Below are 230,686 nucleotides of genomic sequence, written 5' to 3'. Positions count from 1 at the left end.
CTTCTGATCGCCACGACCGGGCGGACCGCCGGTAACCCCTGTTCAGGACTCCGCACTCCGCCAAACAAGTTTTCCGCACAACTTTTTTCGGGCTCGCACCAATCCGCGAGCCCACCCGCTCCGAATGTCTTGGCCGCGATTCCGAACGAGTCTTGAGTGATTCGACGGTCTGGTGCGTACCCGTGGGCAACAGCAACACCACTCCCACCCCCGCACCATCGCCACGAGGATTCGGTATTCGGTATGAGGTCCCTGGAACGGCATCGCGACGTCGGCGCCTACGCGCTCGGCGTGCTGGACGAGGCGGAGGCGTTCCGCTTCGAGGATCACCTCATGGAGTGCCCCCAGTGCGCGGCGCACGTGAGTGAGTTCAGGCCCGCCACGCGGCAGCTGATGCTGTACCGGCATGCCACCCCGCGCTCCGTGCACCCCTTCGCCGCCCCCGGGCCGCGCCTGATGGACAAACTCCTCAGTGAGGTGGCGACCCGGCACCGGGCCGGGCGCAGGCGCTGGTTGTACGCGGTGGCCGCCGCCGTGGTGCTCGCGGTGGGCGGTCCGTCGATCGCGATGGTCACGTCACACGGTTCCGGGTCACAGACGGCCGCGGTCGCGTCGACGGACGCGCAGACCGGCGTGTGGGCCAAGGTCACCACCGCGGACCGCATCTGGGGCAGCCAGGTCGAGGTCGAGGTCAAGGACACCGGGGGCCCGCGCCCCTGTCAGCTCGTCGCCATCGGCAAGGACGGTTCGCAGCAGACGGTGACGAGTTGGATGGTGCCCGCGCACAACGGCGAGGCGACCACCCTGCAGGGCGGCGCCGCGCTCAAGTCCGACGAGATCAGCCGGTTCGAGGTGCGTACGACGGACGGCAAGCACCTGGTGACCGTCACGCCCCACTGATCCCGGGCCGTTCCCCGCCGCTCCCGGGCTATTTGAGCAGCCGGGACAACCGGCGGTCCGCGAGTGGCTTGCCTCCCGTCTGGCAGGTCGGGCAGTACTGCAGCGAGGAGTCGCTGAAGGAGACCTCGCGGATGATGTCGCCGCACACCGGACAGGGCTCGCCCGCTCTGCCGTGCACCCGCAGCCCGCTCTTCTTCTCCGCCTTGAGGCGCCCCGCGGCCAGACCGTGGGAGCGCTCCACGGCCTCGGTGAGCGTGGAGCGCAGCGCCTCGTAGAGACGGGTCGTCTCCTCGGGGGTCAGTGAGGCGGCCAGCTTGAAGGGGGACATCCTGGCGGCGTGCAGGATCTCGTCGCTGTACGCGTTCCCCACACCGGCGATCAGGCTCTGGTCCCGGAGTGCGCCCTTGAGTTGGCGGCGCTCACCCGTGAGCAGCCGGGCGAACCGTGCCTCGTCGAAGTCGGCGGCGAGCGGGTCGGGGCCGAGGCGTGCCACGCCGGGGATCTCCGCCGGGTCCCGGACGACGTACACCGCGAGTCTCTTCTGTGTGCCGGCCTCGGTGAGGTCGAAGCCCTCGCCGGTCTCCAGGGCGACACGCAGCGCGAGCGGGCCCTTGCCGGGCCGGGGCGGGCCGTCGGGCAGCGTGTCCCTCCAGTGCAGCCAGCCCGCGCGGGCCAGGTGGGTCACGAAGTGCAGTCCGTCGGCCTCGATGTCGAGGAACTTGCCGTGCCGGCGCACGGCGGTCACCTCACGGCCCTCGAAGGCCGTGACGGGCGGGTCGTAGGTCTTCAGGACGCTGATGGCGACGGGCAGCACGCGCACGACCTCGCGGCCGACGAGATGGTCGGCCAGGAAGTCCTTGAGCGCTTCGACCTCTGGCAGTTCCGGCATGGCTCCAGAGTGCCACCCCCCACCGACAACACCAGCCGAACCGCCCACCTCCTGAGGCAACGGCGGCCGGTCCCCCGCGACACCCGGTCAGCCCCGTTCCGGCACCAGGAACTCGCACCACACGCACTTGCCGCCGCCGCGCGCCTCCACGCCCCAGACGTCGGCGAGGCGGTCGACCAGGAGGAGTCCGCGGCCGGAGACGCCGGACTCGCCCGCCTCACGGCGGCGCGGCAGGGCGCTGGAGGAGTCCTCGACCTCGGCGCGCAGCCGCCGGCCCGGGCCGCTCAGGACCCGCAGGGTGACGATCGCGGCGCCTTCGGTGTGCATGAGGGCGTTGGTGATCAGCTCGTCGGCGACCAGTTCGACCTCGTCGGCGCGCTCTCCCCCGCCCCAGGCGCGGACCGCGGCCCGGATCATGTGCCGGGCCTCGGTGAGCGCCTCGGGGTCGCCGGGCGCGACATGGTGCTGGAGCCGCCCGCCGGACTGCTGGGGCCCGGGGCCCCTGCGGCGCAGCGCCAGCAGGGCCACGTCGTCGTCGCCGCCGCGTTCCTCGGCCACGTCGATGAGCCGGTCGGCGAGGTCGCGTACGTCGTCCGGGCCCGACCGGATCAGCTCCATGAGGGTGTGCATGCCCTCGTCGAGGTCGACGCCGGGCTGCTCGACCAGGCCGTCGGTGCACAGCACCAGGGTCTGTCCGGGGTCCAGTTCGACCGTGTCGACGGGGTATTCGAGGCGCCCGAACAAGGCGGACAGGCCGAGCGGCAGGCCCCCCGCGACGGACTGCCGGCGGCAGGTGCCGTCGTTCTGCCGGATCACCGGGTCGATGTGGCCGGCCCGCACCAGCTGGACGACTCCGGTGGACAGGTCGGCCTCCGCGTACAGGCAGGTCGCGAAGCGGTCGGTGTCCAGTTCGTGCAGGAAGACCGAGGCGCGGGCCATCACGGTGGCGGGCGTGTGCCCCTCCGCGGCGTAGGCCCGCAGCACGATCCGCAACTGGCCCATGACGGCGGCGGCGTGGGTGTCGTGGCCCTGGACGTCCCCGATGACGGCGCCGACGCGACCGCCGGGCAGCGGGATCACGTCGTACCAGTCGCCGCCTATGTCCCTGCCGAGGGAGGCGGAACGGTAGCGGACGGCGATGTCGGCGCCGGGCACGCTGGGTATGGAGCGCGGCAGCATGGCCTGCTGGAGGCCCTGCGCGAGATCCTTCTCCTGCTCGTAGAACATGGCCCGCTGGAGGCTCTGGGCGATGCTGCTGCCGAGCGCGACGAGGACGTTGCGCTCCTCCGACGAGAAGCCGCGCCGGTCGTTGTAGAGCAGTCCCATCGCGCCGATGGGGCGGGCCTGCGCGATGAGCGGCAGGTAGGCGGCCGAGGTGATCTCGAGGTCGGTGATGTGCGGCCACAGCAGCGGATACGAGTCGGCGAAGTCCTCGGGCGACTCGATGAAGCGCGGGGCGAGGGTGCGTACGGCCTCGCTCATCGGGTACTGCTCGTCGATGCGGGTGACCATGGTGCCGGGGACGAAGCTGCCCTCGGGGCCCTCGGCCACCAGCCGTATGCGTCCGGCCTCGACCAGGCCCATGACCAGGCTCGTCGCGCCGAGGTGGGTGAGGCCGTGGGAGTCCTTGAGGACGTCGATGACGTCCTGGACGGTACGGGCGTGGGCGAGGGCGGCCGTGGTGATCTGCACGACGTTCGTCTGCTGGCGCCGCGCCTCGTCCTGGGCCGCCTGTTCGCGGCGCGCCGCGCTCTCGCCGAGCTCCTGCGTGGCGTCGCGGACGATGCCGATGATCCGGCGCGGCCGGCCCGTCCCGTCGCGGCGGATGTAGCCCTGGGTGTGGGTCCAGCGCAGTGAGCCGTCGCGGCAGCGGATGCGGAAGTAGGCGCCGTAGTTCTCGCTGCCGTCCTTGAGGGCGTGCGAGACCAGCGTGTCGAGACGGATCCCCTCGGTCGCGGGCACCCGCAGGGACAGGGTCTCGGGGCGGCCGTCGTACTCCTCGGGACGCACGTCGAAGACTTCGTGGGCCTGGGCGTCCATCTGCATCAGACCGGAGTCCAGGTCCCATTCGAAACTGCCCATGCGGTTGAGCGCCAGGATCGGATCCGGGTGGGCGGGCCAGTCGTCCGGGAGTGACAGGGCGCTCGCTCCCCGATCAACCATGCGCCCACCTTGCCAGCATTCGGCCAATTATTCGACTTCTGGGACGTCCGGAATTCGACTTCGGGAGAGTCCGGATCCGGGCTCTCCCGACCACTTGGCGCTCAGCCGTCGAAGACGTCCGTCGGGGCGTCGAAGACGGTGTCCGCGTCGGGCGACTCGTCGGGGATCAGACCACCGCCGTCGGGCAGGTCGGGGATCTCCGGAACGGTGTCGGGGCCGATCTCCTCCTCCGAGGGGTCCAGCGGGGCGAGGGGGTCCTGCGGGGCGTTCCGGTCGCTCTCCGTGGAGTTGGGTGCGGGGGTCCGCGGCGCCAGGGGCGGCAGGGAGATGCCGGGCCGTGGGGTCGGCGGGACCGTCGGAGAGGCGGTCGGCGGGGCGGTCGTGGTGGGCGGGAGACAGTCCGACACCGCGGCCACCGGAGCCTCCGTCGGCGCGCCGCGGTCCGGCATGCCCGGGGTTCCCGACGGGGTGACGGTCAGAGTGGGCGTCACACAGTCGGACGGCGGCTCGTCCGCGAAGGGGCCCGTCCGCGGGCTCTGCTCCGGGACCGCGCTCGGGCTGGTACCGGGACTCGTACGGGGACTTGTGCCGGGGCTCGTGTCGGTGCGACGGCCTGGGCTCGCGGCCGAGACGGGCGGCCGCAGGACGACGTCCCGGTGGCCGTCGTCCCCGATCCGCCGCGCGATCCACCTGTTGTCGACGATGTCGATGATCGTGATGTTCCTGATCGCGGTGGACGCCGGGGTCACGACGACAACGTTGCCAGGACGGAAACCGGACCAGGGCTGCCCCTGGATCCCCGGGGCCGTCCTGGACACGACGGGCGGGTTCAGCGGGTTGCCGCCGGCGCAGCGCACACGCGGCACGCCCCGGTTGTCGACGAGGACCGCGGTGCCCCGCTGGAGCACCGACTGGAAGCTGGTCGCCCGGCCGTCCCGGAAGCCGTGGTCGGTGACCTGTGTGTCGGCGCGCAGCACGACCGAGGTCAGACCGCGCAGAAAGTCCGGGACGGCCGCTTGCGGGACGCCCGCGGCCTGCGCGAAGGAGCGCGCCTTGCCGGGGTCCGAGGAGAGAAAGCCGATCTGCTTCCCGACGTCACAGCTGCCGACGGCCCTGGTGCCGCCGTAGAGGCCGGGTGTGGAGCCGGGGAAGGAGCGCACGCCCTGCGGGGCGGAGCCACGGTTCGCGGGTGTCGCCGGGTACGGCATTCGGGTGATGAACGGCGAGTCGGCGGCGGTGGACGCGGTGAACGGGTCGCGGCCGCCGCCGGCGACCGGCTGCAGGAAGACCTCACCGCCGTCGGCCCCGGACGCCGCCCTCTCGCCGCCTCGGCCGCCGCACCCGGCGACGAGGAGCACCGCCGAGAGCGCGCAGGCCATGACGAAGGCTCGGGTGGGTATGTGCACCACGCTGTTCTCCTGTCGCACCACGTTCTCCCGTTGCACTGCTTCCTCCCGCTGCACCGCGACCTCCCGGTCACTCAGGGCGTTTCGTCCACTATTGTCTGCGTCGCCCAGTTGGCATACGCAAGCGGAGACGGTCACCCAGCGTCACAATGGAAGACAAGGGAAGAGGAGTGGCTCGCGTGCAGTGGTTCGTCGCCCCCGACTACTGGCTGAGCCGGCTGGTCTTCCAGCGGGCCCTGGCCGTGGTGTACCTCGTCGCCTTCCTGGGCGCGGCACTCCAGTTCCGTGCGCTGATCGGGGAGCGGGGGATGCTTCCCGTGCCACGGTTCCTCGCGCGGGTCGCGTTCCGCGACGCGCCGAGCGTGTTCCACCTGCGCTACTCGGACCGCCTCTTCGCGGCCTGGGCCTGGGCGGGCTGCGCGGTGTCGGTGGCGCTGATCGCCGGCCTGGACCAGCGGCTCCCGCTCTGGGGGGCCATGGTGCTGTGGCTGATGCCCTGGGCGATGTACCTGTCGATCGTCAATGTGGGCCAGACCTGGTACGCGTTCGGCTGGGAGTCCCTGCTCCTGGAGGTCGGTTTCCTCGCCGTGTTCCTCGGCAACGACGAGGTGGCCCCGCCGGTCGTCGTCCTCTTCCTGCTGCGCTGGGTGCTGTTCCGCGTGGAGTTCGGCGCCGGGCTGATCAAGATGCGCGGGGACTCCTGCTGGCGGAAGCTGACCTGCCTCGACTACCACCACGAGACCCAGCCGATGCCGGGACCGCTGAGCTGGTTCTTCCACCACCTCCCCAAGCCCTTCCACCGGGTCGAGGTGGCGGCGAACCACTTCACCCAGCTCGTCGTGCCCGTCCTCCTCTTCACCCCGCAGCCGATCGCGACGGCGGCAGCGTCGCTGATGGCCTTCACCCAGCTCTGGCTGGTCCTGTCCGGCAACTTCTCCTGGCTGAACTGGACCACGATCGTGCTGGCCCTCTCCGCGATCGAGTTCCCCACCACTCCCCCGCACGTGACAGGGCCGCCCCTCTGGTACGAGATCGTGGTCCTCGCGGTCGCGGCGGGCCTGGTGGCCCTCAGCTACCGCCCCGCCCGCAACCTGATCTCCCGGCGCCAGGTCATGAACCGCTCCTTCGACCCGCTGCACCTGGTCAACACCTACGGCGCGTTCGGCAGCGTCAGCCGGGTGCGCCACGAGGTGGTCGTCGAGGGCACGGCGGACCCCGTGCCGCGGGAGGACTCGGAGTGGAAGGAGTACGAGTTCAAGGGCAAACCGGGCGATCCCCGCCACTGGCCGCGCCAGTACGCGCCGTACCATCTGCGGCTCGACTGGCTGATGTGGTTCGCGGCGCTCTCCCCCGCGTACGCCGCCTCCTGGTTCACGGGCCTGGTCGAACGGCTCCTGGAGAACGACCGGGACACGCTACGGCTGTTGCGCCGCTGCCCGTTCCCGGCGGACGCCCCACCCCGGTACGTCCGCGCCCGCCTCTACCGCTACCGCTACACGACGTGGCATGAGCTGCGGGAGACGGGCGCGTGCTGGCACCGGACGTATGTGCGGGAGTTCCTGCCGCCGATGCGGCTGGAGTGGGTGGATCAGAGCCGGTAGATCGGACTCGGCAGATCGGACTCGGCGGAGCGGACCGGTTGATCAGAGCCGGTAGACACGGGTGGCGGTGCCGCCGAAGACCTCGGCGCGTTCCTCCGCGCCAAGTCCCCCGGTCAACTCCTCGGCCACGTCGACCACTTGGCCGTACGACGCCGCCAGCGTGCACACCGGCCAGTCGGAGCCGAACATCAGCCGGCCGGGTCCGAAGGCGTCCAGGACCGTGTCCGCGTAGGGGCGCAGCCCGTCGACCGTCCACTTCGCGTGGTCCGCCTCGGTGACCATGCCGGAGAGTTTGCACACGGTGTTGGGGAGCGCGGCCAGCGCCCGGACGGCCGTCGCCCACGGTCGCAGCGCGCCGGTGGCGATCGGCGGCTTGCCCAAGTGGTCGAGGACGAAGGTGAGTCCGGGGTGGCCGGCGGCGGCCCGGACGCAGGCCGGCAGCTGGTGCGGCAGCACGACCAGGTCGTAGACGAGGCCCGCCTCGGCGACGGCGGCGAGTCCGTCCCGTACGTCCGGACGCAGCAGCCACTCCGGATCGGGCTCGCCCTGTACCTGGTGGCGGATGCCCTTGAGGTGGCGGCCGCCCGGCAGCCCCCGCAGCCGGGCCAGCTCGTCGGCGACGTCCGGCCGGGTCAGGTCGGTCCAGCCGACCACACCCGCGATCAGCTCGCCCTGCTCCGCGAGGGCGAGGAACTCAGGGGTCTCCTCGGGCACGGTGACCGTCTGTACGAGGACCGTGCGGTCGACGCCGGCGGCCCGTGCCTGCGGTGCGAGGTCCGCCACGCCGAAATCACGTCGCAGTGGCCAGAGTTCGGGCCCGGTGATCCAGTCCTGGTCGCGGACCGAGAGGTCCCACACGTGGTGGTGCGCGTCCACCCTCACGGCAGCTCCCACACGACGGGCAGCCCCGCCTCCGCGCCCTCGCTCGAGTAGTCGTGGACGACGTCGAGGAGTTCGGCCATGCGTGCCTGCCAGGCGATGTTGACCGGCAGCTTCTCCAGTTCGGCGAGCAGGTGCCCGTAGTCCTCGCACTCCAGGACGTGGAAGAGGTCGGTGCCGCTGCGCCAGATCGTCCAGGAGGTGGCTCCGGCGGCGCGGATGGCCGCGGTGAGCTCTTCGGGGACCTCCCGGTGGGCGGCCTCGTACGCGGCGACGCGGTCCGCGCGGACCTTGGTGTGCAGAGCGACTCTCATGACGGGTCCTGTGGGGGTACGGGTACGGGGGCGTCCTCGGGCAGCAGCTTCGCCTCGCGCAGTTCCCGCCAGAAGTCCTCCGGCACCGGGGTCGTGAACTGCTCGACACAGTCGCGGACTTCGTGCGCCGAGCGGGCACCGGCCAGGACGCTCGCGACGGCCGGGTGGGCGGCGGGAAACGCCAGCGCGGCGGCGCGCAGGGTGATGCCGTGCCGCTCCGCGATCTCCTTCAGTCGCAGGGCGCGGTCCAGCAACTCCGCCGGTGCGGTCGTGTAGTTGTAGGTCGCTCCGGGCCTCGGGTCGGCCAGCAGGCCCGAGTTGAAGGCGCCGCCGATGACCACCGAGGTGCCGCGCTCCTGGGCGGCCGGCAGCAGCTTGGTCAGCGCCTCGTGGTCGAGCAGGGTGTAGCGGCCCGCGCACAGCACCACGTCCACGTCAGTGTCACGGACGAAGCGGGTGAGCATCTCGGCCTGGTTCATGCCCGCGCCGATCGCGCCGACCACGCCTTCCGCGCGCAGCCGCTCCAGGGCCGGATAGCCCTCGTGGAAGGCCTGCTCGGCGTGGTCGTCCGGGTCGTGGAGGTAGACGATGTCCACGCGGTCCAGGCCCAGGCGTTCGAGGCTGGCCTCGATGCCGCGTCGTACGCCCTCGGCGCTGAAGTCCCAGACGCGGCGGTGCGTGGCGGGCACCGCGAAGCCGTCGGCCAGGTCGTCGCCGCCCGCGTCCGCGCCCGTGGGTTCCAGGAGGCGGCCCACCTTGGTGGAGAGGGTGTACTCGGCGCGGGGGCGATCGCGCAGGGCCGTGCCGAGACGTCGTTCGGAGAGGCCGATGCCGTAGTGCGGGGCGGTGTCGAAGTAGCGGATGCCCCCGGACCAGGCGGCGTCCACGGTCTCGTACGCCTGTTCGTCGCTGACGGCGGTGAACAGGTTGCCGATGCCCGCGCCGCCGAAGGACAGGGCACTGACCTCGACACCGCTGTTCCCGAGCGTGCCTCTTCCGAGCGTGCTCACTGGCCCACCGGCCGCAGTCGCAGTCCCTGCATGCCGCCGTCCACGGCGAGCGCGGTGCCGGTGGTCGCGCCGGACAGCGGGCTCGCCAGGTAGGCGATGGCGCCCGCGACCTCGTCCGCCGAGACGAGCCGCCCGGAAGGCTGGCGGGCCTCCAGGGCGACCCGTTCGGCGGCCGGGTCGGTGGCGGCGTCGAGGAGGCGGCCGACCCAGGGGGTGTCGGCGGTGCCGGGGTTCACACAGTTGACGCGGACGCCCTCGCGGAGGTGGTCGGCGGCCATCGCCAGGGTGAGGGAGAGGACGGCGCCCTTGGTGGCGGAGTACAGGGCGCGCTGCGGGAGCCCGGCGGTCGCGGCGATGGAGCAGGTGTTCACGATCGCCGCGTGTGCGGATTCCCGCAGGTGGGGCAGGGCGGCGCGGGCGGTACGGACCATGCCGACGACATTGACGTCCAGGACCCGGTGCCACTCGTCGTCGGCGTTGTCCTCGACGGTGCCCTGGGCGCCGATCCCGGCGTTGTTGATCAGCACGTCGAGTCCGCCGAGGTCCGTGACGGCCGCGGCCACGGCCTCGCGTACGGAGGCGTCGTCGGTGACGTCGGCGCGGAAACCGAGCAGGGGCTTCTCGACCGTCGAGAGGTCCAGGTCGAGGACGGCGACCCGCGCCCCACGGGCGGCGAGCAGCTCGGCGGTGGCGCGGCCGATGCCGGAGGCGCCACCGGTCACCAGCGCCTTGAGCCCTTCGAAGTCGGCACTCACGCGGCTTCCCCCTTCTGCTTGTCGCTCGGCTGGCTGTCGGACTTCTGGTGGGCGAGGTCGGCGGCCCAGAAGGTGCCGCCGGGGTAGGTGAACTCCGCGATGGACTGCGGCCGCATGGCCGCGGAGAAGCCCGGCGCGGTGGGTGCCGTGTAGTGACCCTGCCTGATCACCACCGGGTCGAGGAAGTGGTCGTGCAGATGGTCGACGTATTCGATGACCCGGTCGTCGGTGGTGCCGGAGAGCGCCACGAAGTCGAACATCGACAGGTGCTGGACGAGTTCGCACAGGCCGACCCCGCCCGCGTGCGGGCAGACCGGCACGCCGAACTTGGCCGCGAGGAGCAGGATGGCGAGGTTCTCGTTGACGCCGGCGACGCGGGCGGCGTCGATCTGCAGGACGTCGATGGCGCCGGCCTGGAGGAGCTGTTTGAAGACGACACGGTTCTGGACGTGTTCGCCGGTGGCGACCTTGACGGGGGCGACGGCCTCGCGGACGGCGGCGTGGCCGAGGACGTCGTCGGGGCTGGTGGGCTCCTCGATCCAGTAGGGCTCGAACTCGGCGAGGGCCTTGGTCCAGGTGATCGCCTCGTCCACGTTCCAGCGCTGGTTGGCGTCGATGGCGATCCGGATGTCGGGGCCGACCACCGAGCGGGCGACCCGGCAGCGGCGTACGTCGTCCGCGAGATCGGCACCCACCTTCAGCTTGATCTGCCGGAACCCGTCGGCGACGGCCTCGGCGGCGAGGCGGGTGAGCTTCTCGTCGCTGTAGCCGAGCCAGCCGGGCGAGGTGGTGTAGGCGGGGAAGCCCTTCTCCCGGAGGGTCGCGGCGCGCTCGGCGGCGCCCTCCCGGCCACGACGCAGCAGTTCGAGCGCCTCCTCGGGGGTGAGGGCGTCCGTGAGGTAGCGGAAGTCGACCTGGCGGACCAGCCACTCCGGTTCGGCGTCGGCGAGCAGCTGCCACAGGGGCTTCCCGGCACGCTTGGCGGCCAGGTCCCACACGGCGTTGACGACGGCGCCGATCGCCATGTGCATCACGCCCTTCTCGGGCCCGAGCCAGCGCAGCTGACTGTCCCCGATCAGGTCCCGGGCGAGGGAGCCCGGGTCCGCGCACAGCTCGTCGACCGAGCGTCCGACCACATGCCCGCGCAGCGCCTCAATCGCGGCGACCTGGACGTCGTTGCCCCGCCCGATGGTGAAGGTGAAGCCGTGCCCCTCGGGACAGTCGGCCGCGTCGCCGCGCAGCACGACGTACGCCGCCGAGTAGTCGGGGTCCGGGTTCATCGCGTCGGAGCCGTCGAGCTCGCGCGAGGTGGGGAAACGGATGTCGTAGGTGTCGACCGCGGTGATACGGGCGGCAGTTGGGGACACGGGAGGCCTTTCGGTCCGGGACAGGGGCGTACGGAGGGGTTCCGTGGATCCGTGGGTCCTTGGATCCGTACGAAGACGAAGGGAGGTCAGTCCTGGGCGCGGCCGGTGGTCACGCGGGCGATCATCAGGGCGACCAGGATGATTCCGCCGTAGATGGCCTGGATCCAGAAGGACGGCACCTGGGCGAGCGTGAGCAGGTTCTGCACCACGCCGAGGAGGAGTACGCCGGTCAGGGCGCCGAACATGGTGCCCTTGCCGCCGTCCAGGCTGATGCCGCCGATGACCGCCGCCGCCATCACCGTGAAGATCATGTTGTTGCCCTGGTTGGCGCTGATCGCGCCGACGTACCCGGTCTGCATGATCCCGCCGACCGAGGCGAGGACGCCGGCGACGACGGAGACGCCGAGCAGCATCCGGTCGACGCGGATACCGGCGGCGCGGGCCGCCTCCGTGTTGCCTCCGATGGCGTACAGGGCGCGCCCGACGCGGTGGTATTTGAGGATCAGTCCGGCGACCCCGAAGGCGACCGCGGCCAGCCACACCGACAGCGGGACCCGCAGGAAGGTGGAGGTGGCCAGCTGGAAGAACGCGTCGGGCATGCCGAACAGTGTCTTGCCCTTGGTGGCGCCGACCAACAGGCCACGCAGGACGATCAGCATCGCGAGGGTGACGATGAAGGCGTTGAGCTTGAACTTCACCACGAGGATGCCGTTGAAGGCGCCGATGACTCCGCCCACGACGAGGATCGCGACGAGGGCGAGCGCGGCCGACCACTCCGTGCCCCAGCCGGACTGCGCGGACGGCAGCACCAGCAGGGCGCCGACGGCGGGCGCGATGCCGACCACCGACTCCAGCGACAGATCGATCTTGCCGGTGATCAGCACCAGGGACTCGGCGAGGACCACCATCGCGAGGGCCGCCGAGGCGCCCAGGATGGAGATCAGGTTCCGTTCGGTGAGGAACGAGTCGTTGACGATCGCGCCGAGCACCAGGAGCACCAACAAGGCGGGCACGAGGGCGAGTTCGCGGGCCCTGCGGAGCAGTACGGTCTTGGCGGCCCGTGCGTCGGGGACGCGCGCGGAGGTGGGCGACGAGGCCGACGGGGCCTTCGTGTCAGCCATGGTCCACTCCTTCGATGGAGGCGATCAGCTCGTGGTCGTGCCAGCCCGCCGGGTGCTCGGCGACGACACGGCCGTGGAAGAGGACGAGGACGCGGTCGCAGCGGCGCAGGTCGTCGAGTTCGTCGGAGACGACGAGCACGGCGGTGCCGTCTTCGCTGGCGCTGTCCATCCGGGACAGCAGTGACTCCTTGGACTTCACGTCGACGCCCGCGGTGGGGTTGATGAGGACGAGGAGGCGGGGGTCGGAGGCGAGGGCGCGGGCCATGACGACCTTCTGGGCGTTGCCGCCGGAGAGGTCGGAGACGGGCTGTTCGGGGCCCTCGGTGTGGATGTCGAGGCGTTCGATCAGCTCGGTGGCGAAGCCCCGCTTGCGGGGGGCGGAGATGAAGCCGTAGCGGCCGAGCCGGTTCAGGACGCTCATGGTGGTGTTGTCGCCGATGGTCATGCCGGAGACGAGACCCTGCTCGTGCCGGTCGCGCGGGACACAGGCGACGCCCGCCTTGAGCGCGGCCTGCACGTCACCGAACGGCAGCCGTTCTCCGTCGAGTTGAGCCGTGCCGCCGGTCGGGGTGTGCAGTCCGGCGAACGACTCGGCAAGCTCGATCTTGCCGCTGCCGCTGGAGCCGGCGAGGCCGAGGACCTCGCCGCGGCGGACGGTGAGGTCGATGTCCTCGTACGCGTCCGAGGTGAGCCCCCGGGCGTCGAGCAGCACCGGGGTGTCCGCGGCGACGGACTGGTGCGTGACGGTCCGCTCGGCGATCGACTCCCCCGCCATGGCCTCCACCAGGGCCGTGCGGGGGAGTTCGGCGACGGGCGCGGTGGTGATCCAGCGGGCGTCGCGCAGCACGGTGACCGTCTGGCACACCTCGTACACCTCCTGGAGGTGGTGCGAGATGAAAAGGAAGGTGACACCGGACTCCTGGAGCGCGCGCATCCGGGTGAAGAGCCGTTCGATCTCCCGGTTGTCGAGCTGCGCGGTCGGCTCGTCGAGGACGATGAACCGGGCGCCGAAGCTGAGCGCCCGGGCGATCTCGACCATCTGGCGGTCCTCGACCTTGAGGTCGGCGGTGCGGGCCTCCGGGTCGACGTGCACGTCCCAGGTGTCCAGGACCTGCGCCGCCTCGGCCCGCAGCCTGCGCCAGCTGATGAAGCCGCCGCGCCCGACCGGCTGCCGGTTGATGAAGAGGTTCTCGGCGACCGTCAGTTCCGGTACGACGGTGGGCTTCTGGTAGACGCAGGCCACCTTGCGGCGCCAGGCGTCGCGGTCGGTGAGCGCGGGCGCGGGCTCACCGTCGAAGCGGACCTCGCCCTCGTCGGGGGCCTGGAGGCCGGTGAGGATGGTGACGAGGGTGGACTTGCCCGCGCCGTTGCGCCCGACGAGGGCGTGGGACTCACCGGGGAGAACGGTGAGCCGGCCGTCTTGGAGGGCGACGGTGGGGCCGTACCGCTTGGCCACCCCCCGCGCCTCCACCAGTGGGGTGCTCATTTGACCGTGTTGCCCCAGAGCTTGGGGTCGTCGACGTTGTCCTTGGTCACCAGCGGCGCGGGCAGCTGGTCCTCCAGGATGCCGCTGGGCAGCTTGACGATCTCGGAGTCGTGGTCGGTCGGGCCGGTCTTGAACGTCTTCCCCTGCATCGCGGCCTTGATGTAGTACATGCCGTACTTGGCGTACGCGTCGGCCGGCTGGGAGACGGTGGCGTCGATCTCGCCCTTGCGGATGGCGTCGAACTCCTGCGGGATGCCGTCGTTCGAGACGATCGTGATGTGGCCCGCCTGGCCGGCCTTCTTCAGCATGCCCTTGGACTTGAGGGTCTGGAGGGTCGGCGCGAGGTAGACGCCGCCCGCCTGCATGTAGATGCCCTTGATGTCGGGGTTGGCGTTCAGCAGGGTGTCGAGCTTGGAGGCCGCGGTGTCGGACTCCCACTTGGCGGGGATCTCCAGGACCTTCAGCTTCGGGTAGTTCTTCTGCACGCAGGTGCGGAAGGCCTCGGAGCGGTCCCGGCCGTTGACCGAGGCCAGGTCGCCCATGATCTGCACGACCTTGCCGGAGGGGATCTGCTTGCCGAGGTACTCGCAGGCCTTCTCGCCGTACGCGACGTTGTTGGCGCGTACGACCATGGCGACCTTGCCCTTCTCGGGCGCCACGTCGACGGCGACCACGGGAACGCCCTTGCGCTCGGCCTGGTCGAGCCCGGCGGCGATCGCGGCGCTGTCCAGGGGGGCCACGACGAGGCCCTTCACGCCCTGGTTGAGCTGGTTGTTGATGTCGGTGATCTGCTGGGACGGGTCGCTGTTGGAGTTGACGGTCTTGAGGGCGTCGACCCCTTCGGACTTCGCCATCTTCGGCACGTAGTCGTTGTAGGACTGCCAGAACGGCGAGGTCAGCAGGGGCAGGATGACGCCGACCTTGCCGGTGCCTCCGCCGCCCGACGACACGGAGTCCTTGGTGCTGCCGCATGCCGCGAGCACGAGGGTCGCGCAGGCGGCCGCAGCCGCCGCACGCACTGCCCGCGACGCAATTCGCGTGTTCCGCACGTTTCTGCCGGCCATCTGACGGCTCCTCGTTGAGCGAGATCGATCGGGGGTGACGGTGCGTGGCCGAGCGTCCCGCTCAACCGGGACGAATATTTATCAGACCACTTCGCCCCCGCAACACCCCCGTGCGCCAAAATTTCCGCGTTATCAGCCGTAGTGGTCCGACCACTCCGGTGGTTAGACTGCGGCGCACCCGGCAACAGGAGGAGACGGCGTGGACGAGTCGGCCCCGCAGAAGGGCACCGTGACGCAGCGCGCCATCGAGCGGATCAAGGCGATGATCGGCGAGGGCCGGCTGGAGCCCGGGCAGCGGCTGCCGACCGAGCGTGATCTCGCCGCCCAGCTGGGCATGTCCCGCAGCTCGATGCGCGAGGCGATCCGCGCGCTCACGGTCCTCGGCGTGCTGGAGGCCCGGCACGGCTCGGGCATCTACGTCACCCAGCTGGAGGCCGGGGACCTGCTGGAGACCTTCGGCGTGGTGGCCGACCTCTCGCGCGGGCCGCGGCTGGTCGAGCTGCTGGAGGTGCGGCGGATCCTGGAGTCGACGGCGACCGCGCTGGCCGCCGCGCGGATCACGGCGGACCAGCTCGCCGAGGTCGAGAAACACCTGCTGGCGATGAACGCGACGGACGACCCGGAGGAGATCCTCGCCCACGATCTGGCCTTCCACCGCGAGATCGCGGCCGCCGCGGGCAACGAGACCATGGCCGCCATCCTGGAGGGCCTGTCCTCGCGCACGTTCCGTGCCCGGGTCTGGCGGGGCTACGAGGAGGAGGGCGCCTTCGAGCGCACACGCCGCGAGCACGCGGCGATCCACCGCGCGCTGGTGGCCCACGACCCGGAGGCGGCCAGGGCTGCCGCCGCCGCGCACGTGGGCGAAGTGGAGCAGTGGCTGCGGACCCAGCTCACGCAGTAGCCGGATCCGCAGCCCGGGAAGGGGTCGGGGACGCGACCGCTCAGGCGCGTGTCAGCCGCAGGGTGACCAGCTCGAAGGGGCGCAGCGACAGGGTGACCCGGTCACCGTCGCGCCGCGGCGCCGCGGTGTCCGCGAGGGGACGCTCCAGCAGGTCGGTGACGGTGACGTCCCCGATCTCGAACCCGGCCGTCAGCGTGGCCCCGGTGCGCCCGCCCCGGGACTCGTGGAAGCGTACGACCACATCCCCGCTGCCGTCGTCGGCGAGCTTGACCGCGGTCACCACGACCGCGTCCTGCGCCACCTCCACCAGGGGCGCGACCTCACGCTCGCCGCTCAGCCGCCGCTCCGGCAGATTGATCCGCCACCCCTCGCGCACCGCGTCCCCGATGCCGGCCCCCGGCACCAGCGCGTGCCGGAAGCGGTGGACGCCCTGGTCGGTCTCGGGGTCGGGGAAGCGCGGGGCGCGCAGCAACGAGACGCGCACGGTCGTGGTCGTACCGGAGTCGCTGTCGCGGACCGTACGGGTCACGTCATGGCCGTACGTCGAGTCGTTGACGAGCGCGACACCCCAGCCCGGCTCCTCCATGTGCACGAACCGGTGGTTGCACGCCTCGAACTTGGCCGCCTCCCAGGACGTGTTGGTGTGCGTCGGCCGGTAGAAGTGCCCGAACTGCGTCTCGGAGGCGTACCGCTCCGCGTGCACGTCGAGCGGGAAGGCGAGCTTCAGGAACTTCTCCGTCTCGTGCCAGTCGACCTCGGTGTCGATGCCGAGGCGCCGCTCCCCCGGCGCGAGCGACAGCACCTGGGTGACCCGCGACGCGCCGAAGGACCGTACGATCCGCACCGACACACCGTCCTCACCCGGCACGACCTCGTCCGCGTCGACCAGGTCGGTGACCGTGTTGCGGTAGAACTCGTCGACGTCCCAGGCGTCCCACATGTTCGGGAAGTCGGGGTGGATCTGGAGCAGGTTCGCGGCGCGTCCCGGGGCGATCGTCTCGCGGTCGGCGTCGATGTCGTACGCGGAGACGACCAGGCCCCGGGCGTCGATCTCGACCCTCAGCAGGCCGTTGTCGAGGACGTGGCCGCCGCCTACGCGCGGCGCGAGCGCCACCTCGCTCGCGACGGCGGCGGGCAGGGCCCCGCCTGCCGGGACCCCGTCCCTGCGGTGCGGGGCGGAGTTGAACACGAGCTCCGTGCCGCCTTCACCCGCCAGCGCGCGCTGCGCCGCGTCGATGATGCCGGTCAGCTCCTCGGCGACCCGCTCGTACGTCCTGCGCGCCTCCCGGTGCACCCAGGCGATGGACGAGCCGGGCAGGATGTCGTGGAACTGGTGGAGCAGGACCGTCTTCCAGATGCGGTCCAACTCCTCGTACGGGTAAGGGAATCCGGTCCGCACGGCGGCGGTCGCGGCCCAGAGTTCGGCCTCGCGCAGGAGGTGTTCGCTGCGCCGGTTGCCCTGCTTGGTCCTCGCCTGGCTGGTGAGCGTGGCGCGGTGCAGTTCGAGGTACAACTCGCCGACCCAGACAGGGGCGTTCGGGTACTCGACCTCGGCCTTCTTGAAGAACTCCGTCGGGGTCTCCCACACCACGGTGGCGGAGCCTTCGAGGTCACGGACCCTGGCCGCCTTGGCCACCATCTCGCGGGTGGTACCGCCGCCTCCGTCACCCCAGCCGGTGGGGGCGAGGGAGTGCCGGGCGACGCCCTTGTCCTTGAAGTTCTTTGCCGCGTGGGCGAGTTCGCTGCCCCGCATGGAGCAGTTGTAGGTGTCGACGGGCGGGAAGTGGGTGAAGATGCGGGTGCCGTCGATGCCCTCCCACTGGAAGGTGTGGTGCGGGAACTTGTTGGTCTGCGACCACGAGATCTTCTGGGTGAGCAGCCACTTGGAGCCCGCCGCCTTGATGATCTGCGGAAGTCCCGCGGCGAAGCCGAAGGTGTCCGGAAGCCAGGCCTCGTCGTTCTCGATGCCGAACTCGTCGAGGAAGAACCGCTTGCCGTGCACGAACTGACGGGCCATCGCCTCCGAGCCCGGCATGTTGGTGTCCGACTCGACCCACATACCGCCCGCGGGCACGAACCGACCCTCCGCGACCGCCTTCTTCACCCGCGCCCACACCTCGGGCCGGTGCTCCTTCACCCAGGCCCACTGCTGGGCCTGGGACATCGCGAAGACGAACTCGGGCTCGTCCTCGATGAGCGCGGTCATGTTGGAGGTGGTCCGCGCCACCTTGCGGACGGTCTCGCGCAGCGGCCACAGCCACGCCGAGTCGATGTGCGCGTGCCCGACGGCGCTGATGCGGTGCGCGGACGGGACGGCGGGCTCGGCGAGCACCCCGGCCAGCCGTTCGCGGGCCGCGGCGGCGGTCGCGCCCACGTCCTGCAGGTCGACCGCGTCGAGCGCCTTCTCCACCGCGCGCAGGATGTCCCAGCGCCGCGCCGACTCCACCGGCAGCTCGGCCATCAGCTCGCCGAGGACCTCCAGGTCGAGCACCAGCTCCCACACGGTCTCGTCGAGGACGGCGAGGTCCATCCGGGTGAGGGTGTACTGCGGCTCGCTGCCCGCGGTCTCCTTGTCGCCCAACTGGGTGGGCAGGAAGGGGTGGTAGTCGAGGATCACCGGGTTGGACGCGGCCTCGACGTGCAGCCGGACCTCCTCGCCGCCCTCGACCGGGGCGCCGATGCGCACCCACTGGTTGCGCGGGTTGAGTCCCTTCACCGGAGAGCCGTCGGGCCGGTAGACGAGCCCCTCGCACTGGAAGCCGGGCATGTTCTCGTCGAAGCCGAGATCCAGCAGGGCCTCGACGGTCTTCCCCGCCCACGCCTCCGGGACGGTCCCGGTGACCCGGAACCAGCTGGTGCCCCACGGAGCGCCCCAGCGCGCACCCACCTCGATCGGCTCGGGTGTGGCCGCGAGCCCCTCGGCGACGGGCACCGGCTCACCGGGAGCGTGCCACACCGCGACGTCCAGCGGCACGGACTCGGGGTACACGGCGGGTCGGATGCGCTCGTCGAGGACGCGCTTGAGACGGGCTTCGACCAGGGTGCGGTCGTCATGCATGGGGTGCTCCGTGGGGTGAAGATGGTGCGGGAAGGTGGTCCTGCTACCAGGTGTGGGTGGTCGTGGCGGCGGTCGAGACGGTGAACAGCTCCCCCACCGCGCGCACTTCGAACCCCCCGGACGACTCGCCCTGCTCGGCGGTGAGACCGCCGACGTAGAACGCGCTCTGGCAGGTGCCGCCGAGGAAGCGGCGCGTGCCGTCGGGGAGCGTCCGGTACAGCTCGTAATGGCGTACTTCGCCGGGGGCGCCCTGCCAGGCGAACCGCAGGTTGCCGCCGTCGGCGCCGGTGACGCGCAGGTCGGTGGGTGCGGCGGGGGTGAGCACGGCATCGCGGACCGCGAGCCCGCCCAGGCGCCAGCGCACCGGACCACTGCTCGCGGTCAGCCGCACGCCCAGCGCGTGCGCGGTCCCGCTCAGTCCGGTCAGCGGCACGGTGGCGGTCTCCCAGCCGTCGCCCGAGGACGTGAGCGGGAAGTACGTGTACGGGGGCGCCCCGCCCGCCGCGCCCGGCTCGGCGGTGGCGACGGCCAGCTCCACGGCCGCGGCGCCCGCGTCCGTGCGGTAGGTGAGCTCGACCACCGTGTCCGCGGTGAGCGGCAGCCTCGTCGCGTACAGGTCCAGCGTGGTGGGCGCGTCGAGGGCGCCGGCGACGAGCAGGCTGCTTCCGCCCCGCCAGGCGTCCGCGAAGTCGAAGGTGACGGCGGGGCGCTGTCCGTCCGTCCGCACGACCCAGCGGCGGGAGGGCAGCCGGTCCTGGAGGCCGAGGTGGTTCCAGGCCGGGTCCGAGGTGACCTCGCCGTCCTCGTACCACTTCAGCCCGTGGCCGGTGTTGAAGACGGTCGCGAACGGGAGCGAGGCGACCGTCGAGCGGTCGGCGACGGAGACGGCCGGGGCGCGCCAGCTCGCGCTCGTGTTGGGCTTGGAGGGGTCGAGGGAGGAGCCGGTCCAGAACAGGTCGTCGGCGGCGTGGAAGTCGCCGGGGGTCCGGCTCGCGGGCAGGTGGTTGCGGGTCCACTCGGGCCGGTAGAAGCCGAGCGAGGTGACATGGGCCTTGGCGCTCGGCACGATGGCGTCCCAATTGACGGACGCGCCGGTCCCGTTGGCCTCGACGTCGACGCCCGCCCACAACTCGTAAGGACTGCGCCCGAGTTGCTGGGCCGTCGTCGCGGAGGAGGCCAGGCTGCTCTGCGACCAGCGGAAGTCGACGAACATGGAGTCGGCGGCCTGGAAGAACGTCTTGTTCTGGTTGTTCAGGGCGCCCTGCCAGCTCACCGAGCCGCTCACGGTCATCGCGTCGTACCAGGTGACACGCTGCCCCTGAGCCGTCCCGAGCGACTTCAGTTCGTTCATGAAGCCGAGCATGGCGGTGGCGAGCGCGGTGTTCCCGCCGCTGGTCTCCGCGTTGATGAACCAGCCGTCGAAGCCGTACGCCGCCGCCACCGCGACGAGCTGCGCGGCGAGCGGGTAGTGCCCGGTGGAGTCCTTCTGCACCAGGTCGCGGGTCCACTGGAGCTGTCCGCCGTAGGCGACGGGCGGCAGGAAGACATTGCCGAGGACGGGCACACCGTGCCGGTGGGCCGCGTCGACGATCGGGGCGTTCGGCGCGAGGATCAGGCCCTCGCCCGCCGAGCCGCCCCAGAAGACGAGTTCGTCCAGGTACGCCCAGTGGGTGAGGGCGTAGTAGTCGGCGGTGGCGGCGCCCTGCGCGGGGTTGCTCGACGTCGGGCCGAAGGAGACGAGGGACTGGATACGGGCCTGGCCGCTACGGGCGGTCGTGTTGGCCGGCGTCGGTGTGAAGCGGGCGGCGAGCGGCACGGTCGACGCGTTGAACGCCAGGTCGGCGTCGGTGGCGGCGCTCCATGCCTTGAGACTGCGCCAGGTGATCCCGGTGCCGGGGGTGCCCGAGGGCAGCGAGTCGGGGTACCAGTAGGAGGCGTACGGCGGCGCCGCGGTCGCGGCGGCCTCGGTCGCCGCGACCGCGGGCAGACCGGGCAGGGCGGGCAGCAGCGCGGCGGCGGCGCCGGCGAGCAGGACGGTGCGTCTGGTGGGGTTCACGAGCGGGTTTCTCCTTGTGGGATGGGGAGTACCTGATCGGGACTGACGACTTCGGTGATGCCGCGCGCGGCGAGGTGTTCCTTGTCGTCCGCGCGCGCGTCGAGGACGGTGGTGGGGCGGGCGCCGTCGGCCGTGAGCCGGAAGAACGCCTCGAAGACGGGGCCGCCCGGGGCGCACAGCGAGCGGACGGCGGGGTCGGCGGGGACGATCAGCGCCGTGGACCGGGGGGCGGGCGTGTGGTGGTGCTCGCGGGCGGCGCGGGCCAGCGTCCGCGCGCTGTCCTTGGGACGCCGGTCGTTGGTCAACAGGCCGAGCCCGTATTCGAGTTCGGGGAAGTCGGCGAGGTCGCGGGAGACGTCGTGGGAGCACCACCAGGTGATGCCCCACAGGTCGGGGCAGTCCAGCGCCGCCGCGACGGTGGCCTCGGTGAAGGCCGCGGCGTGCTCGGGCGGGATCAGGGGGGCGGGTGCGCCGACCTCCTGGAGCCAGACGGGCCGGTGCGGGTCGTCGGCCCAGGCCTTGCTCAGCTCGATCAGATACGCGGCGTGGTGTTCGGTCGGCACGGAGGTACGGCCGTGTCGCTGGGCGGTGCCGTTGAAGACCCAGGAGTGTACGGCCGTGACGGCGCCGCGGCGGGCGGCCTGGCCCGGGGTGAACGGCATGTCGTCCTGGTACCAGGTGGCGTCGTACTCGGCGTGCAGATGCAGCCTGCCGGGGGCGCCCTCCTCGCAGGCGGCGAGCATCCGCTCCAGCCAGTCGTCGATCTGGGCGCTGCTCGCCCGGTCGGGGTCCGGATGGGGCGGGCCCGCCGAGAACTGGTTGACCTCGTTGCCGAGCGTCATGCCGATGAAGTGCGGGCGGTCGGCGAGGGCCGCGGCGAGCGTACGCAGATAGACCGCCTGGCCGTCGAGGACCTCCGGGTCGGTGAACAGGTTGCGCCGGTGCCAGGTCCGCGTCCACGCGGGCAGGAAGTCGAAGCTCGACAGATGCCCCTGCAGACCGTCCACGTTGACGTCGAGCCCCCGCTCTCCGGCCGCGTCGACGAGCTGGAGCAGCTGCTCGACGGCGCGCGGGCGGATCAGCGCGCGGTTGGGCTGGAAGTAGGGCCACAGCGGGAAGACCCGGATGTGGTCGAGGCCCAGCGCGGCGATGGAGTCGAGGTCGGCGCGTACGGAGTCGAGGTCGAAGTCGAGCCAGTGGTGGAACCACCCTTCGCTGGGCGTGTAGTTGACGCCGAAGCGCACGGCAGAAGGCATGCGGGATCCTTGCGAAGCGAATCGGGACAGCGGGAGGTCAGCCCTTGACGGCGCCCTCCCCCACCCCGCGGAAGAAGTACCGCTGCAGGCAGGCGAAGAGGGCGATGAGCGGCGCCACGGCGATGACCGTGCCCGCGGCGACGAGCCGTTCGTCGTTGGCGAAGGTGCCGTGCAGATAGTTGAGGCCGATGGTGAGGGTGAACTTCGAGGGGTCGCTGAGCACGATGAGCGGCCACAGGAAGTCGTCCCAGGCGCCCATGAAGGCGAAGATCGCGACGACGGCGAGCGTGCCCTTCACCGAGGGCAGCGCGATCCGCAGGAACCGCTGCCAGGTGTTCGCGCCGTCCACGAAGGCCGCCTCCTCGATCTCGTACGGCAGGTTCAGGAAGGCGTTGCGCATCAGCAGGACGTTCATCGCGCCGATGCAGCCGGGCAGGACGACCCCGATGAGCGTGTTGTTCAGGCCGAGCTCACGCATGGTGGTGAACTGGGCGATGATGATGCCCTCGACGGGGACCAGCATCGCGAGGATGAACACGAGGGTCGCCACGCGCCTGCCCCGGTAGCGCAGACGGGCCAGGGCATAGCCCGCGAGGGCCGAGCCGACGCAGTTGGTGACGACGTTGGCGCCCGCGACCTTCAGGGAATTGAAGGCGTAGTCCCAGACGGGGATGGTGTCGGCCACCCGCTTGTAGTTGTGCAGCGTGGGATCGCCCGGCAGGAACTTCGGCGGTGAGCTGAAGATGTCCTCGGTCGGTCCCTTGAGCGAGGTGGACAGCTGCCACAGGAACGGGCCGACGGTCAGGGCGAGGACGGCGAGCAGCAGCAGGTAGCGCAGGGCGAGTTCCCAGCCGCGGACACGGCGGCCGTGCTCGTCGGTGATACGGCGGCGACGGGGCCCGCGCTCGGCCGGCGGACGCCGCTCGACGTCGCGCTCCTTCTCCAGCACGCTCACGCGTCCTCCTTCCCGCACGCTCACGCGTCCTCCGTCCGGCGCGCTCACGCGTCCTCCTTGCGGTCGGCGCGCAGCACGAGGAGCATCAGCGCGACGGTGACGACGAAGACGACGACCGAGATGGCGGAGGCGTAGCCGACCCGGCCGGTCAGTCCGGTGCCGGTGCGCTGGACGAGCATGACGAGGGTGGTGTCCTCGCCCGCCGGGCCGCCGTCGGGGCCCGCCATCAGGTACACCTCGGAGAACACCTTGAAGGCGGCGACCGAGGAGAGCGCGGCGACCAGCACCATGGTGGAGCGGACGGCGGGCACGGTGACCGTGAGGAAGCGCCGGACCGCGCCCGCGCCGTCGACCGAAGCGGCCTCGTGCAGCTCGCGTGGCACATTGGCGAGCGCGGCCAGATAGATGATCATGTAGTAGCCGAGGCCCTTCCAGACCGTGACGGCCATGGCGCTCAGCAGGAGCAGCCACTGGTCGCTGAGGAAGCCGACCCTGCCGACGCCGATCGACTCCAACAGCGAGTTCACCAGGCCGCGTTCGTCCAGGAGCCACACCCAGATCAGGCCGACCACGACGATGGACGCGACCACCGGGGTGTAGAAGGCCGACCGGAAGAAGGTGATGCCGGGGATGTTCTTCTGGACCAGCAGGGCGAGCAGCAACGGCAGCAGGACGAGCGCGGGGACGACCCCGAGGACGTACAGCGTGCTGTTGCGCAGCCCGATCCAGAACATGTCGTCGTGCAGCAGCTCGCGGAAGTTGGCGAGGCCAACGAACGTGCCCGGGATCAGGGTGCGGCGGTCGGTGAAGGCGTTGACCACGGTCGAGACGAACGGATAGAGGATGAACACGCCCACGACCAGGAGGCCGGGAGCGGCGAACAGCCAGGGGCTGGTCGGCAGTTGGCGCCGTACCCGGGCGGTGCTGGACGAACTCGCCATGGCCCCGCTCAGCCCTGCTGCTTGAGCAGCGTGTCGCAGGCCTTGACAGCGTTGTCAAGAGCCGTCTTGGGGCTCTCCTTGCCCTGCAGGGCCTTCGCGACCTCGTTGCGCAGCGCGGTCTTCATCTGCTCGCTGAAGAGGACCGGCGTGTAGTTGACCGCGTTCTTCAGGGACTTGGCGGCGGCGATCCGCACGCGGGTCTCGTCGGTGCCATCCTCCTTGGTGAAGTACGGGTCGTCGAGCGAGCCCGCGGTGCTCGGGAAGATCGCGACCTTCTTGGCGAAGGACATCTGGTTCTGCGCGTCGGTGACGAAGTGCGCGAAGGCGACCGAGGCGGGAGTGTGCTTGGTGCGCGAGTTGACCATCACGCCCATCACGTACATGTTCACCTTGCCGGTGCTGGTGATCTGGTCCGTGATGCCGATGTTCTTGTAGAGGTTCGGGGCCTGCTTCTTGAAGTTGCCGAGGTCCAGGGCGCTGCCGGGGTTCATGGCGACGGCCTCGGTGAGGAACTTCTTGCCCGAGGACTCCGGGGTCGCGGTCAGCGCCTGCGGGTCGAGCGCCTTCGCGTCGTACAACTCCTTGTACTTGGTGAGGAGTTCGACTCCCTTGGCGTCGTTGAAGGCGAAGGCGGTGCCTTCCTTGTTCATCAGCTCGACGCCGTAGCGGCCGAAGTCCTCGATGGTGGGCACGTTGGCGAGTGTGGCGACCTTGCCGTCGCTCTTCTTCGCCAGTTGCAGGGCGTCGGCGAAGAGTTCGTCGTACGTCGTCGGCGGCTTGGAGGCGTCGAGGCCGGCCTCCTTGAACAGGGACTTGTTGTAGAAGAGCGGGCCGGTGTTGAGGTACCAGGGGAAGGCGTACGTTCCGGTCATGCCCGGTATCTGGTGGCTGGCCCAGGCGCCGTCCAGGTACTCCTTCTTGTACTGCGCGGCGGACTTGTCGAGGTCGAGCGCGAGGCCCGCTTTGACGAGCGGGGCGACGAGGTCCGGCGAGACGTTGACGACGTCGGGCAGGGTGCCGCCGGCCGCGTCCGCGCTGATCTTGTCGGCGTAGCCCTCGGCGGGCTGGTCGACCCACTTCACATGGGTGCCGGGGTACTTCTTCTCGAAGTCGGCGATCACGCCCTCGAAGTACGGCTTGAAGTTGGCCCTCAGGTTCCAGGTCTGGAAGGTGATGTCGCCCTCGACCTTGCCGGAGGCGTCCGTCGAGCCACTGCCGTCACTCCCGGAGCCGCAGGCACTCAGCGGCAGGAGAACGGCGACGGTGGCAGCGGCGGCGAGAGCTCTGCGGGAGATGCGCACGGATGGGGCTCCTCTTGCAGCAGGGGTAACGGTGCCGGGGCAGACCTTGCAGCCAACTCGCCGGGCAAGTCAATGGATTTGGCTCAGCTAAATTCATTAGTGCCACAACATGGCTGGTCACAGACGTTCACCCAGCCTCTTGCAATCGATCACTAATGCGCTTTAGATTGCCTCAGCTCAAGCGCATTAGTACACCAGCTCAGCAGAACGGGGAACAGGGTTGCCAGCCAAGCGGTCACCCGCGCGCCGACCGACGATGAAGGACATCGCACAGCGCGCCGGAGTCTCCGAGAGCGCGGTCTCCTTCGCGCTCAACGACCGGCCCGGAGTCTCCGAGATCACCCGCGACCGGGTCCGTCGCGTGGCCGAACAGCTGGGTTGGCGGCCGAGTACGGCGGCGCGCCAGCTGTCCGGCGAGGGCGCGGCGACGGTGGGTCTCGTGGTGGCCCGTCCCGCCGACACCCTGGGCGTGGACTCGTTCTTCCTGCAGCTGATCTCCGGCATCCAGGAGGTGCTGGCCGAGCGTCATCTCGGCCTGCTCTTCCAGGTGGTGGAGGACGTGGCCGACGAGTGCGCGGTCTATCGGCGCTGGTGGGCCGAGCACCGCGTGGACGGCGTCATGGTCGTCGACCCGCGGACCGACGATCCGCGTCCGGACCTCCTGGAGGAGCTGGGTCTGCCCGCCGTGGTGATCGGCGGCGTACCGGACGCGGGGCACCCGGGGATCTCCACCGTCTGGGCGGACGACGCGGGCGCGATGGCCGCGGTGGTGGACGAGCTGTACGCGCTCGGCCACCGCCGGATCGTGCACATCGCGGGGCTGCCGGGGCTCGCCCACACCGAGCGCCGGATCCGCACCCTGCGCGCGGAGGCCGAGCGGCGGGGTCTGACGGAGGTGCGCTCGGTCCCGACGGACTACTCGGACGCGGAGGGCGCCGCCGTCACCCGCCGCGTCCTGGAGAGCGGCACCCCGCCGACCGCGCTGGTCTACGACAACGACGTGATGGCCGTCGCCGGCGTCGCCGCCGCCACGGAACTGGGCTTCCTGGTGCCGGGCGACGTCTCGGTCGTCGCCTGGGAGGACTCGCCCCTGTGCCGCATGGTCAAACCCTGGCTGTCCGCCCTCTCCCGCGACACCGTCCAGTTCGGCCGCACGGCCGCCCAGGAACTCACCGCACTACTGGACGGCGGTCCGGCCCGGACGGTGCAGGTACCGGTGCCGCGGCTGATCGAACGGGAGAGTACGGGGCCCCGCGGGGCTTGAGAGGGTGAGGGGCGGACGCGCAGCCGAAGACGCCGAGGAGAGGACCCGGAGCCGGAGACGCTGAGGGGTGGACGCCGTGCGGGGCGTCCACCCCCCGTACGCGTCAGATCCGTGAGCGATGCAGGGCGAACTCCGCGATCCGCGCGGTCCGCCGCGACCGCGTCACCCGAAGGCGCCAGCGCCGGGCCCGTACCGGCGCGGAGAGCAGCAGGATCCGGCTCGCTCCGATCGTGCCCGCCCCGGCCACCCGGCTCCAGGCGCCGGCTCCGTACGCCTCGACCACGAAGCTCTCCACCTGCTGGCCGTGCCGGATGTCCTCGGCGAGCCGGATCCGGTCCACCTCGTGTTCCGTACCGAGGTCGACGGTGAAGACCCCTGGGGAGGAGCGGACCACGGCGCCACGCCCCAGGTCCTCCGGCAGCTCCCGGTCCACGCGTTCGCGGAACTCGCGCAGCCGCACCACGTCGGCGGCCGGCAGCAAGCCCTGCGTGTCGGGTGGGATGTTGAGCAGCAGCACCGAGTTGCGGCCGACCGAGCGGAAGTAGATGTCGGTCAACTCGTCCACGCTCTTGGGCTGCTGGTCGGCGTGGTAGAACCAGCCGTCGCGGATGGACACATCGCACTCGGCCGGCCACCACTGCAGGTAGTCGGCCACCGGCCGGGCCGCCACGAGCGCCGCTCGGCTGCCCTCGTCGGGTGCGTCGTAGGCGAGCGCGTAGTCCGTGCGGCCGTTGTCCTTCCGCGTGACCGGTACGACGCTCCACTCGTCCTCGCGGGCGAGCCCGCCCTCGTTGCCGACCCAGCGCACATCGGGCCCGGACACGGCGATCGAGGCGTCGGGGGCGAGGGCCCGGACCAGCGCGTACCAGCTGTCCCAGTCGTACTTCTCCACCTTGTCGGGCGGAATGCGGCCCTGTGCTCCGTCGAACCACACCTCGTCGACGGGTCCGTACTCGGTGAGCACTTCGTAGAGCTGGTTGAGCATATGGGCGCCGTAGTCGGTGGCGTCCAGCGTGAACGTCCTCGGGTTCGTACGGTCGTCGCCGTCGACGAGCGTCGGGATGGTGCGCTCCGTGCGCGCGCTGCCGTTGGCGTAGACGCCGTGCAGGTACTGGTTCTCGTCGGCCGGTGAGATGTAGACGCCGACCTTGATCCCGTGGCGGCGCATCGAGTCGGCGAAGGAGCGCAGCACGTCGCCCCGCCCGCCGCGCCAACTGCTCGACGCCACCGAGTGGTCGGTGTAGCGCGACGGGTGGAGGACGAACCCGTCGTGGTGCTTGACAGTGAGGATGGCGAGCTCGAAGCCGCCGTCGCGCAGGGCGCGGGCCCACTGGTCGGTGTCGAGCCCGACGGGCTGGAAGACGTCCGGGTCCTCGTCACCGGTCCCCCACTCCAGGCCGGTGAAGGTGTTCACGCCGAAGTGCAGGAAGGCGGTGCGTCCGAGGTTCTGCCAGGCGATCTGCCGTGCGGTGGGCCGGACCTGGGAGGCCTTGCGGACCAGGTCGTCCTCGGTGTCGGAGGGGCTGACGGGGATGCGGGAGGGAGCTTCGCCGGGGGCCGCGAGGGCGACGGATGTGCCGGTGGACGCGACGAGGGCGGTGGATGCCAGGACGAAGAGGCGTCTGGAGATGGCCATGGGGTGGGGTCTCCTCACATCAGTGGGTGGTCAACTGCCAGACGGTCGGCGGTTCTTGGTCCGGTGGGTACTGGAGGAGCCGCCCTTCGTCCGTCACGAGCACCGCCATCCGTGTGATCGCGTTGACGAGCCGGTGTCCGCCGCCGCGCACCGGCTCCAGCTCCCAGCGCTGCAAGGTGTCCGCGGCGACGCACGGTGCTTCGGTCACCTCGACACCGGGGTCCAGGGGCACGTTCAGCGTGAGCTTTCCGCCGCTCACCTCCAGACAGCCGCCGCTCGTCGTGGACCGCAGGGTCACATAGCCGTCCGCGGTCCGCCGGACCTGGAGATCGGCGGTCGCGGCCCCGCCGCGGAAGGTGTACGTCCCCTCGGGCACCGGCACGCGGGTCAGGTCCCGCCACCCGGGCGCGTGCCCCACGGCCGCACCGCGCGCGGTGAACTCGGCGTACGTCGGGTCGGGGTGCGCCGAGCCCCAGGTGACCTGGGCGATGTGCCGCAGGGCCGGGTCCATGGCGGTGGCGACCTCGTTCTCGGTCTCCCCGCGCCCGTTGTCCGGCCAGAGGCTGATCTTCGCCCCGGTGACGCCCGCGCGTGAGGCGAGCTTCTCGCCCTCGAAACTGCGCGGGTCCCAGCTCTGGTCGTACAGCGCCTTCGTGTCGGTGTGGAAGCCGCCGCGGACGAGGTAGAGGGAGTAGGCGGCGTTCATCAACGGATAGCCCTGCGCGATGAGTTGACTGGGCTTGGTTGTCACGTTCAGCCAGTGCTCGACCGTCGTACCGGCCGTGACGGGCACCGTGTTGGCGCCGGTGAGACCGTCGTTCCAGATGCGCAGCTTCTTGCCCTTGGCCGCCGCGTAGGCCTGGACACGGTTGACGAAGTCGATGAACGCGTCCTGCGGGGTGGCGTTCGCGCCGTACCTGGCCCGTGCGTAGGCGAGGATCTGCGGGTACTTGGCGAAGTCGGAGCCGAGCATGTACTCGTCGGCGCCCATGTGCCAGGACCCGGACGTGAACACCTGCGCGTACTCGTCGATCAGGCTCGTGTAGTACGTGAAGGCCGCGTCCTGTGTGATGTCGAGCCGGGCGGGCTGCTTCACACCGTCGGCGTCGGTGAGCTGGAGGTCCGGGCGGTTCTGGATCCAGGGGTCCATGTGCCCGGGCGAGTTGATCTCCGGGACGATCTCGACGTGGTACTTCTCGCCGAGGGCCACGAGCCGGCGTATCTCGTCCTTGGTGTAGTAGCCCCAGGCGTTGGCCTCGGGGTGGGCGTCGCTCTTCACCTTCAGTTCGAGCAGCAGCTGGTTGAGCTTGTGATACGCCATGTCGCGTACCAGGTTCTCCAGCCAGGCCGTGGAGATGTGGACGTAGCAGGCGCAGACGCCGACACCGCGTTCCTTGTACTGGGGCACGTCGACCGTGCTCCCGGCGGGCACGCGGTCGCTCTGGGCGAGGAGTTGGAGGAGGGTGCGGGTGCCGTAGAAGGCACCGGTCTCGGCGGCCGCGGTCACCAACAGGCTCTTGCCCGCGCGCAGTTCGTAGCCCTCCGCGCCGAGCCGCGACGCGGAGGGGTCGACGCCGATCACGATGTCACCCGTGTGCGCGCCCTGCCGTACTACGGGAACGGTGCCGTGGCCCGCCGCGCGCAGATCGTCGGCGAGAGTGTCCGCGACCCGGCGCGCCGCGGGGTCTGGCGCGACGATGCGCGATCCGGGGCCGATGGAGTAACTGCCACGTTCCGGTGTCCAGTTGGAGAGGGCGGGGACCGTGACGGGAGGCACCGCGGCCGTCCCCGCCCGCACCGTTCGCGCCAGCGCCGGGGCCGGCGTCGCGAGCGTCAGCAGCAGCGCCACCACGCATCCGACGACCCTCCGCGTCCACCGGCTCCGTACGGACCGTGCGGCGCGTTGGTCAGCCATGCCATTCCACCTTGAACACCCACACGTACTGCCCCGCCTTGCGGGCCGCTTCCGGCACGTCGACGACCAGCGACCCGCCGCTCACCGTCCAGGTCAGCGGCCGGTCATGACCGAGCATCGTCACCTTGTCCCCACCGCGGATCGGCACCGGTGCCTCGACGGTCAGTGTGGCGCCGGGCTCGGTCAGCGAGTGGATGTAGAACGCCTCGTTCTGCCGGACCGTGAACCGCAGGTCCTCGCCGAGCTGCGCCATCCGCGACCAGTACGTGGTGTCGTAGATCGCCTCGCCGTTGGTCCTGAGCCAGCGGCCGGTCTCGCGCAGCCGGGTCTGCATGATGTCCGGGATGGTGCCGTCCGCGCGGGGGCCGATGTCCAGCAGGAAGTTGCCGTTCTTCGACACGATGTCGACCAGGCTGTGGACGACCTCCTCGGCGGTCATGTAGGCGGCGTCGGGCGTCGCCTTGTTGTAGCCGTAGCTGAAGGGGTCGAGTCCCCGGCTCGACTCCCACTTCGCGACGACCGTGTTCTCGTACGTCGTGTACTCGGGCGTGGTGAAGTCGTGGAAGCCGATGCCCGAGCGGTTGTTGACGGTCACCTCGTACGGCTTGGGTCTGTTCTTGCCGTGGTTGAAGTACTCGGCGAGGACGTGGAGGCTGTCGTTCGCGCCGCCGATGTCGCACCAGATGAGCGACGGGTCGTAGCCGTGGATCAGTTCCAGCATCTGCGGGGCCTGATAGTCCTTCACGAAGTCCTTGCCCGCGGTGTATCCGGTGTACGGGAGTGGCTCCAGGGTGTACGGGTTGCGCGGGGCGTGGCCCATCCACGGGTTGTCGGGGTTGAACCACTCGGGCATGGAGAAGTACAGGCCGCGGTGCAACTCGGGCGTGAACTTCTTCGAGGCGTCGAAGAGTTCACGGATCAGATCGCGCTTCGGGCCCATCTTCACGGCGTTGCGGTCGGAGACCTTGGTGTCCCACAGGGCGAAGCCCTCGTGGTGCTTGGAGGTGAGCACGTGGTACTGGGCTCCCGCGTCACGGAAGAGCTCCACCCAGGCCCGGGGGTCGAACCTCTCCGCCGTGAACATCGGGATGAAGTCGTCATAGGCGAAGTTCTCGCCGTAGGTGTCCCGGTGGTAGGCGTACACCGCGTTGTCCGGGCTCTGCAGGTGGTTCCAGTACCACTCGGCGTACTGCTTGCCGACCGGAGACCAGGCGGGCACCGAGTAGACGCCCCAGTGGATGAAGATGCCGAACTTGGCGCGGTGGAACCAGTACGGGGCCTGGTGCCCGGCGAGAGAGCTCTCGGTGGGCTGGTAGTCGGGCACGCCGAGGGTCAGCTCGCGCCCGGCGGAGGTCACCTGCTGCCCGCGTCCGGTGACGGTCACCTTTCCGGGCCGCGCGGTGCCCGGTGCCGTGCCCACGCGGTTGCGGATGCCGACCCGGACGCGCGCCTGCTCGCCGGGGTCGAGGCGGACGACGTGCGCGGGCTCGACGGTGCGGGCGCCCGGCACGTCGACGCCGACCGACACCCGGTCGCCGGCGAGGACGGCGACCGTGCCCGCGTTGACGACCGTGGCCTCCACGCTCTGCGCGCCGCTCGACTCCAGCAGGGAGAAGGTGGAGTGCGCGTCCCGCAGGGCCAACGCCCGGCCCTGCGCGGCCGGTTGGAGGGAGAGGGCGAAGAGGTGGAGGGAGGCCTTGCCGGCCTCGGCGGGGTTGGTGGTCGGCAGGGTGAGGGCGACCGCCTCGCGCTGGGGGTCGATCCAGACCTCGGCCGTGCCGATCCCCACGCCGTGCTCGTCCTTTGTGCCGTCCGGCCGGTAGCGGTACGGGGCCGACAGCGACCCGCCGGTCGCGTACCAGTCCGCGCCGCCGAGCCCGGCGGTGGTCGTCGAGCCGTCGGCGTAGTGCACGGTGGCCCGGCCCGAGGCGTCACCGTAGCTGCCCGCGGTGAGGAAGTGGGCCGAGAGATAGCGTCCGCTCGGCAGGTCGATGCGCTGGCCGAGGGCCACCACGTTGTTCCGGGCGCCCGCGGCGGCGGAGGGGAAGACGAACGCGATGCCGTCCACCTCGACGGGGCCCGCCGGGAGCTCCTCGCCGGGGAACGTGTACCCCGAGCCGTCGAAGCTGCCGCCGGGGGCGGTCGCCGTGTCGATGCCGTCGTTGTCGGTGTACGCGTCGAGCGGCACGGGGATCTGGTCGGGGACGGGAACCCACTGGCCGTGCTGCTCGACCGCCGGTCGCGCTTCGGCCGTGGCCGCGAGGGGAAGAGTGGCCGCGACGGCCACTCCGGCCGCGGCGCCCAGAACCTGACGTCTTGGATACGTGCTCATAGCGGCTCCAATTCATCGGATGTTTGATGATTGAGGCGCCACCAGATCCTGTCAATGGGGCGGGTAGGTGCGAAAGTTGAGCAAGTGATCGGATGATCTGCGACTCTGCGGAGATACCGGACAAGCGTGAGCGCGAAAGTCCAAGAAGACCGATCCGAATGTCCAAGGGCGACGGCTCTCGACGCGGCACCCCGCCGCCGGGCACAGTGCTCCTCGTACTCGCCAGTAATCCCCTGTCCCCGAGGAGCACCCGTGACCAGCTGGGTCGGCCGGACCGCCACCGAGATCGCCGCAGCCGTACGCGAGAAGCGGGCCACGCCCCACGAGGTGGTGGCCGACCACCTCGCGCGGATCGACCGGCTCGACGCGCGCGTGGGTGCCTTCCGTGTCGTACGGTCCGAGGCGGCCCTCGCGGAGGCCGACGAGCTGGCCGGCCGCGCGGACCTGGCCGAACTCCCCCTCGCGGGGGTGCCCGTGGCCGTCAAGGACAACCTCGCGGTGCGCGGCGAGGCGAACCGCAACGGCTCCGCCGCGACCGCGGACACCCCCGCCGATCACGACCATCCGACGGTGGCGCGGCTGCGCGCGGCGGGCGCCGTGGTCGTGGGCCTCACCAACGTGCCCGAGCTCTGTGTCTTCGGCACCTCCGAGGGTGTGCACGGCACGGCCCGCAACCCCTGGGACACCTCACGCACGGCGGGCGGCTCCTCGGGCGGCAGCGCGGCCGCGGTCGCCGCCGGGATGGTGCCGATCGCGCTGGGCAACGACGGGATGGGTTCACTGCGCATCCCGGCCGCCAACTGCGGCATCCTCGGCCTCAAGCCGGGGCATGACACGATCCCGGCGGGCATCGGTCACGGCGACTGGTTCGGCATGTCGGAGAACGGGCCGCTCGCCACCACGGTCGAGGACGCCCGTTTGATGTTCGCGGTCCTGTCGGACACCGAGGCGATACGCCCCTCGGGGAACCTCGTCCGCAAGGTGGCCGTCTCCGTGCGCAGTCCACTGATCGGCGTGGGTGTCGGACGCCCTTACGCGAACGCGGCCCGGGAGGCCGGGGAGTTGCTGGCCGGGGCGGGCCACGAGGTGCGGCCCGCCGACCCGCCGTACCCCTACTGGCTGGGCACCGCCGCGCTGATGCACTGGACGGCGGGCACCGCGGTCGACGCCGAGGACCTCGACCCGCGCCGGCTGGCCCGGCGGACTCGGGTGCACGCCACCGTGGGGCGCCGCTTCGTGGCCGGGGTACGCACGGGTGAGCGCCGCGAGCAGCTGCGCGGGCGCCTGGAGCCGTTCTTCGCGGAGCACGACGTGCTGCTCACCCCGGCACTGGCCCGGCGGGGGCCGGCCGCCGCACCGTGGCACAAGCGGGGCTGGCTGCGCAATGTGCTGGTCAACACCAACTACTCGCCCCTGACACCGCCGTGGAACCTCACCGGGTGGCCCGCGATGGCGGTGCCGTTCGGGACCCTGCCGAGCGGGGCCCCGGCGGCCGTACAGCTGGTCGGACGCCCCGGATCCGAGCTCGAACTCCTGGAGCTGGCAAGCCAGTTGGAGGAACTGCGGCCGTGGCGGCGAACGGCGCCACTGGACTGAGCGGCGCAGTCCTTAGGAGCGCGGGGGCTTCACAGCGCCTTGTACATGATGTGCAGTCCCACCCACCCGTGCCGGGGGTGCTCGTAGGCGTCCGGCACGGTGCCGAGGACCGTGAAGCCGAGCGCGGTCCACAGCTTGACGGCCGGATTGGTCTCCACGACGGCGTTGAAGACCATGCCCCGATAGCCGTCGGCCTTCGCCGCGGCGAGGATGTGCTCGGCGAGCGCGCGCCCGATGCCGAGCCCGGCGCGGTCGGGGTCGACCATGAATCCGGCGCCCGCGACGCGGGCGGCGGGGCCGCCGTAGTTGGGGGTGACGTAGGCCGAGCCGACGACCGCTCCGGTGGCGTCCTCGGCGACGTACACACGCTTGCCCGGTGCCATCCACAGGGCCCGGGCCGCCTCCTCCGAGGTGCCCGGGTCCCAGGTGTAGGTCTCACCCGCGGCGACGATCCGGTGCCAGAAAGGCCAGATCCGCGGCCAGTCGTCGGCCGCGGCTTCTCTGATCAGCATGGACGTGAGTCTGGCACGCCCATGCCGTCAGCGTTCGCGATGACTCCCGCCGCGAGCGGTCAGTCCACGCTGGGCAGGATGTGGGGCTCGGCGAGGTCGTCCTCGTACCCCGCCAGGCGGATCGGGGCGGACCTGGCCCACACGTCGAGGCTGCCGAGCTTCTTCTCGGGCCGGCCTCCACGCTCCGTGCGTTCCTTGGGGCGCTGATCGCGATTCGTCTTCTCCGGTGTCACCGCGCACTCCTTATGTGTCGGGTCACCCTCGGGACGTACAGGGCCAGTCTGCTTCCGGTCGCCTGACATCCCCTCGGGTCTGAGTCGAAGGCAGTTAAGGACGCGGTGGCGCCGGTAACTCGTGTGAGAGCAGTCCGTGGTGACCGGCTGTCCCGGGACGGACCGTGGGTGTGGGTGGAACCCCTGCAGGCTGTCCGTCCGGTACAGGGTAACCAAATGAGCGGGCGCCCGCTCGATGGGGCTGAAAACACGAGGTAACCGTCTTGGGTCGATCAGCGTCCATCGGCCCTCGATCTGGGCCTATTTGATGATGTATCCCCCTCGCATCTCACCCGTTCGGCGTAGCGCCACACCTCCCGTGACCAGGGCGGGAAGGCTCAACCCGGGGCCCGGACAGGGGTGATGGGCCGACCCGCGGAGCCTTGACCCCCCTTTGAGACGGCCCTCCGAAGTCTTTGCGGAACCTTGAACCGGCGTGACCCGCCCGGCCACCACACGGCATCTGATACCCCTAGGGGGTATAGTCCCGTATGAATCGGGGAAGCCGGACGGGAAAGAGCGAGGCCGATGCACGCGATCCTGCACGCACTGTCCATCACCGGGTCGATGACCTGGGAGATCACCTGGGCGCTCATCCTGGGATTCGGCCTCTCCGCCGTCGTCCAGGCCGTGGTGCGTCGCGCGACGATCGTGCGGATACTCGGTGACGACCGGCCGCGGACCCTCACGCTGGCGGCGGGGCTCGGCGCGGCTTCCTCGTCCTGTTCGTACGCGGCCGTCGCGCTGGCGCGCTCGCTGTTCCGCAAGGGCGCGAACTTCACCGCGGCGATGGCGTTCGAGATCGCCTCCACCAATCTGGTCGTCGAACTCGGCGTGATCCTCGCCCTGTTGATGGGCTGGCAGTTCACGGTCGCCGAGTTCGTCGGCGGCCCGATCATGATCGTGGCACTGGCCGTGCTCTTCCGGATCTTTCTGCGCGAACGACTGTTGCGCGAGGCCCGGGAGCAGGCGGAGCGCGGGCTCGCCGGGTCGATGGAAGGGCATGCCGCGATGGACATGTCGATCCGGACGGAGGGCTCGTTCGCGCGGCGGCTGCTCTCGCGTGAGGGCTACACCTCTGTCGCACACGTATTCGTCATGGAGTGGGCGGCGATCCTGCGCGACCTGGTGATCGGTCTGCTGATCGCGGGCGCGATCGCGGCCTGGGTGCCCGACGCGTTCTGGCAGTCCCTCTTCCTGGACGGCCATCCGCTCGCCGCGAAGCTGATCGGCCCTCTGGTCGGCCCGCTCGTGGCGATCGCCTCGTTCGTCTGCTCCATCGGCAACGTGCCGCTGGCCGTCGTGCTGTGGAAGGGCGGGATCAGCTTCGGCGGTGTGGTCGCGTTCATCTTCGCCGACCTGCTGATCCTGCCGATCCTGAACATCTACCGGAAGTACTACGGACTCCGGATGACCGGCTTCCTCCTGGTCACCTTCTACGCCGCCATGGTGCTCGCCGGATACGTCGTGGAGTTCCTCTTCGGCGGCCTCGGGCTCATCCCCGACCAGGCCGACGCGACGATCCCCATGGAGGGCGTCTCCTGGAACTACACGACCTGGCTCAACATCGCCTTCCTGCTGCTGGCGGCGGCCCTGGTGTGGCGGTTCCTGCGCACGGGCGGCCCGGCGATGCTGCGGATGATGGGCGGGGCACCGGAGCCGGACGGCCACGGGCACGGGACTGCCGGGGCGGAAGGACACCACCACGGCGCACCTGCGCCGGAAGGCCACGGGCACGGGACTCCGGGGGCCGAAGGCCACGGGCACCACTGAACACGGCGCGCAGTTCAGGTCCCGTTGGCCGATTCGCAAGGCAGCCATGATCTGCTGGCGTCCGGAAACGGCTTTTTCCCGCGGGAGGACTCGGGAGGACTGACGCATGGAGCTGCGCAGCGTCGAGGAGCTGATGGATCTGCTGCACGCCTGCCGGGGCGCCCGGGACACCCCGGGCCGCTGTGGCGGCCGAGTGGATCTGCACGACCACGCCCTACAGACCGCCGCGCTCCTGCGCCGAAGTCGTCCCGCGGACAAGGAACTACAGGTGGCGGGCCTGGTCCACGCCGTGGGGCAACTGCTGCGGCCCGGCGACACGGCCGGACACGCCGACCTCGCGGCGGACCTGGTCCGGCCGCTGCTCGGCCAGCGGGTCTCCCGGCTCGTCGGTCTGCACGCCGGCGGATGGGCCGACGACGCGGACGCCGACGACGTGCTGAGCCTGCGCCACGCGGACGAGTCGGGCAGGGTCCCCGGTCTCGACGCCGGGGTCCTGGAGGACTGGCGCACGGTGCTGGAGCTGGTGGCGGCGCAGCACTCGCGGCTCGGGGCTGTTGACTGACGGTCCGTCATGAGACGGTACGCGGATGACGACGCCGTACGGGCTTGAGGGCAGGAGCGCCATCGTCACCGGGGCCTCGCGCGGGATCGGTCTCGCCGTCGCCGAGGAGCTCTCCCGGGCGGGGGCGCGGGTGTGTGTGACGGCCCGGGACCCGGACGCGGTGGGCCGGGCCGCCGAACGGCTCGGCGGCGTCGGACTCGCGGGCTCGGTGGCCGATCCGGCGCATCTGCGGGAGCTGACCGAGCTGGCGCTGCGGGAGTTCGGGCGCATCGACGTCGTGGTGAACAACGCCGCGACCAACCAGCCGTACGGCCCGCTCATGGACGCCGATCCGGACCGCTGGCGGGAGGCCTTCACGGTCAACGTGGAGGCCCCGCTGCGGTTGGTGCAGTGTGCCTGGCGGGCCTGGATGGGCGAGCACGGCGGCGCGGTCGTGAACGTGTGCACGGAGGGCGCCGGGCATGTGGGGCCGAACGTGGGGGCGTACGGCACCAGCAAGGCGGCCCTCCTCCACCTCACCCAGCAGCTCGCAGGCGAACTCGCCCCGAAGGTGCGGGTGAACTCCGTCTCCCCGGGACTCGTCCGCACCGAGATGGCCCGGTTCGTCTGGGAGAACGCCGAGGACGAGCTCGGCGCGGGGCTCCCGCTGGGCCGGATCGGCCGGCCCGAGGACATCGCGCGGGCGGTGGTCTGGCTGGCCTCGGACGCGGCCGGGTGGATCACGGGCGCCGATCTGCTGGTCGACGGAGGGACCCGGGTCCGGTCCGCGCACTCCCCCGCCGACACCGTCCACGAACGCCTGCGGACGCGCGCGCCCGACGCATAGCGGCCGTGTCGGCTCCCACCGGCTCCCACCGGCTCCGACCAGCTCGGGCCCGGCTCCCGCCCGACCTCCGCGGGTCTCCGCGGGTCTCCGCAGGTCTCCGCAGGTCTCCGCAGGTCTCCGCGGGTCTCCGCAGGACAAAGCCTGACAGCGCGCGTTCAATGGTGACCATGGGTGTGCGGCGACGGGCGGGACACCACCGATGCGCGGCGCTGATCGCAGCCGCCGCGACCTCCCTGCTCGGCGCGGGCCACACCCCTTCCGCCGTCGCGGCGGCCCCGCCTCCCCAGCCGCCCCCGCAGCTCACCCAGGCCAAGGTGGACGATGCCGTCGGCAAGCTCGACGACATCGTGCGGGACGCCATGAAGAGGACCGGCGTCCCCGGCGTCGCCGTGGCCGTCGTCCACAAGGGCCGCGTGGTCCATCTCAAGGGCTTCGGCGAGCGTCGGGTCGGACGGTCCGGGGCCGTCGACCCGGACACCGTCTTCCAGCTCGCGTCCTTGTCCAAGCCGCTGGCCTCGACCGTCGTCGCGGGGGTCGTCGGCGGCAGGACGCTCGCCTGGGACGACCCCGTCGCGGCGCATCTGCCCGGCTTCGCCCTCAAGGACCCCTGGGTCACGACGCACGTCACATACGCCGACCTCTTCTCCCACCGCAGCGGACTGCCCGACCACTCCGGTGACCTCCTCGAAGACCTCGGCTACGACCGGACCTACATCCTGGACCACCTGAAGTACGAGCCGCTCGGCCCGTTCCGCGCCAGTTACGCCTACACCAACTACGGGGTCACCGCCGCGGCCCAGGCGGTCGCGAACGCGAAGGACACGTCCTGGGACAAGCTCTCCCAGGACACGCTGTACGGCCCCGCAGGCATGAAGAACACCAGTTCCCGCTTCTCCGACTACGACCGGGCCAAGGACAAGGCCGTCACCCATGTGAAGAACGCGGACGGCACCTGGCAGCCGAAGTACGTCCGGGACGCCGACGCCCAGTCGCCCGCGGGCGGCGCGAGCTCCACGGCCCGTGACATGGCCACCTGGATGCGACTGCAACTCGCGAACGGGAAGCTGGACGGCAGGCAGATCATCCCCGCCGCCCCGCTGGAGCGCACCCACCTGCCCGAGATCGTCGCCCAGCCCCCGCAGGCCCCGGCCGGCCGCGCGGGCTTCTACGGCCTCGGCTGGAACGTCGGCTACGACGACCAGGGCCGGCTGCGCCTCAGCCACTCCGGCGCCTTCGAACTCGGCGCCAACACCAATGTGACGATGCTGCCCGGCGAACAGCTCGGCATCACCGTCCTGACCAACGGGGCGCCGGTGGGCCTGGCCGACTCGGTCGCGCTGAACTTCTTCGACATCGCCCAGCACGGGAAGCCCACGACGGACTGGCTGCCCCTGGTCGACCGGGTCTACCGGCAGCAGGAGCAGCAGGGCCGCTCCCCCACCGACTACGCCAGACCGCCGCGGAACGGGGCCGTGGCCCGCGCCGCCGACAGGTACACGGGCACCTACGACAACGCCTACTACGGTCCGCTGACCGTCACGGCCGCGAACGGCGAGCTCAGCATGAGCCTGGGCCCGAAGCACACCACCTTCCGGCTCACCCACTACGACGGCGACACCTTCGCCTTCCGGACCGTCGGCGAGAACGCGACCGGGCTCTCGGGGGTGACCTTCGAGGTCGGTCCGGGTTCACCGGGGTCCGGCGGCTCGAAGGCGTCGCGGGTGACCGTCGAGGCCCGGGACCACGACGGCCTGGGCACCTTCACCCGTCGCTGAGGACGCGGTCACCACTTGCCGGGCGCGTAGTCCTTCATGAAGACGCCGTACAGGTCCTCGCCCTGCTCACCGCGCACGATCGGGTCGTACACCCGGGCCGCGCCGTCGATCAGGTCGAGCGGGGCGTGGAAGCCCGCGTCGGCGAGACGCATCTTGTCGGGGTGCGGGCGCTCGTCGGTGATCCAGCCGGTGTCGACGGCGGTCATCAGGATGCGGTCCTTCTCGAACATCTCCTGGGCGCTGGTGCGCGTGAGCATGTTCAGGGCGGCCTTGGCCATGTTGGTGTGCGGGTGGCCCGCGCCCTTGTAGCCGCGGTTGAAGACGCCCTCCATGGCGGAGACGTTCACGATGTACGTGCGGTCGGCCCCGGAGGCCGCCATCGCCGCGCGCAAGCGGCTGATCAGGATGAAGGGGGCCGTCGAGTTGCAGAGCTGCACCTCGAGGAGCTCGACCGGCGTGACCTCCTCGACCGACTGGATCCAGCTGTTGGTGTCGTGCAGGTCGGGCACGAGGCCGCCCGCGTCGATGGCCGTACCGGCCGCGATCCGCTCCAGGGAGGCCGAGCCGGACACCAGGGCCAGGTCGGTGACGTCCTGCGCGGTCAGCGCGCCGCCCCCGGCGACCGGGAGCGCGGCGACCGCGCCGGAGCCGAAGGTGCCGATGACCTCGGCGGGCGGCAGCTCACCGGCGGGCAGCGGGCCGGACTCGGCGGCGAGGAGCTCGCTGTAGGCGCCCGGGGAACGGCGAACGGTCTGGGCCGCGTTGTTGATCAGGATGTCCAGCGGGCCCTCGGCGGCGACCGAGTCGGCCAGGGCCACGACCTGCGCCGGGTCGCGCAGGTCGATGCCGACGATCTTCAGGCGGCCGATCCACTCGTCGCTGTCGGGCATCGCCTTGAAGCGCCGGATCGCGTCGTTCGGGAAGCGCGTGGTGATGGTGGTGTGCGCGCCGTCGCGCAGCAGCCGCAGCGCGATGTACATGCCGATCTTGGCGCGGCCGCCGGTGAGCAGCGCGCGCTTGCCGGTGAGGTCGGCGCGGGCGTCGCGGCGGGCGCGGTTCTCGGCGGCGCAGTCCTGGCAGAGCTGGTGGTAGAAGTAGTCGACCTCGACGTACCGCTTCTTGCAGATGTAGCAGGAGCGCGGGCGCTGGAGTATCCCCGCGATCTCGCCGGCGTCGGTGACGGACGAGGGCAGGATGCCCTCGGTCTCGTCGTCGATGCGCTGGGCGGAACCGGTCGCGGTGGACTCGGTGACGGCCTTGTCGTGGGCGGTCTTGGCTGCCCTGCGCTCCTGGCGGCGGCGCTGCTTGACCGTCCGGTAGACGCCCGCGGTGGCGCGGCGCACGGCGATGGCGTCCGGGTGGTCGACCTCGATCTTGTCGAGCTCGTCGAGCACGCTGAGGCAGACGGCCAGCCGCTCCGGATCGATGCCCGGCCCGTAGGAGACCGCCTCCCCGTCCACGGCGGAAGCCGCCCGGTCGTCCTCAGCCGTGTCCACGGCGAGAGCCGCCTGGCCGTCCTCTGTCACCGTCATCGCGTGTGCCGTTCCTCGGGTCTCGCGCCGCGCTCGAACCGCGCTCGCTTTCGAAGGCGGAATTTTACGGAGCAAGGGGGCAAGGCGCCAAACCCGAGACGATCAACGGTCCCCGCGGGCCCGCTTCAGGGGCCGCAGGCGATGATCAGTGTCTCCACCTCCTCGGTCAGCGCGCGAGCCAGCCGGTTCAGGTCCGGCACGGCCTGTGCGTCGGCGACGAGCCCGTAGTGGACCCGTCCGCGGTACGTCGACACGGCCACCGCCAGCGCCTGGCCGCGGGCCAGCGGGGCGAGCGGATAGACCTCGGTGAGCGGGCAGCCGCCGAGCTTCAGACCGAGGCTGGGCAGCGGCACGCTGGTGACCAGGATGTCGAAGAGCAGGCGGGCCGCCTGGCCGACGACGGGACCACCGAGGCGGTGACCGAGCGGTGGCACATGGTCGGCGAGCAGCGCGACGGCGCCCGCTCCCCGGTTGGGACCCGCGTCCTTGTTGGCGTCCATCGCCGTACGCACCGAACGGAGTCGGCCGAGCGGGTCCGGGTCGTCGACGGGAAGCCGTATCAGGTAACCGGAGAGCCGGTTGCCCTGCGGGTGCGCGGTGCGCGGGCGGCGCCTGGAGACGGGGATCAGGGCGCGGGGCGCGACTCCCGCGCTGCTGTCGCCGCGTTCGTCGAGCCAGTTGCGCAGGGCGCCGGCGACGACGGCGATCAGGACGTCGTTGACGGTGCCGCCGACGCTCTTGCGGACACGGTGCACATCGTCCAGGTCGAGGGCGACGCCCGCGATCCGGCGGGTGCCGGTGGGCTGCGAGGTGAGGGCGGGCGAGGAGCGGGCACCGAGGGTGGCGCGGGCGACGGAGCTGCCGATGTCGAGGGCGCGGCCCAGGTCGGAGAGGGTTCCGCGGACGAGGTCGGGCAGTTTGCGGACGTCCGGGAGCAGTCCGCGGGGCGGCTCCGCGGGGCGCGGGCGGGGCTCGGGCAGGTCCAGCGGGTCCATGAGGGCGGCGGCGAGCATCAGTGCCCGCAGGCCGTCGGCCAGCGCGTGGTGGAACTTGAAGAACACGGCGAACGAGGTGCCGTCCTCGCCGGGCAGGACGTGCGCCTCCCACGGGGGCCGGCCGCGCTGGAGCGGGCGTTCCATGAGCCGGCCCGCGGTGGCGGGGAAGTCCGCGGTCGGCGCGTGCAGCCGGACGTGGTCGAGGGGTTCGAAGTCGGGCGCGGGTTCCCGGGCCGCGCTCCCGAAGTGGGGCGGGAAGGCGAGGGGCTGCCAGACGTCGCGGATCCGCATGCGCAGCCCGGGCACCCCGGCCGCGCGGACCGCGAGCAGTTCGGCGGCGTGCGCGCCCGCGGTCGGCGAGTGCGCGGAGAAGACACCGAGGGCGCCGAGGTGCATCGGGTGCTGGGCGGACTCGATGTTCCAGAACGCCAGGTCGAGTGGTGCGAGGAGATCAGGAGTCAAAGGCTTGCTCTCGCTTCGACGACAGGGTGAGCAAGCAGTCAAACCCCGACAGGCGATTACGGTCAAGTACGATCAAGCTACGCTCAGTTAACAGCAGATTAAGTCCCGCCCCCCGCGAAAGGGGCGGGACACAAGGGGCACGTGAGGTCGGATCAGGATAGGCGTCCCGAACGCGGCACGCGCGCCGACGCGCGGCCACACGAAGGACCGGAAGCGCCGGGTCGCCCGAGGGACCGCGAAGGCCCTCGAAGGACCGGAGGCGTCAGGTTGCCGGGCAGCCCGTGGGGGTCGCCCGGGACGCGTCGGCGATCAGCGCCTCGTGCGCCGCTCTCAACCTCCCCACGTCCGGCTTCACGACCTTGCGGTCGTAGGTGAGGAGCCCGTTCAGCTCGCCCTCCACGTCCGAGATCTGGGTGTAGACGGCGCCGTTGCTCCCCCGGCACGCGAGTGCCCGTACCTCGGCGAGGCGGGCGAGGTAGTCGTCGGTGTACGTCGACGGGTCCACGTCCACGTACGACTGCTGGACCGACCAGGCGTGCCCGGGCACGGCGAGTCCCAGGCCCCCGTACTCGCCGCTGACGAGCGCGCGTCTGCCGTCGGGAGCCGGTGGCAGCGCGGGGCTCGGATAGCCGTGTTCGTCCATGATGTCGCCGGTGCCGCCGTCGGCCCCCAGGTTCAGCCCCGACATGCCGTTGACGAGCCGGGTCGGATCCCAGGCCTTGGCCTGGTCGGCGATGCGACCCTCGTCGTACTGGCCCCAGCCCTCGTTGAAGGTCACCCACATCACGACCGACGGACTGCTGATGTGCTGGTCGATCATCAGTTTCATCTCGCGCTCGTACTCGACGCGGGCCGCCGCGCTCGGGTTCACCCCGGCGGTCATGGCGGGCATGTCCTGCCACACCAGCAGGCCGAGCCGGTCCGCCCAGTAGAACCAGCGGTCGGGCTCCACCTTGATGTGCTTGCGCACCGCGTTGAAGCCCATCTCCTTGTGCATGCGCAGGTCGTACGCGAGGGCCTCGTCCGTCGGTGCCGTGTACAGGCCGTCGGGCCAGAACCCCTGGTCGAGCGTGGCCATCATGAAGACGGGCTTGCCGTTGAGGACGGTGCGCGGGGTGCCGTCGACCTTCTCGACGGAGATCGAGCGCATCCCGAAGTAACTGCCGACGCGGTCGCGCCCGACGCTCACCCTCAGGTCGTAGAGGAAGGGGTCGTCCGGCGACCAGAGGCGCGGATGGGCGATCTTCAGGGTCAGCGGCTGTCCGGTGCGGCCGGTGACGGTGGCGACCTTCCGCCCTCCCTCGTACGCCGTCGCCGTGACCGGCAGCCCGTCGCGCACGCCCTTCGGTTCCACGGTGAGCCGGCCGCCGGCGACGTCCGGAGTGAGCTCGAGCGAGTCGACGTGGTCCGGGGCGACCGGCTCCATCCACACCGTCTGCCAGATGCCGGAGGTCGGGGTGTACCAGATCCCGCTGGGGTCGAGGCGCTGCTTGCCGAGCGGCGGGTTCTCGCCGGACGCGGCGTCGGTCGGGTCGTACACACCGACGATCAGTTCCTGGCTGCGGCCGGGCTTCAGCGCGTCGGTCACGTCGACGCCGAACTTGTCGTAGCCGCCCCGGTGTTCGGCGACCCTGACCCCGTTGACGTACACCTCGGACTGCCAGTCGACGGCACCGAAGTTGAGCAGGAGCCGCCTGCCCGAGCCGATGTGCCAGTCGGCCGGGACGGTGAAGGTGCGGCGGTACCACATGCGGTCCTCGTGGCGTTCGACGCCGGACAGCTGGGACTCCACGGGGTACGGGACGAGGATGTGTTCTCCGAGCGTCTTCCCGACCGGGGGCTGCTCCCCCGCGGTGGCGGCGGCGAACTGCCAGCGCCCGTTGAGGTTGCGCCAGGCGTCACGTGTGAGCTGGGGGCGGGGGTATTCCGGCAGGGCGTTGTCCGGCCCGACCTCGTCGGCCCACTTCGTGCGCAGTTCGTACGTGGAGTGGTTGGGGCCGCTGCTCCAGAAGGCGCCGATCGCCTTGCCGTCCCCGGCGGCGGCGAGGCCGCCCGTGCCGTCGTAGCGCAGGTCGGCGTTGCCGCGTGCGGTGCCGGTCTTGTCGCCGACGACAGGTTCCTTGAGCGTGACGAGGAGGGATCTGGGGTCGGCGGGGTCCAACTCGGCGGCTCCCAGCGGCCACTTGGCGCCGCCGATCACGGCCTGGAGGTGGTCGACGACGGCGGCCGGGGGCGCGGACAGTTCCCGTGCGAAGTCGAGCCTGAGGGTGCGGCCGTCCGGCTGGACGGTGGTCGCGAGGGCGCCGTCGTAGTCGTAGCCGTCGGGCAGCAGGAACGCCGACTGCGGGATCGTCACCTTGGCGCCGCCGGGTTCGGTCCAGCGCAGATGGAGGTTGGAGCCGCCGTAGTGCTCGAAGTACTCGAGCTTGAAGTCATAGGCGTGGCCCGCCGTCAGATCGATGGGCTCGGAGGTCTGTTCGCGATCCCAGTCGTCCACCCAGTGGTCGATGACGGGTCTGCCGTCGATCCAGAGGCGAAAACCGTTGTCGCCGATGATCGAGAAGGTGGTGGCTCCGCTCTTCTCCGGTACGAGTTTGCCGGTCCAGCGGACACTGACATCGTTGTCCTGGCCCGTCGCGAAGCGCAGCAGGGGTTCCAGGTCGTCGAAGTCGAGTCGCGGGTCGAAGCCGGTGGCCTTGAGTTCGTGGAAGTCGAAGGCGCCGGGGGCGGACTGGGTGTAGTAGTCACCCTTCAGCCCGTGGACCGCGACGGGATCGTCGGCCGCGGCGGGCACGGAGGCGAGTCCCGCGGCGCCGAGGGCCGCGGCGAGCAGTAACGCGAGTCGGTCTCTGAGTCGTCCGAAACGCACGGATCCTCCTCTTTGAGGACGGGTGGGGGGACGGTGGTGAGGACGGTTGCCGGACGGGCCCGGGATGGGCGTGGGGCGGGTGGCGCGGCTCTTGCTCGGACGGAACAACGTTGTCACCAAAAGCAGTTGGCATGACAACACGGGGTTCCACTTTCTGTCCAGGGACATGACAACGGCCCCGGTGAGCACGGACGCACCGGGGCCGTCGTCGGTCACGGGCGGCGGCTACGGCACGATCCGGCCCTTGCCCAGCGCGATCACCCCGCCCTTGGAGACCGTGTAGAGATCCGCGTCCCGCTCGGGGTTGACGCCGATCGTCGCGCCCGGCGGCACCTCGACGTTCTTGTCGAGAACCGCGCCGCGCACCACCGCGCCCCGGCCTATGTGGACGTTGTCGTGCAGGATCGAGCCCTGGACGACGGCTCCCGGGTCGACCACGACACCCGGCGAGAGCACGGACCGCGTGACCTGGCCCCGGATCAGAGAGCCCGCGCTGACGATCGACTCGCTCGCGATGCCCCCGGCGTTGAATCTCGCCGGGGAGAGCTGTCCGGAACTGGTGTAGATGGGCCAGCTGCGGTTGTAGAGGTTGAAGGCGGGGCGTTCGGCGATCAGGTCCATGTGGGCGTCGTAGTAGGCGTCGAGGGTGCCCACGTCACGCCAGTAGCCCTGGTCGCGGGTGGTCTCGCCGGGCACGTGGTTGTCGCTGAAGTCGTAGAGCTGCGCCTCGCCGCGGTCGGTGAGCATGGGCAGTATCGATCCGCCCATGTCGTGCACCGAGTGCACGTCCTCGGCGTCCCGCTGGAGCGCCTCCACCAGAGCCTTGGTGGTGAAGATGTAGTTGCCCATCGAGGCGAAGACGCACTCGGGGTCGTCGGGCAGGCCCGGCGGGTCGGCGGGCTTCTCCAGGAAGCCCTCCACGGTCTGCCCGTCGGAGCCGGGGCTGATGACCCCGAAGGAGGACGACTCGGCGCGCGGCACCCGTATCCCGGCGACGGTCACACCCGCGCCGCCCTCGATGTGCTGGGCGAGCATCTGCCGGGGGTCCATGCGGTAGACGTGGTCGGCGCCGAACACCGCGATGTAGTCGGGTCGTTCGTCGTGCACGAGGTTGAGGGACTGCAGGATCGCGTCCGCGCTGCCCAGGTACCAGCGCGGGCCGAGCCGCTGCTGGGCCGGGACCGGTGTGACGTAGTTGCCGAGCAGGCTCGACATCCGCCAGGTCGTCGTCACATGGCGGTCCAGGGAGTGCGACTTGTACTGCGTCAGGACGCAGATGCGCAGGATGTCGGCGTTGACGAGATTGGAGAGTACGAAGTCCACCAGGCGGTACGTCCCGCCGAAGGTGACCGCGGGTTTCGCGCGGTCCGCGGTGAGGGGCATGAGTCGTTTGCCCTCTCCACCCGCAAGTACGATTCCCAGTACCGAAGGTCCACCGCGCCGCATGCCGCCGCCCCTCTGAGCCCGGTCGAGCCGCGCCCGCTGTGCCGGGCCGGCCCCGTTGCTTGAACTGCACCTGTCCGATGGTTACCCCGGTTTGAGGACTTCCTCGTAAAGCTGGACGGTCCGCCGGGCCACCGCGTCCCATCCGAACTCCCGCACCGCGCGCTCCCGTCCGGCCTCACCCATCCGCCGGGCGGCCCGGGGGTCGGCGAGCACGGAGTCGAGGGCGAGCGCCAGACCCGCCTCGAAGTTCTCCTCGACCGGCACCAGGACACCTGTCACGCCGTCCTCGACCACCTCGGGTATCCCTCCGACCCGCGACGCCACCACGGCCGTTCCGCAGGCCATCGCCTCGAGGTTGACGATGCCGAGCGGCTCGTACACCGAGGGGCAGACGAAGACGGCCGCGTGCGTGAGGAGTTGGACGACGTCCGGGCGGGGCAGCATCTGCGGGATCCAGTGCAGGCCCTGGCGTACGGCACTCAGTTCCTGGAAGAGGTCACGGAACTCCTGGTCGATCTCGGGGGTGTCGGGGGCGCCCGCGCACAGCACCACCTGCACGGCCGGGTCGATGTCCCGTACCGCGCGCAGCAGGTGGGGCACGCCCTTCTGGCGGGTGATGCGGCCGACGAACAGGACGTAGGGGCGGGCGGTGTCGATGCCGATGCGCTCCAGGACGTCCGTGCCGTGGTCCGGCCGGTAGAGGGCGGTGTCGATGCCGTTGTGCACGACACGCACCTTGGCCGGGTCCAGGGCGGGGTAGCAGGTGAGGATGTCCTCGCGCATGGCGCCGGAGACGGCGATGACGGCGTCGGCGGCCTCGACGGCGGTGCGCTCGGCCCAGCTGGACAGGGCGTAGCCGCCGCCGAGCTGCTCGGCCTTCCAGGGGCGCAGCGGCTCCAGGGAGTGGGCGGTCATGACGTGCGGGATGCCGTACAGGAGCTTGCCGAAGTGGCCGGCGAGGTTGGCGTACCAGGTGTGCGAGTGGACGAGTTCGCGGCCTTCGAGGGCGGCGGCCATGGCGAGGTCCACGGAGAAGGTGCGCAGCGCGTCGTTGGCGCCGTCGAGCGAGGACCACGACCGGTGGCGCACGACGCCGCCCGCGGCGCCCTCGCCCCAGCAGTGCACGTCCAGGTCCGTGAGGGTCCGCAACTCCCGGGCGAGGAACTCGACATGGACGCCCGCGCCGCCGTACACGTCCGGCGGGTACTCCCGGGTCAGCAGTCCCACTCGCACGCAGAGCCCCCCGTCGTACCGGATACCGGCTGGTGCCTTTCATGGTCACCCAGAAGGGACGCTTGGGGAAGACCGCGATGCTCAGCGGCGGCCCGGAGTCCCGCCCCGCGTCCGGCCCGGCGGGCGGTCGAAGCAGCAGTCTCCGCAGAGGCCGCCGCCGGGGAGCCGGTAGTAGAGGCAGCAGCTGCGGCGGCGCAGGGTACGGGGGTCGACGGTCGCGGACAGGTCGGGATGCGTGAACAGGTCGACGGCGAGGGCGCGGGCCCGATCGGCCACGTCCGTACGGCCGTTGGCCTCGGCCCAGCGGTGCAGCTGACGCCAGGCACCCGCGAGCGCCGAGCCCGCGTTCCCCCACAACAAGCCCTCCGACATGCGGTGTCGGGTGTGCAGAGCCGCCGCCAGCGGGGCGAGGTGGCCGTCCCGTACGACCTCTCCGATCGCCGCCACCGGCAGGGCGCGTACCTCGGACAGCCACAGGTCGTCCGGAGCGCTGCCGTCCGGATCCCACCGCAGCAGCCCCGGGTCGAGGTCCGGCAGCCGCCCGTACAGCGCGGCGGCGCCGAGCGAGACCGACCACAGACGGGCCGCGAGGCCCTGCTGCGCCACCGAGACCGCGATCCGGGGCTCGGGCGCCCGCAGACTCGCCGCGACTTTCCGCACCCGAAAATTCAGAGGATCCGACCAGACATCTCTGGGATCATCGTCTCGGGGAGACGCGTACGCCTGTGCGAGCGTCGGCAGCGGGGCACGCGGCGGTACGCCGGTGTGTAGTACGAAGAAGCCGCCGAGCGAGCCGAGCGCCACGAGTTCCGGGTCGAGTTCCACGAACAGCAGTAGTACCAAGCCCCCTAGGGGTTCTCACCGGAGGGTCTCCCTCTCATGTCGCCCACCCAGGGGAGGACATGGGGCGAGTAGTACTCCATCGGCAGTACTACTCATTGCCTGCTCAGGTACGACGACGTGAACGGATGCGCGAGGCATCGTAGTGGGTATGAAGGCCGATCGTTCGCCGCGCCGGGCACAGCGTCCCCGCCGCACGCAGAGGAGGGACTCATGAGCGCGCTCGCGCTGTCCGTCCTGCTCTCGTTCGTCTCCGCCGTTGCGTACGCGGGCGGCGCGATCGTCCAGGAGCAGGTCGCCCTGACCTCTCCCGACCAGACGTACGCGCCGTTGCGCCGCCCCGGCTGGTGGGCGGCGGTCGCCCTGAGCGGCGTCGGTGGGGTGCTGCACGTGGTGGCGCTCGCCTACGGCCCGCTGAGCCTGGTGCAGCCGCTGGGCGCGCTGACCATCGTGTTCGCGCTCCCCATGGCGGCCGTCTTCGTCGGCCGCAAGGCCGGGGCGACCGCCTGGCGTGGCGCGATCATGGCCACGGTGGGCCTCGCGGTCCTGCTCGCCCTGGTCGGCTCGGCCGACTCGCAGTCCCTGAGTGACACCCAGATCACGGTGCTGGCCGTGGTGTCGGGCGGCGCGGTGGCGGCCTTCATGGTGGCGGGCCGCGCCGCGCACCGGCACCCGGCCGTGCGCAGCGTGATGCTCGCGGTGGGGTCCGGCATAGCCTTCAGCATGTCCTCGGTGTTCACCAAGACCGTCGCGGTGGACTGGTCGCACCAGGTCTCGCTCGCCGACCTGCCGAGCCTCGTCCTCATAGGCGTCTTCGCGACGGCCGGGATGCTGCTGTCGCAGGCCTCGTACCGGGGCGGCGGTCTCGCGGCGCCGCTGGCCACGCTGACAGTCGTCAACCCCGTCGTGGCGGCCGCCGTCGGCATCACGATGTTCGGCGAGACCTTCCGCTACGGCGAGACGGGCACCGTGCTCGCGCTGGCCTGCGGAGTCGTGGCGGCGGGCGGGCTGATCCTGCTCACGACCGAGCAGATCGGCAGTGCGCGGAACACCGCGGAGGTCGCCGCATCCGCCGTCGTGGAGACCGAGCCCGCGCCGGAAGCGGCCACGTCGGACTCCGCGTTGGAGGCGCTGCTGCTCGCGGCGCTGCCCGAGCAGTCCACGGGACCGGACCCCGAGCACGAGCCGGCCACGGGCCACGGAGAGGCGTTCGGCACGGGGTTCGGGGAGGGACTCGACGCGGGGCTCGGGGAGTCGTTCGACGCCAAGCTCGGAGACGAATTCGACGCGGGGCTCGGGAACGCACTCGACGCCGGGCTCGGGAACGGATTCGACGTCGGGCTCGGAAGCGGACTCGACGCCGGGCTCGGAAGCGGACTCGGAGCCGGGCTCGGGGAGGCGTTCGACGCCGGGCTCGCAAACGGATTCGGAGCCGGACTCGGGAACGCACTCGGCGGGGATCGCGGCGAGGATGTCTTCGTACCGGCTCCGGCGATGGTGGGGGCCGCGGAGAGCGCGCCCGGCCCGGCCGACTCGCCCGAGTCGGCCGAGGAGGACGCGCCGCCCGTGCCGGCCTATTTCGGCCCCCTGTGCGGGCCCTACGTAGTGGCGACGCCTCTGCTGGACCACCACCGCACGCGCGTCAGATCCTGACGCCGCCCGCCCTCAGGTAGGCGACCGGGTCGACGTCCGTGCCGAAACCGGGCCCCGTCCGCACCTCGAAGTGCAGATGCGGGCCCGTGCTGTTGCCCGTGGAACCGGAGCGGCCGATGCGCTGGCCGCCCACCACGCTCTGCCCGTCCTTCACCGAGATCGCCGAGAGATGGGCGTACTGGGTGTAGCGGCCGTCGGCGTGCCGGATCACCACCTGGTAGCCGAACGAGCCGCCCCAGCCCGCGCTGACGACCTGCCCCTCGGCGACCGCCTTCACGGAGGTGCCGGTGGGCACCGGGAAGTCGACGCCCGTGTGGTAGCCCTTCGACCAGGAGGCGCCGGCGGCGCGGTACGGCGTGCCGGTCGCGGCGTGCACGGGGGCGACGAGCGTGTCGGTCTTCTTGGCGGTGTCCGAGGACGTCTTGTGCGAGGAGGGCTGGTGCGGGGACGTCTTGTGCGTGGACGGCTTGTCGGGGGTCTTCTGCTTCTTCGACGCGGACGAGGGGCTCTCGGTGTGCGCCGGGGTCTGGCCCTTGCCCCGCAGGTTCAGCCGCTGGCCCGGGAGGATCAGGTCCGGGTCAGAGCCGACGGTGCTGCGGTTCGCTTCGTACAACCGCTGCCAACCGCCCTGGACGTGGCGGGATCCCGCGATGCCGGAGAGCGTGTCGCCGTGGACGACGGTGTACATCTCGGCGGTGCCGGCCCGCGACTGGGGTGTGGTCTGCGGCTGGACGTCGCGCACGGAGCGCTTGGTGGTCTGGGGCGAGGTACCGGACCTGGTGCCGGTCCGCTCGGCGGCCGGGGTGATGTCGGGGGTGTCCCCGCCCCGGGTGAGACCGGCGCGCACCGAGCAGACCGGCCAGGCACCGGGCCCCTGGCCCTTGAGCACCTTCTCGGCGATGGCGATCTGCTGGTCCTTGGTGGCCTGATCCGCGCGCGGGGCGTAGACCTGCCCCCCGTACGCCTCCCAGGTGGACTGGGTGAACTGCAGCCCGCCGTAGTAGCCGTTGCCGGTGTTGATGCTCCAGTTGTCGGTGGACTCGCAGGCGGCGACCTTGTTCCAGGTGTCCACGTCGGCCGCGTGTGCGACGCCGGTGCCGATCAGCGGGAGTGCCATTCCGGCGCCGCCCGCCGTGACGGTGAGTGAGGCGCGGTTGATCCTGTTCGGCTGATACCGGCGGTGCCGGCCGCGTACGGCCATGTGGGAGCCCCCTCGACATGCGTCAGGAGCGGCAAAAGTAAGCGCTGCGAACAGGCCATGACAAGAGCGCAATCGGCCGTGCTGTGCGCCCCGGGCGCCGCTCCCTCGCTCGGGAAGGCGGCGGGTCGTTCTTCTGCGTACACGTCTCCGACACGTCAGGATGGCCGGAGGAGTACTGATGAACGGGAACGACAGGATCACCGGCAGCGGCGATACCGACTCATACCGACCAATACCAGGACCTCTAACCGGATCTCTTAGGAGCCAACCGTATGAGCAACTCAGCCCAGATCGGCGTCACGGGTCTCGCGGTCATGGGGCGCAATCTCGCCCGTAACTTCGCCCGCAACGGCTACACGGTCGCCCTGCACAACAGGACCGCGGCCCGGACGCACGCGCTGGTGGAGGACTTCGGCCACGAGGGCGACTTCGTGGCGACGGAGACCGCGAAGGAGTTCGTCGAGGCGCTGGAGCGGCCGCGACGCCTGATGATCATGGTGAAGGCCGGTGAGCCGACCGACGCGGTGATCCAGGAGTTCGCCCCGCTCCTTGAGCCCGGCGACATGATCATCGACGGTGGCAACGCGCACTTCGAGGACACTCGGCGCCGGGAGCGCGACCTGCGGGGCCAGGGCATCCACTTCGTCGGCACGGGCGTGTCCGGCGGTGAGGAGGGCGCGCTGAACGGGCCGAGCATCATGCCGGGCGGCTCGAAGGAGTCGTACGCGTCGCTCGGTCCGATGCTGGAGAAGATCTCCGCGAAGGCGCCGGACGGCTCTCCCTGCGTGACCCACTGCGGTCCCGACGGCGCCGGGCACTTCGTGAAGATGGTGCACAACGGCATCGAGTACGCCGACATGCAGCTGATCGGCGAGGCCTACCAGCTGCTGCGCGATGTCGCCGGGTACTCCCCCGCGCAGATCGCCGACATCTTCCGCACCTGGAACACCGGTCGGCTCGACTCCTACCTGATCGAGATCACGGCGGAGGTCCTGTCGCACGTGGACGCGGCGACGGGCAAGCCGTTCGTTGACGTGGTCCAGGACCGCGCGGAGCAGAAGGGCACGGGACGCTGGACCGTGCAGATCGCGCTGGACCTGGGCGTTCCGGTGTCCGGCATCGCGGAGGCGGTCTTCGCCCGCTCGCTGTCCGGGCACGCCGATCTGCGCGCCGCCTCCCGGGAGCTCGTGGGCCCCCAGGCGAAGCCGCTCGGTGAGTCCGAGGCGGCGGCCTTCGCGGACCGCGTGGAGCAGGCGCTGTACGCCTCGAAGATCGTGTCCTACACGCAGGGCTTCCACGAGATCAGCGCGGGCAGCGACCAGTACGACTGGGGCATCGACCTCGGCGCCGTCTCCGCGATCTGGCGCGGCGGCTGCATCATCCGGGCGGCGTTCCTGGACCGGATCCGCGCCGCGTACGACGCCCGGCCCGATCTGCCGAGCCTGCTGTCCGACGAGACGTTCGCGCAGGAGATCGCGGCGGCGCAGGACGACTGGCGTGAGGTCCTGGTGGCCGCCACCCGCCAGGGTGTGCCCGCACCCGGTTTCTCCGCGGCCCTCGCCTACTACGACGCGCTGCGCGCCGACCGACTGCCCGCCGCCCTGACGCAGGGGCAGCGGGACTTCTTCGGGGCGCACACCTACCGGCGCGTCGACCGGGAGGGCTCGTTCCACACGCTGTGGGGCGGCGACCGGTCGGAGGTCGAGGCGTAGGCAGACGTAGGGGTACCAGACGTACGGGTACACGGCGTACAGGTACACGGCGTACGGGTACACCGCGTACGGGTATTCCGCGCCACCGAGGCCGTCACATCCCTGGAACCCGGGGCGTGACGGCCTCTGCCGTTCACCCGTTCACCCGTTCACCCGTCCGCCCGGCTGTTCACGTGAGCGGGGGTCCCGGTTCGGGGTTCGGTACCGGCTCGGGGCCCGGCGGCACCGGGCTCGGGCCGGGCGGCACCGGGCCGGGGCTCGGCGGGGTCGGCTCGGGCCCCGGCGGCGGCTGCGGCACCGGGGTCGGCGGAGGGGTGGGCTTCGGTGGGGGGTGGGGGCCCGGATCCGGGGTCGGGTCCGGGAAGGGGTGGGGGTCCGGGAAGGGCTGCGGGCGGTCGGGGCCCGGCCCGGGCGTGGGACCCGGTTGCACCGGATCGGGGTTCGGATGCGTCATGGCGTCCTCCAGCCAGTCGATACGTCGGCCCTGGACTTGTCCCACGCGTACCCGGCCACCGCTCCCCCAGTCACCCCGTCGCGCAGGGCGTGCGGACCAGTTGGACCAGACGGACCCGGCCGGTCCACCGGTGGCGCGCCCACCCATGGCGCAGCTACCCGTGGAGCGTCTACCCGAGGCGCACCGCGTCCGCGCCGGCCGCGAGCCCCGGGCGGGGGCTGGACAGTACCGGGACCGCGGTCGTGGTCAGCCGCTCGGCCGGGGTCATGGACGCCTGGGCGAGGACGATCGCGTCGGCGTCGGTGACCGAGTCGGCGGCCGTCGCCACGCTGCGGACGTACCCGTCGGTGTCGCCCGCCTCGAAACGCGCCCAGGCCCCGTCGACCAGCAGCGTACGGACCTGTACGGAGCGCCCGGCGGCGCGGGCCTCCTCCTCGACGAGGGCGACCGTCGGCTCCAAGGTGCTCTCCGAGGTCGCGACGACCACCACACGGGGGCCCGTGGCGACCGCGGCGGCGGCCATCGGACGGTCCACCCGGAGCACGGGTACCCCGGCGCCCGCCTCCTCGGCGACGGCACCGATGGTCGAGCAGGTGCACAGCACGGCACGCGCCCCGTCGGTGACGGCCCGGTCGAGGGCCGCCCGCACCTCGCCGGCCACCGCGGCCGGGCCCTCGCGCCGGGCCCGGGCCAACAGTTCCTCGTCCACCATGTGCCGCAGTTCCAGCCCCTGGTGGTCCTCGTCGCGCAGCGCGTCGAAGACGGGGATGTGCAGGGGTGAGGTGTGCAGCAGGGCGAGCGGACCCGATCGGTTCATCAGAAGCGCCCGGGGTGTTTCCCGAGCCACTCCATAGCCGCCCCGAGCAGCTCCGGGTCGGCCGCCGGAGCCTCCTCGGGGTGGCGCGCCGCCCACTTCACGACGTACGGGCACAGGGGCGCGACCACGATGCCCTCGCGCGCGGCGATTCCGTACAGCTCACGGGCGAGGGAGCCCGCGATGCCCTTCCCCTCGTGCTCGGGTTCCACGATGGTGTGCACGGGGACGAGGGCGCGCGCGGGGGCCTCGAGGACGAAGTACTCGATGTGGCCGACCACTTCGCCCCCGGCGATCGCCTCGAGGCGGCCACCCGCACGGTCGTCGCGGATCTCTATGTCGCTCATGGGCAACTCCTCGCGTCCTCGGGTCATCTGCTTGCTCAGCCGCTGCCCCGGGCCCGGGGTTCAGACGCTGACCGCCTGCGGGCTGCGCTCCTGGTCCGAGCCCGGCACCGGTTCGGACGGATCGGCGCCGAGGGCCACGATCCGGTTGTCGTGGTCCACGTGCACGACCCTCGGCCGCAGTGCCCGCGCCTCGGCGTCGGAGACCTGAGCGTAACTGATGATGATCACCAGATCTCCGGGATGCACGAGATGGGCCGCCGCTCCGTTGATCCCGACGACCCCGGAACCGCGCTCGCCCTCGATGACGTACGTCTCCAGGCGGGCGCCGTTGGTGATGTCGACGATGTGCACGAGCTCGCCCGGCAGCAGATCCGCGGCGTCGAGCAGGTCGGCGTCGATCGTGACGGATCCGACGTAGTGCAGGTCGGCCTGGGTGACGGTGGCACGGTGGATCTTGGACTTGAACATGGTGCGCAGCATTTGGGTGCTCCTGCTGTTCGGCTCCCTGCCTGCTTGTGCAGGTCAAGGGCGTTTTTCACTCTACAACGGCCGGCTTCCCACTGATTTCCCGCCCGCTGTTCAGGTATCGACACCGACCGATTACTGCTCCGCTCCGCCCTCGGGGTCGACAGGCGGAACCAGGGTACGGAACGGCACTCCGGAGCGCACTGAGAGCCCCGTCACTGAGCATGAACTGACGAAGGTTCAGAGGGCGGCGCCTTCGAGGGCCCGGTACGGGACGGGCAGGGTCATCGGCGGCGGCGCGGGGCGGACAGCACAGCGGTGAAGTCGCCCAGGGCCGCGAGGTTGTGGGCGCTGACGACGGCGTCGCAGTAGGGCAGTGCCGCGGCCATGCCGGCCACGAGCGGACGGTAGCGCGGGCTCGCCGTGCGCGGGTTGACCCATACGACGCGGTGGGCGACTCGGGACAGCCGTGCCATCTGGGTGGCGAGCTCGGCGGCCGTTCCGGTGTCCCAGCCGTCGGAGATGATGGCGACCACGGCGCCGTGCGCCATGCCGCGCCGGCCGAACCGCTCGTTGAACTCCGCCAGGCACTCCGCTATCCGGGTGCCCCCGGACCAGTCCGGGGCCGCCCGGCCCGCCCGTGCCAGGGCGTCGTCCGGCCCGGCCCGCCGAAGGACGGGCGTGAGGCGTGTGAGGCGGGTGGCGAAGGTGAAGACCTCGGCGTGAGTGGCGCGGGCGGCACAGTAGAGCAGTTGGAGCATCGCGCGGGCGTAGGGCTCCATCGATCCGGAGATGTCGCAGAGCACGATGAGGTCGCGGGGGCGGGCGCGAGGCACGAAGCGGCGTAGCCGCAGCGGGTATCCGCCGGTGCGCCGGCTGACGGAGAGGGTGCGGCGCACGTCGATGCGCGCACCGTGGTGCGCGGTGCGGCGCCGACGGGACGGCCGGGTCGGGGTCCGAAGCACCATGGTGCGCATCACTTCGGAGAGCCGCGCCAGTTCCTCGGCGGACAGCTCCGCGAAGTCGCGGCCGGCGAGACGGTCGAGCGGACTGGCCGCGAGGGGTACGGGAGCCTCCCGCGGCTGTGCGTCGGCCTCCCGGCCACGTCCGTCCCCGGTGGCCTTCCGAGTGCCGGGGACGCGGCCGGGAACGGTGTCCCTGAACGATCGGGCCGGGTCGCCGGGCTGCCCGCGTTGTGCTTCGCGGTCGACCGGGCCGCCGAACACCTCGCGGAAGACCGCGTCGAACGGTTCGATCTGCTCGGGGTCGGACACCAGGGTGGCGAGCGCGCAGTGCCGCAGCTCGCGCGTCGTCGACGGTGCCAGCAGGGTGAGCGCCCGAGCGAAGCTCCGGGTACGGTCGGGGCCCACCGCGATCCCCGCGCCGTGCAGGGCTGCGGTGAACGAGGCGGCCAGTTCCGGCAGGTCAGGCATCGGACCCGGCCTCGGCGTCGACCAGCTCCGCCAATCCGGCCCGGCGCACGGCCTCCAGGTCCTCGGCGTACTTGAGGACCGCCCCCAGGGTGCGGTCGGCGGCGTCGGCGTCGAGAACGGAGAGCCCCAGCGCGTGCAGCGCGCCGGCCCAGTCGATCGCCTCGGCGATGCCGGGCGGCTTGGTGAGCTCCTGCCGGGCACGCAGGCGCGCCACCCCGCGCGCCACCTGCGTGGCCAGCCACTGGGCCGACTCCGGCAGCCGTCTGCGGATGATCGCGGCGACTCGTGCGGTGTCCGGGTAGTCGATCCAGTGGTAGAGGCAGCGGCGTTTGAGGGCGTCGTGCAGGTCCCGAGTGCGGTTGGAGGTCAGTACGGCCACCGGCGGCACCACGGCCGTCCGGGTCCCGAGCTCGGGGATGGTGACCGCGGCATCGGCGAGCAGTTCCAGCAGGAACGCCTCGAACTCGTCGTCGGCGCGATCCACCTCGTCGATGAGCAACACCGCCGGACGCGGCCCCGGATGGCATATCGCGGCGAGCAGCGGCCGTGGCAGCAGATAGTCCTCGGTGAACAGGTCGGCGTCGCGCAGGGGCTCCCCGCGTGACTCGGCCAGCCGGATGGCCAGTAGTTGCCGTGGATAGTTCCACTCGTAGAGGGCCTCGGCCGAGGACAGTCCCTCATAGCACTGCAGCCGGATCAGCGGGGTGTCGAGCACGGCGGCGAGCGCGCGGGCCGCCTCGGTCTTGCCGACGCCGGGCTCGCCCTCCAGCAGGATCGGCTGCCGCATGCGCACGGCCAGCAGCAGCGCCGTGGCCAGGGCGTCGTCGGCCAGGTAGCCGACGGCGCCCAGACGCGAGCGCAGGGCGGCGACATCGGGTACGAGGGCGTCGAGGTCAGGCATGCGCGTACCGGGAGGGGTCGTCGGCGAAGGCGTGCTGGCACCCCGGCCCGCAGAAGTACACCCTGCCGGCGGCCAGGTCGAGTGAGAGGGCGGCGGGCGTGATCGCCACGGTCATGCCGCACACGGGATCCACGTTCTCGGCCACGGCCTGCGGCGCGGCGGATCCGGCCGCGGGGCGTGCGGCTCGGGCCACCTGCGGCCGCAGTGCGATGATCTCGGCGTACACCGACAGCGCGATCTCCGCCGGGGTCCGCGCGCCGATGTCCAGGCCGGCCGGGGTGTGGATGCGCGCGCGTCGTTCCTCGGTGATGTCCAGCCCGGCGAGCACCGCCGCGCCACGCTTGGGACTGGCCACCAGCCCGATGTACGGGACCCCGGATCGTGCGGCCTCGATCAGTACCTTCTCCTCGTCGCGGCCGTGGGTGGCGACGACGACGACGTCCAGATCGGGCGGCAGCGGCTCCCCGGGCGAGGCCGGCCGGGCGTCGAGGCCGAGCACACGACCGACGTCGAGCAGGGCGCGGGCGACGGGGGCGTGACCGTAGACGTAGGCCAACGCCGGGGGGAGGTTGGCCTCCAGGAAGATGTCGAGCGTGCCCCCCGACAGGCAGGGGTTGGCCACCGTGACCAGACCTTCGACGGGATCCCGCGCGCCTTCGCCGCCGGTGTCCGCGGCGGGCGTGATCCTCAGCAGCAGCGACTCTCCGGTCTCCAGCACCCGCAGGCCCTGCAGTTGCACCGTGGTCTCGGCGCAGGTGCCGCCCACGAATCCCTCGACGGTGCCGTCGGGCAGCACCAGCGCGCTGTCCCCGGGCCTGGCGCTCGTGGGCCGTTCCACGTGGACGACGGTGGCCAGGACGAACGGGGTACGGCCGTGCCGGAGCACGTCCGCGCGGTTCAGCAGTTCGGTGTTCGTCATCGCCGGCGCCTCAGGTGATCGCCAGGTCGGTGCGCAGCGGCCGGCCCTGGGCGGCCCGCCATACCGCGGCGGGCGTCAGCGGCATGTCGACATGGCGTACGCCGAGCGGCTTCAGCGCGTCGACCACGGCGTTGACCACCGCGGCAGGTGAGCCCACCGTGGCGGACTCGCCGACGCCCTTGGCTCCGATGGGGTGATGGGGGGAAGGGGTGACGGTCTCGCCGAGCTCCCAGGACGGGCATTCGACCGAGGTGGGCAGGAGGTAGTCCATGAACGACCCGCCGAGACAGTTGCCGTCCTCGTCGAAGGCGATCACCTGCATGAGCGCCATGCCGAGGCCGTCGGCGAGTCCGCCATGCACCTGACCCTCGACGATCATGGGGTTGATCCGGTTGCCGCAGTCGTCCACAGCGATGAACCTGCGGACCTTCACCTGGCCGGTGTCCGCGTCCACGTCGACGACGCAAATGTAGGCGCCGAAGGGGAAGGTGAGGTTCGGCGGGTTGTAGACGCACGTCGCGTCCAGGTGGCCCTCGACGCCCTCGGGCAGCTCCAGGTTGGAGTGTGCGGCGAGCGCGATCTCGGTCATGGTGCGTCCCTGGTCGGGGTCGCCCGTGACATACCAGCGGCCCTTCTCCCACTCCAGGTCGTCCGGGCTCACTTCGAGCATCGCGGAGGCGACGATCTTCGCGCGTTCGCGCACCTTGCGGGCGACCATCGCGGCCGCGGCTCCGGACACCGGCGTCGAGCGGGATCCGTAGGTGCCGAGCCCGAACGGGGTCTGATCGGTGTCCCCGTGCACCACGTCGACGTCCTCGGGCGGGATGCCCAGTTCCTCGGCGACGATCTGCGCGAACGTCGTCTCGTGGCCCTGCCCCTGGGTCTGCACGGAGATCCGCAGGACGGCCTTGCCGGTCGGATGCACGCGCAGCTCGGCGCCGTCGGCCATGCCGAGACCGAGGATGTCCATGTGCCTCCGCGGGCCGGCGCCGACGGCCTCGGTGAAGAAGCTGACCCCGATGCCCATCAGCTCGCCGCGCTCGCGCTTTTCGGCCTGCTCCCGGCGCAGGTCTTCGTAGTGCGCGATGTCCATGGCCAGCCGCAGGGCGCGCGGGTAGTCGCCGGAGTCGTACTCCCACCCCGTCTGCGTCTTGTACGGGAACTGCCCCGGCCGCAGCAGGTTGCGCATCCGCAGCGCCGCCGGGTCCGTGCCGAGCCTGTCCGCGAGCACGTCGACCATCCGCTCGACCAGGTAGACGGCCTCGGTGACGCGGAACGAGCAGGCGTAGGCGACGCCACCGGGGGCCTTGTCGGTGTAGACGCCGGTCACGGTGCAGTGGGCGGCAGCCAGGTCGTACGAGCCGGTGAAGACGCCGAAGAAGCCGGCCGGGAACTGGGTCGGCTGTGCCGTGGCGTTGAACGCGCCGTGATCGGCGATGACATGGACGCGCAGGCCCAGGATCTTCCCGTCGTTCGTCGCCGCGATCTCGCCGTGCATGTGGTAGTCGCGGGCGAAGGAGGTGCTCATCAGGTTCTCCGAGCGGTCCTCCACCCACTTCACCGGCTTGCCGGTGACGATCGAGCCGACGACCGCGCACACGTAACCGGGGTAGATGCCGACCTTGTTGCCGAAGCCGCCCCCGATGTCCGGGGAGATGATCCGGATCTTGTGCTCCGGGATGCCGGCCACCATCGCGTAGATCGTGCGGTGGGCGTGCGGGGCCTGGGTGGTGGACCACACCGTCAGCTTCCCGGTGATGGCGTCCATGTCGGCCACGGTGCCGCAGGTCTCCAGCGGCGCCGGGTGCACCCGCGGGTAGAGCATGTCCTGCTCCACCACGACGTCGGCGGCCGCGAAGACCTCGTCGGTTCGCTCCTTGTCGCCCGCCGACCAGTCGAAGATGTGGTTGTCGCTCTGATGCTCCTTGTCGTCGCGGATCACCGGCGCGTCCGGGTCGAGCGCCCGTCGGGCGTCGACGACCGGCGGCAGCGGTTCGTATTCCACGTCGATCAGCTCGAGGGCGTCCCGGGCGGCGTACCGGTCCTCGGCGACGACGAAGGCGACCTCCTGGCCCTGGAAGCGCACCTTGTCGGTGGCGAGCACCGCCTGCGTGTCGTACGAGAGCGTGGGCATCCAGGCCAGCCCGAGACCGGCCAGGGTCTGCCCGGTGATCACGGCCTTGACCTTCGGGTGCGCCTCGGCGGCGCCGGTGTCGACGGACACGATCCGGGCGTGCGCCAGGGGGCTGCGCAGGATCGCGCCGTACAGCATCCCGGGCAGCCGTACGTCGTCGACGTAGGTCCCGTGGCCGCGGACGAACCGCGCGTCCTCCTTGCGGGGCATCCGTCCGAAGCCGACCGGCCGTTCCTCGGTGGTCGTCATGCCCGCACCTCCTCGCGGCCAGGCGCCGGCTCGGTGTCCGCGGCTGCGTCCGCGGTCTGCGCCCCACCGCCGTGCTCGGCGGCCCAGCGGATGGAGCGCACGATGTTCTCGTAACCGGTGCAGCGGCACATCTGTCCGGAGATGGCCTCGCGGATGTCCTCCTCCGACGGATCCGCGTCGTGGTCGAGCAGCCAGCGTGCCGTCATCATCATCCCCGGCGTGCAGAAGCCGCACTGCAGCCCGTGGCAGGCGATGAATCCCTGTTGCACCGGGTCGAGTTCGGCCCCGTGCGCCAGGCCCTCGACGGTCCGCACCTCGTGGCCGTCGGCCATCACCGCGAGTACGGTGCAGGACTTGACCGGCGTCCCGTCCAGCCAGACGGCGCACACCCCGCAGTTGGAGGTGTCGCAGCCCCAGTGGGTGCCGGTGAGTCCGAGTTCGTCGCGCAGGAAGTGCACGAGCAGCAGCCTGGGTTCCACGTCCCTCGTGCACTGCTCGCCGTTCACGGTCACCGTGATCCGCATGTCACGCCTCCTGCCCCTGGGCACGCGCGGCGGCGGCGCGCAGCGCCCGCGTGGTGAGCTCCCCGGCCAGATGCCGCTTGTAGTCGACCGGGCCGCGCTGGTCGGCCGTCGGCCTGCACTCCTGCGCGGCGATCCGGCCCGCCTCGGCGAAGCCCTCGTCGTCCGGCCGGCCGCCGCGCAGGAAGTCCTCCGCCTGCTCGGCCACGAACCGTCGAGCACCCACCGCGGTCAGTCCGATCCCGGCCTCGGTGATGACCCCGTCGGAGATCTCCAGCACCGCTCCCGCGGCGACGACCGCCCAGTCGCCCACCCTGCGCTCGACCTTGCGGTAGGCGCTGGCGTGCGAACGAATCGGCACTCGGATCTCCACCAGGAGCTCCGCTTCGTTCAGCGCGGTCTCGTACGGCCCGAGGAAGAACTCCCTGATCCCGATGGTGCGCCTGCCTCCCGGGCCCTGGGCGACCAGGGTCGCCCGCAGTGCCGAGAACGCCGCGGACAGGTCCTCCGACGGATCGGCCTGGCACAGCGAGCCGCCCACGGTGCCCCGGTTGCGGACGAGCGGATCGGCGATGACCCGTTCCGCGTCCCTCAGGATGGGGAAGTGTTCGCCGACAACCGGCGAGGCGAGCAGCTCCGCGTGGCGGACCATCGCTCCGACGGCCAGGTCGTGCCCGTCCACCCGGATCAACGCCAGCTCGCCGAGGCCGTTGATGTCGATCAGGGCTTCGGGCTGGGCCAGCCGCAGCTTCATCATCGGCAGCAGGCTGTGTCCGCCCGCCACTACCCGGGCCTCGGGGCCGTACCGGGTGAGCAGCTCGATCGCCTGCTCGAGGCTGGTGGCCCTCTCGTACTGGAATGCAGCCGGTACCTGCATCGGGCCCTCCTCAGACGCCGTGCCCGTTGCTGCATTGATGCTGCGCTCTTCCACACTGGTCACGCAATGGGTGTATAAGCATTCACTTATCGCCCCAAATGAGAGAAAATCGGATAGTGACCGTTACGCAGCTCAGCACCTTCGTGCTGGTTGCCCGGCTCGGTTCGGTGGGCGCCGCGGCGCGGACTCTGAACGTGAGCGAGTCCGCGGTGTCACAGGCGCTCGCCGCGCTGCGCACCCACTTCGGCGATCCGCTCATCCGGCGCACCGGCGGTGGTGGGATGCGTCTGACGCCCGCCGGGGCGAGGCTGCTCCCGGTCGCGTCGCGGATGGTCGCGCTGAGCGCGGATGCCGAGGCGGCGGTGCGGGCGGCCCGGGGTGCGCCCGACGAACTGCGGGTCGTCGCCACGAGCACGCTGGCCGAGTTCGTGCTCCCGTCGCTCGTGGAGGCGTTCGCATGTCGCTCGGGGCGCAGGACCGAGACCTCGTTCGGGGTGGCCGCAGGCAACGAGATACGCGTGCTGGTGGAGAACCGGCTGGCCGACGTCGCGCTCGGGCCGTGTCTTGGCGCCGCCCGCAGGGGCGAACTGGTCAGCGAGCCGCTGTTCCGCACCTGGTTGGTCGTGGTGATCGGCGCCGGGTCACCGCGGCCGCCCGGTCCGCCGCCGCAGTGGTCGTGGCTGGTCGATTCCTCCGGGACCGATCCGGACGCGGACTCCGGGCGGCTGCTGCGTCGGCTCGGAGTGACCGAGGGACACGTGCGGGTGTTCCCCAACCAGGCCGCGACCTGGGCGGCCGCCGCCGAGGGCGCGGGGGTGGCACCAGCGTTGGCTCATCTGGTGTCGCCCCGCATCCGGCGTGACGAGCTGCGCATACTGGAGACCCCTGCCACGCCGTCGGACGCCACGTGGCACGCCACCGTCCTGCAGCCCGAGCATCGTTCCCCGGCCACCGACGCGTTCCTGCGCTTCCTGCACACGCCCGCAGCGACCCGTATCATGCGCGCACCCGGCGCCGGCGTCCCGCCCTCCCGGTTCCGGCCCCCGGTGTACGTCACGCTCTGGGGCACGTGAGAGAGCAGGCTGGCGCAGCCGCAGTCCTTGAAGAAGGACGCCATGCCGCGGGCGGGCTGTCGGGCTGTCTGTCGAAAGCAAGCGGGGACACCGCTACGACGCATGCTGACCCCTTGCTGGCCCGAACGGGCACCGCCATGCCCTTGACCTGCGCAAACATCCAAATACCAGATCTTGGACTTGAACATGGTGCGCAGCATGGAGATACTCCCGGACCTAGGCTCCCTGCCCGCGTTTTTGCAGGTCAAAGGCTGTTATCTGGGTGCGTCACATTCCGCTCACGGTGGTCGTCGGTCTCACGCCTCGGTGACCGGCCGGCCGGCGACGAAGGGATGGTCGCGCGCGATCAGGCCGAGCGGGCCGGCGCCGCCCGGGGAGCCCAGGTCGTCGAAGAACTCGGCGTTGGCCTTGTAGTAGTCCCTCCATTCCCCCGGCACGTCGTCCTCGTAGAAGATCGCCTCGACCGGGCAGACCGGCTCGCAGGCACCGCAGTCGACGCATTCGTCGGGATGGATGTACAAGGACCTCCGGCCCTCGTAGATGCAGTCGACCGGGCACTCGTCGATGCACGCCTTGTCCTTGACGTCGACGCAGGGCTGGGCGATGACATAGGTCATGGATCACTCCGTCTAGAGGGTCGCCTTCTCACTGAACTGTGGCTCCAGCATGTATCCGCGTCCCCATACGGTCCGGATGCTGAGGTTCACCATGGAAATGCGGCGCCGCAGGCGCATGATGTGCAGGTCGAGCGAGTTGCGGGTGGGCGCGGGGACTCGTTTGGCGAGTTGCTGCTCCAACTCGGCGCGGTAGACGACCTCCTCGTAGTGCTCTATGAACTTCTCCATCAGTTCGACCTGGGCGTTGGAGACGGTGACCGTCTTGTTCCGGAAATACAGGACGCCGGTGGAGTCGAGCACTGGAACCTTGCGCCCGTAGGTGCGTTGCTGCAGCGCCCGGACCCGGGCCTGCACGTCCTGGTGGGAGATCGGCGCCCGTATCCAGTCCTCCGACACGTCGGTGCAGATCGGCGGCTGTGCGCCGCCTTCGACGACGAGGAGGCAGGGAATTCCTTCTTTTCGGAGATCGTTGCGGATGCTCGCCTCGGCGGGCCATCGTACGAACTTGACGTGCCGGCCGGAGTTCTCCATGTCAACCCCCAAGCGGATCAGCTCAGTACCTTCAACGCGCGCGTGGCGATCTCCCGTCCGATGGGCAGCGACGCGGTGGCCGCGGGTGACGGGGCGTTCAGGACATGGACGAAAGGACCGGAGCCGGTGAACAGGAAGTCTTCCACGAGGGTTCCGTCCGCCAGGACCGCCTGCGCCCGGACACCCGCCGGCGCCCGCTGAAGATCGTGCCGAGTGACGTCGGGGAGCATGCGGCGCACCGCTGCGGTGAACGCCGCCTTGGACGCCGAGCGCCACAACTCACCGATCTCCTGGCGCCAGTGGCGGCGGGCCATGTGCCACAGCCCCGGCCAGCCGGCGATCTCGACGGCGTCCCGGGCCCGGAAGTCCCGCCACCGGTAGCCCTCCCTGGCCGACGCGGGGACCGCGTTGGGCCCGACGTGGACCCCGCCGTGCACGTCCCGGGTGAGATGGACGCCGAGGAAGGGGAAGGCGGGGTCCGGCACCGGATACACCAGCCCTTGGACCAGGTCGCGGCTCCGCTCCTTCAGCTCGTAGTACTCGCCGCGGAAGGGGATGATGCGGACGCCCGGGTCGTCCCCGGCCATGCGGGCTATCCGGTCGCTGTGCAGGCCGGCGCAGTTGACCAGCATCCGGGCGCGGACGTCTCCAGCGGTGGTGTGCACGATGACGCCGCCCGGCCCGCGGGCGAGGGAGAGCACCTCGCAGCCGGTGTGGACCTCGGCTCCGTCGAGTCGGGCCAGTTCGACGAGCCTGCGCGCGACCGCCGGGTAGTCCGCCACGCCGGTGGTGCCGATGTGCAGGGCGGCCAGGCCCCGTACGTGCGGCTCGTGCTCGGCGATCTCCCCGGGGCCGAGCGTACGTACCGGGACGCCGTGCTGCTCGCCGCGCCGGGCCAGGTCGGCCAGCCGCGGCAGCTCCGATGCATCGGTCGCCACGATCAACTTGCCGGTGACCTCGTGCGCGATGCCGTGCTCGGCGCAGAACTTCACCATCTCCTGGGCGCCTTGCAGGGCGAAGCGCGCCTTGAGCGACCCAGGGCGGTAGTAGATACCGCTGTGGATCACACCGCTGTTGCGACCGCTCTGGTGGCGCGCGACGGCGGGCTCCTTCTCCAGTACGGCCACGGAAGTGCCGGGCGCGGCCCGGGAGATGGCGTACGCGGTGGACAGACCGACGATGCCGCCACCGATCACGATCACGTCGTAGTGGCTCTGCACAGATGTCTCCTCGTTGGTGGGGGACGGGCTCTCGCCCGCCGGACACGGGCAGCCTGCGCCGCCTGTCCTCCAGGGGTCCCGCTACGAGACCGGCCGGGACAGGGCGGTGAGCCGGTCACAGGCCGCGGCGACGTCCGCCCCGGCGGACGGTCCGAGCGTCTGCCGGATCCGCTCGGCCAGGTGTGCGTGCAGCAGCGGCAGGTGCCGCCCGAGCAGCCGCTCGGCCTCGCCGGTGTCGAGCGGTAACCCGTCCTGCCGCCAGGTGGCGGCCGCCGTCACCAGGTGGTGGGCGGGCAAGCCCTGGGCGGCGTACCACGACGCGGCCATGTCGCTGCGCACGACGTCGCCCGTGGCCAGGGTGCGGCAGACGCGGGCGGGCACCAGCACCGCCCGTGTCGCTTCCCGGGCGCCGGCCGCGAGCAGCCGCCGCGGCGACCTCAGCAGCGCCAGGTACGGCTCGGCACCGAACTTGCGCGCGGCGAAGTGGGCGCTCTCGACGACGAGTTCACCATCGTCGGGGCGCGGGCACAGGTGCCGCAGGTCGTGCCCGGTGAGCAGAACACCGTGCTCAAGGAAGTCTGCCCGGTCGACCGCCGGGAGACGTCCCGCGCCCTCTCCCCGGCACAGGTGAGGCCAGTCACTCCAGAAGACCGACAGCCGGTCGGCCAGCGGACGCGCCTCGGCCGGGACCAGGGCGCGGACGTGCTCCGCGAGGGCGGTGACGCGTTCGGCCGCGTCGGCCGGTATCTCGTCGAAGACCAGGGCGATGTCGACGTCGCTCACCTCGGGGGCGAAGCCGCCGTGGGCCATGCTGCCGAGGGCGAAGACGCCGGAGATCCGGCCCAGGAACCACGCGCCTGCCTCGGCGGCGGCGATCCTCAGCAGCTCCCGAGCGGGGCGGTGGGCGTAGGTGAGGCGCGTGCGGGTCATGCGATGCCGACCGGGAAGTCCCCCTCGAAGGCCGGGACCAGCTCCGAGAACCAGGACGCGGCGGGGTCGAACTTCGCGAAGAACGGGCGACCCACCGCGTCGGCGTCGCGGCACTGGATGTAGTGCAGGGCGAACACCTTCTCCCCGGCGACCTCCACGACGCCGTCCACACAGACCTTGCCGGAGGTCGTGGACATGGACGGCCCGCGCACCGTGCGGCACAGGCCGCTCACGTCCCGGTAGGCCCGCCGGAAGATCTCGTAGGCGTCGGCGAGAGGAACCTTGAAGTACTCCTGCGGGCCGGTGTCCCGCTCGATGAACATGTAGTACGGCACCATGCCCATGCTGACCTGCTTGCTCCACATCGTGGACCAGACGGCGGGGTCGTCGTTGATGTACCGCATCAGTGGCGCCTGGGTCCGGATGCTCGCCCCCGCGCTGCGCAGCCGCCGCACCGCCTGCTCGACAGCCGGGGTCTCGAGCTCGCGCGGGTGGGAGAAGTGGGCCATGACCGAGAGGTCCTTGCCGGAGCGTGACACCTCCTCGAAGAGCCGCAGCATGTCGTCGGCGTCCGGATCGGTGGTGAACTTGTAGGGCCAGTAGCTGAGCGCCTTGGTGCCTATGCGGATGGAGTCCAGCTGGTCGAGCTCCAGCAGCGGTTCGACATAGCGGCGCAGTACCCCGGCCCGCATGATCATCGGGTCGCCGCCGGTGAACAGCACGTTGCTCACCTCGGGGTGGTCGGCGAGGTAGCGCTTGAGCTGCTCGATGTCACCGCTGGCCATCTTCAGGTCGGCGTCGCCGATGAACTGGGCCCAGCGGAAGCAGTAGGTGCAGTACGAGTGGCAGGTCTGGCCCTGTTTGGGAAAGAACAGGACCGTCTCGCGGTACTTGTGCTGCACGCCCGGCATCTGCGCGCCCGCGTGGCTGGGGATGTTCAGCTCCAGCTGGCCGGCCGGGTGCGGGTTCAGCCTCCGGCGCACCTCGTTCGCGGCGGCCGTCACCTCCCGGGGTGCGGCTCCTTTGTTCAGCAGGTCGGCGATGCGGGCCACGTCCGCGGGCGGCAGCATGTCCTCCTGCGGGAAGACCAGGCGGTAGATCGGGTCGTCCGGCACCGCGCTCCAGTCGATCAGCTCGTCGACGACGTAGCTGTTCGTCCTGAACGGCAGCACCTCGGCCACGGCTCGTACCGCGGTGACCTGATCGCCCGTGAATCCGGCCCGGCCGACGAGTTCGGCGAGGCGGTTGGAGGTGATGGCGGAGAACACGGGGGCTGCCAGGTCACTCAAGCCCTGCACGACGGTCATGGACGATCCTTTCTTGGGTGGTGGCGGGGCCACCACTGTTTGCGGTGCGGGTGCGCTGGGCGGCGAGGACGACGACGCCCACGGCGAGACCCACGAGTACGGTGGAGGGCCGCAGCGGTTCGTCGAGCAGAACGGCCGCGAAGAGCATGGTGAGTACCGGCTGCAGGAGCTGAATCTGGCCCACCTTGGCCACACCGCCGGTGGACAGGCCCCGGTACCAGGCGATGAACGACAGCAGCGAGCTGCCCAGGGCCAGGTAGACGAAGGCCGCCGCACCGCGCGCGTCCAGGGTCGGCCCCTGCGACGGCCAGGCCAGGACCACCACCAGGGCGGCCACGGGGGTTCCGGCGACCAGGGACCAGGAGGTGACCACCCAGCCCGGCACGTCCCGGGCCAGCACGCCTCCCTCCGCGTAGCCGAGGGAGCAGACGACGACGGCCGCCAGCAGCTCGGCGTCGCCGGTGTGCAGGCCCCCGCCGAAGCCCAGCGACAGGTAGCCGAGGACGATCGCGGTGCCCAGCCCGCAGCACACCCAGAACCTGCCGGAGGGCCGTTCCCGGCCCCGGAGCACGGCCATGACCGCGGTGGTGGCCGGCAACAGGGCGACCACCAGGGCGGCATGACTGGCCGACACCGTGCGCAGGGCGTGCGCGGTCAGCAGCGGGAAGCCGATGACGGTGCCCAGGGCGGTGACGAGCACGGCACGCAGCTGGTGTCTCGGCGGCAGCAGTGGCCGGTGGCACAGGAGCAGTAGGAGTACCGCGGGGATCACGGCGAGCAGGGCGCGCCCGGGGCCCACGAGTTCGGGCGGGAGGGAACCCACCCCCATACGGGTCACAGGCAGGGTGAGGCTGAACCCGAGGACGCCCAGGAAGCCGTAGGAGAAGCCCTGGAGGTCTGCGGAAGGGGTGCGTTTCATCAGGATGAGTGGGTCCGTCCGAGGTGGGGGGTCCGGTCAGGCCAGCTGGGCGCGCAGTTCGTCGGCGCGCACCGGCTGCTCCCAGGGGAAGCCGTCGGCGCGTCCGAAGTGGCCGAAGGTGGCGGTGGGGCGGAAGGGGATGTGGCGCAGGCGGAGCCGGTCGATGGTGGCGTCGACCCGCAGGTCGGTCAGTGAGCGCAGCGCGACCGTGAGCTTCGCCGGGTCGACGCGCTCGGTGCCGAAGCAGTCCACCTCGAACCACACCGGCTCGGGGCGTCCGATCGCGTAGGCCATGCCCACCTGGCACCGCGCGGCGAGGCCGGCCTCGATCGCGGTCAGGGCGAGCTGACGTGCCACGTAGGCACCCGAACGGTCCACCTTGGTGGCGTCCTTGCCGGAGAAGCAGCCGCCGCCGTGGCGGGCGAGGCCCCCGTAGGTGTCGACCATGAGTTTGCGGCCCGTGAGCCCCGCATCGGCCGCGGTGCCTCCGACCACGAACGACCCGGCGGGGTTGACCTGGACCCACTCGACGGGAAGGTCGCGCGTCGCCAGGACGGGCTTGACCACCTGCTCGGCGCAGAACTCCCGTACCGCTTCGAGCGGTTCCGTGGCGGCGTGCTGGACGGAGAGCACGACCCGGCCGTGCGAGGGTCGGTCGCCGGCGACGACCTCCACCTGCACCTTGCCGTCGGGTCCGAGCCCGACCTGCGGTGCCTGGTCGCGCTGTTCGGCGAGTGTCCTGCTCAGCGTATGAGCCAGCACGCAGCTGAGCGGCAGCCGTTCGGGCGTCTCGTCGCAGGCGTACCCGTACACGATGCCGGAGTCTCCGGAGCCGCCCTCGTCGACGCCCGCGCCGATCTCACGCGACTGGTGGTCGAGGACGACCGTGACCGGGCTGCGCGTCGCGTCGATGCCGTGGACAGCCACGTCACGGTAGCCGACGTCGGACAGTACGCCGCGTACCACCGCCTCGACGTCCACCGCCCCGGCGGCGGTCACCTGGCCAGTCACCAGAACGTGGTCCCGGGTCACCATGACCTCGCAGTTGACGCGTGCGTGCGGGTCGGTGGCGAGATACGCGTCGAGTACGGCGTCGGAGACCTGGTCGGCGACCTTGTCGGGATGGCCGGGCGTGACGGACTCGGCTATCTGGGACCAGAGGAGGCTGTTGGAGGGCCTGGAGGAGGGCAACGAGGACAGCGACGACATGGCAGGGCTCACATTCCGCACCCGCGGGTGCATGATCGAGGTGGGGGAACGTTCAGAGAAGGTCGCGCAACAGGCCGAGCACCTCGGCGCGTTGGGTCGGCGGCCCGACCGTGAGGCGTACCAGGTCCGGCCGCCCGGGGATCCGCACCGGCCGGATGTACGTCCCCCGCTGTCGCATGGCGTTCGTCACCTCGCCGGTGCGGCGGGGGTCGCCCGGGATCCGGAAGGTCACGAAGTTCGTCTCGGACGGCAGGGGCCGGCAGCCCAGCGCCGCCAGTTCCGCCTGGTAGTGCGTGCGGCCGGCCGCGGTCAGGGCGACCGTCCGGTCCAGGTGCCGCGCGTCGTCGAGGGCCGCGCGTGCGGCCGTCTCGGCGAGCCGGCCGACCGCGTAGTGCTCCAGGCCGCGGTCGAGGCCGGCCGTCGTGGCGCGGTCGTACAGGCAGTAGCCCACCCGCAGCCCCGCCAGACCATGGGCCTTGGAGAAGGTGCGCAACCACAGCAGGGGGCGCCCCATGACGTCCCGCGCGTCCAGCGGGCGGGTCGCGGCGTACTCGGCGTAGGCCCCGTCGACGACCAGGACGGTGGACTCCGGGAGCCGGTCGGCGAGTCGCAGCACCTCGTCGGCTCCCAGGGCACTGCCCAGCGGGTTGTCGGGTTCGGCGAGGTAGACCAGTGCGGCCCGATGCCGGCGCGCGGCGGTGGCCAGTGCCTCGGCGTCGGCGCGGTCCTGGTGGTAGTCGACGGTGTGGACCACGGCCCCGGCCGCCTCGGCGAAGTGGGCGAAGGTCGGATAGGTGCCCGCGGTGGTGACCACCGGCGAGTCGGGGTGCAGCAGCGAGCGGCACACCTGGGCCAGCAGGCCGTCGATGCCCGTCGCCACCAGGATCGCCTCCTCGCTCACTCCGTGCAGGCGGGCCAGGCTCCGGCGCAGCGAGTGGTGCGCGCAGTCCGGGTAGCGGTGCGCGTCCTGTGCGGCGGCGACCATGGCCTCGACGGCCGAGGGCGCGGGGCCGAACTCGTTCTCGTTGGTGGACAGGCGCCATCGCGCGGGCAGACCGGTGGAACGTTCTTGCATCTCGATCGACGGAAAGGGATTGGATGCGGCGCGGCTCATCTCAGGTCCACCCGGTGACGGCCTGGACCGGCTCGACGTTCAGCAGGCCGGCGAGGAACTCGTTGTAGCGGCGCATGGCGAGCATCCGCAGCGCCGCGCCCTGCGCGAGTTCCATGCCGGCGGCCGGGTCGTGGCGGACGATCGGGGTGACGACATGGCTCAGCCACTCGGGCCCGTGCTCGGCGTCGCCGGAGACGTGGTTCACGAAGAACTGGAATCCGTCGTGGGGGTCGAGCCCCAGCCGCTGAAGACCTCGTACGACGATGTCGTCGCGGTCCACGTCGAACAGCTCGGGCATGGCCAGGCTGCCCAGCGCCTTGAGATGGTGGCGGCGGTTGGTACCGAGCATGAAGTACAGGTTGAAGCCGGCGTAGGGGCGCCAGTCCTCCCAGGGCGGCAGGAGCGGCAGCGAGGTGCCAAGCCGGCGCAAGGCCTGGGTGAACTGGACGGTGTGGGCCGCCGAGTCGTCGCCGGCGCCGCACTCGTCCCACAGGTGGTGGCCGATCTCCTGTTTGACGCCCTCCATGAAGTGGGTCTGCGCCAGCACCAGGGCGTCGAAGAACCGGTAGTTGAGATAGCCGTCGGCCTGGATGAACCGGGTCATCTCCTTCAGGGTCGCCTTGTGTTCGAGGTGGTCCTCCACCGCTCGGTCCAGCGGGCTGCGCTGCTGGGAGGCGGTGAGGAACCACTGCCTCAGGTAGTGCGGTCGGCCGGCCTCGACGGCTGATGGCAGGCTGCCCTCCAGCGACGCGAGGTCGGCCTCCAGGAGGGCGTCCTCGCACATCGCCCGGAACACGTTGAACCACGCGCTGCGCTCGTGCCGCGCGGCCGGGGCGAGGGGGTGCCCGAGCAGGGTCTCGTAGACCGCGTACAGCGAGCGGTGGACGTCCAGCAGGGCGTCGGGGTCCTGGCTCGCGATCCCGGCTTCGAGCCGGTCCTGCGTGGTGCGCAGGAGTGCCCTGCTGTCGTCGCCGCGGCCCTGGAGGTCCGGCGGACCGTCCAGGCAGCGGGCGAGCCGGTGTTCAACCGTGTGCCGCGCCGTCTGCGAGGGGTCTCGCAAAGGCGGCCGCATCGACGGGATCCGTTGTCTGTCGACGACGCTACGGACGGTGTCGCACATGCCTCGTCTCCTGCCGTGGGGGCGGTGTGGTGGTGGGATGCGGCCCGGGGCCGGTCATTCAGGGTCGGGATACGTGACGTGCTCGCCGCGCCAGTTCACGAAGCCGAGCAACCGGACGCCGTCGGGGTCCATTTCGTGCCTGGGGTGTTCGTCCGCGTCGTGCAGCGGCACCGTGTACTTCCCGGTCGGATGCGGCAGGACGTACTCGGGGACGGCGGGGTTCGACACGTGGCGTTTCATGGACCGGACGATCCTGCGGCCCTCGTCCACGGGGACCCAGAACAGCTCGGACTTCGGGCTGCGGGGCATGAAGTGGTACAGGTAGCCGGCGTGCACGCCCAGCCGGTACAGGGACATGGACAGCTCCCGCATCGTCTCGGGGCACGCGTTGACCCCGCGCAGCAGGGGCACGTTGGAGAACACGAGGGGAACCGCGCTCTGCAGCCGGCGCAGGGCCTCGACGAAGGCCGGGGTGATCTCGTTGGGGTGCGTGATGTGCAGGCCCAGCGCCTGCACTTCGTGCGCCCGCAGCGTCTGTGCCAGCGTTTCGGTGATCCGGAACGGGTTGAAGGTGAGGCTGCGGGTGTGGATGCGGACGACCAGATCGGGACGGACCTCCCGGAGGTCCGCCAGCACCCCGGCGAGCTGTTCGTCGCTGTGCATGAACGGCTCGCCGCCGCTGAGGATCACCTCCTCCACCTCGGCGTGGTCCGCGAGGTAGTCCAGCGTCTGGAGCCAGTGGCGCCGCTCGAAGGACGGCTTCGACGAGTTCCGTTCGAGGGTGCGCAGTGCCTCGTAGCAGAACTGGCAGTACGCGTGGCAGATGTTGGAGTACCGGATGATGACCCGGTTGCCGTACTTGTGCTGGGCGACCGGTGTCACCATCTCCTCGTCCAGTTCCCAGTTCTCGCTCTCCCCGTCGTAGCCGTAGGGGTCGGCACGCTCCGGGGCCGAGGGACAGACCTGGCGCCACAGCGGGTCGTCTTCGAGGGGGCGCAGCCGGTCACCATCCGTGCGGATCAGGCTGAGGTAGTAGGGCGTCACCTGGAACCGACGGGTCGAGGCGTGGGCGTCGATCTCCCGGAGCACCTCGGGCGGGCACCCGGGGAAGTACTCCTTGATCGCGCCGGCGGTGCGGACGGCGTGGCGCTGCTGCCACTTCCAGTCCTTCCAGCCGGCCGGGCGGGCCACCGCTTCCTTGGGGGCGAGGGACATAGGGACTCTTCTCTGGGCACGTCGGGACGGGACGTCGGACAGCGACGGCGATCGCGCGCCCGGTCTCACACGATGCGGACGGCCGCGGTCACCGGCTCGTCGCGGAGCGCCTGGGCGGCCGCGCGGGCGGCCCTGCGCCGCAGTTCGGTCATCGACTCGACGGAGTAGAAGGCGGAGTGGGGGGTGAGGAGGGCCCGGGGATGTCCGCGGAGCCAGCCGGCGACACCCGGTTCGTGCTCGGCGACGTCCAGTCCGACGGCCCCCAGCCGGCCGCGGTCCAGGACCTGGCGCAGGGCGTCCTCGTCCACGACCGCGCCGCGTGAGGTGTTGATCAGGACGGCCCCCGGCGCGAGTGCCTCCAGAGCGGCTCGGTCCATCATGTGCTCCGTCTCCGGGCCGAGAGGCACGTGCAGGCTCACGACCTCGCACGAAGCGAGCAGTTCGTGCAGGCTCCAGAAGCGCGTCCAGCCGTGGGCCTTCTCGGTGCCGGGGTGGACGTAGGGATCGTAGAAGCCGATGCGCATGCCGAAGGACGCGGCCCGGCGGGCCACCGCCTGCCCGATGCGTCCGCAGCCCACCAGACCCCAGGCGGCGCCGCGCAGTCGGCGCACTCCCTCGGCCCGCCGCCACTCCCATCCGCCGTCGCGCACATGCGCGTCGAGTTCCCGGACACGGCGTACGGCGTTCAGGGCGAGGGCCAGCGTGTGGTCCGCGACCTCGTCGACGCCGTAGTCGGGTACGTGGTAGACGGCCACTCCGCTCGCCCGGGCGGCCTCGGTGTCCACGTGGTCGTGGCCCACGCTCGCGCAGACGACCACGCGGCAGGAGGAGTTGAGCGCGAAGAACTCGGCCGTGAGGGAGATGCGATGCCACAGGATGATGCACTCCGGGGCCCGGCGCGCCAGTTCGGGCACCTCGCTCTGGGACAGCACCCGCAGCCGGACCTCGATCCCGCTGCCGGCCTCCCGCTGTTCGAGGTCGGCGCTGTCTACATAACCGCCCTCCGGGGCGTCGACGACCGCCACGACCCGGGGTGCGTTCGGCGCGGGTGCCGGTCCCCGCTGTAGATCACGGCTGTCGGTGTGCGATCGGCTCACGTCGTGCCTCCGCTCGTTCGGTCTGCCCTCTTGTGCCTGCCGCCCGCCGTGCGGGAGCGCTTCCGTGGGCGGCGCTCCCGCACTCGGCGCCGGTCAGACCGGGGTGCACCAGTCCGCGTGGCCGGGCAGCCGGCCCGACGTGGCGTCCTCGTACGCCTCGACGACGGTCTTGGTGACCGGCCCGCAGCCCTTGGACGTGGTCGGCCGGTCATCGACGGAGGCCACCGGGACGACGCCGATGGCCGTGCCGGTCAGGAAGATCTCGTCTGCGGTGTACGCCTCCGCCCGCGCGATCCGGCGTTCGACCACCTCCAGGCCCCCTTCGGCGGCCAGCGTCATGACCGTGGAGCGGGTGATGCCGGGCAGGATCCCCTCGCTGACCGGGGGCGTGTGCAGGACACCGTCCTTGACGAGGAAAAAGTTGGCCGCTGAGCACTCGGCGACATGGCCGGTGTCGGTCAACAGCAGCGCGTCGTCGTAGCCGGCCCGCTGGGCGCCGATCTTGGCCATGCAGGAGTTGATGTAGGCGCCGGTCGCCTTCGCCTGCGGCGGGATGGCGTCCTGGTGGTTGCGCCGCCAGCCGCTGGTCATCACCCGGCAGCCCCGCGCCAGCGCCTGCCGGTCCACGTAGTCGGACCAGGGCCAGGTGGCGATGGCCACGCGGGCCGCCGACAGATCCAGCGAGACGCCCATGCTGCCATAGCCGAGGTAGATGTTCGGCCGTATGTAACAGGGCTGCGAGCCGTTCTCCTTGACGAGGGAGACGATCGCCTCGGCGATCTCCTCGTCGGAGTAAGGGACCTCCATCATGTACACCCGTGCCGAGTTGCGCAGCCGGGCTATGTGGTCGTCGATCCGGAAGACCGCCGTGCCGTCGGCCGTGCGATGGGCGCGCATGCCCTCGTAGACAGCCCAGCCGTAGTGCAGGGACGGCGTCAGGAAGTGTATCCGGGCGTCGTCCCAGGGGACGAACTCGCCGTCCATCCAGATGGACTTGGATCGGGAGAGGGTTACCACGCGAATTCTCCTTGCCCGGCGTCAGGCGATGCCGGTGGTGGGCAGCAGGTTGTCCATGCCGTAGTCGGCCGCCAGGTCGTACAGCCTCTGGCCCGTGCGGGGGTCCAGGGGGATGCCGTGGGCGGCGTTGCGGGCCGCCGTGATGCGCTCCGGGTCGCCCGGCACGCGCACCGGTTCGGCGCCCGTGGAGGGGCTGCGCCGCGTGTCGTCCACGAACGTCCGCATACGTTCGTCGAACGCCTCGTCCCCGCCGAAGACGGCCGGGTCCAGGCACATCAGGAAGTGCGCCACCTGGCGGCCCCTGCCGTGGGGGGCGCTCTCGATGTGCTCCAGCTCCCAGTCGAGCGGGGAGCCGGCGAGCACCGCCGTCATCAGGGAGACCACCATGCCCAGTCCCTGGCCCTTGTGCCCGGCGCCGAGGGGCATGAGCGTGGAGACCTGCGCGGCGTCGACCGTGGGGCGTCCCGCGGCGTCCTTGGCCCAGCCCTCCTCCAGCGGTTCGCCCTGACGTCCGCGTTCACGGATCTCCCCCAGGCACACCTGGCTGGTGGCCATGTCCAGGACGAACTCGTGGTCCCCGGCGCCCGCGGCCACGCTGATCGGGTTGGTGCCCAGGTGCGCCTTGCTGCCGTTGAAGGGCGCCACCCGCGGCGAGCAGGAGGTCATGACCCAGCCGATCATCCCGGCCTTCGCCATCTCCCGGCTGTACACGGACGCCGCGCCGAAGTGGTTGGAGTTGCGCACCACCACCACGGAGACGCCGAAACGGCTCGCCCTGCGCACCGCTTCCTCGGTTCCCCGGAGGCCGGCCACGATGCCGAGGGCCGAGTCCGCGTCCAGGACGGCGGTGGGTCCCGTCTCCCTGACCACGGTGCAGACAGGCCGCGGGTTGGCGATGCCGTGCTCGATGTCGCTCAGATACTGCGGAAGCAGGCGCAGGCCGTGGGTGCTGATGCCCCGCAGCGAGGTCTGCACCAGCGCGTCCGCCACGGCGGCACTGTCGGCCGCTGCCACCCCGGCGTCCGTGAGGGCCCGGGCGGCGATGGTCTCGGCGACGTTCGGCGCGATGCCGTACTGGTCGGCCACGGGCATGACCTTGTCCATGTGTTCCCTTTCGGGCGAGTTCCCTTGGCGGCGATTTCCCTGTTCGGCTCCGAACCGACGGCTCACTGGTAGGGGATCTCGCCGGACACCTTGACGCTCGACCAGTCGAACTCGATCTGCTCCAGCACATCGAGGTCCTCGAAGACCCGGTACAGGCCGCTGTAGTCGCGCAGCAGCGCCTTGCGGCCGGCGTCCTGGACGTCCAGCAGCATCTCCTCGCCGCCCTTGACGCCGACCAGCTTCATGACGGTCTGCCACGTGCCGTAGTCGTTCGCCGCGTACGCCTCCAGCGCATCGCACAGGGCCTGCACCAGGAAGCGCTGCTGTTCCTTGTTCAGCTGGGGGTAGAGGACCTTGACCAGTTCACCGTTGATGGATCCGTGGCAGACCTCGTCGTGGCGGTGCAGCCGGGCGAGGGCCAGATTCATGGGCTGGATGCCGGGAGCCTTGGCGATCAGTTCGAGGTAGCCGCCGATGCACAGTTCCGTGATAGTGGCGAAGGAGAGCGTGAGGAGACTGCGCTGCCAGCGCTCCGGGGCGTCCGCACTGAGCTGCATGTGCACCCGGGAGTAGTACGGCAGCGGCAGATCGGAGTCCTTGAACGGCTTGCCGCGCCGCTTGCGCGTGATGCCGCTCGCCATGTGGTGCATGAGGGTGTGGTACTGCTCGTCCACCATCGACTGCATCAGCGAGATCTCCAGCGCCTCACCCCACAGTCCGGGGAACTCTCCCTGGAGAATGAGGCTGAACGCCGGGTTGACCACGCGCTGTTCGGAGAACATCGTGTTCCGGTTCAGCGCGATCATCGCCCAGCTCAGGATCTCCCCCTGCTGCTCGGAAGACAGCTCCTGGTAGGTGTGGTGGTCCTTGAACGGCACGATCGTGTCGGGGTAGTCCGGGAGTTCCGGATCGAAGAGATCGAGCAGGTCGGGGTCGTCCCGCTTGACCGTGGCGCGCTTCTCCCAGTTCAGGGCGAGCCGCTGGATGACCGGGTTGTCCACCGCGTCGAAGAGCACGGTGCCGAAGTTTCCGGTGCTGCCTTCCTGAGGATCGGTGATCACAGGGGTGCTTCCTCTCTGTTGCTGATCCGGGCCGGTGCGGCCCCTGTCCGCCTAGGCGCCCACGAAGAAGCGGGTCAGGTGCCGGCGCTGGTCGGTGTAGGAGCTGCGGCCGTGGAACATCCGGCGGTTGTCCCAGATCAGCAGCGCGTGGTCCGGGACGAGCACCGGCAGGTGGTTGTCGTTGAAGAACCTGGTGCCGTGCTCGGCGAGGGCGATGCCCTCCTCGCCCAGGGGCAGACGGTCGACGAAGACGTCCCGGCCGAGGTCGGGTGTGTAATCTCCGAACGTGAGGTGGGTGTAGCTGAACCGGATCACCTCGGTGCCGTCCACGTCACGCGAAACCATCGGCTTGTGGACCGTCCACTCGGCCTCGCCGTCCTTCCCCTGCGTTCCATAGGCGCCGGGGAAGTCGGTTTCCACGTCGTACATCAATTCCCGCTCGCGGTCGCTGAGATCGGCGAGGAACTTGCGCCCGTCGCAGATCGTCGTGTGGCCGCCGCCGCACCGGGCCTGCGCGTGGCAGTAGAGGGCCAGGTACTGCGGGACGGGGTCCCAGCCCGGCGCCTCGGTGTGGACGTATATCTCCCTCGAGGTCTTGGAGTGCAGCAGATCCTCGAATCCCGGGGTGACCACGATTTCGTGCGACTTGCGGCCGTCGTACTGCGGCAGGATGCTGCCCAGCCCGCTCAGCAACTTCTCGGCGTTCTCGGTGGAACCCACGTTCTCGATGACGATGTATCCGTCCCGGTCGAGCACCGAGCGGAGTTCGTTGATGTCCCGCACGTCGGAAGTGGTCAATCGAATCACTCCTGGTTCACTGTGAATGGCCTTCGAAAAGCCGCACGATGGCGCGCACGGTCGTCGACGACCGCGTTCTGCCCGGTGATCAGGGCGGTGGCAGGCGTACGACGCCGACGTGGGCACACCGACGGGCAGTCGAATCCGGCCGGGGCGGCTGAATTCGGCCTGGATGGCCGGTCATTGAAGAGGCGATCAGGCCAGACCGGGAGGGGCGTCCGGGTGGTTTCCAGAACCGGTCACCACCAACTGCCCGCCACTTTTTGCCAATAGGTCACCCAACGTCCTTGCGATTGCGACGACGGGACCCGTCCAGCCAATTCTGGCCTGCCCCACTGATTGAATTCTGCTCAAAGCCGGGGCGGCTGACCACAGGTGTTCGAGGACTATGTCAGGTCAGTGAAAATCGGCGCCGGTGAGGTCGAGGAGGGGCCGTGCCTTGACGGCCGTCTCCTTGAACTCGGCCATCGGATCCGACAGCGCTATGACGGCTCCGCCGACTCCGTAACGAATACGGCCGGGGGTGACCACGGCCGTGCGTATCACGACGCTCAGATCGGCTGCACCGGTCAGCGAGAAGTAGCCGATGGCGCCGGAGTAGATGCCACGAGGGCCGGCTTCGAGCTTGTCGATGAGCTGCATGGTGCGGATCTTCGGGGCACCGGTCATGGAACCGGGCGGGAAGGCGGCGCGCACCCAGTCCACCGAACTGAGGCCCGCCGAGAGCCTCGCCCGGATCCGGCTCGTCAGCTGGTGCACCGTCGCGTAGGTCTCGACCTGGAAGAGGTCGGCCTCGACCGAACCGATCTCGGCGCACCGGCCGAGGTCGTTGCGCACCAGGTCGACGATCATCAGGTTCTCCGCGCGGTCCTTCTCCTGAGTCCGCAGATCCTCGGCCAGGTCGGCGTCCTGCGCCGGGGTCGCGCCGCGCGGACGCGTCCCTTTGATGGGCCTCGAGTCGGCCGTGCCGTCCGCCGAGATGTGCAGGAAGCGCTCGGGCGAGGTGCTGAGCACAGACAACGGCCCGAAGCTGAGCAGCGCCCCGTAGGGCGCGGGGCTGTTGCGGCGCAGGAAGCGGTAGCCCTGCCAGGGGTCCAGGTCGAGGTTCACCTCGGCCATGTTGGTCAGGCACACCTCGTACGTCTCGCCCGCGGCTATCTCGCGCCGGCAGTCGGCGATGAGCCGGAGGTAGGTGTCGCGGTCGTGCCGCAGCCGCAGTTCGGCGGGCCCGGCCGGAGCCGGTACGTCCTCGGCGGCAGGGCGGGCTGCCAAGGCCGCAAGCTCGTTCTGGGCGAAGCGCAGCCAGGCGCGTGCCGCCGTCTCGTCGCCGTCCGGCGCCAGGGCCAGCAGCTGGACGGTGCCCGCCAGGTGGTCGAAGACCAGCGCGCGGTCGGCGAAGACCATGACGGCGTCGGGCTCCTTCGACCGGTGCGCCGCGTCCCCGCCGCACTCGGCCTTCAGCTCGTAGCCGAGGTAGCCGACCCAGCCGAGGGCGAATCCGCAGTCGAGCGGCGGGACCTCTACGCGGATCGAGCGGAGGTCGCGATCGAGCCATTCCAGGAGCCCGCCCTGGACCACGCGCGTGCCCTCGGCGGACCGGACCGTCACGGTACCCGCGTTCACATCGGCCTGTGCCACTCGGGCGAGCGGGCCGGACGCGTCCCCCATGACGGAGAACCGCCCCGTGTCCATATCGGATCTGCTGCTGTCCAGCCAGAAGGCGTACTCCCCGCCCCGGAAGAGACGGTCGTAGGCGACCTCGGCGTCGCAGGGCGAGGGGAGTTGCTCGGCCAGGACCCGCAGTGAGCGGGGCCGTCGCCGGTCCTGCTCCGGCTCCGCGTCCTGGGCCGCACCGGCACCGGCACCGGCACCGGTGACTGCGTCGGCGGCGGGTCCGGCACCCGCGTCGTGGGCCGCGTCGGCGGCCGGCGGCGCTGGGGCCCGTCCCGAGATCTCCACCCGCTCCGCCGCGCGGCTCGCGCGCCATGTCCGGCTCAGGTGCGTGAAGTTGGCGAGCAGGTCGTGCCCGTGCCGGGTCAGGATCGACTCGGGGTGGAACTGCAGGCCCCACATCGGCCGGTCGCGGTGCTCGATGCCCATCAGGACCCCGTCCGGTGTCCGGGCGACGGCCCTGAGCTCCTCGGGGAGGTCGGTCACGGCCAGCGAGTGGTAGCGCACCACCTCGAACGGCGACGGGAGTCCGGCGAACAGCCCGGTGCCGTCGTGCAGCACGGGCGAGAGACGGCCGTGCCTCGGCTCCGGCGCCCGGGACACGGTGGCGCCGTGCGCCAGGGCAAGTCCCTGGTGGCCGAGACACACACCCAGCAGGGGCAGCCGCGCATGCTCGACGATCTCCCGGCAGATCCCGAAGTCGGCGGCGACCGCCGGATCTCCGGGCCCCGGCGAGAGGACGACGCTGTCGAACGAGTCGAGCATGCCGCGGTGCCAGGAGGGGTCGTCGTTGCGGATCACCACCGGCTCCTGTCCGCTCACCTCCGCCAGGTAGTGGTGAAGGTTGTAGGTGAAGGAGTCATAGTTGTCTACAAGGAGTGTGCGCATGATTCTTTCCGTGACGTCAGTCGGCGACAACTATCTCCAGGAGCAGGTGCTCAATCCTCTCCTCGCCCTCCAGGAAGCTGCGGCCGTCCAGTACACGCAGCGTCCGGCCGCACTCGGCGGCCATGTCGTGGAGCAGGGAGAGGTCGCCGCGGTCGCTGAACTGGAGCAGGGCCGAGCCGCCCTCGGTCAACAGGCCCGGGGCCTCGACCAGGTAGCGCCGGTGCGTCCGGTAGCCCGGATCCACGTACGCCCGCTCGTGCTCGGTCTCGTACCGGTAGTCGTCGGGCGCGAGAACGAAGTTGGAGTGCCAGTAGACGGTGTCGAAGCGCTCCGCGGGGTCCAGTGCCGAGAACAGGTCGCTGTGGACCACTCTCACCCGGTCCGCCATGTCGTGCCGCGCGGCGTTGATCTCCGTGTTGCGCACGGCGTCCGGGTTGATGTCGGTGGCGACCACTCGCTCACAGCCCGCGAGGGCGGCCGACACCGCGATGATCCCGGTTCCGGACCCGATCTCCAGGAACGATCCGTCGCGCCGCCAGAAGTCCGGCTCCTCGTCGCCGACGAGCCCGAGAACCTCCATCGCCACCCTGGTCGTCGCCGAGAACGCGGGCGAGAACACGCCACCCAGTACGTCCCACTCCCTGTTCGCCAGTGCAAACATCTCCGGCCTGTCCGTCCGCGTCAACGCCTGCCGGCTGCGCTCGAGCGACCGCACATAGCTCTTCAGCTCTGCCATCCGTATCCCTTGCGACCATGAGCGCCGTGCGCGCCGTCCGTCCCCGTGATCGACATATTGACCAGCCCTGACACCTGCCGGAAGGTGCTCTTGCCACAACGCTCGGCTGCTGAAGAGGTGGCCCGGGCACCTGTCCCCGCGCCACGCAGGGCCTGCGCGGCTACCGGAGAGTAGGCATCCGAGTTGCTGAATCGCCTACGCGTATGATGGGGAGGTTCGTCGGAAGCCTGTGGTGGGGGGCGCTTGGTGGATTCGGATGACACCTCGGGTGACGCAGGCGCGGAGTCTCCCGCGCTGACCGTTCTCCGGCTCCTCGCCCAGGAAGCCCCGCCCTGGCACTTCGAGGACCTGCTCCGGGAGACCCGCCAGAGCAAGCTGACGGAGCGGCAGCTGGACGGACTGCGGCAGGCCACCCGGCTGGCGCTGGACGTCCGCGCCTCGATGGACAGACAGCGGAAACGGGAAGCCGCCCTCGCGGCGCTGGTCGACGCGGCCCAGGAGATGGCCGACAGCGGCGCCGACATCCTGAAGGCGGTCACCCGCCGCGCACGACTGCTACTGGACTTCGACATGACGTATGCCAGCCTCCAGCAGCCGGACGGCAGTTCGTACGTGCAGCACACCGACGGCGAGACGACGGCGCTCAGCGTCGGCCTCTCCATGGACAAGGGCATGGGCATGGGCCAGCTGGCCCAGCACAGGCATGCCCCCTTCTGGTCCTCCGACTACCTGGCCGACGACCGGTTCCCGCATGCGCCGGACATCGACGAGGTCGTGCGCTCGGAAGGCCTCCGCGGGATCCTCGCCGTCCCGATGACCCACGGCAAGAACACCCTCGGGGCGTTGTACGGCGCCACGCGGGCCGTACGCCATTTCACGCCCGACGAGGTCAGCCTGATGCGGGCCCTGGCCAACCTGTCGGCCTCGGCCATCGCGGCGGCCCGGCATCAGGACCTGGCGGAAGCCCGTGCGACCGAGGCGGAGCGGGAGGCGTCCCGTGCCGAGTCCCTGCGGACGCGGCTGAGTTCCGTCTGCGAGGCACAGACCCGGCTCATGGACATGGTGCTCGACGGCTGCGATCTCGGTGACGTCCTGCATACGGCCGCCGAGGCACTGGACGGCACCCTGTGCGTACGCGACGCCCAAGGTCGCGTCCCGGCCGCCACCGGGCGGTTGCCCGACCTGAGCGAGGAGACGACGGTCAGGGCGCTCGTGGAGGCGCACGCCGGGGACGAGCCCGTGGCCGTCACCGGGAGCGTCTGGGCCACCCGTCTGGGCACCGGAATGGCGGAACCCGCTGTCCTGCTTCTTGAGACGCCCCGCGAACTCGGGTCCACAGAACGGCAGTTGCTGCGCGCGGTCGGCCAGGCCGTCGCCCTGGTCCTGCAACGGCAGAGCATGGCGGCCGCCGCGGGACCCGTACGCGACGAGTACCTGGACGACCTGCTCTCGGCTGCCCCGCAGACCTCGCGCCGCCTGTCCGAACGCGCCCGGCGGCTGAGGATCGACCCCGCCGGCGAGCACATCGTCCTGGTCCTGCGGCCGGAGGGCGGAAAGCCGGGCGAGGCGAGCATCTGGGCCGCCTCGTACGCCCATCGGCACGGGGGGATACGGACCGTTCGCGGTGAGTGCCTGGTGCTGTTCCTGCCCGGCGCGAACGCCTCCGCCGCCGCCCGCTCGGCCGCGGCGGAGCTGTCCGCCGTACTCGGGCACCCCGTGACCGGCGGCGCGGCCGGGCCGACCCGGGATCTGTGCTCGGTCAACGAGGTCTTCGAAGAGGCGCGGCGATGTCTGGACACCCTGACCGCCCTCGGCTGTGCGGGCCGCACCGCGGCGGCGAAGGACCTGGGCTTCCTCGGGCTGCTGCTCTCCGACAAGAACGACGTCGACGGCTTCGTCTCCTCGGCCGTCGGCCCCGTGCTCGACTACGACGCCCGGCGCTCCACCGACCTCGTCGGAACGCTGGAGGCGTACTTCACCTCGGGCGGCAGCCCGACCCGGGCCGCCCAGCTGCTGCACGTCCACACCAACACCGTCATGCGCCGCCTGGACCGGATCGGCGAGCTCCTGGGCCCCTCCTGGCAGGATCCCGCCAACGCGCTCGAGATCCAGCTGGCGTTGCGGCTCCAGCGCGTGAAGGGGTCGGTGCACCGGTAGCCCGGCACACGGCGGGCGCGACCCGCTCACGCCTGCGGCCGTCGGGTCACACCCAGGGCACCGCGAGCTCCGCCAGCTCCGTTGCGGCGTGAGCGGCGGAGGCCAGGGTGATGTGCCGGTGCCAGCCGCGGAAGGAGCGCCCCTCGAAGTCCTTCAGGCCGACATCCTCCCCGGTCCCCGCCTGTGCCTGCCCCGCCCGCTCGGCGAGTTTCGCGATCCGCAGCAGGGAGCCCGCCGCAAGCGAGTCCATGTTGGTGATCCAGCACCCCACAGGCGGGCGCTGCGGGTCCTCCCACTCACCGAGCAGGAGCAGGCTCCCGCCACTGCGGCCGGAGCCCGGCAGGCGCAGCCCCGCGAACCTGCCCGCGGTGTCGACCCGTACGGCGACCGCCCACGAGGCACGGCGGCCGGCGGGGGAACCGGCCGGGCCGGGCCCCTCGACGCGGCGGCGCAGCCCCTTGGCCGAGGCCAGGATCTGCTGGGCGCCGTACACCTTGCCGACGTGGCGGGAGAGCGCGGGGTCGCGCACCGTCAGTCGCCCACCGCCGCCGACGCGGGCGATCACCGGGACGCCCGCCGCGGTGAAGCGACCGACCGTGTCCGCGATCCGGTCGACGCGCGCGTTCAGCACGACCGGCCGGGGAGCCAACCGCCAGTCGGCCATGGGCTCCAGGACCGTGGCGGCGGCGCACTGCTCCCAGGTCTCCTGCGCGACCGCGTCGGGTATCTCGGCCTGACGCCGCCTCGTACGGTCCCGCAGCCACTGATCGGGCAGGAACAGCCGCCAGTTGACCGGCACGCCCAGGGTGTCGGACACGTGCCACAGACCGAAGGCGCGCTGACCGTGGAACGTCTGGTCCGTGCCCGGGTCCACGCCCTCGTGGACGCCCACGGACCGGTCGCCGGCCTTCGGTATCGGCATCGGCCGCACCACCCACACGTGCGGGGCGCCGACCTGCTGAAGGTGCCCGGCCAAGGCCCGCCGCACCGGCATCCAGTCCCAGGTGGAGCTGCTGATGAAGTGGTGCAGGCTCTGCTCCATGGCCGCCCCGCCGACGTGGGCACCGATGTTGCGGATCGTCTTGCGTCCCTCGGCCAACAGCAGACCGCGCAGGTACAGCTCCCCCTTGCGGCGCTGGTCGCGCCGCGGGAAGGAGGCGAACAGCGCGTCGGCCAGCTCCCGCGTCGCCTGCTCCCGCGCCTGGGCGGGACAACCGCCCGGGCCGGACCACCGGCCCGGATCGGACGGCGCGTACTCTGCCGGGGTCGCCTCAATCTGAACACTCACAGTGGTTCCTTCCGTTAGCCATGCCGCTGGCCAGACTGACCTCGCTGAACTGCGCGGACGAGGTCGGCGGGGCACCGGATACGCACCCGGCGAGGGTCGCTCGGCCACCTCCCGGGTCGGGTGGACGAAAGGCACGGGGGCCGTGGGCACGGGCGGGCGCCCGGGGGGAGGTGACGGGACCACACAGCCCGCGCACCCGCACCGGCCCGGTTCCGGGTGTTTGGTACCTTCGTCGCCGTGACAGTGGCGTTGATCGACTCAGGGCTGGGACTCGTGCCCACCACCGGCTGGCTGCGGCACCTCGCCCCGCGGCTCGATCTGCTGCTGCTCATGGACCCCGACGGCGCGCCCTGGGGATCGCGGACGGCGTCGTACGTCACGGACCGCCTCCTCGCCGCGGCCCGGACGGCCGTCGCGCGAGGTGCGCGGGCTCTCGTCGTGCCCTGCAACACGGCGACCGTCACCGCGATCGACCTGCTGCGCCGGGAGTTCGAGCCCGACCTGCCGGTGGTGGGCACCGTCCCTGCGGTGAAGCCGGCCGCGGCGGCCGGCCGGAGTGTCGCGGTGTGGGCGACCGTCCGTACGACGGCGAGTGCCTATCAAGAGCGGCTCATCGCCGACTTCGCGAACGGCACACCGGTAGCGCGAGTCGCCTGCCCGGGTCTCGCCGAGGCGATCGACCACGGCGACAAGGACGCGGCGACCGCTGCGATCGCAGCCGCCGCCGAGCGCACGCCCGCCGACTGTGACTCCGTGGTCCTGGGCTGCACCCACTACCCTCTCGTCGCCCCGCAGATCCTGGAGCGGCTGCCGGCGGGGGTCACCCTGTACGACAGCGCAGAGGCGGTCGCCCGGCAGACTCTGCGGCGCCTGAACGGGGCCGTGGGGGCGGAACCGGCCGAGGGGGCCGGGCAGGCCGTAGGTGCCGTCGATGTGCAGCTCAGTGGCCGGCCCGGAGTGCTCCCGGCGGCGGCCCTCGCCTACCCGGTGGGCCGGGCGCTGGCCTCCGGGACGTGGGTGCCGCGTGCGGCGCTCATGTCCGCCGCGACCCGGCTGCCGGTGACCGCTCAGGCGAACTGAGCCGGCCGGCAGGGGGATCGACCGCGCGCGCGGACAGCAGCGGCCCGGCCATCGCCGTGGTGACGAGAGCCGTGATCACCAGCACGGTGAAGACCGTTCCGTCGAGGACACCCATGCTCACGCCGGCGTTCAACACGACGAGTTCCGTCAGCCCGCGGGTGTTCATCAGGACGCCGAGGTCCCTCGCCTCCGTCCAGGACAGTCCCGACAGCCGTGCCGGGATCATCGTCCCGATCAGCTTGCCCGCGCAGGCGGCCCCCACGGCCGACACCAGCATCAGGTATCCACCCGTCCCCAGGGCACCGAGGTCCACGCCGAGCCCCGTCACGATGAAGAAGACCGGCAGGAAGATCCGGCTGATCTGCTCGACCGGCGTGCGCAGCTTCCGGGCGAGGTCCGGTTCACGCGGCATGACGAAGCCGAAGAGGAAGGCGCCGAAGATGGCGTGGAGACCGATCCACGACGTCACCCACGCGGACAGGAGGACACCCGCGCACACCGCGGTGAGCAGCGCCGGCCGGTCTGCGAGTGCCGCCGGGAGCCGCACCAGCCGGGCCAGCAGCGGGCGGACGGCGAAGAGCATCAGCGCCACGTAGCAGAGGCTGAGGGCCCCGACGCGCAGCAGCGCCAGGTGGTCGCCGTCGGCTTTCACCAGGGCCGACACGAAGGCGAGCAGGCACCAGGCGAGGACATCGTCCACCGCGGCACAGGCCAGGGCGAGGGATCCCACACGGGTGGACATCAGCTTCCGGTCCGTGAGGATCCGCGCCAGGACGGGGAACGCGGTGACCGACAGTGCCGTACCCATGAAGAGGGCGAAAGCGCCGAACGGTATCTCGCGGCCGGCGACCGTCGCATGGGCCGGGTGGATCAGGGCAGCGAGGCCGATCCCCATGCCGAAGGCCACCGCCACCGACAGCAGGGACACCTTGACGGCAAGTCCGGCATGCGGCCTGACGAGTTGTTTCTCGAACTCCCAGCCGACGACGAACATGAACAGGACCAGCCCGATCTGGGAGACCGCCGACAGCAGTGGCCGGACGTCGGCGGGAAAGAGGACCTGGGTCGGGTCCCCGGGCAGTCGGCCCAGCAGGCTGGGCCCGAGCACGATCCCCGCGACGATCTCCCCGATGACGACGGGCTGGCGCAGCCACCGCGCCAGCCGGCCGAGCACCAGGCCCGCCACCAGCACGACGGCGATGTCGGCGAGCAGTACCGCCGAACGCGCGTCCTGGGATGCCGTCGTGGTGAGCACTGACTGATACCCCCTTCTGTCGCGGAACGGGTGGGCTGGTACGGGGAGAGACAGGCGGGCCGCTCGGGCGGCCCACGGTCACCCGGCCCGCAGGACCACGGGAAGGCTGCTGTGGCCGTGCAGCAGGCTGGAGTGGATCCTGTTCGGCACGCCGGCCTGCTCCACCGCGCCGACGGACACCATGAGCGCTTCGAGAAGAGCCCGCAGTTCGATGCGGCCGAGGTGCGCGCCCAGACAGAAGTGGCGGCCGTGCCCGAAGGCCACGTGCTTGTTGGGGAAGCGGGCCAGGTCGAAGGACCTCGGCTCGTGGAAGACCCGCTCGTCGTTGTTGGCCGAGATGTTCCACAGGGTGACGATGTCTCCCCCGCGGATGTGCCGGCCGCCCAGGACCAGGTCGTGGTGGGCGGTGCGGGCGAAGTACATCGCGGGCGTGGCCCAGCGCAGGGCTTCCTCCACCGCCGAGTCCAGGGAGACCTGGCCCGTCTTCAACGCCCGCCACTGATGCGGGTGTTCGGCCAGTGCCCGCACCGTGCTGATGGCGGAGACGCGGGACGACTCGTCGCCGCCCAGCATGATGCTGTAGCAGTTCAGGGCGACTTCCTCCAGCGTGAAGGGCTCGTCGTCGACCTTCGCGCAGGCGAGCACACTCACCACGTCGTCGCCCGGGTCGGCCCGTCGTTCCCGCGCCAGGTCCATGAAGTACAGGACGATCTCGTTGCGGGCCTGGAGGGCGTCCAGCGGGTCGGCGCCGGCCGCCTCCGCCGACAGGGTCTTCTTGTTCCACCCCAGCAATCGGCCGCGATCGACCTCGGGAACGGCGAGCAGGTCACAGATGGTGTTCATGGGGATGTGCTCCGCCACCTCGGCGGCGAAGTCGAACGCCCCGGCTCCGGTCACCTCACGCACCAGGCGCTGGGCGCGCGACCGCACCTGCCGGGCGACCGCCTCCAGTGCCCGGGGCGTGAAGGAGCGCCACATCACGGATCGCATGGCGCGATGGCGGGGGCCGTCGGTGACGGCGAGCATCTTCCCGCCCGCCGAGTCGTCTCCCGCGAGCAGGACGTCCAGCACGGTACCGCGAGCGGACCTCAACGCGTCCGCATCGCTGTAGGCCGCGACCACGTCCTCGTATCCGGCGACGACCCAGAACCCGGAGCGCGGTCCGGGCGCCTCGTGCCAGTACACGGGCCGGCCGCGGCGAACCTCGCGGAAGTACGCGTGCGGGTCGTGGTCCACGAAGGTCTCGGCGTCGGTGAGGTCGAGCGAGAGTGCGGCGGCACTGGATGCGCGCGGGGCCATGACCGGACTCCTTCCGGCAGCAGCACGGGACTTGGGGAAATGGGCAGTCGGTGTTCGCTGCCGACGGAAGAGTGGCAGACGCTCAACTGCGCGACGGCGAGACATTGCCGATGTCTTTCACCAAGGACGGGTCATGACGGAGAGACGACAGATCGGTTGGTGACCTCGCGCACCCGTGGGAGGCTCCGCGATGTCACTGCGAGAAGGGTGGGAACACCGTGCAGAAGCCACGAGACACCTGGCTCCGTTTCCTGGGCGGCGACCGACTTCCGGAGCTGCGGCTGATCTGCTTTCCGCATTCGGGGGGATCAGCGACGAGTTTCGCCCCCTGGGCCCGCCAAATGCGCCGCGGCACACAACTGCTGGCCGTCCAGTACCCGGGCCGTGCGGACCGATTCGGTGCGGCACCGGCCGCGTCCATACAGGAAATGGGCGGCGAGGTCGCCCGGGAACTGCTGTCGGAGGACATACCGACCGTGCTGTTCGGGCAGAGCCTCGGTGCACTGGTCGCCTACGAAACCGCCGTCAGAATGCGGGAGACGGGAAGGGAGCCGGAGCTCGTGGCGGTGTCGAGTTCCCTTCCTCCTGCCTGCGCGGGAGGCGGAGACGCTCATCTCGCCTCGGACGACGCACTCTGGGCGGCCGTACGGAGCCTCGGCGGAGTCGAGGCGGAGCTCGCCGCGGACGGTGAGCTGGCGGCCCTCGTCCTGGAGGTTCTCCGCGATGACATCGCGCTGAACGAGAACTACGTACCAACGCGGGACGGGGCGGCCCTCTCCTGCCCGGTCCGCTGCTATCACGGCATCGGCGATCCCTTGGTGGACGCATCCCGTCTGGCCCGATGGGCGGACGTGAGCACGGGGTCGTTCTCGACGCACCGGCGCGAAGGCGGGCACTTCCATGCGTTCGCCGAGTCGCACGCCCTTGTCGACGACCTTCTCAACGCCCCGTAGATGGAGCCGCTCATGACCGCCCTGACATATGACAGCTATCTTCACACGGACACGCTGCTCTCGCTCCAGCGCACCCGGACACCGGACACCGTCGACCGGTCGGTGGCGCTGTCCGAGCAATTCTTCATCGTCGCGCACCAGTCCAGCGAGCTGTGGCTCAAGCAGCTGCTGAGCGACCTCACGGCCGCGGTGGACCGGCTGTCCCCCGTCGGCGGACACCAGGACCTGGAGGAGGGTACCGAACTGCTGCAGCGGGCCGGTGTGTTGTTGCGCGTCCTGCACGACCAGGTCGTCGTACTCGAACGGCTGCCCGTGCGGCACTTCGCACAGTTCCGGCCCCATCTCGGCAGCGCGAGCGGCGCGCAGTCGCGGCAGTTCTCGCTGCTGGCTCGGCTGGTGGAGAACGAATCGGACGACGGCACGCTGTACCGCGCCTTCACGGCGGCGGCCCTGAGCCGGGGCACGTCGGTCCTCGGGATCTGCCGCCAGGGGGTCACCGCCGGGGCGCTGCATCGGATCGCCGAGGAACTCCTCGACATCGGAAACGGGTACTGGCGCTGGAAGGTGGCCCATCTGGGTCTGGTTGCCAAGATGATGGCGGGTCAGAACGGTTCGGGCGGGACGAGCGGTGCGGACCATCTCCTGAGTCGCATCATCATGCCGTTCGCCGAACTGCGCCGGGTGCGCGGTCAGTTGCACGAGACCCTCGCGCCTGCCGTCCCGTGATCGCCCGGTCGTGCGGATCAGTCGGGGGCAGGCGGATCAGTCAGGGGTAGTCGGGTTCGGCCGGCCGCGGATCCGTCCAGGACTCCCCGATGTAGTCCAGACAGGCCTGGCGGTCGCCGGGCGCCGTCACACTTCGCCAGCCGCGCGGAATGTCGCGCACATCGGGCCAGATGGCGTGCCATCCCTGGTCGTTCACCACGACCCGGAATTGGTGCCGTTCGTCGTCGAAGGGGTTTGTGCCCATTGATTGACTCCCACGGGACGGTCTCGATGATGCCCCACCCTGCGCCATCTCGCCTTCCCTCCGCAATCGGCCGGAAAGACCCGTGCAAGATTCCCGCCCGAACACCGCTCCGGGTCCGCGGGGTGCGCCGATCTTTCGCAGATCTTTTTGGATCCGGCCGGCATCCGCAGGGCTTTGCCAATGTGTCGGCAGGCCTTGTGGGTTGATCTGGTGACGTGGGCGACGGAAATGAGGAGATGAGATGGCGAACAATGTCGTGATCGTCGGAGGCGGCACAGCGGGCTGGATGACCGCCACCTATCTGAGGGCGGCCTTCGGGGACGATGTCGGTATCACTCTGGTTGAATCGAAGAACGTTCCCACGATCGGGGTCGGAGAAGCCACGTTCAGCACGGTCCGGCACTTCTTCTCCTATCTCGGCCTGGCCGAACACGAATGGATGCCGGAGTGCCACGCCTCCTACAAACTCGCCATCCGGTTCGAGAACTGGCGGGCCGAAGGGCATCACTTCTACCACCCCTTCGAACGCCCCAGGAACGTCCAGGGGTTCTCGCTGGCCGACTGGTGGCTGCACACGCGCCCAGGCGAGCAGTTCGACCGTGACACCTCCCTGCTCGCCGCGTTGTGCGAGGCGAAGAGTTCCCCCCGGCACCTGGACGGTGCGATGTTCACGTCCGGCTTCGGCGCGGCGGACGAGTCCGCCAAGGCGGCCGAGGACGGCCGGGAGACGCAGTTCCCGTACGCCTACCACTTCGACGCTGCCCTCCTCGCCCGGTTCCTCACCCGCTTCGGCACCGAGCGCGGGGTTCGTCACGTGCTCGACGACGTCCTCGACGTGGTCCTCGACGACCACGGTGACATCTCCCACGTCGTCACCCGCGAACACGGGTCGCTGACGGGCGACTTGTTCATCGACTGCACCGGCTTCCGGGGCATGCTCATCAACAAGGCCCTCGGCGTGCCCTTCGAGTCGTTCCGGGAGAGCCTGCCCAACGACAGCGCCGTCGCCCTGCGCGTACCGGTGAACGGCGAGAAGGCGGGCATGCGGCCCTGCACGACGGCCACCGCCCAGGACGCGGGCTGGATCTGGACGATCCCCCTCTTCGGCCGCATCGGGACGGGTTACGTCTACGCCGGCGACTACTGCACACCGGAGGAAGCCGAACGCACGCTGCGGGAGTTCGTCGGGCCCGCCGCCGACGGTCTGGCCGCCAACCACATCAAGATGCGCATCGGCCGCTGCGCGCAGTCGTGGGTGCGCAACTGCGTGGCCATCGGCCTCTCCAGCGGTTTCGTCGAACCTCTGGAGTCGACGGGAATCTTCTTCATCCACAACGCCGTCGAGCAGCTGGTCAAGCACTTCCCCGGCGGGCGCGACGACGAGCACCGGCGCCGTATCTACAACCGGCAGGTCGCGGCAGTCATGGACGGCGTGCGCGAGTTCCTGGTGCTGCACTACTACGCGGCCGCGCGCGACGACAACGCGTACTGGCGTGACGCCAAGAAGCGGCCACTGCCCGACGGCCTGGCCGAGCGCATCGAGGCCTGGAGCCACCGGCTCCCCGACGCCGAGTCCGTCTTTCCCCGCTTCCACGGCTTCGAGCCCTACTCGTACACGGCCATGCTCCTCGGCCTCGGCGGCCTGCCCGTCCGGCCGCCCGTCGCGCTGTCCCGCATGGACGACACCGCGGCACGCCGGGAGTTCGCGTTGATACGGGACCAGGCCCAGGCTCTCGCACAGCGGCTACCCAGCCAGTACGCCTATCTCGCGCACCAGCAGAACGCCTCGACGGGACGGCCGGCATCAGCCGCCTGACACCGGCGCACCGACGGTCACCGCCCCAGAAAGGTGTGACGCATGACCACGCTCCCTCCCCTCACCCCACGGACGGCCGGTCCCATGGCGCACCGACCGTCCGTGCCGGCCCCCAGCTTCCGGTCGCTGATGGCGCACTTCCCGGCCGGTGTCGCCGTGGTGACCGCCATGGCTGCCGACGGCCGGCCGCGGGGCATGACCTGCACCGCGCTGTCGAGCGTCTCCGACCGGCCGCCGACTCTTCTGGTGTGCGTCCAGCAGTCCAGCCGGACCCTCGCGGCCATCGACGAGAGCAGCACGTTCGCGGTCAACCTGCTGCACCGGCACGCCCGTTGTGCCGCCGAAAGGTTCGCCTCGGACCGTCCCGACCGGTTCGACCAGGTGCCCTGGGAGTACCGGGCGCCGTCCCACGGCGGCCCCCATCTCCTGGGCGACGCCCACACGGTCGCTGACTGCCGGGTGACCGGCATGGTGACGGTGGCCGATCACACGGTGGTCTTCGCCGAGGTCTTCTCCGTCACCGAGCGGACCGACGACCCCACTCCCCTGCTGTACGCGCTGCGCGACTACTGGTCGCTCGACGAGGGCGGCAGCGGCGCTCCCGCCGGGAGCGCGATACGCCAGACCCGACGAACCGACTGAGGAAGACATGACCGAGTACGGAATCTCGCTGCTCCCCGACACCGGCGTCGATGTCCGCAGCCCCCGCGACTACTACGACAACCTGTTGGCTGCGTCCCGGCTGACGGAAGAGCTGGGGTTCGAGTACATCAAGATGACCGAGCACTACATGGACCCGTACGGCGGCTACTGCGCGGACCCGCTGGCGTTCCTGTCCGCCGTGGCGGCGCAGACCAGCCGGGTGCGGCTGATGACCGGCGGCATCCAGGCTTCCTTCCACCACCCGATCCAACTGGCGGCCCGCACCGCGCAGTTGGACGCCCTCAGCCACGGCCGCCTGGAGGTGGGCTTCGCCCGGGCCTTCCTGCCCTACGAGTTCGACGCCTTCGGTGTCGACATGGACACCAGCACCGAGCGCTTCCGCGGCACCGTCGACGCCGTCGTACGGCTCTGGACCGGCCGCCAGGTCTCGGAGGACACCCCCTTCTTCCGCTACAAGGGCGTCACCTCACAGCCGCCGGTCACCCAGCAGCCCCATCCTCCGGTGTGGGCCGCGGCTCTGTTCACGAAGTCCAGCTTCGAGTGGATCGGCGACCGCGGTCACAACCTGCTCATCGCCTCCTCGCCCAGCCGCGAGAAGGCCGGTCAGCTCAAGGAGCTGATCGAGCTCTACCGTGAGCGGTTCCTCGCCGCGCACGGCCACACCGGCCGACGCCCGCGGGTCGCGATCAGCATCGCCCTCCTCCTCGCCGAAAGCGACGAGGAGGCACGCGCCGAGGGCGGGAGGCACCTGCGCCGGCACTGGGACACCTTCGCCGCCGCGGCACGCTCCTGGCAGGGGCGCGGCTCCACCTCGTACGAGGGCTACCGCGAAGCGCTCGTCGACAAGCACTCGGCGGGCAACAGCGAGGACGCCGGCATGGCCGTGTTCGGCGCGCCCGCATCGGCCGCGGAGCAGATCCGGGAGATACGCGACCTGCTGCGCCCGGACGTCATGCTGTGGCAGCTGGACTTCGGCCAGCAGCCGCGGTCCACCATGGAGCGCACGCTGCGGCTGTTCGCCGAGCGTGTCCGTCCCCGCCTCGACGAGACGGAGCGGTCATGAACGCGGCCTCGGCCTCGCGGACCGTGCCGGAGCTGTTCGCGTCCGTCGCCGCCGCGTACCCCGACGCGCCCGCGGTCGTCCACCGGGACACGGCCCTCGAGTACCGGCTCCTCGACCAGCAGTCCAACCGGCTGGCCCGGCAGCTGACCGCCCTGGGCGTCGGGCCGGACACGCTGGTGGCCCTCGCGGTACCCCGCTCGACCGAACTCGTCGTGGCCGTACTGGCCGTCCTCAAGGCGGGCGGGGCGTATCTGCCGCTCGATCCCGACTACCCGCGGGACCGGCTGGCCCACATGGTGTCGGACGCCCGGCCGATGCTGCTTCTGCGCACCTCCTCGGTGGGGCTGCCGGACACGGGGCTGCCGGAGGTCGTCCTCGACAGCCCCGACACGGCGCGGGAGCTGTCCCGCCGCTCCCCCGCCGGTCTCGGCGAGGACGACCTGAGGAGCCCGCTGCGGCCGCACCACCTGATGTACGTGATCTACACCTCCGGGTCCTCCGGCCTGCCGAAAGGCGTGGCCGTGACCCACGAGGGGGTCGCGGACCTCGCCGTCACCCAGGCCACCCGCTTCGGCGTCGCCCCGGGCGAACGCGTCCTGCAGTGGGCATCGGTCAGTTTCGACGCGGCCTTCTGGGACATCGCCCTGGCCCTGCTGTCCGGGGCCACCCTGGTCATGGCCGACGCCGACGACGTCCTGCCGGGTCGGCCGCTGCGGGAGACCCTGCTCAAGCACGACATCACGCACGCGGTGCTGCCGCCCGTCGCGCTCAGTCTCACCGACAGCGAGGGCGTCCTGCTCGGCGGGACCATCATGTCCACCGGAGACGCCTGCACGCCCGCGCTGGTGCGCAAGTGGAGTCCGGGCCGGCGCATGTTCAACGGCTACGGCCCCACCGAGGTGACCGTGGGCGCGACCATCGCCGGGCCCATCGACGACGCGGATCGGTTCGGCATCGGGCAGCCCTGGACCGGCGGCGCGGTCTATGTGCTGGACGAGCGGCTGCGCCCCGTCCCCGACGGCAAGGAGGGCGAGTTGTACCTCGCCGGCAGCGGTCTGGCCCGCGGCTATCTGAACCGGCCGGGCCTGACCGCCGCGACGTTCGTGCCCAACCCCTTCGGGCCGCCGGGAAGCCGCATGTACCGTTCCGGCGACCGCGGCAGACGGGAGAAGGACGGCAGCTTCTCCTTCGCCGGCCGCGCCGACGACCAGGTGAAGGTGCGGGGTTTCCGGATCGAACTGGGCGAGGTGGAGGCGTGCCTCGGCCGGCACCCCGCGGTGGATCTGGCCGTCGCGATGGTGGAGGGCCAACTCGCGGACGCCCGGGTGGTGGCGTACGCGACCGTCCGGCCGGGCGCCACCGTGACCCCGCGCGACCTCCGCTCGGCCGCGGCCGACGCGCTTCCCGAGTGGATGGTGCCGGCTCGCGTGACCGTCCTGGACAGCCTGCCGACCCTTCCCAACGGGAAGATCGACCGGCAGGCGCTGGGGCGGCCGGGCGGCACCCCGACCGCGCCCCGCCGCTCCCTCGACGCGGACGCGTCCGCCGAGGAGGTGCTGTGCGCCGAGGTCGGCGCCCTGCTCGGGCTGCCGTCGGTGGACCCCTCGGACAACCTGTTCGAGATCGGCGCGAACTCTCTGGTGGTCGCCCGGCTCGTCAGCGCGGTCGACAAGGAACTCGGCGTCCGGCTGCCCCTGCGCGCGGTGTTCGAGTCGGCCTCCCTCGCCGAGCTGGCCGGTGTTCTGCGCGAGCTGATGCCATGACACCGCGCGTCGCAGCCTCGCAGAGCCGGGGGATCGTCGTGGTCGGGGCGGGCCTCGTCGGACCGGTCGCGGCCATGTACCTGGCGCGGCGGCACGGCCCGGTCACCGTCCTCGAACAGCGTCCCGACCCGCGCGGCACCTCCACCCGGGCGGACCGCTCCCTCACCGTCATCCTGTCCGCCCGCGGCTGGCGGGTCATGGAGGACCTCGGACTGGCTGAGCGGGTGCGCGGCCTGTGCCTTCCCCTCAAGGGACGCATGGGTCACCTCCCCGACGGCACCACGGACTTCACCCCCTACAGCAGGGACGGCTCGCCCATCTGGGCGGTGGAACGCCGACGGCTTCAGCATCTGCTGCTGGACGCCGCGGCGGCCACGCCCGGGGTGGAGCTGCGCTTCGGGCAACGTGTCCACGCCATCGACCTGGACGGCCCCAGGGTGACGGTCGGCGACGACTCGGGCACCCACCGGCTCTCCTGCACACGGCTGCTGGGATGCGACGGCGCCCGTTCGGCCGTGCGCGCGGCGATGGTGCGCCGCGGGGCACGTGAGCGGGTCGGCACCCTGGAACTGGCCTACCAGGAGATCAACCTGCCGCTGCCCGGCTGCGACCCGGAGATCATGCACTACTGGCCGGCCGGTGACGCCCTGTTCGGTGCCTTCCCGATGCTGTCCGCGGACCTCTTCGCCGGGTCCGTGTTCCTGCGCCGCGAAGGGCCCGCACCCTCCTTCGCCGCGGCGTCCTCCCCTGAGGACCGCGCCCGGCAGTTCCACGACCTCTTCCCGCAGCTCACCGCCCACATCACGGACCTGCGCGACCAACTGGCCGTCAAACCGGTCTCGACCGTCTCGCTCGTACGGTGCGACACCTGGGTCCACGGTGAGAGGGCCGCCCTGCTCGGCGACGCCTGCCACGCCATGGCCCCGTTCATGGGGCAGGGCATGAACTGCGGCTTCGAGGACGCCCGCACCCTCGTACGGCTGCTGGACGAGACAGGCGACTGGGGTGCAGCCCTGGCCCGCTACCAGGACGTCCGCCGGGCCGACGGGGACTCCATCGCCGACATCTCCCACGAGCACTACCGGACGATGTCCCGCCTGCCCGGACAGTCGGAGACCGAGCTGGAGTCGGCGGTGATTCGGCGCCTGCAGGACCTCTTCCCGGGCCGCTTCGTGCCGCTGTACGAGCGCTGCGCCTTCTCCGAGCAGAGCTACGCCTCCGCCTGGGCCGACGAGCAGGCGCTGCGCCGTGTCGCCCACGCCCTGACGCGCAGCCACGGCACGGCCGTGCGCGACCTCACCGACGACCAGCTGCGCCGCCACCGACTGCTCGTCTGACCACTCCCCATCCCTCTCAGAACCCGGCTCCCGCCTTGGAGGCCCAAGTGATTCTCGTCGTGTTCAGGTCCCGCTTCTCAGACGACGTGGACGGCTCGTACGACACCACGGAACGGCATCTCGCCCAGAAGGTCCGCGAACTCGCGGGCGACGACTTGGTCCATCTGAAGAACTACCGGTCCGAGGACGGCGAACGTCTCGCTCTCGTCTGGTGGCGCTCGGCGGAGTCCCTGGAGAAGTGGCGCAACGACACCGAGCACCAGGACGCGCAACGGCGCGGCAAGGAGCGCTGGTACTCGTTCTACGAGCTGAGCGTCGCGGAAGTGACGCGCACGAGCTCCAGCGAGGACGAGGCCGCCTACCCCTCGGAGTGACGGGCGGCCTCTGTGCCCCTGTGCTGTGTCCTCACAGCTCGGCACGGACCGCCGCGGCCGCCTCCCGGGTGGACAGGTCCCCGCCCAGGTCCGGGGTGACGCGTCCCTTGGCGATCGCGGCCGTGACGGCCCGGCGCAGGGCGTCGGCCTCAGCGGTCAGCTCCAGCCGCTCGTAGAGCAGCGCCGCGGTCAGGACGGTCGCCAGCGGGTTGGCGATGCCCTTCCCCGCGATGTCCGGGGCCGTTCCGTGGACCGGCTCGTACAGGCCGAAGCCGGTCTCCGGGTTGAGACTCGCCGAGGCGGCCAGACCGAGACCGCCCGCCAGGGCGGCCGTGAGGTCGCTGAGGATGTCACCGTAGGAGTTGTTCGTCACGACGACCTCGAACTCGGTGGGGTCCGTGACGAGTTTCATCGCGGCGGTGTCCACGTACAGGTGCGAGGCGCGCTTGTCCGGGTGGCGTTCGGCGGCCTCCCGCCAGCAGCGCTGCCACAGGCTGCCGCCCGAGCGGACCGCGTTGGCCTTGTCGACCATGCAGACCTTCTCCGCGGCCACCGAGAAGGCGAAGTCGATGATGCGGGAGACACCGTGGTACGTGCTGATGTCGGCGTCCACCGCCGTCTCCCACGGGGTCGCCGCGCGAAGGACCCCGCCGACGCCGCTGTACAGCCCCTCGGTGTTCTCGCGGACGATCACACAGTCGACGGCCCGCTTCGAGGGGTCGCGCAGGGGACTGAGCCGATCCTGCCACAGTCTGGCGGGGCGGTAGTTGGCGTACAGGTCGAACTCCAGGCGGAGTCTGAGCAGGACACTGCGCACATAGTCGGTGTCCTCCAGCGCCGGATCGCCGAAGGCACCGAGCAGCACCGCGGAGCCCGAGGTGATCCGTGCGAGGTCCCCGTCCGTCAGCGCGTGCCCGCTCCGTCGGTACGCGGACGCGTTCACATGATCCAGCACGTCGAAGGAGAGCGGGGCGTCCAGCGCCTCCAGCGTGCTCAAGGTGGCTTCGACGACCTCGGGACCGATGCCGTCGCCCGGCAGGACCGTCACAACCCTCAAGGGTGACCTCCGCAAAAGATGGCGCCGGCCCGGTTGACCGGCAGGGGGACGCCGCCCGGCTCCGTGAGGGCCCGCCAGGCCGTCCCCGCACGCTAGCCAGCGCGGGACCCCGGTGTGCCGGACCTTGCGCCGATCTTTCAGCTCCGCCCCAGGCCCGTCACGTGCCGGATTCTGTCCTCGTGCCCCTGCTTCAACCCGCGGAGTCTCTGGTCCACAGCCTGCAGACACGGCACGGGCTTCCAACGCTCGGCTCCCCGTGCACCACCGGCCCACTGCCGGTCGATGCGGCGCCCGGGTCATCGCCGCGGCCAAGTCCCGCAGAGGCCTGGGGCGTTCGTGGGTCGCTGTGGTAGCTGCGTTGATCGGAGTGGTCATGCCGGGCCACAGCGAGGACCGTCAGCGGAGCATGTACGGGCGGGCCGGTCATCCTCGACGGCGTCATCGAGATCGGCTTCAGGGACTACGTGTACCGACACGCTCCGGCAGCGCCGCGTCGAAGGGCGTCGGCGTCGCCCCCTACGAGGTGCCCGCCTCCGCATCCGTCAGCGTCGCGAAGGCCGCGTGGGCGAAGTCGAGGACGCCGATCTCGTCGCGCTTCGCCTCCGGCAGGCGGGCATAGGTGAGTCGCAGGGCACGCAGTACGCCCACTCCCGCGCGGGCCAGAACGGACGCCCGCAGCACGCTTTCCGGCGCGGCCGGGTCGGCACCGTCCACCGTCATACGGTCCAGGAACGCCGATGCGACGGCTTCCTCCAGGTCGAACAGGAGGAAGCGTTCGCCGCGCCCTGACGGAGCGGTCGACAGGGGCTGCGGTCCGGCGAGGAGGATCCCGGCGGCCCAGTCGTCGCGACCGGCGAGCTCCAGGACGGCGTTGCGCAGGGCCGCAAGGGGAGTTTCACCCTGTGGGCGGGCCCGGATCGCCTCCTCCAGCAGCGGGATGAAGTCCCGGACGTGCTGCAGGATCAGGCTCTCCTTGGAGGGGAAGTAGCGGAAGAAGGTCCGCTCCCCGACGCCCGCGGCGGCGGCGATGTCCCGCACGGTCGTCGCCTCGTAGCCGTTTTCCTGGAACAGCCGCGCCGCCGCGTGGATCAGCGCCTCATGCGTGCGCCGCTTGTTCTGTTCCCTGCGTCCCGGTTCTGTCGCGCTCTCCACACCCCGAGTATCCCAGCCCCGCGAAAACTTGGCAGTCCTGCCATTTTGTTATTGTGGCAGGACTGCCAGTTTTTGGGACCGCTTTCTCACCATGGAGCGCCATGCCCGCCTTCCTTCACCGCCTCGGGCGCCTCGCCTTCCGCCGCCGACGACGCATGCTGGCCCTGTGGTTGGCGCTGGTCGTGGCCGCCGTGGTCTGCATGACGGCCTTCGGCGGCACCGGCAAGCTCGACAACACCTTCTCGATCCCCGGCTCCGAGTCCCAGCGGGCCCTGGACCGGATGAAGACCGACTTCCCCACCTTCTCCGGCACGAGCGCGCAGATCGTGTTCACCGCGACGGACGGCCAGAAGGTGTCCGACCCGGCCGACAGCGCCCGTATCCGGGCCGCCCTGGGCGCGGCCGCGTCCGCGCCCCAAGTCGCCAAGGTGGTGAGCCCGTTCGACGCTCACACCATCTCCGCCGACGGCACCACCGCCGTCGCACAGGTGCGCTACGAGGTCCCGCAGAGCGCGTTGGAGCCGAACGCGCTGGACGAACTCAAGTCCGCCGTGGCCGGAGCGAACCAGCAGGGCATGCGGGTCGACGTCGGCGGCTCCGCGTTCGGCAACGCCCCGTCGGAGTCCCACCGAAGCGACATCATCGGCGTCGGCGTCGCCCTGGTCATCCTCACTCTGACCTTCGGTTCCCTGCTGACCGCCGGAATCCCCGTCGTCACGGCGCTCTTCGGTGTCGCCACGGCCATCTTCGGTGCACTGTCGCTCACCGGGACCGTCTCGATCTCCTCGACCGCGCAGAGCCTGGCGCTGATGATCGGGCTCGCGGTCGGCATCGACTACGCCCTGTTCATCGTCAGCCGTCACCGGTTCCACCTCGCCCACGGCATGGAGCCGGAGGACTCGGCCGCGCTGGCGGTGGGCACGGCGGGCAGCGCCGTGGTGTTCGCCGGACTGACCGTGGTCATCGCGATGACCGGCCTCACCGTGGTCGGCATCCCCTATCTGACGGCCATGGGACTGGCCGCCGCCGGCGCGGTGCTGATCGCCGTACTGGTCGCGACCACGCTGCTGCCCGCGATCCTCGGCTTCGCCGGTACCCGCCTGACGCCCGGGCCCGGCTCCCGCGCGATGCGCCGTGAGCAGGCCGTCGGCGGTGCGGGCGAGGACGCCGTCGGCGCCACCGGCGACAGCCTCGCGAGCGCCACCGGGGAGAACGTCCTGAGCGGTACAGGCGACAACGTCGCCGGCGGCACCGGGGAGAGCGTCGCGAGCCGTACCGGGGAGATCGTCGCCGGCGGTACCGGCGAGCACGTCGTGAGCCGTACCGGCGAGCACGTCGCGGGCGCGGGCGCCAACGCCGCCGAGCGCTGGTTCCGGCTCGTCACCCGCCGCCCCCTGCTGACCCTGGTCGCGGTGGTGGCCTCCCTCGGCGCGCTGGCCTGGCCCGCCCACGACATGCGCCTCGCCCTGCCCGACAACGGCACCGCGCCCAAATCCTCCTCTCAGCGCATCGCCTTCGACAGGGTCGGCGAGAAACTCGGGCCCGGGTTCAACGGCCCGCTCCTCGTGCTGGCCGACACCAGCCACAGCTCCGACCCCACCACGGCCGCCCAGCGGGTCGCCGCCACCATCGGCGCGCTCCCCGACGTGGCCACCGTCGGCAAACCCGTGGCCAACCCGGCCACCCACACCGCGCTCATCCAGGTGATACCGGACAGCGCGCCCAGCGACCCGGCCACCAAGACGCTGGTCAACTCCATCCGCGACGACCGGGCCGCGATCCTGCGGGACACCGGCGCCACCGTCCAGGTCACCGGCAGCACCGCCGTGAGCGTCGACGTCGCCGCGAAGCTCAACTCGGCGCTGCTCCCCTTCGCCGCCGTCGTGATCGGGCTTTCGCTGCTCCTGCTGCTCCTGGTCTTCCGCTCGCTGGTGGTGCCTCTCAAGGCCGCAGCGGGCTTTCTCCTCTCGATCGCGGCGACCCTCGGCGCGGTGGTCGGCGTCTTCCAACTGGGCCACCTCGGCAGCCTGATCGGTGTGGACACCACCGGACCGGTCAGCAGCTTCCTGCCGATCATCCTGCTGGCCGTGCTGTTCGGCCTCGCGATGGACTACGAGGTCTTCCTCGTCTCGAGGATGCGGGAGTCCTACCTCCGCACCGGGAATCCGCTGGGCGCCGTGCACAGCGGCGCGCGGCACAGCGGGCGGGTCGTGACGGCCGCGGCCCTCATCATGACCTCGGTCTTCGCCGCCTTCCTCACCTCCGACAGCACGATGCTCAAACAGATCGCCTTCGCACTCGCCGCCGGTGTCCTGCTCGACGCGTTCGTCATCCGGATGACCTTCGTCCCGGCCGTCCTGGCACTGACCCGGCACGCCGCCTGGTGGCTGCCGAAGTGGCTGGAGCGGCGCCTGCCCGACCTCGACATCGAGGGCGACCGGCTCGGCCCCGCCCCCGCCGTACCAGAATCCGTAGCCCTCACCCCGTCGACGGCCGACTGACGGCGCCCTCGCTGCCGCCCCGCCCCCCGGATCGGATGATCCGGGGGGGGGGCGGGGCGTCGGCCGACGGCCGACGGCTCTACGGGATCGCCTCCGCCGCGACGGCGACCTCCGCCACGCCGTCCCGGTCCGTGCCGACTTCTCGATCCTTGCCGACTTCCCGGTCCTTCTTGAACTGGGTCCGGTACAGCTCCGCGTACCGGCCCTCCGCCGTGAGCAACTCCTCGTGCGTGCCACGCTCCACGATCCGCCCGGCCTCCACGACGAGGATCACGTCGGCGGTCCGCACGGTGGACAGCCGGTGCGCGATCACCACGGCCGTGCGTCCTTCCAGCGCCTCGGTGAGCGCCTCCTGGACGGCCGCCTCCGAGGTGTTGTCCAGATGGGCGGTGGCCTCGTCGAGGATGACGACACGCTGGCGGGCGAGCAGCAACCGGGCGATGGTCATGCGCTGGCGCTCGCCGCCGGAGAGACGGTAACCGCGCTCGCCGACCACGGTGTCGAGGCCGTCGGGCAGCGAGCGTACGAGGTCTTCGAGGCGGGACCTGCGCAGCACGTCCCACAGATCGTCCTCCGTCGCGGAGGGGCGGGCCAGGAGCAGGTTGTCGCGTACCGAGTCGTGGAAGAGGTGACCGTCCTGGGTGACCATGCCGAGGGTCTCGCGCATCGACTCGGCGCTCAGGTCGCGGACGTCGACGCCGCCGATGCGGACGGTGCCCTCGTCGGTGTCGTACAGGCGCGGCAGCAGTTGGGCGATGGTGGACTTGCCGGCGCCGGAGGAGCCGACGAGGGCGACGGTCTGGCCGGGCTCGGCGCGGAAGGACACGCCGTGCAGGACCTCGGCGCCGCCCCGGGTGTCGAGGGCGGCGACCTCCTCGAGGGAGGCGAGGGAGACCTTGTCGGCGGAGGGGTAGGCGAAGCGGACGTCCTGGAACTCCACGGCCGCCGGGCCTTCCGGGACCGTACGGGCGTCCGACTTCTCCTCGATGAGCGGCTTGAGGTCGAGCACCTCGAAGACGCGCTCGAAGCTCACCAGGGCGCTCATGACCTCGACGCGTGCCCCGGCGAGCGAGGTGAGCGGCGCGTACAGGCGGGTCAGCAACAGCGCCAGTGAGACGACGGCGCCCGGCTCCAGGCTGCCGCGCAGCGCGAACCAGCCGCCGAGCCCGTACACGAGCGCCAGCGCCAGGGCGGAGACCAGCGTGAGGGCCGTGATGAACGCCGACTGCGCCATCGCCGTACGCACCCCGATGTCCCGCACCCGCCGGGCCCGCGCCGCGAACTCCGCGGACTCGTCCTCGGGCCGCCCGAAGAGCTTGATGAGCGTGGCGCCGGGCGCGGAGAACCGCTCGGTCATCCGGGTGCCCATCGACGCGTTCAGGTTCGCCGCCTCCCGTTGCAGGCGTGCCATCCGGCTGCCCGTTCGCCGCGCGGGCACCACGAACACCGGCAGCAGCACCAGCGCGAGCAGGGTGATCTGCCAGGACAGGGTGAGCATGACGGCGAGGGTGAGCAGCAGCGTGACGAGATTGCTGACGACTCCGGACAGCGTGTTGCTGAAGGCGCGCTGGGCGCCGATCACGTCGTTGTTGAGTCGACTGACCAGCGCGCCCGTACGGGTACGTGTGAAGAACGCGACCGGCATGCGCTGCACATGATCGAACACAGCCGTCCGCAGATCGAGGATGAGCCCCTCACCGAGCGTCGCCGACAGCCAGCGGCCGAGGAGTCCGAGCGCCGCCTCGGCGAGCGCGATGAGTGCGATGAGCACGGCAAGGCGGATGACGGTGCTTTCCTGGCCGCCGGACACGATGGCGTCCACGACGCGCCCCGCGAGCACCGGCGTCGCGACGGCCAGCAGCGCGGTCAGCACGCTGAGGACCACGAACTGCCCGATGCGGCGGCGATGTGGACGGGCGAAGGCGGCGATGCGACGCAGGGTCGCGCGGGCGAAGGGACGGCGCTCCTGCTGCGCGTTCATGACGCTGTACAGCTGGGTCCAGGCTGTGCTCTCCATGCTCATGGGAGTGACCGTAGGACCTCAAGCATCGTTGAGGTCAATGATTCCCGGACGAAGTCCAGTGAAGAACACAGGAAGTCCTGTGAAGAACACAGTAAGGAATCCATGACGGTATCCACGACGGCGACGCCCCCTCCCGCACCTTGCCCGGCACGTCAGCCGCCGGACGCGCGCCCGCAACCCCCCGTTGGCGCGGCGTGGAGAACCTCTCCCGATGTGACAGCGGTTCGACTTTCCCAGAAGCTTCCCCAGGGGTTCTCCCAAGGATCCCGACGCTTCCCGCTCAGGTCGGTCCTGTGCGTGATCCCGCTCGCCCTCGTCCTGGTGGTCGCGGTGCGGCATCGGTCCGTCCTCATGGAGGGCTTCGGCCATCTGCGCTCGGCCGAGTGGCCGTGGCTGCTGGCGGCCGCCGTCGCGACCTGCCTGACGTGGGTCGCCGCGGCCTCCGCCCGGCAGGGCGCGGTCATGCAGCGGCTGCCCGCGCGTCGGCTGCTCGCCACCCAGTTCGCCGCGGGCGCGGCCAACCACCTGCTGCCGACCGGTCTCGGCGCCGGCGCGGTCAATCTGCGCTTCATGACCGTGTGCGGCGTCCCGCTCGCGCGCTCCTCCGCCGCGCTCGCGCTCTACATGCTCGCGGAGTCGATCGCCCGGCTGACTCTCCTGGTGGGCCTGCTCATCGCGTTCCCGGGAGCCCTGCACATCGGGTCCCTCCTCCCCTCCGGCGCGATCGGTCCCTTGCTGCTCGCCGCGGGAGTGGTCCTCCTGGCCGCGGTGGCCACGCTTCTTCTCGTACGACGGCTGCGCGGGGCCGTGTTGTCGTTCCTGCGCACCGCGCTCGGCGAGGCCCGCTCCGTGCACACCCGTCCGGCACGCGCGCTCGCCCTGTGGGGCGGATCGCTCGCCTTCCCGCTGCTGCAGGCCGCCGGGCTGACCGCGGTCGGTCAGGCGATGAACCTGGCGGTGCCGCCCCTGCACATGGCTCTGGCGTATCTGGCGGCGACGGCGGCCGTCGCGATGGTGCCCACGCCGGGCGGCATCGGTTCGGTGGAGGCGGCGCTGATCGTCGCGCTCGTGGCGGCGGGCGGCCCGGTGGCCGTGGCGACGGCGGTCGTGCTGGCGTACCGGATCATCACGGTGTGGGTGCCGCTGCTGCCCGGGGCGCTGACCCTGGGGGCGCTGGTCCGTCTGAAGGTGATCTGAGCGGCACGGCTCCGCGTCGCCACCGGAAGCTCCGGAGTAACCTCCCCTTACGCCGCTCAGGAGAAGGCGTACGTGGCCGGGAGAAGGGGACAGCACGATGTCGGTCCGGATCGAACGCCAGGGGTACGTCACCACGGTCGTCCTCTCCCGCCCCGCCGCCCGCAACGCCGTGGACGGGCCGACCGCCGCCGAACTCGCCGACGCTTTCCGGCAGTTCGAGGCGGACGAGACGGCCCGGGTGGCGGTGCTCTGGGGCGAGGGCGGCACGTTCTGCGCCGGCGCGGACCTCAAGGCGATCGGCACCGAGTACGGCAACAGGGTCGCGGAGGACGGTGACGGGCCGATGGGTCCCACCCGGCTGCGGCTGTCCAAGCCGGTCATCGCGGCGGTCGCGGGGCACGCCGTGGCGGGCGGCCTGGAACTGGCGCTCTGGTGCGATCTGCGGGTCGCCGAGCAGGACGCCGTCTTCGGCGTCTTCTGCCGCCGTTGGGGCGTCCCGCTCATCGACGGCGGTACCGTACGGCTCCCCCGCCTCATCGGCGCGAGCCGTGCGATGGACATGATCCTCACCGGCCGCGCGGTCCCGGCCGCCGAGGCGTACGAGATGGGCCTCGCCAACCGGCTCGTCCCGACCGGCCGCGCCCGGGCCGAGGCCGAGGAACTCGCCGCGGCCATCGCCGACTTCCCCCAGTCCTGCCTGCGCAGCGACCGCGCGTCGGTCCTCGACCAGGAGGGCCTGGTCGAGGAGGCGGCCATGCGCGTCGAACTCCGTTACGGCATGGATGTGTTGGCCGAGGGCATGGAGGGCGCCGCCCGCTTCGCGTCGGGAGCCGGGCGGCACGGCTCGTTCACGGCGCGGTAGCGGGCCGGGGCCTGTGCCGTGTCGCGGCTCTCGGCCCGGTCGGGTCGGTCTCGACCGGACCGGCCCCGGCCGAGGCCCTGGTGACGGACCGACAGGAGTGGTCGGCAGGGACGTCGGCAGACGTGGTCGGCAGGTGTGCCGGAAGCGTGCGGGCCCGGTAACGGACGTACCCGTGAGTACGGCAGGATGAGAGGTCGCCCCGGACGACGAACACGCGTCCGGGCGTGATCGTGCATTCCCGGATTCGAGCAGGTGGCAAGTGACGACACAGCACATCCGGCCCACGGGCCTTCCCCTCCGTCACACGGGAGGCGGCCGGTGAAACACTCCCTCACACTGGACGACCTGATGATGGCCGGGATACCCGTGGTGGCGGGACTGCTGGCCGCGTTCCTGCTGCGCATACTGCTGCGCTGGCTCGGCAAGCACGCCTCGCGCACCCGGTGGAGCGGTGACGACTTCATCGTCGACGCGCTGCGTACGCTCGTCCCCTGGGGAGCGATCGCCGCGGGTGTCTCGGCGGCGGGCGCGGTGCTTCCGCTGACGGCTCCGGTCGGACGCAACGTCAACAAGGTCCTGACCGTCGTCCTCATCTTCGTCGCGACCCTGACCGCGGCCCGGGTCATCACCGGTCTCGTGCGGTCGCTGGCCCAGTCCCGCTCGGGTGTCGCGGGTTCGGCCACCATCTTCGTCAACATCACCCGGGTCGTGGTGCTGGCGATGGGCTTCCTCGTCATGCTGCAGACGCTGGGCATCTCCATAGCCCCGCTGCTCACGGCCCTGGGTGTGGGCGGTCTCGCGGTGGCACTCGCCCTCCAGGACACCCTCGCCAACCTCTTCGCGGGCGTCCACATCCTCGCCTCGAAGACCGTCCAGCCCGGCGACTACATACGGCTCAGCAGCGGCGAGGAGGGCTACGTCGTCGACATCAACTGGCGCAACACGACGGTCCGTCAGCTCTCCAACAACCTGGTCATCATCCCCAACGCCCAGCTCGCGGGCACCAACATGACCAACTTCAACCGCCCCGAGCAGCAGATGACCCTCATCGTCCAGGTCGGCGTCGGCTACGACAGCGACCTGGAGCACGTCGAGCGCGTGACCACCGAGGTCGTCACCGAGACGATGACCGAGATCACCGGCGCCGTCCCGGACCACGAGCCCGCCGTCCGCTTCCACACCTTCGGCGACTCCCGCATCAGCTTCAGCGTCATCCTCGGCGTCGGGGAGTTCAGCGACCAGTACCGGATCAAGCACGAATTCATCAAGCGCCTGCACAAGCGGTACCGGGAGGAGGGCATCCGGATTCCGGCGCCCACGCGGACGGTGGCGCTGCAGCCGGGCGGGGCGGAACTGCTCGAGGCGGGCATACCGCACCAGCGCGAGGCCACGTCGGGGAGGTAGAGCCCGGGAAGCCGGGCCGGTCCCGCCCCCGAGACCTCGGAGGCGACGGCGACGCGGTCCTCGGTGCTCGGTGCTCGCGAAGGAGCCCCGGTGACACTCGGCGGAGCACGCGACACGGACGGTCACCCCGGCGTGCTCCGGCAGCGGGCGCGCCGGGGTGACCCGCGACTTTCCGCCCATGTGCGGGTCACGGTGGCGTCGACCGGCGCGGCCGTGGGGGCCTTCACGGCGATGGCGGGCGGACCCCTGTCGAGTCGGGGTCGCTCACGAGATATCTTGATGTCGAGCAATGTTGCAGACGTGGAGCGGAGCACCCGGTGACTGACTCGACCATCATTTACACGCACACTGACGAGGCCCCGGCCCTGGCGACGTATTCGTTCCTGCCGGTGGTCCAGGCGTACGCCTCGCAGGCGGGTGTCACTGTGGAGACCCGTGACATCTCGCTGGCCGGGCGCATCCTCGCGCTCTTCCCCGAGTTCCTCGAGGAGGGGCAGCGCGTTCCCGACGCCCTCGCCGAGCTCGGTGACCTGGCCAAGACGCCCGAGGCCAACATCATCAAGCTGCCGAACGTCTCGGCCTCGATCCCGCAGCTGAAGGCCGCGGTCGCCGAGCTCCAGGAGCAGGGCTACGCGCTCCCGGCCTACCCGGACGACCCGAAGTCGGACGAGGAGCGCGACATCCGCGCCCGTTACGACAAGGTCAAGGGCTCCGCCGTGAACCCGGTCCTGCGCGAGGGCAACTCCGACCGCCGCGCCCCCGCGTCGGTCAAGAACTACGCCAAGACCCACCCGCACCGCATGGGCGCCTGGACCCCCGAGTCCAAGACCAACGTCGCCACCATGGGCGCCGACGACTTCCGCTCCACCGAGAAGTCCACGGTGATCTCCGAGGCGGGCTCGCTCCGCATCGAGCTGGCGGGCGACGACGGCTCCACCACCGTGCTGCGCGAGTCGGTACCCGTCCTCGCGGGCGAGGTCGTCGACGCGTCCGTCATGCACGTCGCGCCGCTGCGCGAGTTCCTCACGGCGCAGATCGCCCGCGCCAAGGCCGAGGACGTGCTGTTCTCCGTGCACCTCAAGGCCACGATGATGAAGGTCTCCGACCCGATCGTCTTCGGCCACGTCGTACGCGCCTTCTTCCCCAAGACGTTCGCGAAGTACGGCGAGACCTTCGCCGCCGCCGGTCTGACCCCGAACGACGGTCTGGGCGGCATCTTCAAGGGCCTGGAGGCGCTGCCCGAGGGCGCCGAGATCAAGGCGTCCTTCGACGCCGAGCTCGCCGAGGGCCCGGCCCTCGCGATGGTCGACTCGGACAAGGGCATCACCAACCTGCACGTCCCCTCCGACGTGATCGTCGACGCCTCCATGCCGGCGATGATCCGCACCTCCGGCCACATGTGGGGCCCGGACGGCCAGGAGGCCGACACCCTCGCCGTCCTCCCGGACAGCAGCTACTCCGGCGTCTACCAGGTCGTCATCGACGACTGCCGCGCCCACGGCGCCTTCGACCCGTCCACCATGGGCTCGGTGCCGAACGTCGGTCTGATGGCCCAGAAGGCCGAGGAGTACGGCAGCCACGACAAGACCTTCGAGATCCCCACCACCGGCACGGTCCGCCTCGTCGACCAGGCCGGCAACGTGGTCCTGGAGCAGGCCGTCGGCGCGGGCGACATCTTCCGCGCCTGCCAGACCAAGGACGACCCGATCAAGGACTGGGTGAAGCTGGCCGTCACCCGCGCCCGCGCCACCGGCGACCCGGCGGTGTTCTGGCTGGACGAGACCCGCGCCCACGACACGCAGCTGATCGAGAAGGTCAACGCGTACCTGCCGGAGCACGACACCGAGGGCCTGGAGATCAAGATCCTGTCCCCGGTCGAGGCGACGAAGTTCTCCCTGGAGCGCATCCGCAAGGGCCTGAACACCATCTCGGTCACCGGCAACGTCCTGCGTGACTACCTGACCGACCTGTTCCCGATCCTGGAGCTGGGCACCAGCGCCAAGATGCTCTCCGTCGTTCCGCTGATGGCGGGTGGCGGCCTCTTCGAGACGGGTGCCGGCGGCTCCGCCCCGAAGCACGTCCAGCAGCTGGTCAAGGAGAACTACCTGCGCTGGGACAGCCTGGGCGAGTTCTTCGCCCTCGCGGCCAGCTTCGAGCACCTCGCGCAGAGCACGGGCAACGCGCGCGCTCAGGTGCTCGCCGACACCCTTGACCGCGCGACGGCGACCTTCCTCAACGAGGACAAGTCGCCGACCCGTCGCGTCGGCGGCATCGACAACCGCGGCAGCCACTTCTACCTGGGCCTGTACTGGGCGCAGGAGTTGGCCAAGCAGACCGACGACGCGGACCTCGCCAAGGCGTTCGCCCCGCTCGCCGAGACGCTGACCGCGCAGGAGCGGACGATCGTCGACGAGCTGCTCGCGGTCCAGGGCAAGCCCGCCGACATCGGCGGCTACTACCAGCCCGACCCGGCCAAGGCCGCGACCGTCATGCGCCCCTCGGCCACCTGGAACGCGACGCTCGCGACCCTCGCCTGACACACCGTCGGCGCCCACGCGTCACCACCGCACCGCCCCGGCCGGGTTCTCCGGCCGGGGCGGTCGCGTGTCCGCCGACGCCGCTGCCTCCGACGGCTCACCCTTACGCGCGCAGGCAGGTGACATCGGCGGTCCACCTGGGTGATCAGCGGTGGCGGGCCGGAACACCCGCTCTTAGCTTCGGCCTATGACGAAACGACAGATGGCCTACCTCGCCTGCACCGCAGCCGTCACGGCGTCGGTGCTGGGTGCCGCCCCGTCGACCGAGCACCCGACGGTGCACTGGGTCAAACCCGGCGGGTCGATCCAGCAGGCCGTGAATTCCGCACACCCGGGGGACACCGTCGTCCTCTCCCCCGGCACCTACCACGAGAGTGTCCGCGTCACGGTGTCGAACCTGACGCTGCGCGGCTACGGTGCGCGCTCCACCGTCATCGTGCCGGGCAAGGCCTCCGGCAGCTGCGCCAGGGCCGGCGACGGGATCTGCGTCACCGGAACGGACAAAAAGCGCGTCAAGGACGTCACCATCAGCTCACTGACTCTCAGAGGCTTCGCCAAGCACGGCCTGTGGGCGTCGGGCACCGACCGGCTGACGGTCCAGGGAGTGGTCGCCGAGAAGAACGGCCAGTGGGGCATCGCCCAGGAGCGCTCCGTGCGCGGGGTGTTCCGCTACAACCTCGCCCGGAACAACGGCGACGCCGGACTGTTCCTGTCCAACACGGTCAGCACCGAGGAGGGCGCCCGGGACACCATGGGGACGGTCGTCAGTCACAACCTTCTGACCGGCAACCGGATCGGCGTCACGGTCCGGCGGCTGCGGAACCTGACCGTCGATCACAACGAGGCGACCGGCAACTGCGCCGCGGTGTTCGTCGTGGGCGACGAGAACAAGCCGCACGTCGGGGCGCTGAGCGTGGTCCGCAACTACGTCCACGCCAACAACAAGTACTGCCCCAAGACCCCCCGTCTGCCCTTCCTGCAGGGCTCCGGGATCGTCCTCACCGGCGCCGAGAGGACACTGGTGGCGGAGAACAGGGTCGAGGACAACGTGGGCACCTCCCCGCTGTCCGGCGGCATCGTTCTGTTCAAGAGCTTCGTGGGCGCCATCAACGAGCACAACGAGATCCGCAACAACCTGGCGCAGCGCAACGGCAAGGCAGACCTCGCCAACCGCGACCGCGCCAAGGGCAAGCGCAACAACTTCCACGACAACACCTGCGCGCACTCCGAGCCCGCCGGACTGTGCTGACCCCTCCCCCCCCACCAGCACGACCCCAGAAGCGAGGCACCACGATGACCACTGTTGATCCGGCTCCCCCGAGCACGGTCGACCCGGCTCCGCCACCGCCGTCCATGCGGCTGCGGGAGCTCGCCTTCGGAGCGGCCTGCGCCGCCGCCGTACGGGCGGCCGCCCGCCTCGGCGTGGCGGACGCCCTGGGCGACACGCCCATGCGCGTGGAGGACCTGGCGGCGACGGTGAAGGCCCAGCCGAAGACCCTGCGGCGGCTGCTGCGCGCGCTGTCCTGCCAGGGGGTCTTCACCGAACTCCCGGACGGCACCTTCGCGCACACGGAGATGTCCCGGCTGCTGCGCGAGGACGACCCGCACAGCCTCCGCTACATCGCCCTGTGGTGCACCGAGCCGTGGACGTGGAACGTCTGGCCGAAGCTCGACGAGGCGGTGCGCTCCGGCCGGAACGTCTTCGAGGACGTGTACGAGCGGGAGTTCTTCGACTACCTCAACGAAGAGGCCCCGGAGTCGGCGTACGTGTTCAACCGGGCCATGACGACGTCCAGCGAGCAGTCGGCGCGGGACGTGGCGAACCTTCTCGATCTGCGCGGCGTGTCCTCGGTCGCGGACATCGGCGGCGGTCAGGGCCAGGTCCTGGTCAGCCTGCTGGAGAAGCACCCCGGGATGCACGGCACGCTGCTCGACCTGCCGGGAGTGGTGGAGAACGCCGATCCCCGGCTGCGCGGCGGCGGTTCGCTGGCCGAGCGGGTGCGCGTCGTGGCCGGGGACTGCCGTGAGGACATCCCGGTCCAGGCGGACCTGTACATCATCAAGAACATCCTGGAGTGGGACGACGACAGCACCCGCAGGGCGCTGGCCAACATCCGCAAGGCGGCGCGGCCCGGTGCCCGCGTCGTCGTCATCGAGAACCTCGTGGACGACACCCCGTCGATGCGGTTCACCACGGCCATGGACCTGCTGCTGCTCCTCAATGTCGGCGGTGCGAAGCACACCCGGCAGAGCATGGTCGACCGGCTGACGGACGCGGGGCTCGTCATCGACGAGTTCCGTCCGGTCAACGCGTATCTGCACGCCTTCGAGTGCACGATCCCCAGCTGATCCGGCCTTCCCGGCGCACCGGGAAAAACCCGAGGCCGCCGGCTCCGCGTCCATCGCGGGGTCGGCGGCCTCGGGTTGTGTCCGGGCGTTCGCCTCAGGAGACGGCGTCCCGCTCCCAGCGGTAGAAGCACTGGGCCATGGCGTCCTTGGGGCTGCGCCACGTCTGCGGGTCGTACGCGCTGACGTACGCCGACAGCTGCTCGCTGACGCTCCGGAACTCGGGGTGCCCGACCACCTTCGCGATGGCGGGCGCCGGGTCCTTGTCGGCTTCGATGAGGTGCATGTACACATCACCGAACTGGAAGAGGCTGCGCCGCTTGACGCCGATCAGGTGCGGGAGTTCACCGCGGTCGGAGGCGGCGAACACATCGGCGATCGCCGGGGCCGAGTCGGGCGCCATGCGCGCGACGATGAGGGCGTGGTGCATCGGTTGTCCTTCCTGAGTTCCGGCTGTCAGCCGGGCATCGGCGCGTTCTGACGGTCGCGGGCGACCTTCTCGATCCGGTCCCGGATGAGCTCCATCTGGACGCGGGAGTTGCGGTTGATGTTGTCCGTCATCCAGGCGTCGTCGACCGGGGCCTCGGGCTTCATCGCGAAGTCCTGCACCCAGTGCATGTGGGTGCCCTCGGGGGTCTCCTCGTACTCCCACCGGATGTTCATGTGGTCGAAGGGGCCCGTCTCGACGCGGCGGGCGCGGACCGTCCGCCTGGCGCGGTCCACGGTCCGCTCCGAGACCCAGCTCCAGACCTTGCCGTTCTCGTCCGGGTGCATGGTCAGGCGGAACTTCGTCGTGTCGCCGTCGCGGGAGAGCACTTCCAGGGACGCGTACTCGCTGAAGAGCTGCGGCCAGTTCTCGATGTCGTTGGTGATGTCCCAGACGAGGTCGAGAGGGGCGTCGATGGTGATGCTGTTCTCGGTGTGTCCTGCCACTTTCAGGCTCCAGCCTTGAGGGTGTTGTTGACGAGGTCGAGGAACTCACGGGGGGTCTTGCAGCGCTCGGCGTCGGGGGGCAGCGGCTGGCTGTACCGGTTCTCCAGCTCACCGACGATGCCGAGCAGGCCGAGCGAGTCGAGGCCGAGGGTGCCGAACGGGGAGTCGGACGACTTCTCGAGGTCCTCGGGGTCGACGGAGACACCGGCCGCCTTCTTCATCAGCGAGGCCAGTTCGATGAGGGTCACTTCGGTGGTGATCATGAGTCTGTTCTCCTTCCCGCCCGGTCCTATCGGGCGGAGTCGCCGCCACGGCGCACTACCAGCGCCGCGTTGGAGCCCATCAGTCCCCTGCTGAGGACCAGGGCCGTGTGCAGCTCGGTGGGACGAGCGCTCGACATCACCAGGTCGAGGTCGTGGCAGATGTCGAACACGTTGGGGGTGGGGGGTACCTGGCCGTTCTCCATGGCGAGCACCGCGGCCGCGGTGTCCAGCACGGGTGCCCCGCAGTAGGCCCGCCCGATGCCCGTCTTGGGCGCCGTGACGGGGACCCGGGTGCCGTGCTTACCGAGGGCGTCGGCAATGGCCAGGGCTTCGGCGCGGTCCGCCTCCGGAACGCCCAGGGCGTCGGCGAACACGACGTCGATCTCCTCCGGAGCGCAGCCGGCCTCGTCGAGGGCGCCACGGATCGCGTGGGCGAGACCCTCTCTGGACCGCTCCCAACGGGAGGCTCCGGTGAACGTGGCTCCATGGCCGGCCACGATGGCCCGGACGGCCGCCCCGCGCTCACGGGCGCGGGTCTCGTCCTCCACGACGAGCATGGCTCCCCCCTCCGCGGGAGCGAAGCCGCGCGCTCCCGCGGTGAAGGGCCGATAGGCCTGACCGGGATCCTCGGCGGTGCTGATCTCGGGGTATCCGAGCTGGCACACCATCGAGTACGGGGCGAGGGGGGCCTCCGCGGATCCGACGACCACCGCGCCGGTGCCGCGCCGTACACCCCGGGCGGCGAGCGCGATGGAGTCCAGGCCACCCGCCTCGTCGCTCGCGACCACTCCACACGGTCCCTTGAAGCCGCCCCGGATGGAGATCTGGCCGGTGCTGGCGGCGTAGAACCAGGCGATGGACTGGTACGGGCCCACGTACCGGGATCCCTGGCCCCACAGCTTCTGGAGCTCGCGCTGTCCGAACTCGCCGCCACCCGATCCGGCGGCGGTGATCACGCCGATGTCGTACGGGTCCGCGGGGTCACCGTGGCCGAGGCCGGCGTCGTCGAGGGCGAGCACGGTCGCCGCCATCGCGAAGTGGCTGAAGCGGTCCGTCTGGACGAGGAACCGCTCCTCGATGAGGGCCGCGGCGTCGAAGGCCCGGACCTCGCCCGCGATACGGAGCGGCAGGTGCTCACATCCCTCGCGGGTGATCCGGTCCAGGACGACGAGGCCTTCTCTGACGGACTTCCAGTACGCGTCGGCGCGCAGTCCGTTGGGCGCGATCACACCGATGCCGGTGATGGCCGCGCGCCGGGGGCGCTGAGTGCGCTGAGTGGTCATCGGTTCCTCCCACCCGGCCCGCTCAGGAGCACCGCGGACTGGAATCCGCCGAATCCGCTGCCCACGGAGAGCACGTTGCTCAGCTTCCGCGGGCGTGCGGTGCGCGGCACGTAGTCCAGGTCGCACTCGGGGTCGGGAGTCTCGTAGTTCGCCGTGGGCGGCACCACTTGGTGCTTCAGGGCGAGGACGCAGGCGACGACCTCTATCGCGCCGATCGCGCCCAGCGAGTGCCCCACCATGGACTTGATGGAGCTCATGGGCGTCTTGTAGGCGTGCTCGCCCAGGGACCGCTTGACCGCGGCGGTCTCGTGCCGGTCGTTCTGTCGGGTGCCCGAGCCGTGCGCGTTGACGTAGTCGATCAGGGTGGGGTCGAGGCGGGCCTGGTCGAGCGTGGTGTCGATCGCCCGGGCCATCTCCAGCCCCTCGCTGGTCAGACCGGTCATGTGGTAGGCGTTGCCGTAGGTGGCGTAGCCGCTTATCTCGCAGTAGATGTGCGCGCCGCGGGCTCGGGCGTGCTCGTACTCCTCCAGGACCAGTACCGCGCCGCCCTCGCCCATGACGAAGCCGTTGCGGTGGGCGTCGAAGGGCCGGGAGGCGTGCTCGGGGTCGTCGTTGTCGGGTGAGGTGGCCTTGATGGCGTCGAAGCAGGCCATGGTGATCGGGGATATCGGAGAGTCCGACGCCCCGGCTATGCAGACGTCCGCCCGGCCCTCCTCGATGGTGTGGAAGGCGTAGCCGACCGCGTCGAGTCCGGAGGTGCAGCCGGTGGAGACGGTCTGCACCGGTCCCTGGGCACCGAACTCCTCGGCGACGACCGAGGCCAGCGTGCTGGGCGAGAACGCCAGGTGCAGCTGCGGGTCGGCCGCGCGGTGGTCCACGTCCCACCGCCGGCCCCGTTCGCTGACCTGGACGTAGTCGTGTTCCAGGCGGGTGGTGCCGCCGACGGCGCTGCCCAGGGAGACCGCGACCCGCCAGGGGTCCTCCTTGCCGGTGTCGAGTCCGGAGTCCCGGACGGCTTCCCCGGCCGCGACCACGGCGAACTGGATGTACCGGTCGACGTGTTCGCTCAGCTCCGGGTCGAGGCCGTGCGCGAGCGGGTCGAAGTCGCATTCGGCGGCTATGCGGGAACGCAGGCCCGCCGGGTCGAACAGCGAGATGCCACGGGTCGCGGTGCGGCCGTTGGACAGGAGGTCCCAGAACGCCGTCGCCCCGGTGCCGCCCGGAGCGACCACACCGACACCGGTGACGGCCACCCGCCGGGTCACTTTATGGCCCCACTTCGCTCGGACGGCTGTCCGTGGTCCGGCGCGGACAGGTCCGCCCCGGCGGTGGCGAACTCGGGGCCGGGCGCGGTGTCGTCGGTCACCTCCGTGTCGACGTGGCCGAGGCTCGGACGCGGAGCGAGCGGGCCCAGGTGGAAGACCATGCGGGCTTCCGTGTCGCCGACGTTGCGGAAGCGGTGCCGCATGTTGATCGGGATCAGCAGACCCTGATCGGGCCGCAGGGCGAAGCTGTCGCCGTCCAGGTCCACTTCGAGGGCGCCGTTGACGACGTACACGAACTCCTCGGAGTACGGGTGGTAGTGCTCACCGATGCGCTCGCCGGGCTGGATGAGGGCCAGGCCCATGAAGCCGCTGGTGGACCCGGCCGTGGCGGGCGTGAGCATGGCCCGGATGTCGCCTCCGCGCCTGCGGTTGGGTTCCGTCTCGCTCAGGTCCACGATGCGTGGATGCTTCTTGAACATGCTTGATACCTCCGGGTGGGGCAGTGACGTCCGGGGAGGGAGGGCCGCGGACGGAGCCGCGGCCCTCTGTCAGGAATCCGCCGAGCGGTCGGTGACGGGCATCATGTCGACGTGCGACAGGAGGCGGTTGATGTTGCGTTCCGTCTCCAGGGAGCCCTCGACGCCGATCGCGGCACCGTCGAGGAGACGCTCCAGCTCCGCGGCCTTCTTCGCGCCCTTGACACCGAGCGCGGCGACGGGGTCCGCGTCCAGCTCGCCCGTCACGTCGATGAGACGCACCACGATGTCGTCGCGCTGGAAGACCGTGCTCCGGTACACCGGGCTCTTCGGGTCCTCCGCCGCGGCTTCGTCCTGATGGGCGAGCAACCTGGCCAGCTCCATCCCGCAGCCTGGCTTGGCCGGGTAGTAGAGCGCGTGACGGCGCACGTCCTCGGGTGCCTTGCGGCCGGACGTCACGTGATGCACGGACGGCAGCGCGGCCCGGGTGAAGAAGACCCGCGCCGAGTCGGGGTCCCTCAGGTCCCGGTCCTGCTCCAGGTACGGGTTGATGGCCTCCTCGACCGCCCGTACCTCGGGCTGACGGGCGACGTGACGCAGTGCCGCCATGAGGTCGCCCTCCACCTCCACCGCACGCACGACACGGTTGCCGTGCATGAAGAGGGAGGTGCGCCGCAGCCGCGTGGTGTCGTCGACCTGGGCCTGGGGGGACTCGTACCCGGCGAGGATCTCCGCGACCTTCGACTCGGTACCCGGCTTGACGGTGAAGGTGAGGGCATGGCGTGCCACACCTTCGCCCACCCGGGCCTCGACCTGCATGCCCGCCTTGGCCGACTTCTGGCCGTGCGGCTGGGCGGGACTGGTCTCCCGAAGGATGCTGTAGCGCATCGAGCGGGTGTCCCGGACGCAGTTGTGCATCGGCCGGACCGTCTCGACGTGCTCCTCGCTGTTCACCCAGGCGAGGAAGGGCGGGGCGCTCTCCCATTCGCTGGTGATGAGCCACTGCGAGGGGTTCTCGATCGACTGGCAGAGCTGGTCGCTGAGGTGTCCGGGAACGGACGCGACCTGATTGCGCATGTGCTCGTACGCGTCGAGGAACTGCTCCTGGGCTCCTTCGTACAGGTCGAGCAGCAGGATCACCCGAAGTCTGGAGCCGTCGAACGCCGATTGCGATATACGTCCCGAAGTAGTCATCCGGCACACCTCTTCTCTTCTTCACGGAAGGTCAGGAACGACCGCCGTGTCCCAAAGACCGGGGTCGCCATGTGCCGATCGTTGACGCGACCCCCGAGGCGCGCGAGCCCGCCGGTGCGGACGAGTGAACTGTGTGCCATCCGGGTGCCCGGAGCGCGCGATCCTCTCCGCACAGGGCATGGAAACTGATGGCCGTTCAAAGCGGCCGGCATCCCATCCCTGACTCACCTCGCGGGTGACGCTGGAGGCAATCAATGAACCGATTGGAAGAGGCCGGCGAGGTCGGTCAGCACACGCCGGTCCTCATCGTCGGCGGCTCCCTGGTGGGCCTGTCCACCTCGCTGTTCCTGGGCCGGCTCGGTGTGCCCCACCTGCTGGTCGAACGCCATTCGGGCACCTCGATCCATCCGCGTGGACGCGGCAACAACGTGCGCACGATGGAGCTGTTCCGGGTGGCCGGGGTGCAGCGGCGCATCGAGGAGGCCGCCTCGGTCCTGGCGGAGAACCACGGCATCATGCAGACGCCGACACTGGTGGGCGACGCCGGTGAGTGGCTGTTCAAGGAGATCGACCCTGGCGGCGGGCTCGCCCGCTTCAGCCCCGGCGCGTGGTGCCTGTGCAGCCAGAACGACCTGGAGCCGGTGCTGCTGAAGAGCGCCCGGGAACTGGGCGGGGACCTGCGCTTCTCCACCGAGATGCTGTCGTTCGAGCAGGACGCGCACGGGATCACCGCGCAGCTCAAGAGCCGGGAGACGGGCGAGCACAGCACCGTCCGCGCGGGCTACCTGGTCGCGGCGGACGGCCCACGCAGCCCGATCCGCGAGCGGCTCGCCATCGGACAGAGCGGACCGGGTGACCTCTTCCACAATGTGAGCGTCACATTCACCTCCCGGGGCCTCGCGGATGTCGTCGGCGACCGGCGCTTCATCGTCTGCTACCTGACCAACCCGGAGGCCGACGGAGCGCTCCTGCCGGTCGACAACGAGGAGCACTGGGTCTTCCACGCGCCCTGGCACCCCGAACACGGCGAGACCCTGGAGGAGTTCACCGACGAGCGGTGCGCGGACCACATCCGACGCGCCGTGGGCGTGCCCGATCTCGATGTGCGGATCACCGGCAGGGCCGCCTGGCACGCCGCCGAGCGGGTCGCCGAGCGCTACTCAGACGGCAGGGTGTTCCTGGCCGGCGACTCGGCCCACGAGATGTCCCCCACTGGTGCGTTCGGCTCCAACACCGGAATCCAGGACGGGCACAACCTCGCCTGGAAACTGGCCGCGGTGCTGGGCGGCTGGGCGGGCCCCGGACTGCTGAAGTCCTACGACGCCGAGCGCCGCCCGGTCGCGGAGGCGACCAGCGCCCGCGCCTCGTCGCGTTCGGTCGAGCACAGCCACCCCGGGTACATCCCCGCCCCGGGAGCCGCCGGCCCCGGCGGCAAGAAGGGCGGCATCCTCAACGTGGCGCTGGCCTACCGCTATCCGCGCGGCGCGGTCCTGGGCGCCGACCAGAACGCGCCGATCGTCCCCGACGGCCTGCGCCTGACCGGCGAACCCGGCAGCCGGGCACCGCACATGTGGCTGGACCGCGCCGGCACCCGGGTCTCCACCCTCGACCTGTACGAGCGGTCCATGGTGCTCCTGACCTCGTCGGACAAGTGGCACAGCGCGGCGAAGGACGTCGCCCAGCGGCTGTCCGTCCCGCTCGACGCGTACCGGATCGGCAGCGGCACCGACGCGGAGCTCTCCCCCGCGAGCGACACGGACTGGGCGGAGGTGCACGGCGTCACCGAGGACGGAGCGGTGCTGGTCCGCCCCGACGGATTCGTCGCCTGGCGCTCCGAGGGCCCGTCGGCGAGCCCCGAGACGGCACTGCGGGAGGCCCTCACGGCGATCCTGGACCGGGGCTGACGGCTCCGTTCACACCGTGATTTCGACGTCCGCGTCGGCGCAGCGCGCCGGTACCCGTTCCGGGTGAGCCGAGGGTCTCACCCGGAACGGCCCGACCGCCGCTCCTCCTCGCGTACGCGGCGAGCCTCCTGACCGCCGTCCAGCCATGCCTTCAGACCACGGTGTCCCCGGTACGTCAGGAGATAGTGGTTGGCGCGGACCAGCGGGCGCGTCGTCCCTGCGCACCGCGCCACAACAAGGGTGTGCTGCCGCCCGCAAGAGTGGCATGTGCACCGCGGCGGCGCGGCCGCCGACACCCATCTCCCGGGCTTCACCTGGCACGACGGGTATCCACAACCGAACGGATGAGACTCAGGCCACACAGAGGCGCTGTCACACGCCTTCGGTCACCTCGGTCATTAGTTGTGTATCCACAACACTGCAAGGAGATCACCGTGGAATCGCGTCTCAACTTCTTCGGCAACCCGCTCGCGGGGAAGGTGCTGAAGCACATCAACTCTGCCAACAAGGTGATTGCGGACTCGACGCTCCCGGCCGCGACCCAGGAGCTGGTGAAGATCCGCTCCAGCCAGATCAACGGCTGCGGTTTCTGCACCGACATGCACACCAAGGACGCCACGCACGCCGGGGAGACCCAGCAGCGCCTCAACCTGGTCGCGGCCTGGCGGGAGGCCACGGTCTTCACCGACGCCGAGCGCGCCGCCCTGGAGCTGACCGAGCAGGGCACCCGCATCGCCGACGCGGCCGGCGGGGTCACGGACGAGGCCTGGGCGAACGCCGCCAAGCACTACGACGAGGACCAGCTCGCCGCGCTGGTCTCCCTCATCGCCGTCATCAACGCCTACAACCGCGTGAACGTCATCGTTCAGCAGCCGGCCGGCGACTACCAGCCCGGCCAGTTCGGCTGACCGCCCCCCCCGTCCGGCCCGCACAGTCCGCCGCACGCCCGACCCATGGCGCGGAGACGGACCGCCCCCACCCACGACGGCGGGCGGGCCGTGCGGAGGACTTCGCCACCCCGCAGCCCGGGACGCCACCGGCGGACCCGAACTTCACGAGCCGAGAGGGATCATGCCCCGCACTACCGCCCCACGCTTCGTGGACCGTGTCGCAATCGTCTCAGGGGCGGGATCGGGCATCGGCCGAGCCACCTCGATCGCCCTGGCCGAGTCGGGGGCACGCGTCCTCGGCGTGGGACGCCGCAAGGAAGCCCTGGAACAGACGGCTCACGGCCACTCCACCATCGCGGTCCTGCCGCTGGACATCTGCGAGGAGGGCGCCGCGGACACGGTCGTGGCCACCGCCGTGGAGTGGTGGGGCCGCATCGACGTCCTCGTGAACAACGCCGGTGTCACTGCCGTGATGCCTCTGGCGGACACCGACCGGTCGGTGATCTCCCGCCTGTTCGACCTCAACGTGACGGCCCCGAGCATGCTCGCCCATGCGGCGCTGCCGCACCTCCGCGACTCATCGGGTTCCATCGTCAACGTCTCGAGCACCTACGGTCACCGTCCGCTGGCCGGAGGAGCCCACTACGCCGCCACCAAGAGCGCCATGGAGCAGCTGACGCGGAGCTGGGCACTCGAACTGGCGCCGGAGGGAGTGCGGGTGAACGCGATCGCCCCCGGCCCCACCAGGACGGATGTCCTGGCGGCGGCCGGCCTGCCGCAGGACGCCATCGCCGAGCTGCTCAGCCACGAGCGTGACCGCATCCCCACAGGCCGAATCGGCGACCCGAAAGACGTCGCGGACTGGATCCTGCGTGTCGCCGATCCCTCGGGCCCCTTCATCACCGGTCAAGTGCTGACGCTCGACGGAGGTCTGGAGCTCGTCTGATCTCCACGCAGTCCGGCACCTCCCCGCGCCCCACTTCACTGTGGGCACCTCTCATGCGCGGCGGAAATGACGGGAACAATCCCTGAAAGCAGGCGCTGTGACCGATTCGCCTCTCGCGCGACTGCGGCCGATGCCGACCGACTGGCAACGTGCACTGGCCGTGGTGGCCCATCCTGATGATCTCGAGTACGGGTGCTCGGCCGCTGTCGCGGCCTGGATCCAGGACGGCCGTGAGATCGCCTACGTCCTCGCCACCCGCGGCGAAGCGGGCATCGACACGCTGGCACCGGCCGAGGCCGGACCGCTGAGGGAAAGGGAGCAGCGTGCCAGTGCCGCCGCCGTCGGGGTCTCCGCGGTGGAGTTCCTCGACCACCCGGACGGCACGATCGAGTACGGCCTCTCCCTGCGCCGCGACATCGCCGCTGCCATCCGCCGTCACCGGCCCGAGTTGCTGATCACTCTGAACCATCATGAGACCTGGGGTTCGGGTGTCTGGAACACCCCGGATCACGTGGCCGTCGGGCGCGCCGCCCTCGACGCGGCGGCGGACGCCGGCAACCGCTGGATCTTCCCTGAACTGGCCGAGCAGGAGCTGCGCCCCTGGAACGGCGTGCGATGGGTCGCCGTCGCCAACTCCCCGAACCCCACCCACGCGGTACGTGCGGACCGGGGCCTCGAACAGGCGGTGCAGTCACTGCTTCAGCATCGTACGTACATCGAGGCGTTGAGCGACGAGGACCCCGAGACGTACACGCGCCGCTTCCTGAGGGACAGCACCGGCGAGCACAGTGCGCGGTTCGGCGGGAAGCCGGCGGTCGTCTTCGAATTGTTCAGCCGCTGAGCGCGGCGCGACGGCCGTGGCCCGGGTTCAGTGACTGACCGAGGCGAGATCGGTGATCGCGGCCAGGTGTCAGTCCCTGCGGGAGAAGGGGCCGGGGGTCACTCGGCCGTCAGTGGTGCATGAGCAGCATGATGACCGTGCCCAGGGCCATCGATCCGTGCCAGAAGTGGGTGTACGGCGCTCTGATACCGGTGGAGCTGTCCGCGATGCCCGGAGCTCTGCGCAGCACGGGCATGTCCCGGGTCAACGACCGCAGAGCGCACGCGAGGAGGTACAGCGCCAGCACCCCGGTGACCACGCCGCCGGCCTTCGACCCCGTGGAGTGACCGAGGTGCGTCATCCAGGCCATTGCGGCCATGCCCGCCGCGTACGGCAACCTCCGTGCGACGTCGGTCAGTTCGAACTGCCGTTGACGGCTGACGGCGGTCAGCGGGAACCACAGCGCGGCGGCCGCGAAGAAGATTGTCCGCGCCTCCGGCAGCATGCCGCCCCCGTTCCACGGCATCACCGCCATGGCCAGGGCCATGACGGTGTGCAGAAGGTGGTCGCCTCGGCTGCGCCATCCGGAACTCCGCGAAAGGAGGCCGCACCACAGCGCGTGGACGGCCCCGGCCGCGAACAGCGCTGTCAGCATGCAGCGCACGACATCACTGGCGCTCATGCCGGATCGCGCCCTCCCACAGAGCGCACGGGCTCGGTTCCGAACCGGCCTGTGCGAGCAGCCAGCAGGTCAGTCGGTGGGTCGCGGGGCCCGCAGGTGGGCCCGCTGCTCCGGTTCCTCCTCCTCGACCACTTCGAGCATGGGCTTGCCCGGCGCGCACATCATGGCCACGACGAACCGGGTCCCCGCATCGGCCGGCGCGTTGCCGTCCTGGTAGTGGATCGGGTCACCACCCGGTTCCCAGAACGTCCCGCCGGCCCCGAGTGACGGTGCGGCGGAGTTCCCGGATCTGTGACATGAAAAACCGTATCCGAGCCTCGGGAGGACCGCTCGGCGGACGGAGGTTGTCGAGCGGTGTCACACCGTCGGGACGGCGAGGGTGTCGATGCCACGACCGGGGAGGGCCTCGCCGAGTCGTTGCGCGACGCCGAGCATCACGTACCGCCCACCCGGGGCACGGAACCTTCGCCGAGTGGCCCGCCCGGCGATGAGTCCCTCCGCGGCGGAGTACGGCTTCGCCACACTGCCCGAGCAGCCCGATCCCGCCACGCCGACAGCGCGGCTCGGGCGCCGATACGCGCGACAGCGGTGACCATCGCCCGAGGTCGGCGGCCTCTCCCCCCTCGCTCAAGATCCTCCAGAGGAGGCGCGCACCGCTGCGGCAGCTTGTAGCATGGTGCTGCACTTCTGGAGGACATTTATGCGCGCCCGGGATGACGCAGACTCTCTCGACCAGGCAACGAGGGAATTCATGGCGGCGCGTCCCCACCTCTTCGGCATCGCCTACCGCGTGCTGGGCAGTGTCGTGGAGGCCGAGGACATCGTCCAGGATGCGTGGCTGCGCTGGCAGAACACCAACCGTGCCGACATCGTGGAGCCGACCGCGTTCCTGGCCACGGTCACCTCCCGTCTGGCGATCAACCTGGCCCAGTCGGCACCGAAGCGACGTGAGTCGTACATCGGGCCGTGGCTGCCGGAGCCGGTCGACACACGCATGGATCCGCAGCTCGGTGCGGAACGAGCGGAGGCGCTCGACATGGCGGTTCTTCACCTAATGGAGAAATTGAACCCAGTGGAACGGGCCGCCTACGTTCTGCGGGAGGCCTTCGACTACCCGTACAAGCGGATCGCGGACATGTTGGAGACGAGCGAAGCCAATACACGCCAGTTGGTGAGCCGTGCCCGGAAACGACTTTCGGCGGAACGCAGGGACCCCGTGAGTCCTGCCGCCCACCGGCGGCTGCTGGAGGTGTTCCTCTCCGCGGCGCAGACCGGCAACCTGTCGGTCCTCGAGGACGTTCTCACCGCGGACGTGGTCAGCTACAGCGACGGCGGAGGGATCCGCGGAGCGTCCAAGATTCCGGTCGTCGGACGTTCTCATGTCTCCAAGTACCTCGCCGCCTTCGCCCCACGTTTCTGGCCCCCGACGGAGGTTCGCTGGGTGGAGGCCAACGGCAGGCCGGCCGTCCTTGTCTCGGCCGATGGAAACAGCGTGGCTCTGTTGTCCGTCGATGTGTCGGAGCGAGGCATCGAAAGCATCATGTGGGTCATGAATCCGGCGAAACTGGCACCCTACGTGGCCTCGCTGGACAGCTGAGGCAACTCGGCGAGCGGTGCTGCGCCGGAGCCACCCGCCGGCGTCACAAGAGGAGTGACTTGTCGGTCAACTCGTTGTCCGGGATCTCGGATTCTCTGAGACGCGAAGGTAGATCACAGACATGACGCTTTTCGCAGTTGCTTCTACCCGTTCGTCCGTGTCCTGGACCACTGACGGAGTCGCGCGGTGAACGACCAGTTCCGGTCGCCCGGTCTGTCCACCGACAAGGACTTCGACGGCGATTCCTTTGCGCCCATCTACATCACGACGGTGACGGTGAGCGGTGGGACAGCGGCTCATGGCCGAGCCTCCGGGAGGGCCCGCTCGGACGACGGAGTCCTGGATCTCGACCTGCGCATGCCTGCCGAGCTGGGCGGAGACGGCCGCGGATCGAATCCCGAGCAGTTGTTCGCCGCCGGTTTCGCGGCCTGCTTCCATGGCGCCGTCACTCTCGTGGCACGACAGGCCGCACTCGACCCCACCCCGATCTCCGTCGAGGCGACCGTGGCGTTCGGACGGGATCCGGAAGACGGCGGTTACGTGCTGCATGTCGACCTGGTGGTCACATGGCCGGACATCGATCCCGAGGTCGCCGCTCCAGTTCTCGCGAAGGCGGATTCGCTGTGCCCCTACGTGAGGATGGCACGGCAGGGAACGCCGACCACCATCACGCTGGCTTCCTGATGCGGTCCCGGAGATATGACCAAGAGACCGCCGATGTTGTGACAGCCGCCGCGCGGTCCCATGGGCGACCCTTTCGATGCGACTCGGACGTACCTCTGGACGACGTCCCGCCGTGACACCCCGATGGCGCCGAGCGTGTCACAGATACCTCGGCGGCCCGGTCGTAGTGAGTGACAACCTTGGCGATCGGAGTAAACCGTGGCTATCACCGAACAACGTCTTGCCACCATGGTGCTGGTGATCGGCACCGGAGGGGCCGGGCTGCGAGCGGCGATCGAGCTGGCCGAGGCCGGCGTCGACGTCCTGGCGGTCGGCAAGCGTCCCAGGGAGGACGCCCATACCGCGCTCGCCGCCGGGGGAATCAACGCGGCCCTGGCCACCATGGATCCCGAGGACAGCTGGCAGCAGCACGCCGCCGACACTCTCAAGGAGAGTTATCTGCTGGCCGACCCTCGCACCGTCGAGATCGTCACCCAGGGCGCCGCCCGGGGCATCGACGACCTGGACCGCTACGGCATGGCCTTCGCCCGGGAAGAGGACGGCCGGATCTCCCAGCGCTTCTTCGGCGCGCACAAGTACCGGCGGACCGCCTTCGCCGGTGACTACACCGGTCTGGAGATCCAGCGCACGCTGATCAGGCGGGCGGACCAGCTCGACATTCCGGTGCTCGACGGCGTCTACATCACCCGGCTCCTGGTACACGACGGCGCTGTCTTCGGCGCCTACGGGTTCGACCTCACGAACGGGAAGCGCTACCTGATCCACGCGGACGCGGTCATTCTTGCCGCGGGCGGCCATACGCGTATCTGGCGGCGTACCTCCTCGCGGCGCGACGAGAACACGGGCGATTCCTTCCGCCTGGCGGTGGAGGCCGGGGCACGTCTGCGCGACGCCGAGCTGGTGCAGTTCCATCCTTCCGGGATCATCGAGCCGGAGAACGCGGCCGGAACCCTGGTCAGTGAGGCCGCCCGGGGTGAGGGCGGGATCCTGCGCAACGCGCTCGGGGAACGGTTCATGAGCCGTTATGACCCCGTCCGGATGGAGCTGTCCACCCGCGACCGTGTGGCGCTGGCCTCCTACACGGAGATCAAGGAGGGGCGCGGCACGCCCAACGGAGGCGTGTGGCTCGACGTCTCGCACCTGCCACGGCACACGATCATGACGCGGCTGCCCCGGGTCTACCAGACACTCCTGGACCTGCAGATGCTGGACATCACCCGCGAACCGATCGAGATCGCGCCCACCGCGCACTACTCGATGGGCGGGGTGTGGGTGCGTCCCGAGGACCACAGCACCGATGTGCGTGGCCTGTACGCCATCGGTGAGGCGTCGAGCGGGCTGCACGGCGCCAATCGCCTCGGCGGGAACAGTCTCATCGAGCTGCTGGTCTTCGGCCGCATCACGGGCCGGGCGGCGGCCGCCTACTCGCAGTCGCTGACCGCGCAGCCGCGGTCGGCGTCGGCCGTCGCGGAGGCCCGCGCGGAGATCGACGACCTTCTCGTCGCCGACGGGCCGGAGAACGTCCGGGCCCTGCAGCGCGCCATCCGCAACACCATGACCGAGCATGCGGGGGTCGTACGCGACGAGGAGGGCCTGCGCGCCGGGCTGGCGGAGCTCTCGGTGATCGAGAAGAGGATGGCGGACATCGGCGTCCACCCGGACATCGCCGGCTATCAGGACCTCGCGCACACCTTTGATCTCAAATCCGCCGCCCTGGCGGCCCGGGCCACTCTCGAGTCGGCTCTGGAACGTCGTGAGACGCGTGGCTGTCACAACCGCAGCGACTACCCCGAACCGGATCCCGCCCTGCGGGTCAATCTCGTGTGGTCCCCGACGACGGGCATCACTCGCGAAAGCATTCCGGCCGTCCCGGACGAGATTTCCGCGCTGATGGAGGAGGTCTCGACCGACGGAAAACTCGCCGAATGACCTGCCACGTCCGACCGGGCCGCCGAGGGCAGACGGGAGGAATCCTCTCGATTCCTCCGAGCCGGCTGTCACAAAAAAAGCCATTTCCCTGTCTCTTCTGATGCAGACGAAATTTGTCCAGGAAAACTTCCGAGAGGATCCGTCATGAAGGTCGTAGTGATCGGTGGAACCGGGCTCATCGGCTCGCATCTGGTCGGCAAGCTCGACGCGGACGGGCACGACGCGGTCGCTGCCGCGCCCAGCACCGGCGTCAACACCCTGACGGGCGAGGGTCTGGCCGAGGTCCTGGAGGGCGCCTCGGTCGTCGTCGACGTGTCCAACTCCCCCTCTTTCGAGGACGAGGCCGTCATGGACTTCTTCCGCGCCTCCACGGCCAACCTCCTGAAGGCGGAGGCCGACGCCGGCGTGCAGCACCACGTGGCGCTGTCCGTGGTCGGCACCGAGCGTCTCCAGGGGAGCGGTTACTTCCGTGCCAAGCAGGCCCAGGAAGAACTGATCAAGGCGTCCGGCATGCCGTACTCCATCGTCCACGCCACGCAGTTCTTCGAGTTCGCAAAGGGGCTCGCCGACGGGGTCACCGACGGCGACACCGTGCGTCTGCCCGCCGGGAAGATCCGGCCCATCGTCTCCGACGACGTGGCCGCGGCCGTCGGCCGCACCGCGGTCGGCTCCCCGGTCAACGGCGTGGTGGAGGTCGCGGGCCCGGAGACGTTCGAGCTCGAGGAGTTCATCCGCATGGGACTCGCCGCCAAGAACGACACCCGCAAGATCGTCACTGACCCGAAGGCCACGTACTGGGGTGCCGAGCTGCAGGATGCCACGCTCCTGCCGGGTCCGGACGCGCACATCGCCGAGACCAGGTTCTCCGACTGGCTCGCACAGCAGTAAGTCCCGCGGTGGCCCCTGTCAGCAGACGGGGGCCACCTCTTTTCTTCGGCCACGGGTCACGATCCCGGCTTGCGCGTTCACGACGGGCAACATTTCGCTCGACCGGAATTCTCGGATTCCATCGCAGGGCCACAGCGTGCCGGAATTCAACAGTCGCCGCGGAGGGCGGTACGCGGGGTGTGAACGGCCGCCTCGACCGCGGCAGTTGTGGCCTGCGCGGGCCGGTCGCCCCGACGGCCGGCTCGCGCACAGGACGGTCGTGAGTGCCGGCATTGCCGATGACCCAACCGCCGCCGTGCACGTGGAGGACGACCCGTCACCGCGCCCCTTGGGTTGCCAGACCGTTGCCTGCTGTCATCTCTACGACAAGACACCTTTTGCAGGTGTGACACACACGGTGGCAATCAGTTCCGGCGCCTGCCGGTGAGCTCCTGGTACTCACGCGCGGTCGGCTTGGTGATCTGTGTGCCCTCGCCGTAGAAGCTCCGGCTGAGCACGGCACGTAGGCGGCGCGCAAAGCGGAATCCGCCGTCCGGGCCTTCTCCGTTGGCCGCGGGATCGGGACCGATCGCCTGGTATTGCTCGTGCTGTGTGAGAACGTGGAGTCGGTCTTGGCCGAGCGGCTCGTGCACCTCGATGAACGCGCCGTTCGGCAAGCGCTTGATGATGCCGGTCTCACGGCCGTGCAGCACCTTGTCCCGGTCTTGCCGCTGCAGGCCGAGTGCCCACCGCTTCGTTATGGCATAGGCCGTGGGAGGCACGACGAAAAGGCCGACGCGCACGGCCCACGTCACCGATTCGACCGAGACATGGAAGCGGATGGCGATGATGTCGTTCGCGGCGCCGATCAGAGCCACCAGATAGAAACTGATCCACGAGACACCAAGTGCCGTTCGCACCGGGCGGTTGCGCGGTCTGTCGAGAAGGTGCCGCGCGCGGCCGTCACCCGTCACCCAGGCCTCGACGAACGGGTACACGCCCATGGCGAGGAAGAGACCAACACCCACCGACAGCGGGATCAGGTTGTCCAGAGCCAGGGTGTGGCCCCAGAAGGTGATTTCCCAGCCGGGCATGACCCGCAGTAGTCCGTCCGCGACGCCCACGTACCAGTCGGGCTGCGATCCGGCCGAAACCTGGTCGGCCCGGTAGGGGCCGTAGCGCCAGACGGGGTTGATCTGCGCGACCGCCGCGATGGCGAAGATGACGCCGGCGACCAGGAAGAAGAAGCCCGCCGACTTCACCGCACGCACCTTGAGCGGCAGACCCACGACGTTCTTGTTGCTCCGCCCCGCACCTGGATACTGCGTGTGCCTGTGGTGGAGGGCCGGCATCAGATGAGCGGCAAGCAGTCCCACCATGAGGGCGGGGATGAGCAGAACGTGGATCGTGTTGAAGCGCGCCACCAGGTCCTCCCCCGGGAACTCGCCTCCGAAGAGGAACAGGGAAAGGTAGGTTCCGACGATCGGGATGGAAAGGATCGTTCCGTTCACGACCGCGAGTCCGGTCCCGGACAACAGGTCGTCCGGAAGGTCGTAACCCGTCAGACCACCGAACATCCCGAGGATCAGCAGCAGGAATCCGAAGATCCAGTTGAGTTCGCGAGGCTTGCGGAAGGCACCTGTAAAGAACACGCGCATCAGGTGGGCGAGCACGGCGGCGACAAAGACCAGCGCGGCCCAGTGGTGGGCCTGCCGAATCAGGAGGCCGCCCCGGACATCGAAGGAGATGCGCATCGTCGAATCGAACGCCTCCGACACCATTTGACCGCGCAGCGGTGAGTAGCTGCCGTTGTACTCCACCGCGTTCATGGACGGGTGGAAGAACAGCGTCAGATATATACCCGTGACGATGATGACGACGAAGCTGTAGAGGCTGATCTCTCCCAGCATGAACGACCAGTGGTCCGGAAACGCTCTTCGCGCCTTTGCCCTCACCAGGCTGTAGAGACCCAGGCGCCCATCAGCCCATTCCGCTGTCCGCTCACCTTTATGCCGTGGTCGTACGTCGTCTTCCTGACTCGCGCCACCCACACCCCCACCACCATTCCTTGAACTGTCCGCACGGATGGCCTTGGCCTCGTCGATGAGGTACCGGACGCCGTCACATAAGACCGGACAACCGGCGCGTGTGTGACACGCCGCCGAGTTCGGCGCGTCACGGCAGGGCGTGATCCACAGGGGCGCCATGTCACAAGACCCGTGTGTGCCTGGTCAATCGGAATGAGTCGAGACGACGAAAGGCTCACTCGGCTCGGGTTGCGTGGGAGGAGGGATGACGTATGGACGAGGCTGACGTGGTGTCGATCGCCGAGTTGCTGGACGAGCGTCGATATCTCCTGGATGTGGCTTGCTGGATGTTGGGCAGTGCCGACGAGGCGGAGTGTGTGGTCGATGAGGTCTACCGCCGGTGGTACGGGTTGTCCGGTGCGGTGCGCCGCGAGATCGCGCGGCCCCGGTCCTGGCTCGCGAGGAGTGCGGGCAGGAGTTGCCTGAGCCGGCTTGCTCCGGTCGAGCGGTCTGATGACACCGCTCTTGAGGCGGGGCCCGAGGAGGTTGAGGCGGGGGTGGAGGTGGAGGTGAGTCGGGTTCTGCTGGACGCGCCGGGTTGCCTGTCGCCGGACGAGCGGGCCCGCGCCAGTCTTCGGGTGCGGCGTTCGGATCCCGTAGCGCCGTGGGAGCACGATGCCCTGGTTCGCGCGGTGGGTCGGGCCTGCCTGGACGGGGACGCCGAGCATTTGGTGTCGCTGTTGTGTCCGGACGTCACGGCGTTCTTCGACGGCGGGGGCAAAGTGCGGGCGTTGAGCAGGCCCGTGCACGGGGGCCGACAGGTGGCGCACAGTCTGCTGACGTTGCTCGCCCGCCGGTCGCGCACCGCTCTGACGGCTCAGTCCGTCAACGGTCGTACCGGCCTCGTCGCCCGTTACGGCCGTCAGGTCGCCGCGATCATCAGCCTCGACGTCGCCGACCACCGTGTCATACAGGTGTGGGTCATCCTCAACCCCGACAAACTACGCTCCTGGAACCAACCTTGAGCCATGCGGTCGCCGCACTCACGCGCCACTCGGCGCGGGCCTGAGTGCGGTCGTGGAGCGGGACCGTGAATTGAGGAACGCGGCGATCTTTTTCGGGTTGAACACCCACATCACCCGGTAGATGCCCTCGCTCTCGGCCGCTATCGTCATGAACGTGGAGGGCTCGCCATCTCGGTGGATCATCGCGCCCATACGGCCGTTGGCAGCGACGAACTCGACGCCCACGCTCCCCCAGAACCGCGGATACGCGGTCGCCAGATTGGCCACGCGGGCACGGCCCAGCACCGGAACACGAGCGGCGCCCCGGATACCGTTGCCGTCCGACAGGCTGACGGCATCGGGGGTGAGCAGGGCTTCCAGTGACGCCACGTCCCCCGTTCGAGCCGCTGAGACGAAGGCGTTCAGAAGGCGTCGGTGCTCGTCCGTGTCCACGCTCTCCCGCTGCTCGTCCAACAGATGCTTGCGAGCACGGCTCACGATCTTCCGCGCATTGACGAGACTGAGCCGAAGCATGTGAGCGATCTCCGGATAGCTGTAGTCGAAGGCCTCACGCAGTACGTATGCGGCACGCTCGGTGGGGCTCAGCTTCTCCAACACCAGCAACAGAGCCAGTTCCAGGGCCTCGGCGCGCTGCGCGCCCACCTCCGGGTCCGAACTCGTGTCGATGGGCTCCGGCAGCCACGGTCCGATGTAGGTCTCCCGCCGCACGCGCGCCGACTGCGCGACGTTGATGGCCAGTCGGGTCGCGGTGCTCGACAGGAAGGCCGCCGGGCTGACCACCACGGAGCGCTCGGTCCTCTGCCAACGCAGCCACACTTCCTGGACCACGTCCTCGGCCTCGGCCGCGCTGCCGAGTATGCGGTAGGCGATACCGAAGAGACGGGCCCTGTGCTGCACGAAGACCGAAACAGCCTCGTCAAGGTCACTTGCCGTGGGGGACGGCTCGTCATGCATGATCCTCGGTCTCCGTTCCTCCGTCGGGTCGGGCGCCGCGGGTCATGTGGTCACTGAAGGTCACGACTGCTCCAATCACATCCCCTTCATAGACCGGGGTGGACCCGTCCCTGTGACAGGACCGGGCGGAGAAATACCCGCCGACCGATGTCGGAGGAGACGGCCTCGGGTGGACACACGGTGTTTTCGCGGCCCAGGACACAACCGTGTGATCAAGCCCACGAACTGGAACTCCACCGGAAGAGTGCGGCCGCAGGACGGCGGAACGCAGGGAATTGGCCGCGGTCGTGGCGCATCTCGGCTCGGTGCGGCGGCCCCTCAGTGCCTTTGAGTGGCTGTTGCGTGCCGCAACCCCCTCCGCGGCACCACAGCTCGGAGGACCAGGAGCGGCAAGACCACGGAACGTGCCGCGCGTCCAGCGAACCGGCCGAGGCCTCTATCGCGCTCCGCGTTCCTGAGCGGTGTCCCACGAGTCAGAGCGCAGGGGGGCGGTGGCTGGTCGGGGGTGAGTCGCATGCCGAGCAAGTTGAGGACACGGTGGGTCAGCCCGACGTCCCCAAGATCACGGCGACGCACACCGTGATCATCGCCGCGGTGATCAGGATCATCGCTATCAGCGTTCCCCGCAGCCATCGGCCGAAGCGGAGGTGATGTTGCCCTTCCACCAGGCTGATGCGAGCGGCGATGTGATCAGTCACCATGCCGGCAACGTAGTTCTGCTCTTCGAGATACCACCGCTCGATGTCCCTCTTCTGCCCATCGGTCAGCCCCGCCGTCCGCGCGGTGAAATCCGCCACGCGCCGATGTGCCGCTTCGAGATGCGACTCCCGGTACAGGAAGTCTTCGATGTCGTTCAGGCCGCGTGCGGCCTCCTTGCTCGCATCCATGGTGTACCTCCAGAGAGCGTTGCGAGGACCAGTCACCGCCATACCGAGTCGGGCAGGTGACCCGGATGATCTGGTCCTCTGTGGCGGCGGCCCCTCCTATGGACGGGACAACTCGTCCGTCTGTGACATCCGCCGCCGGGAGCCGACGGCGTTTCGGTGAAGCCGCCGGCCTGTTGTCGCTCATGCAGCCGCGTTGTCACTCGCCCGGCTCTCGCCGGAACGCTCCGGATCCGCGCTCGTGACGAACGCGTCCCGGGGGTGCTGCACGGAGGCGAGGGAGACAAGATCACGGCCGAACACGGCAGCCGTGAGCCAGACCGTGAGAACCCGGACCTTGCGCTCCCAGGAAGGCACGGCCAGGACGTGATAGCCCCGGTGCATCAGCCAGGCGGGAAGTCCCTTGACGACAAGGCTCTTGTACTGGAAGACGCCCTGCCCCAGCCCCAGTGTCGCCACCACTCCGAGGCTGCTGTGGCGGTAGTTCCGGATTCTTCCCCCGCGCAGGTCGGCCGCGATGTTCTTGGCGAGGAGCCTGCCCTGCCGCACGGCATGCTGGGCGTTCGGTACCGTGCGAGCCTGCGGCACAGGCGAAGCCAGGTCGGGAACGGCCGCGTCGTCACCGGCCGCCCACACATCCGGCACAGGCTCGCTGTCGGTGCCGACTCGCAGGTCGGGCCGGACCACGAGCAGGCCCCGCTCGTCGACCGGGAGATCGGTGTGGTTGTGCACGGTGGGGTTCGAGGCGTTGCCGGCAGCCCAGACGATCAGCGCCGAGTCGAACTCCTCTCCGTTGGACAGCACGACGTGCCCGTCCGTGGCGGAGAGGAGTTGTGTGTTCAGGTGGACATGCGCGCCACGGCGTTCCAGGGAGCGCACCACCCAAGCACCGGGCTTGTCGCCCACCTCGGGGAGGATGCGGCCGCGCGCCTCGACCAAGTGGAAGGACAGGTCGTCGATGCTCAGCTCCGGATAGGACCTGAGCATCGCGGTCGCCAGGGACAGCAGTTCACCGAAGCCTTCGACGCCGGAGAACCCGCCGCCCACGAACGTGACGGTGAGCAGCCTCCGTCGCTCGGCGCCGGGCGGCAGTGACGCTGCTTGATCGAATGCCGTCATGAGGCGATCGCGGATGGCCACCGCCTCTTCCACGTGCTTCAGGCCGATCGCCTGCTGTGCAAGCCCGGGGATGGGGAAGGTGCGGGTCACGGCGCCGGCGGTGACCACGAGGATGTCGTAACTCAGTTCGTAGTCGGCTCCGTTCACCGGGCGGACGACGACCCTCCGGTCTGCGTCACGGATCTCGACCGCGCTCCCCGCTACCAGCCGGGTGCGGCGCAGATGCCGCCGCAAGGACACCGCGGCATGACGCGCTTCGACCGATCCGGCCGTCACCTCCGGCAGAAAGGGCTGATAGGTCATGTAGGGACGGGGATCGACAACCGTCACCCGCGCCTCACCCGCGCGCAGCCTCTTCTCCAGGCCCCATGCCGCGTAGAAGCCCGCGTAGCCGCCACCGATGATCACAATCTCACGCATGATTCCCTCTGCCTGTTGGTCGACACCACATAGACAGGACGGGACGGGCTCGTGTGACGGACGACGGCGGCGAAAAGCGGTCCTCGGAGCGGCATGCTCAACCCCGGAGCCGGAACATTCCACGCGAAAAGGGCCCCCGCAGGCTCTCGCCTGCGAAGACCCCTCGCACCGTCGGGACGACAGGATTTGAACCTGCGACCCCTTGACCCCCAGTCAAGTGCGCTACCAAGCTGCGCCACGTCCCGGTGCGTTCACCGCGGTGTTCCGCGTGATCCTGCAGGTAAACCCTACCGCACGTGAGGGGGCGGCCCCGCACACGCGGAGGTACGGCGGGTGCGGGGGCGCTGGTCACGGCACGGCGCGAGCCGCGTCAGCCGGACCTACATCTTGCCGTCGGCGAGCTTCCACTCCCGGTGCAGCGTGCCCAGGGGGATGGCGTGCTGGATGACGGGGGTGCCGAAGATGGCCAGCTGGATCTGGAGGGTGCCGCTCAGATCGAGGCCGCCATAGAGGGCCCAGGAACCACTCGCCGCGACGTCCGACTTGGTTCCGGAGCCGACCGGGGTGGTCGCGGTGACCGTGCCCGCGGCCTCACCGCGCAGGTAGGGGGCCAGGTCGGCGGTGACGCCCACAGCGCCGTACAGGCCGACGGTGGCCTGTGCGCCGAGGGCCGCCTTCACGCTTCCGGCGGTCGTGACGGACGTACGGACCGGAGAGCTGTCCATGTGGGACTCGTTGACCGGTGTCCAGCCGGCCGCCGTGCCGAAGGTGCCGCCCGCCTTGAAGTCGCCCTTGAGGTCCTGTTCGACGTCGACGGTGACGCGGCCGTCGCCGCTGATCTCGAAGTAGCAGGTCAGGTCGAGGTTCACGACGACGGGGATGGGGCCGACCTGGAGAACCGGGTCGGCGTGCAGCTTCGCGAACGGCAGCCGGACCGGCTTGGCGGTGGCGCCGGCGCGCCCCTTGAGCGCCCACTGCGAGGTCCAGTCGCCGGAGATGCCGAGGTAGGCCGCCCCGGGTCCCGAAGCGGTGGAACCGGTGGAGGCGGTCGCGGCGGTGGAGGCGCCGCCTCCGTAGGAGAAGTCCACCTCGGGCTTGACCTGGACGAAGCCGGACACGGATGCGTCCGCCGAGGCCGGTGCCCCCTCGGCCGTGGCGACCTTCGTCGCGACATCGACCCGCAGGCTGCCGAGCGGGACCTTCGTCCCCTCGGGACCGGAGTGGATGTCTCCCGTCTTCGCCCAGGAGACCTTCACGTCGGGCAGCAGCCGCTCGACGTCGAAGGAGGCCGGGTCGACCGGGACGGTGCCCTTCGCGTCGTCTTCGCCCAGCAGCGTGTCCAGGGTCGTCGGCGCGGTCTGGACCTCGGTGCCGTCGGCCGTCTCCCCGATCACCTTGGTGACCTTGGCGAGGAGTCCGTCCGGGGCGCCGGGCGCGGGGGCGCTGGCGATGACGTCGCCGACGGCGGTGCGGCCCGGCGCCGTGGTGCCTGCGGGGGTCGGGGTCCCGGTCGGGGACGGCGATGAAGTCCCCTTGGCGACAGTGGATATGACGGCTCGTCGGGTGTGGCTGTCGTACGACTTCACCTTGAGCGAGGTCTTGCGAGCCTTCCCGCCGGCCGCACCGGGGCGCGCGACGGCGGTCGAGGTGGCCGCCGCCGCGGGGGCGGCGGCGACGGCGAGCGGTTGGTCACTGTTCGCGGTCGAGGTCGCGGACGCGCCGGCGTCCGGGGTCCGTGCGGCGGCGGAGCTCTGGCCGGGGTCCGCGGAGCAGCCGGCGGCAAGGAAGAGGGCGGAGGCGGCGAGCGCGGGCACGAGGGCGCGCGAGGGCCGCTTGCGGATGCGCAAGATCAGTCCTGAGGGGGGTGGGGGTGGCATGTGATTACCAGCGAGTAACTAGATGTGAGCATGCCATGAAGACGTGAAGCCCTGCTTCACGTTTCCACCCCCTCCAGGGTGATGTACGCCACGATCACGCGTCGAGAGCCGCCAATATCGCCACCAACTCACCCGCGTGTCGTGTCATTTGACGGAGCATCACGCATTGGGGTCGAACGGGATGCCGGCCGGCTTCGCCTTCTCCAGGTGGTAGTTGAAGTTGCCGTCCTTGAGGCCGAAGACGGCACTGCCGAAGTTGTAGGCGCTCAACTTGTCGCGCAGACCGGCGGGGTAGCCGTTCCAGCCGACCAGGTCGGGGAACTGCCAGGCGTGGTAGTGGTTCTCCGGCGGTTCGTCGTTCGAGTTCGCGGGACGGAAGCAGTGGGTGCTCAGACCGTCCTTGTGATAGACGACCTTGGGGTGCGTCCCGTCCCAACGGATCTGGTCACGACCGTAGATGTTGAAGTTGCCGTGGGCGGAGGTGGAGACGTACTGGGCCTCGTTGTTCTGCACCCACACCACGACGTGTTCCCAGTCGTTGCGGTGCCCGCCGAGGCCGCTGCCGAGCACGGCCTGGTCCTTCTCGAAGTAGAGGCCGTACATGATGGCGCACCAGCCGTTGTTGCACTTCTCGCGCGAGTAGCCGTTGGTGTTGTCGAGGTCCGAGGCGTCGTGGCACTGGCCGTTGAGGGCGCCGGACGGGTTCAGGCCCGGGTTGATCGTCCCGTCGGGGCCGATGGCGGGGGTGGGGTAGCAGCCGTCCGTGTCGTAGTCGAAGGCCGGCTGGAACGTCTGCTCCAGTCCGTCCGCGTTGGCGGGCAGGGCCTGGGGCGGGGCGGCGAGGGCGCTGCCGGGGAAGGCGACGACCAGGGCGACCGCACTGCCGAGGATGAGCGAGACCTTGCGGATGCGCGAGCTTCTCTTCACTGCGTCCTCCTGATCGACCGCGATGTGGGGGTGGGCCGGGCACACCCGGTCGAGTTGGCATGCCCAGATCACCATTCCCCCTCCCGTCGACAACGCAAGCGTCAGGGGGTGTCTGAGTGATGAATGAAGAAGGGCCAACCAACGGACACGGAGGCGGAGTTGGGCGACGGCTCCCCACCCGGCAGCCGGGACGTGGGACGCGCGAGGATACGGCTACGCCCCGGACGTCACTTCGGCGGAGCCGACGAGGGCAGGCGTTTGAGCCACCGGGTGGCGAGTGAGTGGGCGAGCGTCGCGACCAGGATTCCCGCCAGGGTGGTGACACGGTGCGCGCACTCGGGAAGCAACCGGCTGACGGGTTCGAAGACCAGGACCTGCACGACCACGAAGGCGGCGGTGGCCGCGAAAAGGCCCCCGGCCGACTCCCTGGTCCACCGCTGCCGCTCCGACGTGACGGTGGTGGACCCCGTCTCCGGGGGTGGCGCGAACGGATCGGTCACGCCGCCGTTGTACCGGTCACCGATCGGCACTACGAAGCACACGATCAACGGCACCCCCGAGCGCCGTCGGACGGACGCACGACGGTGGTACGAGCGGCCGTCCGCGCGGCGCGGCCACAGGGGACGGCCGCGGGGGCACCCTCATCCGCGGGTCTCGGGCCCCCAGTACTCCGGGCCCACACCGCGCCAGTCGATGAGGGGGGACACCGCCGCGTTCACGGGGTCCACGTCGAGACCCGCGCGTCGCAGGAATTCGGACAGGTCCTCCAGGTTGTAGGCCAACCCGAGGTTCTCGCCGTGCACTCGGACTCGGCGGCCACCGGTGTCACTCGGCGGAGCCACGATGACAGGCAACGGTTCGGACATGGATCCAGCCTCGCCTCTCCGGTCCCGGCCTGCATCCCGGCCCTGGAAGTGTGGGTACGTCATACCCGAATTCAAGCACGTGTTCGATTTCCAGCGCACGGCCACTCGTCACTCGCGCCGCCGACGGTCACATCCCGGCGTCGGGAGCCTTGATGATCTTGCCGTTCTCGTCGATGGTGTGGGTGCTCCAGTAGGTGTCCCACTTGTCGCCGACGTGCCGCGGGACCTTCCCTTCGGGATAGCGGACGTATCCCTTCGGCGGCTCGTCGCCGTTGGACACGCAGGCGCTGCCGGTGCCGCCCACCGTCATGACCGGGTACTCGCCACCGCCGCAGCTCGCGTCCTCGGTGGAGCAGCCGGTCAGCATCGCGAGGGTCACGCAGGCCAGCGCGAGGCCCAGGGCGGACCGCGCCGGGCCCCCGCTGATCACGGACGACGGTCGGTGAACTCGGCTTGTCATACGCACGATGGCTCCCCCTGGACGGCTTGTGGGACCAGCCTGCGCGAGACAAGGAAATCGACCATGAGTACGCGTACTCGGATGCGGTGGGCCGTCGTACCCGATTCCACGTAGGCACGGGGGAAGCGGCCGACCCCACCCAGCCGAGCCACCCTCAGCCCGCATCGGCGATTCGGTTGAGCCATTCCTCCATGAGGCCGCGTTCCGGCGCCGTCAGGGCGTCGGTCTGCGGGAGTACGGCCCGGAGGGTGACGGCGGCCACCACGGGCCCGGGTGCGGGCGCGACAGGGGCCTCCGTGGCGATCGCCGCGACGACCGCCTCGCGGGCGGTGCGGGACAGCTCCGGGTCCCGGCGGTCCTCGGGGGTGGCGATGAGCGTGAGCGTCGTACCGCAGCCGGCCGCGTGGACGAGGTCCGCGGCGCGGTCCTCGGGGACGCGCAGCCGACCCGCCTCGGCGATGCGCCGGATGTGCTCGGCGAGGACCTCGAAGGCGGCGAGCGCCGCGGGCGAGGGCGCACCGGGGCGGTACCGGCCGTACATCAGGGTGTACAGCGCCGGGTTGGCCAGGCCGAGGCCTACGTGCAGATCCCAGCCGGCTCGAAGGTCCTCGACCGGGTCATCGGTGGGCTTCCGGGCGGTCTTGCTGGTCAGGTACGCGGTGAAGCCGTCGGCGACGACCGCGTCGAGCAGGCCCTCTTTGTCGCCGAAGAGCCGGTAGATGGTCGGCGGCTGCACGCCCGCCGCGGCGCTCACCGCCCGGGTCGAGACCGCGTCCGGCCCGCCTTCGGCCAGCAGCCGGGCGGCGGCCGCGACGATGCGTTCACGGTGCCCGTCCGCCGCGGTGACGTCCTCGCTCTCCATGATTCCGACGATAACAGAATTCTGTTACCGCCGAGAATTTCCAGTGATACCGTCATTGCGTTATCGATGGAAACAGGAAGAGGTTGTCATGATCATCATCACCGGAGCCAACGGCGGACTCGGCCGGCTGATCACCGAGCGGCTGCTGGAGCGCGTCCCCTCCCAGCGGATCGGCGTCAGTGTGCGCGACCCGGAGAAGGCACGAGAGCTCGAAGACCGGGGCGTGCGCGTCCGCCGGGGCGACTTCGGTGACCCCGCGAGCCTCGCGGACGCCTTCGAGGGCGCCCGGCAGGTCCTCGTCGTGTCGACGGACAGCACCGGCGCGGACGCCGTGCACCATCACCGCACCGCCGTCGAGGCCGCGGCGGCAGCCGGAGCCGAGCGCATCCTCTACACCAGCCACATGGGCTCGAACCCGTCCTCTCCCTTCGCTCCGATGCGCGACCACGCCGCGACCGAGGCGGCGCTCCGGGAGTCCGGGGTCCCCTTCACCTCACTGCGCAACGGCTTCTACGCCTCCTCAGCCGCGATGCTGCTGGGCCACGCGCTCGAGACGGGCGAACTGGCCGCGCCGGAGGACGGACCGGTCGCCTGGACGGCCCACGCCGACCTCGCCGAGGCGGCGGCGCTCGCGCTCACCGGCGAGGGCCTCGACGGGACGACACCGGCGCTCACCGGCCCCGAGGCGCTCGACCTGGCCGACATCGCGGCGATCGCCACGCGGCTCACGGGCCGCGAAGTCCGCCGGGTGGTCGTCTCCGACGCCGACTACCGCGCGAGCCTGCTCGCCCGCGGTCTGCCCGCGGCCGGCGCCGACCTGCTCCTCGGCCTGTTCGCCGCGAGCCGGCAGGGACAGTTCACGCCGGTCGACCCCACGCTGGGCCGCCTGCTCGGCCGACCCACCACGGCTCTGGCGGAATTCCTGAGGACAACGATTACGCCGACCGGCTGACGTCGGACCTTCAGGCGCGCGTCCGCCAGCCGTGGTCGACCGGTCCGAGGCCCGCGCCCAGGGCGAATCCCGCGGCGATCGCGCCGGTGACGTACTCCTTCGCCAGCCGCACCGCCTCCGGCACCGCCCGCCCCTGCGCCAGCCCCACCGCGATGGCCGAGGCCAGGGTGCAACCGGTGCCGTGCGTATGGCGGTTGTCGTGGCGCGGGGCCCGGAACCAGTGTTGTTCGGTGCCGTCGGTCAGCAGGTCGACGGCCTCGCCGGGCAGGTGGCCGCCCTTCACCAGGACCCAGCGGGGCCCGTACGACAGCAACTGTTCCGCGGCCCGGCACATGTCACGCTCGCCGGTGGCCTTGATCCCGGTCAGCTCGGCGGTCTCGTCGAGATTCGGGGTGGCGACCGTCGCGAGCGGCAGCAGGGCGGTCCGTACGGCGTCCAGCGCGTCGTCCGCCAGCAGCCGGTCGCCGTGCTTGGAGACGCTCACCGGGTCCACCACCACGGGCGCGCCGACGTCCGAGAGCAGTTCGGCGACGGTCTCGACGAGCAGGGGCGAGGCGAGCATGCCGGTCTTCACGGCCTGCACACCGATGTCGTCCACGACACTGCGGTACTGCGCGCGCACCGCCTCGGCGGGAAGCTCCCAGGCTCCCTGCACGCCGAGGGAGTTCTGCGCGGTGACGGCGGTGAGCACGCTCATCCCGTGCGCGCCCAGCGCGAGCATGGTCTTCAGGTCGGCCTGGATGCCGGCGCCGCCCCCGGAGTCCGATCCGGCGATGGTCAGGACACGGGGCGGGGTGGTCGGCGTGTTCGCGGACATGGTGGGTGTCACTCCGTACGAAGGGGGTGAGAGGGGGGCGGGGTCAGCGGCGCAGGCGCAGCGGGGCGTAGACCAGCAGGGCCGCGAGGAACGCCACGCCGTAGGCGGTGTCGGCGCCGTGCAGGGCGTGCGCGACCGGGCCGACGTACAGGCTGGTGCTCATGAACGGCACCGCGGCGGCGAACGCGGCGGCGAACGCCACGAGCGCGGGCCACCACGGACGCGGGCGGGCGCTCTCGGCGGCCAGGTCGACGGGTGCGCCGCCGCGGGCCCTGGCCCGGGCGAGCCAGTCGACGGCGACGATCGCGACGAACCCGGGAATCCAGTAGCCGACGAACAGCAGGACGTTCTGGAAGCGGGCCGTGGTGTCGGCGGCGTGCATCCACAGCACGAGCGGGAAGCCGAGGAGGGCGGCCAGCGCGGCGGCGGCCGGGCGCGGCAGCCGTACGCCCATGGTCTGCAGGGCGAGCGAGCCGCTGTAGTCGTTCATGGCGTTGCTGCTCAGCGCGGCGAGCGCCACGGCGAGCAGGCCGAACGCGCCGAGGGCGCCGCCGCCGAGCAGGGTGTCGACGCCGCGGGCGGTCTGGTCGGTGAAGACGGCCGCGCCCCACAGTCCGAGGGCCTGGACGGCCACGAAGGACACGCCGATGCCGGCCAGGGTGTACCAGAACATGCGCGGGCGGGACGCCGTACGCGGCAGATAGCGGCTGAAGTCGCTCGCGTACGGCGCCCATGACAGCGCGAGGCTGAGCGCGATCGTGCAGGTCAGGACGAAGGCCCCGGCCCGGTCGGCGCCGTGCGCGGTGGCGGCGGGGGTGGTGTGGGCGCCGCTCAGGAGCTTCACGGTCAGGGCCACGAACGCGGCGGCGAGAGCGAAGGTCATCACGGTCTGGAGCCGGTGGATCACCTCGTAGCCGAGGACGCCGAGCGCCCCCTGCGCCGCCATCATGACGAGCACGCCCAGCCAGAACGGCCAGCCGCACAGCTGGGCCAGCGCGTCTCCGCCGAAGAGGCCGATCAGCGCGTCCCAGGCGATGGACGACAGCCACTGCAGGGCACCGGGGACGACCACCGCCCGGCCGAACGCGAGGCGGGCGAGCGGCAGTTGTCCGGCGCCGGTCTGGCTCCCCCAGGTGCCGAGGTACGCGGTCGGTACCGCCCCCAGGAGGGTGCCCAGCACGACGGCGACGAGCGCGGTGGAGAAGTCCAGGCCGAGCGCGATGCCGACGGTGCCGGTGAACACGCCGGTCATGGTCAGGTTGGGGGCGAACCACACGGTGAACAGGCGGCCGGGGCCGCCGTAGCGGTGGTCCTCCGGGACCGGGGCGATTCCGCGCGCCTCGACGTGCAGGTCCCCCGGGGCGGTGGGCATCCGCCCGTCGAATACGCCCTGCGGGCCTCCGACGGCCACCTCACCGCGAGCGTTACGGGCATACGGCAACGACATGAGACATCCCTCCGCCAGTCCTAACTGGTTCAGGTTCGACGGGTGTGATCTCAGCCCTCGTGCGGGGCACCCCGTGTCCGGTTCGGCGCTCAGGATAGCCCGGCGGGCGTGGTCTGCCCCAGGGGGAGGGGGTCCGCGCGGGCCGTACGGCCCGTGGCTACGCGTCGACGCTCGGTTCCCGGCCCTGGTACGCCGCAGTCAGCAGGGCCAGTACACCGTCCACGGTGACCTCGCGCGGGTTCGGATACGGCTGCCCGGCGGCCTGCTCGGCGGCCACCGCCAGGTCGGTCTCCTTGAGGCCGAGTTCGGCGAGGCCCCGGGGGGCGCCGAGGCTTCCGGCCAGGGCCCACAGGGCATGGGGGACGTCGTCGGCGCCGCCCAGGGCGCGCGAGAGCGCCGTGACGGCCCGGGGCGCGGCGGGGGCGTTGTAGGCGAGGGCGTACGGGAGGACCACCGTGTGCGTCTCGGCGTGCGGCAGGCCGAAGGTCCCGCCGAGGACGTGGCACAGCTTGTGGTGCAGGCCCATGGTGGTGGCGCCGAGACAGGCGCCGCAGAGCCAGGCGCCGTAGAGGGCCCGGCCGCGCGCGTCGAGGTCGTCGGGGGCGGCGGCCACCAGCGGCAGGGCCTGCGTCATCGCCCGTACGCCCTCCTCGGCCATGAGCGAGACGAGGGGCGAGGCGTCGGGCGCGTAGAGGGCCTCGACGGCGTGGGCGAGCGCGTTGACGCCGCTGGTGACGGTGAGGGGGACGGGGAGCGAGAGGGTGAGTTCGGGGTCGTAGACGACGCTGCGGGGCTGGACGGCGGGGTCGCGTCCGGTGCGCTTGGCGCCGTGCTCGGTGAGTCCCCAGACCGGGGTCATCTCGGATCCGGAGTAGGTGGAGGGCACGGCGATCAGGGGCAGGCCGGTGCGCAGCGCGATCGCCTTGCCCAGGCCGATCGCCGAGCCGCCGCCGACCGCGACACACCCGTCGGCGCCGGCCGCGCGCGCCGCCTCGACGGCCCGGTCGGCGACCTCGACGGGTACGTGCATCCGGGCCCCGGCGTACAGCCCCGCGCAGGCCCCGCCCAGGGCGTCCGCGACCGCGCGTGCCGTGCCCTCCCCCCTGCTGCCGCAGACCACCAGCACCCTGCGCAGCCCGAGCCTGGCGGCCTCGTCGGGGGTCGCGGAGACGGCGGCGCCGGGCCGGAAGACGATCCGCGCGGGCTGGGTCTCGTACGAGAAGTCGAGCGGGGTGTTCCTGTCGGTCATGGTGCTCATTCCGGTTCGAGTACGAGGTCGAAGCGGGCGTGGCGGAACGGGTTCGGGACGCCGAACTCCCGTGCCAGGGACGGGTCGTCGGTCTCCGTGAAGTCCTGTACCAGGGTCTTCTTGACCGCGAACACCGCGTCGGAGTCCAGGTAGTCGCTGCCCGCGACGAAGATGTGTGTGGTGACCGGGGCGTGGCCCTCGGCCGAGGCGATGAAGTGGATGTGGGCGGGGCGGTAGGGGTGCCGGGCCGTGGCGCGCAGCAGTTCGCCGACCGGGCCGTCGGTGGGGATCGGGTACGGGCTCGGTACGCAGGTGCGGAACCAGAAGCGGCCCTCGGCGTCGGCCGTGAACAGTCCCCGCCCGTTGCCGGCCGGCTGGACGTCCGGCTGCTGTACGTCGTAGTAGCCCTCGGAGTCGGCCTGCCACACGTCGAGGACCGCGCCCGGCAGCGGGGTGCCGCCCTTGCCCAGTACCCGGCCGCTGACCACGCACGGCTCGCCCCTGCTCACCAGGTCGATGTTCGCGCCGAGTGCGCGGATGGGCGATCTGGTCAGGTGGAACGGGCCGAGGACCGTCGACTCGGTGGCACCCGGGTCGCGGTGGCCGCCCAGCGTCTCCACGAGCATGGAGACGCCGAGCACGTCCGACAGCAGGATGAACTCCTGACGGGTGTCGGTGCACTGTTGCCCGGTCGCGGTCAGGAATCCGATCGCGCGTTCCCATTCCGCCATCGTCGGCTCCGTCTCGCGCACGAAGTCGTGCAGATGACGGGTGAGCGCGGTGAGCAGTTCTCGCAGCCGCGGATCGGCCGTGCCCCGCAGGCTGTCGACGACGGCGTCGGTGATGCCGTGCGCGAAGTCGGTCGTGGCATCGGTCGTGGCATCGGTCGCCGTCGAACGGTTCGGTTCGTCTGTCATGCCGCTCCTCGTGGTGCTATCGGGACTGGTCGCCGTCGGTGCCCGGGTCCACGAAGTGGAAGCCGGGCTCGGGAAACCTGGCGAACGCCCGGTGGGGCACGGACGAGGTGTAGGCACCCGCGAGGGAGAACACCACACGGTCGCCGGCCCGCAGCCCGGGCGCCCGCACGTCCCGGACCAGGATGTCCCTGGAGGTGCTCAACTGGCCGGTGAGCGTGACCCGTTCGCGGCGCACCACGGGCCGCGGCCAGGAGTAGGGCCACACGTCCACCTCGAGTACGGACCAGGGCTGGTCGGGCCACGGCTGGTCGGGCCTCCTGGACTCCGAGGTGCGCAGGTTCACCCCGCCACCGCGGACGACGGCGAAGTCCTCGCTCGCGCCGTGCTCGACGTCCAGCACCTCGCTCGCGTACCAGCCGCAGTAAGCGGTCAGCGCGCGACCGGGCTCGATGCTCAGGGTCAGTTCCGGGTGCGCGGCGACGAGTCGGGCGAGTCCCTCGCCGTACGACTGCCAGTCGAAACGGCGTTCGGGGTGCTCGTAGTCCACCGCCATGCCGCCCCCGACGTTCACCTCGGTGAGGCGCAGGCCGTGGCGCGCGGCGAGTTCCGCCGTCCAGGCGACGACGCTCTCGGCCACCGCGAGGTGTTCGGTGGCGTGCAGGCCGTTGGCCAAGTGGGCGTAGACGCCGCACAGTTCGAGGTTCGGGTAGCTGCCGTCGGTGAGCAGGCCGACGATCGTGTCCGCCTGCGCCGGGTCGAGGCCGGAGGTCCTGCGGCCACGGCCGCCGTCGGTGAGCAGGCGGTCGGCCACCGGGAGGTCGAAGCGCGGCAGGACCGCCACCCGGCCGTCCGGAGCGTGCCGCTGGGCCAGCCCTGCCAGCATGTACAGCTCGTACTCGCTCTCCACGAGGAAGCGTGTCACGCCCCGCTCCAGCGCGTCCAGGAGCTCCGTCGGGGTCTTGTCCCGGCCGCCGAAGGCCAGAGGGTGGTCCGGCGCCGCCCGGGTGACGTGGTCCAGTTCGCTGTCGGTGGAGACCTTGTAGCCGTCGACGTACGGGGCGAGCGCGGTCAGGATCTTCGGCTCCTGATTGGCCTGGGTCGCGTAGTACAGCTCGACACGCTCGGGCAGCGCGGCCCGCACCGACGCGGCGTGTGCGCGCAGTGCCGCCAAGTCGTACACATAAGCGGGAAGTTCCGTGGGCGGCAGGGTCAGGATGCGATCGCGCACCGCGAGTGAGGGTGTGTTCATGGGGCACTCCGGGTCGTGTGGCGCAGGATACAGTCGGCACGCGACGAAGGTGGCGCACGGGGACCGGAGTGACGGCCCTGCGGACGCAGGTGGTCGGGGACATGACACGTGCCACGGCAGCCGCCGAAATCGACGGGGACGAGCGTCCGGTTCGGCACTGCGGCCGGGAACCGGGAGACCGGCGGCGCCGTGCTCCCGCACGCCGACGCCTCCGCTCGCAGGGCCCGCGCCCTGTGGCATCCCACCATCATGCTGATCCGCGACTCCATACCCGAGGCCCCACACGATCTCTACCCGGTGGGAGATCCTTCGGCACCTCGAGCGGTCGGCGGTGTACCTGAACGCGACGCGGTGCCCGACCCCGGGTCGGGGTCGGGCACCGCGTCCGGGTCGGTCAGCAGGTGGCGGAGGCCGGAAGGCCGCCGTACTGGTCGCCCTTGAGGTAGACGGCGCTCACATAGCCTTCGGCCAGTCGCACCCAGACGTCGTTGACGTAGCCGTTGTCGCGGATGGTCTCGCCGTGGGTCCAGCAGGAGGCGCCGCGCGGCTGCCCGGCGGCGACGTGCCCGGTGATGTCGGTGGTGGTCGAGGGCCCGGAGCGGACGTTGACGTTCACATACGGCGTGACGGCGTACGGCAGTCCCGCCGCCGCGGCCTGCGCCCCGGCCGCGCCGGTCAGCAGCAGTCCGGTGGCCAGCGCGCCGACCCCCGCCGTGGCGAACGCCTTGGTCCTCATCCTCATGGTCATACGGTCCTTCCCCGTGGTGGAGTCCGGGCGAGTTCCCGGGCCGGGCCGTGCGGCCCACCCGGTCACGCCCGAGCCCACCCTGCCGGGTCGACGCCCGGGGGCGGAACTGCTTTCGACGACGCTCGAAACGTCCGGCCGCGAGGGACTGGTACGCGCCCGGTGGCCCGGAGTTCGAAGCCGTGCCCTGTGTTCATCAGACGCCGAAGACCTGGAACTCCGAGACCTGCCCGGCCGGCCAGCCGTTGTTGGCGGTGAAGGTGAGTCGCACGTGGCGGGTGGTGACGGTGGAGGGGAGCGTGAGGGTCGCGGTGTTGCCGGTCACCGGGTCGAAGGTGTAGCCCGCGGAGGCGAGCAGCTGGGTGAAGGTGCTGCCGTCGGTGCTGCCCTGGACGGAGATGGTCTGGGTACGGGTGGCCCAGGCGGTCGCCGGGGGGAGGTTGAGGACGATCCGTTTGATGCCTGTGGCGGCGCCCAGATCGACCTGGACCCACTGGGGGAAGGCGTTGTTGGCGGACTCCCAGTAGGTGTTGGTGTCGCCGTCGGTCGCGTTGCCCGAGGCGTAGATCTGGGTGTGGCTGCTCTCCGAAGTGGGGCGGTGGAGGGCGAGGTTGGTGGTGCCGGAAGGGGGGTCGGTGGTGACGGTGACCTGGTTGGAGGGCTGCGACACGTTTCCCGCCGCGTCGAGGGCGACGACGTCGAAGGTGTACGCGGTGGACGCGCCGAGCCCGGTGACGGTGAAGGAGGCGGCGCTGGTGGTGCCCACCTGTGTGCTGGTCGAGCCGGACACCCGCAGGACGCGGTAACCGGTCACGCCGACGTTGTCGGTCGACGGGTTCCAGGCCAGCGAGACGGAGTCGCCGGTGTGCCCGGTGACGGTCAGGGCACCCGGCGCGGCGGGCGGTGTGGTGTCACCGCCGGCGGTGACGGTCGGCTGGGTGGGGCGCGTTGCGGTCAGCGCGATCTGGCCCTTGAGCATGCGGCCGCCGTCGCCGGTCAGGCGCAGGTAGTAGTCGGCGGAGCAGGCGGTGCCGTCCTCGTCGAGGGCGAGGAATCCGGAGTTGGTGGGCACCCAGTCCTGGGTCTCGGCGGTCTTGGCGATCTGGTTGCCCTCGTTGTACTCGTCGAACATCGAGATGTAGATGCCCTGCACCCCGGCCCGCACCATGTTGTAGAACTGCCGCCACATGAAGTCGCCGTGCGCGCGCTGGCGTCCTGAGACGTCGCCGGGCAGGACGCAGGGCTGGTAGTCGATGCCGTTGGCGTTGCAGTCGGCCTGGTCGCCGACGGTGTACGTGGTGTAGGCGTTGTCGGCCTCGGTCACATTCCCGATGGCACCGACCATCCACGGCGAGATCATGTTGAAGGCGTGGTAGACGCCCAGAAAGCCGGGCCGTGAGCCCCCGGTGCCCGTCCGCCATTCACGCGGGACGCCGCCGATGACGTAACAGCCCTGACCCTTGAACCAGTTGACGACGTCGAGGCAGGCGTCGGCGGTGAAGGGGTGGTTGGGGTCGTTGAAGCCGAAGCCCCAGATGCAGACGACCGGCCTGCCGTTCTGCTTCGCGTACGCCGAGGACGCGGTGTGCGCGGACATCTTGGTCGTCCAGTCCGTCTTGATCTCGGACTGCATGTTCGTCCAGTTGGAGACGTCGTACATGATGTAGAACTTCCGGCCGTACGACTCGGCGGCGCTGCGCACCTTGGTCGCCATGGCGTCGCGGGTGGGCCCCTCGCCGCCGGTGGGGTTGAAGCGTTGCAGGGCTGCCGTGTCGATGCTGTTCTGCTGCATCCACAGGAAGTGGGTGTTCACCGTCTGCTGGTCGTACGAGGAGAACAACGTGGCGGGCCGGCCGTTGCCGAGGGCGGCGTACGACGTCTGGTACGTGTTGGTGTACTCACGCACATCGGGCCAGCATGTGATGTTGGTGTTGTTCGGGGACGGCGACCGTCCCCAGTCCTGGCTCCAGTGCCACCAGCCGTTGATGGGCGCGCCGTCGCCGACGCAGGCGAACCAGCCCTGGTAGCCGACGCTGATCCTGCCGACCACGTCACCCGGCGAGCTCGCCGCTGAAGCGGTCGGGGCGAGTACGGTCCCGGTCGCTCCCACGGTTCCCACCGCGGTGGCCGCGATCGCGGCCCTCAAGAAGACTCTGCGTGTGACACCCATCTCGACTCCTTTCGGTGGTCGGTGCCGCCGAGCGCGCCCGCGCTCGGCGGCACCATCGGGTCAGGTCAGGTGTTCCAGACCTGGAACTCGGAGATCTGACCGGCCGGCCAGCCGTTGTTCGCCGTGATGTTCACCCGGACGTACCGCTGGGTGGTCGCGGTGAACGCGATGGTCACCGTGTTGTTGGTGGTGGGGTCGAAGGTGTACGTGGCCGACGGCTTGATCGTGGTGAAGGAGGAGCCGTCGGTGCTGCCCGACAGGGACAGCGTCTGGTTGCGGGCGCCCCAGCCCGCGGGGAGCTGGAGGACGACGCTGCTCGCACTCTGCGCGGAGCCGAGGTCCACCTGGACCCACTGGGGGAAGGCGTTGTTGGCGCTCTCCCAGTAGGTGCCCTGGTTGCCGTCGGTCACGTTGGACGACGGGTACACGTCGGTGTGGCTGGACTCGGTGGTGGCCGCGCCCGCTGCCAGGTTCCTGCTCACCGTGCCGGCTCCGGTGCCGGTCAGCGCGACCGTGGTCGTGCCGTTCGACGCGTTGCTGGCGATGCTGAGATCGCCGGTGCGGGTGCCGGACGCGGTGGGCCTGAACGTGACGTTCACCGTGCAGGAGGCGTTCGCCGCGATCGACGTCCCGCAGTTGTTGGTCTGCGAGAAGTCGCCCGTGACGGTGATGCCGGAGACGGTCGCGGCCGCGGTACCGGTGTTGGTGATCGTGACCGGCTGCGCACCGCTGGTGGTGTTGAGCGCCTGGGTGGGATACGACAGCGACGTCGGGCTGGTCGACAAGGTGGCGTTCGAGGAGCCGCCGTCGCTGGGGAACACCTCGAAGTCCGACAACTGGGCCGCGTTCCAGCCGGTGTTGGCGGAGATGTTCACCCGTACGTATCTCGCCGTGGCGGCGCTGAACGTGATGGTCACCGTGTTGTTGTTGGCGTTCGGGTCGAAGGTGTACCCGGCCGATGCCTTGATCGTCGAGAAGCTCGAACCGTCCGTGGAGCCCTGCACCGACAGGGTCTGCGTACGAGCCGACCACGCCGTCGCCGGCGGGAGCTTGAGCACGACCTTGCCGACGCCGTAGTTCTGGCCGAGGTCGACCTGGGCCCACTGCGGGAACGAACCGTTCGTGCCCTCCCAGTACGTCGACGCGTCCGGGTCGGTGAGGTTCGACGCGACGTACGGGCTGCTGCTCGAACTCGCCGACGCCGGCCGCCCGGCGGCGACATTGGTGGTGCTGTCGATGCCGCTGCCGGTCAGGGCGACCACGGTCGGGCTGTTGTTGGCGTTGCTGGTGACGGTCAGGTTCCCGCTACGGGATCCGCCCGTGGTGGGCTTGAAGCCGACGGTCACCGTGCAGGAGGCGCCGACCGCGAGGGTGGAGCAGTTGTTGGTCTGGCTGAAGTCACCGGTCGCCGCGACGCCCGAGACGGACGCCGAGGCGGTGCCCGAGTTCGTCACCGTCACCGTCTGCGCGGTGGCCGACGAGCCGACCACCGTGGCGGGGAAGGACAGGCTCGCCGGGTCGGTGTTCAGCACCGGGCCGGGCGCGGTGCCGGTACCGGAGAGGCTGACCGTGCTGGTGGTCCCGCCCGCGTTGACGGTCAGGGATCCGTTACGGCCGCCGGTCGCGGTCGGCGCGAACTTCACGCTGACGGTGCACGAGCCGTTCGCCGCGATGGACGAGCCGCACGTGTTGGTCTGGGAGTAGTCGCCGCTGGTGGAGATCGACGAGACGGACGCGGCGGTGTTGGTCGGGTTGGAGACCGTCACGGTCTGCGCGGCGCTCGTCGAGCCGGTCGCGACCGAACCGAAGTTGAGCGCGCCGGGGGTGGCCGTCACCCCTTCGGACGGGTAGGGCGGGTAGACCGGAGCGGGCCAACCGCCGCAGTACGGCGTGCCGCTGATGCCGGAGTTGCCGCCGCCGTCGGTGACGACGAAGTTGCCGCCCGAGCAGTTGTACACCGGGGACGAGTAACCGACGCCGGTCGCCGTGACGTTGGTGAACTTGGCGGCCCCGCCGGTCTGTTCCTGCAGGGCGAAGGTTCCGGTGCCGGCGATGGTCACGTTGTTGAGATTGACCCCGCTGATGGTTCCCTCGACCCACTGGACGGCCTCGTACGGACTCTGCTGGATCAGCGCGTTGGTCACGTTGATGGGGCCGGTGATCGCGCCCTGGCTGCCGTCGAACCACAACGCGCCCACGCCGAACTGCCAGTTGGGGTCGAGGCTGCCGGCCCGGATCATGGTGTTGTCGGAGATCGTGGTGGTGCCGACCGGCGTGGACGTGAAGCGCTGCCCCACGTGGATGCCGCCGCCCTGGGCGAGGCCGGTGTCCACCACGCGGTTGCCGCTGACGGTGTTGTCGTGGCCGCCGTAGATCGCGATGGCGTTGGCGAGGATCTGCAGCGACACGGTGTTGTTGGAGATCGTGTCGTTGGCGTCGGCGCCGATACCGGAGTCCGCCCAGGTGGCGATGCCGTCGTCGCCGGTGTTGCGGATGTCGCTGTTGGTCACCTTGGAGTTGGTGACGCCGCCGTGGAAGTTGATGCCGTCCGCGGTGGTGTCACGGATGCGCATGCCGGTGAACGTCAGCCCGTCCATCGGCCCGTCCATCCAGGCGCCGACCTTCATGTGGTCGATCCACAGGTTGGAGACGGTCGAGTCGCTCATCGCGCCGCCGATGCCGTTGACCTGGGCGCTGTCGTCGCGTTCCTGCACATTGCCGAAGATCGCGAAGTTCTGGAGACGCACGTTGGTGCTGGCCGAGGGCGCGGAGTTGCCGTAGAAGCCGGGTGCCGTGCCGGTGACGGTGGAGTACCACATGCCGGCGCCGGCGATCGTGACGTTGTTGACGCCGATGTGGCCGGGGATGTTGTAGGTGCCCGGCGGGATCCACACGGTGCCGCCGGGGCCGGCCGCGCTGATCGCGGCGTTGAACGCGCTGGTCGCGTCGGCCACACCGGTCGAGTCTGCGCCCTTGCTGGTCACCGACACCGACCCCGAGGGTGCGGTCAGGGCGGCGCCGACCTGCTCGAAGTCGGCGAAGTCGATCGTGTACGAGGAGGCGGTGTCCTCCGCGTCGACCTGCAACTTGAAGGTCGTACCCGCCGGATAGGTAGTGGAGAACAGGCGGTGGGCCTCGTCGTAGAAGTGGTGCGGGTTGGTGCCCGGCGAGTTGGTGAAGGGGTAGCTGCCGTAGTACCAGCTGTAGGCGTTGGTCAGGGTGAAGTTCGGCTGCTTGACGCCGTTGACGTACAGAGACAGCGGGGCGGTGTAGACCGAGCCGCTCGAGGTGTCGGGGATGCTGTACCGGAAGTTGATCGAGTTGGTCGCCACCGGTGTGGTGAACGTGACGTACTTGCCGGTGCCCTGCAGCGTCGTCGCCTTGCGGTACGACGCCTCGTCGGCCAACTGGCCCTGGGTGTAACTCGGTCCGATGGACGTGCCGTTGGTGGCGGAGTTCTCCGCCTGCACCTCGACGTACGGCAGGCTCGCGCCGCTGCCGCCGGTGGCGGTGGACGCCGCCCAGGCGGGTTGGACGGCCAGCGCGACGACGCCGACCGCAGCCAGCATCGCGGTGCTGACCGCCCAGACGAGGGCGCGTCTCAGATCTCGGATGGAATGGAACACTTGACACTCCTTTCATCACGAAATGCCGGAACTGTGCCGCTGACGCCGCCGGGGAGGGAGGGACGGGACTCAAAGGGAGAGGGGGGAGGCAGGGGGCGGTAACGACGCGTGGGGGACCGTAATATCGTCGACATGGACACGCAAGAACTAGACAGAACATTGCAACAATAAAAATTCAGCCCGCAAGATCTAATGTGCCGTCCTGAGGCTGCGCCCAGCACCGGGCCGCGCGCACGGCGGTGCCGCCGGACGGGGTGTCCGGCGGCACCATGGGGAGGGTGGGGTCAGGAGGTCCAGATCTGGAACTCGGACACCTGGCCCGCGGGCCAGCCGCTGTTGGCGGTGATGGTGACGCGGAAGTAGCGCTGGGTGGCGGCGGGGAAGGTGAGCGTGACGGTGTTCCTGGTGCTCGGGTCGAAGGTGTGGACGGCCGAGGACTTCAGGGTGGTGAAGGTGGTGCCGTCGGTGCTGCCGCCGAGGGTCAGGGTCTGGGTGCGGGCGCCCCAGCCGGCGGGCAGTTGCAGGAGGCCTGGTCGATGCAGTTCTGGATGGCGGCCCGGCTGTCCACCAACCGGCTGTCGGCCGCGCCGTTGGTCGGGGTGTCGTCCGCCACCGCACCGCAACTCGTGATCGAGATCGAGTTCGCCGGCTGGGTGAGCGGCGCCGGTGGGTTCTCCACGTCGACGGAGTCCACGTCGTAGAAGGACGCGCTGTTGTCGGAGTCCTTCCGCAGCGAGAACGTGGCGCCCGCCGGGATCGGGGACCCGGTGACGAAGGTGTGCGACTCGTCCCAGAAGACCCTCGGGTCGCCGTCGGCCGGGTTCTGGTTGTCGCTCGTGTTGTAGTTGCCGTTGCCCTCGTACACCCAGCTCTGCCGCGAGTTGAGGTTCAGCGCCTGCCGGAACACCCCGTCGACGTACAGGTTCAGCGTTCCGGTGGCACCACCGCCGGACGCCGAATCCGGGATGCTCGCACGGACGTTGAGAAAGGAGATCGGCTGCCCGGTGGTGTTCGTCCACCGCACCGACTGGCCCGTGCCGTCCAGGTGGACATAGGAATGGCCCGAAGCCTCCAGGGCGGCGCTCGAGTACTGCGTCGTCGGGGCCGAGGTCAGCGACCTGACGGCCGCGCCCCCGCCCGGTGTTCCCGCCTCGGCCTCGTAGACCGAGAACGGCGTCGTCGCACCCACCGCCGCGCTCGCTGCCGCCTGCGCCTGCCGGGGAGCGGGGGCCGTCGGACCGGCCCGGAGCGCCTTGGACGGCGGCGCCCCCTGTGTGGCGGCGGCCGGTAAGACGGACACGCACATCGCGCCGACCGCGGCCACCGCCAGTCGGCGCCCGGCGCGACGGATGCCGTTCCCGGGTCTGGGGGTCGTCAGCATGTGATCCTCCTTCAAGGAGTGCGGGAAACCGGCGCCCCGACCGTGCAGAGCCCTCATCCACTCCGCTAGATTCTGACGAAGCAAAGAATGAATCATGCAAGTCACTGCAAGTTTCTCGCCAAAGTCCGCAAATCCCGGATGGAGCGTGGCACGGTCCCTCGACACCTTGCCGGTCCAGAAACTCCCGTCCAAGGTCCGCACCCGCAGAAGGTCGCGAACGGCCGGTGATCGCGGGGTGGGCGTGTCGGGCTGGTGGACCGTGCTGTTGCGATCGCCCTGCCTCACCGCGTCGAGCGCGTTCGGTTCCGGCCTGCGCCAGTGGGCTGGTCCCCAACTGGTCCCCAAGAACGATCAAAAGGCCGTTTCAGATCTCTCTGAAACGGCCTCTGACCTGCGACTTCGAAAAGTCGGGACGACAGGATTTGAACCTGCGACCCCTTGACCCCCAGTCAAGTGCGCTACCAAGCTGCGCCACGTCCCGGTGCGTTCACCCGCGGTGTTCCGCGTGATCGCGCGAACAGAACTTTACCCCACGTCGGGGGCTGCTCCGAAGGGGGCGCGGGGCGCGCGACAATCGGGGCATGAACGCAACATCCGGAGGTCGGCGGGGCAACGGGCGGGATCGGGACACGACGGGGCGGGCGCGGAACGCCCGGCCCCGGGACGGACTGGGACGGCCGCTGCCGTACGACGCCGACGGCGTGGAGCGGCAACCGGAGGGCGTCGTCCGCAGCCCCGAGGAGACGGTCACCGAGGCGCAGGCGCTGTTGGACGGGGGGAAGCCGTTCCACGCGCACGAGGTCTTCGAGGACGCCTGGAAGTCGGGCCCCGAGGGAGAGCGCACGCTCTGGCGGGGGCTGGCACAGCTCGCGGTGGGGCTCACCCACGCGGCCCGCGGGAACACGACGGGCGGCGCCCGGCTGCTGCGGCGCGGGGCCGGGGCGGTCGAGGAGTGGGCGGCGGGGGCGGCCGGCCGGGCCCGTCCGCATGAACTGGACCTCGCCGAACTCGCCTCCTGGGCACGCGAGCTGGCGACGGTCGTGGAGCGTGAGGGCGCCGCGATCAGCGCGGTGACCTGGGCACCCCGGCTGCGGGGGCGCCGGGGCTGACGGGTGCCGAGCCGCCGGGACCGGTGAGTGCGGGAGCGCCGGATTTACGGGGGCGGCGGCGCCGATCGGCGCGCGGTGCGTGCGGCGTCACCCGGGTGCGGTGCGTCCGCTGTCAGTGGCGTGCGGCAGACTCGGGGGGTGCGAAAGATTCATGTCATCGGCATCGGCGCGGGCGACCCCGACCAGCTCACCTTGCAGGCGGTCAAGGCGCTGAGGAGCACGGACGTGTTCTTCATCCTGGACAAGGGCGAGGTGAAGTCGGACCTCGTCCAGCTCCGCCGTGACATCCTCGACGCGCACATACCGCAGGGGGCCTACCGCCTGGTCGAGGCGCGCGACCCGGACCGCGACCGGGCCGCCGGTGGCACCGCCTACTCCCCCGCCGTCGGCGACTGGCGCAGTGCCCGCGCCGACATCTACCAGCGGCTGATCGCGCAGGAGCTGGGCGAGGACGAGAGCGGCGCGTTCCTGGTCTGGGGGGATCCCGCGCTGTACGACAGCACGCTCGGGATCCTGGAGGAGATCCTGGAGCGGGGCGCGGTGGCGTTCACGTACGAGGTCGTGCCCGGCATCAGCAGCGTCTCCGCGCTGGTCGCCCGCCATCGGACCGGGCTGAACCGGGTGGCCCGTCCCGTCCAGATCACCACGGGGCGGCGGCTCGCGGAGGGCTTCCCCGAGGGGGTCGACGACGTGGTCGTGATGCTCGACGCCCATCAGACCTTCCGGCAGTACGCCGACGAGGACATCGACATCTACTGGGGCGCCTACATCGGTACGCCCGACGAGATCCTGGCCTCCGGTCCGATCGCCGAGACGGCCCCGCGCATCGAGCGGCTGCGGGCCGAGGCACGGGATCGCAAGGGCTGGATCATGGACACGTACCTGCTGCGCAGACATCCGCGCGGCTAGGGCCTGTCCGGCGGATCATGCCGGAGACGCGGGGTCTGGCACGCCCATCTGCGGCGTTGTCGTCACTCGCCGACGCTCCGCGTCGACTCCCTCCTCCGCCTTGCAGCTGCACGCACCAGACCCCGCTCACCTGCGCTGATGAGGCGCCGTTACTTCCCTCCGACCTGATCCGCCGGACAGGCCCTAGGCCCTGTCGTCACCGAGGGCCGAGATCCAGCAGGGCCAGGGCCGACGGCACGTCCGGCGCGGTGGTCACGTCCGCCGGGAGCGGGGGGCGGCGTACGACGACGACGGGGAGGGCGAGATCGCGTGCGGCGGTCAGTTTGGCGGCCGTCGCCTCTCCTCCGCTGTCCTTGGTCACCAGCACGTCGACCCGGTGTGCGCGCAGCAGGGTCTGCTCTTCGTCCGGTGTGAAGGGTCCCCGGGTGAGCAGCACTTCCATGTCCTGGGGCATCGGCGGTTCGGGTGGCTCCACCGTACGGACGAGGAAGTGGAGCTCGGAGAGGTGGGCGAAGGCCGCAAGGCCCAGGCGGCCCGTGGTGAGGAAGACACGGCGGCCCAGGGACGGGAGGAGCGCGGCGGCCTCGGGGAGGGAGCCGGCCCAGTGCCAGCGGTCGTCGGGGCCGGGGGTCCAGCCGGGGCGGCGCAGCACCACGGCCGGAATCCCCGTGGCCGTGGCGGCGCGCGCCGCGTTCGCCGTGATGGCGGCGGCGAAGGGGTGGGTGGCGTCGACCACGGCGTCCACCCGGTGCTCGCGCAGCCACCGCGCCAGCCCGTCCGCCCCGCCGAAGCCCCCGACGCGGACGTCCCCGTCGAGCGCCCCCGGCCGGGAGACGCGTCCCGCCAGGGAGGTCGTCACGCGGACACCGGGGCGCGCCGCCAGTTCGGCGGCGAGTCGGCGTGCCTCGGTGGTGCCGCCGAGGACCAGGACGTGAGGGGACATGGCGTCGAGCCTACGAGGTGGTCAGCGCAGCAGGAGCTGCACCCCGCCCACCACCGTCGCCGCGATGACCAGCCGCTCGAACAGGATCTGGTTGATGCGGTGCACGGCCCATTTCCCGAGGAGCGCCCCCGGTACGACGAAGATCGCGAGTGCCGCGTCCAGGAGCAGCGAATGCCAGTCGATGAGACCGAGGCCCACGCTGAAGGGCACCTTGGAGACGTTCACGATCAGGAAGAAGAAGGCCGAGGTGCCCAGGAAGCCGAGTTTGCGGAAGCCGGCCGACAGGAGGTACATCGACATCACCGGGCCGCCCGCGTTGGCGACCATCGTGGTGAAGCCGCCGAGGACGCCGTACGAGCGGGCCTTGACCCGGCCGGCCCGGGTCGAGACCGAGTCGGGTTCCTCGTCCTGGGCGGCGGCGCGGCGGCGCCACATCGTCACCGCCGCCATCAGCAGCAGGATCGCGCCGATCGAGGTCCGTACGATGCCGTCGTCGGCCCACACCAAGAACAGCGTGCCGAACACGACGCCCGCGGCGACCGCCGGGAACAGCCGCCACAGCGTGGGCCAGTGGGCGTGCCGCCGGTAGGTGAGCACGGCGAGCACGTCCCCGACGATGAGGAGGGGCAGGAGCACGCCGGTCGAGGCGCGGGCGGGCAGCACGGCGGCGAAAATCGCCAGGCTGACCGTGTTGGCGCCGCTCACGGCGGTCTTCGAGAAGCCGACGAGCAGGGCCGCGGCGGCGAGCGCGGCGAACTCCCAGATGGATATGTGCCAGAGCGTCATCGTGTTCATGCGGGAACCGATGCTAGGCGCACGCATGTCCCGGCGTAAGGACCGTCTCGCCAGGTGACCCCTGCGGCGGCGGGTGACCCGTGGGTCGGGGCCCCGGAGAACGCCCCCGCCCGGTCCAACTCCCGTGGCAGACTGCTCGAACATCAACACGAGCGTGAGCAGAGGAGCGCCGCATGACCGCGACCGGGCCTTCCGCCCAGCGGATCGACACCAGCAGGCCGCACCCGGCGCGGATGTACGACTGGTTCCTCGGCGGCAAGGACAACTACCCGGTCGACGAGGAGCTCGGGCGGCGGATCATGTCCACGGACCCGAGCGCCCCCCGCTCGGCCCGTAGCAACCGCTGGTTCATGCAGCGCGCCACCCGCTGGCTGGTCCGGGAGACCGGCATCCGCCAGTTCCTCGACATCGGCACCGGCATCCCCACGGAGCCGAACCTCCACCAGATCGCCCAGGCCGCCGCCCCGGACGCGCGGGTCGTCTACGTGGACAACGACCCGATCGTCCTCGCCCACGCCGAGGCCCTGTTGCGCGGCACCCCCGAGGGTGTGACGGAGTACATCCAGGCCGACGCGCGGGAGCCGGGGAAGATACTCGAACAGGCCGCCCAGGTCCTCGACTTCGACCGGCCCGTCGCGCTGTCGCTGATCGCGCTGATGCACTTCATCGCCGAGGAGGACGGCGCGTACGACCTGGTGGACACCCTGGTCGACGCGCTGGCGCCGGGCAGTTGTCTGGTCCTGTCCGCGTTGACCGGTGAATACGACCCCGTGACGGTCGCGACCGGGATCGCGGCGTACGCGGCGGGCGGCGTGACCCTCGTGGCACGCTCGCACACCGAGGTCAGCCGCTTCTTCCGGGGACTCGACCTCGTCGACCCCGGGGTGGTGTCGGTGTCGAAGTGGCATCCCGAGCTCGCGCTGGACGAGGACGAGATCGGCGACGCGCCCGTCCCGCTGTACGGCGCGGTCGGTTTCAAGTCCCCCCGTTCCTGAGGCACTCGGCCACCGCGCCCCGGCCCGGCCGAAGCCGTGATCGTCGACGGTGACGGTTCCGCCCTTCGCCAGTTGTGCCCGGCCGTGACGCGTCACCGCCTGCTCCGCCCATCCCGGTAGACCGCCGATGACCTTGAGCTTGTACCGTGCGGGCGGTGGCGACCGGGGAAGCGGGAGGCGGGCTGTGGGAGCGGATCACCGTGTGGGGGATGTCCTGTTGGTCTCGTGCCCGTACACCGACGCACGGGTCACCCGTCTCACCCGACGGGAAGTGGTCGTCGAGTGGCCGTGGTGGGAGGTGGACCCGGAGTGCGACTGGATCGAGTGGAACGGCCAGGTGGCCCTGGCCGGCGATCCGGCCTCGTACGACTGGGACCTGGAGCTGTTCCGCACCGAGCCGCCGCCCCGGCACCTCGAGGTCGGCGCGGTGTGCAAGGTCGGCATCCCTCCCACGGTGGTGCATGTGATGAGCGTCGAACGGATGGATCCACCGCTGGAGACAGGGCGGCTCCCTCGTATGGGGACGCAGGTGATGGTGCTGCGCACGGGGCAGTCGCACGATCTCGACCTGGAGTGGCAGGGCTACGGGATCGACCCCGACGACGGGATCCCGATCGCCCTCGACCTGCTGTTCCGCCCGTACGCCTGCCTCGTGGCGGGTGACGAGGTCGCGGACGCCGCGGGGCGCGCCTGGCGGTTCGACGCGCCGTGGGACTGGCATCCGTTCGACGGTCAGGAGCCCTCCGAACCCGCCTGGCCGCTCAGTCTCCTGACCCGCGACGGCCACCCCGACGACGCGGCGGCGACCGTCGTGGCGCGGGCGACGCGCAGCGGTTCGCACGAGCAGGAGCTCGCCCGCTGGGTGGAACTGACCCAGGCCAGACCCACCCGCCTCGTCGTCGTACGGGACTCGGTCCGGCAGCCGAACCGCTGACCGTCGATCGTTCCAACATCCCTTTTGCCCCGAGGGGTTCCGCCGGTTCGCGCGTAAACAGAAACGACGCTGCCGGCGACACCTGAGGATCAAGGAGCAGGGGACGACATGAGATTCCTGGAGCGTGAGCGCGCGGCCCTCGCCAAACTGCTGCCCGGTCTCGACGAGAGTCTGAGGGCCGTACCGCTGATGACACTGGAGGGACCGAAGAGCCCCGGCATCGGGTTGTTCCGGGAGGCGGGCGGGCCGGGTCTGCTGGCCCCGACCGCCTTGCAGGGCCGGGGGGCCACCGCGTTGGAGACCCTGCGGGTGCAGCGCGCGCTGGGCAGTCGTTCGCCCTCGCTCGCGGTGGCGACGACGATGCACCACTTCTCGATGGCCACGCTGGTCGGGCTGAGCGACTCCGGCGAGGGGCTGGAGTGGATGCTCGTGCAGGGCGTCGCGTCCGAGAACCGGCTGATGGCCTCCGGCTTCGCCGAGGGACGCAGCGGCACCGGCATCCTGTCGCCCTCCATGTCCGCCACGGTGACGCCCGAAGGGGTGCGGATCACCGGCGTGAAACGGCCGTGCAGCCTCGCCCGTTCCATGGACCTGCTCACCGCCAGCGTGATGGTGCCGTGCGAGGAGGGCGAAGGGGAGGAACTGGCCGTGGCGCTGGTGCCCGCCGAGAGCGCGGGGCTGAGCGTCAGCGGCTTCTGGTCGAGCACCTTCCTGGCGGGCGCCGAGAGCGACCAGGTGACGTTGGACAACGTACTGGTCCCGAAGGAACTCCTGGTGCGCACGGCCTCGCCGGCCGGGGCCCGCCTCGACGAGGTGCAGACCGCCGGTCTTGTCTGGTTCGAGCTGCTGATGACCGGCAGCTACCTGGGCGCCGCGAGCGCCCTCGTCGAGCGGGTGCTGCTCAACGACCGGGTGCCCGACGCCGAACGGGTCCGGCTGCTGGTGGAGATCGAGGGCGCGACGGCGGCGGTCGAGGGCCTCGCCCGCCGCGTGGACGAGGGCGCGCCCGACGAGTCCGCGCTCGCCGACTCGCTCTACGCGCGCTACACCGTGCAGGACGCCCTCGCCCGGCTCGTGCCCCGGTCCGTCGAACTGCTCGGCGGGCTCAACTTCATGACCTCGGACGAGGTCGGATACCTCGCCGCCTGCGCCAACGGCCTCTCCCTGCACCCGCCGTCGCGCTCACGGATGACCGGCCCGCTGTCCGCGTACCTCGCCGACGAGCCGCTGACCATCGCGTAACCCCGGCCGGCCAGAGCGCCCCGAAGGGGGCGCGAGGAACGGCGCGACCAGCCACGAACACCCCGCAGTCGCCGTCGAACAACAAGAACCGAGCTCACAGGCGCCCGGCGCGCGCAGTACCCCAGCACCCGAACACCCACCCGCCCGGACACCCGCCCGCCCGTCCGGCAGGACCTACGCTCACTCGACCGAGGGGATCACCGCCATGCCTCTGTCCCGGCCCCGGCCCAGCGCTCCGACCAGCCCGCAACCGCCCGCGAAACGCCCCACGATTCTGCTCACCGGCGGCGCCGGGGTACTCGGCAGAGCCCTGATCGAGGAACTGTCGCCCGATTTCACCATCGTCTGCCTGCGTCATCGCACGCCGGTGAACGACCACCGGGTCCGTGAGGTCCGCGCCGATCTGCTGGAACCCGGACTCGGCCTGACCCAGGCGGACTTCACCCGGCTCGTCGCCGAAGTGGACCTGGTGGTGCACTCCGCCGCCGCCACCAACTGGAAGGCGGAGCCGGACCGGATCCGGCGGGCCAACCTCGACGGCACGATCGCGATGCTCGACCTCGCCGCCCGTGCCGAGGCTCCGTTCTTCCACATGAGCACCGCCTTCGTCGCCAACCCGCTGGCGCCGGAGGAGCAGGAGCGCTTCCCGGGTGCCGCCGCGTACCTCGCCTCCAAGACGGCGGCCGAACAGGTCGTGCGCGACACCCCGGTGCCGGGCGTGATCATGCGCCCGTCGGTGGTGATGGGTGACTCCGTCACCGGCCGGATCGCCGGGATGCAGGGGCTGACACGGGCCCTGGGCGCCATCGTGAAGGGGCAGGTGCCGGTGCTGCCGGGAGCGCCGGACGCACGGATCGACATGGTGCCCCAGGACATCGTCGCGCACGCGGTGGGTGACCTGGTGCGGGCCGGTGTCACGGGCGGCGAGTACTGGCTGACGGCCGGCACCGAGGCGCTGCTCCAGCGTGAAGTGGTGGACACCTGCCTGGAGTTCGCCGACCAGTGGGGACCGAGGCCGCATCCGCCGCGGCTCATCCCGCTGGAGTCGGTGCACCGGCTGCTGCTGCCGCTGATCGAGGGCCCCACGTTCCCGGAGTCGCTGCGGCGCCGCTTCCAGACGTACGCGGAACTGCTGCTGGTCTTCCAACGGGCCCTCCCCTTCGAATCGTCCCTCGGGTCGCCGCACTGCGGCACGGCCCTTTCGAAGGACGATCTCCGACGGGCGCTCGTCCGCAACCTGGCCGCCTGGTCCACCGGGCGCGGCGGTATGCGCACCCGCCTGCGTACGGGGCCCGCGCAGGACACGGCGGCGAGGTCCCAGTCCTCGGGGGCCACCCACACCCAGGAACTGGCCTCATGACCGCGGCCCCCGCCCCCGTCGAGACGCCGGACACCGGAACCGTGACACCGGCCGAGGGATCCTCGGCGCCCGCCACCGGATCCGTGACACCGGTCGCCGACCCCGCCACGGACCGTGCGCACATCGCCCGGCTCTACCGCGAGCACCTCTCCTCCGGCCGCTCCGTCCTCGGCACGGTGCTCGGCGGCATGCTGGAGACGGCGTCCGACGGCGCGTGGGTGTTCACCGAGGACGGCCGCCGCTACCTCGACTTCGGCGGTTACGGGGTCTTCATCCTCGGTCACCGGCATCCCCACGTGACCGCGGCCGTGCACCGCCAGGTCGACACCCATCCGCTGGCCGGGCGGGTCTTCCTGGAGCCCGTCGCGGCCCTCGCCGCCGAGGCACTGGCCGCACGGACCCCACCCGGCCTCGACCACGTCCACTTCGTGAACTCCGGCGCCGAGGCCACCGAGGCCGGTATGAAACTGGCCCGGGCGCACGGCCACACCGCCCTCGTCTCCACCCTCGGCGGCTACCACGGCAAGACCCTGGGCGCGCTGACCGCCACCGCCAACCCCAAGTACCAACAGCCCTTCCAGCCGCTTCTGCCGGACAGCACGGCGATCCCGTACGGGGACACGGCCGCACTGGAAGCCACGCTCGCCGAACTCGGCCGCCGGGCCTGCGTGATCGTCGAGCCGGTGCAGGGCGAGGGAGGCGTACGCATTCCACCGCCGGGCCATCTGGCGGAGGTGAGCCGGCTGTGCCGGACGTACGGGGCCTTCCTGATCGTCGACGAGATCCAGACGGGCCTGGGCCGACTGGGCTCGTGGTGGGGCATGGACGCCGACGCCGCGAGCGGCCCGCCCCCACAGCCCGACGTACTGCTCGTCGGAAAGGGACTCAGCGGAGGTGTCGTGCCCGTCGCGGCGATGGTCGCTACCGCGGCGGCCTACGGGCCGTTCTCCCGCGACCCCTATCTGCACACCTCCACCTTCGCGGCCTCCCCGATCGCCTGCGCCGCCGCGCTCGCCGCGATCGAGGCCCTGGACCGGGAGGGCGTCGTCCCGCGTGCCAAGGCCCTGGGCGAGCGGCTGCTCGCGGGCGTCCGGGCCGCCTGCGCCCCGTACACCGGCGGCCTCGTGCGCGAGGTCCGCGGGCGGGGGCTGCTGATCGGCCTGGAGTTCACCGAGGAGCAGGCCGTGGGTGAACTGATCCTCGAGCTGGTCGGGCGCGGCGTCCTCGTGAACCACTCCCTCAACGCCACCCGGGTGCTGCGGCTGACACCGCCCGCGATCGTCGGCGAGGAGGAGGTACGGCTGTTCCTCACCGCCCTGACCGAGGCACTGCGCGTCGTCGCGACCCATGTCGGCTGACCCGTCCACCTACCGCCGACCCGTCCCTACCGTGGAAAGGCCACACCTCCCATGCGTCACGTGACCGTACGGCTGACCGCCCACGACGTCGACCCCGAGACCGCCTACCAGCGAATCCGTGATTTCCGCCGGTATCCCGAAGTCACCGAGACCGTCCGCGAGGTCGTGGTCCATCCACCCCATGACGACGGCACGGTGGTGTCGGACTGGACCGTGCGCTTCAGGAACGGTCTGATGCGCTGGTCGGAGCGGGACGCGTTCTTCCCGAAGACGCGGACCATCGGTTTCACCCAGCTCACGGGCGACTTCGAGCTGTTCGAGGGCACCTGGCGGTGCGCGTCCGGCGAGGACGGTACGGCGGTGACCTTCGACGCCGTCTTCGACCTGGGGATCCCCACCCTGGCGGAACTCCTCGACCCCGTCGCCGACTCGACGCTGCGCAGCAATATCGAACGCATCCTGCGCGGGCTGCTCGGCAGGGTCACGCCCGCCCCGGCCCAGCTCGCCGACAGCGTCGCCCCCGCGCATGGCTGACCTCACCCTCGTGCCCCGCCGGCTCCGTCCCGACGGCCCGGCCGCCGCCGGCTGGGACACCCTGCGGGACGAGCCCGGCCCCGACACGGTCCGCTGTCTCGGTCTCTACGCCAAGCTGACGGCCGGCGTCACGGTCGTCACGGCGCTGGACGGGGCGGGCCCGACCGGGATGACGGTCTCCGCGCTGACCTCCGTGTCGGCGCGGCCGCCGCTGATCCTCGCGTGTCTGCGCGGCAGTTCGCGCACACTCACCGCCCTGCGTGAGCAAGGTGCCTTCGCCGTGAGCCTGTTGACGGAACATCAGAGACCGGTCGCGGAACTCTTCGCCGACGCCTCCGTGCCGCCCGCCAGGCGGTTCGAGGGCAGCCCGGTGCGCCGGGTGCTCGGCCTGCCGGTGCTCGCCGACGCCCTCGCGTGGTCGGTGTGCCTCGTCGAGGACGTACGGCCGTACGGGGATCACCACGCCGTCGTCGGACGGGTGATGGCGGTGGAGGTGAACGGCGGACGGCCGCTGCTCTGGCACGACCGGGCGTTCCACGCGCTGCCCGCGGCGACCACCGACTGAGCCCACCAGAAGTCAGGACGGAGGCCCGGCCGGGGTTCGCCCCGGCCGGGCCTCCCTCGTATCCACGACCACTCCGTACCCACAACCGAGGCCAAGGAGGCCCCATGTCCCTGCCCCGCATTCCCGGCGTGAACTCCGAGAGCGCCGCGGCCGAACTGCTCAGCACGCCCGAGCGGCTGGCCGGCAACACCCGGTCCGCCGCGCACCGGCTGGTCGCCGGACTCGACGGCGACCCCGAGACGGACGACTGGGGCCTGCCCCCGACGCCGGAGCGTCCTCACCCGGTCGTCCTCGTGCACGGCACGCTCGGCGACCGGGAGTCCGTCTGGCGGAAGCTGGCGCCCGCGCTCCGAACGGCCGGACACCGCATCTTCCGCCTCAACTACGGTGAACTGCCCACGCTCCCCCGCCTGTACGGTCTCGGCGACATGCGGAAGTCCTCCCAGGAGCTCGCGGACTTCGTGGACCGGGTGCTGGTGGACACCAAGGCGTCGAAGGTGGACCTCGTGGGCCACTCGCAGGGCGGGATGCTCCCGCACTACTACCTCAAGTACCTCGGCGGGACCGGGAAGGTGCGCCGTGTCGTCGGGATCGCGCCCAGCAACCACGGGGTCGAGGTGGCGGGCCTGACGAAGCTGGTCCGCCAGGTCCCCGGCGTCCAGGCGGTCGTGGAGGACAAGGTGCTCTTCCGGATCAGCCCGGCCTTCACCCAGCTGCTGCACGACTCGGAGTTCGTGGGTGAGCTGGTGGCACCGGGCGACACGGTGGACGGGGTCGACTACACCGTCATCTGGTCGACCCGGGACGAACTGGTCCAGCCTCCGGAGGCCCAGCAGCTGAAGCCCGCCCGGCCGGAACACCCGGTCACCAACACCTGCCTTCAGCTCCTCGCCCCGAAGAACCGGACCACCCACCTGGCCATGCCGTACGACCCGATCGTGGTGCGGGAGACGCTCAAGGCGCTGGCCGACTGAGTCCCGTACGGCGGCGAAGCACCCGTACGACGACGGAGAGCACGTAAGGAAGGGGGTGGTGCGGGCCCGGTCGGCCCGCACCACCCCCTCCTTCGCGCGGTCGGCTCAGAACGCCGTGCAGCGGCCCTTCTCACCCGGCCAGAAGCAGACCTGGCCGATGACGTCGAAGCCCGCGACCCCGTCCGGGGTGATCTTGTCGAACCGGGGGGTGGGGATCTGCAGCCCGTTGATTCCGTCGCCGGCGAGCGGGCCGCTCGTCACGGTGCGCTCCGGCACGGGGCTGCCCTGCTTGAGGTCTCCCTTGAAGTAGAGACTGCCGACCTCACCCGTGTTCCAGGTGCCCACGCCGTTGCCCTCCACGGAGAAGGTCGGCGGGAACACACCGAATCTTCCGGTGCCGTCGACACCGAAGACGATGTCGGTCAGCTCCGGCGCCGCTCCGCTGGGCGAGCGGCAGTCCAGGTAACCGATGTGCCCGGTCACCTTGGCCTCCTTGACCCGCACACTGAGCGGCGGGCTGAAGTTCACCTCGGCGTCGAGGCGGCACACGAGGTCGGGGACCGGTGCGGCCCGCTCCGCGGCCGGTGCGGCCTGGGCCACGGGGGCGGCCAGGGCCGTGCCCGCGAGGAGGGCGGCGGCCAGCACCGACCTCCTGCCGAGGCGGGACAGCGGGGACACCTTCGATTTCGCCTTGGCTGAGAACGTCATTGCGTCCGGTTTCCTTTCCTTCAGGCCGTGGCCGTGGTGCCACGGAGAACTTCGCTCGCGGAGCCGAGATGCTCGGCGAGGTCGCGGTACGACTCCAGGACACCCGTCTCGACGTACGGGATCTCCCGCTCGACGCAGAACTGCTTGACGAGCGGATAGGCGCGGCGCAGCGCCGCCCTGGGCATGCCGGGGAAGAGGTGGTGCTCGATCTGGTAGTTGAGGCCGCCGTAGAAGAAGTCGCCGATGTATCCGGTGGGCAGGGTGCGCGAGGTGAGGACCTGGCGCTCCAGCCAGCTCCACTCCTTGCCCACGCGGGTCGGCAGGCCCTTGTGGTTGACGGCGAAGGCGAGGCCGAGCAGATAGCCGAGGAGGACCTGGTGGACGGCGAGGAAGAGCAGGACGGACGTCCAGGGCAGGAGCACGAACAGCGCGCCGAAGAACAGCACCGCGTGCAGCACCATCAGGCCGCCCTCCAGGAGGGGCTTGCGCAGCGCCCGGCGGCGCAGGGCGATGACGCCGGCGATACGCAGCACCAGCGCTTCGAGGCCCAGCAGCGGGAAGAACAGATAGCGCTGGTTTGCGGCGAGGAAGCGGGCGAATCCCTTGCGGTCCTGGGCCTGTTCGGGCGCGAAGATGGCCACGCGCCGCAGGATGTCGGGGTCGAGCTCCAGGTGGTTGGGGTGGTTGTGGTGCCGGTTGTGGTGCTGCACCCACCAGCCGAAGCAGACCCCGAGCATCAGGTTGCCGTGGACCAGGCCGAGGGCCTGGATGAACTTGCGGGACCGGGTGATCTGACGGTGTCCCGCGTCGTGCACGAGGAAGGCGAGCTGCTCGTGCCAGACGGCGAGCCAGACCGCGGCCAGGACCACCTTCCACCAGGTGCCGCCGGAGAAGGCCAGCGCCGCCCAGCCGAGGGCGTTCATCAACCAGACCACCGCGATCCCGGTCACGTACTGGCCCGTGCGGGGCCGCATGAGCCCGGCGGCCTGGACGCGCCGGGTCAGTTCGCGGAAGTCCTCGTCCTGCGCGGCCGGTTCATACGGTGAGGAGTTGACTGCCGGGCTGTCGGTCATCGGTGTGCCACCGACCCTTCCGTTGTTGGACGCCCGCGATGCGGGCGGGTGTGCGCGGCCTGTTCACGAGGTCAGGCCCATGTCGGTGAGGCGCGCTTCCTGGGTGACGCGCGACCATTCCGCGGCGGCGAGCATCCGTTCCTCGGCGGTGGTGTCGACCAGGCGGCGGCCGGGCCACAGCTCGTAGTCGCCGACGAGGTCGCGGTGCTGGTCCAGCCCCTGCTGGTAGAGCTGTTCGCGGCGGAAGGTCATCTGCTGCACCGGGAGCTCGGACCACAACCGCATCCCGCGCGCGACGAGTTCGCCGATCCGCTCCAGGTCCTCGGGGTGTTGCCGGACGTGGCGGCGGACGATGGTGGTGCCCACGGACAGATGCCGGATCTCGTCGATGCCCGCGGCGCGTTCGATCTCGGCGGCGGGCGCGTCGAAGGGCCGCCATTTGCGCTCGCTCAGCTCGGCGGTGGGCGCGAGGACCCCTTCCACCAGGACGGTGAGGGTGATCACGCCGCCGATGTAGTCGCGTTCCTTCTCCATGACGGCGAGCCCGAACTCCTCCAGGGGGTTGAGGACGGCGTCCCGGTCGACCCCGGCGAGCGACTCCATGGTGGCTGCCAACTCGCCCTGTGGTACGCCCAGTTCGAGCAGGTGACCACGGAAGGCGTAGGCGTGGCGGGCCTCGTCCATCAGCTGGGAGGTGTAGAAGTCCATCCCGGCGAGGTCGGGGGCGTACGCGACGAGGAAGGAGATGGCGCGGGCCGCCTTCTCCTCCGCCATCGAGCGGAAGGCGAGCTCCTGCATGACGGCCTGGCGCAGCGGCCCGTCCACCATCATGTGGTCCGGCACCGGCACGTCCGGGGAGCGGCCCAGGGGATCACCGCCGAGGGTGCCTTCCGGCACGGCCCGGAACCAGTAGCCGAGGTCGCAGCCCTCCGGTGTCAGTTCGGTGCGCAGCGCGCCTTCCAGGAGCCCCGGGGCGCGGTGGCGGTCGGCCTCCACAGGGAACTTCTCGATGGATGTGGTCATTTCAGCCTTTCTGAGTCATGGGGACGGCCGGGACCCTGGAGCGGGTCAGACCGACTTGGTGAGGCGCATCAGCTGCCAGACGGCGCCGGGGCTCACCCGGCCCTGGAAGGCCAGGTACTCCGGTTCGATCAGCTGTGGGCGCCATTTGAGCTTGAAGGACTCCTGGGCGGCCGCCGGATAGATGGCGCGCCCCTTGGTCGCCAGCACCTCCACGCAGCGGTGCAGGAAGGTGCTGGTCGGGCCGGGCGCGGCCGTGTCCGGCCCGAGCTGGACGAACGGGGTGAAGCCGAGGTGCAGCCAGCCGCAGCCCTCGTCCTGGAACTGGCGCAGGGCGGTGGCGAACAGCAGTTCCACCGTGCCGGGCGGTGCGTCCGGGAGCCGCCGTGTGAGGTCGTACAGCCAGCCGGCGTGTTCGCCGAAGACCGGTGAGTACGACACGTAGCCGACGGTCCGTCCCGCGTGGACGGCGGTGAACAGGCGCCGGTGCGGTGCGCCGGGGCCGCCGCGTTCGCCGATCAGGAACTCGAGTTCCTTGACGTGCCGGCCCTTGGCGCGCAGCCAGGCGGCGTCCACGGCGTCGAGGGCCGCGGTGACCTTCGCGCCGTCCCGCTCCTCGGCGGGCACCTCGGCGACCGAGACCCCTTCCCTGCGGGCCCGGTTGACCATGTTGCGCACCTTGACCATGCGCTGTCCGCCGAGGCTGTACCCGTCGAGGGCGATGCTGAAGGAGGCGCCGAACTGGTTGACGACGAAGCCGTGTCCGGCGTGCAGTTCGGCCTGCGGGCGGGAGAGCTGGACGGCGGCGACCCGGCGTCGCTCACCGCCGGCCCGTGCGAGCAGCGCGGTCAGCAGGCTCGGGCCGTCCTCCACCGCGCATACGGGTCCGCCCAGTTGGAACAGGTGTCGTCGGCCGGCCTCCCGGTACGGGACGAAGCCGTCGACACCGTCCGTGTGGAAGCGGCGGTTCCCGCTGTTCATCGCGAGGAAGGCGCTGCTGTGGCTGCCGTACCGGCGCAGCATCTCGTACGCCTCCGTGTCGGCCGGCGCCTGTGCGGCGCTCACCGCACCGCCGCCTCGTGCCAGGGGACGGTGGCGAAGTCCCGCAGCGGTCCTTGCACGGCGGGGTGCGGAACCGGCTCGAAGGACACGGTGAACGACTTGGCGAAGTTGCCGAACAGCGCCCGGTCCCCGAAGAGATGGATGGGCAGGACCAGCAGCGCCCACTCCCAGCCGTGGGCCAAGACCCAGGCGCCGAGGACCGCGCCCTGCACGCTCAGGCTGTGCATGGTGTTGTAGAGCACGTAGTAGACGCGGGAGACCTGCTGGTCGGGACTGCGGTGGTAGGCGAGCGCGCCCGGCAGATAGCCGATGACGTCGACGTAGACGAACAGGACGACGGCGACCCACCAGCGCACCTCGGCCAGGTGCGCGAGGAAGAATCCCGCGGCCACCAGGAGCCCGAGCAGGTATTCGAGGCGCAGCAGCCGGTAGGTGGTGGGGGTCTGGCAGAGATTGTGGCCGTCCACGGTCACCGCCCGCCGACCGGGCTCGTTCCGTCGTCCGGGGTCGCCCCGCTGTCCGGGGTCGTCGCGGTGACCAGGATCATGCTGTCCTTCTCGACCCCCGAGAACGCGGCCAGATGCGGGGCGAACCGCTCGACGGCGTACGGCAGTGCCAGCAGGTCCGCGACGCGCGCCTGCCAGCCGTAGCCGCCCCACCAGCGCTCCGCGTCCGCGAGGTGCCACACCCACGGTGTCCCCGAGCCGGACAGGGCCTCCAGCCAGGGCTTCACGAAGGGCGAGTCGGCGGTGTCGGCGTTGAGGCACTCGGCGCCGAGGCTGCTGCCCGGTGCGGAGAGCGTGCTCACCGTGCCGATCAGACGCTCCACCGCCTCGGGTGCCAGGTAGAAGAGCAGCCCCTCGCACAGCCAGGCGGTGGGCCGGCCGGGGTCGAACCCGGCGGCGAGCAGCGCGCCGCGCCAGTCGCCCAGCAGGTCGGCGGCGACCGTGGTGCGCCGCGCGGTGTCCGGCGTACGTCCGTCGACGACCCGTGCCTTGAAGGTGTGTACGGCCGGCAGGTCGACCTCGAAGACATGGGTTCCGGCGGGCCAGTCGAGCCGGAAGGCACGGGTGTCGAGTCCCGCTCCCAGCAGGACGACCTGCGTGCGTCCCTCCCGCGTCGTGGCGAGCAGGTGGTCGTCGAAGAAGCGGGTGCGGACGGCCAGCCAGTCGGGCAGCACCTTCTGCAGGACGCCGGCTCCCGGCGGGGCGCCCGCCACCCCGGCGGCGTTCAGGAACTCGCCCGCGAGCCGGTCGTCGAAGAGGGCGTCCGCCCGCGCGGATTCATGGGCCCGCATGCGGACGGTCCACAGGGCCGTCTCCGAGACCCCGTCCAGGGCGCCGGGGGCCGCTTCGCGCTGAGCGTCGTGTTGCTGCATGGGCATGGGTCATTCCTTTGTGCGTGCGGTTGACATGGGCGGTGGATGGGGCGGTTGTCGAGGGTGGATCGAATGGCGGGGTGGGTCAGCGGGGCGTGCGGCGGCGGTCGAGGAACAGGGCCGCGGCGCCCAGCGCCATGAGCCCGCGCGAGGGTGACCAGGGCCGCTGTCCGCCCATGGACGAGGGCGTGTGCGGCTCGTGGAGCTGGAGCGCGAACTGACGGTTGGCCGCGTCGGAGAGCAGCCCGCGCCACTGTTCGGGGGCGGACGCGGCGGCTGAGAGGAGGTCCATCGTGTTGCGGGCGACCTGGTCCACGGAGAAGTACTCGCGGATCAGGGCCAGGATGATCCCGCGCGCCTCCGCCTTGAAGACCTCCGCGAGGGCGATGTCCGGCGCGAGACAGCGCACCGAACCCTCCAGGTTCGCGAAGGACTTGCCGAGCAGGGAGATGGCGGGCGCCGAGCCGATGCCCCGCCGGGTCGCCTTCTCCAGGACGGTGGTCAGGGACACCCCGAAGTTGATGTCCTCCAGGGACGCGGTGGCGACCTTGGGGACCAGCGCGGCCATGTCGGCGGCGAACGCGGGCAGGTTCGACCAGGCGGTGACCCGGCCCATGTCGGCCCACGCGTGGGCGAGACCGTGGCCGTCGTTCTGCGCGATGGCCATGAGCAGGGGCAGCAGTTGGAGGCTGGTGCGTCGGTCGAGGCGGCCGACCATGCCCCAGTCGATGAGGGTGGCCGGGCCGCCGGGCAGTGCGAAGACGTTGCCCGCGTGCGGGTCGGCGTGGAACATCCGGTCGACGAAGTACCCGCGGTACATGAAGCGCAGCAGGTCCTTGCCGATGTCCGTGCGCTCCCGGTCGCTGAACGAGCGGCGGTCGAGATGGCGTACGGAGGCGCCGGGTGCCAGTGACTGGATCAGCACCTTGGGGGTGGCGTGGACGACCCGGGGCACGGAGAGCGAGGGGTAGCGGCGGATGTTCTCGCGGGCCTCGTCCATGTTGCGGGCCTCGCCGGTGAAGTCCAGCTCGGGTTCCATCGCGTCGAAGATGGAGCCGAGCATCGCCTCGACGTCGATGACCTCGTTGAAGCGGGGTGCGGTACGGGCGACGATCCGGGACGCCTTGCGCATCAGGGCCATGTCCGCGCGGACGGTGTCCCGGATCCCGGGCCGCTGGATCTTCACCACGGCGGGCCGGCCGCCGGGCAGCGTCACCCGGTAGACCTGGGCCAGTGAGGCCGCCCCGAGCGGGCGGACCGTCTCGATGTCGTCGAAGCGGCGCTTCCAGTCCAGTCCCAGCTCCTCCTGGAGCACGGGCTCGAAGAGGTCGAAGGGCTGGACGTCGACCTGGTCGTGGAGGTTCTGCAGTTCGCCGATCATGGAGGCGGGCACCATGTCGGGCCGGGTGGAGAGGATCTGGCCGAGCTTCACATAGAACGGGCCGAGGCTCTCCAGGGCGTGCCGCACCGCCTTCGCACGGCGTGCCCCGTCCACGGAGTTGGTCCCGTCCCCGGCGGAGGCCTCGCCTTCCGCCGGGGAGTCCGGGTCCTGCCGGGACCGCCGGCGCTCCCGCGTCACCTGGCCGACCTCGTCGGCGACGAGGCTTCCCAGCACCTTCACAACCAGCCGGAGCCGACTGCCGAGCATGGCACCCATGTGTCACAACCTCCTGCGCCTGACGAGTTCCGTCGGTCATCCGTGCGATCGCCCACGCACGTGGGTCATGCGGCGCGATCACTCACCCGAGGTGAGGCGGTACGCGCCCGGTGAGCCCCGGATCAGCGGCGGATCAGCCGCTCTTCCTCGCCGCCGGTGCCCGCCCGGCGCCCGCCATGGCGCCGGCCACCCCCTGGACGCCCTCCAGCACGTTCACCAGGGAGGCGACGAGCTCGGAGAGCTGGGCGATCTGCCGGGGCAGCGCGGCCAGGCCCTCCGCCATGTCGGCCGCGCCCGAGACGGCCGAGGCCGCCCCGCCGGCGACCTGTCCGAGCGCGCCCAGCGGATTGGCACCGCCGAGGGCGCCGAGCGGGTTCGCGCCGCCGCCCGTGAGGGCCGCGAGTGGATTGGGCGCCCCACCGCCCAGTGCGGCCAGCGGGTTGGGGGCCGCACCGGCGAGAGCGGCCAGCGGGTTGGCGGCGCCGAGGCCGGCCGCGGCGTTGGCGGCGTTGGCGAGTGCGGCCACGGGGTTGGCCACGCCGCCGAGGGCGGACAGCGCGCTGACCGTCCTCAGCACATCGCCGGGAAGCCCGTTCAGCGCCTGATACGGATTCCCCGGGGTGAGCCAGTCCGCGGAATGCGAATCATCGCCCTTCCGGTCGAGGATTTCATCGAATGCCTTCTTGGTGCTGTCGGCGATATCGCCGATGAAATCCTTGATGGTGTCCTGGGTGTTATTCTTGCTCACGGTCACTACCCTTTCCATCTCATCCGCACTCCCGGAATTCGGGAGCCGTTTTCGTCCCCACCCCCGGCCTGCGCCGGACGCGGGAGAAAGGCGGAAATCCGTTATGCCGCGGCGCCGTCGAGGGCCCTGGCGCAGAGCAGCCGCAGCCGAGCCCGCCCCCGGGTGAACGCGCCTTCGGCCGCCTTGACCGAGATCTGGTGCATGCGGGCGAATTCCAGCGTGGAGATGCCATGGGCACGGGCGAGGACCACCTGCCGCTCCCGGCCCCGCAGCAGGTGCACCTGGCCGAGCAGCCAGCGTCCGAAGTCCTGGTCGCACACGCCTTCGTCCGGCAGCTCGGGCCCGCCCACGTCCGCCGCGCGGCGCAACAGCCGCCGTCTCCGCTCCAGTTCGCGGTAGTGGTCCACACAAAGACGCAGGGCGACCGAGGTCAGAAAGGGACCGATCCGGTCCTGGTCGAGATTGCCGTGGGCCGCCGCTCTGAGCATCGCTTCCTGAACGCAGTCCTCCGCGTCCTGAGCATTCGGCAGCCGGCGGCGGACCAGCCTCATCAGTCGCTCCCGGTGGCTGGCGATCACATCCCAGGAGAACTCGCGCCGCACCTCTTCCTGGGATTCGCGGCTCGCTCGATCAATCCCTCGATCGACGATTCCGCACTCATCTAAGTGGTCTAGCAATTCCCTGTGATTCATGGCCCCGAGCTTGATTCCCTGGTGCGAATCGGAATATTCGCACGGCCTATCCCCACCCGTCGCGAAGGTTCTTTTCCGAGTCAACGCACCAACAAACCAGGGGGAATACGTACCACTCATCCGCATGGAAAACGGAGGACTGCGTTCCGGCGCACCCCATACCGTGCTACACATTTCATGCATGCACGTGCGGCACCTCACGTCTGCGGAAACGTCACGCCATGAGCGGTGCCGCACCAAAAGGGGGCCGAAATCACATCCGCCTCAGCGGCGCCTGGGGCGATCACGCCAAATTCCTCGACGGCGGACGGGCACCCGGGGACCGACCTCGGACCACGGCGAGGGCCAGGGAACGGGCCGGGCCGCCACGAGGGGCCACCGCCACCCCGAAAGTCGTCGCGGCCGCCTGGCTCGTTCTCGCCGCCGGGCTCGGCTCCCTCACCCCCTCGGCGCCCTCCCCGCGACGGTCGCCCGGGCGAACCGGCCGGCCGACGATCCCGCGATAAAGAAGGTCATCGGACCGGACGGGCGGACCGGTGGAGGCGATCGGACAGCCGCTCCAGTGATACCCCAGGGGGTAAACTGAACAGCACCACCCCGAGGAGGAGCCACCCCATGGCCATGTCCGTCGACGAGGAAGCCAGTACCGCGATCCTCAACCGCCTGCGCCGCGCCCAGGGGCAGCTCGCCGGCGTCATCGCCATGATCGAGGCCGGCCGCGACTGCAAGGACGTGGTCACCCAACTCGCCGCCGTCTCCCGCGCCCTCGACCGCGCCGGATTCAAGATCGTCGCCAGCGGGATGCGTCAGTGCATGACCGCGGCCGACGACGAGACGCCCCCGATGTCCGAGGCCGAACTCGAGAAGCTCTTCCTCGCCCTCGCCTGAGCCGGCACGAGAACGACGACTTCGCAGGAACGACGACTTCCCGGGAACCACGGACATCACGGGAACGACGACACACCGACGCGACGTGGGCCACCCTGGCGGGTGACCCACGTCGCGGCTGTTGCCGGGGAGGCGTCAGACGGTGTCGATCGGATCGATCAGCTGGTCGTGACGGCGGTGTCGTCGACGACGAAGCTGGTCTGGAGCGAGGAGTCCTCGACCCCGCTGAACTTCAGGGCGACGGTGGTACCGGCGAACGAGGACAGGTCGAAGGTCTTCTGTGTGTACCCCGTGGCCTTGTTGAGGTTGGAGTACGACGCCAGCGTGGTGGTACCCGCGGTGACCGTCAGCTTGTCGTACGCGGTGCTGGTGGTCGTCTCCGCGGTGTCGATGTGCAGGTAGAAGGTGAAGCTGGCCTTGCAGCCGGACGGGATCGTCACCGACTGGGAGAGCGTGTCGGTGTGCGTCGAGCCGTAGCCGTCCAGCCACGCCTTGTACGAACCGGCGTGCGCCGCCTGGCTGCTGGAGTTGGTGATCACGCCGCTGCTCGCGGTCCAGGTGGCGTTGCCCGACTCGAAGCCCGGGTTGCCGAGCAGCTGGGTCGAGGTGCAGGTGCCGCCGCCCCCGGAGGAGCTGACGGTCCAGGTGAAGGACGCCGTTCCGGTGGCTCCGGTGCTGTCGGTGACGGTGACCGTGGTGCTGTACGTCCCGGCGGTGGTCGGCGTCCCGGTGATCGCTCCGGTCGAGCTGTTGATCGACAGCCCGGTGGGCAGCCCGGTCGCGGCGTAGCTCAGCGAGCCGGTGTTGGTGCTGCTAGCCAAGATCTGCAGGCTCACCGCGGTGCCGACGGTGGAGGACTGGCTGCCCGGGTTGGTGACGGTCACCCCGCTCGACGGCGGTGTGACATGACTGCCGACGTTGATGCCCGCGAAGGCGTTCGCCACCCCCGCGTACTGGGTGGAACTGGCGCCGTACAGGGCGGTGGCCGCGTTCAGGGCGGCGGTGCGGGCGCCCGCGTAGTTGGTGCTGGACGTCATGTACGACGTCAGCGCCTTGTACCAGATCTGCAGGGCCGCGGCCCGGCCGATGCCCGCGACGGCGACTCCGTCGGAGGTCGTGCTGTTGTACGTGACGCCGTTGATGACCTTGGTGCCGCTGCCCTCGGAGAGCAGGTAGAACATGTGGTTCGCCGGGCCCGAGGAGTAGTGGACGTCCAGGTTGCCGACGCCGGAGTACCAACTGTCCGCGGAGCCGCCGTCCTTGCTCGGCTTGTCCATGTAACGCAGCGGCGTGCCGTCGCCGTTGATGTCGATCTTCTCGCCGATGAGGTAGTCACCGGGGTCGGAGGCGTTGTTGGCGTAGAACTCCACGCCGGTGCCGAAGATGTCGGAGGTCGCCTCGTTGAGGCCGCCGGACTCACCGCTGTAGTCCAGGCCCGCCGTGTTGGAGGTGACGCCGTGGCTCATCTCGTGCCCTGCCACGTCGAGCGAGGTGAGCGCGTGGGTGCCGCCCGAGCCGTCGCCGTAGGTCATGCAGAAGCAGCTGTCGTCCCAGAAGGCGTTGACGTACGCCGAGCTGTAGTGGACGCGCGAGTAGGCCGCGACCCCGTCGTTCTTGATGCCGCTGCGGCCGAAGGTGTTCTTGTAGAAGTCCCAGGTCTCCTGGGCGCCGTAGGCGGCGTCCGCGCCGGCGGTCTGGGTGTTCGAGCCGGCTCCGGTGCCCCACGTGTCGTCGGAGTCGGTCATCAACGTGCCCGTTCCCGACGTGCCGTTGTTGAGGCTGTAGGTCTTGTGGCCGCCGCGCGTGGTGTCGTACAGCTGGTACGTCGATCCGGACAGCGTGGTGTTCAGCGTGACCGTGCCGCTGTACTGCGTGTTGCCCGTGCCGGTCTTGATGCCCTGGTAGCGGTAGAGCTCCTGGCCGGTGGTGGCGTCGGTGATGACGTGCAGCTGGCTCGGGGTGCCGTCGTCCTGGAGGCCGCCGATCACGGTCTCCCAGGCAAGCTTCGGGGTGCCGCTGCCGGCCCAGATCACCTTGCGGGCACTGTCGGTGGTGGGCTTCTCGGCGGCCAGGGACTTGGCGGCCTTCAGCGCCTTGCTCGCGGCGGCGGACTTGGTGAAGGTCGCGGTGGTGGAGGCGACCTTGATGGTCCGCTTGTTGTTGAAGGTGCTGCTCACCGTGCCGGCGGCGAGGGAGGCCGGCGGAGTGTGGACGATCACGTCGCCGCCCAGCACCGGCAGGCCGGCGTAGGTGCGCTCGTAGCGGGTGTGGAGCGTGCCGTCCTGGTCCTTGACGACGTCCTTGACGACCAGCTTCTCCTTGGCCCCGAGGCCCAGGGTGCCGGCGGTCGCCGTGGTCTTCTGTGCCGCGCTCTTCAGCAGTGCCGAGTGCTGGGCAGGGGTGAGCGTGGCCTCCAGGCCTCCGGCGCGCAGCGGACTGGGGTGGGGGGCGGCAGGCTTGGCGGCCGCGGGGACCGTCTGTATGCCGACGGCCAGGAACGCGGCGGTGGCCGCCAGCGCTCCGGCCGCGACCGCCTGACGGGGGATTCGTCTCACTCGTACTCCTACTGCTGCGGCCGCGCGTCGACGGCCGGTGACAGACCCGGGCAGACGGGATGTGCTGGCCGGGACGAGCTGAGCAGTGCGGGGCCCCTGCGCGGACCGTGTGAGGCCTGTCCGGCAGGTGAGGAAGAAGAATGGCAGCTTGACCCAGACATGTCATTCGGGTCGGGGGCAATCGAGGGTTAACCCTCGACGACGCTCACGTGGGGCGCACGGACGAGGTTCACCCGGGGCGCACGGGAGTCCGCCTTCACTCAAATGGCGGCGCCCGGCGAAGTCGCGGCCGCCTCGGGCGCGTCCACCTCAGCGGCCGCGACTTCGCCGGTGGCACGGCGACGGAGTACGCGAAGACGGAATGGGGATAAGCCCGGAGAGCACGGCTCGCGCCGGACCGTGCCCCAGGGTCGGCATCCCCCCTTGGTAGTACGACCGGGTCGCGCGTCTGCTCCTCAGGGAGAGGTACGGGTGACCCGTGAGCACGACGCGCGTGAGCGCGGCGGCGTGGAAGCTGGTCGTACGAGTCCGAGGAGGCCGCCATGAACCGCCAGATCCGCATTCGCCCCAGCCGTCGCCCCGCCACCGGGCGCGAGGTGACGATCGACCGCAGGACACCGTCGGGTCGCCTGCTGCCCTACTGACGCGACGGCTGCCCTCCTGGCCCGACGGCCGCCCTGCCCATCCGGCGGCTTTCCCCAACGATCCGGGCGGTCGGCGTATCCGTTGCACCGCGCGCACGTTGTGGGTGGTGATGACAATGGCCACCAGACACCACGGCGAGCACTGCGCGCGGATCCGGAAGGGTTGAAAGTATGATCACCCAATGTCTGACATGACCGAGACCACGCCGGGCTGGCTGACGCCCGACGAACTCGAGAGCGCGCGCGCACGCATGCCGATCCTGTACGTCGAGGCCGTGCCGGTCCGCGTCGACGACAACGGCGAAGTCACCAGCATCGGACTGCTGCTGCGCATAGGGCCGGACGGGACGGTCAGCCGCACCGTCGTCTCGGGCCGGGTGCTGCACCACGAGCGGGTCAGGGACGCCCTCCTGCGCCACCTGGAGAAGGACCTCGGCCCGGTGGCGCTCCCCCGCATCCCGACCTCGCTCCAGCCCTTCACCGTCGCCGAGTACTTCCCCACGGTGGGTGTCACGCCGTTCCACGACCCCCGCCAGCACGCGGTGTCGCTCGCCTACATCGTCCCGGTGACCGGCGACTGCCGCCCCCGGCAGGACGCCCTCGACCTGGTCTGGTTCAGCCCCGAGGAGGCCTCGTCGCCCGCGGTCCTGGGCGAGATGCCGGGCGGCCACGGAGCCCTCCTCAAGCAGGCCCTGGCCCATGTGGGCCGGCTGTCCTGACGTGGGCCTCCGCTAGAGTCGGCGCGGTCCCCGGTCAGACGTGCTGCCGCGGGGGTGGTCCTGCGCTGGGGGATGACGGGCACGATGCGGTTCGAACGGATGCAACTGGCCGGGTACGAGATCCAGGAGGTCCTGGGCCAGGGCGGGTTCGCCACGGTGTACCGGGCGCGGCAACTGGCCGTGGGCCGCGAGGTGGCGCTCAAGGTGGACAGCAGGGTGCTCGACTCGCCCCGCGACCGGCAGCGGTTCATGCGGGAGGTCACCGCCGCCGGGCAGCTGTCCGGGCATCCGCACGTGGTCCCGGTGTACGACGCCGGGGTGTTCGGCGACAACCGCCCGTACATGGTGCTCGAACTGTGTCCCGGCGGTTCCCTGGGTGAACGTCTGCACCACCAGGGCCCGCTGTCCGTGAAGGAGGCCCGCGACATCGGCGTGGGCATAGCCGACGCGGTGGCCGCGGCGCACACCGCCGGGGTGCTGCACCGGGACATCAAACCCGGCAACATCCTGATCAACCGGTACGGCGGTGTCGCGCTCGCCGACTTCGGCCTCGCGGCCATGCCCCGGCCGGACCGGGAACTGTCGGTCACCCGGGAGGCGTTGACCCCCGCGTACGCTCCGCCCGAGGCGTTCCACCTGGCCGAACCGACCCCGGCCGGCGATGTGTACTCGCTCGCCGCCACGGTCTACGCACTGCTGCGGGGCCGCCCGCCGCACTTCCCCGAGGACGGCACGCAGCTCAGTCTCGCGGAACTCATCGTGCGGCACACCTGGCCCTACCCCGACCTGCCGGGAGTGCCGACGGCGCTCAACGAGGTGCTCGGGCGGGCCCTGGTGGCGGACCCGGCGCGCCGGCTGTCCGACGCCGGGGCCCTGCGTGACGCGCTCGCCGCCGTCGACGTGGACAGCGCCGACCGGGCCGGCTTCGGTCCCGTACCCGGCGGCCGGACCACCACCGTCCCCGCGCGGCGGGACACCACCCCGCCGCCCGAACCCGGTCGGCCGGGCACGACCACCGCCCCGGCGCCGCAGGACCGGCAGAAGACGAGGCGGCGCCCCCAACTGATCGCCGCGGTGGCGGCGGTGGCGGTCTCGGTGGGCGTCTCGATCACCGTGATCAGCTACCGGGGTGGGGGGTCCGACACCCCCACGTCCCCCTCGACCTCGTCCCGGCCGTCCGTCACCACGTCCGCCGCGAACACGGGGTTCGGTGGGGTGTCGACCACCGCCCGGGACTGCCCCGCCGCCGCGGTCGACGGCGCGGGCGGCCGGTGCGTCACGACCCCCGAGTGCTGGAGCGGCATCACCGACATCTCGGGGACGATCACCGTCAGCCTCGCGGACTGCCGGGTGAAGCACGTGTGGGAGACCTTCGCCATCGCCCCGCTGCCCGAGGACGGGATGACGAACAACGCCCGGGACCTGATCAAGCACCCCACCGTCAAGGCGCTGTGCTCCCAGGAGGTCATGCTGAAGTCCAGGACGGCCACCGGACGGGCCGTCGCCGGCCGGTGGAGCACGGACATCCTGCCGCCGACCGCCCAGCAGTGGTCCGACGGACTCCGCGCCTTCCGCTGTGTCGCCCACGCGGACACGGAGGACGGGGAGATCACCGACAGCCACTTCGGATAGGAGCGGCCGAGCGCCGACGAACCGCTGCCCGGTCACGTCGTTGACGACGTGACCGGGCAGCGGCCTCAGGACGGCGTTTCCCCGCCCGCTAGACGGTCACCGGCTGGAGCTTGGCGCGGAAGTGCCGCAGGATCGGGGACTGTTCCACGATCCGGTAGCCGTGCACGGACTCCGCGTTCTTGGCGATGGTCTCCAGGGTTCTGCCGACGTGGTCGTAGTGGCTGCGCGTGTAGACGCGCCGCGGCAACGCCAGCCTCACCAGCTCGTACGGCGGGCTCTTGACCGGGTTTCCGTCCTCGTCCTCCTCGCCGAGGTACAGCGACCCCAGTTCGGCCGACCGGATGCCGCCCTCCAGGTAGAGCCGGCAGGCGAGAGCGTGGCCGGGGTACTGGTGGGGCGGTATGTGGGGCAGCAGCCGGCCCGCGTTGAGATAGATGGCGTGCAGACCGGGCGGCTCCAGTATGTCCACGCCGGCGGCGCGGACCCGCTGGGCCAGGTGGTCGGCGCTCTCCGCCCGCTCCGCGAGGTAGGAAGGTTCGGTCACCTCCTGGAGACCCTGGGCGATCATGTCGAGGTCGCGTCCGGCCAGACCCCCGTAGGTGGGGAACCCCTCGGTGGCGATGAGGAGGAGCTCGCACTTCTGGGCGAGTTCCGAATCGTTCAGTCCGATGAAGCCGCCGATGTGGACGATGCCGTCCTTCTTGGCGCTCATCACACAGCCGTCGGCCAGACGGAACGCTTCTTCGGCGACCTGGCGCGGGGTGCGGTCCTTGTAGGCCGCCTCGTGCCGGGTGACCAGCCAGGCGTTCTCGGCGAACCGGGCGGCGTCCAGGATCAGGGGGACACCGTGCCGGCGGCAGAGTTCGGACGTTCGCTTCAGGTTCTCCATGGAGACGGGCTGACCGCCACCGCCGTTGTTGGTGATGGTCATGACCACCGCGGCGACACGCGAGCCGGTCGTCTCGGTCAGCCCCCGCTCCAGGGCCTCGAGGTCGATGTTCCCCTTGAAGGGCTCCGAGCTGTCCAGGTTCCGCGCCTCGGCGCAGGGCAGGTCGCGGGCCACACAGCCCGCCAGCTCCACATTGGCGCGGGTGGTGTCGAAGTGCGTGTTGGACAGGACGGTGTCGCCGGGCTTGAGGAGGTTGGAGAACAGGAGTCGTTCCGCCGCACGCCCCTGGTGGGCCGGCAGGATGTGGCTGAAGCCGGTCAGTTCCGCCACCGTGTCCCGGAAACGGTAGAAGGATCGCGAGCCCGCGTAGGACTCGTCACCGGCCATGCCCACGGCGAGCTGCGCCGAGGACAGCGCACCGGTCCCCGAGTCGCTCAGCAGATCGATGGTCACCTCTTCCGCGCGCAGATCGAACAGGTTGTAGTGCACTCGTTCGAGTGCCGCCTTGCGCTGCTGGGGGGTCGTGAGCGGGATGGGTTCGACGACCTTGATCCGGTACGGCTCCATTCTGATTTCTGCTCCTGCCTTTCCGTTTCCTACTGAGTGGAGGGTCTCGCGCGGCTCGGTACCCGCCGCGCGATGGGGGGAGAACGTCTGATGGGACGGCTGGGCCGGCAGCGGCGGCCGTACCGCGTACGCCTCCGAGGAGATGTACGCGGTCACACGGGGCGGTCTGCCACGCTCGTACACCAGCGCCAGATAGGCGATGAGCCCCACGCCGTCGTGCAGCAGCCGTGAGGTGACGGTGGCAAGCGACCGGTCGAGCGCCGCGGTGTCCATGCCGTGTCGGCGCAGCACGGCCACCGCTCGCGCATAGGCCTCCCCGTCGTGCCGGACGTAGTCCCTGACCGGTACGTGGAGGGTGAAGCCGCTCGGCAGGCCGGTCCCGGACTCCGTGAAGGAGTGGCAGGAGAGCACGGGGCGCCCCTCCAGCCGTACGCCGTTCCCGGCGCCGGAGTGCCGCGGCGAGCTGTCGAGACCCGCCGCGACCCGCAGGAACTCCCGTACGGTCTCGGGCCGTGGCCCGGGGTCCGTGCGGGGCAGTTCACCCACGTCGGCGGCGGCCAGGTTCCGATGGGTGACGTAGACCTTCACCCGGGGTGTCTCCCAGTCCCCGAGGTCGAGGGCGAGGAACGGATAGCCGTCGGCCCGGGGCAGCGCGGCGAACGCCTGCCGGTGGCCGAGCCTGTCCAGTGCCTCACGCACCGTCTCGGCGGCCCGGTCCGCCCCGGACGCCGCCGGGTTCAGATAGACCTTGACCTTGGGGACTCCGCCGGGCCGCAACTCCAGGGCCAGCCACAGCGCCAGCGGGCCCTCGGGGTCCGGCGGGAAGAACAGGTCCTCCAGCCGGTCGAGTTGGTCGGTGGCGAAGCCCCAGCGCTCGGCCATGGCCCGGACCACACCCAGTCCGACGCGCCCGTTCTCCGCCAGGCCTTCGGCGCCGTACCCCGGTTCCAGCAGCACGCGCAGGGTCGGTGGCCCGTCCGGCACGAAGGCGAGTGAGTACTCCACCGGCGTGTGGTCGTCGGACAGGAAACTCGGGTAGGACGGCGGTTCGTCCAACGGACGCTCCGCGACAGGACCGAGACAGTCGGTCAGGACACGCGCGTAGATCTCGCCGTCGGACGGTTCGAGACCCATGGCTTGGCACAGTCGGAGTAACTGGTCGGAAACGTAACCGCCGAGCGGTTGCGTGGCCGTGACCGGTCCACCCCCTGTACGGGAGGTGATCATCGGCCCTCCCGGCGGGTGGGCCCGGGAAGGAGGGCAAAAAGATACCCGCCTGAGGGGGCGGGTATCTCGCCATCCGGCACGTGTGGCGCGACGGGTATGGCGCGGGGGTCGAAACTCCCTTGGGAGGTCTGTCGTCGGGGGCGGAGCATGGCTGCGGAGTGCTGTGCTGAAGTGGCGTCGGTGGTCGAGGGCTCCACGACACCTCCTTAACTTGTGATCAACACGATTGCCGCGCTCTTCCCTACCCCTCCGGTTGAATATTGATGCAGTGCGAGGATGTTGGCGGCTGTTGCGTATCTCACGCCTTCCACCAGGACAGGAACGAACTCCACAGCCCGCCGCGCTCCTGCCGGCCCTGCGCACCTCCCTGGTCGCTGCGCGCCGTGGTCTCCGGGCGGTGCTGCGGGTCGGGCTGCCGGGCGGCCCGTACGGGGGTGAAACGGGCCGGAAGCGCGGCCAGCGCCCGGTTGAAGGGACCCGGACGCCAGGTCAGACTGTCCTCGGGTACGGCCAGTTCGACGTCGGGCAGCCGGTTGAAGAGGTTCTCGATGGCCGTCACGGTGATGAGCCGGGCGGGGTCCTTGGCCGGGCAGGCGTGCGGTCCCGCGCTCCACGCCAGGTGGGAGCGGTTGCTCGAGGCGTGCCGGGACGCCGCGAGCGCCGGGTCGGTGTTGGCGGCCGCGAAGCTGACCAGCACGAGGTCGCCCGCCGCCAGCTTCTGTCCCCCGAACTCCATGTCGGCCGCCGGGTAGTGCGGCGCGTAGTTCGCCATGGGCGGGTTCTTCCACAGCGTGGTGTCGATGGCCTCTTCGATCAACCCGCCCGCCGCGTAACGGTCGTTGGTCAGCAGCAGGTGCAGGGTGTTGGAGATGAGGTTGCGCAGCGGCTCCGCGCCGGCGCCCAGGAGCAGGACGAGCTGGTGGGCCATCTCCTCGTTGGTCAGGCGCGCCTGATGCTGCATCAGCCAGGAGGTGACGTCGTCGCCGGGCCGGGACCGCTTGAGGGCCACCAGCTCGCCCACGGCCTGACCCAGTACCTCGTTCGCCTTCTCGGCATTCACACCGTCGAAAATGCCGGATATACCGAAGAGGACCCGGTCGCCGATCTCCGCGGGGCAGCCGAAGAGTTCGTTGAACACGAAAAGCGGCAGCAGCTTGGCGTAGTCGTTGAGCAGATCGGCCGAGCCACGGGTGTGGAACTGGGCGATGAGGTAATTGGAGACCCGCTCGGCGCTCTGGCTCAGCCAATGCGAATCGACACGCGCGAAGCTGTCCGTGATGGCCTGCCGCAGCCGCATGTGGTCGGCCCCGTCACTGAACATGGCGTTGGGCCGGTACACCAGAAGCGGAAGCACCGGACTGTCCGGACTGATCTCACCTTCGTTGAAATCCCGCCAGCGGCGCGAGTCCTTCCGGAAGGCACCCGCGTTCTGCAGCAGTTGGAGCGCCGCCGAGTAATCCGTGACCAGGGTCGCTTCGACACCGGGGGCGAGTTCGACCGGAGCGGTCGGCCCGTAGTGACGCATGTACTCGTAATAGGCTTGCGGATCGGCCGCGAACTCCGCCCCGTGCAACGGCACCGGCTCACCCGTGGCATGAGCCGGGCAGCCGGGTGGTGGCACGGGGGCGGTGGATTCAGTGTTCATGCTTGCTCCTAGCGGGCACGGTCCTGCAAATAGTGAACGAGGGTGATCAGGGCGCTTGCTGATGAGTTCTCGTCGCGAGCGTCGCAGGTGACGACCGGGGTGTCGGGGAGCAGGTCCAGCGCCTCACGCAGCGCCTCCTCGCCACGAATGGGCGTGCCGTCGAAGTGGTTCACGGCAATGGCGTAGGCGAGTCCGTACTGCTCGATCAGGTCGATGACGGCGAAGGAGTCCGCCAGCCGCTCGGGGTCGACCAGCACGAGCGCCCCGAGAGCGCCGCGCGCCATGTCCTCCCACATCTGCACGAACCGCTGCTGGCCCGGCGTACCGAACAGGTACAGCACGACGTGATCACTGATCGTGAGGCGTCCGAAGTCCATGGCCACCGTGGTGGTGGTCTTGCCGCGGACGCCCTTGAGGTCGTCGATCTCCTCGCCGGCCTGTGTCATCGTCTCCTCCGTGGACAGCGGAGGAATCTCCGACATCGTCCCGACGAAGGTGGTCTTGCCCACCGCGAAGTGCCCGACGATCAGGATCTTCACGGCGGTCTGCGCCGCTCCACCGCGGACGTACGCCTTCTCATCCAAAACGGGCCCGGAGACCATCCAGCACCTCCTGAAGAATCTGCTCGTCGACCAGGCGGGCGCGCGCCACCGGCGCGCGCGTGATGAGGTAACCGCCTTCGGCGAGGGCATTGAGAAGGATCTTCACCACGCCCATGGGCAGGCGCAGGTGTCCCGCGATCTCGGCGACCGAGAGGTAGCCGCCGGAGCACATCTCCAGCAGGCTCTGTTCCTCCGGGGAGAGCCGGGCCGGCCGCTGCTGATGGTCGGCGGCCGCCGTGACCAGCGTGATCAGGGAGAACTGGTCGCCGTCGGGGAGGTCCCGGCCATTGGTGATGACGTACGGCCGCACTAACTCCGCGGCCTCGGGCTCCTGCCGCTCGGAATCGGTCACTGGCGTGCGCCGATGTTCTCGCGCGGCGGAGTCGTCAGCGCCTTGCCCAGCTGGCCGACGAGCTGCTGCATGCGGAAGGTGATCTCCCCCATCTCGACGTCGGGAGAGGCCGAGACCGCGAGGTACGCGCCGTCACCGGCGGAGATCAGGAAGACCCAGCCACCGTCGAACTCGACGAGCGTCTGCCGCCACTTCAGATCGGACCCGTCGCAGAAGAACCCGATCGAGCGGCTCAGTGACTGCACACCGCTCATCGCGGCGGCGACGGTGTCCGCGTGGTCCCTTCCGACGCCCTTCGAGGACGCCATCAAGAGCCCGTCGGCGGAGACCAGGACCGCGTGCAGAGCCCCGGGAATCTCCAGGACGCCGTCAAGCATCCATGACAGATCGTTGTTCACGAAACCTCATGCCCTTCGCTGCTTGCGTCATGTGCGTTGCTCGTGCGGCCCGCAGGCTCCGGGAGCGCGGCTCGACCGGACTGCGTGCCGCGCTGGAAGGCACCCATGATCGAGGCGGTCTCCTCTTCGGAGCGGATCGGGGTGCCCGTGGTCATGGGGGCGCCCGTGGTTTCGGTCGGCGGCACGATGGCCATGGCCCGCCTGCGGCGGCGCTTGGGAAGACCGTCGGCGGTCGTGGACACGGCCGCGGCGGGTTCCGGGCCGCTCGGGTTCAGCGAGGGAACAGTGCTCACAGTCTGTGCTCGCTCCTTTGGTTGCGGCATGCTGGTGAGCAGCTCGTCCGGCAGCAGGACCACCGCTCGCACGCCCCCGTAGGGAGACGTCGAGTCGACGGACACCGTGAAGCCGTAGCGCTCACAGAGCACACCGATCACGGCGAATCCGAACTGCGGAGGATTGCCGAGCCCGGAGACACCCGAGGCCCGCTCACTCGAAAGGAGTTTCGCCGCTCGGGCCTTCTCCTCCTCGTTCATGCCGACACCGGCGTCGTCGACGACGATGCAGATGCCCTTGGGTACGGCACGGACATTGATCTCGACACTGGTTTCCGGTGCCGAGTAGCTCGTGGCGTTGTCGAGCAGTTCGGCAAGGGCCAGCGCCACCGGTTCGACAGCCCGGTTGGTGACCGCGAAATCGACCTGCGAAAGAATTTCGACCCGCTGGAAGTGCCGGATCCTGCCCTGCGCGCTGCGGACCACGTCGTACACCGACGCGACGTCACGCTGCCGTCCCAGCCAGCCTTCGCAGAGCACCGCGATGGACTGGGCGCGCCGCCCGAACTGCGAGTTCATGTGGTCGATTTCCAGGAGGTCCTGGAGAATCACCGACTCGCCATACTTGCTCTGCAGTTTGGAAATGGCCAACTGCTGTTCGGCGGCGAGACCCTGAAGCGTCCGCATCGCCGATTTGAGCGCGGTTCTCGTTGCTTCTTCGGCTTGCTCCTGAGCCTTCTTCACCGAGGCCGAATATTGATTCTCAAGCTCAGCGTAGTGATCCCTGAGTTCTTGATTTCCCTGCCTTAAACTCCGCGCAGACCGCTTTCCGCGAATAATGGCGGTAGCTGCAAGCGGAGTACCAGCGATAAGAGCCCAGAGAGCCGGGTCCTGCATGTATTGCGTCATAAGACTCTCTTCAAGCGACTGACAGCCAGCTACTGAATTCCGTCAGCGCGGCGGGCCGGCAGCCCACTGCGCAGGGTTTACCGTCCGGGCCGCACAGGTGGCCAGAAGAGTCGTTTGGCCGGAAGAGTCGTTTTGTGCCCATAGCCCGCTCGGCAAGTGCGGCGATCGTATCATCGCCCCAACTCATGACGGACCGTCAATATGAGGAGTACTTGCGAACATTGATGAGTAGTCAGACTCTCAACGACATCCGAAAAGGGGGCTCTGCGGCTTTCGTCAATCGGTGCCCGGAGTGGACATCGGGGAGCGGGTCCCGCCGAGCGGGCGCGGGGGGACCCGACGCTCGCCGGGTTCGCGTTCAGTGCAGGTCGGCCGGCTCCTCGCTGTCGTCGAGGAAACCGCCCGATTGGTGCTGCCACAGCTTCGCGTAGGCGCCTTCCGACGCGAGCAGTTCCTGATGCGTGCCCTGCTCGATGATGCGTCCGCGGTCGAGGACGACGAGCCGGTCCATGGTGGCGACCGTGCTCAGTCGGTGCGCCACGACGAGCGCCGTCCGGCCCTCCATGAGCCGCCACAGCGCCTCTTGTACGAGGATCTCGCTCTCGGAGTCCAGCGCGCTGGTCGCCTCGTCGAGCAGCAGGATCGGTGCGTCGCGCAGGATCGCCCTGGCGAGTGCGACCCGCTGGCGCTGCCCGCCGGACAGCTTGACCCCGCGCTCGCCCACCATGGTGTCGAAGCCGTCCGGCAGCGCGTCGGCGAACTCCGTGACATGCGCCGCCTCGGCCGCGCGGCGGATCTCGGCCTCGGTGGCGTCCGGCCGGGCGAAGGCGATGTTGTCCCGCAGTGTGCGGTGGAACATCGCCGGGTCCTGCGGCACGTAGGCCATCAGTCCGCGCAGGTCTGCCTGGCGCAGCCTGCTGATGTCCTGCCCTCCGATCAGGATGCGGCCGGAGTCGATGTCCGTCATCCTCAGCAGCAGCCGGGCCAGCGTGGTCTTGCCCCCGCCGGACCGGCCGACGAGACCGATCTTCGCCCCGCTGGGCACCGCCAGGTCGAGTCCCTCGAAGAGCGGCCGCGCGCCCGCGTGGGCGAAGGTCACCTGTTCGAAGCGGACGTCGGCGGCCCGGGACAGCAGCGCTTCCGGCGTCTTCGGGTCGAGCACGGTCGGCGGCTTCAGCAGCAGTTCGGTGAACTGCGCGGCCTCCGTCATCGAGCTCTCCAGGCGGCGGTAGATCTGGTTGAACTCGAACATGATCCGCGTCGCGTTGCTGTAGTACGTGAAGGCGACCACGACCGCCTCCACGCCGTGGCTGCCTCCGCCGAGCGCGACCGCGAGCAGCAGGCCCAGCGCGTTGGTCAGCACGGACATCGGCGCGACCAGTGTGTCGATGCGCAGGTTGCCGTAGTCCCACGACCTCAGCATGAGCCGCCGCGAGGCCGCGACACGGGACCGGTGCTCGGCGGCCTCACGCTCCTCGGCGGCGAACGCCCGGACCGTGTCCATGTTCATCAGACTGTCGGCGACATGGCCCGACACCCGGGCGATCGCCTCCTCGCGCTGATCGACGAGCGCCTGACGGCGGCGGATGAGGGGCAACACGCACAGCGCCGTCAACGCGATCATCGCCAGGAGCCCGACGACGAGCAGCGGTTCGTAGCGCCACAGCACCACCGCCCCGAACACCAGCGGCACGAAGCTGCCCACGACCTGGAACGTCATCGTGTCGACGAACTCCTCGAAGCGGGAGGCGAAGCTCAGCACCCGCTTGGTCAGGGACCCGGCGAAGTTGTCGTGGAAGAACGCGGCGTCCTTGGCGAACAGCTCGTCCATGCCGATGACGTACAACTGCTCGATACCGAGGGCGTCGAGACGGTTCAGGCAGTGCAGGCCGAGGCGCCACAGCATCTCCGCGAGCAGCAGGACGCCGGCGAAGCCGAGGACGTACGGCAGCGTCGAGCCGATGGAGATACCGGCGTCGCCGGCGATCCGGCCGACGAGCTTCGCGACGATCAGAGGCGCGATGTAGTTGATGCCGATGTTGCCGAGCGCCGGCAGCAGCATCGCGGGGGCGGTCAGCCGTCGGAGCCGGGCCAACTCCCGTCCGTAATAGCGAAGGGCGAGGAGCACCGAGCCCTTGCTCGGTGAACCCTCGCGCGATTCAGGCGATCCCATCCCAACCCTGTGTGGTCGTGCGGCAGCCTGCCGCGTGCTTCTCCGGGGAGATTCCGTTGCCTCAGTGGCCGTGTGGAACTGCGGTTTCGAGTGAGCGCGTTCGCTCGGGTCGTCCTCCGACGGGCGGGGTACGACGACGGGCCCGCGGCGACACCCACGTGCGAGTTCGGCGGGCCAGGAATCGCAGTGTCCCGCGACGGCTCCCGCCCGGTCCAAGCGTTTTTATCGGCCAACGGCGCACGTCGCACGCCTGCGCGACCCGACCGAACAGGCGTGTGCCCCTGAGTCGAGCGGCCCGATCACCCCGGCCTCGATGGGCCCGGGCGTCTCTTCCACGCGGTCTTTTTCTGCGCAGCTCATTGATTGTACCGACCGTTAGGTCTATTTTACCGGTCGCCGCTCTCGCACTGGACGTCCCCCACGCCGCCCGGCCCAGAGCCACTCTCCGGATCTCCGCTCACCCCTGGAAGGCCGCAGATGTCCCAGACCCGAACCTCTCCCCCGCAGGCCCACGAGAGATCCCGCTCCACCACGCGCAACGTGCTCGTCGTCGTCGCGCTCGTGTGGACCGTCCAACTGGTCGCGCTCGTCGCCGCGTTGTCCGGCGTCGCACAGGCCGACATCGCGATCCACTTCCGGACCACGGACATCGCCTGGTTCACCCTGATGACCCTGCTGACCGGGACCTTCTTCCTGCCCTTCGCGGTCAAGGCCGCGGCCCTCTTCGGCAAGAAGCGCGTCCTGCTCGTCGCCACCGGTCTCGGCTTCGTCGGCGACCTGGTCGCCGCCTTCGCCACCGACTACCGCACGCTGCTGATCGGGCGCGGCATCGCGGGCGTCTACGCGGCAACCGCCCCGATCGCCTACGCGATCACCCGGGACGTGTTCCCCCGCCGCTGGGTGGGACTCGCCAGCGGGCTCCTGGCCGGCGGGGTCGGCCTCGTCGCCTTCGGCGGGCCGTTCCTGGCCGGCTGGCTCCTGGACGGTTACGGATTCCGCGGCGTGCTGTGGTTCATGGCCATCAGTACCGCCGCGAGCTTCGTGCTGGTGGCCGCCTTCGTACCGGAGAGCCCGGTCCGTGAGGCGGGCGGACGGATGGACTGGATCGGCGGACTCCTTCTCGGCGGAGGGATCACGGCGATCGTCTACGCCGTCGGCCAGGGATCGCAGTGGGGCTGGGGCAGCGCCGAGTTCGCCGCCTACATCGCCGGGGCGCTGATCACGCTGGTCGCCTTCGTACTCGTCGAGCGCCGGGTCGCCGACCCCCTGTTCCCGCCGTCCATGACACGGCGTCGTCCGGTGTGGACCGTCCTGCTGGCCACCTCCGTGGCAGCCGGCTCACTCAGCGCCGTGGGCGTGGTGATGCAGATGCTGGTACTGATGCCGAAGATCCCCACCATCTCCGAGGGCCTGGGCTGGTCCGGGACCCGGAACGCCGTGGTCACCAGCCCGATCAGCGCCATGATCATCGTGGCGGCCGTCGGCACCGGTCTGCTCGTCCGCCGGGTGGACGCACGGATTCTCCTGGGTACCGGCTCCGCGCTCACGGTGCTCGGTTACGGCATCGGCACCCACCTGCACCACAACGCCGCGCAGATCGTGGAGATGGGCCTGATCGCGGGGCTGGGCACGGGCATGGTCGTCGCCGTCGTGCCCATCATGATCATCGAGGTGGTCACCCCCGAGGAACAGGCGTTGGCCAACGGCGTCCAGACCCTCGGACAGGGCGTCGCGCAGATCGTCGTCTCCCAACTGGCCTTCGTCGTGATGGCGCAGCACGGGAGGATCCTCAAGGGCACCCAGTTCTACCTCGACACCGGCTTCACGAACGGGCTCTGGCTGGTCGTCGGATGCTGCGCCCTGGGCGCGCTGCTCGTTCTCCTGATCCCCAGGACCAAGCGCCTCGACGAGGCCGAGGTCGGTCAGGCGGCCTGACCTGGCGGGCGAGCACGGGGGCCGCGCGGGACGGGACGGGGTATTTCACAGTCCGGATCAGAGCGCGCCCCCATTCGGTTCGCGCTATCAAGTAGACCGACCGGTTGATAAATCAGGGCTAATTCATTACGCCCCCCAGGCCGGCCGAGTCAACCCGCTCCCACGCACTTCGTCCGTGCGGCCGACCTCATGGACATAGCGTCGACAAACCCTCCCAACCGGACTGCCACAAACGGAACATCAGTAGCGAACCACCCGTCGCGCGAGCTTCGCACCGAACAAAGTCGACGTCGAGAGCATTGATTGTACCGATCGGTCGAAGTATGGTTCCGGCAAGCATCGGCGTGGTGCACCACATCGGGCTGGAGGAATCGCGCGGCTCTTTCACCGCCCGCGAAGAAGACGAGAGGATTGAGGCACCGTGACCGAGAACGTGGCCGGCACCGAGACGGCCGAGGCAACCCCGGAGTACCCGTCGCCCCGATCGGCCCAGTGCCCCTTCGCGCCGCCGCCGGGACTGCTCGACCTGCACGACTCGGGCAAGTCCGTCGTTCGTGCGAGGACATGGGACGGCAGCACCCCATGGGTCGTCACCCGCCATGCCGCGCTGCGCGAGATCCTCGCCGACCCGCGGGTGAGCGCCGACATCGGCGGGCCGGGATACCCGCACACCACGGAGGCCATGAAGGCGCACGCCGCCGAGATGCAGCCGTCGATCAACAACACCGACGGCGCCGAACACTCCCGGTGGCGCCGGATGCTGACGAGCTCGTTCACCCGCCACCGCATGGAGAAGCTCCGCCCGGCGATCCAGCAGATCACCGACGACCTCATCGACAAGATGCTGGCGGGGCCCAACCCCACCGACCTCAACACGGCCCTGTCCCTGCCTCTGCCGTCACTGATGATCTGTGAGCTGCTCGGAGTGCCCTACGAGGACCACGAGTTCTTCCAGGAGCACGCAGGCGTCACCAACGCGCGGTTCAAGTCGCCCCAAGAGGCCGCCGAGACGACGAGGGAGCTGCGCCGCTACATCTCCGGGCTCATCGAGGCCAAGATGGACGACCCCGCCGAGGACGTCCTGTCCGACCTCGGCGCGCGCGTCAAGGAGGGCGATCTCAGCCTGGCGGAGGCCGCTCCCCTGGGGCACATCCTGCTCGTCGCCGGCCACGACACCAGCGCCAACATGATCACTCTGGGCACAGCCCTGCTGCTCCAGAACCCCGACCAGCTCGCGGCCCTGCGCGAGAACTGCGACGACCCGAAGTTCGTGGCGAACGCCGTCGAGGAACTGTTGCGCTACCTCACCATCCCGCACCTGCTCGCACGACGAGCCGTTGTCGAGGACATCGAGATCGACGGCGAGACCATCCGCGCCGGCGAGGGCGTCATCGCGGCCCTGCCGGCCGCCAACTGGGATCCACTGGCGTTCCCCGAGCCCGAGAAGCTCGACCTCGCCCGCCGGGCGGCGCACCATGTCGCCTTCAGCTGGGGCCCGCACCAGTGCATCGGGCAACAGCTGGCCCGTATCGAACTCCACATCGTGTTCAGCACGCTGTTCCGTCGGGTGCCGACCCTGCGGCTCGCGGTCGACGTCTCGGAGCTGAAGTTCAAGGAGGACTCACAGGCGTACGGCATCTACGAGCTGCCCGTCACCTGGTAACTCCTGGAGGTCCGTGAAGCAGCGGATACGACAAAGCCGTCTTCTCATCGCCGAGAAGACGGCCTCCGACCTGCTGTGAAGCTGGTCGGGACGACAGGATTTGAACCTGCGACCCCTTGACCCCCAGTCAAGTGCGCTACCAAGCTGCGCCACGTCCCGTTGCCCGCCTGACCTGGGGTTTCCCCTGGCCGAACGCGCACGGAAACAATACCGCACTCTGGGCGATGGTCGCGCATCCGTTTATTCGGGGCCGACCGGGGCGCCGGGGGGGGACAGGGCCACGCGGGAGAAGACTTCGAGACGGCGCTTGACCTGAAGTTTGATTGAGGTTGCACGATCGTCGGCATGACGATCATCGAGGCGGAACGCCACCACCGGTACCAGGACCTGCCCCGCCTGATGGGGCTGATGACCGGCGACGAGAAGCACGGACCCGCGGCGACGTCCACGCTGGACGCGCTGTGGGTGCTCTACGACCGGGTGCTGCGGGTCGGGCCCGAGCGGATGGACGATCCGGAGCGGGACCGGTTCCTGCTCTCCAAGGGGCACGGGCCCATGGCGTACTACGCGGTGCTCGCGGCCAAGGGCTTCGTGCCCGTGGACTGGCTGCCGGACTTCGGCGCGTACGACTCACCGCTCGGACACCACCCGGACCGGGTGCTGGTACCCGGCGCCGAGATCGGCAGCGGGTCGCTGGGGCACGGGCTGCCGATCGCTGTCGGCACCGCGCTGGGCCTGCGCGCGCAGGGGCTGGGCGAGCCCCGGGTGTGGGTGCTGATCGGCGACGCGGAGCTGGACGAGGGCAGCAACCACGAGGCGATCGCGTACGCCGGGCCGGCCGGTCTCGACCGGCTGCACACCGTGGTGATCGACAACTCCTCCGCCAGCCATGCCCGGCCCGGCGGTATCGCCGCCCGGTTCGAGGCCGCGGGCTGGTCCGCCCTGACGGTCGACGGCCGTGACCACGAGGCGCTGTACGCCGCCTTCACCGCGCCCCACCCGGGTCGCCCGCACGTGGTGGTCGCCCGGGTCGAGCCCAAGTCCGCCTGAGACACCCGAGGCGCCTGAGGCGCCTAAGGCGTCTGCGGCTCCGGACGCTCCCCTCTCCTCATCCCGTACCCCCCGAAAGGCCCCCCTTCCATGGACACCATGCGTGATCGTTTCGCCCCCGTCATGACGCGGCTGCTCGACGAGGACCCTCGGGTCGCGGTCGTCCTCGCCGAGATCGGCAAGGACGGTTTCACGGAAGCCCGACGCAGGCATCCCGATCGGGTGATCAACGTCGGTATCCGCGAACAGCTCCTGGTCGGGGCGGGCGCGGGCCTGGCGCTGACCGGTCTGCGACCCGTCGTGCACACCTTCGCCAGCTTCCTCGTCGAGCGGCCGTTCGAACAGGTCAAGCTGGACCTCGGACACCAGGACGTGGGCGCGGTGCTGGTGAGCGCGGCCGCGTCCTTCGACTGGCCCGCCGGAGGCTTCACTCACATGGCACCCGGCGACGTGGCCCTGCTCGACACGCTGGACGGCTGGACCGTGCACGTTCCCGGCCATCCGGACGAGGCCGAGCAGCTGCTGCGACAGGCCGTCGCCGCCGGGGACGACAAGGTGTACGTGCGGTTGTCCGTGCAGTCCAACGCGCAGGGCCTGCCGGTCGACGGGGCCCGCTTCCGTACCGTCCGGGAGGGGCACGCAGGGGTCGTCGTCGCCGTCGGGCCGATGCTCGACGCCGCACTCGCCGCCACGGAGGGACTCGACGTCACCGTCCTGTACGCGGCCACCGTGAGGCCCTTCGACGGGCAGACCCTGCGCCGCGCGACGGAGGCGGCGGGCACCGACGTCGTCCTCGTCGAGCCGTATCTGGCCGGTACGTCCACGACCGCCGCGGGCGACGCGCTCGCCGACGTACCCCACCGTGTCCTCGGCCTCGGCGTCCGTCGGCGTGAGCTGCGCCGGTACGGAACCCTCGACGAGCACCTGACCGCGCACGGCCTCGACGCGGGATCCCTGCGGGAGCGGATCGGCGGCTTCCTGAGCGCCTCGGACCGACCGCGCCCCTGAGTCCGCCCCCGCCCGTGCGGCCCCGCGTGTCAGTCGGCCTTCGGAAGTCCCAGCTCCGGGTGGGCGTCGAGCAACCGGGGCGGAGCCGCCTGGCGCCAGGAGTCGGCCAGGATGTCGCGGAGTTCGTCGCCGTCCTCCAGGGCGGCGAGCCGGACCCTGACCCAGGCGAAGCCCGCCTCGTGGTCGGCGATCCAGAACTTGCCGGGCTCCGCCAGGACGAGTTCGTCGCGCTCCTCCTTCGGGCAGCGCACCGCGATGGACGTCTCCTCCTCGGGCAGCGTGGCGAACATCTTCCCCGCGACCCGGAAGGTGGGCATGCTCCAGGCGATCTTCTCCGTGGTGTCCGGTAGGGAGAGGGCGGTACGGCGTACGTCGTCGGCATCCGGCATGAGAGGCACGGTAGCCAAAGGCACTGACATCGACAGCGGTCGGCGGGTTCGGTCACTCCCGGCCCCCGCCCGAGATGGTCGATGATTGAACCAGCTGCGATCGGATCGATACTGACCGTAATATTTTTCGAGCACCGGCTGCACGTTCGGGTCGCCCCGGACGCTTCATGGGTGGAGGCGGATGGTGCCTCTGGTGCCGGGGTGGGGACACGGCATCTTCGATCAGCACAGGTACAGGGGAGGACCCCGTGCAGCAGAGCGCTGCCGCGTGGTTGTTCGAGATCGCGCTTGGCATGAGGGTGTTCGGCCCGGACGTCGTCCGTGGCTGCCGTCGGCTCCTGACGGCCGGCGTACGGATCGGCATCACCGGACTGACCGGCACCCGCGCCCCGTCCCGCTCCGCCGAGTCGACCCGGGACGTCCCGTGAACGGCGACGGCGGGCCGGAGGAGACCGGCGGGGCCGTCGGCGCACCGCGGGCGGTACCCATCGACCAGTGGGACCCCACCGTGCAGATGGCGTACTGGGGTTTCCACCATCAGCGCCGCCAGGACTACATGCGCTACGCCTATCTCCAGCTCGGCTCCGACGCCGACGCGGAGGAGGCCGTGGACCTGACCTTCGACCAGGTCATGGACCGCTGGCCGCGAATGCTGCGGATGGAGAACCTGGAGGGCTACGCCTGGACGATCCTCAAGCGCCGCATCATCGACATGCACCGCAAGCGCCGGCGCCGCCCGGAGCTGATGGAGATCGCCGCCTTCGAGGCGGCGCTCGCCGATCCGGCCGGGGATCCGTACGACACGCTGACCGACGCCATCGCCCTGTACGTCGCGGTCGGCTCCCTGAGCGAGCGGCAGCGGGACGCGATCCTCCTCTACTACGGCATAGGTTTCACGGCCGCCGAAGCCGCCGTACTCATGGGCAACGAGGAGGCCACCGTCCGCTCCCAGCTCCGTACCGGTCGGCGGCGCCTCGCCACCCTGCTCAAACTCCGCTGCCCGGAGCACTCCGACGGGAAGAACCCCTGATGAGCACCCTGCCGTCCGACCGCCGCACCATCGACGAACTGTTGGCCAAAGCGCGTACGCAGGATCGTTACGCCGACTACGACCTCGCGGCCGCCGAAGCCCGTCTGCGCAGCCGTCAGGCGGCCCGGCACCGCCCGCGCAACCCCGATGCCGCGTTCGTGCGAGCCGTGTGGACCACCCCCGAGGACGACCGCACCCCGGACGCGGACCGCGCCTGGTGGGACCTGAACGCCGTGAGCCTGCTGGTGTTGTTCGGGCCGGACGCCGACCGTCATCTGAGCGAGTTCATCGACAGCCAGTACGCGGACAAGACCGGCGCCCTGGTCTTCGCGTGTCTGCTGCACGTGGCGGGCGACAGCAGCGGGGCGCGCTTCTGGTGGCGTTTCGCGGCCGGGGTCGGCCACCAGGTCGCCGAGTACTGCCTGTTCCTCGAACACGCCCACAGCGGTGAGTACCACGACGCCGACCACTGGCGCACCCAACTGGTGCGCGAGCACTTCGAACCCACCTACATGTGCGGCGCCCGCGTCACCGCGCCGGTGGTCAATCCGGCGTTCATCGACCACGTCCACCCGCACATCGCCCGCCCGCACCACCCGGAGATCGGCATCGTCCCGCTCCCCCGGCCGCCTCTCGTGAAGGAGTTGCGCCACCTGACCTCCCTGCTGTAGCCGCGGCCGGGAGCGGCGGCTCCTCACGAGCCGGGGACCGTCGCTCCCACCCGCTTGTAGAAGATCGTCGTCGGGCGCAGCTCGCCCGACGGCGTCGCCGCGTAGTCGGGTATCGCCCCGAGCCGGGTCCAGCCGGCGGAGCGGTAGAGGGACTCGGCGGGGCTGTCGGTCTCGGTGTCCAGGTGCAGGAGGGTGATTCCGGCGGTGACGGCCGCGTGCTCTGCGGTGGTCAAAAGGCCCCGGCCGAGGCCCTGTCCGCGGCCGTCGCGGTGCACCATCAGTTTCACCAGCTCGGCGCGGTGGCGGCTGTTGGGTTTGTCGGGGAAGACGAGGCTGACGGTGCCCAGGATCCGGTCCGCGGTGTGCGCCACCCACACAGCGAGGCGTCCGGCCGACACCGCGTCCACGCGCTCCTCCCACCAGGCGACGGCGGTCGCCCGCTCCAACGGGGCGAGGAAGCCGATCGAGGCCCCGCCGTCCACGGTGTCGATCAGCAGCTCGGCCAGCTCGCCCACCGAGGCGCGAAGTCGCCGGGCGTCCAGCCGGGAGACGGTGGTCACGGCAGCACCACCGCCAGCGCGTACCGTACGTCCTCGGGGCCGGGACACCGGAAGCGGGTGGGCCCCCACACCCGCAGCCGCAGACAGTCCCCGGCGTCGAGCCGGTGTTCGACGTCCTGCGCGGTCACCTCCAGCGTTCCGTCGAGGACCCAGATGTGCTGCTCCAGGCCGGGCACGGGCGGCCGGTCGTAGGCGAGGTCGGCGCCGGCCCCGAGCCGCCCCTCGACCAGTTCGCCGCGCAGCCCGGCGTGCGGCGGTGACACCGATCGTCGTACGAATCCGGAGGCCTCGTCGGCCCAGACCGTCTGGTCGGCCGCCCGCACCACCGGAACGGGCTCCGCCTCGACCTCGCTGAGCAACTGCGACATGGTGCGTCCGTACACGGCGCACAGCCGGTTCAGGAGTGAGGCCGTGGGGCTGATCTCGGCCCGCTCGGCACGGGAAAGCGTGGAGCGGCTGACCCCGCTGCGCTCCGCCAACTCCCCCAGGGACCAGCCACGTTCGGAGCGCAGCTCGGCCAGCCGGGCCCCGAGCCGGACATCGACGACATCGAGCTCCCCATCGTTTCCCATATTCGGGATGTTATCCCAGATATGGAACCAGGATGCCCCGCCGACCACTCCCGTCCGCCCACTCCCCTCAGTCCACCGTCGCGGCCTCCGCCAGCGCATCCAGCACCGGACGGATCAGCGGATGTCCCTCCGCGCCCCGGCGTACGGCCGCGAAGACCCGGCGCGTGGGCGCGACGCCGTCGACCGGTCGGACCTGCACGCCCGTGAGGTCCATGCCGCGCAGGGCGGAGCGGGGCACCAGGGCCACACCCGCGTCGGCCGAGGCGAGGGCGACGACGGCCCGGAAGTCGTCGGAGGAGTGTTCGAGACGGGGTTGGAATCCGGCGTTCTCGCAGGCCAGGACGACCACGTCGTGGCAGGGGTTGCCGGGGTACGGGCCGATCCACGGGTCCTTGGCCAGCTCGGCGAGCGGGACCTCGGCGGCGTCGGCGAGCCGGTGGCCGAGCGGGACGACCGCGTCGAAGGGCTCGGCGTACAGGGCTACGGGGGTCAGGCGCGGATCGTCCGCGTCCGGGGCGCCCCGGTACTCGACGGCGACCGCGATGTCGACCAGCCGGTCGAGCACCATCGGCAGACTGGCGTCGCCCTCGGCGTCCTGGACACGGACGTGGATGCCGGGTGCCGTGCGGGCGAGCCGGGCTAGCGCGGGGGCCACCACCAGGCCGATGCCGGTCGCGAAGGAGGCGACGGTGACCGTGCCCGCCGAGCCCGCGCTGTACGCGGCCAACTCCGCCTCGGCACGCTCCAGTTGGGCCAGCACCTCGTTGGTGTGGCTGAGCAGGATCTCGCCGGCCGGAGTCAGCCGTACGCCCTTGGCGCCGCGCTCGACGAGCCGGTGGCCGGTCTCCTGCTCCAGCGCGGTCAGCTGCTGGGAGACGGCCGAGGGGGTGAGATAGAGCGCGGCGGCCGCCGCCGTGACCGTGCGGTGGTCGGCCACCGCACGGAGGATGTGGAGCCGCCGCGCTTCGATCATGCGACCGATTCTCTCAGGTCACAGGCGTCTTTCAGCCCTCGAGCTCCGCGCGGGCCGACACGAACGCGTCGACCGCCCGGTTCACGTCCTGCGTCGAGTGCGCGGCCGAGAGCTGGACCCGGATCCGGGCCTGGCCCTGCGGGACGACCGGGTAGGAGAAGCCGATCACGTAGACGCCGCGCTCCAGGAGGAGCTCGGCCATGCGCCCGGCGACGGACGCGTCGCCGATCATGACGGGGGCGATCGCGTGGTCGCCGGGGAGGATGTCGAAGCCCTCCGCGGTCATCCGGGAACGGAACAGCGCGGTGTTCTCGGCGAGGCGGATGCGCAGGTCGTCGGCCGACTCCAGCAGGTCGAGCACCTTCAGGGAGGCCGCCGCGATCACCGGGGCGAGCGTGTTCGAGAAGAGGTACGGGCGCGAGCGCTGGCGCAGCAGCGCCACGATCTCGGCGCGGGCGGCGACATAGCCGCCGGAGGCGCCGCCGAGTGCCTTGCCGAGGGTGCCGGTGATGATGTCGACGCGGTCCATGACACCGTGCAGCTCGGGGGTGCCGCGGCCGCCGGGGCCGACGAAGCCGACGGCGTGCGAGTCGTCGACCATGACCATCGCGTCGTAGCGGTCGGCGAGGTCGCAGATCTCCTTCAGGGGCGCGACATAGCCGTCCATCGAGAAGACGCCGTCGGTGACGATCAGCCGGCGGCGCGCGTCGGACGCCTCCTTGAGCTGGGCCTCCAGGTCGGCCATGTCACGGTTGGCGTACCGGAAGCGGCGCGCCTTGGAGAGGCGGATGCCGTCGATGATCGAGGCGTGGTTGAGGGCGTCGGAGATGACCGCGTCCTCGGCGCCGAGGAGGGTCTCGAAGACGCCGCCGTTGGCGTCGAAGCAGGAGGAGTAGAGGATCGTGTCCTCCTGGCCGAGGAACGCGGACAGACGCGCCTCCAGCTCCTTGTGCACCTCCTGCGTACCGCAGATGAAGCGGACGGACGCCATGCCGTAGCCCCAGCGGTCGAGGGCCGCGTGGGCGGCGGCGACGACCTCGGGGTGGTCGGCGAGGCCGAGGTAGTTGTTCGCGCAGAAGTTGAGGACCTCGCCGGGCCGGCCGCCCGCGGTGACGCTCACGGTCGCGGACTGCGGGGTGCCGATGACGCGCTCGGGCTTGTGCAGACCGGCGGCGCGGATCTCGTCGAGGGTGGCGCGGAGGTCGTCGCGCACGGAGTCGAACATGGAGGGGCTCCTAGGGGGTTACGCGGTTCGGAGTGGCTCTTGCGGACGCTCACGCGCTCCAGTCGAGGATGACCTTGCCGCCGCGGCCGCTCGCGGCGTCCGCGAAGGCCGCCTCGTAGTCGCGGTAGCCGTAGCGGCCGGTGATGACCGGCGCGAGGTCGAGGCCGCCTTCGAGGAGGACGGACATCGCGTACCAGGTCTCGAACATCTCACGGCCGTAGATGCCCTTGATCGTGATCATGGAGGTGACGATCCGGGACCAGTCGACCGGGAACTCCTCGGCGGGCAGGCCGAGCATCGCGATCCGGCCGCCGTGCGTCATGTTGGCGATCATGTCGCGCATCGCCTCGGGGCGGCCGGACATCTCCAGGCCGATGTCGAAGCCCTCGCGCAGGCCGAGGGCGCGCTGCCCGTCGGCGATGGTCGACTCCGCGACGTTCAGCGCGAGGCTGGCGCCGATCTTGCGGGCGAGGTCGAGGCGCTCCTCGCTGACGTCGGTGATGACGACGTTGCGGGCACCCGCGTGCCGGGCCACGGCCGCGGCCATCAGACCGATCGGGCCCGCGCCCGTGATGAGGACGTCCTCGCCGACCAGGGGGAAGGACAGCGCCGTGTGCACGGCGTTGCCGAACGGGTCGAAGATCGCGGCGACGTCGAGGTCGACCGGGACCCGGTGCACCCACACGTTGGCGGCGGGCAGGGCCACGTACTCGGCGAACGCGCCGTCGCGGCCGACGCCCAGGCCGACCGTGGCGCGGCACAGGTGGCGGCGTCCGGCCAGGCAGTTGCGGCACTTGCCGCACACGAGGTGCCCCTCGCCGCTCACGCGGTCGCCCGCCTTGATGTCGGCGACGTCGCGGCCGGTCTCGACGACCTCTCCGACGAACTCGTGGCCGAGGACGAGCGGCGTGCGGATGGCCTGCTGCGCCCAGCCGTCCCAGTTGCGGATGTGCAGGTCGGTGCCGCAGATCCCGGTCCTGAGGACCTTGATCAGTACGTCGCCCGGGCCGATCTCCGGTTCCGGGACGTCCGTCAGCCAGAGCCCGGGCTCCGCCTTCTCCTTGACCAGCGCCTTCAAGGTGTGGCTCCCGTGGTGAGATCCCGGAGCAGGGCACGCCGAAGACGCCCGTACCGGGGAGAGGGGTGATTTCCCGGAGAAATCTGCCGCACGGGTGCGCCGTTGGTCCATCGAGGATTTCTTAAGCGCGGCCGCAGCTTTCCTTCACGCCTCCGGCCGCGCGCGTCAGATCCCCCCGGTGTCCGCCCTGCGCTCGATCTGCTCGACCAGTTCCGCCGCCATCGACTTGATGGTCTCCAGGCCGGCCTTCCCCCACGGGCGCGGTTCGAGGTCGACGACGCAGATCGTGCCGAGGGCGATGCCCGTGCGGTCGATGAGCGGGGCCCCCAGGTAGGAACGGACGCCGATCTCGTCGACGACCGGATTGCCGGCGAAACGCGGGTAGTCGCAGACGTCTTCCAGGACCAGCGCCCTGCGGCGGACCACCACGTGGGGGCAGAACCCGTAGTCGCGGGTCATGTAGCGCCCGACGACCTTCGCGGTGCCGTCCGGGGCGGCCGGGAGCGGCCGGGTGACCGCGACGTTTCCGTCCGGGGTGTGCAGGCCCGCGAAGAACTGCCGGTTCTCGTCGATGAAGTTGACCATCGAGTACGGCACCGCGGCGACCTCGGCGAGCCGGTCCGCGAAGGCGTCGAAGGCGGGTTCCGTGTGCTCTCCCAGGCCCAGTCGGCGCAGCCGGCTGACCCTGGCGGGGGCGTCCTTGTCCTCCGGGGTCAGCAGCAGACGACCGGCCGGGCGCGGCGGGTCGTAACTCATCTACGGGCTCCCTGGTGTGGGGCGGGCGTCATGGTGTGGGCTCCGTGGCGGGGGACGTGGGTCGGGTGCCGGCTCAGCGGTCGAAGGCGTACGCCGGGTGCGGGCTCAGCGGATGGGTGCGTGCGTCGGCGCGTGGGCGAGGAGGTGGCGGACCAGGGTGAGCAGGGTCTGCACGCCCGAACTGGAGATCCGGGCGTCACAGCGCACGATGGGGATCTCGGGGTCGAGGTCGATGGCCGCGCGCACCTCCTCGGGGTCGTAGCGGTAGGCACCGTCGAACTCGTTGACGGCGACGATGAAGCCGAGACCGCGCTGCTCGAAGAAGTCGACGGCCGCGAAACAGTCCTCCAGGCGACGGGTGTCGGCGAGGATCACCGCGCCGAGCGCGCCCTCGGACAGCTCGTCCCACATGAACCAGAACCGCTGCTGCCCGGGTGTGCCGAACAGGTACAGGACGTGTTCCGGATCGAGGGTGATGCGGCCGAAGTCCATCGCCACGGTGGTCTCGACCTTGTTCTCGACGCCGTCGAGATTGTCGGTCGCGGCGCTGACCGTGGTGAGCAGCTCCTCCGTGCTGAGCGGCGCGATCTCGCTCACCGCGCCCACGAAGGTCGTCTTGCCGACCCCGAACCCTCCGGCCACCAGGATCTTCAGCGCGGTGGGGAAGGGGTCAGAGCTGTCGTCGTAGTCCATCGAGCACTGCCTCCAGAAGAGACCGGTCAGTGGGGTTGTGGTGGAACTCGGGCGGCTTGGTGGTCAGTGCCCCGCAGTCGACGAGGTCGGAGAGCAGCACCTTGGTGACCGCCGCGGGCAGCTTCAGGTGTGCGGCGATCTCCGCGACCGAGACGGGCGCCCGGCACAGTTCGAGTGCCTGGGTGTGCTCGGGGCCCAGGTAGCCCAGAGGTGTTGCCCCGGTGGCCATCACCTGCGACAGCAGGTCGAGGGCGGTGGTCGGCCGGGTCCGGCCGTTGCTGACCGTGTAGGGGCGCACCAGCCGTCCGGCCGCGTCGTCGAGCCAGGGCCCGTCGCCGGCCGCGGCCACGCTCAAGGCCTCATCGCAGGCGGTTCCACGGCGGCCTGCCGGGGCGCGGTCATCAGATACGGACGGACGCTCTTGACCAGCATCGCCATCTCGTAGCCGAGCACCGCCGCGTCGGCCTCCCGTCCGGCGAGCACGGCGAGACAGGTGCCGGAGCCCGCGGTGGAGACGAACAGCAGGGTCGAGTCGAGTTCGACGACGACCTGGCGTACGTCACCGCCGTCGCCGAAGCGCACGCCCGCGCTGCGGCCGAGCGAGTAGAGGCCGGAGGCGAGCGCCGCCATGTGGTCGGCGCTGTCCGGGTCGAGTCCGTGGACCGACTTCACGAGTCCGTCGCAGGAGAGGAGTACCGCGCTGGTCGTGTGCGGTACGCGCTGTACGAGGCCGCTCATCAGCCAGTCGAGATCGGATACATGGGCGTGGGCGGTCGGCGCGTCGCTCGCCATGGTGGATCGACTCCTTGAAGTACGCAGGTCTGCCGCAGCGGAGGGTGTGGGGGTGTGGGAGGGCGTGCGGGTGGGGGTCGTCAGGGGGGTGGTCATCCGGCCGTTGTGCTCCCGTCGTGCCGGGCCGTGTGGTCGTGTCCGGGCGCGGGTGCGTTGTCGCGGGTCCCGTGCGCCTCGTGCTGGGCGGGCGCGTGCGCCGTGTGGGTCTCGGATATGCGGGGCGCGCCGCCCGTGGACGTCCGGTCGACGCGCATCACATCGAGCGGCGGCAACGGGGCCAGGTGCAGCGGATCCGGGTGCGGCGGGTCCCGGTGCAGCGGGTCCGGATGCAGCAGGTCGGAGTGCGGCAGATCGGGGTGCGGCCGCTCCAGGTGCGCTGCTCCGCTGTGCGGTGCCTCCGGGCGCCGTTCCTCGGCGTGCTGGGCCTCCGCGAGCCCGATCCCCCGCTGGAACGCCGCCATCAGACAGGGGTCGTGGCCGACGACCTGCTCCGGATCCTGGCGGGGCAACGGCCCGTCGCGCAGTTGGGGTGCGATGTGCTCCTGGGCCCGCCGTTTGGGCAGTTGGGGCTTGCCCATGGTGCCGCGCACCGCGCCGTTGCGAGGGGTGGGCGGCATGGCCGCGTTCTCCGCGACCACGGGCCGGTCGTCGGGCCGGATGCCGGGCAGGGCGTCGGCCGGGTTGGGCCGCTCCGCGCGGGCGCCGCGCACGGGGAGCGGCGCCGGGCCGCTGCCGCCCGTGCCGGGCGCGGCGGGCTGCATCTGGTCCCGCTGTCCCTGTCGCGGCACGGAGGCCACCGTCGCGCCGGCGGACGACACGGGCGCGGTCGGCCCCGCCTGTGGCCCGGCGGTCGGACGCGGGCCGCCGGCCTTGAGCTGCTGCGTCTGCTGTGTCTGCTGTGTCTGCTGTGTCTGCTGGGACTGTGCTTGCGATACGTCGCCGATGGCGCCCGGCGGCGCGCCCAACAGCGCCTGCGGTACGACGAGTACGGCCTGGACACCGCCGTAGATGTTGGTCTGGAGCCGTACGTGGATGCCGTGCCGCCGGGCGAGCTGGGACACCACGAACAGACCGATCCGGCCGTCCTGGAGGAGGCTGGCCACATTCACCTGATCGGGGTCGGTGAGCAGCGCGTTCATCTTGTTCTGTTCGCCCAGGGGCATGCCCAGGCCTCGGTCCTCGACCTCGACCGCGAGGCCGGAGGTGACGAGGTTGACGCGCAGCAGGACTTGGGTGTGCGGGGCGGAGAACACCGTGGCGTTCTCGACGAGTTCGGCCAGCAGGTGGATGACGTCGGCGACGGCGTGCCCGCGCAGGGTGCCGTCGATCGGGGGCACCAGTTTGACCCGCGAGTACTGCTCGACCTCGGCGATCGCGGACCGCAGCACCTCGGTCATGGAGACGGGGTTGCTCCACTGGCGGCGCGAGACGGCGCCGCCGAGCACGGCGAGGTTCTCGGCGTGCCGGCGGATGCGGGTGGCGAGGTGGTCGACGTGGAAGAGGCCCTTCAGCAGGTCCGGGTCCTCGATCTCGTTCTCCAGCTCGTCGAGGATCGAGATCTCGCGGTGCACGAGGGACTGAAGCCGCCGCGCGAGATTGACGAAGACCTCGACCTTCTGCTCGCTGCCCGCCTGGCTGGAGAGTTGGGCCGCCTGCACGACGGCGGTGACGGCGCCGTCGTGCGCGCGGGAGAGGTCGGCGGCGAGCAGCTCGAACTCGTCGGCGTCCGGCTTGGGCCGTTGGCGCGGCTTGGGCGTGGGAGGGCTCTCGCCCCGGCGCAGGCCCTCGACGACGGCGCGGAGGTCGGCCTCGGTACGGGCGCTGCCGCGGCGCAGGGCGCCGATGCGTTCCCGCACGGACGTGGCGGCCCGGTCGGCGCCCACGGCGGCGATCAGGATGCCCGCGAGGGCCACGGACCCGGCGCCGGCGAGCACCGCCCACAGGACTACGCCGGGGCGTGCGCCGGTGGAGCGGACCGTGAACAGCACGGCCGCACAGCCGCTGAGCGCCACCGCGATCGGCGGCAGGACCGCCAGGCGCAGTAACTGGGGCCGTAGGCGGGTCTCGGGTTGCGGGTGGACCGTGCGGGCGACCGGCCGCCCGTGCCGCCCGCCCTCACGGCGGTCTGCGCGTGCGGCCGGTGCGCGGAGGTGAGACATCTGCGTCCTCGTACTGGTGCGTCGGGGGCCACGGGGGCTCCCGCGGGTCTGCGCGGCTCGGGCGTGCGCCATCGCGATGCCGGTCGAGAGAGCCGAAAAAATCGGCCCCGCGTCGCCCGACGGCAACTGACAGTAGTCGCCAAGGCATCATGTGCGGTGGGCAGTTGACAAACTCCCCCGGAAGGCGTCCCGCTCTGGTATGAGGCCTCGCACGGCAGACCGATATCCCTTTCGGACGCACGTTCCCTTGCGTCACCGATCCGATCAGAGCTGGTCAGAACCGGTCGCGAACAAACGGCGAGGGTCGGGGGGCAGCTCGCTCCCCGACCCTCGCCGTCAATCGGACATTCAGGAAATTCAGCTCGCGGGCACGGTCTCCGGCTCTCCGGTGCCTTCGGAAGCCTGGCCCACGACATCACCCGGAGTGTCGGAAACGGAGGCGTCCGCTCCAGACTTCTCGACGGCGGGCCAGCCACCCCTCGGCGGCATGGCCACACCACGCCACCAGGGCTCTGCCGGGACGGTCTCGGCGGTGGGCTCGAAGGGCTGCCCGGGGCGGGGCAGCGCGACACGGGCGCCCACCGCGTGCGCGGCTGCCATCGTGCCCTCGCCGGGCTCCACCCACGGGTGGGTCGCCAGGTTGAACGTGGCCCAGTGGATGGGCAGCATCACGCCGGTGGGGCGCCCGCCCTGGAGGTCCAGGTGGGTGCGCATGCCCTCCTCGGGCGTCATGTGGATGTCGGGCCAGAACTCGCTGTACGCCCCGATCTGGATCATCGTGATGTCGAACGGGCCGTGCTCGGCGCCGATGTCCTTGAAGCCCTCGAAGTAGCCGGTGTCCCCGCTGTGGTAGATCCGGTGCTCGTCGCCCGTCACCACCCAGGAGGCCCAGAGCGTGTGCTGGGTGTTGCGCAGACCGCGGCCGCAGAAGTGCCGGGCGGGTGTCGCGGTCAGGGAGATGCCGCCGACCTTGGTGCTCTCGTTCCAGTCCAGCTCGCGCACGCGGTCGGGCGAGACGCCCCAGTGCTCCAGGTGGGCGCCGACGCCGAGCGGCACCGCGAAGACCGTGTCCGTGTCGGCCAGGGCCTTGATGGTGGGCAGGTCGAGGTGGTCGTAGTGGTCGTGCGAGATGACGACGACGTCGACCGGGCCGAGCGCGGCCAGCGGCAGGGGCACCGGGTGCAGCCGCTTGGGCCCGACGAAGTTGAAGGGGGAACAGCGCTCGCCCCATACGGGGTCGAACAGCACTCGGTGCCCGTCTATCTCGGCGAGCACACTGGAGTGCCCCATCCAGGTGATCCGCAACCCGCTCGCCGCGGGCTTGGCGAGGTCGGCGAGCGTGGTCGGGTACACCGGCACCGTGCCCGCCGGGGCGCGGTGGGCGCGCTCCTCCTTGCGGAAGAAGACCTTCGCGAACTCGAGCATGGAGCCGTCGGGGCGGGTCCGGGCACTCACCGGGTTCTGGAAGACACCGTCCGCGAAATTCGGCGATCTGCGGATGCGCTCCATGCGCTCACCGCCGGGGTCCGCGCCGAAGGCGGCGGGCTGCAACGCGCGGAGCCCGGAGCTCAACGTACGGAAACCGGTCACGGTACCTCCAAGTGGAGTCGGTCAGGCCTCCCATTATGGTCGGCCCCTCTGACAGCGCCGGGTCGACGGTGTCACAGCGCGATGTCCCCGGTACACACCGCGAGGTCCGGACCCTGGTGCGACCCGCCTGGGGACACGCCTGGGGCCCGAAATCACATCAGGTGGCCCCCATGGCCCGCGTTTCCCCAACCCCGCGGCGCACGGTCTTCTTCCGCCTCATGGGGTGGTGCTCGAAGCGCGCCTACGGAAAGGTCCTCGACCCCGGCCGGGCACTCGCCCGCAATCCACGCGTCCCGCGGTCCGATCCGGCCTTCGCCGGGCGGTGCGCCTCAGTCCCACTACTGATGATCCGTTCAGTAAATTGACAGACTTCGGAGTCGCTCCCGATACTGAATGGCGATTCAGTAAAGACACCGGTGGGTCTTCGGTCGCGCCGCTCGTCCCGCACCTGGAGGCACCATGGAGGCCGACCCGCGCACCGACGCGCGCACCGGTGTGCTCACCGGTGGCGAGGCGCTCGTCCGGGCGCTCGCCGCGCATGACGTGACGCAGGCGTTCGGCATTCCCGGCACGCACAACCTGGAGATCTACCGGCACCTGGCGGCGTACGGCGTACGGCACGCGACCCCGCGCCACGAACAGGGAGCCGGGTACGCCGCCGACGGGTACGCGCGCGTGACGGGGCGCCCCGGTGTCGTGATCACGACCACCGGTCCCGCGCTCCTCAACGTCACGGCCGCCGTCGGGCAGGCCTACTCGGACAGCGTGCCCCTGCTGGTCGTCTCCCCCGGTATGCCGCTGCGCCACCCCCGGCTGTCGACCGGGCTGCTGCACGAGATGCGCAGCCAGACCGAGGCGCTGCGGGGCGTCGCCGCGTTCAGCCACCGGGTCTCCTCGGTGGCCGAGATCGGCGCCGCCGTGGCACGCGCGTTCACCCTCTTCCGTACGCGGCGACCGCGGCCGGTGCACATCGAGGTGCCGCTGGACCTGCTGACGGCGGCCGAGACCGCCGGGCCGGTGCGGCTCGCCCCGGCCTCCGCGCCGACCCTGCCGGACGCCGAGGCCGTACGACGCGCCGCGCGCGCCCTGCGGGAGGCGCGGCGGCCCGCACTGGTGCTCGGCGGTGGCGCGCGTGGCGCCGCGACCGCCTGTCTCGCTCTCGCGGAGGCGTGCGGCGCGCCCGTCGTGACGACCGCCAACGGCAAGGGCGTCGTACCCGAGCGGCATCCGCTCTCGCTCGGCGTCTCGCTGCACACTGAGTCGGTGCAGAAGTGGCTGGCGGGTCGCGATGTCGTCCTCGCCGTGGGCACGGAGCTGGCCGAGTCCGATTTCTGGTCGCCGCCGACCGCCCTCGGGGGCACGCTCGTGCGGGCCGACCTCGACCCGGACCAGATGCACTCCGGGCTGCCCACGGACATCGCGCTCGTCGGCGACGCGCGGGCCTCCCTGGAGGGGCTGTTGTCGGACATGGGCCTCCACGCGCGCGTGCGACACGACATCCCCGACCCACGAGGCAGCATCGACGTCGACGAGGTCGCCGTGGTGCGGGCCGCGCGGTTCTCCGGGAGTGCCGCGCGCGACGCGCGCTGGATCCCGTACCTACGGGCGATCCGCGCCGTCCTGGCCGACGACGCGGTCATCACCTCGGACAGTGCCCAGTGCTGCTACTACGGCGCGCTGCCGCATCTCCCGCTGGGCCCGTCGGGACGCTATCTTCACCCGACCGGCTTCGGCACGCTCGGCTACGCGCTGCCCGCGGCGCTCGGCGCCAAGGTGGCGTGCCCGGAGCGCCAGGTGGTGGCGCTGAGCGGGGACGGCGGCCTCCAGTTCACGGTGCAGGAACTGGCGACCGCCGCTCAGCTGCGACTCCCGCTGCCCGTCGTGGTGTTCGACAACGGTGGCTACGGAGAGATCCGCGACGAGATGGCCGCCCGCGGCGACCGCCCGACCGCGGTGGACCTCGCTCCGGTCGATCTGCCCGCCCTGGCCCGCGCCTACGGAGGACAGGGCACACGCGTGTGCCACCCCGACGAGCTGGCCCTCGCCCTCACCGAGGCGCTGCGCACGCCTGGTCCCACCCTGATCGCCGTCCCCGAGGAGACCCCATGACCACGCCCCCGACCGCACCGTCGGCCGCGCCGCCCACCCCGCCTTCGACCGCGCCTCTGATCACGCTCACCTGGACCGACCACGTCACGGGCAGACCGGGCTATCTCGTGGTCGACCGGCTCGTCCGGGGCGTCTCCAGCGGCGGCCTGCGGATGCGCGCCGGCTGCACCCTGGACGAGGTCGCCGGGCTCGCCCGCGGGATGACGATGAAGGAGGCCCTGCACTACAACCCCGAGGGCCGCTACATCCCGCTGGGCGGCGCCAAGGGCGGCATCGACTGCGATCCCCAGGACCCGGCGGCGTACGGCCTGCTGGTGCGTTATCTGCGCGCCATGCGCCCCTACATCGAGAGCTTCTGGACCACGGGTGAGGACCTCGGGCTCACCCAGGACCTGGTCGACCGGGCCGCCGAGGAGGCGGGGCTCGTCTCGTCCATCCAGGCCGTGTACCCGCTGCTCGACGACGAGACGGCGGCCCGTCGGCGGCTCGCGGACGCCTTCGCGGTCGACGTGGACGGGATCGGGCTCGACGAACTGGTCGGCGGCTGCGGTGTCGCCGAGTCGGTGCTCGCGGCCCTGGACCGGGCCGGGGTGGCACACGCGGGGACGCGTGTGGCCGTGCAGGGCCTGGGCACCATGGGCGGAGCCACGGCCCGCTTCCTCTCCCGCGCGGGCCTCGCCATCGTCGCCGTCGCGGACGTCAAGGGCACGATCGCGAACCCGGACGGGCTCGACATCGACGCGCTGCTCGCGGCGCGGGACGCCTACGGGACGGTCGACCGCGGCGCGCTGCGCCCGGCCGACCAGGAACTCCCCGGCGACGCCTGGCTGTCCATGGACGCGGAGGTACTGGTTCCCGCGGCGGTCTCGTACGCCATCGACACCGAGAACCAGCGGCAGATCGGCGCCCGCTGGATCGTCGAGGCGGCCAACATGCCCGTACTGCCCGAGGCGGAGGAGCTGCTCGCCGCGCGCGGGGTCGTCGTGCTGCCGGACGTCGTGGTCAACTCCGGGACGAACGCCTGGTGGTGGTGGACGCTCTTCGGCGACATCGGCGCGGACGCGGACGAGGCGTTCGCGTACACCCGGCGCTCCATGCGCGACCTCATCGACCGGATGCTGGCCCGCGCGGAGGCCGACGGGACGACACCGCGGGCCGCGGCGCACGCCATCGTCGCCGACCGGCTGCCGGTGATCGCGGAGCGGTTCGGCTGGTACCGCTGACGGGCACCCGTCTTTCGGCCCTGCCGTCATTCCCCCCGGGGAATTGAGGCGCGGGGCCGGTGACAGCAGAGTCGGTGGAGCGAGGGCGCGCGAGCGCGAGTGACCGCCCCTCCCCACACGAAGTCCGACTCGTAACGGGAGTATCCATGCCCACCATCGACCCGCAGGACCTGATCGAGCGCTACATCGGCGTCTGGAACGAGCCCGATCCCGAGATCCGCCGCAAGACCGTGGACGAACTCTGGGCTCAGGACGGTCTGCACGTCCTCCAGCCGCCCCAGCAGATGCGGGACACCGCGGTGGGCCTCGGCTTCACCACCGCCGTCCTGGAGGCCCGTGGCCACGACGAACTGCACACGCGCGTGACCCGCGCCCACGACGAATTCGTCGCCCCGGGGACCTATGTCTTCCGGATCCAGGAACCCGCCCAACAGCTGCGGGACGTCATCACGTTCCGCTGGGAGTCCTTCCACACCGGGGAGGGACGGGCCACGGGCGGTGGCCGGGAGTTCCTGGTCCTCGACGAGGACGGCCGCATCCGGTTTGACTACCAGTTCGTCGACTGACCCCGTCGAGCATTAGGGTGACCGCGTGGCGAGGGTGCGGTTGAGCGTGGCGGAACGGCGCGAGGAGTTGCTGCGCGCCGCCATCGAGCAGATCGAGGCGCGGGGCGTGGCGGCGGTGCGGATCGCCGACGTGGCCTCGGTGCTCGGGGTGAGCAACGCGTTGGTGCTGTACCACTTCTCCACCAAGGAGAAGCTGGTCGCCGCCGCGTTCACCTACGCGGCCGAGGACGACCTCGCCCATCTGCGCAAGCTGCTCGGCCGTCGTACGTCGGCGCTGCGCAGGCTGCGCGCCGCCGTGCGCTGGTACGCGCCGACCGGCCAGGCCAAGGGCTGGCGACTGTGGATCGAGGGCTGGGCGGCCGCCCTGCGCGAGCCCGCGCTTCAGGAGGTCACGCGTGATCTCGACAAGCAGTGGAAGGCCGCGATCACCGAGGTGATCGCGGAGGGAGTGGCGGCCGGCGAGTTCACGTGCCCGGATCCCACGGGTTCCGCCCTGCGACTGACGGCGCTGCTCGACGGGCTCGCCGTGCAGATGACCGCCTACACCGGAGCGGTGTCGCGGGCGCGGGCCCAGGAGTGGGTGGACGAAGCGCTCGCCCGGGAACTGGGGCTCGCGCGGGAGGCGTTGACGGCCGCGGTGCGCTGAGGAGCGCGCCGGGGCACATGCCCGGTCGGCTCGGTTCGGCCGTCGCCGCCCCACCGCCCACCCAGCAGGTCGGTGCGGCTGCTGCCGGCCCGCCGCCGGGCCGTCCATCTCGTCGGCTGTCGGCTCACTGCCACCCGATGCGGCTCCGCCCACCGCCGAACCAATGGGGAGGCGTATACGGGGCACGCCCGGCCCGACCCGGCGACGGCCGCCGCGCCGCAAGGCCGCAGGCGCGGCGGCGAGTTCGGCCCGGGTCCGCCTGGCGGCACCCCGTCGAGGCGGGGGCGTCCAAGCCACCGGCACGTCGGAGGCCCGTCGTTCAGGCCACGGACTCGATCCGCATCTTGATGTCGTCCGGCGAGAGGCTGCCCTTGGCGGCCACGTGGTCACCGGAGGACTCCCCGCGCAGTCGGCGCCCGATCCACGGGACGAGGTACTCGCGCGCCCAGTGGATGTCGTCGCGCCGGACCTCGAGCGTGCCGCGGGGCGGCAGCGGAGGCCAGGGCTGGTCGGGATCCGCGGGCACTTCGAGGCCGAGGACCTGACCGGCGCGCAGCGCGACCCGGGTGTGGCCCTCGGGCGAGAGGTGCAGGCGGTCACCGTCCCATGCGCGGCGGTCCTGGATCGTCTTCAGGGACCACAGGTCGAGGACCGGACAGCCGTACCGGTCCGCGATGGCCCTTACGTGCCCGTTGTACGTGGCGATCTTGCCGCGCAGATGCTTCAGCACGGGGACGGTACGGGTGTCGAAGCCGGTCGTCACCAGGACGGTGCCGACGACGGAGGTGAGGTCGGCGACCGCGCGCTCGAAGCGCTCGGCGACCTCGTCGGGGTCGGTACCTGGCCGGATGATGTCGTTGCCGCCCGCGCAGAAGGAGACCAGGTCGGGGGCGAGTTCCTTGGCGTCCCGGAGCTGGTCCCCGACGATCTGGTCGAGCAGCTTTCCGCGTACGGCGAGATTGGTGTAGGTGAAGGAGCCTTCGGGCCGCCGGTCGGCGAGGAGCACCGCGAACCGGTCGGCCCACCCGACGAAGGCCCCGTCGGGGCCGGGGTCGCCGACGCCTTCGGTGAAGCTGTCCCCCACCGCCACGTACGACCCGATCACTGATCTGTTGTCACTCTTCGAATCGTCTGCCACATCGGCCCATGATTCACCTTTCGATGTGAGCTACGCGACCGTAGGAAGGGGTTGACGGGTGGTGAGATAAGCCACTCGTAAAGTGTGATCGAACCCGGAATAAGCCTCTTTCAGGAGTGGTTGAACAGCCGCCACACCTGGAAGCCCTCGATCCGGAAGTGGCTCCATGTGGTCCGGAACGCGAAGTGCCCGCTCGTGTACGGCTGCGGGTCGCCGTAGTCGAAAACGAGCCGTCCGTTGTTCCACCAGCGGACCGTGGAGCCGTCCGAGACGATCCGGACACGGTTCGGCTCGTTGGCCGTGAGCAGCGGCTCCGTGTAGTCGTAGACGAGCGGGCGGACGCCCGGCTCCCCCACGTACCGGCGCAGCCGCGTGGTCGTGTTGGTGTTGGCGCCGTATCCGACGTAGTACGTCTTCAGGTAGTCGTATTCGGCCAGGGCGCCGCCCCGGGGCAAGGCGAAGAGGTCGTCCGGGGAGCGGACGTCGACGGCGTTCCAGAAGTTGTTGAGGTCGGAGACCCGGTCGTTGACGCCGCCCTCGGAGACCGGTGTGGCGGTGTACTCGATGACGTAGGGCCCTTCGAGCCGCTGCTTGAACCAGACCGTCGCACCGCTCGGTACGTCGATCTCCAGGATGCCGTGCGAGGCGGTGACCGTGCCGCCGTCCTGCAGTTCGGTGACCCACTGGCCGAGGCCTCGGCGGAAGCCGTCGTGGGCGATGAGCCGGCCGCGACGGTGGCGCGGCGAGGCGCTCGCGGTGGTGGCCGGGACGAGCGTCGACAGCGCGGCACCGGCGGCGAGGGTCGCGAAGGCTCTGCGGGTGGTCATGAGGTTCCTTCCGTGCGTGCGGTGGTGGTGATGGCGGGCTTCGGCACCCGCCGGGTCTCGGTGCCCAGGCAGTAGTCCGTGTGCGTCGACTGGAGACGGCCGCGCACGGTCCAGCCGAGGCGGTGGGCGGGGTTCCGGGCGAGCCTGTAGATACGGTTCTTCGTCGGTTCGGTGGTGGTGTGCAGGCGCAGCGCGGTGTGGTCACCGGTCTCGGCGAGGACCTCCTCGCGCCAGTCACCGAGGAGGTCGCCGTAGAACGGGGTCGCGTTGCGGGGGCCGGAGGTCCAGTACTCGTAGCGGGGGTGGCGGGGGTCGATGTCGGCGGCGCTGCCCCGGCCGACGTCGAGGTCGGATGCGCTCGTCGGTTCGGCCGGGTGCTCGCCGGTCACCAGGCGCTGACCGGTGTCGGCGTCGTAGTGGTACCAGGGCAACCTCGATACGCCGCCCGGTTCGGACCGCTCCGGCGGAATCTCGGCGTAGCCCCGCGCGAAGTCGAGCGCCGCCGAACTCGGCTCCCGCTCATGGCCGTTGACGAGGGCACGCACGGTGTGGGTGCCGGTGCCCCGGCCGTCGTCCTGGTACGTGGTCGACCGCGTGACCGGCGCCCCGTTGAGCCGCCGTCCGCCCTTGTACACGTTGAACGCGATCGCGTCCCCGGTGGGGGTACCCCCTGTTCGAGCGGGGCCGAGAACTTGGGGGAGGGCGTACTCCGTGCCGAGTAACCGCCGGCTCAGGAAGGTGCCCTCGCCCGAGGGGACGGCGACCGGGCCGCGGTCCAGGTTCTCCACGATCCGGCGCGGCGGCGGACGCCGTTCGGTGGCGTGCGAGGGCGCGGCGACCGGACCGGCCGGCAGCGCGGCGGTGGTGACGACGCCGAGTCTTCGAGGTCTCACGATGGCGTGCTCCTTGCGGTGGCGACGACGGCCGCGATGCCGTCGCCGAAGACGCAGAAAGCGCTTACGGAGATCACTGTGGAGCCACTCGCGCACCGTGTCGAGACCTCGTGCGCCGGTGCCACAAGACCGCAATGTGCCGATCATGAAAGGACCGCGCCGGGACGCGTGGAGAAGAACCGAGGGCCGGACCCCGCGATCGCGGGGTCCGGCCCTCCAAGACGTGAGAGGCGCGGCGGCGTCAGCCGACGGCGACACCGTGCGCGCGCAGGTACGCGACCGGGTCCACGTCCGAGCCGTAGTTCGGGGTGGTGCGGATCTCGAAGTGCAGGTGCGGACCGGTGACGTTGCCGGTCGCACCGGAGAGGCCGATCTGCTGGCTCTCGGTCACGGTCTGGCCGGCCGAGACGGACAGGGCGGACAGGTGGGCGTACTGCGAGTACCGGCCGTCGGCGTGCTGGATGACGACCTGGTTGCCGTACGCGCCGCCCCAACCGGCCGACACGACGGTGCCGGCGGCGACGGCCTTGACGGTGGTGCCGGTCGGGACCACGAAGTCCACGCCGGTGTGGTAGCCGCTGGACCACATGCTGCCGGCGACCTTGTAGCCGGTGCCGATGGTGGCGCCCTCCACCGGCAGGGTGTAACCGGTGTTGGTGGCGGCGCCGGTGGCCCGGGGTGCGGCGGCCTGGGACTTGGGCGCGTCCGCCGCGCCGGACGACCCGGTGGCCGACCGCGCCGACGATCGCGTGGACGTCTTGGCGGACGACTGCGTGAACGACTCGGTCGACGGCTTGGCGTCGTCGGTCGACACGGCCCTCTCGCCGATCGTGAGCTTCAGGCCGGGGTGGATCAGCGAGGGGTCGCTGCCGATGGCCTGGCGGTTGTCGGAGTAGAGCTTCTGCCAGCCGCCGCTGAGGTGCTGCCGCTCGGCGATCCTGGCGAGCCAGTCGCCGACCTTCACCGAATAGGTCTTCACCGAGGCCGTGGAGGTTGTCGCGGTCTTTTCCGAAACCGTCGCGGACTTTTGAGAAACCGTCGCGGCGGAAATCGTCGCGGTCTTTTCCGGAGTGGACGAAATCGCGGCCGTAGGCGTCATGGCATGGGCACCGGCGGCCCCCATCAGCGGCAGCGCGAGGGCGGCGCCACCGGTTCCGGCCACGGCGATCGAGCGGGAGAAGCGCTGGGACTTGGGTCGGCGATGCTTACCCTTCGCGGGCATGAAGAATTCCTCTCCGGCGCCTGCGAGGTGAGCTGTCGGGTGCGGGCTGGAGATGCCCGGCCACGCGGCTGCGCGGCTATACCCCTAGCCGTTCCGGAGACCGGAACAGGCGTGGTACCTGTGGGTCCCCCGCTCCTGCCGGTTACCGGTGGGTGTGCGGATACCGGGCGGCGGCAGGATTGGGCGTCCGTCCGGATTGAGGGCGAACGTAGGCGAGATGGGGGCGCATCGCCAACCATGTGGCTTTTCAGTGCGCGTGCCTTTCTTGATCCATGCCGGAATTCCGGTCACCCTCCGTGGACAATGATCTCCCCCGCCTCTCAACCCGCCTGGAAATTCAGGCGGATCGAGAAAGCGGGCCCGCAACGCATCGTCACGAATATGACGCTGCTCACGCACGCCACACCACGGTCCCTTATTCCAGGTCCAGTTGGAATTAAGGCATTAATAAGGACAGAACGCTCACATGCGACGCAGTCGGATAACTGCCGCATCGAAGTCCCCGCGCAGCCCCGTCCGCAACCCGTGATGCAACAGCACCGCACCTCGGTGCACTTCACCCGTTTCACGGCATTCGTACGCCGCGCTCGGATCGAGCCCGCGCAACCGGAGCGGGGCGACCGGCTCGCCGTGACGCTGGGCCTGGAGCAGGGCGAGGACGACGGTCTCGTCGCCGTGGACGTACTGCACCGCACTCAGCCCGCCCTCCGGAGGCCGCAGTCGGTAGAGGTCGCCGCGCTGCACGACCGGCCGGATCTCCTTGTAGAGGTCCACCCACTCCCGCGCCTCGACGAGCTCCGCCTCGCTCCAGTCGGCCAGGTCGCCGCCGACCCCGAGTACCCCGGCCATGGCGCTCACGAACCGGAAGCGCAGCGAGCTGATCCGACCGTTGAGCTGCGCGTTCGGACTGTCCGTGACCCAGGCGGCCATGATCCGGGCCGGGTGGATCTGGCTGAAGCCGTGCTGGATGGCGAGCCGGTCGAGCGGGTCGGTGTTGTCGGAGGTCCACACCTGGTCCGTACGCGCCATGACGCCGAGGTCGATCCGGCCGCCACCGCCCGAGCAGGACTCGAAGGCGACCCCGGGATGCTCCGCACGCAGCCGGTCCAGGAGCCCGTACAGAGCCTCCACGTGCTCGACCCACAGCTTCTGGGGGTACGGCTCACCGGGCCAACCGGCGTCCGTGAAGCAGCGGTTGAAGTCCCACTTCACATAGTCGATCGGAGCGCTCGAGAGCAGACTGTCGAGCTGCTCCCACAGGTACTCCTGGACATCCGGGCGGGCGAGGTTGAGTACGAGTTGGTTGCGGAACTCCGTCCTGGTCCGCCCCGGCTGGAACTGCACCCAGTCGGGGTGCGCGCGGTACAGCTCACTGTCCGGATTCACCATCTCCGGCTCGACCCAGATCCCGAACTGCATGCCGAGCGCGTGCACGTCGTCGGCGAGCGGCTTCAGCCCCTGCGGGAAGCGGTCCGGATTGGGGGTCCAGTCGCCGAGCCCGGCGCGGTCGCTCGTCCGCGCACCGAACCAGCCGTCGTCGACGACGAAGAGCTCGACGCCCATCTCCGCGGCCCGCCGGGCCAGCTCCCGCTGCCGTTCCTCGGAGATGTCGAAGTGGGTGGCCTCCCAGGAGTTGAAGAGCACCGGCCGGTCCTGGTCCGCGTCCGGGATCACGAACGCCCGCTGGTACGCGTGCCAGGTCCGGCTCGCCGCGCCGAAGCCGCCGTCGCTCCACAGCCCCGCGAAGACGGGGGTGGTGAACGACTCCCCCGGCTCCAGACGCAACAGTCCGGAGTCGTCGTACCCCGCGCCGCCGGAGATCTGCACGCGCGCGTCGGGGAGTTGGGCCACGCAGATGCGCCACGAGCCCGACCAGCCGAGCGCGCACGCGTAGACCTCGCCGCTCTCCTCACTCGCCCCGCTGTCCAGCGCGACCCACGGCAGGTGCTGGTGACCGGTGTGCCCGCGGCGGCTGCCGATGACCTTCTCACCGTAGGTGAGGGGGGAGCGCGCGAGCCGGGACTCGGCCGCCCACCGCCCGTGCAGCTGGGAGAGGCGCCATCCGTCGCGCTCGGGCAGCGTCCAGGTCGCGGAGTCCGCGCGCAGCAGCTCCAGGGAAGGTCCTTCGTTGGCCAGGGTCACCCAGCGCTCGACGACGTCGCCGCGCATCCGGTAGTGCAAGGTGATGCCGAGCCCGTCGTCCGCGAAGCGCAGCCGCAGTTCGTCGCCGTCGGCCTCGTACGCCCCGAAACGCCATTCGGTGCCGCGCCGCTCCCGCGTCCGCACGGACAGCGCCGGACGTACGAAGCGGGGGCCGCCCTCGACGGGATACTCCTCGCGCCCGTCGAGCCGGGACTCGAAGGGCCGGTACGGCGGGCCGGGCAGGGCGGCCAGCGATTCGGCGTCCGCGAGGGTGATCCGTGGCCCCCAGTGGAGATGGAGCAGTTCGTCGGGGTCGGTCAGCCGTAGTGCGTAGCTGCTCGTGGGACCCGAGAGAAGCCACGTACGACCATCTTCGCCGATTTCGATCATCAAACCCTCACAGATTCGAACATCCGCACTCAATCACCAACATCATCAACGGCGTCTCACCCGGGAGGCAACGGCTGTGGACAACTTCATTGCCTGAGGAACCCATGTCGTATCGTCGAAAGCGCGATTCCCGTCGGCGAGCGTCGCCGAGCAGCGCCGGCGGTCCAATGGGAGGAGCCCCCGTGACGCAGCAGGTCCCGTCGACCGAGCCGGAACTGGCCGGAGTGCGCAACTTCCGAGACGTGGGCGGCCTGCCCACCGTGGACGGTCGGCGAGTGCGCTACGGACGGCTGTTCCGCAGTGGCCATCTCGCGCACGCCACTGAGGAGGACGCCGCGTTCCTCTCCTCTCTCGGACTGCACACGATCTTCGACTTCCGCAATGCCGCGGACCAGAAGCTGGAGGGGCCGGACGTCGAGCTGCCGGGTGTACGGAACGTGAATCTTCCGCTCACCGACCCCGCCGACGGCAGCGAGTTCTGGAAGATGGTCCGCGACGGCGACGTCGAACAGTTGCGCGGGCACCTCGGCGACGGCAAGGCGGCGAACCGGATGATCGGTTCCTACCGCACGATCGTCAAGGAGCGCACGGCCGAGCACTCGCACGTGCTGCACGCCCTGGCCGAGGACAGCGTGCCCGCGCTGATGCACTGCGCGGCGGGCAAGGACCGCGCGGGCCTCTCCATAGCCGTGACGCTCCTCGCCCTCGACGTTGAGCGCGACGCGATCGTGGCCGACTACCTGGAGTCGAACGCGACCCACCGCCGCTACAAGGTGCGCCGCAACGGCTCCTCGGAAGCGGCCCGCTCCCCCGAGGTCATGGAGCTGCTCAGCCCGCTGTTCGACGCCCGCGCCGAGTATCTGACCGCGGCCTTCGAGACGATCGAGGAGACCTGGGGCGGCATCGACGCCTACCTGGAGCGGGGACTGGGAGTCACGCCCGAGCAGCGGGAGCGGCTGCGCGAGCGCCTGCTGGACTGAACCCTGGCGGCCTGAAGCCTGGGCTCCTGAACCCTGTGGGTTACTGGTTCTGCCCGCCCAGCTCGAACAGCAGATAGATGAAGGCCGCGAAGAGGTGGCCGACGGCGATGTAGATGAAGAGGCGTACCCACAGGGCGCGCGGGAACTTCTCGACCATGCGCCGCCGAGTGGCGGGGTCGGCGGATTCCGTCGGCTCCGGGGGTTGCGTGGATTCCGTCATGACAGCTCTCCCATGGTCGGGTGTCCTGCCGCCGGGCCGAGGCACAGCGCGGCGGTGGGGCTCTGCAGCAGGGTGTGTACGAAGAGGAGTTCGGCCCCCGACTGATCGGCGGCCGCGATGCGGTGCGGGGTCAGCGAGTCGAAGTGCGCGCTGTCCCCGGGCGCGAGCACCTGGGCGGTGTCCCCGAGGCGCAGCCGCAGCCGCCCCTGGAGGACGTAGAGCCACTCCTCGCCGGGGTGGACGCGCACGATGTCGCCCTGCGAGCCGTAGGGGACGTGCACCCGCAGGGCCTGCATTCCGCGGCCCGGGGCACCGGCCTGCCAGTAGGTCCAGCCGCCCGCCTTGGTCGGCTCCATGTCGGCGGCCCGGACGATCGCGTCCCGTTCGGCGACCGTCTCGCCCAGCAGCTCCGAGACCGTCGTACCGTAGATACGAGCGAGTGCGAGCAGCATCGGCAGCGAGGGCTGGCGCTGTCCCGTCTCCAGGCGGGAGAGGTGGGCGGCCGAAAGGCCGGCGGCGCGGGCCGCGGCCTCCAGGGTCAGCGAGGCCCGGCGGCGCAGCGCACGCAGCTGCGGTGCGACGGCGGGCAGCGCCTCGGCTGCTGCGGACTCGGGCGGCGTGGCGGCCGCCCCCGACTCGACAGGGCTCATGCCCTCCATTGAGCCGCACCATTGCCTCTCGGGCAAATTTCTTGCCCCAGAGGCAAAACCACCGGCCCTGGCCGAGGCGGGCCCTTGCTCCGAGCCCGTCCCGATCCAGGAGGGCCCTTGCTCCGAGCCCGCGCCGCCTCTTCGTGCCGCAGGGCTAGCGGTTCGCGACCGCCTGCTTGACCAGGGTTTTTCCGAAGTCCCACATCAGGCCGCCGCCGCTGTGCGCGTCGTCCATCACGGCGGTGAAGGCCTCCACGAACCGGTCCACGTCCCGTTCGCCGATGATCAGCGGCGGGATCAGCTTGATCACCTCCAGGTGGTCGCCGGAGACCTGGGTGAGGATGCGGTGCCGCTGGAGCAGCGGGACGACGACCATCTGCGCGAACAGGCCCTTGCGCGCGGCCTGCAGCATGGTCCAACGACTGCGCAGCTTGAGCGACTTGGGCCGACCGAACTCGATGCCGATCATCAGGCCCCGGCCGCGTACGTCGCTCAGCAGCTCGTACTTGTCGATGAGCGCCGCGAGCCGGGACCTGAGTTGTTCTCCCGTGGCCCGGGCGTTCGCGACGATCTGTTCGTTCTCCATCACGGAGAGCACGGCGAGGCCCGCCGCCATGGCCTGCGCGTTCGAGCCGAAGCTCGCCGAGTGCACGAGGACCCGGTCCATGGACGAGTAGACCTTCTTGAAGATCCAGTCCCTGCCGAGCGTCGCGCCGACCGGCACATAGCCGCCGGACAGCGCCTTCGCCACGCACACCAGGTCCGGTTCGACGCCCTCCTCGTGCTGGTAGGCGTAGAAGTCCCCGGTCCGCCCGAGGCCCGTCTGCACCTCGTCCGCGATGAGCAGCGCCTTGTGCCGGTGCAGCAGCTCCTGCGCGGCACGCAGATATCCGGGTGGGGCCTCGTGCACGCCCTTGCCCTGGATGGGCTCGACGATCAGCCCGGCGACATCCCCCTTCTTCAGCTCCCGGGCCAGAGCGTCCAGGTCACCGAGCGGAACGGCGGTGTCGGGCAGCAGCGGGGCGAAGCCGTCGCGGAAGCCGTCCTCGCCGTTGACGGACAGCGAGCCGGTGGTCAGCCCGTGGAAGGCGTGGGAGCAGTAGAGGATCCTCGGCCTCCCGGTCGCGTACCGGGCGAACTTGAGCGCGGTCTCCACCGCCTCCGTACCGCTGTTGCCGAAGAACACCCGCTCCAGGTGGGGACTGTGGGCGAGCAGCCTCTCGGCGAGGAGCCCGGGCAGCGGCTGGCAGTCGAAGCGGGTGAGGTCGGCGAGTGAGGCGTCCAGGACGTCGTGCAGCGCCTTGCGGACGACGGGGTGGTGGCGGCCCAGGCCCATCACCCCGAACCCGGCGAGCATGTCCAGGTAGTCGTTGCCGTCCGCGTCCCAGAAGTGCGCGCCCTCGGCCCGCTCGTACACCTTGTCGAAGCCGATGGTGTGCAGCATGCGCGGGAGCTGGTGGTTCAGGTACTTGGTGTGCAGCTCGTAGCGCTCGGCTCCGCGCTCGGCGAGGAGCGCGCCGAGGTCGAACTCCCCCTTCTCCGCAGGGTCGGTCATTCCTGTTTCTCCTTGGACAACTCATCCTCGAACGGCGCGTCCTTCGACAGCGCGTCCTTGACGGCCAGACCGGCGCTGATCCGCCCGGCGATCTCGACGGGCGTGAGACCTATGTCGGCCAGCACCTCCCCGCGCTTGGCGTGCGCGAGGAACTGCTCGGGGATGCCGAAGCGCCGTACGGGCACGTCGACCTCGGCGTCCCCGAGCGCCAGCGCGACCGCCGCGCCGACGCCGGCCGCCCGGCTGTTGTCCTCGACGACCGCGACGAGCCGGTGCTCGGCGGCGAGGCCGGGCAGCGCCGGGTCGACGGGTTTGACCCAGCGCGGGTCGACGACCGTGCAGCCGACCCCACGGGCCTCCAGCAGCTCGGCCGCCTGGAGGCAGACCGGCGCCATCACGCCGACGGCCACCAGGAGGACCTGCGGGGTGTCGTCGGAGCGGTGCAGGACGTCGAGCCCGCCCAGGTGGTCGACCGCCGGGATCGCGGGGCCCACCGACTCCTTCGGGAAGCGGATCAGCGTCGGCGCGTCGTCGACGGCGACCGCCTCCCGCAGCTGGGCCCGCAGCTGGTCGGCGTCGCGCGGCGCGGCGATCCTCAGGCCCGGCACGACCTGGAGGATCGACATGTCCCACATGCCGTTGTGCGAGGCCCCGTCGACGCCGGTGACCCCCGCCCGGTCGAGCACGAAGGTCACTCCGCAGCGGTGCAGCGCGACGTCCATGAGGAGCTGGTCGAAGGCCCGGTTGAGGAAGGTCGCGTAGACGGCGACGACCGGATGGAGACCGCCGGTGGCGAGCCCGGCCGCCGACACCGTGGCGTGCTGTTCGGCGATCCCGACGTCCCACACCCGGTCGGGGAACCGTTCGGCGAACTTCCCGAGCCCCACCGGGTGCAGCATGGCCGCCGTGATCGCCACGACGTCGTCCCGCTCCTCGCCGATCCGGAGGATCTCGTCCCCGAACACCGAGGTCCAGGACGGCCCGCCCGAGGGCGCGAGCGGCTCGCACGTCAGCGGATCCATCACACCGACCGTGTGGAAGTGGTCCTCCTCGTGCGCGAGCGCGGGCTCGTAACCGCGCCCCTTCTCGGTCAGGCAGTGCACCAGCACCGGCCCGTGGAACCGTTTCGCCCGGCGCAGCGCGGACTCCACGGCCCCGACGTCGTGCCCGTCGATCGGCCCGACGTACTTGAGCCCGAGGTCCTCGAACATGCCCTGCGGCGCGAAGGCGTCCTTGAACCCCTTCTTCGCGCCGTGCAGCGACTCGTAGAGGGTGTGTCCGACGACGGGGGTGCGCAGCAGTACGTCCTTGCCCCAGGCGAGGACCTTCTCGTAACTGTCGGTCGTCCGCAGGGTCGCGAGGTGGTTGGCGAGACCACCGATGGTCGGCGCGTACGAGCGTTCGTTGTCGTTGACGACGATGATCAGCGGGCGGTCCTTGGCGGCGGCGATGTTGTTCAGCGCCTCCCACGCCATGCCGCCGGTCAGCGCGCCGTCGCCGATGACCGCGACGACATGGCCCTTCTCGCCCTGCACCTGACGGGCCTTGGCGAGCCCGTCCGCCCAGCCGAGCGCCGTGGAGGCGTGGCTGTTCTCGATGATGTCGTGCTCGGACTCCTCGCGCGAGGGATAGCCGGACAGGCCGCCCTTTCCGCGCAGCTTGGAGAAGTCCTGGCGTCCCGTCAGCAGCTTGTGTACGTAGCTCTGGTGGCCGGTGTCCCACAGGATGCGGTCGACGGGTGACTCGAAGACCCGGTGGAGCGCGATGGAGAGTTCCACCACCCCCAGATTGGGTCCGAGGTGACCGCCGGTCCTGGCCACCGCGTGCACCAGGAACTCCCTGATCTCTTCCGCCAGTTCACCGACGTCCACCTCGGACAGCGCCTTCAGGTCGCGTGGTCCCCGGATGCTCTCCAGAATCGTCACGCTCGGGCCCCCTCTCGGTCCGTGCTGATCAGCTCACGGTGACGGCGGGTTCGCCGGAGGCGACGCCGTCCTTCTCCATCTGCTCGGCGATCTTCATCGCTTCCTCGATGAGGGTCTCGACGATCTTCGACTCGGGCACGGTCTTGATGACCTCGCCCTTGACGAAGATCTGCCCCTTGCCGTTGCCGGAGGCGACCCCCAGGTCCGCCTCCCGCGCCTCGCCGGGGCCGTTGACGACGCAGCCCATGACCGCGACGCGCAACGGGACCTCCATCCCCTCCAGACCGGCCGTGACCTCGTCGGCCAGCTTGTAGACGTCCACCTGGGCGCGTCCGCAGGACGGACACGAGACGATCTCCAGGCGGCGCTGCTTCAGGTTCAGCGACTCCAGGATCTGGAGTCCGACCTTGACCTCCTCGGCGGGCGGGGCGCTCAGGGAGACCCGGATGGTGTCCCCGATGCCCTCACTGAGCAGCGCCCCGAAGGCGACGGCGGACTTGATCGTGCCCTGGAACGCCGGGCCGGCCTCCGTCACACCGAGGTGCAGCGGGTAGTCGCACTGGGCGGCGAGCTGCCGGTAGGCGTTGACCATCACCACCGGGTCGTTGTGCTTCACCGAGATCTTGATGTCCCGGAACCCGTGCTCCTCGAAGAGGGACGCCTCCCACAGCGCCGACTCGACCAGCGCCTCGGGGGTCGCCTTGCCGTACTTCTGCAGCAGCCGCCGGTCGAGCGACCCGGCGTTGACCCCGATCCGGATCGGGGTCCCGGCGTCCGAGGCGGCCCGTGCGATCTCGCGGACCTTGTCGTCGAACTGCTTGATGTTGCCCGGGTTCACCCGCACCGCCGCACAGCCCGCGTCGATGGCCGCGAACACGTACTTGGGCTGGAAGTGGATGTCCGCGATCACCGGGATCTGGGACTTGCGGGCGATGGTCGCGAGGGCGTCCGCGTCGTCCTGCGTGGGGCAGGCGACGCGCACGATCTGGCAGCCGGACGCGGTGAGTTCCGCGATCTGTTGCAGGGTGGCGCCGATGTCCGACGTACGCGTCGTCGTCATCGACTGCACCGAAACGGGTGCTCCGCCCCCGACCGCCACCGTTCCGACCTGGATCCGCCGCGACACACGGCGTTCGGCGATCGGTCGGACCGGCACCTCGGGGAGGCCCAAGGAAACGGCGGTCATGTCGTCACCCGCGGCTTTCCGTGAAGGTCTCGCGGGCGGCGCGCAGCGACTCCTTGAGGGAGCCCATCGTGGCGAGGACGGCGGTCGGCTCGTAGCCGCAGTGCGCCATGCAGTTCGCGCACCGCTCGTCCTTGCCGCGCCCGTAGGAGTCCCAGTCGGTTTCCTCCAGGAGCTGCTTGTACGTCTGCACGTACCCGTCGCTCATCAGGTAGCAGGGCCGCTGCCAGCCGAAGAGCGAGTAGCTGGGGATCGCCCACGCGGTGCACGGGAAGTCGACCTTGCCTTCCAGGAAGTCCAGGAAGAGCGGGCTCTGGTTGAGCCGCCAGCGGCGCCGGTTGCCGCCCGCGAAGGCCTTCTTGAACAGCTCCCGGGTCTGCTGGACGCCCAGGAAGTGCTCCTGGTCGGGCGCCTTCTCGTAGGCGTAGGCGGGCGAGAGCATCATCTCGTCCACCTTCAGGTCGTCATTGAGGAAGTTGAGGACCTCGATGACGGTCTGCGGGGTGTCGGTGTTGAAGAAGGTCGAGTTGGTGGTGACCCGGAAGCCGCGCCGCTTGGCCTCCTTGATGGCCGCGACCGCCTCGTCGAAGGTGCCCTCCTTGGCCACCGACTCGTCGTGCCGCTCGCGCAGCCCGTCGATGTGCACGGCCCAGGCGAAATACGGCGAGGGCTTGAACTTGTCCATCTTCTTGCGCATCAACAGCGCGTTCGTGCACAGGAAGACGAATTTCTTCTTGGCCACCAACTGCCGCACGATCTCGTCGATCTGCGGGTGCATCAGCGGCTCGCCGCCGGCGATGGAGACCATCGGCGCGCCGGATTCGAGGACCGCTCCCACGGCTTGGGCAACGGGCATGCGCTGCTTGAGCACCCCCGCCGGGTGCTGGATCTTGCCGCAGCCCTCGCATTTGAGGTTGCAGGCGAAGAGGGGTTCCAACTCGACCAGCAGCGCGAACTTGTCCCGCTTCCTGAGCTTCTGTTCAAACAGGTACGCAGCGACCTTCATGGACTGCCGAAGCGGCATGGCCATCTGGCTCACCTCCGGGGGAGCAACAAAGAACGGTGCCATTCAAAGAAAGCGGGAAGGACGGCACGAAGAACACGGAAAGCTGATATTCCACCGCGTACTGTGCCGATTCGGACGAGTTCATGTTCTGGAGCGTCCACGACCACCCGTACGGCCGCAACCGGGCGTACGCCCGTACGCACGGCGCTGTGGAGCGTTGCCGCGGATTCCATGTCGACCGCGATCGCGCCGGTCGCGAGCAGCTCCGACCGCTCGTGACCTCGGACGACGTGATCGGATCCGGTGAGTGGCCCGGTGTGGACGGTGCGCCCGGGCACGGTGCGCACGAGTTCCTTGACGAGTAGTTCGGTGCCCACGCACGGGGTGCTGCCGCGTGGGTCCCGGGTCTCCTCGGCGACCACCAGGTCACCGGGGTGCATGCCCGGGGCGAGCCCCGCGCAGAAGCCCGTGGCCAGGACGGCGGCCTCGCTCAGCGCCGGGTCGGCCAGGATCCGGGTGAGCGAGCGTTCGGCGGCCTTGGGCCCCATGCCGGTGCGCAGCACGGTGACGGGCCCGTCGGCCCCGGTGCGGTCGCCGCTGCGCAGGGCGAGGTGCTCGATGCCGAGCGCGCAGGCGATCAGCAGCGGGGCCGGATCGGGCTTTGTGCTCATCAACCCCCCTTGACCTCGGCGAACGACTCGCCGTGGACGAAGCTCGGTTCGCCGTGGACATAGCGGCCGAGCGCGGTGAGCGGGAAGACCTGCCGGTAGAGGTGGTAGTTGATCGAGAAGTCCCACGGGAACCCGGTGCCGGTGAAGTACGGCTCGTCCCAGGAGCCGTCCGCCAGCTGGGTCTCCGCGAGCCAGGCGATCCCGCGTTCCACCGCCTTGGAGCCCCGCTCCCCCGCGGCCAGCAGGGCGAGCAGCGCCCAGCCGGTCTGGGAGGCGGTCGAGGCGCCGCGTCCGCTCCACTCGGCGACCTCGTGGTAGGAGCGCAGGTCCTCGCCCCAGCCGCCGTCGTCGTTCTGGACGGTTTCCAGCCAGGCGACGGCCCGGCGGATCGCCGGATGCGAGGCGGGCAGTCCGGCGGCCACGAGCGCCGGGAGCACCGACCCCGTTCCGTAGACGTAGTTGACGCCCCAGCGCCCGAACCACGAGCCGTCCGGCTCCTGGTGGGCGAGCAGCCACTCGATGCCCCGGCGGGTGCGCGGGTCGTGCGAGAGCCCCTCGACCGCGAGCATCTCCACCACATGGGCGGTGACGTCGGCGGACGGCGGGTCGATGACCTCCCCGAAGTCGCAGAACGGGAGCCGGTTGGGGAAAGCGCTGGTGTTGTCGACGTCGAAGGCGCCCCAGCCGCCGTCCTTGGACTGCATACCGAGGTTCCAGCGCACCCCGCGCCCGATGGCGTGCTCGACGCGCTCCGGGTCGTGGTGGCGGACGCGGCGCAGCGCGAGGGCGACCTCGGCGGTGTCGTCGATGTCGGGGTAGTTGTCGTTGTGGAACTCGAAGGCCCAACCCCCGGGCGGAAGGTGGGGCCGCTTCACCGCCCAGTCGCCGGGCCGCACGATCTCCTCGCCGAGCATCCAGTCCGCGGCCTTCACCAGCTGCGGATGGTCGGCGGGCAGGCCCGCGTCGGCGAGCGCGATGGTGGCGAGGCAGGTGTCCCAGACCGGTGACTGACAGGCCTCGATCATCCGGGCGCCGTCCTCGCGCCAGACGGCGAACCGGTCCAGCGACGCCAACCCCTCACGCATCACGGGGTGTTGGAGGTCGTAGCCGAGCAGGTGGAGCGCGATGACCGAGTACACCGCGGGTGGCTGGATGCCGCCCCAGCAGCCGTCGTTCTCCTGCCGTTCGATGATCCAGCGCGCCGCCGTGTTCATCGCGGCCCGGCGCAGCCTGCGCGGGACGACCTTGCGGTACTGGTGCAGGGCCTTGTCGAGACGCTGGAAGACCCCGTCCCAACTCGCCGCGGGAGCGAGGGGTTTGACCGGGTTGGGGTCGCCCGCGTCGGTGTGCAGCTCGTCGAGCGGGAACGGCGCGGGCCGCACCGGGCGCTTCGCCGAGACGATGGTCAGCGGCACGATCGTCTGCCGCGCCCAGCAGCCGAAGTCGTAGATGTTGAGCGGCATCCACTTCGGGAAGTAGATGAGCTCCGGCGGGAGTTCGGGCAGGTCGTCCCACTTCCACCAGCCGAACAGGGCGAGCCAGATCCGGGTGAAGACGCGGGCCGAGGCGATGCCGCCCCGCTCGCGGATCCAGGCGGCCGCCCTTGCCATGTGCGGGTCGTCCGGGGCGTCCCCGGCCAGCCGCAGGGCGACGTACGCCTCGATGGTGGTGGACAGTTCCCCGGGGCCGCCGTAGAAGGTGGCCCAGGTGCCGTCCTCGCGCTGCTCGCCGCGGATGAACAGCCCGGCGGCGCGCGTGGTCGTCTCGTCGCGGATTCCCAGGAACTGACGGAGGAGCAGGTCCTCGGCGTCCATCGTGACGTTCGTCTCGAGGTCGCCCTTCCACCAGCCCTCCGCGTCCTGCCGTGAGAGCAGGAAATCGGTGGCGCGCTGTATGGCGTGCGTGGCGACGTCTCGGGTCTCGACTGTCCCGGCCGCCACGGGAGTCGTCTCTGGGTGGATTTCGCTGGCCGCGGCAGCGCGGGGCGGCAGTGCCCCGGTGCTTCCGTCGGTCGTCGCTGTCATGGCTTCCCCTTCGTGCAGTGGTACGACTCTGCTGGGTCCGCCGTCGGCCGGTGCGTGTGTCTCCCGCGGCACCGGCCGGCGACTACGCGAGGTTTATTCGACCGATAGTGATCATCTCTTCCGTACGACGACGAAGTCGGCGAGCGCCACGAGCTGGGCCCGCACCTGGTCGGGCATCTCCACGGCGTCCAGGGCTTCGATGGCGATGGTGTGCTGGCGGCGTGCCTCCTGGGCGGTCCACTCGCGGCCGCCCGCCTCCTCGATGAGCGC

The 230,686-nt window shown here is 70.6% G+C and carries 200 protein-coding genes, 3 tRNA genes, 3 pseudogenes and 2 riboswitches (2 of these 208 only partly in view); of the genes and pseudogenes, 65 read left to right on the top strand and 141 right to left on the bottom strand.

Translation table 11 applies throughout. The features are described from left to right. On the top strand, window positions 1-7 hold the 3' end of the coding sequence (locus FNV62_RS44465) for a hypothetical protein (RefSeq protein WP_054234932.1). It extends 509 nt beyond the left edge of the window; 7 of the gene's 516 nt are visible here — the last part of the coding sequence; its start codon lies off the left edge, out of view; it ends in the stop codon at window positions 5-7. Between the two features lie 236 nt (window positions 8-243). Further along, window positions 244-900, top strand: a complete 657-nt coding sequence (locus tag FNV62_RS44460) for an anti-sigma factor family protein (protein WP_060899754.1) — start codon at window positions 244-246, stop codon at window positions 898-900. Between the two features lie 28 nt (window positions 901-928). Here FNV62_RS44460 and FNV62_RS44455 read toward each other — a convergent pair whose 3' ends face one another. The 3 genes from FNV62_RS44455 to FNV62_RS44445 all read right to left on the bottom strand — a co-directional run bounded on the left by FNV62_RS44455 (window position 929) and on the right by FNV62_RS44445 (window position 5,361). Next, window positions 929-1,789, bottom strand: a complete 861-nt coding sequence (locus tag FNV62_RS44455) for an Fpg/Nei family DNA glycosylase (protein WP_144316135.1) — start codon at window positions 1,787-1,789, stop codon at window positions 929-931. An 87-nt stretch (window positions 1,790-1,876) separates the two neighbouring features. Continuing rightward, the gene (locus tag FNV62_RS44450) at window positions 1,877-3,952 is read right to left on the bottom strand and encodes a SpoIIE family protein phosphatase (RefSeq protein WP_054234935.1); all 2,076 of its coding nucleotides are present in this window, start codon (window positions 3,950-3,952) and stop codon (window positions 1,877-1,879) included. A gap of 101 nt (window positions 3,953-4,053) precedes the next feature. Further along, complete coding sequence (locus FNV62_RS44445; protein WP_225900608.1) at window positions 4,054-5,361, bottom strand: DUF6777 domain-containing protein; 1,308 nt, start codon at window positions 5,359-5,361, stop codon at window positions 4,054-4,056. Between the two features lie 176 nt (window positions 5,362-5,537). On the opposite strand from FNV62_RS44445, the gene FNV62_RS44440 reads away from it, so the two are divergent. After that, on the top strand, window positions 5,538-6,959 hold the full coding sequence (locus tag FNV62_RS44440; protein ID WP_143629316.1) for a lipase maturation factor family protein: 1,422 nt from the start codon (window positions 5,538-5,540) through the stop codon (window positions 6,957-6,959). A gap of 42 nt (window positions 6,960-7,001) precedes the next feature. On the opposite strand, the gene FNV62_RS44435 is transcribed toward FNV62_RS44440, so the two are convergent. From FNV62_RS44435 to FNV62_RS44400, 8 genes are all read right to left on the bottom strand, one after another. Next, window positions 7,002-7,841, bottom strand: coding sequence for an amidohydrolase family protein (locus FNV62_RS44435; protein ID WP_143610122.1), 840 nt, complete (start codon window positions 7,839-7,841; stop codon window positions 7,002-7,004). Then, complete coding sequence (locus FNV62_RS44430) at window positions 7,838-8,152, bottom strand: L-rhamnose mutarotase (protein WP_054234938.1); 315 nt, start codon at window positions 8,150-8,152, stop codon at window positions 7,838-7,840. The genes FNV62_RS44435 and FNV62_RS44430 overlap by 4 nt, the downstream gene beginning before the upstream one ends. Continuing rightward, window positions 8,149-9,162, bottom strand: a complete 1,014-nt coding sequence (locus FNV62_RS44425) for an aldo/keto reductase (RefSeq protein ID WP_144316134.1) — start codon at window positions 9,160-9,162, stop codon at window positions 8,149-8,151. The genes FNV62_RS44430 and FNV62_RS44425 overlap by 4 nt, the downstream gene beginning before the upstream one ends. Further along, a complete protein-coding gene (locus FNV62_RS44420; RefSeq protein ID WP_054234940.1) occupies window positions 9,159-9,917 on the bottom strand; it encodes an SDR family NAD(P)-dependent oxidoreductase in 759 nt (252 codons plus the stop codon). The genes FNV62_RS44425 and FNV62_RS44420 overlap by 4 nt, the downstream gene beginning before the upstream one ends. Then, the gene (locus tag FNV62_RS44415; protein ID WP_143603922.1) at window positions 9,914-11,284 is read right to left on the bottom strand and encodes an L-fuconate dehydratase; all 1,371 of its coding nucleotides are present in this window, start codon (window positions 11,282-11,284) and stop codon (window positions 9,914-9,916) included. The genes FNV62_RS44420 and FNV62_RS44415 overlap by 4 nt, the downstream gene beginning before the upstream one ends. An 86-nt stretch (window positions 11,285-11,370) precedes the next feature. After that, window positions 11,371-12,405: an ABC transporter permease gene (locus FNV62_RS44410; protein ID WP_060899761.1), complete on the bottom strand. Its 1,035-nt coding sequence runs from the start codon at window positions 12,403-12,405 to the stop codon at window positions 11,371-11,373. Further along, window positions 12,398-13,891: a sugar ABC transporter ATP-binding protein gene (locus FNV62_RS44405; RefSeq protein ID WP_144316133.1), complete on the bottom strand. Its 1,494-nt coding sequence runs from the start codon at window positions 13,889-13,891 to the stop codon at window positions 12,398-12,400. The genes FNV62_RS44410 and FNV62_RS44405 overlap by 8 nt, the downstream gene beginning before the upstream one ends. Next, a complete protein-coding gene (locus FNV62_RS44400) occupies window positions 13,888-14,955 on the bottom strand; it encodes a sugar ABC transporter substrate-binding protein (protein WP_060899763.1) in 1,068 nt (355 codons plus the stop codon). The genes FNV62_RS44405 and FNV62_RS44400 overlap by 4 nt, the downstream gene beginning before the upstream one ends. A gap of 199 nt (window positions 14,956-15,154) precedes the next feature. Here FNV62_RS44400 and FNV62_RS44395 point away from each other — a divergent pair, with 199 nt between their 5' ends. After that, on the top strand, window positions 15,155-15,856 hold the full coding sequence (locus tag FNV62_RS44395) for a FadR/GntR family transcriptional regulator (RefSeq protein WP_054234945.1): 702 nt from the start codon (window positions 15,155-15,157) through the stop codon (window positions 15,854-15,856). A 40-nt stretch (window positions 15,857-15,896) separates the two neighbouring features. Here FNV62_RS44395 and FNV62_RS44390 read toward each other — a convergent pair whose 3' ends face one another. The 6 genes from FNV62_RS44390 to FNV62_RS44365 are packed head-to-tail and all read right to left on the bottom strand — an operon-like array spanning window position 15,897 to window position 25,423. Next, the gene (locus FNV62_RS44390) at window positions 15,897-18,914 is read right to left on the bottom strand and encodes an alpha-mannosidase (RefSeq protein ID WP_144316132.1); all 3,018 of its coding nucleotides are present in this window, start codon (window positions 18,912-18,914) and stop codon (window positions 15,897-15,899) included. A 43-nt stretch (window positions 18,915-18,957) separates the two neighbouring features. Beyond that, window positions 18,958-20,970 carry an endo-beta-N-acetylglucosaminidase gene (locus FNV62_RS44385; RefSeq protein ID WP_144316131.1) on the bottom strand — a complete coding sequence of 671 codons (2,013 nt, stop codon included), beginning with the start codon at window positions 20,968-20,970 and terminating at the stop codon, window positions 18,958-18,960. After that, entirely contained in the window at window positions 20,967-22,226 is a 1,260-nt protein-coding gene (locus FNV62_RS44380) for a glycoside hydrolase 5 family protein (protein WP_143603913.1), read from the bottom strand. The genes FNV62_RS44385 and FNV62_RS44380 overlap by 4 nt, the downstream gene beginning before the upstream one ends. A 37-nt stretch (window positions 22,227-22,263) precedes the next feature. Continuing rightward, window positions 22,264-23,181: a carbohydrate ABC transporter permease gene (locus tag FNV62_RS44375; RefSeq protein WP_375336808.1), complete on the bottom strand. Its 918-nt coding sequence runs from the start codon at window positions 23,179-23,181 to the stop codon at window positions 22,264-22,266. Window positions 23,182-23,225: 44 nt separating this feature from the next. Then, window positions 23,226-24,122, bottom strand: coding sequence for a carbohydrate ABC transporter permease (locus FNV62_RS44370; protein ID WP_054234950.1), 897 nt, complete (start codon window positions 24,120-24,122; stop codon window positions 23,226-23,228). An 8-nt stretch (window positions 24,123-24,130) separates the two neighbouring features. Then, the gene (locus FNV62_RS44365) at window positions 24,131-25,423 is read right to left on the bottom strand and encodes an ABC transporter substrate-binding protein (RefSeq protein ID WP_097287416.1); all 1,293 of its coding nucleotides are present in this window, start codon (window positions 25,421-25,423) and stop codon (window positions 24,131-24,133) included. Window positions 25,424-25,643: 220 nt separating this feature from the next. On the opposite strand from FNV62_RS44365, the gene FNV62_RS44360 reads away from it, so the two are divergent. Continuing rightward, window positions 25,644-26,687, top strand: coding sequence for a LacI family DNA-binding transcriptional regulator (locus tag FNV62_RS44360; protein WP_054234952.1), 1,044 nt, complete (start codon window positions 25,644-25,646; stop codon window positions 26,685-26,687). 103 nt (window positions 26,688-26,790) lie between these two features. On the opposite strand, the gene FNV62_RS44355 is transcribed toward FNV62_RS44360, so the two are convergent. The 3 genes from FNV62_RS44355 to FNV62_RS44345 are packed head-to-tail and all read right to left on the bottom strand — an operon-like array spanning window position 26,791 to window position 32,570. Beyond that, window positions 26,791-28,323, bottom strand: coding sequence for an alpha-L-fucosidase (locus FNV62_RS44355; RefSeq protein WP_097287415.1), 1,533 nt, complete (start codon window positions 28,321-28,323; stop codon window positions 26,791-26,793). Window positions 28,324-28,342: 19 nt separating this feature from the next. Beyond that, window positions 28,343-30,238, bottom strand: a complete 1,896-nt coding sequence (locus FNV62_RS44350) for a family 20 glycosylhydrolase (protein ID WP_144316130.1) — start codon at window positions 30,236-30,238, stop codon at window positions 28,343-28,345. Further along, entirely contained in the window at window positions 30,231-32,570 is a 2,340-nt protein-coding gene (locus FNV62_RS44345) for an alpha-L-fucosidase (RefSeq protein ID WP_054234955.1), read from the bottom strand. The genes FNV62_RS44350 and FNV62_RS44345 overlap by 8 nt, the downstream gene beginning before the upstream one ends. Window positions 32,571-32,822: 252 nt before the next feature. Between FNV62_RS44345 and FNV62_RS44340 the strand changes: the two genes are divergently transcribed. Further along, window positions 32,823-34,166 (top strand): amidase, encoded by a 1,344-nt coding sequence (locus FNV62_RS44340; protein ID WP_144316129.1) that lies wholly within the window; start codon window positions 32,823-32,825, stop codon window positions 34,164-34,166. A gap of 29 nt (window positions 34,167-34,195) precedes the next feature. Here the strand turns inward: FNV62_RS44340 and FNV62_RS44335 are convergent, their stop codons facing one another. Together FNV62_RS44335 and FNV62_RS54795 are read right to left on the bottom strand one after the other, a co-directional pair. Next, a complete protein-coding gene (locus FNV62_RS44335; RefSeq protein ID WP_054234957.1) occupies window positions 34,196-34,678 on the bottom strand; it encodes a GNAT family N-acetyltransferase in 483 nt (160 codons plus the stop codon). A gap of 59 nt (window positions 34,679-34,737) precedes the next feature. Next, window positions 34,738-34,911: a hypothetical protein gene (locus tag FNV62_RS54795; RefSeq protein WP_165853954.1), complete on the bottom strand. Its 174-nt coding sequence runs from the start codon at window positions 34,909-34,911 to the stop codon at window positions 34,738-34,740. 567 nt (window positions 34,912-35,478) lie between these two features. Between FNV62_RS54795 and FNV62_RS44330 the strand changes: the two genes are divergently transcribed. The 4 genes from FNV62_RS44330 (at window position 35,479) to FNV62_RS44315 (ending at window position 39,886) form a co-directional block, all read left to right on the top strand. Further along, on the top strand, window positions 35,479-36,723 hold the full coding sequence (locus FNV62_RS44330; RefSeq protein WP_143629293.1) for a permease: 1,245 nt from the start codon (window positions 35,479-35,481) through the stop codon (window positions 36,721-36,723). 106 nt (window positions 36,724-36,829) lie between these two features. After that, entirely contained in the window at window positions 36,830-37,285 is a 456-nt protein-coding gene (locus tag FNV62_RS44325; RefSeq protein ID WP_143629291.1) for a hypothetical protein, read from the top strand. 25 nt (window positions 37,286-37,310) lie between these two features. Then, on the top strand, window positions 37,311-38,111 hold the full coding sequence (locus FNV62_RS44320; protein WP_143603906.1) for an SDR family oxidoreductase: 801 nt from the start codon (window positions 37,311-37,313) through the stop codon (window positions 38,109-38,111). Between the two features lie 167 nt (window positions 38,112-38,278). Continuing rightward, window positions 38,279-39,886 carry a serine hydrolase gene (locus FNV62_RS44315; protein ID WP_413083900.1) on the top strand — a complete coding sequence of 536 codons (1,608 nt, stop codon included), beginning with the start codon at window positions 38,279-38,281 and terminating at the stop codon, window positions 39,884-39,886. 8 nt (window positions 39,887-39,894) lie between these two features. On the opposite strand, the gene FNV62_RS44310 is transcribed toward FNV62_RS44315, so the two are convergent. From FNV62_RS44310 to FNV62_RS44285, 6 genes are all read right to left on the bottom strand, one after another. Further along, on the bottom strand, window positions 39,895-41,418 hold the full coding sequence (locus tag FNV62_RS44310; RefSeq protein WP_211179149.1) for an SDR family NAD(P)-dependent oxidoreductase: 1,524 nt from the start codon (window positions 41,416-41,418) through the stop codon (window positions 39,895-39,897). 125 nt (window positions 41,419-41,543) lie between these two features. Beyond that, entirely contained in the window at window positions 41,544-42,875 is a 1,332-nt protein-coding gene (locus FNV62_RS44305) for a wax ester/triacylglycerol synthase family O-acyltransferase (protein WP_143629285.1), read from the bottom strand. A gap of 262 nt (window positions 42,876-43,137) precedes the next feature. Beyond that, window positions 43,138-45,744, bottom strand: coding sequence for a PA14 domain-containing protein (locus FNV62_RS44300; RefSeq protein WP_144316127.1), 2,607 nt, complete (start codon window positions 45,742-45,744; stop codon window positions 43,138-43,140). Window positions 45,745-45,969: 225 nt separating this feature from the next. Continuing rightward, window positions 45,970-47,190, bottom strand: a complete 1,221-nt coding sequence (gene glgC, locus FNV62_RS44295) for a glucose-1-phosphate adenylyltransferase (protein WP_054234963.1) — start codon at window positions 47,188-47,190, stop codon at window positions 45,970-45,972. 81 nt (window positions 47,191-47,271) lie between these two features. Beyond that, window positions 47,272-48,423, bottom strand: coding sequence for a glycogen synthase (gene glgA, locus FNV62_RS44290; RefSeq protein WP_060900917.1), 1,152 nt, complete (start codon window positions 48,421-48,423; stop codon window positions 47,272-47,274). An 81-nt stretch (window positions 48,424-48,504) separates the two neighbouring features. Continuing rightward, the gene (locus tag FNV62_RS44285) at window positions 48,505-49,266 is read right to left on the bottom strand and encodes a (2Fe-2S)-binding protein (protein WP_205523190.1); all 762 of its coding nucleotides are present in this window, start codon (window positions 49,264-49,266) and stop codon (window positions 48,505-48,507) included. A 210-nt stretch (window positions 49,267-49,476) separates the two neighbouring features. On the opposite strand from FNV62_RS44285, the gene FNV62_RS57260 reads away from it, so the two are divergent. Then, entirely contained in the window at window positions 49,477-50,916 is a 1,440-nt protein-coding gene (locus tag FNV62_RS57260; protein WP_263986806.1) for a DMT family transporter, read from the top strand. Here the strand turns inward: FNV62_RS57260 and FNV62_RS58170 are convergent. Together FNV62_RS58170 and FNV62_RS58165 are read right to left on the bottom strand one after the other, a co-directional pair. After that, window positions 50,906-51,304, bottom strand: a pseudogene (locus tag FNV62_RS58170) (M23 family metallopeptidase); the annotation flags it as partial. The gene FNV62_RS57260 and the pseudogene FNV62_RS58170 sit on opposite strands and share 11 nt — an antisense overlap. Window positions 51,305-51,826: 522 nt before the next feature. Then, window positions 51,827-52,033: pseudogene (locus FNV62_RS58165) on the bottom strand (transglycosylase family protein); the annotation flags it as partial. A 356-nt stretch (window positions 52,034-52,389) separates the two neighbouring features. Between FNV62_RS58165 and gndA the strand changes: the two are divergent. Next, on the top strand, window positions 52,390-53,829 hold the full coding sequence (gene gndA, locus FNV62_RS44270) for an NADP-dependent phosphogluconate dehydrogenase (RefSeq protein ID WP_144316124.1): 1,440 nt from the start codon (window positions 52,390-52,392) through the stop codon (window positions 53,827-53,829). A 623-nt stretch (window positions 53,830-54,452) separates the two neighbouring features. Here the strand turns inward: gndA and FNV62_RS44265 are convergent. From FNV62_RS44265 to FNV62_RS44225, 9 genes are all read right to left on the bottom strand, one after another. Continuing rightward, a complete protein-coding gene (locus FNV62_RS44265) occupies window positions 54,453-55,100 on the bottom strand; it encodes an aspartate/glutamate racemase family protein (protein WP_144316123.1) in 648 nt (215 codons plus the stop codon). Further along, window positions 55,100-55,444, bottom strand: coding sequence for a GNAT family N-acetyltransferase (locus FNV62_RS44260; RefSeq protein WP_382149420.1), 345 nt, complete (start codon window positions 55,442-55,444; stop codon window positions 55,100-55,102). Before FNV62_RS44260 ends, FNV62_RS44265 begins: the two co-directional genes overlap by 1 nt. A gap of 60 nt (window positions 55,445-55,504) precedes the next feature. Continuing rightward, window positions 55,505-55,924 (bottom strand): aspartate 1-decarboxylase, encoded by a 420-nt coding sequence (gene panD, locus FNV62_RS44255; RefSeq protein ID WP_054232598.1) that lies wholly within the window; start codon window positions 55,922-55,924, stop codon window positions 55,505-55,507. A 269-nt stretch (window positions 55,925-56,193) separates the two neighbouring features. Continuing rightward, the gene (locus tag FNV62_RS44250; protein WP_144316121.1) at window positions 56,194-57,342 is read right to left on the bottom strand and encodes a vWA domain-containing protein; all 1,149 of its coding nucleotides are present in this window, start codon (window positions 57,340-57,342) and stop codon (window positions 56,194-56,196) included. Beyond that, window positions 57,335-58,243: an AAA family ATPase gene (locus tag FNV62_RS44245; RefSeq protein ID WP_144316120.1), complete on the bottom strand. Its 909-nt coding sequence runs from the start codon at window positions 58,241-58,243 to the stop codon at window positions 57,335-57,337. Before FNV62_RS44245 ends, FNV62_RS44250 begins: the two co-directional genes overlap by 8 nt. After that, window positions 58,236-59,162 (bottom strand): XdhC family protein, encoded by a 927-nt coding sequence (locus FNV62_RS44240; RefSeq protein ID WP_144316119.1) that lies wholly within the window; start codon window positions 59,160-59,162, stop codon window positions 58,236-58,238. The genes FNV62_RS44245 and FNV62_RS44240 overlap by 8 nt, the downstream gene beginning before the upstream one ends. Window positions 59,163-59,172: 10 nt before the next feature. Next, window positions 59,173-61,545: an aerobic carbon-monoxide dehydrogenase large subunit gene (locus FNV62_RS44235; RefSeq protein WP_143629269.1), complete on the bottom strand. Its 2,373-nt coding sequence runs from the start codon at window positions 61,543-61,545 to the stop codon at window positions 59,173-59,175. Next, window positions 61,542-62,069, bottom strand: coding sequence for a (2Fe-2S)-binding protein (locus tag FNV62_RS44230; RefSeq protein WP_143603890.1), 528 nt, complete (start codon window positions 62,067-62,069; stop codon window positions 61,542-61,544). The genes FNV62_RS44235 and FNV62_RS44230 overlap by 4 nt, the downstream gene beginning before the upstream one ends. 1 nt (window position 62,070) lies before the next feature. Then, window positions 62,071-62,943, bottom strand: a complete 873-nt coding sequence (locus FNV62_RS44225) for an FAD binding domain-containing protein (RefSeq protein ID WP_060897855.1) — start codon at window positions 62,941-62,943, stop codon at window positions 62,071-62,073. 116 nt (window positions 62,944-63,059) lie between these two features. Here FNV62_RS44225 and FNV62_RS44220 point away from each other — a divergent pair, with 116 nt between their 5' ends. Further along, window positions 63,060-64,016, top strand: a complete 957-nt coding sequence (locus tag FNV62_RS44220) for a LysR family transcriptional regulator (protein WP_097287396.1) — start codon at window positions 63,060-63,062, stop codon at window positions 64,014-64,016. A gap of 296 nt (window positions 64,017-64,312) precedes the next feature. Here FNV62_RS44220 and fdxA read toward each other — a convergent pair whose 3' ends face one another. The 17 genes from fdxA to FNV62_RS44135 all read right to left on the bottom strand — a co-directional run bounded on the left by fdxA (window position 64,313) and on the right by FNV62_RS44135 (window position 82,570). Then, window positions 64,313-64,633 carry a ferredoxin gene (gene fdxA / locus FNV62_RS44215; protein WP_054232606.1) on the bottom strand — a complete coding sequence of 107 codons (321 nt, stop codon included), beginning with the start codon at window positions 64,631-64,633 and terminating at the stop codon, window positions 64,313-64,315. Between the two features lie 12 nt (window positions 64,634-64,645). Next, the gene (locus FNV62_RS44210) at window positions 64,646-65,164 is read right to left on the bottom strand and encodes a winged helix-turn-helix domain-containing protein (protein ID WP_097287395.1); all 519 of its coding nucleotides are present in this window, start codon (window positions 65,162-65,164) and stop codon (window positions 64,646-64,648) included. Between the two features lie 17 nt (window positions 65,165-65,181). After that, a complete protein-coding gene (gene lhgO / locus FNV62_RS44205; protein WP_144316118.1) occupies window positions 65,182-66,384 on the bottom strand; it encodes an L-2-hydroxyglutarate oxidase in 1,203 nt (400 codons plus the stop codon). Between the two features lie 81 nt (window positions 66,385-66,465). Continuing rightward, window positions 66,466-67,314 carry a hypothetical protein gene (locus FNV62_RS44200; RefSeq protein ID WP_144316117.1) on the bottom strand — a complete coding sequence of 283 codons (849 nt, stop codon included), beginning with the start codon at window positions 67,312-67,314 and terminating at the stop codon, window positions 66,466-66,468. Then, entirely contained in the window at window positions 67,311-68,621 is a 1,311-nt protein-coding gene (locus FNV62_RS44195; RefSeq protein WP_143610095.1) for a KamA family radical SAM protein, read from the bottom strand. Before FNV62_RS44195 ends, FNV62_RS44200 begins: the two co-directional genes overlap by 4 nt. Continuing rightward, window positions 68,596-69,540, bottom strand: coding sequence for a DMT family transporter (locus tag FNV62_RS44190; RefSeq protein ID WP_144316116.1), 945 nt, complete (start codon window positions 69,538-69,540; stop codon window positions 68,596-68,598). Before FNV62_RS44190 ends, FNV62_RS44195 begins: the two co-directional genes overlap by 26 nt. 36 nt (window positions 69,541-69,576) lie before the next feature. After that, window positions 69,577-70,749, bottom strand: coding sequence for a methionine adenosyltransferase (gene metK / locus FNV62_RS44185; protein ID WP_144316115.1), 1,173 nt, complete (start codon window positions 70,747-70,749; stop codon window positions 69,577-69,579). A gap of 52 nt (window positions 70,750-70,801) precedes the next feature. Beyond that, on the bottom strand, window positions 70,802-71,824 hold the full coding sequence (locus FNV62_RS44180; protein WP_164657668.1) for a pyridoxal phosphate-dependent aminotransferase: 1,023 nt from the start codon (window positions 71,822-71,824) through the stop codon (window positions 70,802-70,804). Window positions 71,825-71,864: 40 nt separating this feature from the next. Further along, on the bottom strand, window positions 71,865-72,983 hold the full coding sequence (locus tag FNV62_RS44175) for an iron-containing redox enzyme family protein (RefSeq protein WP_143603878.1): 1,119 nt from the start codon (window positions 72,981-72,983) through the stop codon (window positions 71,865-71,867). Between the two features lie 54 nt (window positions 72,984-73,037). Continuing rightward, a complete protein-coding gene (locus tag FNV62_RS44170; RefSeq protein WP_097287388.1) occupies window positions 73,038-74,198 on the bottom strand; it encodes a KamA family radical SAM protein in 1,161 nt (386 codons plus the stop codon). A 65-nt stretch (window positions 74,199-74,263) separates the two neighbouring features. Further along, window positions 74,264-75,295 (bottom strand): C-terminal binding protein, encoded by a 1,032-nt coding sequence (locus FNV62_RS44165; RefSeq protein WP_144316113.1) that lies wholly within the window; start codon window positions 75,293-75,295, stop codon window positions 74,264-74,266. Window positions 75,296-75,388: 93 nt separating this feature from the next. Continuing rightward, entirely contained in the window at window positions 75,389-76,312 is a 924-nt protein-coding gene (locus FNV62_RS44160; RefSeq protein WP_225900607.1) for a branched-chain amino acid transaminase, read from the bottom strand. 21 nt (window positions 76,313-76,333) lie between these two features. After that, window positions 76,334-77,416 carry an Ldh family oxidoreductase gene (locus tag FNV62_RS44155; RefSeq protein ID WP_144316112.1) on the bottom strand — a complete coding sequence of 361 codons (1,083 nt, stop codon included), beginning with the start codon at window positions 77,414-77,416 and terminating at the stop codon, window positions 76,334-76,336. Window positions 77,417-77,478: 62 nt separating this feature from the next. Next, window positions 77,479-78,477 (bottom strand): diiron oxygenase, encoded by a 999-nt coding sequence (locus tag FNV62_RS44150; RefSeq protein ID WP_097287385.1) that lies wholly within the window; start codon window positions 78,475-78,477, stop codon window positions 77,479-77,481. Between the two features lie 51 nt (window positions 78,478-78,528). After that, a complete protein-coding gene (locus FNV62_RS44145; protein ID WP_159055269.1) occupies window positions 78,529-79,275 on the bottom strand; it encodes a TauD/TfdA family dioxygenase in 747 nt (248 codons plus the stop codon). A gap of 396 nt (window positions 79,276-79,671) precedes the next feature. Continuing rightward, window positions 79,672-81,834 (bottom strand): aminodeoxychorismate synthase component I, encoded by a 2,163-nt coding sequence (pabB, locus tag FNV62_RS44140; RefSeq protein ID WP_144316111.1) that lies wholly within the window; start codon window positions 81,832-81,834, stop codon window positions 79,672-79,674. Between the two features lie 16 nt (window positions 81,835-81,850). Further along, complete coding sequence (locus FNV62_RS44135; protein WP_143656371.1) at window positions 81,851-82,570, bottom strand: 50S ribosomal protein L11 methyltransferase; 720 nt, start codon at window positions 82,568-82,570, stop codon at window positions 81,851-81,853. Window positions 82,571-82,816: 246 nt separating this feature from the next. On the opposite strand from FNV62_RS44135, the gene FNV62_RS44130 reads away from it, so the two are divergent. After that, entirely contained in the window at window positions 82,817-84,727 is a 1,911-nt protein-coding gene (locus tag FNV62_RS44130) for a helix-turn-helix domain-containing protein (protein ID WP_225900920.1), read from the top strand. Between the two features lie 46 nt (window positions 84,728-84,773). On the opposite strand, the gene FNV62_RS44125 is transcribed toward FNV62_RS44130, so the two are convergent. Beyond that, window positions 84,774-86,015: a transposase gene (locus FNV62_RS44125; RefSeq protein WP_225900606.1), complete on the bottom strand. Its 1,242-nt coding sequence runs from the start codon at window positions 86,013-86,015 to the stop codon at window positions 84,774-84,776. A gap of 237 nt (window positions 86,016-86,252) precedes the next feature. On the opposite strand from FNV62_RS44125, the gene FNV62_RS44120 reads away from it, so the two are divergent. Further along, window positions 86,253-87,095, top strand: coding sequence for a glutamate racemase (locus FNV62_RS44120; RefSeq protein ID WP_143629255.1), 843 nt, complete (start codon window positions 86,253-86,255; stop codon window positions 87,093-87,095). Here FNV62_RS44120 and FNV62_RS44115 read toward each other — a convergent pair. Together FNV62_RS44115 and FNV62_RS44110 are read right to left on the bottom strand one after the other, a co-directional pair. Next, window positions 87,049-88,350 carry a cation:proton antiporter gene (locus FNV62_RS44115; RefSeq protein WP_144316110.1) on the bottom strand — a complete coding sequence of 434 codons (1,302 nt, stop codon included), beginning with the start codon at window positions 88,348-88,350 and terminating at the stop codon, window positions 87,049-87,051. The two genes, FNV62_RS44120 and FNV62_RS44115, sit on opposite strands and share 47 nt — an antisense overlap. 78 nt (window positions 88,351-88,428) lie before the next feature. Next, window positions 88,429-89,649, bottom strand: coding sequence for a cytochrome P450 (locus tag FNV62_RS44110; RefSeq protein ID WP_143629251.1), 1,221 nt, complete (start codon window positions 89,647-89,649; stop codon window positions 88,429-88,431). 218 nt (window positions 89,650-89,867) lie between these two features. Here FNV62_RS44110 and FNV62_RS44105 point away from each other — a divergent pair, with 218 nt between their 5' ends. Both FNV62_RS44105 and FNV62_RS44100 read left to right on the top strand, forming a co-directional pair. Next, window positions 89,868-90,602 carry a thioesterase II family protein gene (locus tag FNV62_RS44105; protein ID WP_143629249.1) on the top strand — a complete coding sequence of 245 codons (735 nt, stop codon included), beginning with the start codon at window positions 89,868-89,870 and terminating at the stop codon, window positions 90,600-90,602. Window positions 90,603-90,614: 12 nt separating this feature from the next. Further along, entirely contained in the window at window positions 90,615-91,328 is a 714-nt protein-coding gene (locus tag FNV62_RS44100) for a tryptophan 2,3-dioxygenase family protein (RefSeq protein WP_225900605.1), read from the top strand. Window positions 91,329-91,368: 40 nt separating this feature from the next. On the opposite strand, the gene FNV62_RS44095 is transcribed toward FNV62_RS44100, so the two are convergent. After that, window positions 91,369-91,572 carry an MbtH family protein gene (locus tag FNV62_RS44095; protein ID WP_097287377.1) on the bottom strand — a complete coding sequence of 68 codons (204 nt, stop codon included), beginning with the start codon at window positions 91,570-91,572 and terminating at the stop codon, window positions 91,369-91,371. Between the two features lie 241 nt (window positions 91,573-91,813). Here FNV62_RS44095 and FNV62_RS44090 point away from each other — a divergent pair, with 241 nt between their 5' ends. The 6 genes from FNV62_RS44090 to FNV62_RS44065 are packed head-to-tail and all read left to right on the top strand — an operon-like array spanning window position 91,814 to window position 98,588. Beyond that, complete coding sequence (locus tag FNV62_RS44090) at window positions 91,814-93,388, top strand: tryptophan halogenase family protein (protein WP_144316109.1); 1,575 nt, start codon at window positions 91,814-91,816, stop codon at window positions 93,386-93,388. A 42-nt stretch (window positions 93,389-93,430) separates the two neighbouring features. After that, the gene (locus FNV62_RS44085; protein ID WP_225900604.1) at window positions 93,431-94,030 is read left to right on the top strand and encodes a flavin reductase family protein; all 600 of its coding nucleotides are present in this window, start codon (window positions 93,431-93,433) and stop codon (window positions 94,028-94,030) included. 7 nt (window positions 94,031-94,037) lie between these two features. Next, window positions 94,038-95,114 (top strand): LLM class flavin-dependent oxidoreductase, encoded by a 1,077-nt coding sequence (locus FNV62_RS44080; RefSeq protein WP_144316108.1) that lies wholly within the window; start codon window positions 94,038-94,040, stop codon window positions 95,112-95,114. After that, window positions 95,111-96,877: a non-ribosomal peptide synthetase gene (locus FNV62_RS44075; protein WP_144316107.1), complete on the top strand. Its 1,767-nt coding sequence runs from the start codon at window positions 95,111-95,113 to the stop codon at window positions 96,875-96,877. Before FNV62_RS44080 ends, FNV62_RS44075 begins: the two co-directional genes overlap by 4 nt. Beyond that, window positions 96,874-98,214, top strand: a complete 1,341-nt coding sequence (locus tag FNV62_RS44070) for an FAD-dependent oxidoreductase (RefSeq protein ID WP_144316106.1) — start codon at window positions 96,874-96,876, stop codon at window positions 98,212-98,214. The genes FNV62_RS44075 and FNV62_RS44070 overlap by 4 nt, the downstream gene beginning before the upstream one ends. Window positions 98,215-98,261: 47 nt before the next feature. Continuing rightward, complete coding sequence (locus FNV62_RS44065) at window positions 98,262-98,588, top strand: antibiotic biosynthesis monooxygenase family protein (protein WP_054232629.1); 327 nt, start codon at window positions 98,262-98,264, stop codon at window positions 98,586-98,588. 31 nt (window positions 98,589-98,619) lie between these two features. Here FNV62_RS44065 and FNV62_RS44060 read toward each other — a convergent pair whose 3' ends face one another. Both FNV62_RS44060 and FNV62_RS44055 read right to left on the bottom strand, forming a co-directional pair. After that, window positions 98,620-99,636 (bottom strand): isocitrate/isopropylmalate dehydrogenase family protein, encoded by a 1,017-nt coding sequence (locus FNV62_RS44060; protein WP_225900919.1) that lies wholly within the window; start codon window positions 99,634-99,636, stop codon window positions 98,620-98,622. Between the two features lie 525 nt (window positions 99,637-100,161). Next, on the bottom strand, window positions 100,162-100,797 hold the full coding sequence (locus FNV62_RS44055; protein ID WP_143610078.1) for a TetR/AcrR family transcriptional regulator: 636 nt from the start codon (window positions 100,795-100,797) through the stop codon (window positions 100,162-100,164). 101 nt (window positions 100,798-100,898) lie between these two features. Here FNV62_RS44055 and FNV62_RS44050 point away from each other — a divergent pair, with 101 nt between their 5' ends. Further along, the gene (locus tag FNV62_RS44050) at window positions 100,899-103,298 is read left to right on the top strand and encodes an MMPL family transporter (protein ID WP_144316104.1); all 2,400 of its coding nucleotides are present in this window, start codon (window positions 100,899-100,901) and stop codon (window positions 103,296-103,298) included. A 79-nt stretch (window positions 103,299-103,377) separates the two neighbouring features. Here FNV62_RS44050 and FNV62_RS44045 read toward each other — a convergent pair whose 3' ends face one another. After that, a complete protein-coding gene (locus tag FNV62_RS44045; protein ID WP_225900918.1) occupies window positions 103,378-105,315 on the bottom strand; it encodes an ABC transporter ATP-binding protein in 1,938 nt (645 codons plus the stop codon). 219 nt (window positions 105,316-105,534) lie between these two features. Here FNV62_RS44045 and FNV62_RS44040 point away from each other — a divergent pair, with 219 nt between their 5' ends. The 6 genes from FNV62_RS44040 (at window position 105,535) to FNV62_RS44015 (ending at window position 113,670) form a co-directional block, all read left to right on the top strand. Further along, window positions 105,535-106,518 (top strand): lysylphosphatidylglycerol synthase transmembrane domain-containing protein, encoded by a 984-nt coding sequence (locus FNV62_RS44040; protein WP_225900603.1) that lies wholly within the window; start codon window positions 105,535-105,537, stop codon window positions 106,516-106,518. Window positions 106,519-106,615: 97 nt separating this feature from the next. After that, window positions 106,616-107,380 carry a crotonase/enoyl-CoA hydratase family protein gene (locus FNV62_RS44035; protein WP_097287366.1) on the top strand — a complete coding sequence of 255 codons (765 nt, stop codon included), beginning with the start codon at window positions 106,616-106,618 and terminating at the stop codon, window positions 107,378-107,380. Between the two features lie 318 nt (window positions 107,381-107,698). Further along, window positions 107,699-108,784: a mechanosensitive ion channel family protein gene (locus tag FNV62_RS44030; protein ID WP_097287365.1), complete on the top strand. Its 1,086-nt coding sequence runs from the start codon at window positions 107,699-107,701 to the stop codon at window positions 108,782-108,784. A 317-nt stretch (window positions 108,785-109,101) separates the two neighbouring features. After that, window positions 109,102-111,321: an NADP-dependent isocitrate dehydrogenase gene (locus FNV62_RS44025; protein WP_054232635.1), complete on the top strand. Its 2,220-nt coding sequence runs from the start codon at window positions 109,102-109,104 to the stop codon at window positions 111,319-111,321. Window positions 111,322-111,508: 187 nt separating this feature from the next. Then, on the top strand, window positions 111,509-112,570 hold the full coding sequence (locus FNV62_RS44020; protein ID WP_144316103.1) for a nitrous oxide reductase family maturation protein NosD: 1,062 nt from the start codon (window positions 111,509-111,511) through the stop codon (window positions 112,568-112,570). 44 nt (window positions 112,571-112,614) lie between these two features. Continuing rightward, a complete protein-coding gene (locus FNV62_RS44015) occupies window positions 112,615-113,670 on the top strand; it encodes a methyltransferase (protein WP_097287363.1) in 1,056 nt (351 codons plus the stop codon). 94 nt (window positions 113,671-113,764) lie between these two features. Here the strand turns inward: FNV62_RS44015 and FNV62_RS44010 are convergent, their stop codons facing one another. The 7 genes from FNV62_RS44010 to FNV62_RS43980 all read right to left on the bottom strand — a co-directional run bounded on the left by FNV62_RS44010 (window position 113,765) and on the right by FNV62_RS43980 (window position 119,081). Continuing rightward, window positions 113,765-114,097: a TcmI family type II polyketide cyclase gene (locus tag FNV62_RS44010; RefSeq protein WP_054232638.1), complete on the bottom strand. Its 333-nt coding sequence runs from the start codon at window positions 114,095-114,097 to the stop codon at window positions 113,765-113,767. A 26-nt stretch (window positions 114,098-114,123) separates the two neighbouring features. After that, window positions 114,124-114,600: an SRPBCC family protein gene (locus tag FNV62_RS44005; protein ID WP_054232639.1), complete on the bottom strand. Its 477-nt coding sequence runs from the start codon at window positions 114,598-114,600 to the stop codon at window positions 114,124-114,126. A gap of 2 nt (window positions 114,601-114,602) precedes the next feature. Then, on the bottom strand, window positions 114,603-114,863 hold the full coding sequence (locus FNV62_RS44000; protein WP_054232640.1) for a phosphopantetheine-binding protein: 261 nt from the start codon (window positions 114,861-114,863) through the stop codon (window positions 114,603-114,605). A gap of 26 nt (window positions 114,864-114,889) precedes the next feature. Then, window positions 114,890-116,146: a ketosynthase chain-length factor gene (locus tag FNV62_RS43995; protein WP_060895971.1), complete on the bottom strand. Its 1,257-nt coding sequence runs from the start codon at window positions 116,144-116,146 to the stop codon at window positions 114,890-114,892. Next, window positions 116,143-117,411 carry a beta-ketoacyl-[acyl-carrier-protein] synthase family protein gene (locus FNV62_RS43990; protein ID WP_097287362.1) on the bottom strand — a complete coding sequence of 423 codons (1,269 nt, stop codon included), beginning with the start codon at window positions 117,409-117,411 and terminating at the stop codon, window positions 116,143-116,145. Before FNV62_RS43990 ends, FNV62_RS43995 begins: the two co-directional genes overlap by 4 nt. Continuing rightward, complete coding sequence (locus FNV62_RS43985; RefSeq protein WP_054232643.1) at window positions 117,408-117,890, bottom strand: cupin domain-containing protein; 483 nt, start codon at window positions 117,888-117,890, stop codon at window positions 117,408-117,410. The genes FNV62_RS43990 and FNV62_RS43985 overlap by 4 nt, the downstream gene beginning before the upstream one ends. A 69-nt stretch (window positions 117,891-117,959) precedes the next feature. After that, a complete protein-coding gene (locus FNV62_RS43980; RefSeq protein ID WP_054232644.1) occupies window positions 117,960-119,081 on the bottom strand; it encodes a SchA/CurD-like domain-containing protein in 1,122 nt (373 codons plus the stop codon). A 254-nt stretch (window positions 119,082-119,335) separates the two neighbouring features. Here FNV62_RS43980 and FNV62_RS43975 point away from each other — a divergent pair, with 254 nt between their 5' ends. The 4 genes from FNV62_RS43975 to FNV62_RS43960 all read left to right on the top strand — a co-directional run bounded on the left by FNV62_RS43975 (window position 119,336) and on the right by FNV62_RS43960 (window position 123,662). After that, window positions 119,336-120,985 (top strand): FAD-dependent oxidoreductase, encoded by a 1,650-nt coding sequence (locus tag FNV62_RS43975; protein WP_097287361.1) that lies wholly within the window; start codon window positions 119,336-119,338, stop codon window positions 120,983-120,985. A gap of 434 nt (window positions 120,986-121,419) precedes the next feature. Next, entirely contained in the window at window positions 121,420-121,893 is a 474-nt protein-coding gene (locus FNV62_RS43970) for a carboxymuconolactone decarboxylase family protein (protein WP_054232646.1), read from the top strand. A 190-nt stretch (window positions 121,894-122,083) separates the two neighbouring features. Then, window positions 122,084-122,821 carry an SDR family NAD(P)-dependent oxidoreductase gene (locus FNV62_RS43965; RefSeq protein WP_225900602.1) on the top strand — a complete coding sequence of 246 codons (738 nt, stop codon included), beginning with the start codon at window positions 122,084-122,086 and terminating at the stop codon, window positions 122,819-122,821. A gap of 130 nt (window positions 122,822-122,951) precedes the next feature. Then, window positions 122,952-123,662: a PIG-L family deacetylase gene (locus tag FNV62_RS43960; protein WP_211180403.1), complete on the top strand. Its 711-nt coding sequence runs from the start codon at window positions 122,952-122,954 to the stop codon at window positions 123,660-123,662. 109 nt (window positions 123,663-123,771) lie between these two features. On the opposite strand, the gene FNV62_RS43955 is transcribed toward FNV62_RS43960, so the two are convergent. From FNV62_RS43955 to FNV62_RS43945, 3 genes and pseudogenes are all read right to left on the bottom strand, one after another. After that, a complete protein-coding gene (locus FNV62_RS43955) occupies window positions 123,772-124,323 on the bottom strand; it encodes a DUF5134 domain-containing protein (protein WP_144316101.1) in 552 nt (183 codons plus the stop codon). 69 nt (window positions 124,324-124,392) lie between these two features. Next, window positions 124,393-124,613 (bottom strand): annotated as a pseudogene (locus tag FNV62_RS56205) (cupin domain-containing protein); the annotation flags it as partial. Window positions 124,614-124,680: 67 nt separating this feature from the next. Further along, window positions 124,681-124,872 (bottom strand): hypothetical protein, encoded by a 192-nt coding sequence (locus tag FNV62_RS43945; RefSeq protein ID WP_143610073.1) that lies wholly within the window; start codon window positions 124,870-124,872, stop codon window positions 124,681-124,683. Window positions 124,873-125,023: 151 nt separating this feature from the next. Here FNV62_RS43945 and FNV62_RS43940 point away from each other — a divergent pair, with 151 nt between their 5' ends. The 4 genes from FNV62_RS43940 to FNV62_RS43925 all read left to right on the top strand — a co-directional run bounded on the left by FNV62_RS43940 (window position 125,024) and on the right by FNV62_RS43925 (window position 129,421). Further along, window positions 125,024-125,920, top strand: coding sequence for an RNA polymerase sigma-70 factor (locus FNV62_RS43940; RefSeq protein ID WP_097287357.1), 897 nt, complete (start codon window positions 125,024-125,026; stop codon window positions 125,918-125,920). Window positions 125,921-126,106: 186 nt separating this feature from the next. Next, window positions 126,107-126,604 carry an Ohr family peroxiredoxin gene (locus tag FNV62_RS43935; RefSeq protein WP_097287356.1) on the top strand — a complete coding sequence of 166 codons (498 nt, stop codon included), beginning with the start codon at window positions 126,107-126,109 and terminating at the stop codon, window positions 126,602-126,604. 228 nt (window positions 126,605-126,832) lie between these two features. Then, window positions 126,833-128,533, top strand: coding sequence for an FAD-dependent oxidoreductase (locus tag FNV62_RS43930; protein WP_164331968.1), 1,701 nt, complete (start codon window positions 126,833-126,835; stop codon window positions 128,531-128,533). Window positions 128,534-128,677: 144 nt separating this feature from the next. After that, window positions 128,678-129,421: an SDR family oxidoreductase gene (locus tag FNV62_RS43925; RefSeq protein WP_097287354.1), complete on the top strand. Its 744-nt coding sequence runs from the start codon at window positions 128,678-128,680 to the stop codon at window positions 129,419-129,421. 404 nt (window positions 129,422-129,825) lie between these two features. Here the strand turns inward: FNV62_RS43925 and FNV62_RS43915 are convergent, their stop codons facing one another. After that, on the bottom strand, window positions 129,826-131,451 hold the full coding sequence (locus FNV62_RS43915) for a cytochrome b (RefSeq protein WP_144316100.1): 1,626 nt from the start codon (window positions 131,449-131,451) through the stop codon (window positions 129,826-129,828). Window positions 131,452-131,699: 248 nt separating this feature from the next. Here FNV62_RS43915 and FNV62_RS43910 point away from each other — a divergent pair, with 248 nt between their 5' ends. Next, entirely contained in the window at window positions 131,700-132,452 is a 753-nt protein-coding gene (locus FNV62_RS43910; RefSeq protein ID WP_143629233.1) for an RNA polymerase subunit sigma, read from the top strand. 18 nt (window positions 132,453-132,470) lie between these two features. Here the strand turns inward: FNV62_RS43910 and FNV62_RS43905 are convergent, their stop codons facing one another. The 10 genes from FNV62_RS43905 to FNV62_RS43860 all read right to left on the bottom strand — a co-directional run bounded on the left by FNV62_RS43905 (window position 132,471) and on the right by FNV62_RS43860 (window position 140,821). Continuing rightward, window positions 132,471-133,406 carry an RNA polymerase sigma-70 factor gene (locus FNV62_RS43905; RefSeq protein ID WP_144316099.1) on the bottom strand — a complete coding sequence of 312 codons (936 nt, stop codon included), beginning with the start codon at window positions 133,404-133,406 and terminating at the stop codon, window positions 132,471-132,473. 542 nt (window positions 133,407-133,948) lie between these two features. Then, entirely contained in the window at window positions 133,949-134,293 is a 345-nt protein-coding gene (locus FNV62_RS43900; protein ID WP_097287350.1) for a hypothetical protein, read from the bottom strand. Window positions 134,294-134,473: 180 nt separating this feature from the next. Further along, window positions 134,474-135,829, bottom strand: a complete 1,356-nt coding sequence (locus FNV62_RS43895) for an NAD(P)/FAD-dependent oxidoreductase (protein ID WP_143629229.1) — start codon at window positions 135,827-135,829, stop codon at window positions 134,474-134,476. 171 nt (window positions 135,830-136,000) lie between these two features. Then, window positions 136,001-136,074 (bottom strand) — tRNA-Pro (locus tag FNV62_RS43890). 135 nt (window positions 136,075-136,209) lie between these two features. Continuing rightward, window positions 136,210-137,670 (bottom strand): hypothetical protein, encoded by a 1,461-nt coding sequence (locus FNV62_RS43885; protein WP_225900917.1) that lies wholly within the window; start codon window positions 137,668-137,670, stop codon window positions 136,210-136,212. 195 nt (window positions 137,671-137,865) lie between these two features. Then, window positions 137,866-138,633 (bottom strand): NPP1 family protein, encoded by a 768-nt coding sequence (locus FNV62_RS43880; protein ID WP_054232780.1) that lies wholly within the window; start codon window positions 138,631-138,633, stop codon window positions 137,866-137,868. A gap of 227 nt (window positions 138,634-138,860) precedes the next feature. Then, window positions 138,861-139,133 (bottom strand): hypothetical protein, encoded by a 273-nt coding sequence (locus FNV62_RS43875; RefSeq protein WP_144316097.1) that lies wholly within the window; start codon window positions 139,131-139,133, stop codon window positions 138,861-138,863. Window positions 139,134-139,274: 141 nt separating this feature from the next. Then, window positions 139,275-139,499 carry a hypothetical protein gene (locus FNV62_RS43870; protein ID WP_054232660.1) on the bottom strand — a complete coding sequence of 75 codons (225 nt, stop codon included), beginning with the start codon at window positions 139,497-139,499 and terminating at the stop codon, window positions 139,275-139,277. Window positions 139,500-139,626: 127 nt separating this feature from the next. Then, window positions 139,627-139,959, bottom strand: coding sequence for an SCO0607 family lipoprotein (locus FNV62_RS43865; protein ID WP_097287346.1), 333 nt, complete (start codon window positions 139,957-139,959; stop codon window positions 139,627-139,629). Between the two features lie 154 nt (window positions 139,960-140,113). Beyond that, on the bottom strand, window positions 140,114-140,821 hold the full coding sequence (locus FNV62_RS43860; protein WP_097287345.1) for a TetR/AcrR family transcriptional regulator: 708 nt from the start codon (window positions 140,819-140,821) through the stop codon (window positions 140,114-140,116). Window positions 140,822-140,909: 88 nt separating this feature from the next. On the opposite strand from FNV62_RS43860, the gene FNV62_RS43855 reads away from it, so the two are divergent. Further along, complete coding sequence (locus FNV62_RS43855; protein ID WP_144316096.1) at window positions 140,910-141,773, top strand: NAD(P)H-binding protein; 864 nt, start codon at window positions 140,910-140,912, stop codon at window positions 141,771-141,773. A 10-nt stretch (window positions 141,774-141,783) separates the two neighbouring features. On the opposite strand, the gene thiD is transcribed toward FNV62_RS43855, so the two are convergent. The 11 genes from thiD to FNV62_RS43805 all read right to left on the bottom strand — a co-directional run bounded on the left by thiD (window position 141,784) and on the right by FNV62_RS43805 (window position 155,855). After that, window positions 141,784-142,590, bottom strand: a complete 807-nt coding sequence (gene thiD / locus FNV62_RS43850; protein WP_060894459.1) for a bifunctional hydroxymethylpyrimidine kinase/phosphomethylpyrimidine kinase — start codon at window positions 142,588-142,590, stop codon at window positions 141,784-141,786. Window positions 142,591-142,633: 43 nt separating this feature from the next. Then, window positions 142,634-144,037 carry a purine-cytosine permease family protein gene (locus FNV62_RS43845; protein WP_097287343.1) on the bottom strand — a complete coding sequence of 468 codons (1,404 nt, stop codon included), beginning with the start codon at window positions 144,035-144,037 and terminating at the stop codon, window positions 142,634-142,636. Further along, a riboswitch (TPP riboswitch) is annotated at window positions 144,027-144,121 on the bottom strand. It overlaps the preceding gene by 11 nt. 73 nt (window positions 144,122-144,194) lie before the next feature. After that, complete coding sequence (locus FNV62_RS43840) at window positions 144,195-145,286, bottom strand: maleylacetate reductase (protein WP_143603824.1); 1,092 nt, start codon at window positions 145,284-145,286, stop codon at window positions 144,195-144,197. A 5-nt stretch (window positions 145,287-145,291) separates the two neighbouring features. Then, window positions 145,292-146,203 (bottom strand): intradiol ring-cleavage dioxygenase, encoded by a 912-nt coding sequence (locus FNV62_RS43835; RefSeq protein WP_144316095.1) that lies wholly within the window; start codon window positions 146,201-146,203, stop codon window positions 145,292-145,294. Window positions 146,204-146,219: 16 nt separating this feature from the next. Continuing rightward, a complete protein-coding gene (locus tag FNV62_RS43830; RefSeq protein ID WP_144316094.1) occupies window positions 146,220-147,452 on the bottom strand; it encodes an alanine racemase in 1,233 nt (410 codons plus the stop codon). Between the two features lie 394 nt (window positions 147,453-147,846). Continuing rightward, window positions 147,847-148,194: an SH3 domain-containing protein gene (locus tag FNV62_RS43825; RefSeq protein ID WP_225900601.1), complete on the bottom strand. Its 348-nt coding sequence runs from the start codon at window positions 148,192-148,194 to the stop codon at window positions 147,847-147,849. 199 nt (window positions 148,195-148,393) lie between these two features. Continuing rightward, the gene (locus tag FNV62_RS43820) at window positions 148,394-150,367 is read right to left on the bottom strand and encodes a discoidin domain-containing protein (RefSeq protein ID WP_144316093.1); all 1,974 of its coding nucleotides are present in this window, start codon (window positions 150,365-150,367) and stop codon (window positions 148,394-148,396) included. Between the two features lie 65 nt (window positions 150,368-150,432). Continuing rightward, entirely contained in the window at window positions 150,433-153,993 is a 3,561-nt protein-coding gene (locus tag FNV62_RS43815; RefSeq protein WP_144316092.1) for a choice-of-anchor D domain-containing protein, read from the bottom strand. A 284-nt stretch (window positions 153,994-154,277) separates the two neighbouring features. After that, window positions 154,278-154,478, bottom strand: coding sequence for a discoidin domain-containing protein (locus FNV62_RS54790; protein ID WP_263986831.1), 201 nt, complete (start codon window positions 154,476-154,478; stop codon window positions 154,278-154,280). Beyond that, window positions 154,475-155,374: a hypothetical protein gene (locus FNV62_RS54785; RefSeq protein ID WP_225900600.1), complete on the bottom strand. Its 900-nt coding sequence runs from the start codon at window positions 155,372-155,374 to the stop codon at window positions 154,475-154,477. Before FNV62_RS54785 ends, FNV62_RS54790 begins: the two co-directional genes overlap by 4 nt. 407 nt (window positions 155,375-155,781) lie before the next feature. Further along, window positions 155,782-155,855 (bottom strand) — tRNA-Pro (locus tag FNV62_RS43805). Window positions 155,856-155,955: 100 nt separating this feature from the next. Here FNV62_RS43805 and FNV62_RS43800 point away from each other — a divergent pair. Further along, window positions 155,956-156,483: a DUF309 domain-containing protein gene (locus FNV62_RS43800; RefSeq protein WP_144316091.1), complete on the top strand. Its 528-nt coding sequence runs from the start codon at window positions 155,956-155,958 to the stop codon at window positions 156,481-156,483. 138 nt (window positions 156,484-156,621) lie between these two features. Then, window positions 156,622-157,392 (top strand): precorrin-6A synthase (deacetylating), encoded by a 771-nt coding sequence (cobF, locus tag FNV62_RS43795; RefSeq protein ID WP_143656346.1) that lies wholly within the window; start codon window positions 156,622-156,624, stop codon window positions 157,390-157,392. 196 nt (window positions 157,393-157,588) lie between these two features. Here cobF and FNV62_RS43790 read toward each other — a convergent pair whose 3' ends face one another. Continuing rightward, window positions 157,589-158,335 (bottom strand): cobalt-precorrin-6A reductase, encoded by a 747-nt coding sequence (locus tag FNV62_RS43790; RefSeq protein ID WP_097287336.1) that lies wholly within the window; start codon window positions 158,333-158,335, stop codon window positions 157,589-157,591. A 21-nt stretch (window positions 158,336-158,356) separates the two neighbouring features. Next, on the bottom strand, window positions 158,357-159,130 hold the full coding sequence (locus tag FNV62_RS43785; protein ID WP_054232675.1) for a sulfite exporter TauE/SafE family protein: 774 nt from the start codon (window positions 159,128-159,130) through the stop codon (window positions 158,357-158,359). 173 nt (window positions 159,131-159,303) lie between these two features. Between FNV62_RS43785 and FNV62_RS43780 the strand changes: the two genes are divergently transcribed. The 8 genes from FNV62_RS43780 to FNV62_RS43745 all read left to right on the top strand — a co-directional run bounded on the left by FNV62_RS43780 (window position 159,304) and on the right by FNV62_RS43745 (window position 167,092). After that, complete coding sequence (locus FNV62_RS43780) at window positions 159,304-160,125, top strand: SAM-dependent methyltransferase (protein WP_060896266.1); 822 nt, start codon at window positions 159,304-159,306, stop codon at window positions 160,123-160,125. A 202-nt stretch (window positions 160,126-160,327) separates the two neighbouring features. Next, window positions 160,328-161,059 carry a hypothetical protein gene (locus FNV62_RS43775; RefSeq protein WP_225900599.1) on the top strand — a complete coding sequence of 244 codons (732 nt, stop codon included), beginning with the start codon at window positions 160,328-160,330 and terminating at the stop codon, window positions 161,057-161,059. Between the two features lie 108 nt (window positions 161,060-161,167). Continuing rightward, window positions 161,168-162,301: an acyl-CoA dehydrogenase family protein gene (locus FNV62_RS43770; RefSeq protein WP_060896268.1), complete on the top strand. Its 1,134-nt coding sequence runs from the start codon at window positions 161,168-161,170 to the stop codon at window positions 162,299-162,301. 205 nt (window positions 162,302-162,506) lie between these two features. Then, window positions 162,507-163,661 carry an SDR family oxidoreductase gene (locus FNV62_RS43765; protein WP_144316089.1) on the top strand — a complete coding sequence of 385 codons (1,155 nt, stop codon included), beginning with the start codon at window positions 162,507-162,509 and terminating at the stop codon, window positions 163,659-163,661. Beyond that, entirely contained in the window at window positions 163,658-165,019 is a 1,362-nt protein-coding gene (locus FNV62_RS43760) for an aspartate aminotransferase family protein (protein WP_144316088.1), read from the top strand. Before FNV62_RS43765 ends, FNV62_RS43760 begins: the two co-directional genes overlap by 4 nt. Window positions 165,020-165,070: 51 nt before the next feature. Continuing rightward, window positions 165,071-165,553: a type II toxin-antitoxin system RatA family toxin gene (locus FNV62_RS43755; RefSeq protein WP_054232678.1), complete on the top strand. Its 483-nt coding sequence runs from the start codon at window positions 165,071-165,073 to the stop codon at window positions 165,551-165,553. Continuing rightward, window positions 165,546-166,118: a flavin reductase family protein gene (locus tag FNV62_RS43750; RefSeq protein ID WP_079089456.1), complete on the top strand. Its 573-nt coding sequence runs from the start codon at window positions 165,546-165,548 to the stop codon at window positions 166,116-166,118. Before FNV62_RS43755 ends, FNV62_RS43750 begins: the two co-directional genes overlap by 8 nt. A gap of 104 nt (window positions 166,119-166,222) precedes the next feature. Beyond that, window positions 166,223-167,092 (top strand): esterase/lipase family protein, encoded by an 870-nt coding sequence (locus FNV62_RS43745; protein ID WP_097287330.1) that lies wholly within the window; start codon window positions 166,223-166,225, stop codon window positions 167,090-167,092. 105 nt (window positions 167,093-167,197) lie between these two features. Here FNV62_RS43745 and FNV62_RS43740 read toward each other — a convergent pair whose 3' ends face one another. From FNV62_RS43740 to FNV62_RS43700, 9 genes are all read right to left on the bottom strand, one after another. Further along, window positions 167,198-167,800, bottom strand: a complete 603-nt coding sequence (locus tag FNV62_RS43740; protein ID WP_097287329.1) for a hypothetical protein — start codon at window positions 167,798-167,800, stop codon at window positions 167,198-167,200. Between the two features lie 20 nt (window positions 167,801-167,820). After that, complete coding sequence (locus FNV62_RS43735) at window positions 167,821-168,873, bottom strand: fatty acid desaturase family protein (protein ID WP_054232682.1); 1,053 nt, start codon at window positions 168,871-168,873, stop codon at window positions 167,821-167,823. Between the two features lie 63 nt (window positions 168,874-168,936). Beyond that, on the bottom strand, window positions 168,937-169,896 hold the full coding sequence (locus tag FNV62_RS43730) for a VlmB-like protein (protein WP_097287327.1): 960 nt from the start codon (window positions 169,894-169,896) through the stop codon (window positions 168,937-168,939). Between the two features lie 45 nt (window positions 169,897-169,941). Beyond that, complete coding sequence (locus FNV62_RS43725; RefSeq protein WP_306459602.1) at window positions 169,942-170,958, bottom strand: DUF2156 domain-containing protein; 1,017 nt, start codon at window positions 170,956-170,958, stop codon at window positions 169,942-169,944. After that, entirely contained in the window at window positions 170,955-171,422 is a 468-nt protein-coding gene (locus tag FNV62_RS43720) for a hypothetical protein (protein WP_060896278.1), read from the bottom strand. Before FNV62_RS43720 ends, FNV62_RS43725 begins: the two co-directional genes overlap by 4 nt. A 2-nt stretch (window positions 171,423-171,424) precedes the next feature. Further along, on the bottom strand, window positions 171,425-172,339 hold the full coding sequence (locus tag FNV62_RS43715) for an SAM-dependent methyltransferase (protein WP_143610053.1): 915 nt from the start codon (window positions 172,337-172,339) through the stop codon (window positions 171,425-171,427). Window positions 172,340-172,418: 79 nt separating this feature from the next. Next, window positions 172,419-173,990, bottom strand: a complete 1,572-nt coding sequence (locus FNV62_RS43710) for an ABC1 kinase family protein (protein ID WP_060896273.1) — start codon at window positions 173,988-173,990, stop codon at window positions 172,419-172,421. Window positions 173,991-174,123: 133 nt separating this feature from the next. Then, the gene (locus FNV62_RS43705) at window positions 174,124-174,738 is read right to left on the bottom strand and encodes a hypothetical protein (protein ID WP_225900598.1); all 615 of its coding nucleotides are present in this window, start codon (window positions 174,736-174,738) and stop codon (window positions 174,124-174,126) included. Window positions 174,739-174,839: 101 nt separating this feature from the next. Beyond that, complete coding sequence (locus FNV62_RS43700) at window positions 174,840-175,316, bottom strand: RNA polymerase sigma factor (RefSeq protein ID WP_225900915.1); 477 nt, start codon at window positions 175,314-175,316, stop codon at window positions 174,840-174,842. A gap of 735 nt (window positions 175,317-176,051) precedes the next feature. Between FNV62_RS43700 and FNV62_RS43695 the strand changes: the two genes are divergently transcribed. Then, window positions 176,052-176,318 carry a metal-sensitive transcriptional regulator gene (locus FNV62_RS43695; RefSeq protein ID WP_054232788.1) on the top strand — a complete coding sequence of 89 codons (267 nt, stop codon included), beginning with the start codon at window positions 176,052-176,054 and terminating at the stop codon, window positions 176,316-176,318. 158 nt (window positions 176,319-176,476) lie between these two features. Here FNV62_RS43695 and FNV62_RS43690 read toward each other — a convergent pair whose 3' ends face one another. After that, window positions 176,477-178,873 (bottom strand): M4 family metallopeptidase, encoded by a 2,397-nt coding sequence (locus tag FNV62_RS43690; protein ID WP_144316087.1) that lies wholly within the window; start codon window positions 178,871-178,873, stop codon window positions 176,477-176,479. Window positions 178,874-179,708: 835 nt separating this feature from the next. Between FNV62_RS43690 and FNV62_RS43685 the strand changes: the two genes are divergently transcribed. Further along, window positions 179,709-180,236 (top strand): NUDIX hydrolase family protein, encoded by a 528-nt coding sequence (locus FNV62_RS43685; protein WP_060899080.1) that lies wholly within the window; start codon window positions 179,709-179,711, stop codon window positions 180,234-180,236. A gap of 84 nt (window positions 180,237-180,320) precedes the next feature. Beyond that, window positions 180,321-181,868: a serine/threonine-protein kinase gene (locus FNV62_RS43680; RefSeq protein WP_225900597.1), complete on the top strand. Its 1,548-nt coding sequence runs from the start codon at window positions 180,321-180,323 to the stop codon at window positions 181,866-181,868. Between the two features lie 88 nt (window positions 181,869-181,956). Here FNV62_RS43680 and FNV62_RS43675 read toward each other — a convergent pair whose 3' ends face one another. The 7 genes from FNV62_RS43675 to FNV62_RS43645 form a co-directional block, all read right to left on the bottom strand. After that, on the bottom strand, window positions 181,957-184,458 hold the full coding sequence (locus tag FNV62_RS43675) for a tryptophanase (protein ID WP_225900596.1): 2,502 nt from the start codon (window positions 184,456-184,458) through the stop codon (window positions 181,957-181,959). A gap of 391 nt (window positions 184,459-184,849) precedes the next feature. Continuing rightward, on the bottom strand, window positions 184,850-186,196 hold the full coding sequence (locus tag FNV62_RS43670; RefSeq protein ID WP_060894659.1) for a cytochrome P450: 1,347 nt from the start codon (window positions 186,194-186,196) through the stop codon (window positions 184,850-184,852). An 8-nt stretch (window positions 186,197-186,204) separates the two neighbouring features. After that, window positions 186,205-186,798, bottom strand: a complete 594-nt coding sequence (locus tag FNV62_RS43665) for a GTP-binding protein (protein ID WP_054232690.1) — start codon at window positions 186,796-186,798, stop codon at window positions 186,205-186,207. Next, window positions 186,773-187,150: a DUF742 domain-containing protein gene (locus FNV62_RS43660; protein ID WP_054232691.1), complete on the bottom strand. Its 378-nt coding sequence runs from the start codon at window positions 187,148-187,150 to the stop codon at window positions 186,773-186,775. The genes FNV62_RS43665 and FNV62_RS43660 overlap by 26 nt, the downstream gene beginning before the upstream one ends. Then, window positions 187,147-187,548, bottom strand: coding sequence for a roadblock/LC7 domain-containing protein (locus FNV62_RS43655; RefSeq protein WP_054232692.1), 402 nt, complete (start codon window positions 187,546-187,548; stop codon window positions 187,147-187,149). Before FNV62_RS43655 ends, FNV62_RS43660 begins: the two co-directional genes overlap by 4 nt. After that, the gene (locus FNV62_RS43650; protein WP_054232693.1) at window positions 187,545-188,729 is read right to left on the bottom strand and encodes a sensor histidine kinase; all 1,185 of its coding nucleotides are present in this window, start codon (window positions 188,727-188,729) and stop codon (window positions 187,545-187,547) included. Before FNV62_RS43650 ends, FNV62_RS43655 begins: the two co-directional genes overlap by 4 nt. Before the next feature lie 358 nt (window positions 188,730-189,087). Continuing rightward, on the bottom strand, window positions 189,088-190,902 hold the full coding sequence (locus tag FNV62_RS43645; RefSeq protein ID WP_097287322.1) for an ABC transporter ATP-binding protein: 1,815 nt from the start codon (window positions 190,900-190,902) through the stop codon (window positions 189,088-189,090). 477 nt (window positions 190,903-191,379) lie between these two features. Here FNV62_RS43645 and FNV62_RS43640 point away from each other — a divergent pair, with 477 nt between their 5' ends. Both FNV62_RS43640 and FNV62_RS43635 read left to right on the top strand, forming a co-directional pair. After that, window positions 191,380-192,837, top strand: coding sequence for an MFS transporter (locus tag FNV62_RS43640; RefSeq protein ID WP_143610051.1), 1,458 nt, complete (start codon window positions 191,380-191,382; stop codon window positions 192,835-192,837). Window positions 192,838-193,258: 421 nt separating this feature from the next. Further along, window positions 193,259-194,500: a cytochrome P450 gene (locus FNV62_RS43635; RefSeq protein WP_164404954.1), complete on the top strand. Its 1,242-nt coding sequence runs from the start codon at window positions 193,259-193,261 to the stop codon at window positions 194,498-194,500. Between the two features lie 82 nt (window positions 194,501-194,582). Here the strand turns inward: FNV62_RS43635 and FNV62_RS43630 are convergent. Further along, window positions 194,583-194,659 (bottom strand) — tRNA-Pro (locus FNV62_RS43630). A gap of 186 nt (window positions 194,660-194,845) precedes the next feature. On the opposite strand from FNV62_RS43630, the gene FNV62_RS43625 reads away from it, so the two are divergent. Next, window positions 194,846-195,550: a transketolase gene (locus FNV62_RS43625; protein ID WP_097287320.1), complete on the top strand. Its 705-nt coding sequence runs from the start codon at window positions 194,846-194,848 to the stop codon at window positions 195,548-195,550. A gap of 90 nt (window positions 195,551-195,640) precedes the next feature. Continuing rightward, a complete protein-coding gene (locus FNV62_RS43620) occupies window positions 195,641-196,558 on the top strand; it encodes a transketolase family protein (protein WP_097287319.1) in 918 nt (305 codons plus the stop codon). A 29-nt stretch (window positions 196,559-196,587) separates the two neighbouring features. Here the strand turns inward: FNV62_RS43620 and FNV62_RS43615 are convergent, their stop codons facing one another. Further along, window positions 196,588-196,947: an MmcQ/YjbR family DNA-binding protein gene (locus FNV62_RS43615; protein WP_054232697.1), complete on the bottom strand. Its 360-nt coding sequence runs from the start codon at window positions 196,945-196,947 to the stop codon at window positions 196,588-196,590. 248 nt (window positions 196,948-197,195) lie between these two features. Here FNV62_RS43615 and FNV62_RS43610 point away from each other — a divergent pair, with 248 nt between their 5' ends. Genes FNV62_RS43610 through FNV62_RS43600 form a run of 3 tightly spaced genes read left to right on the top strand, consistent with a single transcriptional unit; the run spans window position 197,196 to window position 198,648 of the window. After that, a complete protein-coding gene (locus tag FNV62_RS43610) occupies window positions 197,196-197,375 on the top strand; it encodes a hypothetical protein (protein ID WP_054232698.1) in 180 nt (59 codons plus the stop codon). Beyond that, on the top strand, window positions 197,372-197,977 hold the full coding sequence (locus FNV62_RS43605) for an RNA polymerase sigma factor (RefSeq protein ID WP_143610048.1): 606 nt from the start codon (window positions 197,372-197,374) through the stop codon (window positions 197,975-197,977). Before FNV62_RS43610 ends, FNV62_RS43605 begins: the two co-directional genes overlap by 4 nt. Beyond that, complete coding sequence (locus FNV62_RS43600) at window positions 197,977-198,648, top strand: hypothetical protein (protein WP_097287316.1); 672 nt, start codon at window positions 197,977-197,979, stop codon at window positions 198,646-198,648. The genes FNV62_RS43605 and FNV62_RS43600 overlap by 1 nt, the downstream gene beginning before the upstream one ends. Window positions 198,649-198,671: 23 nt before the next feature. On the opposite strand, the gene FNV62_RS43595 is transcribed toward FNV62_RS43600, so the two are convergent. From FNV62_RS43595 to FNV62_RS43545, 11 genes are all read right to left on the bottom strand, one after another. Next, window positions 198,672-199,208 (bottom strand): GNAT family N-acetyltransferase, encoded by a 537-nt coding sequence (locus FNV62_RS43595; protein ID WP_205523188.1) that lies wholly within the window; start codon window positions 199,206-199,208, stop codon window positions 198,672-198,674. Continuing rightward, window positions 199,205-199,780: a helix-turn-helix domain-containing protein gene (locus tag FNV62_RS43590; RefSeq protein ID WP_054232702.1), complete on the bottom strand. Its 576-nt coding sequence runs from the start codon at window positions 199,778-199,780 to the stop codon at window positions 199,205-199,207. Before FNV62_RS43590 ends, FNV62_RS43595 begins: the two co-directional genes overlap by 4 nt. 67 nt (window positions 199,781-199,847) lie before the next feature. After that, window positions 199,848-200,753 carry a LysR family transcriptional regulator gene (locus tag FNV62_RS43585; RefSeq protein ID WP_054232703.1) on the bottom strand — a complete coding sequence of 302 codons (906 nt, stop codon included), beginning with the start codon at window positions 200,751-200,753 and terminating at the stop codon, window positions 199,848-199,850. A gap of 31 nt (window positions 200,754-200,784) precedes the next feature. Beyond that, window positions 200,785-201,978 carry a glycine C-acetyltransferase gene (locus tag FNV62_RS43580; protein ID WP_097287312.1) on the bottom strand — a complete coding sequence of 398 codons (1,194 nt, stop codon included), beginning with the start codon at window positions 201,976-201,978 and terminating at the stop codon, window positions 200,785-200,787. Between the two features lie 49 nt (window positions 201,979-202,027). Then, window positions 202,028-203,056 carry an L-threonine 3-dehydrogenase gene (tdh, locus tag FNV62_RS43575; RefSeq protein WP_054232705.1) on the bottom strand — a complete coding sequence of 343 codons (1,029 nt, stop codon included), beginning with the start codon at window positions 203,054-203,056 and terminating at the stop codon, window positions 202,028-202,030. 165 nt (window positions 203,057-203,221) lie between these two features. After that, window positions 203,222-203,812, bottom strand: coding sequence for a GAF domain-containing protein (locus FNV62_RS43570; RefSeq protein ID WP_143603781.1), 591 nt, complete (start codon window positions 203,810-203,812; stop codon window positions 203,222-203,224). A gap of 105 nt (window positions 203,813-203,917) precedes the next feature. Next, window positions 203,918-204,505 (bottom strand): GTP-binding protein, encoded by a 588-nt coding sequence (locus tag FNV62_RS43565; RefSeq protein WP_054232707.1) that lies wholly within the window; start codon window positions 204,503-204,505, stop codon window positions 203,918-203,920. Continuing rightward, entirely contained in the window at window positions 204,483-204,854 is a 372-nt protein-coding gene (locus FNV62_RS43560) for a DUF742 domain-containing protein (protein WP_054232708.1), read from the bottom strand. Before FNV62_RS43560 ends, FNV62_RS43565 begins: the two co-directional genes overlap by 23 nt. Before the next feature lie 2 nt (window positions 204,855-204,856). Then, entirely contained in the window at window positions 204,857-205,297 is a 441-nt protein-coding gene (locus FNV62_RS43555) for a roadblock/LC7 domain-containing protein (RefSeq protein ID WP_060894670.1), read from the bottom strand. A gap of 92 nt (window positions 205,298-205,389) precedes the next feature. Continuing rightward, window positions 205,390-207,456, bottom strand: coding sequence for an ATP-binding protein (locus tag FNV62_RS43550; RefSeq protein ID WP_144316084.1), 2,067 nt, complete (start codon window positions 207,454-207,456; stop codon window positions 205,390-205,392). Window positions 207,457-207,813: 357 nt separating this feature from the next. After that, window positions 207,814-209,046, bottom strand: coding sequence for an MBL fold metallo-hydrolase (locus FNV62_RS43545; protein WP_143656335.1), 1,233 nt, complete (start codon window positions 209,044-209,046; stop codon window positions 207,814-207,816). A gap of 459 nt (window positions 209,047-209,505) precedes the next feature. Here FNV62_RS43545 and FNV62_RS43540 point away from each other — a divergent pair, with 459 nt between their 5' ends. From FNV62_RS43540 to FNV62_RS43525, 4 genes are all read left to right on the top strand, one after another. Further along, on the top strand, window positions 209,506-211,155 hold the full coding sequence (locus FNV62_RS43540; RefSeq protein ID WP_144316083.1) for a 5-guanidino-2-oxopentanoate decarboxylase: 1,650 nt from the start codon (window positions 209,506-209,508) through the stop codon (window positions 211,153-211,155). Continuing rightward, window positions 211,152-212,378, top strand: a complete 1,227-nt coding sequence (locus FNV62_RS43535; protein ID WP_143603778.1) for a Glu/Leu/Phe/Val dehydrogenase dimerization domain-containing protein — start codon at window positions 211,152-211,154, stop codon at window positions 212,376-212,378. Before FNV62_RS43540 ends, FNV62_RS43535 begins: the two co-directional genes overlap by 4 nt. Before the next feature lie 146 nt (window positions 212,379-212,524). Continuing rightward, on the top strand, window positions 212,525-212,944 hold the full coding sequence (locus tag FNV62_RS43530) for a hypothetical protein (RefSeq protein ID WP_097287307.1): 420 nt from the start codon (window positions 212,525-212,527) through the stop codon (window positions 212,942-212,944). 25 nt (window positions 212,945-212,969) lie between these two features. Further along, window positions 212,970-213,590 carry a TetR/AcrR family transcriptional regulator gene (locus FNV62_RS43525; protein ID WP_225900595.1) on the top strand — a complete coding sequence of 207 codons (621 nt, stop codon included), beginning with the start codon at window positions 212,970-212,972 and terminating at the stop codon, window positions 213,588-213,590. Window positions 213,591-213,909: 319 nt separating this feature from the next. On the opposite strand, the gene FNV62_RS43520 is transcribed toward FNV62_RS43525, so the two are convergent. The 5 genes from FNV62_RS43520 to FNV62_RS43500 form a co-directional block, all read right to left on the bottom strand. Continuing rightward, window positions 213,910-214,695 (bottom strand): SGNH/GDSL hydrolase family protein, encoded by a 786-nt coding sequence (locus tag FNV62_RS43520; protein ID WP_143605741.1) that lies wholly within the window; start codon window positions 214,693-214,695, stop codon window positions 213,910-213,912. Between the two features lie 143 nt (window positions 214,696-214,838). Continuing rightward, complete coding sequence (locus FNV62_RS43515; RefSeq protein ID WP_144316082.1) at window positions 214,839-215,555, bottom strand: DUF6250 domain-containing protein; 717 nt, start codon at window positions 215,553-215,555, stop codon at window positions 214,839-214,841. Further along, window positions 215,552-216,448 carry a hypothetical protein gene (locus FNV62_RS43510; protein WP_225900594.1) on the bottom strand — a complete coding sequence of 299 codons (897 nt, stop codon included), beginning with the start codon at window positions 216,446-216,448 and terminating at the stop codon, window positions 215,552-215,554. Before FNV62_RS43510 ends, FNV62_RS43515 begins: the two co-directional genes overlap by 4 nt. Window positions 216,449-216,689: 241 nt before the next feature. Continuing rightward, a complete protein-coding gene (locus FNV62_RS43505; protein ID WP_144316081.1) occupies window positions 216,690-217,670 on the bottom strand; it encodes a M23 family metallopeptidase in 981 nt (326 codons plus the stop codon). Between the two features lie 2 nt (window positions 217,671-217,672). Continuing rightward, a riboswitch (cyclic di-AMP (ydaO/yuaA leader) is annotated at window positions 217,673-217,831 on the bottom strand. A gap of 301 nt (window positions 217,832-218,132) precedes the next feature. Then, window positions 218,133-220,202 (bottom strand): alpha-galactosidase, encoded by a 2,070-nt coding sequence (locus tag FNV62_RS43500; protein ID WP_144316080.1) that lies wholly within the window; start codon window positions 220,200-220,202, stop codon window positions 218,133-218,135. 182 nt (window positions 220,203-220,384) lie between these two features. Between FNV62_RS43500 and FNV62_RS43495 the strand changes: the two genes are divergently transcribed. Beyond that, on the top strand, window positions 220,385-221,182 hold the full coding sequence (locus FNV62_RS43495; protein WP_144316079.1) for a tyrosine-protein phosphatase: 798 nt from the start codon (window positions 220,385-220,387) through the stop codon (window positions 221,180-221,182). Window positions 221,183-221,222: 40 nt separating this feature from the next. On the opposite strand, the gene FNV62_RS43490 is transcribed toward FNV62_RS43495, so the two are convergent. The 9 genes from FNV62_RS43490 to FNV62_RS43450 all read right to left on the bottom strand — a co-directional run. Beyond that, window positions 221,223-221,339, bottom strand: a complete 117-nt coding sequence (locus FNV62_RS43490; protein ID WP_054232722.1) for a DUF6126 family protein — start codon at window positions 221,337-221,339, stop codon at window positions 221,223-221,225. A gap of 59 nt (window positions 221,340-221,398) precedes the next feature. After that, window positions 221,399-222,052, bottom strand: a complete 654-nt coding sequence (locus tag FNV62_RS43485) for a helix-turn-helix domain-containing protein (RefSeq protein ID WP_095851334.1) — start codon at window positions 222,050-222,052, stop codon at window positions 221,399-221,401. 154 nt (window positions 222,053-222,206) lie between these two features. Next, window positions 222,207-223,607, bottom strand: coding sequence for an aspartate aminotransferase family protein (locus tag FNV62_RS43480; RefSeq protein ID WP_054232724.1), 1,401 nt, complete (start codon window positions 223,605-223,607; stop codon window positions 222,207-222,209). Continuing rightward, window positions 223,604-225,532, bottom strand: coding sequence for a 1-deoxy-D-xylulose-5-phosphate synthase (gene dxs, locus FNV62_RS43475; protein WP_097287299.1), 1,929 nt, complete (start codon window positions 225,530-225,532; stop codon window positions 223,604-223,606). Before dxs ends, FNV62_RS43480 begins: the two co-directional genes overlap by 4 nt. 28 nt (window positions 225,533-225,560) lie before the next feature. Next, window positions 225,561-226,718 carry a flavodoxin-dependent (E)-4-hydroxy-3-methylbut-2-enyl-diphosphate synthase gene (gene ispG / locus FNV62_RS43470; protein WP_060900933.1) on the bottom strand — a complete coding sequence of 386 codons (1,158 nt, stop codon included), beginning with the start codon at window positions 226,716-226,718 and terminating at the stop codon, window positions 225,561-225,563. Between the two features lie 4 nt (window positions 226,719-226,722). Further along, window positions 226,723-227,745, bottom strand: a complete 1,023-nt coding sequence (hpnH, locus tag FNV62_RS43465) for an adenosyl-hopene transferase HpnH (protein WP_054232727.1) — start codon at window positions 227,743-227,745, stop codon at window positions 226,723-226,725. A 5-nt stretch (window positions 227,746-227,750) separates the two neighbouring features. After that, on the bottom strand, window positions 227,751-228,392 hold the full coding sequence (locus FNV62_RS43460; RefSeq protein ID WP_097287298.1) for a 1-hydroxy-2-methyl-2-butenyl 4-diphosphate reductase: 642 nt from the start codon (window positions 228,390-228,392) through the stop codon (window positions 227,751-227,753). Further along, window positions 228,392-230,416 carry a squalene--hopene cyclase gene (shc, locus tag FNV62_RS43455; protein ID WP_144316078.1) on the bottom strand — a complete coding sequence of 675 codons (2,025 nt, stop codon included), beginning with the start codon at window positions 230,414-230,416 and terminating at the stop codon, window positions 228,392-228,394. The genes FNV62_RS43460 and shc overlap by 1 nt, the downstream gene beginning before the upstream one ends. A 111-nt stretch (window positions 230,417-230,527) precedes the next feature. Next, window positions 230,528-230,686 carry the 3' portion of a polyprenyl synthetase family protein gene (locus tag FNV62_RS43450; protein WP_079064752.1) on the bottom strand. The gene runs 969 nt beyond the window's last position, so the window shows 159 of its 1,128 coding nt (coding positions 970-1,128); its start codon lies beyond the right edge, outside the window — the gene reads right to left on this strand; it ends in the stop codon at window positions 230,528-230,530.

This window comes from Streptomyces sp. RLB3-17, assembly GCF_007113425.2.
Taxonomy (GTDB): Bacteria; Actinomycetota; Actinomycetes; order Streptomycetales; family Streptomycetaceae; genus Streptomyces; species Streptomyces mirabilis_D.
Note: the sequence above shows the minus strand (reverse complement) of the source record. Positions and strands in the feature narration are given on the sequence as shown.

Coding starts and splice junctions, on each gene's coding strand:
- FNV62_RS44015 (WP_097287363.1), top strand. CDS start 112,615: ATGACCACTGTTGATCCGGCTCCCCCGAGCACGGTCGACCCGGCTCCG.
- FNV62_RS43515 (WP_144316082.1), bottom strand. CDS start 215,555: ATGACCACCCGCAGAGCCTTCGCGACCCTCGCCGCCGGTGCCGCGCTG.
- FNV62_RS44000 (WP_054232640.1), bottom strand. CDS start 114,863: ATGATCACCACCGAAGTGACCCTCATCGAACTGGCCTCGCTGATGAAG.
- FNV62_RS44455 (WP_144316135.1), bottom strand. CDS start 1,789: ATGCCGGAACTGCCAGAGGTCGAAGCGCTCAAGGACTTCCTGGCCGAC.
- FNV62_RS43985 (WP_054232643.1), bottom strand. CDS start 117,890: ATGTTCAAGAAGCATCCACGCATCGTGGACCTGAGCGAGACGGAACCC.
- FNV62_RS43905 (WP_144316099.1), bottom strand. CDS start 133,406: ATGCATGACGAGCCGTCCCCCACGGCAAGTGACCTTGACGAGGCTGTT.
- FNV62_RS44250 (WP_144316121.1), bottom strand. CDS start 57,342: ATGCCTGACCTGCCGGAACTGGCCGCCTCGTTCACCGCAGCCCTGCAC.
- FNV62_RS43895 (WP_143629229.1), bottom strand. CDS start 135,829: ATGCGTGAGATTGTGATCATCGGTGGCGGCTACGCGGGCTTCTACGCG.
- FNV62_RS44045 (WP_225900918.1), bottom strand. CDS start 105,315: ATGGAGAGCACAGCCTGGACCCAGCTGTACAGCGTCATGAACGCGCAG.
- FNV62_RS43745 (WP_097287330.1), top strand. CDS start 166,223: ATGTCCCTGCCCCGCATTCCCGGCGTGAACTCCGAGAGCGCCGCGGCC.
- FNV62_RS44210 (WP_097287395.1), bottom strand. CDS start 65,164: ATGGAGAACTCCGGCCGGCACGTCAAGTTCGTACGATGGCCCGCCGAG.
- FNV62_RS43665 (WP_054232690.1), bottom strand. CDS start 186,798: ATGGTCTCCGGGCCCGTTTTGGATGAGAAGGCGTACGTCCGCGGTGGA.
- FNV62_RS43825 (WP_225900601.1), bottom strand. CDS start 148,194: ATGAGGATGAGGACCAAGGCGTTCGCCACGGCGGGGGTCGGCGCGCTG.
- FNV62_RS43600 (WP_097287316.1), top strand. CDS start 197,977: ATGAGCACCCTGCCGTCCGACCGCCGCACCATCGACGAACTGTTGGCC.
- FNV62_RS44070 (WP_144316106.1), top strand. CDS start 96,874: ATGACACCGCGCGTCGCAGCCTCGCAGAGCCGGGGGATCGTCGTGGTC.
- FNV62_RS57260 (WP_263986806.1), top strand. CDS start 49,477: ATGAGCGCGCTCGCGCTGTCCGTCCTGCTCTCGTTCGTCTCCGCCGTT.
- FNV62_RS44170 (WP_097287388.1), bottom strand. CDS start 74,198: ATGTCCCTCGCCCCCAAGGAAGCGGTGGCCCGCCCGGCCGGCTGGAAG.
- FNV62_RS44195 (WP_143610095.1), bottom strand. CDS start 68,621: ATGACCGTCGTGCAGGGCTTGAGTGACCTGGCAGCCCCCGTGTTCTCC.
- FNV62_RS43750 (WP_079089456.1), top strand. CDS start 165,546: ATGGCTGACCTCACCCTCGTGCCCCGCCGGCTCCGTCCCGACGGCCCG.
- panD (WP_054232598.1), bottom strand. CDS start 55,924: ATGCTGCGCACCATGTTCAAGTCCAAGATCCACCGTGCCACCGTCACC.
- FNV62_RS44310 (WP_211179149.1), bottom strand. CDS start 41,418: ATGACGGTGACAGAGGACGGCCAGGCGGCTCTCGCCGTGGACACGGCT.
- FNV62_RS44235 (WP_143629269.1), bottom strand. CDS start 61,545: ATGACGACCACCGAGGAACGGCCGGTCGGCTTCGGACGGATGCCCCGC.
- FNV62_RS43820 (WP_144316093.1), bottom strand. CDS start 150,367: ATGGGTGTCACACGCAGAGTCTTCTTGAGGGCCGCGATCGCGGCCACC.
- FNV62_RS44090 (WP_144316109.1), top strand. CDS start 91,814: ATGGCGAACAATGTCGTGATCGTCGGAGGCGGCACAGCGGGCTGGATG.
- FNV62_RS43840 (WP_143603824.1), bottom strand. CDS start 145,286: ATGACCGACAGGAACACCCCGCTCGACTTCTCGTACGAGACCCAGCCC.
- FNV62_RS43860 (WP_097287345.1), bottom strand. CDS start 140,821: ATGGAGAGCGAGGACGTCACCGCGGCGGACGGGCACCGTGAACGCATC.
- FNV62_RS43565 (WP_054232707.1), bottom strand. CDS start 204,505: ATGGACTACGACGACAGCTCTGACCCCTTCCCCACCGCGCTGAAGATC.
- FNV62_RS44075 (WP_144316107.1), top strand. CDS start 95,111: ATGAACGCGGCCTCGGCCTCGCGGACCGTGCCGGAGCTGTTCGCGTCC.
- FNV62_RS43500 (WP_144316080.1), bottom strand. CDS start 220,202: ATGATCGAAATCGGCGAAGATGGTCGTACGTGGCTTCTCTCGGGTCCC.
- FNV62_RS44400 (WP_060899763.1), bottom strand. CDS start 14,955: ATGGCCGGCAGAAACGTGCGGAACACGCGAATTGCGTCGCGGGCAGTG.
- FNV62_RS44100 (WP_225900605.1), top strand. CDS start 90,615: ATGACCGCCCTGACATATGACAGCTATCTTCACACGGACACGCTGCTC.
- FNV62_RS44010 (WP_054232638.1), bottom strand. CDS start 114,097: ATGCACCACGCCCTCATCGTCGCGCGCATGGCGCCCGACTCGGCCCCG.
- FNV62_RS44325 (WP_143629291.1), top strand. CDS start 36,830: ATGGAGCTGCGCAGCGTCGAGGAGCTGATGGATCTGCTGCACGCCTGC.
- FNV62_RS44190 (WP_144316116.1), bottom strand. CDS start 69,540: ATGAAACGCACCCCTTCCGCAGACCTCCAGGGCTTCTCCTACGGCTTC.
- FNV62_RS44350 (WP_144316130.1), bottom strand. CDS start 30,238: ATGGCTGACCAACGCGCCGCACGGTCCGTACGGAGCCGGTGGACGCGG.
- FNV62_RS43765 (WP_144316089.1), top strand. CDS start 162,507: ATGCCTCTGTCCCGGCCCCGGCCCAGCGCTCCGACCAGCCCGCAACCG.
- FNV62_RS44050 (WP_144316104.1), top strand. CDS start 100,899: ATGCCCGCCTTCCTTCACCGCCTCGGGCGCCTCGCCTTCCGCCGCCGA.
- thiD (WP_060894459.1), bottom strand. CDS start 142,590: ATGTCCGCGAACACGCCGACCACCCCGCCCCGTGTCCTGACCATCGCC.
- FNV62_RS43625 (WP_097287320.1), top strand. CDS start 194,846: ATGACGATCATCGAGGCGGAACGCCACCACCGGTACCAGGACCTGCCC.
- FNV62_RS44200 (WP_144316117.1), bottom strand. CDS start 67,314: ATGACCCGCACGCGCCTCACCTACGCCCACCGCCCCGCTCGGGAGCTG.
- FNV62_RS43770 (WP_060896268.1), top strand. CDS start 161,168: ATGAGATTCCTGGAGCGTGAGCGCGCGGCCCTCGCCAAACTGCTGCCC.
- FNV62_RS43940 (WP_097287357.1), top strand. CDS start 125,024: ATGCGCGCCCGGGATGACGCAGACTCTCTCGACCAGGCAACGAGGGAA.
- FNV62_RS43555 (WP_060894670.1), bottom strand. CDS start 205,297: ATGGCGAGCGACGCGCCGACCGCCCACGCCCATGTATCCGATCTCGAC.
- FNV62_RS43830 (WP_144316094.1), bottom strand. CDS start 147,452: ATGAACACACCCTCACTCGCGGTGCGCGATCGCATCCTGACCCTGCCG.
- FNV62_RS43590 (WP_054232702.1), bottom strand. CDS start 199,780: ATGGGAAACGATGGGGAGCTCGATGTCGTCGATGTCCGGCTCGGGGCC.
- FNV62_RS43645 (WP_097287322.1), bottom strand. CDS start 190,902: ATGGGATCGCCTGAATCGCGCGAGGGTTCACCGAGCAAGGGCTCGGTG.
- FNV62_RS43790 (WP_097287336.1), bottom strand. CDS start 158,335: ATGTCCCCTCACGTCCTGGTCCTCGGCGGCACCACCGAGGCACGCCGA.
- FNV62_RS44430 (WP_054234938.1), bottom strand. CDS start 8,152: ATGAGAGTCGCTCTGCACACCAAGGTCCGCGCGGACCGCGTCGCCGCG.
- FNV62_RS43995 (WP_060895971.1), bottom strand. CDS start 116,146: ATGACCACTCAGCGCACTCAGCGCCCCCGGCGCGCGGCCATCACCGGC.
- FNV62_RS44080 (WP_144316108.1), top strand. CDS start 94,038: ATGACCGAGTACGGAATCTCGCTGCTCCCCGACACCGGCGTCGATGTC.
- FNV62_RS44180 (WP_164657668.1), bottom strand. CDS start 71,824: ATGCAAGAACGTTCCACCGGTCTGCCCGCGCGATGGCGCCTGTCCACC.
- FNV62_RS43975 (WP_097287361.1), top strand. CDS start 119,336: ATGAACCGATTGGAAGAGGCCGGCGAGGTCGGTCAGCACACGCCGGTC.
- FNV62_RS43550 (WP_144316084.1), bottom strand. CDS start 207,456: ATGTCTCACCTCCGCGCACCGGCCGCACGCGCAGACCGCCGTGAGGGC.
- FNV62_RS43535 (WP_143603778.1), top strand. CDS start 211,152: ATGACCACGCCCCCGACCGCACCGTCGGCCGCGCCGCCCACCCCGCCT.
- FNV62_RS43835 (WP_144316095.1), bottom strand. CDS start 146,203: ATGACAGACGAACCGAACCGTTCGACGGCGACCGATGCCACGACCGAT.
- FNV62_RS43735 (WP_054232682.1), bottom strand. CDS start 168,873: ATGACCGACAGCCCGGCAGTCAACTCCTCACCGTATGAACCGGCCGCG.
- FNV62_RS44320 (WP_143603906.1), top strand. CDS start 37,311: ATGACGACGCCGTACGGGCTTGAGGGCAGGAGCGCCATCGTCACCGGG.
- hpnH (WP_054232727.1), bottom strand. CDS start 227,745: ATGGCCATGCCGCTTCGGCAGTCCATGAAGGTCGCTGCGTACCTGTTT.
- FNV62_RS44355 (WP_097287415.1), bottom strand. CDS start 28,323: ATGGCCATCTCCAGACGCCTCTTCGTCCTGGCATCCACCGCCCTCGTC.
- FNV62_RS43505 (WP_144316081.1), bottom strand. CDS start 217,670: ATGCCCGCGAAGGGTAAGCATCGCCGACCCAAGTCCCAGCGCTTCTCC.
- FNV62_RS44155 (WP_144316112.1), bottom strand. CDS start 77,416: ATGGACAAGGTCATGCCCGTGGCCGACCAGTACGGCATCGCGCCGAAC.
- FNV62_RS43670 (WP_060894659.1), bottom strand. CDS start 186,196: ATGAACACTGAATCCACCGCCCCCGTGCCACCACCCGGCTGCCCGGCT.
- FNV62_RS44345 (WP_054234955.1), bottom strand. CDS start 32,570: ATGAGCACGTATCCAAGACGTCAGGTTCTGGGCGCCGCGGCCGGAGTG.
- FNV62_RS44315 (WP_413083900.1), top strand. CDS start 38,279: ATGGGTGTGCGGCGACGGGCGGGACACCACCGATGCGCGGCGCTGATC.
- FNV62_RS43855 (WP_144316096.1), top strand. CDS start 140,910: ATGATCATCATCACCGGAGCCAACGGCGGACTCGGCCGGCTGATCACC.
- FNV62_RS44095 (WP_097287377.1), bottom strand. CDS start 91,572: ATGGGCACAAACCCCTTCGACGACGAACGGCACCAATTCCGGGTCGTG.
- metK (WP_144316115.1), bottom strand. CDS start 70,749: ATGTCGTCGCTGTCCTCGTTGCCCTCCTCCAGGCCCTCCAACAGCCTC.
- FNV62_RS44245 (WP_144316120.1), bottom strand. CDS start 58,243: ATGCCTGACCTCGACGCCCTCGTACCCGATGTCGCCGCCCTGCGCTCG.
- FNV62_RS44330 (WP_143629293.1), top strand. CDS start 35,479: ATGCACGCGATCCTGCACGCACTGTCCATCACCGGGTCGATGACCTGG.
- FNV62_RS43460 (WP_097287298.1), bottom strand. CDS start 228,392: ATGAGCACAAAGCCCGATCCGGCCCCGCTGCTGATCGCCTGCGCGCTC.
- ispG (WP_060900933.1), bottom strand. CDS start 226,718: ATGACCGCCGTTTCCTTGGGCCTCCCCGAGGTGCCGGTCCGACCGATC.
- FNV62_RS44240 (WP_144316119.1), bottom strand. CDS start 59,162: ATGACGAACACCGAACTGCTGAACCGCGCGGACGTGCTCCGGCACGGC.
- FNV62_RS43680 (WP_225900597.1), top strand. CDS start 180,321: ATGCGGTTCGAACGGATGCAACTGGCCGGGTACGAGATCCAGGAGGTC.
- FNV62_RS43845 (WP_097287343.1), bottom strand. CDS start 144,037: ATGTCGTTGCCGTATGCCCGTAACGCTCGCGGTGAGGTGGCCGTCGGA.
- FNV62_RS43780 (WP_060896266.1), top strand. CDS start 159,304: ATGACCGCGACCGGGCCTTCCGCCCAGCGGATCGACACCAGCAGGCCG.
- FNV62_RS43955 (WP_144316101.1), bottom strand. CDS start 124,323: ATGAGCGCCAGTGATGTCGTGCGCTGCATGCTGACAGCGCTGTTCGCG.
- FNV62_RS44460 (WP_060899754.1), top strand. CDS start 244: ATGAGGTCCCTGGAACGGCATCGCGACGTCGGCGCCTACGCGCTCGGC.
- FNV62_RS44225 (WP_060897855.1), bottom strand. CDS start 62,943: ATGCAGGTACCGGCTGCATTCCAGTACGAGAGGGCCACCAGCCTCGAG.
- FNV62_RS44230 (WP_143603890.1), bottom strand. CDS start 62,069: ATGCGGATCACGGTGACCGTGAACGGCGAGCAGTGCACGAGGGACGTG.
- FNV62_RS44110 (WP_143629251.1), bottom strand. CDS start 89,649: ATGGCCCCGCGCGCATCCAGTGCCGCCGCACTCTCGCTCGACCTCACC.
- FNV62_RS44175 (WP_143603878.1), bottom strand. CDS start 72,983: ATGTGCGACACCGTCCGTAGCGTCGTCGACAGACAACGGATCCCGTCG.
- FNV62_RS43760 (WP_144316088.1), top strand. CDS start 163,658: ATGACCGCGGCCCCCGCCCCCGTCGAGACGCCGGACACCGGAACCGTG.
- FNV62_RS43865 (WP_097287346.1), bottom strand. CDS start 139,959: ATGACAAGCCGAGTTCACCGACCGTCGTCCGTGATCAGCGGGGGCCCG.
- FNV62_RS43730 (WP_097287327.1), bottom strand. CDS start 169,896: ATGACCACATCCATCGAGAAGTTCCCTGTGGAGGCCGACCGCCACCGC.
- FNV62_RS43620 (WP_097287319.1), top strand. CDS start 195,641: ATGGACACCATGCGTGATCGTTTCGCCCCCGTCATGACGCGGCTGCTC.
- FNV62_RS44020 (WP_144316103.1), top strand. CDS start 111,509: ATGACGAAACGACAGATGGCCTACCTCGCCTGCACCGCAGCCGTCACG.
- FNV62_RS43530 (WP_097287307.1), top strand. CDS start 212,525: ATGCCCACCATCGACCCGCAGGACCTGATCGAGCGCTACATCGGCGTC.
- FNV62_RS43925 (WP_097287354.1), top strand. CDS start 128,678: ATGAAGGTCGTAGTGATCGGTGGAACCGGGCTCATCGGCTCGCATCTG.
- pabB (WP_144316111.1), bottom strand. CDS start 81,834: ATGCGCACACTCCTTGTAGACAACTATGACTCCTTCACCTACAACCTT.
- FNV62_RS43785 (WP_054232675.1), bottom strand. CDS start 159,130: ATGAACACGATGACGCTCTGGCACATATCCATCTGGGAGTTCGCCGCG.
- FNV62_RS44260 (WP_382149420.1), bottom strand. CDS start 55,444: ATGAGCGACATAGAGATCCGCGACGACCGTGCGGGTGGCCGCCTCGAG.
- FNV62_RS43490 (WP_054232722.1), bottom strand. CDS start 221,339: ATGGTCGAGAAGTTCCCGCGCGCCCTGTGGGTACGCCTCTTCATCTAC.
- FNV62_RS43755 (WP_054232678.1), top strand. CDS start 165,071: ATGCGTCACGTGACCGTACGGCTGACCGCCCACGACGTCGACCCCGAG.
- FNV62_RS44405 (WP_144316133.1), bottom strand. CDS start 13,891: ATGAGCACCCCACTGGTGGAGGCGCGGGGGGTGGCCAAGCGGTACGGC.
- FNV62_RS44035 (WP_097287366.1), top strand. CDS start 106,616: ATGTCGGTCCGGATCGAACGCCAGGGGTACGTCACCACGGTCGTCCTC.
- FNV62_RS43740 (WP_097287329.1), bottom strand. CDS start 167,800: ATGACGTTCTCAGCCAAGGCGAAATCGAAGGTGTCCCCGCTGTCCCGC.
- FNV62_RS43980 (WP_054232644.1), bottom strand. CDS start 119,081: ATGACTACTTCGGGACGTATATCGCAATCGGCGTTCGACGGCTCCAGA.
- glgC (WP_054234963.1), bottom strand. CDS start 47,190: ATGCGGCGCGGTGGACCTTCGGTACTGGGAATCGTACTTGCGGGTGGA.
- FNV62_RS43570 (WP_143603781.1), bottom strand. CDS start 203,812: ATGAGTTACGACCCGCCGCGCCCGGCCGGTCGTCTGCTGCTGACCCCG.
- FNV62_RS54785 (WP_225900600.1), bottom strand. CDS start 155,374: ATGCTGACGACCCCCAGACCCGGGAACGGCATCCGTCGCGCCGGGCGC.
- fdxA (WP_054232606.1), bottom strand. CDS start 64,633: ATGACCTATGTCATCGCCCAGCCCTGCGTCGACGTCAAGGACAAGGCG.
- FNV62_RS43580 (WP_097287312.1), bottom strand. CDS start 201,978: ATGTTCGACTCCGTGCGCGACGACCTCCGCGCCACCCTCGACGAGATC.
- FNV62_RS43910 (WP_143629233.1), top strand. CDS start 131,700: ATGGACGAGGCTGACGTGGTGTCGATCGCCGAGTTGCTGGACGAGCGT.
- FNV62_RS43650 (WP_054232693.1), bottom strand. CDS start 188,729: ATGACGCAATACATGCAGGACCCGGCTCTCTGGGCTCTTATCGCTGGT.
- FNV62_RS43900 (WP_097287350.1), bottom strand. CDS start 134,293: ATGGATGCGAGCAAGGAGGCCGCACGCGGCCTGAACGACATCGAAGAC.
- FNV62_RS43695 (WP_054232788.1), top strand. CDS start 176,052: ATGTCCGTCGACGAGGAAGCCAGTACCGCGATCCTCAACCGCCTGCGC.
- FNV62_RS43930 (WP_164331968.1), top strand. CDS start 126,833: ATGGTGCTGGTGATCGGCACCGGAGGGGCCGGGCTGCGAGCGGCGATC.
- FNV62_RS43710 (WP_060896273.1), bottom strand. CDS start 173,990: ATGGGTGCCATGCTCGGCAGTCGGCTCCGGCTGGTTGTGAAGGTGCTG.
- FNV62_RS43615 (WP_054232697.1), bottom strand. CDS start 196,947: ATGCCGGATGCCGACGACGTACGCCGTACCGCCCTCTCCCTACCGGAC.
- FNV62_RS44335 (WP_054234957.1), bottom strand. CDS start 34,678: ATGCTGATCAGAGAAGCCGCGGCCGACGACTGGCCGCGGATCTGGCCT.
- FNV62_RS43675 (WP_225900596.1), bottom strand. CDS start 184,458: ATGGGTCTCGAACCGTCCGACGGCGAGATCTACGCGCGTGTCCTGACC.
- FNV62_RS44390 (WP_144316132.1), bottom strand. CDS start 18,914: ATGCATGACGACCGCACCCTGGTCGAAGCCCGTCTCAAGCGCGTCCTC.
- gndA (WP_144316124.1), top strand. CDS start 52,390: ATGAGCAACTCAGCCCAGATCGGCGTCACGGGTCTCGCGGTCATGGGG.
- FNV62_RS43640 (WP_143610051.1), top strand. CDS start 191,380: ATGTCCCAGACCCGAACCTCTCCCCCGCAGGCCCACGAGAGATCCCGC.
- shc (WP_144316078.1), bottom strand. CDS start 230,416: ATGACAGCGACGACCGACGGAAGCACCGGGGCACTGCCGCCCCGCGCT.
- FNV62_RS43800 (WP_144316091.1), top strand. CDS start 155,956: ATGAACGCAACATCCGGAGGTCGGCGGGGCAACGGGCGGGATCGGGAC.
- FNV62_RS44370 (WP_054234950.1), bottom strand. CDS start 24,122: ATGGCGAGTTCGTCCAGCACCGCCCGGGTACGGCGCCAACTGCCGACC.
- FNV62_RS43540 (WP_144316083.1), top strand. CDS start 209,506: ATGGAGGCCGACCCGCGCACCGACGCGCGCACCGGTGTGCTCACCGGT.
- FNV62_RS44380 (WP_143603913.1), bottom strand. CDS start 22,226: ATGCCTTCTGCCGTGCGCTTCGGCGTCAACTACACGCCCAGCGAAGGG.
- FNV62_RS44085 (WP_225900604.1), top strand. CDS start 93,431: ATGACCACGCTCCCTCCCCTCACCCCACGGACGGCCGGTCCCATGGCG.
- FNV62_RS44265 (WP_144316123.1), bottom strand. CDS start 55,100: ATGAACCGATCGGGTCCGCTCGCCCTGCTGCACACCTCACCCCTGCAC.
- FNV62_RS44410 (WP_060899761.1), bottom strand. CDS start 12,405: ATGGCTGACACGAAGGCCCCGTCGGCCTCGTCGCCCACCTCCGCGCGC.
- FNV62_RS43870 (WP_054232660.1), bottom strand. CDS start 139,499: ATGTCCGAACCGTTGCCTGTCATCGTGGCTCCGCCGAGTGACACCGGT.
- FNV62_RS43485 (WP_095851334.1), bottom strand. CDS start 222,052: ATGAGCCCTGTCGAGTCGGGGGCGGCCGCCACGCCGCCCGAGTCCGCA.
- FNV62_RS43960 (WP_211180403.1), top strand. CDS start 122,952: ATGCCGACCGACTGGCAACGTGCACTGGCCGTGGTGGCCCATCCTGAT.
- FNV62_RS43585 (WP_054232703.1), bottom strand. CDS start 200,753: ATGATCGAAGCGCGGCGGCTCCACATCCTCCGTGCGGTGGCCGACCAC.
- FNV62_RS43685 (WP_060899080.1), top strand. CDS start 179,709: ATGACCGAGACCACGCCGGGCTGGCTGACGCCCGACGAACTCGAGAGC.
- FNV62_RS44135 (WP_143656371.1), bottom strand. CDS start 82,570: ATGGCAGAGCTGAAGAGCTATGTGCGGTCGCTCGAGCGCAGCCGGCAG.
- FNV62_RS44450 (WP_054234935.1), bottom strand. CDS start 3,952: ATGGTTGATCGGGGAGCGAGCGCCCTGTCACTCCCGGACGACTGGCCC.
- FNV62_RS43715 (WP_143610053.1), bottom strand. CDS start 172,339: ATGCCCATGCAGCAACACGACGCTCAGCGCGAAGCGGCCCCCGGCGCC.
- FNV62_RS43480 (WP_054232724.1), bottom strand. CDS start 223,607: ATGACCGACCCTGCGGAGAAGGGGGAGTTCGACCTCGGCGCGCTCCTC.